Source organism: Pedobacter westerhofensis (assembly GCF_900182595.1).
In the GTDB taxonomy this organism is placed as follows: domain Bacteria; phylum Bacteroidota; class Bacteroidia; order Sphingobacteriales; family Sphingobacteriaceae; genus Pedobacter; species Pedobacter westerhofensis.
This window is the reverse complement of sequence record NZ_FXTN01000002.1, coordinates 288,358-519,043: the sequence shown is the minus strand read 5'-3', so window position 1 is coordinate 519,043 and position 230,686 is coordinate 288,358. Positions and strand designations below refer to the sequence as shown.

The window sequence follows — 230,686 nt, the reverse complement described above, 5'->3', positions numbered from 1 at the left end:
GCATAAATGATTTTTCCGGCCAGGTTGATCCTGTCATTTTCGTGTTGCATGAATGGATGTATCACATTCTTTGCAGTGATTAGATAATCCATTCCGCCCCCGTAGGTCCCAAGCCAGAGATTACCTTTTTCATCTGTTTCGATTGCCCGAACATCGTTAGAGGTAATTCCGCTGTTATAGGTATTGTAGCTCTCAAATGCCGTATGAGCGGGATTCAACCTGCCTAATCCCCCACCATTGGTTCCGATCCAGATGTTGTGGTTTCGGTCTTCGCGGATCACCCGCACATCATTCCCAGGGATGGATAATGGGTTTGCGGGGTCGTGTTTAAAACTGATAAATCCATCCGTTTCCGGATTATATAAGAGTAAGCCCCGGGCATACGTACCAAACCACAGGTTATCCTTACTATCTTTATAAGCTGAGAGAATCGCGTTGTCTGTGAGGCTGCCCGGTGTCCCGGTGGCGCGGTAATGTTTGATCACTGTACCATCGCGGCGTGTCTTGTAAATGCCATCGCCATCTGTTCCCAGCCAGAGGTTTCCCTCTGCATCCATACACATGCCATAATAACGCACATCGCTCTCGCCACTGTTATCGGTCATCTTTTTCCGGAACAGCTGGAACTTCGCAGCTTTTCTGCTCACCATAAAAAGTCCGTCACCATAAGTACCGAGCCAGAGGTTCTCATCCCGGTCCAGGAACAGTTCCTGTACAGACCTTGGGGTGATGTTATAACCTTTTTCATTCTCTACCTGGTCAAACACAAAACCGGCCGGATCAGCCCCTGCAAATTTGTCCATATCAATATGGTAAAGTCCCCCATCCTGCAAACCTATATAGAGCTGGTGGCGACTGTCTTCAATCAGCGAGAGGAACACATTACTGCGCAGATGATAGCGCATCGCATCAAACTCATGGAAACTCTGTGTTTGCTGTCTGTAAAACCACAGGCCGTTAGCGCTGGCTATCCATAAATTATTGCGGTGGTCCCGATAAATTCTGTTGACGCGGCTGTTACCAGGCCCCTTATTTTCTTTGAAAACTCTTTCAGCCAGCCTTCCGTTACGGATCCTGAACACACAAAGCCCGGCATCCTGGGTACCCACCCAAAGGTTTCCGCCGGAATCTTCCTCTACGCAGAGGATATCATTGCTGGGCAGCCCTTTCAGGTTTTTCATGGTATAATTCACAAAATCCCCTGTCCTTTGATCAAGAGCACTGAAGCCATTCGCACTGGTGGCTATCCAAAGTCGCCCTTTTGTATTTTCTGAGATCCATGTCACATCTGCCCGCTGCGCTGCCTTTGCCACAGCGTGTTTACTAAACTTTTCGGTTTTCAGGTCAAAACTATACAGGCCCTTGCGGGACGATAACCAGAAGGTGCCCTGATGGTCCTTGAAAATTTTCTGAATGTAATTACCGGGTAAACCTGAAGAATCCTGTGGATCTGATTTGAACGTACGGAAATTTATACCGTCAAAACGGTTTAGCCCATTGCCCGTGGCAAACCAGATAAAACCCTGGTTATCCTGTATAATGCTATTAATAATATTGAAGGAAAGGCCGTCTTTTTGGGTATAATGCATTGTCCGGCCAGACGGAACCTGCCCGTACACTGTAAAACCAATTAACATTAAAAAAATGCTCAGCCCCTTCATTGCACTATATCTGGTTATAAATCGCTTCTGCAATATATAGCAATATTTATTAAATAAAACGCTTCAGCATTGGGAAATTATTGTGATGGTGCAGGCAGGATTGATAACTTTTTATCAAATGGTAAATGAACTGCCCTAAATAATGGCGAAATTTACTACATGAAAGAGTTCATTGATTACATATTGCAGTTTGGGAATCTCAACAAACAGCAGACAGACTTTATCACGAGCAAGGCAAAAACGCTGGAGCTTCATAAGGACGAATATTTTTCTGAAGCCGGAAAGATTCCCAGGTACGTTGGGTTTATTATTGAAGGTGTCGTTCGTTTCTGCTATTACAATAATAAAGGCGAAGATATCACGCAGTACTTCGTAGACGAGAATAATTTTGTATCCGACCAGCAAAGATTTGAAGCACAAGTAGTGGCTTCTGAATATATACAAGCTGTTACCGATTGTAAAATGCTTGTTTTCTCCAAGAAAGACTGGGACGAGATCGGTAATACAATCCTTGGATGGGACAATATAACAGGTCTGATCCTGAAAAACTGTTTGTTAAAAACGATTGAAAGAAGGAGCCCCCTGGTTTCAGAAGATGCAACCACCCGGTATTTATCCTTTATTGAACAATTCCCGGGACTTGTCAATCGTATTCCGCTTTCCCATATCGCTTCTTACCTGGGGATTACACAACAATCATTCAGCAGGATAAGAAAAAATATCCGTTGATATTAGTTTTTACCAAATGATAAATGGTTTGCTGCTTCAGTTATCAAAATTTGCATTATAATTTTAATCAACAAGAAGATGAGCAAAAAAATTGTAGTAATCACAGGAACAAGCAGTGGGTTTGGATGGCTTACAGCCAAATCGATTGCGTCATTTGGCCATAAAGTATATGCGACCATGAGAGATACACAGGGAAAAAACGCTGACAAAGCAAAAGCGCTTGCGCAGGTAGAAAATGTCACTGTTCTGGATGTGTCATTAACTGACGAAAGCAGTGTTAAACAGGCAATCGATACCATTATTGCAGCAGAAGGAAGAATTGATGTCCTGGTAAATAATGCAGCCGGTTCAATATTTGGTGTTGCTGAAAGTTCCACTACTGAAGATTTGCAATGGATGCTGGACGTCAATTTTATCGCGCCATGGAGACTAATGAAATTGGTTTTACCATTTATGCGTAAACAATCAGAAGGTTTGATCATTAATATCTCGAGCGGCTGGGGCAGATTTGCTGCACCATTTTCAGCGGTCTACGGCGCTTCAAAGTTTGCTTTGGAAGGGCTGAGCGAAGGTTTACATTATGAAGTGAGGCCATTTGGTGTCGATGTTGCTATTATTCAACCAGGAGCATTTCCCACCGAAATGTCCCAAAAGACCCAGGCCGGTTCTGATGCCTCAGTTTTGGAAGCGTATACCCCAATCGCAGATATTCCAAATAAAATGTTTGCAGCCGTTGGTCAAATGATTGAAACCACAAAAGCGGATCCACAGGAAATTGCAGATGCAGTTGTTGAACTGATCAATCTGCCAAAAGGTCAAAGGCCGCTGAGGACAGTAGTCAACCAATCCACAGGAGACATTGTCCAAAGAGCCAATGATGCTGTACAAGTTGAATATGCAAAAGTATTGACAGCATTTGGCATGGAAGAACTTTTGGCCTAATCACAATTTCATACTGATAACGGTTTGAACTGCCCGGGCCGGGTAGTTCAAACCGTTTTTTCTGTATAATCCGAATTTACACGGGCAGTTTTAATCCGGATCACCCAACAAATAATATTCGTTAAGAATTATCGATTTACCCTATTAAACTATTTTATTTACTTTAGGTCATAATTCCAAAACCAAATCAACCTGTAATTATGAAATCACCGGGCCTTTTATTCGCAGTTTTGATCCTTAGCAGTGTGACAGCTTATGCACAGACCTATACGAGTTCGGTAAAAGTGGATATTTTCGGTGATACGAGTATAACGTACTACGATCAGAATCACAATACAATTAAAGTTGTTAAGCGTTCAACTGATATACTGGGAAATAAAATCACAAGTGTCACCGGTCAAAATGGTGAAACTATACGTACGATAAAGAAATCAACAGATATCCTGGGAAACCGTATCGTGGACATTGATGAGGGTAAGGGAACATCAAAAACGATTAAGACCTCAACAAATTTATTCGGCGATAAAATTAAAACGGTTACAGACCAGAACGGACGTCCACTATCTTCCGTTAAAAGTTCAAAAAACATTTTTGGAGACAAGATTGTAGAAATCACTCAAGGGAACGGGCGTTCTATAACGCTTAAGACCTCAAAAGATATCTTTGGTGATTTTTCAACAACTGCGACCGATCAGAATGGGCGCGAACTGGTATCCGTTAAAAAAACAAAAGACATTTTTGGGGATTGGACCACAACAGTTAAAAGTGATCAGGACCGTGAATCTTTAGACTACCTGATGTATCTGATGGAGGAACATGGAAATTGATCTTTCACAATAAGCTGATGATACAGCAGCAATAAAAATTTCTTATTTTTCGCGAACCTAATTGTTGATTGAAAAATTATTTTTAGATTGTAATTTTTAATTTTCAGTCGACATCTACTGCTGCAAAATAAAGGAATTGAAACATGAATCAGCGATATGCATTTTCCGGTTAACATTCCTTTGGGATCCCATTCTATACCAGTTCACTTTGTGTGCGAAACCCTGGCGTATGCGGTAGGCTACCGTTTTTATACTTACCTGAGAAGACATGTTGCCGATCAAATCAGCAGTCATCACCGCCTGATTATCTTTGTTGGTGCTGCACTTGGTGGTTTCCTTGGCTCGCACCTGATCGGCGTACTCGAAAACCCTGTACTCCTGACCTCATTAAACTTCAGGTATTTTATGGGAAACACAACAATCGTTGGCGGGCTGCTCGGTGGATTGATTGGTGTTGAACTGACCAAAAAGCGACTGGGCGTAACCGCATCTTCGGGCGACCTGATGGTTTTTCCTTTAATTATCGCTATGATCATCGGCCGTACGGGATGTTTCCTGGCGGGACTGGAAGATGGAACCTATGGCACCGCAAGCGCTCTGCCCTGGGCCATTGACTTTGGAGATGGCGTACGCCGGCACCCTACAAATCTGTATGAAATACTTTTCTGGCTGCTGTTTGGCCTGGGATTATATCTGGCAGCTGCAGGCATGGAGTTTAAAGATGGTGCAAAGTTTAAACTCTTTATGGCCGCATATCTCAGCTTCCGCTTTTTAATTGAATTTATCAAACCAGCATACTTTTTCGATTTCGGCCTTTCAGTTATCCAGCTCGCCAGTCTGGCTGGCCTGATCTATTATTATAAAATATTCCTCCATCCTGTCCAAACTCTCAAAGCTTATGCCTGAACGTCCTTATATCTATTACGATTTTACTATTAGCTTATGCTCGACCTGCCTGAGGCGTATTGATGCCAAGATAGTTTTTGAAGATACCAATGTGTATATGCTCAAGAACTGCCGTCACCACGGTTTTGAGAAGGTTTTGATTGCTACAGATATTGAATATTACAAAAACTGCCGCAACTATGCAAAGCGCAGTGAGATGCCGCTGAAGTTTAATTCGGAGACACACTTTGGCTGCCCTTACGACTGTGGCCTGTGTGCTGACCATGAGCAGCACTCCTGCCTGACGGTGGTGGAGGTAACCGACCGCTGCAACCTGGCTTGTCCCACCTGCTACGCAATGTCATCGCCACACTACGGACGGCACCGCAGTCTGCAGGAAATAGAACAGATGCTGGACGTGATCGTAGAAAATGAATGTGAACCGGATGTGGTACAGATCAGTGGCGGCGAGCCTACAGTGCACCCGCAGTTTTTTGACATCCTGGATATCGCCAAGCGCAAACCGATCAAACACCTGATGGTGAATACCAATGGTATCCGCATTGCAAAGGATGAAGCCTTCGTGCAACGGCTGGCATCATACATGCCGGATTTTGAAATTTAACTGCAGTTTGATTCCTTTAAAAAAGAGGCCCTGGAACAGCTCAGAGGTGAGGATCTTCGTCATGTAAGATTAAAAGCCATCGAACACCTGAACAAGTATAACCTCTCCACTACCCTGGTGGTAACTTTACAGAAAGGGTTGAACACGGATGAGATCGGGGCGATTATTGAGTATGCACTCAAACAGCCCTGCATTCGCGGAGTGACCTTTCAGCCCACACAACAGGCCGGCCGGCTGGAGAACTTTAACCCGGCCACCGACAGGTATACACTGACCGAGGTGCGGGCCGCGATTTTGGAGCAAACGGATATATTTACGGCGCAGGACTTATTACCTGTTCCCTGTAATCCCGATGCATTGGTAATGGGCTATGCGCTTAAACTTGGAGATAAGGTGTTTCCGCTGACCCGGATGATTAACCCGGACGATTTACTGGACAACTCAAAAAATACGATCATCTATGAGCAGGATGAACAACTGAAGTCGCACCTCCTGCATATGTTTAGTACCGGCAACTCTGTCGAAAAGGCCAAGGAGCACCTGAAATCTATCATGTGCTGTCTGCCGGATATTGACGCCCCTGGTCTGGGATACGACAACTTGTTCCGTATTATCATCATGAATTTTATTGATGCACAGAATTTTGATGTTCGCGCAATTAAAAAATCATGCGTACACATTGTAAATAAGGACATGAAGATCATTCCATTTGAAACGATGAACCTGTTTTACAGGGATGACAAGGCGGCTTATCTTGAAACTTTAAGAAATGAAATACAGGTATGATGAGTGAAGAACAGAAAACTCCCTACGAGGGACAGCAAAAGCGGGACATAGAACCGGCAAACGTGCCCTCTCCTGATAACAAATCAGGAGAGGGCGCAAAGATCCTGGGTTTTAATCTGGCGTTTTTTGCCTTGTATACCATTGGTGGCAATATCGCCGGCGATGAAGGCCTGCTGGCTGCCGTATTCTTTGCAGGCTTTCATTTTGTGGTCTGCGTGATCGCTGCTATTGCAAGCAGAAAATGGGTATGGCTACTGGCTGGCCTGATTATTCTTGTTATTGGTCTTGGTACCTGCTTTGCTGGTGTCTAAGTGATTTGTCTGAGAAAACTATCAAGCAGCTTTAGTTGGCATATTGGTTATTTTGTCTGTCGTGAATATATACAGTGATGACGGTCTTAACTTTACAAAAAGCATGCTATCGTAAAATTTTAACTGTACAAACAAATTCATCGTTAAAAACTTTAATTTTAACATACCGTCTGCATTAATCGATGAACACACTAATTGAACTGGTACAAGCCTATGGGCTTTGGATCATCTTTCTTATTACACTATTCCAAAGTGTTGGGCTGCCACTTCCTGCATTTGCAATACTTATGCTTACGGCAGCAGTCACCCCTGCAACAGTAGCTGATATCATTTCACTCCTAGGGACTGCAACGATAGGTTCTTTGATTGGAGATATTATTTTGTACTTTGCCGGTAAAAGACTGGGCAGCAGTGTTCTTGGAAAATTGTGCAGGATCTCATTATCGCCAGACTCCTGCGTAAAAAGCAGTGGCGATGTTTTTAGCCGTTTTGGGCCACCTGCCCTTACCGTTGTAAAGTTTATTCCGGGACTTTCCACTTTAGCCCCGGTAGTGGCCGGTGTTTACGCGATGCCTATAGTTTCATTCATCGTTTTCTCTCTGATCGGTGCGGCGGTTTATAGCACAACGGCCGTAAGCCTGGGGGTCTTATTCCGCCACGAGATTGGTAGCCTGATTGCGACATTAACAGAATTTGGAAAGTTTGGAGTGCTCATCCTTATCATTTCTTTTGGTATTTACCTGTTTGTAAAATGGCTGCAACGGTACCGCCTGATCAGGAAATTTAAATCTGACCGGGTCACAGTCGTTGATCTGCTCGAATTAATAGAGGGAAGCTCAGGCCCCATCATATTTGACGCACGCCCAGCGGACCAACGGACAAGAAATGGCTTTATCCCCGGCTCAATACCAATCAGTGATATTAACTTAACTGAGATCGCTGATCTCTATTCTGCCTATGATGAGATCATCGTTTATTGTTCCTGTCCCAATGAACTCACTGCCGCTAAATATGCCGAGCAATTGCGCAGGTCAGGCTTAAAACGTATCAGACCCCTATTGGGCGGGGTTGACGAATGGGCAAAATCAGGTGGAAGAATAGCATATACTTAAATACCATTTCTGACGATTATTTTTTGTGCTTCACCTTAATGTGCTTCACAAAGGAGTCATCCACAACAAACCTCTCTTTGAGATTTGTGCTGTTTGTAAATTTCCGCATCCAGGGCAAGCGCTTCAATTTTATTCTTGCATAATCCTTCCGACAATTTCAGGAATGCGGCAACCTTTACGTATAATGTTTCAGCATCAGATCGCTCTGCCTGGAAGTCATCTTTATAACGCGCAGCCGAGTAGCTTTTGACCATCAGATCAAACAGCCTAATGCCCTCCTGACCTTGTTCAAGAAATAATTGAGATGTTTCATCTGAAAAAATCTCACACAAATGCAACAGCCGGTAAAGATTGTGAATGTCTGATCTGTAGGCAAGATGCACTCCAATGAGGGCAATAAAGCATTGTTCTACAACCTGATGCAGCATATGTATGCATAGCGGATAGCTTTCCTTGATGAAGCACTGCTTAGCGCTTTCCAGAAAGCCAGTGGCGAGAAACATTTTTTGAATCCGGCGTTTTTCAGCCTTTTGTGCCGCTCTCGTAGGGATATAGGCAGGCACCTGAAAGGATGCGATGGCAGGATCATAACTGTACATGAGCTTCCCCTGCTTAGCTGCTGTTATAAAAAACCTGTCGTTAGCTCTTATAGCCGCCGTAACTGTCTCTTTGCCGTGCACCAAAATAGTGATCTTACCGTGATGAAAATGGGTATTTGCATAATCCTGTACAGGATGCTCAATTCTGATCTCATTTTCAACAATCATCAACAGATAATAACGGTGATTTTTAACAGCGTCATGTAAAATAGAACAGCCGGATCTGCTCATTGACTTAACCGATTCGCCAAAACAGTAGATGTATAATGGTTTGTACCGTTCTGCCAGCACTTTTACAAATGCTTTAAACTCTCCTTTCTTGTCTTGTATGATGGTCATTCTGATATGGTTTCAAGCTGATGATTACCTGTTTTTGGGCAATGCGCGGCCATAACGAGGGTCTTCATCGTCAGTTAAATATTTAAAATGTTGATTGTAAATAAGCAGGAAGATGGATAGCCTTACGTTACAGAGAACATCGGGCAATCTTTCATTGTATTTGATTAATCAGGCGGTTTTTGGAAATTGTTTGGCAGATAAGGAACTATAAGATAAAGTCCAGAGTCAGAAAGGCTATATGAAATCCCTGGGGAGCTTGCGGGACAATTTGTAGGCGATTGGATAATCACTTGAGTACAACACAAGCCGTTGTGACAGTAAATTGGATTGTTGGCAATTGTTACGGTTGTGGTTTTCTCCTTTTTCATTTGGACACTATTGATTAAAAATTCTCAATAGAACCATGTACAAGATTAAAAAAAGACCTTCACAAATACAGGTCCGGCAACAGTTCTTGTAGCCTGATCATACCCGGTGGAAATCGGGGAATAGAAAACTATTCGGACACTACAATAAGCTGCGCCGGACCTATAGTGCAAATATAGGCAACCCGGCGTTCTACTTATTACCTGTGTCCTGTAAACTTCCACATTTGATCAGACAAGGTTCTTAAATAGAACACCTCAAAATTTTAGAGATGTTATAAAATCTATATATTGTTTAACAAATACTCATATTAGTTTATTTTAATAAAACAAATGTAAGTATTATGATTTAATTAAACAATAGAGAAATTAAATTATTTACGAGTCTGCCGCTCACGCTTGGGGCATCAAAGTTGTACATCATTAAACTGACCAGGATTGTACCTTATTACACCGTTGAAATTTAATTTTTCTTATATTTGTAATGCGTCTGGAATGAGGCGCCAATAAAAAAATCTCGTAAACTGCGGAAGATTCTACCTTTACTCCCTCCCCCAAATCAATCAATCATCCTTCAGTTCTATCAGCAGTATTCTGGACGGTAGTCGTTCGTGTTTCGGTATAGTTTGAGATATACTTTAGCTATGGACGATCTATACACCAGCTATACCATGTCTACCCCTTGTGGACTACTACTTTACTACATGTCTACATCATGTTTACTGTTTAGGTAGAGTTCTGGTAGAGTAGCAGTAGACAAGGGGTAGACAAGGTATAGCTTGAACATAGTTTAAATATAGCTCAAGTAGAGTTTCTACAATACCAAGATACGAACGAAGTATAATTGAAGCTTTGCCAGAGTACAGGCCCATCAAAATTGACAGCAAAGCAAATAATCAGAAGTAGTTGCGTGTTTACACATTAAACAATATGTTTCAACACGAATAATTATTTTTAATAATTTATATACAAATTTACAATTTTATGTTTATATTGCAAAGTATTTTAAATCTTGTGAATTCATACCTGGATTAATTTATGCATTAACCCCTCCAATATAGCTGTTCCTCCTTAATCTAAGTGTGTTCATTAGCTGAAAATACTAATTGTTTAATTTTTCACTTAATTCATTTAAATTATGGCACGTGTCGTAAGCGGCCCTTATGTGGGCTTTTCAGGAACAATCGATGGCACTACGTACTACCAGATGAACGGTAAGACGTATGCAAAAAAGAAAAACAGTAAAAGTAACATTCCCCGTACCGAGGGTCAACTAGCTACAGAGTCTAAATTGGGTATGATAGCCAAATTCATGCCTCCATTTGAAGAGATCGCCAAGGTAGGCTACCAGTTGATTGCGAAGGCCTCAGGCAATAGTACGCACAATGAAATGGTAAGCCACATCTTTAAAAAAGCCTGCGAAAAGCAGTCTGGAAAATGGGTGGTCAACATGGAGAAGTTTCTGATCACGCAGGGCAAGTTGGCATCTGCTAAAAGGAACAGTGCAGAAATGACAATGGATGGGGTGTTATTCAACTGGAGTAATGAAACAGGACCGGGAAAAAGCCATCACAGCGATCAGGTGATCATGCTAGCCTATTTTCCCGAACTTAAGGAATCAGCAGTCAAAATTGGCGGCGCAAGCCGTAATGCACAACAAGACTTGCTGCTTCTGACTGGTGTAGAGAAAGGGTATACCGCAGAAATCTTCATTTCATTTATCGCGGATGACCATTCTGACGTGGCGAATAGTATTTATCTCGGACAATTAAACTGGTAATCATGGCAACAAGAAAAGACAAATCGACAATTGGTGAATTCCGCGGATCAATAGGTCCCATAGTTATCGTAGATTCCCTTGGTGGACCTGTAGCAAAGTCACAGCCCAAAAAACGGGGCAAGAATTCACTTAATGATGAGCAAAAAAAACATACCGGACCTTTCAGCAAGCTCAACAAGTTTCTGCAGCAGGCTACTGATGTGATCAATTTAGGATATCAGCTATCTAAAAAGGCAGGTATGAGTCGTTTCAATGCAGCGGTCCAATGGCATTTCAAAGAGGCTTTAGCAGAGGATCAGGAAAAAGCTTTGATTGATTTCGAAAAGCTCAAACTGAGTTCTCCGATTAAAATGACTCAGAAAGCATGGGAACCTAAGGTAACCTCTGACGAAATCCATAAAATGACGGTAACATGGAAGCTTAATCCTTTACCTAAAAAATGTACCCAACTGAACGACAGAGCCGTCATTGTTGTGCATTTTCTTGAAAGAGGAAGATCCAGGTTTATGTGTTACCAGGATGCGATGAGAAGAGACTTAAATTTCACGACGGAGGTACCTTTTATGATGAGAGGTCAGAAAGTTCATTGTTATATGTTTATGCTATCTGCAGATAAGAAACTGGTATCAGATACACAATATCTGGGAGCACTTCAGCTTAAATTTTAGCCATCGGTTTACAGGCTGTCGATACTTGCGACAGCCTTGTATTTTAGAAAGAGACCGGTTGCCGGCTTTATATTAAGGATTAAGAAAGTAATTACCTCATTCATGTGCTGTCCTTGAATTTGATAAAATAAACATATAACCCCCTGAATATCTATACAAAAACCAAACAAACATCTCAAAAAACCTTAGGAGCATCATTTTTTAATTAAAATGGTAAATTTATTATTACATAAATAGGTTGAAAATAATATTATTAAATATATTAAGTAATATATTTTAATTTTGACTATTGATTAGGTATCTTGGTAATAAAATCCAACTACCAATGGAAATCAATTTATTAAAAGAGATCAACATCGGCGATAAGAATATTTCGCATTTCACCCTCTTTCACGCTTCAGCAACAATTCAACGCGCATCATTACTTTGAACTCAGGTTCAATCATGATCAATTGGGTTCTCCCGGATTAATCACTTTAGATGATAGTCGTGATTTTGTAGGAAAGACGTTAACAGCATCTTTTGGTTACTTAAGTGGTCAGCCTCAAAACTTTGCTGGTATCGTAACCAAGGTCGAACTCACTCAAAGCAATGGTTATCATGGTATCCTGATTGTGAGTGGCTTTAGTCCCACAATCTTGATCGACAGAGGTCCGGATCTTGGCTCCTATCTTAATAAAACGTTAAACGACATCGTGCAACTTGCTACCAAAGATACGCCTGTTAACGAACTCAGAATAACAACCAATGCATCACGCAAAAAGCCAGTAGACTACGTGATCCAATACCGGGAAAGGGATTTTGAGTTTCTGAACAGACTAAGTGCAGAATACCATGAATGGTTATTTTACGATGGTGAAAATCTCAATTTCGGCAAGCCAAACGAACAACGGGAGGTCTCGTTATTTTATGGAAGGGATATCGAAAGCCTGCAATATGCGATGGAAGTTGCTCCTATTAAGAATAAACGTTTCGCCTATAATCCCCGGCATGACGAAATGCTGCAAAGCGAAAGCACTGGCAGCGCCGATGGCAGACCTGATCTGGTACATGATCAGGAACTTGATGACGAAATAGAAAACCTCAATAGCTAATCAAAAATCAGAGCAATGGCTGTTATTCGATGTTTTATGCTGTCGCCAATGAATGAGGCATTAACAAATCTATGGTAAATTTAAATGATATTTTACTGATCTTCCGGTTCCTTCCTGTAATAAAATGTTCATTTTCTGGAGCTCTTGCAGATCGCGGGTGGCGGTAGCTTTAGAGGTTTTTGTAATGCCGATGTATTTCTTTGCAGTCATCCCTCCCTCAAATTTATTGGCTCCTTGTTCCAGCATCTTATTGAGTGCTTTCAATTGTCTTTCATTAAGCTGATTTTTATATCTGTCGAAAAACTGTGCTTTTTTTAATGTAAACTGCACCATAGCCTTTGCGTCTCGCTGGGCCTCTAAAATTACAGTTGCAAAATAGCTGATCCAGGCAGTAATGTTCAGTGTACGTTGCGCCTCTTTTAATGCAGTATAATATGCTGGTTTGTTTTGCTCAATGGTTTTAGAAAGGCTGAGCATTACAGGCCTACCCATGGTTTGTGACAATGCCTTCTCTGCGATGGTTCTACCAATCCGTCCATTACCGTCCTCAAAGGGATGAATAGATTCAAAATAGAGATGAGATATAGCAGATTTCAGTACTGCTTTGGCGACTTCCCCTTTCAGCGGGAAGCTGACTGCCGCGTACCATTGTACAAATTGATCCATTTCTTTGGGAACGTCTGAAGACGGTAGCGCTTCATAATGAACTACCTCTCGACCGTACGCTCCTGAAACAATCTGCATTGGTTCGGCGCCTACTCGCCACAGGCCTGGATTGATTTTACTCGAATTGGCCATTAGCATTTTGTGCCAGGCTTGAATGCTTTCCAAATTTAATGGCTGATCAAAGGACTTACGGACTTCCAGCATTAATTGAGCAACTGCCCCGGCGCGCTGGTCTTTTACATTAATGAGCGTTTCATTAAGCCCCAAATTATTTCTGATGGATGACATAATATCTTCCCTGCTGATATATTCGCCTTCAATTTCCGAAGTTTTAGTTGCTTCCGACAAGATAAGTTGGAGAAGTGCTTCTTGTTTTAAATCATCAGAAAGGCCTTGCATTACGCCGCTAATCTCTCCCGTCTCCTGCGCAAATGCAAGAATTAACGATTGAATTTCTTCAGTCTCGTAATAGAAATCAGGCCATTCGGGAAATTGCCAATTATACATAGTGAGCCGATTAAAGTTGTTATTCGGCTCAAAGATACGAATTTAATGAGCCGAATAAATGCTTTAATTGGCTCATAACATTGTGTCCATAAGAGGTGAATTAAAATATGAAATTTCGCTATTTTTACCCTCGGTAAGTAGTGAATATCTCAGTTTGGACATCCGGAAATTGCGGCGGTTGACCGGCGAGTGCTTGCATGGCTATGTTGCCGGCTTTCCGCATGGCCTGCCAGTCGCCCGGCACAGTACAGAAAGCCGATGCACCGCCGGTTTGGGCAAATACATCTTGGTATTCAGGGTCCGGACTGTAAGCTAAGCTACCCGCGGGCTGATCGTTATTGTTCTGTGTTTGCATTCTAGTTGTGAAGCTGTCCCTCACAAATATACCGCCCAGGATCCGGCGGCGGATTATTCAAACTGCTGATTCTTGTAGCCAGATCAGCGGTAATTATGTGATTAATTCCTTATACAAAACCTGACAAGCAAACCATTAAACACTTCGAGGTACAAATAAGGTGGAAACTTTCCAAGTTGCTCTCCGTTGTCTGTGAAGTGTTCGTAGTGGCAACGGCTGGATTCAGATTCTAATGGTCGAATATAGAAATTTGCGGAAACCTAGTTCCAAAGCCTCAACGTTGGGATCTTTACTGTTTTTAAGCTCATTAAACCAAAATAATAAACTATCCATACAGAGCAAAGTCAAATCGTTATTGTAAAATTTGATCTCACACTTATAAGATTTAAGTCATTAAATTTACCTAAGAGGATTTAAGCGTATATAAGTGAATTTGTTTTATACAGTTTAAACATAAAAAGTGGCTTCATTAAAAATCATTTTCGGGTAACAAAAATACACAAAACAATAATAAAATCAAGGTGCTACTAGACAATTACAAACTTCAAAACCTTCATTTACAAGTAAATAATGGCTTTTCGTAACTGATGTCTATCGATATTTGTATGACTTATTTTCCAATACAAAACTTACTAAAGATATTCTCCAGCAAATCATCAGTAGTGACCTTTCCGGTAATCTCACCCAGATAATACAATGCCTGCTTGATATCCGTTGCCAGGAAATCTGAAGTCACAGGATTGATCAGTCCTTCAGAAACGCTATGCAGTGACTCCTGGGTTTTTCTTAGCGCTTCCACATGCCGGATGTTCGTCACCATTGTATGGCTTTCTGAAAGCTTATCCCCTACTACAGTATCATATAACAACTCCTTCAATTCTTCTATTCCCTTATTCTCTTTCGCAGAGATCGAAACGAAAGCAATATCCAGCGGAAGATCCAGTTCCTTGATCCTGTCGTTATAAGTTAGGTCCATCTTGTTGGCTACGGCAATAAATGTAAACCCAGGTCGGTACAGACTATTGATATCCTCGTGGATTTCGCGGGCAGTCATGTTCACTACATCAAAGAGATAAACCAGAACTGCAGCATGGCTGATCTTCTGCATCGTCTTCTCCACCCCTATGGCTTCAATCGTGTCTGTAGCCTCGCGTATGCCCGCTGTATCAATCATACGGAAGTTGATACCGTTGATATTTAAAACTTCCTCTATCGTGTCCCTTGTGGTTCCGGCGATCTCGCTGACAATTGCACGGTCTTCATTCAGCAAAGCATTCAGCAATGTAGATTTCCCTGCGTTAGGCCTGCCGGCGATCACGGTGTTGATACCTTCCTTGATTACATTCCCCAATTCAAAGGAACGGATCAGCTTATTGAGCACCATTGTAATTTTATTGATCAGATCCTGCAGCTGGTCGCGGTTGGCAAACTCCACATCCTCTTCTGAGAAGTCAAGTTCAAGCTCAATCATGGAAGCAAAATGGATCAGCTGTTCGCGCAGAACATTCAGTTCAGTACTGAACCCTCCCCGCAGCTGGTTCATCGCCACACTGTGCGCTGCCTGCGAATCTGAAGAAATCAGGTCAGCTACGGCTTCGGCCTGCGACAGGTCCATCGCACCGTTCAGGAAAGCCCTTAAAGTAAATTCTCCGGGTTTTGCAGCTGAAGCACCTTTTTTAATCAGCAAACTGATAATCTGCTGTATAATATAATTAGAGCCATGGCAGGAAATCTCTACCACGTTTTCTTTGGTGTACGATCTTGGGCCTACAAACAAACTTACCACAACCTCGTCGATCACGATGTCGCCATCTTTGATCAGTCCAAAATGCAAAGTATGTGAAGGTTGCGCGAGCAGGTCCTTACCACTGAATACCGAATTAGTGATGGAAATAGCATCTTTTCCTGACAGGCGGATCACCCCGATTGCACCCGATCCCGGCGGAGTTGACAAGGCTACTATTGTTTCATCTGTAATCATGGTAATGTGTATATGTGTAAGAATGTGCAAATCTACCCAAACATTTGCATGCTTTACATAGTTAAATATGGAAACTTATCACAATAACAATACAATTACAAAATGAAGGAACTGCCACTTACCGTTAAAAGGTCTTTAGAATTACTGGGTTTACTGCTGATCGGAACCGTGATGGTCATCGGAAGCGACATTATCATGCCCGTAATCATGGCATTCTTTATTAGCATTATGTTACTGCCGATATACCGTTGGCTCAGAAAGGTCAACCTTCCTGAAGCGGTGGCCATTATTCTGCCTATTCTGATCGTGTTCATCTTTGTAGGGCTGATCGTCTGGTTCTTTTCTGCGCAGGTTGGCAGTCTGGTAAAAGACTTCCCGCAGATCAAAGCCAATGTATCCAAGCATCTGCAGGCACTAAGTAACTGGGTGAGCAAAGTCAGCCATTATTCTACCAAAGAACAACTGGATTTTATCAATAAAAAAAGTAATGATCTGCTGGCTATGGCCGGAGGAATGGCAAGTGGCGCAGCAGTGACATTAAGCTCCGTATTTGTCTTTGTAGGTCTCTTGCCCATCTACATTTACCTGATCCTCTTTTATAAAGACATCTTACTGCGGTTTGCATTCATGTGGTTTAAAACAGACGACCATCCGAAGGTGAAAGATGCAATCTATGAAACAGAAACCATCATCAAGAGCTATCTGGTAGGTCTGTTAATCCAAGTGACCTATATGACTGTATTGCTGGGTGGAATATTACTGCTGCTGGGAATTAAGCATGCACTGCTCATAGGCGTTATATTCGCGATCCTGAACCTCATACCTTACGTTGGTGCGCTGCTCGGCAATATAATAGGTGTAATGCTTACATTAACTGCATCTACAACCTTAGGCCCTGTGATCACAGTACTTGCGGTAATTGCTGGCGTTCAGTTTTTGGACAATAACATCCTGATGCCAAGAATCGTTGGTTCCAAAGTAAAAATCAATGCCCTGATGTCTATCCTCGGTGTGATCGTAGGAGGAAGCATCGCCGGTGTTTCCGGTATGTTCCTTTCTATGCCCATCATTGCTGTACTTAAAGTCATCTTCGACAGAACGGAGATGTTCAAACAATGGGGTGTATTATTTGGTGATGAAAGACCAACAAAGAGCCCTATGAAATTCCCCTCGTTCAGAAAAAAAGGAACTGTTGAGACCACCGCTGGTGTCGATAAAGGTTAAAGTTTAGTATTGTATCGCGTAAGGATTCAATTCGCTGATATAATATGATTTAGTAACCGGATTGCTTTGGATGCATTTTAGGATTTCAACAAGAATTAGCAATCCGATTTGTACAAGAATCAGCAATCCGATTTACACAAGATTTAGCAATCCGATTTGTACAAGAATCAGCAATCCGATTTACACAAGATTTAGTAATCCGATTTGTACAGGATTTAGCAATCTGATTTGAACAGGATTTAGCGAGCTGTTTATCAAATATGTTCTGCGCAATGCAGGCTATGCGCCCAGCTGGATGACCCCTCCCATATCAAAAAAGCTCGTTTGATTTCCTTGCCTTCTGCTGCGTTTCAGCAGCAGGCAGCAAGGAAATCAAACGAGCTTTTTTGATCCCCCTCCAGATCTTTACATTCTTTCAGGAACCTCAATCCCCAGAATCCTCATCCCATCATTGATCACATTTGCAGTTACCCAGCTCAGGTTTAACCTGTGCTGTTTCATCTGCTCATCTTCTTCTTTCACAATTGGCGGGATCTCATGGTAGAACTTATTGAACATCTTCGCCACCTCGTAAATATAATTAGCTAAGCTCGCAGGACTGAATGTTTTAGCTGCCGCAGCAATTTCCGAAGGATATTTTGCCAGCAGGATAATCATCTCAAGCTCCGTAGCAGACAATTCAATCTCGTTATCAACTTTTACATCTGATACAAAACCAGCTTTATTCAGCAAAGATTTGATACGTGCATGTGTATACTGAATAAATGGCCCGGTATTTCCCTGGAAATCTATCGATTCAGCAGGATCAAACAGTAACCGCTTTTTGGGCTCAACCTTCAGCAGGAAGTATTTCAATGCACCCATACCAATTTTATAATACAGGCTTTCCTTTTCTTCCTCGCTGAAATTATCAACCTTGCCCAGTGCTTCAGTTTTCTGTTTTGCGGTAGCCACCATTTCGGCGATCAGGTCATCTGCATCAACTACCGTACCCTCGCGTGATTTCATTTTACCGCTTGGCAGATCTACCATTCCATAGGATAAATGATACAATCCTTTCGCCCAGCTTTTGCCCAGCTTATCAAGGATCAGGAACAGCACCTTAAAGTGATAATCCTGTTCGTTGCCCACTACATAGATCGACTCATCCATGGAGAAATCGTCATATTTCATTTGTGCGGTACCCAGGTCCTGGGTAATATATACCGAAGTTCCATCCGCACGCAGCACCAGCTTCTGATCTAAACCATCATCTGTAAGGTCTATCCATACAGAGCCATCTTCTTTTTTGAAGAAAACACCTTTTTCCAGTCCTTCGTCAACCGTATCTTTTCCTAATAAGTAGGTATTGCTTTCATAATAATACTTATCAAAATCTACGCCCAGGTTTTTGTAGGTAACGGCAAAGCCGTCATACACCCAGCCGTTCATTCTTTTCCAGAGCGAGATCACAGCATCGTCGCCATTTTCCCAGGCTAAAAGCATTGCCTGCACTTCACGGATAAGAGGAGCATTTTTCTTGGCCTCATCTTCGGTTTGTCCGGTAAGTTTCAGCGCTTCGATCTCCTTTTTATATTCCTTATCAAAGATCACATAGTATTTGCCTACCAGGTGATCGCCCTTCAAACCAGAACTTTCGGGCGTTTCTTCATTGCCCCATTTCTGCCAGGCCAGCATCGACTTACAGATATGTATGCCCCTGTCGTTTACCAGGTTTACTTTATATACTTCAGAACCATTCGCTTTCAGTAATTCTGATACCGAATAGCCCAGCAGGTTATTACGTACGTGCCCCAGGTGAAGCGGTTTGTTGGTATTGGGCGAAGAATATTCTACCATTACCTTTTTCCCGTTGGAAGGGATCTTGCCAAAATCAGCTCTCAGCAACTCTGTGTTAAACAGGTCCATCCAGTACGAATTGGTAATGCTCAGGTTTAAAAAGCCTTTTACCACATTAAAAGCCGTCACTACTTCCAGATTGGCTACCAGGTATTCGCCCAGATCATTTGCCGTTTGTTCGGGCGATTTTTTGGAGAACCTCACAAATGGAAAAACTACTATAGTTGCCTGCCCCTCAAACTCTTTACGCGTATCCTGTATACTGATCAGGCTTTCTTCAACATCCTGATGATAGAGTTGCTTTATACCTTTCACTACTTCCGTAATAATAAAATCCATGGCCAAAAATAACCAAATAAGCAATAATGAGCGAATATTATATATTAAAAAAATATTGGATAGCTTTGCTTAACCATAAACTGAGTATGACCGAAAATAACGAAAATTTCAAAGTAAAGGTAAGCACCGAAATCGGGCGGCTGCGTAAGCTTCTGATCCATAGTCCTGACAGTGGTTTGGGCAAGGTTGTGCCCTCAAAGGCGCAGGACTGGCTTTTTGAAGACATCGTGCACCTGGATACCATCCGTAAAGACGAATACGATTATTATATCAAACTCCTGATGTACTTCCTTGACCCTGATAAGATTAAGGGTAAACTCGCCGATATCGACAGCGAAACGGCAGACAGGAAGTTCTTTAAACCGGATAATGCCGGCTTCCATGGCTCACTGGCGGTAATAGAAATACAAAACCTGCTTTCAGATATCCTGAAAGATCCTTCCATCAAGAAAAAACTGACGGCTTCGGTATGCGCGATTGAAGGCTGTACCTATAAATTGCAACTGCAGCTGATTGAGACAGATCCGGCAGAACTGGCCAAGATCTTTATCTCGGGCAGCATGGCGGGCGACCTGATGATATTCGCCCCTATCCCCAACCTGATCTTCACCAGGGATGTTGGAATCACTATTAACAGCCATATCCTGCTGAACAAGCCTGCAAAAAAAGCGCGCAGCAGGGAAACCTTACTGATGCGCTATATCTTTTTTAACCATCCCCTGTTTACTGAATATGCGGATAACATCCTGGAAATACCCGATGCGGCGCAGCATTTCCTGCGCCCCGGTGAAGAAGAAGAACACCGCACAACCCTTGAAGGCGGCGATGTGATGATGGTAAGCGCAAACCATGTGCTGATCGGTTGCAGCGAAAGGACTTCTGCATATGGAGCAAACGAAGCGATCAAACTATTATTTGATAACAACGTAGTAGACAAGGTAACCGTGGTTAAAATTCCTAACAAAAGGGACTTTATGCATATTGACACGGTGTTTACGCAGGTTAAACGTAATGTATGGACACTGCTGAGGTCGATTTCAGGAAACCAGGTCAGTGCCCCGGCGGAGCCGATCAATTACCTGATTGAACCCGACACCAAGGATGTGACGGAAATTATCCAGTTCAGCAAAAACCAGCAAAAACCAGTTACGTTTGATAGCATCGAAGCGCTGTTAAATGATATCAGCAGAAACGAACTTGGCAGTATCACAGAAACACAGTTTATCTACAGCGGTAACGGTGCTTTTCCTTATGATGCACGTGAGCAGTGGACGGATTCCTGTAACCTGCTGGCGATTAAGGAAGGCGTTGTCCTCGGCTACGACCGCAATGATAAAACCATTGAAGCCTTTAAAAGCAATGGTTTTGATGTGGTACACGTGAAAGAACTGATCCATGACCTGGAAAGCGGAAAAGTGACTGCGGATGACATTACTGATACGCTGATATTGATGCCTTCGGCAGAACTTTCCAGGGCCAGAGGTGGCTTCCATTGTATGAGCCTGCCCCTGCTGAGAGATGAATTGTAATTAGAGACAAATGCAAACGACGAACGAGTTATTAATGATCCGCCCGGTGGACTTCAGGTTCAATGAACAAACCGCGGAAAACAATAAATTTCAGCAGCTTTCTGAAGAAGACAATGTGCAATCCCAGGCACTGAAAGAATTTGATGATTTCGCGCAGCTGCTGAAAGATAATGGTGTAAATGTTACTGTAGCAGACGATACACTTGATCCTGCAACGCCGGATTCTATCTTTCCGAACAACTGGGTGTCATTTCATGAGGATGCGCAGGTTTTCCTGTACCCCATGTATTCAGAAAACCGGCGCCTGGAACGCCGAGATGACATTATCAAAACCCTGGAAAAAGATTTTATCATCAGTGGGATCACCGACCTCTCTGCGTACGAAGAAAGCAAGATTTATCTGGAAGGTACCGGCAGTATGGTGCTCGACAGAACGAATAAACTGGCCTATGCCTGCCTTTCGCTAAGAACCGACGAAAAAGTATTGGCGGATTTTTGCCTGCGTGCAGGATATCAGCCCGTAACTTTCAACGCTGTTGATGCAGAGGGCTTCCCTATATACCATACCAATGTGATGATGTGTATTGGAAGAGGTTTTGCTGTAGTCTGTCTGGAGTCGATAGCAGATCCGGCAGAAACAAAAACAGTTGCCGCTCAGCTCAGCAGCAGTGGACATGAAATCATAGAAATCAGTTATGATCAGATGAACCACTTCGCAGGCAACATGCTGCAGGTAGCAAACAATAAGGAAGAATTACTCTTGATCATGTCGGAACAGGCATTTTTATCTCTGACTACCAGCCAGATAGAAAAGCTCGAAAAGTACAGCCGCATTATTTATTCTCCATTATATACGATCGAAAAAAACGGCGGTGGAAGCGCCAGGTGCATGCTGGCAGAGATACATCTTCAAAAAAAATAAATACTACCCCCGGGTGACAGTATTTTGATTTATTAAAGCTGTTTCTCAATTTAAAATTACATTTTTGCAAAAAATATTTTACCATAAATGCAGAGTTACTCCGAATTTCTTGATCTAAGTGTTGGCTTTCCGCAGGAAGGCTACAGCGTTATAGATGACGAATTGTATTTTCAAGACCTGAACCTTATGGAAATGATTGAAACCTATGGTACACCATTGCGTTTCACTTATCTTCCGATGATCAGCAAAAAGATCCAGCAGGCAAAGCTGTTGTTTCAAACGGCGATCATTAAGAATAACTACCGCGGTGATTATAAGTATTGTTATTGTACCAAGAGCTCACACTTTAAACATATCGTTGAAGAAGCTTTAAAGAATGGCATTCACCTTGAAACTTCTTCTGCTTTCGACATGCCAATGATCGAGGCACTGGAGAAAAAAGGGTCGCTTACCAAGGATATTACTGTCATCTGCAATGGTTTTAAAACCTATCAGTATAAACAGTATATCATTGATATGCTGCATGATGGTTACAAAAACATCATTCCTGTACTGGACAATAAAGAGGAATTCAACCTTTTTGATGATGAGGTAGAAATGGATACACCTTGTAACTTAGGTATCCGTATCGCTGCCGAGGAACAACCGGATTCACAATTCTATACTTCCCGTTTAGGTGTACGTATGGAGGATGTGATTGATTTCTACAACAATAAGATCTCTGCCAATCCAAATTTCAGGGTAAAGCTGCTTCACTTTTTTATCAACTCTGGTATTACAGATTCTCCGTATTACTGGAATGAGCTGGAAAAATATGTAACCTTATACTGCAAATTCAAAAAGATCAATCCTGAACTGGATACACTGGATATCGGTGGTGGTATGCCTTTCAAAGACTCACTGGTATTTGATTTCGACTATGAGTACATGGTGAACGAGATCGTGAAACGTATCAAGGAAATTTGTGCGGAGCACGATGTAGTTGAACCGGATATTATTACTGAATTTGGAAAATACACGGTAGCAGAAGCTTCTGGTATCCTGTATAAGGTGCTGGGCCGTAAACAACAAAACGACCGTGAAAAATGGCTGATGCTGGATGGTTCTTTTATTACTAACCTTCCGGATGTTTGGGCATTAAACCAGAAATACATCCTGCTGCCGATCAATAACTGGGATGCAGAATATGAAAGGGTAAACCTTGGCGGGATTACCTGCGATGGACAGGATTATTATAACCAGGAAGCGCATATGAACTCTGTGTTTATGCCAAAGACGCGTAAGGTTCAATATCTTGGTTTCTTTAATACGGGTGCCTATCAGGAGGTATTGAGCGGTTACGGTGGTATCCACCATTGCCTGTTGCCTAGTCCTAAACATGTAATCATCCGCAGGAACCGCGATGAGACATTTAACTTTGAAGTCTTCGGAGAAGAACAAAACAGTAAGCAGGTATTAAAGATCCTGGGTTATACCTAGGATTACCAAAGCATAGTATAAAGGGAGCCGCATTTAATATGTGGCTCCCTTTTTTTTTAAAGTTGCTCGAAGGTCAGCATTTTGCTTTTCTCGGCTTCGGGGATCGGTGCAGGGGATTTCAAAGCATAGTCGAAGGCTACACATACTGTTTTTCCCTTTGTACAAACCTCTTCCTTGCCGTTTACTTCTTTTACCAGCATATATTCCAGATCAAAACTACTGGTTCCAATTCTCGACGTTCTTACGTACATGGTGATCTTATCTTTTAAAAATACCGGAAGGATATAATCTAAAGATGCTTGTGCAATCACTACACCGGTTTTCTCCCAATCCCATGAAATAGCCTGTTTCCAATATTTAGTTCTCGCGATTTCCATATAGGTAAAGTAGACGGCGTTATTAACATGGCCCATCATATCAAAATCTGCAAATCGGGTTTCGATACTGGTTTTATACTTAAAACTGTCGAAATTAATAGGGTCAGCTGACTTTTTGTCGGTAGTTTTTGGTTTAGAACGCCATAATGTCTTGAAAATCATAGAATATTTGGGTTGGTATAGGAGTTGAACAGTGGTTATAGAATATTTAAAAATTAAAAAATAAAGGAGAATATAACCATGACATTAGTAAAATTTAACAACCGTACCAGAAACACAGCACCTTACTTTAACAACGTTTTTGATTCTTTGTTCAGTGACGCGCTAAATAAAAACTATTCGATTAACAAAGTTCCGGGAGTAAACATTGTTGAATCAGACACTGATTACTCCATTGAACTGGCTGCACCAGGTTTAGAAAAAGCTGATTTCCAAATCAATCTGAAAAAAGATACGCTTTCAGTATGGGCCGAGAAAAAAGCTGATGATGCCGCTCCAAAGAAAAATTACAGCAGAAAAGAATTTGACTATTTATCTTTTGCAAGATCGTTCGTTCTTCCTGAAAGTGTAGATGCAGAAAAAATTGCTGCTGAATACCTGAACGGAATCTTAACCATCACTCTTGGTAAAAAGGTAGATGTTCAACCAGAAAGCAAAGAGATTAAAGTTTCATAATTGAGTGTTTTTTTTAGGGTTCGAAGGGCAGACCGAAAGGTTTGCCCTTCTTTTTTAGAATATTTTACCCGGGTTCAAAATGCTGTTTGGATCAAACACCAGTTTGATGCTTCTCATTAAGTTCAGGTGGATCTCACTGTATTTGATCGGCATAAATTCTTTCTGTACGAGTCCTATTCCATGTTCTCCGGATATCGTTCCGCCCAGATCGGCAGTCAGCTGGAAAAGCTCAGCGATACCATCCTTCAGTTTATCCTTCCAGTCTTCATCGCTCATGCCCGCTTTGATAATATTGATATGCAGGTTCCCATCGCCAGCATGGCCATAACATACGCTTTCAAAGCCATATCGGGAACCGATTTCCTTGATGCCATTGATCAGCTTAGGCAAAGCCGCACGCGGTACAACTGTATCTTCTTCTTTATATACAGAGTTGGATTTAACTGATTCTGCCATCGTCCTGCGCATTTTCCACAGTTCTTCTTTCTGCTGCGCAGTATCGGCAAAAAGCACATCTGTACATCCAAATTCTTCGAGCACAGCATTTACCTTCTCACAATCCTTAAAGATTGTATCCATATCATTTCCATCAAATTCAATCATCAGGAAAGCATTGATACCATCTTTCAGATCAAACTTAATATCATTGTACTGAACCACCCACTCTACCCCTTTGCGTTCCATAAATTCCAGCGCAGAAGGAATAATACCAGCCCTGAAGATCGCAGATACGGCTGCACAGGCGGTTTCATTCTCAGGAAATGAACCCAGCATCAGCACACTGAACTCAGATTTAGGGATCAGCTTGGTCACAATTTTGGTAACTACGCCCAGCGTGCCCTCAGAACCGATCATCAGCTGTGTGAGGTTATAACCAGAGGCATATTTCAATGTATTTGCACCGGTCCAGATTACTTCTCCCGTTGGGAGCACAACTTCGAGATTCAGGATATATTCCCGGATTGTTCCGTATTTTACTACCCTCGGGCCTCCGGAACCATGAGCTACATTGCCACCGATAAAACAGGAGCCTTTGCTTGAAGGGTCAACAGGATATAACAAGCCTTTCTCCCCAACTGCATTGATAAATTCTTCAGTAATTACACCGGGCTCAACAGTGGCCTGCAAATTCTCTGTGTCAATTGATATAATGGATTTAAACCTTTCCATAGACAACAGTACACCACCAAATACCGGCAGTGCAGCACCGCTTAATCCCGTTCCTCCTCCCCTTGGCGTTACCGGAACATGCTTTTCATTACAGAGTTTCAGCAAGGCAGAAACCGCAGCAGTATCCGCGGGCTTTACTACCACTTCCGGGTAATAGCGAAGATCCTCGGTTTCATCGTGACTGTAATCCGCCAACGAACTTTGATCAGTAAATACATTTTCGGCACCAACAGCAGCAGAAAGCTGGTTCAGGATATCGGGGTTAATTTTAGTATAAAGGGTAGTTGACATATGTGCTTGGTTTGACCGGTGCAGGTTAGCTAATTTCTCTTTTCTGAGGTATATGATAATTGAACAAAGGAATGGTTGATCTCGCCCGGCATAGGCGGATGCATTTTCTTAATCCCCGCTACTGCTGTATGCACAAAGGGATAAGCAGCTATCGTCCTGTCCAGAATCAGCTTTACAACAGATTCCAGCATTTTTTTTGTACTGGCCATTTCTTCGAGAATAATCGTATTGAGCACTTCATAATTTACCGTACGCTCCAGATCTTCGGTATCGCCGCCGGCGGGAACAAAGGTCACGGAAACACTGACCAGGAATTCTGTACCTGTGAGCTGCTCCTCGGGATAGTACCCGTGAAAGGCAAAACACTTTACATCATTTAAAGCAACAGTTTGTATAAACATAGGATTTTGATCTGTGCAGCAAAATTAAATTTTTGATTGGTTTTCACCAGCCCTTACCTGAAATTATTACCTTTGAATAAGGCAGAGAAATGTCGTAAACACATCCTGCTCCGCCAAATATACTGATACCATGAGCAAATCCGGAAAGAAAGACCTTTATGAGGCACCCGATTATTATCTGATTGACGATTTATTATCTGAAGAGCATAAACTGATCAGATCTTCGGCACGTGAATGGGTAAAGCGTGAGCTGAGTCCGGTAATCGAGGATTATGCCCAGAAAGCAGAATTTCCAAAGCATCTGATCAGAGGCCTCGGCGAAATTGGTGCTTTTGGCCCTACAATCCCTGTTGAATACGGGGGCGCCGGACTGGATTACATTGCCTATGGCCTGTTGATGCAGGAACTGGAACGCGGCGACTCCGGAATCCGCTCTACCGCTTCGGTACAGGGATCTTTGGTGATGTACCCGATTTATACTTACGGATCTGAGGAACAACGCCGGAAGTATTTACCAAAACTTGCTACAGGTGAAATGATGGGCTGCTTTGGCCTGACTGAACCAGACCACGGTTCCAATCCGGGCGGGATGACTACCAACATCAAAGACAATGGCGATCATTACCTGCTCAACGGCGCAAAGATGTGGATCTCCAATGCACCTTTCGCAGATATTGCGGTAGTGTGGGCTAAAGATGAAGCCGGTAAAATCCGGGGACTGATCGCTGAACGGGGTATGGAGGGTTTTACCACTCCTGAAACGCATAACAAATGGAGCCTGCGCGCTTCGGCTACGGGCGAGCTGGTTTTTGATAATGTAAAAATACCAAAAGAGAATATTTTTCCTGATATCTCTGGTTTAAAAGGCCCACTTGGATGCCTGAACCAGGCACGGTATGGTATCGCCTGGGGCGCATTAGGCGCTGCGATGGATTGTTACGATACAGCTTTGAGGTATGCCAAAGAACGCGTTCAGTTTGGTAAACCTATCGGTGGTTTCCAGCTGCAGCAGAAGAAACTGGCGGAGATGATCACAGAGATCACCAAAGGCCAGCTGCTGGTATGGCGACTGGGTGTATTGAAATCTGAAAACAGGGCTACAGCAGAACAGATATCCATGGCGAAAAGGAACAGTGTGGAAGTGGCGCTGGATGTAGCCAGAAATGCCAGGCAGATGCTTGGCGGAATGGGGATCACTGGTGAGTATTCTGTTATGCGCCATATGATGAACCTGGAGTCTGTGGTAACTTATGAGGGCACGCATGATATCCATTTACTGATCACAGGAATGGACGTCACTGGTATTAATGCTTTCAAATAAACAACCACATTTACAATTAATTAGCTCTTACCTTATATTAACGCCTCAACATGCTCCAGGATTCTTTCAAGAAAATTCTCTTTATCGTTTTACTCATCTGCATACACACTTTATCAGCCGCTGCTCAGGGAAAGAACTTTTATATCTCAAAGACTAGTCCCCCATGGCTGGTGAAGATTGACACCAGTACAACTGCGCTGCCGCCAAAAAGTGTCACTGATGGGTACTACACAGCCCTCTTGGAGCGCCAGAACCATGCAGAATTAAAAGAGAGCTATACCCATGTGATCAGGAAAATCGTATCCGGCGCAGGCGTACAGAACGGTTCAGAAATTTCTGTAACGTATGATCCATCCTACCAAAAACTAACTTTCCACCAGATCACGGTATGGCGGAACGGACATCCCGCAGATAAGCTTGAAGGAAGCAAATTCAAAGTCCTGCAAAATGAAAAGGATCTTTCCAAGTTTATCTATAGCGGAACCTATGATGCCTATGTGATTCTGGACGACATCAGAAAGGGCGACCGTATTGAATATGCTTTTACGCTTACAGGTGAAAATCCTATTTCGGGAAATAAATATACCGGAATCTTTTATTTTGAGGGGTCAAATACAATTGTGTCGAGATATACCAATCTGATCATTGATAAAAACAGGAAGCTCACTTATAAAAATTCCAATTTTGAAACCCCTCCCAGAATAACAGAAAAAGACGGACTCAAAATGTACGAATGGGCAAGCAAGAAGACCAGGACATATGATAAACAGAAATTCAGCCCCTCCTGGTACAATCCTTTTAAACATACACAGCTATCAGAGTACCAAAGCTGGAGCGAAATCGTAGACTGGGGATTGAGGGTGAATGATTACCCAAACTTGCAAACGCCCGTACTGGATAAAAAAGTAAAAGAACTGCAGCTGAAATCGGGCAATAATCAAAAAAAATATATCGTATCGGCCATCAGGTTTGTACAGGATGAAGTGAGATATATGGGCATTGAAATGGGAGCATATTCTCAGCGCCCAAATTCTCCGGAAAAGGTTTTAAACCAACGTTATGGTGATTGTAAGGACAAATCGCTTTTATTGATTTATCTATTGAAAAGGGTAAACATCAATGCCTACATGGCCTACACAGACACATATGATGGTAACATCCTGAATGAATTTCTGCCTAGTCCGATGATTTTTAATCACGCCGTAGTGGTGATAGAATTTGATCATAAAAAGATATGGATAGACCCTACAATCTCCTATCAGAGAGGGGCTTTTGATCAGATTTATTTCCCTGATTACGGACAGGGACTGGTGTTAAAAAAGGGAGTAAATCAACCCGAGAAAGTGCAGAGCCGTCCCACCGGAAAGCTGGTTGCCAATCTTACTTTTTATCCCGGTGATACCCTTGGATTAAAAAAGACCAAACTGATCATCAAGAGTGTTTATACCGGCAACGAAGCGGATGATATGCGCAGTACCATAGCCGAGGACGGAGCGGACGGGGTTGAAAGCTCATTTCTTAAATACTACACTGACTACTATGATGACATTGAAGTGAACGCAGCTCTTCATTTTGAAGATGATGAGGAATCAAACACGATAAAGATCACCGAATCTTACCTGATCCCTGCGATGTGGCAAAAAAGCGAGAAGGAGAAATCACGCTACTATGCCTATTTTTACGGTGACCTGATCTCGCATAGTATCAGGGATATTGATGCTAAAAACAGAACAGTGCCAATGATCCAAAAATACCCGCAGAATGTTGAGCAGAATATTACAGTGCACTTTCCTGAAGCATGGACGATCACAACCGACCCCTTTGAGCTGAAAACGACGGCATATGAATTTAAATTTGACCAGACTGTCAAAGGAAAAGTAATGTCGCTCCATTATGCCTATAAAACCTTAAAAGCGGTTATAGATGCGAAAGATGTGAAGCAATATGTGAAGGATGCAGATGCAATTAAGGAGCAGCTGTCACTTGGAATTTATTGGGGCGGAAAAATGGAGCCATCAGAAATTAATCCGATCCTCCTTATCCTAAGTGCTGTTATACTGACTCTTACAGCCGTCATTTTTACCAGAGTTTACAAACAGCAATATGAGTTTGATCTGGACACCCTTGCCAAGGCACCGGCAGTTGGCGGATGGATGATCCTACTCAGCATTGGTATTCCATTACTTTTTATCTTCATTCTGACTGAAGCGATAGACTCCGGGATCTATAATCAAAGCCGATGGGAACATGCTTCAGATAATCACAACGGCTATGGCCTATTCTTACAGGCAGCCTATATTCTGGCTGCAATAATTTATCCGCTTAAGGCTACCTGGCTGCTGCTTTTATATTTCCTGCTTAAATCCAGACGTGAACTCTTCCCAAAACAGCTGACAGCTTTCATGATTTTCGCCACCTCAGCAATAATTTTGGAGTGGAGCTCAGAACTAATTTCAAATTATATCACCCATCAGCCGCTTAACAATACCTACACTTTTATCAAAATGATCTGCTGGATTATTGTTTCGCTGATCTGGATAGTATATTTGAGGAATACCAGCAGGGTTTGGCATACATTTGTATTTACGTATCCCGAGTTTTCATGGAAGCCCAATTTAATCAGGCACATGAATGCCCGAATTAGAGCTGACCAAGATAAAAATTAGACAAAATGAAGACCTTTAAAAAATACTACGCCCTCCCTGCCCCTCCTGAAGAAGTTTATCTGGCCATGACCAAAGCGCAAAGCATCCAGCTCTGGACCGGCGCCGATGTGGAATTTACCGAAGAACCGGGTACGGAATTCTCTTTCTGGGACGGCGATATCGTTGGAAAAAATATAGAATTTGACTTTGGCAAAAGAATTGTACAGCAATGGTACTTCGGAGAAGAGAATGAACCATCAATTGTAACGATCAAACTGCACCCTGATAAAAAAGGAACATCACTGGAATTTGTACAGACGAACATACCCGACGAGGATTATGACGACTTTACTGCAGGGATTACAGAGCATTACCTTGGTGGTTTAGGCGATTTCTTCGAAGAAGAATAAACTCGAAAGAGGAATTAACCTCCCAGAGCTAACCAAACACAAACCATGAACAAAAGCGTTGGATTAGTTTTAATCGTATTGGGTGCCATTCTGTTAATATGGACAGGCTTTACCTACACTAAAAAAGAAAAAATTATTGACGCAGGCCCTATACAGGTTTCAGCAGATAAAGAAAAATCCGTGAATTGGCCGCCATATGCCGGGGGAATCGTTCTCCTTGCCGGCGTAGTGATATTCGTGACCGGAAAGAAAAGCTAAAAACAGAAAAGGCTGATCATCACAACGATGAGCAGCCTTATTTGTTTAATATCAGCCCTGGTTATTCTCCAAAAGCAACTCTTACATTTTCCCGAAGGTTATAATGTGAGCTCATCACTTCGCCATACGCTCCGGTGCTTCTGATCGCTACCAGATCGCCGCGCTGCGTTTCCTGCAATAAAACCTCTTTGCCAAAGCAATCCGTGCTTTCGCATATCGGCCCTACCACATCGTACTTTACAGCAGCAGATACATCCTGTTTTGATATATTCTCAATCTGATGATAGGCCTGGTACAATGCCGGACGCATCAGCTCCGTCATTCCTGCATCCAGGATAATGAAGTTCTTTTTCTTGCCGTTTTTTACATAGAGCACCTTGCTGATCAGTGAAGAACACTGGCCCACCAAAGCCCTGCCCAGTTCAAAATGAACTTCCTGGTTATCTCTTTTTTCAAGGAAATCACCAAATATTTTAAAGTATGAAGCAAAATCAGGCACCTGCTGCTCAGGGTTATGGTAATCGATTCCCAAACCACCGCCAACATTAAGGATGCGCACCACAAAACCGCGGTCTTCAAACCATGTTGCAAACTCATTTACCTTTACGCAAAGGCTTTTGTAAACATCCAGGTTGGTGATCTGTGATCCGATATGGAAATGTATACCTACAAATTCAAGACTGGCAGACTGCCTTAAGGCATCCGCACAGGCGGGAAGGTCCCAGGCATTTACGCCAAACTTATTTTCGTCCAGTCCGGTAGTAATGTTATGGTGTGTATACGCATCTACATTCGGATTGATACGGATAGCCACTTTAGCTACTTTGTTTTTCTTTGCTGCCAGCTCATTGATCACTTCAAGCTCCTGCACAGATTCTACATTGAAGCAGAAGATATCCGCGTCCAGCGCCTCGTTGATTTCCCTGTCAGATTTCCCTACTCCTGCGAATACGATCTGATTGCGGTCGAACCCACGTTCAATTGCCTTTTTCACTTCATTGCCGCTTACACAATCTGCACCAAAGCCGGTAGCTTTGATCCTGTCCAGCAGCCTGTGATTAAAATTTGCTTTCATCGCATAATGCACATGGAAGCCATGATTTTTAGCCGCAACAGCACATGAATCCAGGGTTTGTTGTAACAAAGCCAGATCATAATAGTAGAAAGGCGTTTCTAATTCTGCAAATTGCGTTATATCTTTGTTAGAAAACATAATGTTTAAATATCTTATAGTATTTTGTTTAGTTGGTATGGTATTGATTTACATGGGCAACTATTTCGATTTGCAGCGTCAGAAGATCAGCCGCAAGGAGTACGACAGAAGAGTAAGGCTCTCCATCGCACTGATGTTTATCGTTATCGCAGTCCTTGTTTACCTCAAAAGGAGATAATTATTCAAAAATACGGTTATGCAGGCTTCTTAATGCTTCCATTTTGTCATCTGTATTCACCAGCAGTGAAATATTATAGCTGCTGCCGCCATAAGAGATCATTCTGATCGGAATATGTTTGATGGAATCCAGTACCCTTGCTGCAAAGCCATGCTTTTCTGAACCAAAATCACCCACCACACATACAATCGTTTGCTCTTTATCAATCTCCACAGAACCAAAGTCGCGGAGTTCTTCCATAATCTGGTCCAGGTTATCGGTAAAATCAATCGTTAATGAAACTGCAACTTCCGAAGTAGTAATCATATCGATCGGCGTTTTATAGCGCTCAAAGATCTCAAAAATGCGCCTCAGGAAACCGTAGGCCAGCAACATGCGGCTGGACTGGATCTTGATTGCCGTAATGCCATCCTTGGCAGCGATAGATTTGATCTTTCCTTTTTCACTTTCTGAAGATATCAGCGTACCTGCTGCCGATGGTTCCATCGTGTTTAACAGGCGTACCGGGATCTTATATTTTGCTGCCGGGAATACCGATTGCGGGTGAAGGATCTTGGCACCGAAATAGGCCAGTTCTGCCGCCTCATCAAATGATAAGTGAGAAATCGGTTTAGTGCCTTTCACGATCCGGGGATCATTATTGTGCATTCCGTCAATATCCGTCCAGATCTGCACCTCTTCAGCTAAAATTGCAGCACCGATCAGTGACGCGGTATAATCACTTCCGCCACGGCGAAGGTTATCTACCTCTCCAAAGCTGTTCCTGCAGATAAAACCCTGGGTGATGAACAATTTATTACCTGCATATTTCTCCAGCAGTGGCTTAAGGTTTGCCGTTGCAAAAGGAATATCAGGCTCGTTATCCTCATCGATCTTCATGAAATCAAGTGCCGGCAACAATACTGAAGGCACCCCGATAGATTTCAGATAGATATGATACAGGGTTGTCGACAGCAACTCGCCCTCTGCAAGTACCACTTTCTCCTCTACGGGAGTGAACATATCGTTGGCCAGTGTAGCCAGAAACTGAAAATGGTAATCCACGACTTCCTGTCCCTCTGCACGAAAATCTGCTTCAGGAAGCAGCTCGGCAACAAAGTCATTATATTTTAATCTCAATGCGTTAATCAAAGTTAACGCCTCCTGTTTATCTTCCTTTAAAAGTTTGCCTGAAATTTCCACTAAACTATTCGTTGTACCAGACACTGCTGATAAAACTACAATCTGCTCTTCCGCCGGATTAATGATATCCAGCAACTTCGTCATGCGCTCAGGGCTTCCGACAGAAGTTCCGCCAAACTTTAAAATCTTCATTTTCTTATTTTAATTTAATTATCTAACTGAAAATTACATACCTGCATTATTTAATTTGACGCAGGTATTTTTAATTCAGTTTTTTTGGTATATAATTGTACTGGGGCGTGAAATTAACAAAACGCGCCAAATAAACACGACATAAACAAAATAAAATCTGGATGCAGAAATGATTTTATGGATCTGCCAAACACATGGCCCGTATATTTTGTTACACATGCAGTATATATCTACTAATTAATTGAAAACATGCAACTAGAAGCAGCTACACAAAACACCATTAATGAATGGCTTAACGGCAATTATGATCAGGAAACAAAAGACGAAATCCAAAAATTAGTAGACACAGAAGCTACCACAGAGCTGACGGACTCTTTTTACAGAAGTCTTGAATTCGGAACCGGTGGCTTGCGTGGAATAATGGGCCCCGGCTCAAACCGTATCAACAAATATACAATAGGTACTGCAACACAGGGACTAAGCAATTACCTGCTGAAAAAATATCCCGGTGAACAGATTAAAGTAGCGATTGCGCACGACAGCAGGAACAATTCTGATTATTTCTCAAAAATTACCGCAGATGTGTTTTCGGCCAATGGCATCCATGTGTACTTTTTCTCGGCACTGCGCCCTACTCCCGAACTTTCCTTTGCGATCAGGGAACTGGGCTGCCGCAGCGGTGTAATGTTAACTGCTTCGCATAACCCTAAAGAATACAATGGCTACAAGGCCTATGGTGCCGATGGCGGCCAGTTTACCTCTCCTGACGATGTGCTTGTTATGGAAGAAGTAGCAAATATTAAAAGCATTGATGAAGTGAAATTTGACCGTATCGACAGCAATGTTGAACTGATCGGCGAAGAAATAGATCAACTGTACCTGGATAAGATTACTGAACTTTCAGTATCCCCGGAAGCGATTGCACGTCAGAAAGACCTGAAGATCGTTTATTCTCCGATTCATGGTACAGGAATCACACTGGTACCAAAAGCACTGGAGCAGTTTGGTTTTACTAACCTTACACTGGTAGAAGAACAAAGCACACCGGACGGTAACTTCCCTACAGTGGTTTATCCTAACCCTGAAGAGAAGGAAGCACTGACACTGGCGCTGAAAAAAGCACAGGATATTGATGCAGACCTGGTACTGGCAACAGACCCGGATGCAGACAGGGTTGGTATTGCTGTAAAAAATAACGATGGTGAGTTTGTATTGCTGAACGGAAACCAGACCGGAAGTTTGCTGATTAACTACCTACTTACGGCCTGGGAAGAAAAAGGCAAGCTTGATGGCGACCAGTATATTGTAAAAACAATTGTTACCTCTAACCTGATCGAGCAGATCGCCAAGGCTAAAAATGTAACTTACTACAATACCCTTACAGGTTTCAAATTTATCGGGCAGCTGATTACCAGCCTGCAGGGCAAGAAAACATTTATCGGTGGTGGCGAGGAAAGCTACGGTTACCTGATCGGGGAACTGGTAAGGGATAAAGATGCGATCATCTCCTGCGCATTCATCGCTGAGATGACTGCTTTCTATAAAGATAAAGGCAGCAGCTTATATGATGCACTGCTGGATATGTATGTAGAATATGGCTTGTATAAAGAGGAACTGGTATCCCTGACCAAAAAAGGAAAGACCGGTGCTGAAGAGATCAAGGCCATGATGGAAAAATTCAGGAACAACCCTCCTGTTACCTTAGGCGGTTCTAAAGTAAGCTTACTGAAAGATTATGAACTGGGTGTTGAAACAGACCTGGGAACCGGCGAGAAAACCAAACTGGATTTCCCTAAATCTGATGTACTGCAGTTTATCACTGAAGATGGAAGTATCATCTCTGCACGTCCTTCAGGTACTGAACCTAAAATCAAATTCTATTGCAGTGTGAACGGCCCATTGGCCGATAAAGCACAGTTTAAAGAAGCTGATGCTGCTTTAGGCCAGAAAATCAAAACACTGATGGAGGATTTACAGGCATAGTCCTGATCCCCATAAAAATAAAAAGGCCCTTTCTGCTATAGAAAGGGCCTTTTCTTTTAATATATCTTTCTGGAACTACCTCTCAATCAAAGTTGAGGAAAGCACAATCTGTTTCAGTTCGGGTTCTTCAAAGGTGTCTACTGTAGAAAGGCCTTTAAGGATCAGCGTAATTACCTGATCGGCAATATCTTCAATAGGCTGATATACCGCACTGATTGAAGGTGAATGCAGTTTAAAGATATCATGATCGTCATATGCAATCACTTTGAAATCATCACTGATCTGTTTGTTGAGTTCTTTGAACGCGAACAGTCCACGCACTGCCAGGTAGTTGGTGGCAAAAAGGACAGCGTCTATCTCCGGGTTTTCGGTAAAGAAAGTTACCAGTTCGGCAGTGGTTTCGTCGGCACTATTGGCGAACGGTATCAGTTTGCAGATCTTATCATTGGGCTTGATCTTGTTAGCTTTCAGAGCTTTGACGTATCCTGAATAACGGTCTTTGATTTCATCGGCCTCCACATCCACAGTTACAAAAGCGATATTCTTTTTACCTTGCCTGATTAATGATTCAGTGGCCATGGTGGTGCCCTCAATGTTGTTTACCAGCACGGTGCTTACTTCCAGACCGGGCAGATGCCTGTCAAACACCACTACTGGTGTGCGGTCTTTGATCAGTCCGCGGATGTCTTCTTCCATACCCAGCATAGGTGCAATAATATACCCGTCTACCTGTCTGGCTTTGAACATCCTGATCAGGCCCTTTGCCTTATCAATATTGTTTTCAGTACTGGAGTATATGATCTTATAGCCATGTCTGTATGCTTTATCTTCGATCAGCCTTGCAATAGAGGCAAAGAAAGGATTGGAAATATCTTCAACGATTAAACCAATGGTCTTTGTATTTCCTGTACGGAGACTTCTCGCCACCTGGTTTGGCCTGAAGCCCAACTCTTTAATGATGTTTTCCACTTTTGTGATCATATCCTGGCTGATCCGCATTTTTTCTGCTTTGCCATTTAATATGAAAGAAACTGTGGTAATGGATACATTCGCCTTCTTGGCAATATCCTTTATGGAAAGGGGTTTCATTTGGTTCTTTGATTAGATCGCCAAGCTAGAAAAATAAAATTTAATTCAAAAACAGTCTCAACTGTCTCCTGCATTTTATTTTCAGCGGGGCAGTGACAGCTTTACGCTAAATGGGATAATTACAGGTGTTGCGCTGAGGGAAAATCGGGGAATGACAAAAGCTGTTTATTGGTTTAATCATAAGTAGTATTTAATTTTGGTAATAATGTCTATTAGCAATTTAATAAAAAATACGTAATAAAAACTACAAAGATATTTTTGTAACCAGAATAATACGCAAGAAATGATGCAATAGACCGGCTGCGCAGAACTGCCGCTTTCATACTTTGGCGAAAATTTCATATCATCATCATATCACAACTGATTATCGGCCATAATGTATTATTAGCGGCAGAAAGCGTAAATTTGTGGTAATATCTATTACATTATGGCATACATTGATTACTATAAGATCCTGGGCGTTGATAAAAAAGCATCTCAGGACGATATTAAGAAAGCATACAGAAAACTTGCGCGGAAATACCATCCTGATCTAAATCCCGACGATAAAGAGGCCAACAAGATGTTTCAGCAGATTAACGAAGCAAATGAAGTGCTGAACGATCCCGAAAAGCGGAAGAAATTTGATGATTACGGAGAAAACTGGAAACATGCCGACCAGTTTGACCAGTCCGGACAGGGCGGCCGGGGAGGTAATCCCTTTGGCGGCGGCAATCCTTTTGGCGGCGGCGGCGGCCGTGGCAGTTCGGGTGGTTTTGGCGGGGGCGACTTTTCCGATTTCTTTGAATCTATGTTTGGTGGCGGTGGCAGCAGGTCTGGCAGGAACAACGCCAGGTTTAAAGGCCAGGATTTGCAGGCAGAGCTGAAAATTTCATTCAGGGAGGCAGCAACTACGCATAAACCAACAATTACCGTTAACGGTAAAAACCTGAGGATCACAATTCCTGCGGGCATCGCCAACGGACAGGTGATTAAACTGGCCGGCCAGGGTGGCGCAGGCGCAAACAATGGCCCCAGCGGGGATCTGTTCCTGACCATAACCGTAGCCGATGACGCCCAGTTCAAAAGGCTGAACGACGATCTTTACCTGGATAAGGAGATAGACCTCTACACAGCAGTACTGGGCGGTGATGTCACTGTGGAAACACTGGATGGAAAGGTGAAGCTTAAAGTTGCTCCGGGCACGCAAAACGGCACTAAAATCAGATTGAAAAGCAAAGGCTTTCCGGTATATAAAAAAGAAGGACAATCCGGGAACCTTTTCGTAACTTATATTGTTAAAATACCTACAGGCTTAACAGAAAAAGAAACAGCGCTGTTCAATGAACTGCGTGAATTGTCCAAATAGAATTTTTCTTTATTCATATTGCTATGGAAACAGAATTAATCACAATAAACGATTACTGCAATAAATATGCAGTTGAACCTTCTTTTATTGTTGCTCTCGAAGATTCGGGCTTAATTGTGCTAACTGTAATTGAAGACAATAAATACATACACTATAAGCAGTTAGTGGAAATGGAACGTTTTATCCATTTCCACTATGAGCTGCAAATCAATATAGAGGGTATTGAAGCGATCATGGGCCTGCTGCAAAAGATCAAACGCTTGCAGCACGAGATTGAAACGCTGAAAAGCCAGGTCCATCTTCATGAACCCGGGCATTAACTGTATATTTCAGGATTAACGGGAAAAGGAAGCCTCTCCCCTTTGAGTCCCGCAATGATATTCTCTGCGGCCAGTTTGGACATCGCATCCCTGGTGGTTTCTGTAGCAGAGCCGATATGCGGCAGCACAGCAACATGAGGCATCGTCAGCAAGGGATTGCCGGGTTTCATGGGCTCAGGATTAGTGACATCCAGCCCTGCGCCCCAGATCAGCTTTTCGTTTAACGCACTGATCAGGTCTTCTTCATTGTGGATCTTTCCGCGGGCGGTATTGACAAAGATCGCCGAAGATTTCATCTGCCTGAAGGCCTCCGCATTGAATTTACCTTCTGTTTCAGGCGTAAGCGCAGTATGAACTGAGATGACATCGCTCTGCTTCAGCAGTTCTTCAAAAGACACATAGGTTGCGCCCAGTTCTTTTTCGGCATCCTCATTTCTGTTCCTGTTGTGGTAGATCACTTTCATTCCGAATGCACCTTTACAGCGTTTCGCCATTTCCACACCAATCTTACCCAATCCGAATATCCCAAGTGTACCGCCGGTAAGTTCCTTTCCAAGGTTGGCCGTAGGCTCAAAGAAATCCCAATCTCCGCTGATGATTGTTTTATGCATAAAAAAGGCATTCCTTGCGGCCGACATCATCAGCAAAAATGCTGTATCTGCAGTGGCTCCGCTCAGCACACCCGGTGTATTCCCAACAGGTATTTTCAAGCGTGTAGCCGTTTCTATATCAACATTATCGTAACCTACAGAATTGAGCGCGATTACTTTCAGGTGTGCGCTTGCTTCCAGGAATTCCCTGTTCAGCTGTTGTCCGGCGCTGAGCAGTGCATCAGCCCATTTGCATTCTTCGATCAGCTCTTCAGTACTTAGTTTTCTTTTTTCTGTCCATTGTTTCACAGTGAAACCGGCATCCTTCAGCAGCTTCAGCCCTGCTTCGGGAATTACCCTTGTGATAAATACATTCATACTGCTATTTACCTAAAAAATTTGAGCTTAGTGTATCCCAAACCTCTTTTCCGTCACCTAAAAGCGTTTGGCGGAGCATGTAAATCCCAAATCCTTTGGCCTGTTCAAATTCAATTTTCGGCGGCATTGACAGTTCTGCCTGATTCACAACAACATCTACCAGCACCGGGCCGGGATGTGCAAGTGCAGCAGCAATTGCAGCCTCAACATCTTCCGCCGCCTCAACCCTGATTCCTTTTATCCCTATAGCCTCTGCCATCTTTGCGAAATCAGGATTTTTAAGGTCGGTACCAAAAGGAGGCATGCCCCCTACTTTCATTTCCATGGCTACAAAGCCCAGTGAGCTGTTGTTATACACAATCAGTTTTACGGGAAGGTCATACTGGAATATCGTGAGTATATCGCCCATCAGCATGGCAAATCCGCCATCACCGCAAAGTGCGATCACCTGCTGCTCAGGATAAGCAAACTGTGCGCCTATTGCCTGCGGCATAGCGCTGGCCATAGATCCGTGATTGAATGAGCCGATCAGTCTCCTGCCGGTTTTCATATCTACATAGCGGGCCGCCCATACTGTTGGCGTACCTACATCTGTGGTAAAAATCGCATTGGCATCTGCCTTTTCACTGAGTACCCTGGTCAGGTATTCTGGATGGATGGCGTGTCCTGATACAGGTTTGGCATGCTCCAGTAAATTTTTCCGGTTATCCTGATAGCGCTCCTGACATTTTTCCAGAAAGGATTTGTCTGTCACTTCTTCCAGAAAAGGAAGCACAGCTTTGATCGTTTCCCGAACATCACCGGTAAGCCCAAGATCAAGCCTGCAACGTCTGCCCAGGCGCTCTGTGCGGATATCCAGCTGTACAATCTTAGATTTTGAGGGGAACCATTCTTTATATGGGAAGTCTGTGCCCAGCATTACCAGCAGATCACTCTCTTCCACGGCGTGATAACCTGAGGAGATTCCGATCAGTCCTGTCATGCCCACATCGTAAGGATTATCATGTTGTACATGCTCCTTACCGCGAAGGGCATGTACCATGGGAGATTTAATCTTTTCGCCCAAGGCCAGCAGCATATCATGTGCGCCGGCACATCCGGCACCACATAGCAGCGTCACTTTCTTTGCCTGGTTGATCAGCTGTGCAAGCTTTTGCAGTTCTTCGTCGGAAGGGCGCACTGCCGGCCGGTTGAGGAATATCGCGTGCTCCAGTTTCTCATCCTCCATTTTCTCCATGGCTACATCACCCGACAAACTAATCACCGCTACACCATTCTGGCCGATGGCATGCTGCATGGCGATTTGCAATACGCGGGGCATTTGTCTCGCAGAAGCGATCGTCTCGCAATAATAGCTGCATTCACGAAAAAGCGATTCTGGCCGTGTTTCCTGAAAATACGAGGTCCCGATCTGCTCACTGGGAATATGTGCTGCAATAGCCAATACAGGTGCATTACTGCGGTGCGCATCATACAATCCGTTGATGAGGTGCATGTTTCCGGGGCCACAGCTCCCTGCACATACGGCAAGGCGGCCGGTCAACTGCGCTTCTGCACCGGCTGCAAAGGCAGCGGCCTCTTCATGCCGGTAATGGATCCATTTTATAGTTTTTGAATTGCGGATTTCATCTACGATCCCGTTAAGGGAATCGCCCACAACTCCGTGCACATGCTTTACTCCGGCATGCTCAAGTATCTCCACTAAGCTTGCTGCTACTGTCTTTGCCATAATTTATGCGTATAAAAATGAAAGCTGCCTTTTTGGGGCAGCTTTCATGTATTCTTAAAGTATATTGTTTCCCTGGTTATGTCCGCGCTGTGAGCCTCGTGCTTTGAGCATCCCGAACCGGTCGGCCTCTTTTACCCTAACGGGTACCAGGGTGTAATTTGAAGTAGTCTTTGTATTAAATAATTCTGTTACTGCTACCAGCATCTGCTGAAAGGGTAAGAAGATTTTGAATATTTTCATGTTCTATCCTGTTAATTTAAATAAAGAACAGTAATTTTTGTGATTTGTTTTAGGGCATAACCTTATTTCTGCTCATTACTGATCTTTATGACGATTCCAAGACTTTACACTTTAACACATCACTAATTCGTTTTAATAAACAGGATAAGCCCCAGCACGCTTACCACCAAAACGCCCATCGCCGCAAAGGCTGTGAGGAAATCCCTGAAGTTCTTGCCCGCAAAATCAACGAGCAAAAATTTATGGAAAACGGCAAAGCTTAAACCCTCGCGTCTGTCACTGTCCTGAACTTTTGCAGCCATCCGTCCTGTAGCAGGCTCAACATAATAGGTAAGGTGAGTTGGCGTACTCAAAGCGAGTTTCACCACGGGCAGCCGTTTATTGATAAAACCATAGTCGGTATCAAACTTTGTAAGGTAGTCTGAAGATGAGATGATCAGGGGTGCCGACTGGTCTGCCGCTGCATTGGCCATCATTTCACAGCAGGCCGGTTCACCATCAGCCGCCCCCTGGGCTACAAAGTGTTTCACCAGGCTGTAGCTGTGTTCCATAATCCCGTCCGGCAACGGCTCACCGGTAACAGCGTCATAGTAATCCAGATCAGGCTTAACCTTTTTAGGCTTACTGTCAAATGTTTCGGCTTTGGCTACCTGCTGTTTTTTCCAGCTATCGTCTTCCTGCTTCAGCCGCCTCACCTGGTACCATGTTTTGTTATTAAAACGCGCAACAGATATATTGCTTACCTCGTTCCAGTTTAAGGGCAAATCGTTTGAGGAGAAGGCCAGTTCAGTGCTGCTGATCTCGGGTTCAAAAACATAATTGATCCTGTCATCTGGTGTAAACTTATGCGTAGCATGATAAGCACCAGAGCCGATGAAGCTCAGCGTAACCAACGAAACAGCGATCCCGATGCCGCGGTGGTTCCTGCGGAGGAACCCAATCTTCTGGCCAGCGGCGGGTTTTTTAAATTTATTCCACAGAAAGCCATAAACCAGCAGGCCGCTTAGCGTCGAAAATATGACGATACCGGCAAAAACAAGGATCAGGGTATACCTGATTGTATTGCTGGTAATCTTTGCGATAAAAGCATAACTGTGAAAATTACTGAATAACCAGAGAAATATTTTACGGTTGCTGTCATTGTAATTGGCCAGCCTGCTTTGGGCAGTTTCTACATAAACATCCATTTTATCTTTTCTGTCGAAACTCAGTTTCCATACAGGGAGCAAACGGTTCACATACTGGTATTCGCCGTCAAAAGTTTTAAGCAGCTCAATGCTTTTGATTTTTGAGGTATGGTCTCCCAGGAAATAACGGCCAAGGTATGCTGCATAAAGCTGTTCTCCATTAGGCAGTCGCTTGCCATCTGCAGCAGAAAAATAACTGAGCTCGTTTTTTCTGTTCTTCACCTGGTAGAAGGTCTGTCCCTCAAAATGTACCATCCTGAATCCGGTAAGGCGATTGATCCCGTTGTTGCTCAGCACCTGCCGGATGGAAAGCTTTACCTGCTGGCGGTCTGCCGCTTCGGGTTTCATATACTCATGTGCCAGCGGCACTTTAAACCAGTGTGCAATGATTGGGTGGCTTAATCCTGAACAAGTCCAGAAGATCACAGGAATTACTGTCATGATCCCCAAGACCCGGTGCCATTTGTACATGTTGCGTTTAACCTGTCGCTTGATTGCTGACGTTGTTTCTCCCATGGCTATTTCTCCTCAAGTAAAACGTCCATATCATCCAGCAGCTGCTTCACCTGTTCATCAACTGTCCCGTCATAATACCCGCGTACGCGCTTATGTTTGTCTACCAGTACCAGATATCCCTGATGGATAAACCCTCCCGGGGCTTTCTGGTCCTGCCCTACGGTTACCAGGTAATTGCGTTCTGCGATTGCATAGATGCTGTCTCTGGTTCCCCAGAGAAACTCCCACTGATCTCCCTTTACGCCTAGTTTAGTAGCATAATCCTTCATTCTGGATGGGGTATCATATTTGGCATCTATGGTATGTGAGGCCAGCTTTACGTCCGGGTTATCCCTGTATTTTTCGTATACCTTTAACAGGTTACGGTGCATTACAGGGCAAATTGTTGGGCAGGAGGTGAAGAAAAAGTCTGCTACATAAATCTTTCCGTCAAAATCCTTATTGCTGACCACTGTACTGTCCTGATTGAGGAATGTAAAAGCAGGAATGGTTTTGTAGAGGGTGTCTTTTCCATTAACTTCCTGCTGCAGGAAAGGAAGATGTCTCTCCTTGTGCTTGCAACCTGAGCAAACGTTCAGGAGGCTCAGTAGCAGCAGGAATGCGAGGTATATAATTCTGTTCGCCATTACTTCCTGAATTTAGAGAGGTAATCACCTGACAGGCGGATCTCTGCCTTATAAATACTATCTATCCTGCCTATCTTAATACGTTCTGCTTTGAAATAGGCCACAGCATCGGCATCAGATTTACCTGTTACGTCTGGTTCAAATTTATGCATCCAGTCGTTCATCAGTTCTTCTGCCGTATTGAGCCGCTGTAAGACATCTTTCATTGCCTTTTTTTCTTTCAGGGTATCAATTGCCGGGTATTTAGTTTTGACCGAAGACAGGGATTTAATTAAAGTATCCAGTTTCATCTGGTTATCTACGAGTTTGCCGTGATCTTCCATCACTACATCATGAAACTTCATGACTTCATCTCTTTCGCTTTTATAATCAGCAGCGGGCGTGCATGAACCTGCTATTACAGCAAGTGCAAAAAGGGCTAAAATTGCTTTCATCAGTATTTTAATTACATGTATCATCACGCAGCATCATTATCAGATGCTCAGTTTTAGCGGATGAGATTTAGAAATAAGAATTGAATCAGCCGGATTGTATAAAAATGGCTGAATAACAGATGATCAGCTGAGCTGTGGGGGATGAAATACAGCATTTACCCTGGCAACCGGCATCCCTGTGTTTAGAGGAATGCAGAAATGAATGGCTGCGATGGAATATTGTTTGAATACGAAAGGCTGGGCAACCAGGGCTTCCTGCAGCTGCAATTGTATTTTCTGGAACTGGTGTTCCTGTTTCTGCTCTTTGTCCTGTGCCTGTTTGAGTTTATTCATCAGGTAACACTTACCATTACAATGCAGCTCTGGTCTGTTTTTATTGATACACAGCTCCTTTGCAATATAACTTTCATTCATTTCGAAACCTGCGAAGACGAAGAGCCCCGACAGGTTTACTGAAAGTGAACTAAATAAAAGTATGATGGCAATGGTACGTGTCAGCATCGATTTTTATCCTCTTAATTTTCCCCATTTTAAATAGGTGGCGCCCCATGAGAACCCGGCACCAAATGCTGTCAGCAGCATATTATCATTTTCTTTGAAATCGTTTTTAAATTCCCACATACATAACGGGATGGTTGCGGCAGTGGTATTTCCGTAACGCTGTATATTCACTTTCACCTGGCTTTCCTTAAGCCCAAGCTTCTCGCCTACCGCTTTGATGATCCTCAGATTGGCCTGGTGAGGAATCAGCCAGTCGACATCCTGTGCAACCATATCATTACGCTCCATGATCTCGTTACAGCTCTGGGTCATGCCCTCAATGGCTGCTTTAAAAACTACCCTTCCGTTTTGAGAGATATAATTTAATTTTTGACTGAGTGTTTCAGCTGACGAAGGATGCAATGACCCGCCTGCAGTTACAATCAGGTGTTCTTTACCTACGCCATCCGTCCTGAAGACATTGTCTATCAGTCCAACTTCTTCTTCAGTCTGTTCCAGCAATACTGCACCGGCACCATCCCCAAAAAGGATACAGGTATTTCTGTCTTCGTAGTTTACTATAGAACTGTTTGCATCAGCACCAACTACAATTACATTTTTGTAGCGGTTGCTTTCAACCAGGCTGGCCCCGAGCGTGAGGGCATATAAAAATCCGCTGCAGGCCGCATTGGAATCCACGCCCCAGGCATTTTTCAATCCTGCTTTCTCACAGACAATGCTTGCTGTAGATACCATAATATAATCAGGCGTGGCCGTAGCTACGATTACGCATTCGATTTCATCAGGGTTTATATTACTGTCTTCCAACAGTCTTTTCACCGCCATAGTAGCTAAATCGGAAGTTGCCAGCGAATCGTCGTTCAAGATCCGTCTTTCTTCTATCCCAGTTCTTGAAATAATCCAGTCATTATTCGTATCCACCATCTTTTCGAGGTCGTGGTTAGTTAAAATCGTGTCCGGTACATATCCCCCTAAAGCTGTTATGGCAGCGTTATATCTCTTTCTCATTAAGTGCTAAAAATTCTTTGGGCAAAACTAATAAATATTTACAGCTACCTTACACTTTATTTTCATAGTAATGTACCTTTGCCTTAACAATCTATTTATATGAAATACTATTTTCCGGTTCCCACAACATTTATCCTGGCGGCAATCCTGTTTTTATGTTCATGCAAAGGCGAAAGAAAGCTGCCGATATATGGCTTAAGAGATACAAAAACCGTGAAGAACAGTGACGGAACCACATCAGTAGATACAGTTTATCAAACCATACCTGCCTTTAAGCTGCTCAACCAGGACAGCACTTATATTACCAATGATAATTTTAAAGGCAAAGTATATATCGCAGATTTCTTTTTTACTTCCTGCACCAGCATCTGCCCGATCATGCACAGGAACATGAAAAAAATATTCGAAGATTTTAAAGATAATCCTGATCTGATGTTCCTGTCCCATACGATAGATTTTAAATACGACACCCCTGCTGTACTTAAGAAGTATGCTCAGAAACTGGGTGTCGACGGGCCTAAATGGCAGTTTGCGTATGGTGCAAAAGATACCGTATACACACTGGCCACCAAAAGCTATCTGGTTTCTGTGGAACAGGATAATAATGATAAGCAGGGTTATGTGCACCAGGGCTATCTGGTATTGATTGATAAGCACAAAAGGATCCGCGGGGCTTACGACGGTACCAATCCTGAACAGGTGGCACAGCTGGAGAAGGACATTCCCGTTTTACTTGCTGAAGAAAAGAATTAGGTGAGAAAACTGATCATATTATCTGTTTTTTCGCTTGCGCTTGTCAGCATGTTTTATTCCTGCCAGACTGCAGAATCTGTACAGCGTGATGCTTACTATGTAAATGGCAGAGACCTTTATATCAAACATTGCCAGAATTGCCACGGCGAAAAGGGCGAAGGACTGGGCGAACTTACCCCGCCCCTTACCGACAGCGTTTTCATGAAGAACAATAAAACCCGGCTGGCCTGTATCATCAAAAATGGTTTGTCTGGCCCGGTAACTATTCATGGAAAGGTGTATGAAGGCAAAATGCCTGATTTTAATATGGCCAGTATTGATATCGCACAGCTGACTGTATATATCACCAATGGATTTGGGCACAAACAGGGCATGTACAGCAGCGAGCAGGTTGCGAAAGACCTGAAGCAATGTAGATAACAAAAGCTGCCGCAAAAACAGCCTTTCATTCATTTTGAAATGTTAGCGTATTCTTAGTCAGGTTTTATATCTTTGCGCAAAATGCAAGCTGTTCTATCGCTGTAAGTAATGCTTTTGCATCTTAAAGAGGAAAGTCCGGGCAACACAGAGCATCCCGCTTCCTAACGGGAAGAGGTTTGGGAATGAAGACCTGAATTATGGAAAGTGCCGCAGAAAGTATACCGCCGATGGCTCAGGCACAGGTAAGGTTGAAAACGTGAGGTAAGAGCTCACGAATTTTCCGGGCGACCGGAAGAGCTGGTAAACCCCGGGAGTTGAAAGACCAAATAGGCTGACGCATGTAGGGCTGCTCGTCCGATGTCAGTGGGTAGGTCGTTAGAGATAAATGGCAACGTTTATAGTAGATTAATGATAGAAGCCCTGAGCAATCAGGGTACAGAACCCGGCTTACAGGCTTGCATTTTTTTATTTTATCAGCATTAATTGATAATTAGTAAATATATTAGTATCCTATAAAAGAGAAGAGAGAGTACAACCTATGGCAAAATTATTAATTATTGATGATGAACGTGCGATAAGAAGCACCTTACGTGAAATCTTAGAGTATGAGAACTATGAAGTTGAGGATATTGATAATGGCGTTGAAGGGTTAGATCTGATCAGGAAAAAGAAATTTGACCTGGTACTTTGCGATATCAAAATGAACAAGATGGACGGTATGGAAGTGCTTGAACAGGCACTGGCCTACAGCCCCGACCTTCCTTTTATTATGATCTCCGGTCACGGTACTGTAGAAACCGCGATTGAGGCAAGTAAAAAAGGAGCTTTCGACTTCATTTCCAAACCACCTGATCTGAACCGTTTACTGATCACGGTAAGAAATGCCCTGGACAGAGGCAACCTGGTTACAGAAACCAAAGTATTAAAGAGAAAAGTGAGCAAAACCAGGGATATCCTTGGCAGCTCTGAAAATATCAATAAGATTAAGGAAACGATTGAACGCGTTGCCCCTACTGAAGCCCGCGTACTGATCACCGGTGCAAATGGAAGTGGTAAAGAACTGGTAGCCCGCTGGCTGCACGAGAAATCCCAGCGTTCTGAAAGCCCGCTGATCGAGGTCAACTGTGCCGCAATCCCTTCTGAGCTGATTGAAAGTGAATTGTTTGGTCACGAAAAAGGTTCATTTACCTCTGCTGTGAAACAACGAATCGGCAAGTTTGAACTGGCCAACGGCGGAACCCTGTTCCTGGATGAGATTGGTGACATGAGCCTTTCTGCACAGGCTAAGGTATTGCGCGCCTTGCAGGAACACAAAATCACCCGTGTAGGTGGCGAGAAAGAACTGGAAGTAAACGTTCGTGTACTTGCAGCAACAAACAAAGACCTGATGAAAGAGATCGAAGACGGTAATTTCAGAATGGACTTATACCACCGTTTAAACGTCATCAACATCCACGTACCGCACCTTACAGAGCGTACCGAAGATATTCCCGAAATTGCACTGAGCTTCCTAGAAGATATCTGTAAAGATTATGGCATGCCGGTTAAGAAGATCAGCGACGCCGGAATGGAAGCCTTAAAAGGCCTTCCCTGGACGGGTAACGTACGTGAACTGCATAACATGATCGAACGTTTGATCATCCTCAGCGACAAGATCATCACAGAACATGATGTAGCTGCATTTGCCAATCCGGGCGGAGGAACAAATATTGGTGCCGCAGGTTCTTCAAACGGCTCTAACGGCACTGCCGTAAGTTCTACGAATTATGATAAGTTCAATAACTTTCAGGATTATAAAGATCATGCTGAAAGAGAGTTTATCAAATTCAAACTGGAAAAGAACAATTGGAACGTTTCCAAAACTGCTGACGACATTGATATTCAACGCAGTCACCTGTACAGCAAGATTGAGAAATTTGGATTAAAAAGAGTTACAGAGTAACGCTTTTTAATCCAGGCTATAAAGCCAGCATAATTAATCATATGCGGTATAAAAATATACGCCCAACAAGATTTAGGGGCTGGATATGATCACCCGGCATAAGTAATCATTGGCGTTGTAAAGGTATGCGCCCAGTAAGATTTAGGCGCTGGGAATATGATCACCCGGCATAATAATCATTGGTGTTATAAATATATGTGCCCAGTAAGATTTAGGCGCTGGGAATATGATCACCAGGCATAATAATCATTGGCGTTGTAAAGGTATGCGCCCAGTAAGATTTAGGCGCTGGGAATATGATCACCCGGCATAAATAATCATTGGCGTTGTAAAGGTATGCGCCCAGTAAGATTTAGGCGCTGGGAATATGATCACCCGACATAAGTAATCATTGGCGTTGTAAAGGTATGCGCCCAGCAACCGGATCCTCCCAGAGGATTGACTGGCTTCCAAAATAAAAATGACCTCAGGTTTCAATGCCTTCTGGCGCGTTTCAGCGGCAGGCAGCATTGAAACCTGAGGTCATTTTTATTTTCCCCAGAAAATCTCCCCCCTTAACTCATGTAATCCGCCTGCCTGCTCAGCAGTGCCCTGTACTTATTAAATATTGCTGTCTTGGACACAATTCCCAAAAACTCTTCCTGTTCATTCAGTACAGGAAGCAGCCAGGCATTTTCCTTTTCCATCTTTGCAAGCACATTTTTGAGGGAATCATTGATATAAAGTACGTCTGGTGCAGTCTGCATCAGGTCGTGTACAGACAATTCTGCAGCAGCCGGAGTATTCACAGCTTTCTTTAAAATATCTTCTACATAGATCAGCCCCTTGAAAGTCTTGTCCTCTCCTACTACCGGGAAAAGATTTCTTTTAGAATTCAAAATATCAGGAAGCCGCTCAGCAACCCTTTCACTTTCATTGAGTACCAGATAATCATTTTCGAGCAGGTACTTCAGTTTCATCATATGAAGGACTGTTGCATCCTTATCTTCATAAGACATCAGCTCGCCGCTTTCAGCCAGAGGCTTGGTATATATTGAATATTTATACTTGCCGCGGCTGATCAGATAAGCTATTGCAGAGGTGATCATGAGCGGAACCATCAGGACATAACCACCGGTAATCTCAGCGATCAGGAAAATCCCGGTCAGCGGTGCATGCATAATCGCACTGAGGGAGGCGGCCATTCCTGCCACGATGAAGTTTGCCACATTAACCTGGGCAATGCCCAGCGTGTTAATCGTAAAAGCCAGGACAAAACCGATCAGTCCGCCCATGATTAGACTTGGCGCAAATATCCCCCCGTTACCACCAGCACCAAGGGTAATCAGCGTAGCCGCAGATTTTGCAAACAGCGTAATCGTAGTAAACAGGATAATCGCCCATGGCAGGTTGCTGTATGAAGAAAAGATACTGTTTGTGATCACCGTGCTGTAATTACCGCCCAGCAGGTTTTTGATGGTGATATACCCTTCGCCATATAAGGTAGGGAACAGGAATACCATTGCGCCCAATACTACTCCACCAGCTATCACACGGTGATATGGGCCTTTGATGTCATGGAACACATGTTTGATAAAATAATATATCTTATTAAAGTAGATAGAGAACACCCCGATCAGTACAGCAAGAACTACATACCAGATCAGCGCATTAAACTGCCAGCCTTCTGTTACCAGGAAAAACAGCTGCTCATTATAAAAGAACCTTGCTACCACAGCTGCAGTTGCCGAAGCCAGTAACAGTGGAATAAAGGCAGGTATAGAAAATTCAGGTAACAGGATCTCAATAGCGAAAACGATGCCTGCAATAGGGCTGTTAAATGCACCGGCAATCCCCGCAGCTGCCCCGCAGGCCAGCAACATTGTTGTTTCCCTGTAGGATAAGCCTAAGAAACGGCCGATCACTGAGCCGATGCCGGCACCACTCTGAACGATTGGAGCTTCGAGGCCTGTGGAACCACCAAAACCTACCGTTAGGGCAGCAGTAATGATCTGTGAATAGATGTTATGCGGCTCTACGCGGCTCGACTTCTTAGAGATGGTATACAGCAGGGGCGTAAGGCCGGTTTCAAACTTTCCCTTTCTGATAAAACGCCTCACGTACATTACCGAGAGCAGTATCCCGATCAGTGGAAATACAAGGAAAAGGTAATATTTATATTGCCAGTGAAAGCCATCCTGCAAAAAATCTTCGATGTGGTGCGTAAGCGATTTTAATATTGCTGCAGCGAGCCCCGCCAGGATACCCACCAGCAAAGCTGCAATCACAAGGAAATTTCTGTTGGATATTTTAGTGCGGCGGTATTGGTTGAGTCTGTCAAGATAGGTTACCAGTCTTACATACATTATTTTCTGTTTAAACAGTACAACTTATTTAACAATCAATTCTATCAGTCAATCAAAAACTAAGCTCAAAGATCGCTGGCAGAAGGTTTACCGGAAGGACAGCATACTAACTGTCAAACTTATCCAGTAATTTTATTAGTGTAGCAAAATCCTTAGGATATGGTGCTTCAACTTCGATGTCTTTATCATCAAGGCCTTTAAAGATCACGTGTTTGGCGTGCAGGGCAAAACGCTTCATGATCGGCTGTTCATCGTCATCTTTTGCAATCCTGTATCCTTTTTTAATAGCTGATAAAAATACCGGTTTGCCTTTATATAAGGTATCGCCACAAATGGCAGCACGCTGTGTAGCCAGGTGGATCCTGATCTGGTGCATACGGCCCGTAATGGGCTTGCACTCTACCAGGGTATAATGTTTATAGAATTTGATGGAATTAAAGATCGTCTCGGCGCGTTTACCTTCCTTGCGGTCGATCGTTACACTGCGGTTACCATCATTTAAGATCGGCAGATCAATAAAAAGCTCATTAAAAGAATACTGTCCGTCTACAACAGCATGATAAGTCTTTTTGACCCTGCGTTTTTCGAACTGCATGGATACAGAACGGTAGGCTTCAGGATTTTTAGCAATAATAATAGCTCCGGAAGTTTCTTTGTCCAGGCGGTGACAAACCTGGGCGTCTTCTGAGTACTGTTTTGCGAGGCGAAGGATATTTACTTCGCCTGAGCCGCCACGCTCATCCAGTGAGGCAACAAATGGCGGCTTATTAACAACGATATGGTTATCGTCTTCGAATAGAATCAGATCTTTAAATACAGGATATTTCAATGGTGCGGGTTTTCTTAAAGTACAAAAGTACTAAGAAAGTTCGAACTTATACCCCACGCCCTTCACTGTTGCTACATAAGTTTCACCTAATTTCTCTCTGAGTTTGCGGATATGGACATCAATGGTCCTGTTGGTGACCACTACAGAATCTTCCCAGATATTTTTAAGGATAGACTCCCTGGTATATACTTTACCCGGTTTTGAAGCCAGCAGGTACAGCAGTTCAAATTCTTTTTTAGCCAGGACAACCTTCACTCCGTTCTGATATACAAGGTAAGCCTCCCTGTCGATCACCAGGTCGCCTATTTCCACTTTATTTTCAGAAACTTCGTCGTTACTTACATTACGTCGCAGTATGGCATTGATCCTGCTTACCAGTGCCCTTGGTTTGATGGGCTTGGCGATATAGTCATCAGCGCCAACATTAAATCCGGCGATCTCAGAATATTCTTCACTTCTGGCGGTAAGGAATACCATAAATGTATTTTTGAACTCAGGTATAGCTCGCATTAAACGGCAGGCTTCTATCCCATCCATCTTAGGCATCATAATATCAAGAATGATCAGATCAGGATGCACCTTCTTTGCTACCGCGATACCATCCTGGCCATTGCTGGCAAGGTAAACCTGGTAACCCTCCTTTTTAAGGTTATATTCTATTAACTCTAAAATATCAGGTTCATCATCAACTATCAGTATCTTTTGTTTTACGGTGCTCATGGCTTTAAATATTTGTTACGAAATTAAGTAATCAATTATACAAAGAGGTTAAATGCAGGTTAACAAATTGTTAATAGCATCCCTTAGTTTAACATGGAATTAGGGTTAACGTAAAGTCTTATTTAAAAAGGAGTCCAGTTCTTCTCCATGAAGGTTTTTGGCAATGATTTTACCTTCAGGATCAAGAATAAATGATGCCGGGATCTGATCTACCTGATAGGCCCTTACGGTAGCGCTCTCAAAATCATTGAGTTCACTGCCGTGTGTCCAGGTTAAGCCATCCTGGGCAACAGCCTGTTTCCAGGCGGCAGCATCCTTATCCAGGGAGATGCCTACAATCGTAAAGTTCCTGTTTTTATATTTATGATATGCTTTTACAACATTGGGATTTTCCTGTCTGCAGGGCTGGCACCATGAGGCCCAGAAATCAAGCATCACATATTTGCCTTTTAAACTGGATAATTTGATAGTTTTCCCGTCGATTGTCGGCATGTTAAAATCTGGTGCAGGCTGTCCAACCTGTACCGATCTGAGTTTGGCCATTCTTACGAGGAAATCGGTTACGGCTTCATTTTTATTAAAATTGCTTTTGATCTTGTCGGCATAAGCCAGCAGCTCCTGCTCGTAATCGCTCGGGCTTAATGAATTGATCGCATAAAAACTTGCCAGTGAGGTTGTATTATCCATCGCAAACTTCAGGATATAATCAACCATTTCCTGTTTCACTTTGATCAGCTCAGGGCTCATCTGCGCGATAATGGCCTGTCTGCTTTCCGGGTTTTTCACCACATTCTCCTGGAACTGGGTTTCCAGCGCAGTCAGCTTCGCCACATACTGGTTCCTGTTCTTGTTTAATTCTTCGAGTTTATCCGCTTCGTCTGCACCTGAAAGCTTATAGTCGAGCGTTGGACTGGAAAGATCTGCTTCCAGTTTGATCACATCGCCATTCTTTGCAATCAGCACATACTCGCTGTTGTCGATCTTTACTTTGAAAAAATCTACCTCGGGCGCATTGCCGGTAAACTTGAACTCCCCTTTGTCAGACAAAACGGTAGAGTCTATTGCAGTCTCGTTATTCTTCACGATCGAATACAAGTACACCTTACTTTTTGGTTGTGCATTCTGGAACTTGCCTCCGATTTCAAATTTACTTTTGTCTTTGCAGGCTACAAATGCGATGCACAGTGCCAGGAAGAAGAAGATCTTTTTCATTGATGAACTCATATTAGATGCTATCATTTATTGTTATTTCAGCTTTTCTTCCAGCAACGCATTGATCTTCTGAGGATCGGCCTTTCCCTGGGCAAGCTTCATTATTTCGCCTACGAATAATCCCATAACGCCTTTTTTTCCATTTTTATATGCCTGTACCTGCGGTTTAAATTTCTCCAGTACCTGGTCTGCAAAATCAGAAAGCTCATCACTGTTCTCCACGATCAGGATATTCATTTCTGCTGCAAGCGCAGTTACATCCGCTCCCGGTTTCTGCTGAATGGCGGGTAAAAGCTGGTGTAAGGCAATCTGCTGGGTGATCTTTTTCTCGTCGACCATGTTTATAACCGCAGCAAGCTGTGCAGGGCTGAGGCCAAAAGACGAAATACCGGTTTGCTGCTCATTCAGTAATGCCCTTACAGGTCCCGTTAACCAGTTGATCAGACTTTTAGGCTGCTTAACTGTTGTCAGGGCCTTATTCAGGTATTCCAGCAATAGGGTATCTTCAGCAAAAATTGCGGCTTCCGAATTGCTCAGCCCGAAATCCGCCACCAGTTTCGCAGTAATTTCTTTGGGCAAAGCCGGCATCGCTGCTTTTAATTGTGCCAGCCATTCATCCGATATATATACAGGCGGAAGATCAGGATCGGGGAAATAACGGTAATCGTTGGCCATTTCTTTGGTTCTCATCGGCGCGGTAGTCCCCTGGTCGGCATCAAACGTCAGGGTGCTTTGTATGATTGCCCCGCCTGCAGAAACCAGTTCCTGCTGGCGGTTAAATTCAAACTCCATCGCCCTGCGAACATTCCGGATAGAATTCAGGTTTTTTACTTCGCAGCGCGTACCATATTCTATAGTGCCACGCTCGCGGATAGAAATATTTGCATCGCAGCGCAAACTTCCTTCTTCCATATTCCCGTCGCTTACATCAAGGTGCCTTACCAGTTTTCTCATTTCGGTAAGCAAGGCCGAAGCCTCTTCAGCCGAGCGGATATCAGGTTCGGTAACAATTTCTATTAGCGGCACACCGGCACGGTTAAGGTCGACATACGAATACTGTTCATTCTGGTCGTGCAGGCTTTTTCCGGCATCTTCTTCCAAATGGATACGGTTAATACCGATCCTCTTTTCCGTTCCGTCACTAAGGGTAAGGTCTATATATCCGTTCTGACAGATCGGGCGGTTATCCTGCGTGATCTGGTACCCTTTGGGAAGATCTGCGTAGAAATAGTTTTTTCTGTCAAAAAAGTTGGTCTGGTTGATTGTACAATTAAGGGCAAGGCCCATTCTGATGGCTTTTGCCACCACTTCTTTATTTAATTTGGGCAGTGCTCCAGGCAGTGCAAGGGAGACTGCAGAGATATTTTCATTCGGTTTGGCACCAAATGCAGCACTGTCTGAAGAAAATATTTTGGAGGCCGTATTTAACTGAACGTGAATCTCTAAGCCTGATACCAATTCAAATTCTGTGGCAGAAACTGCAGTTTTCGTAATCATTTAGGGGCAATAAATTAAACTAATGTCGGGAATTACTGTCTCACAAATATAACCAAATAAGTTTATGCGGATGGGGTTAGAAAAATTATAATCATTGGCATAAACTTTGAACTAATGTTATCACACACAAATGTAACCATTATGAAAAAACTACTTTTAATCGCAGCAATCGGGATCGGATCTCTGGCAGCTGTACCTGCAAAAGCCCAGGTGAGTTTAAGTGTAAACATCGGCTTGCAGCCGGACTGGGGGCCCAGAGGCTATAATCATGTAGACTACTACTACCTGCCAGATGTAGATAGCTACTATGATGTTCCAACCAGACAGTACGTATATCTGGAAGGCGGAAGCTGGGTTCACAGACGTTACCTGCCTTCACGTTACAGAGGTTATGATCTGTATGGCGGCAGGAAAATCGTGATCAATTCGCGGGATCCATGGATGCGCCACAATGAATACCGCACAAGATATGTTACCAATTATCGCGGTGGCGGATACAGGGGCGGTTACGGCGGCAGAACTACTGTAATCCACAGAAATAACTATTATGGTGGCCCAAGAGGCGGTTATAATCATGGCGGCCCAAGGGGCGGATTTGATCATGGCGGCCCAAGAGGAGGATTTAATAACCATGGCGGAGGACACGACAACCACGGTGGCGGCGGAAACCACGGAGGCCCCGGAAATGGTGGTAACCATGGTGGCCCAGGAAATGGTGGCAATCACGGCGGTGGCGGCGGTAACCACGGCGGTGGCGGCAGAGGTGGCCACAGAGGTTAATCAACCTCATATATATTTATCATTGAGTTGTAAAGTATATGGTCAAAATGCCCATATACTCTACAACTTTTTTTATTTTTACATCAACCGCCCGGCAAGCTAAAGAAATTATGATCAAAGAAGCAGAAGACATACTGGTACATAAAGAGATCAGCCCTACGGCGATGCGGCTCCTGGTACTCCGGTTTCTGCTGAACCAGGCTTCGGCAATCAGCCTGACTGAGCTCGAAAAGGGCCTTGGGCCATCAGACAGGGTAACCATTTACCGCGTACTCAAAAAGTTTGAAGAAAAAGGGCTTGTGCATAGCATCGACGATGGGTCGGGCGCGCCAAAGTATGCCCTCTGCGCAGAAGATTGTGTTGCCGGGCACCATCACGACCTCCATGTACATTTCTTTTGTAACGCCTGCCGCGAAACTTCCTGTCTTCCAAAATCAAAGATCCCTCAGGTAACCCTGCCCGAAGGCTTTGCTTCAGAAGAAGTAAACCTGATGGTAAAGGGAACCTGCAGCAAGTGTATCGCTTAGTAAAAGCGGGAGCAGCTCTGTTGTGAGTTTGCAATACCATTGCAAGCCTCTTTTGATTACTTTTACAGTATGAGTAGACCACATGCCTGCGAATGCTGTTCAACAGAACCAGAACCGAAAAAAAAGATAATCAACCATAGCCACGAAGGACATGACCATGAAGGTCATGATCATGCCGAGGAGGGCGACCATGACCACGACCATGGCGGCGAACACGATGCCAGCTGGAAGGGACAGCTCCCCCTTTTATCTGCGTTATTCATCCTGGCAGTTATGCTTATCCTGGACTTTGGTTTTCATTTCCGTCCGGCAAACATCATTCAGCTGCTGATCTTTGGCACCGCCTACTTACTTGCTGGATGGGAAGTGCTGAGGATTTCCTTTAAAAAAGCCATGCACCTGGATTTTTTTAATGAGTTTTTCCTGATGAGCGTGGCCACCATTGGTGCTTTTGCCATCGGCTCCTACAGCGAAGGCGTTGCAGTGATGGTTTTCTACTCTATCGGCGAATGGTTTCAGGACAGCGCCGTATCCAATGCAAAACGCAGCATCAAAGCCTTGCTTGACATCCGTCCGGATATGGTTACCGTACTACGAAACGGAAATCCTGAAAGCGTGCATTCTTCTGAAGTGGCAATCAACGAGATTATCCAGATTAAAGCCGGTGAGAAGGTAGCACTGGATGGTGAACTGTTATCTGAAAAGGGCACGTTCAATACCGCCGCCATGACGGGCGAAAGCAAGCCCGACACCAAAGCAAAAGGTGATAGTGTTCTTGCTGGTATGATCAACCTGAACACGGTCACGGAAGTTAAAGTGCTGGCATTATTTAAAGACAGTAAGCTCAGCAAAATACTGGAAATGGTACAGGATGCCACCGCCAGGAAATCTCAAACCCAGCTTTTTATCTCCCGCTTCGCGAAAATCTATACTCCTGCGGTTTTTGCCCTTGCCGTCCTGGTTGTAGGCCTGCCCTATTTTATCGCAGATCATTACGTATTTACCGAATGGTTATACAGGGGGCTGGTATTCCTGGTAATCAGCTGCCCATGCGCGCTGGTTGTATCTATACCGCTGGGATATTTTGGCGGAATTGGACTGGCTTCGAAAAACGGTATCTTATTTAAGGGTTCCAATTTCCTTGACGTGGTCACCACCATCAATACGGTGGTGATGGATAAAACAGGAACCCTGACAAAGGGCGTTTTTAATGTACAAAAGATAGTAGCTCTTGATGGAAACGAACAGGAACTGGTAAATCTGGCCGCTGCACTGGAAAGCAAATCTACGCATCCTATTGCGCTGGCCATTACGGCATATGCTGGCGGAAGTAAGAGAGCTGCTTCGGACGTAAAGCCGGATGACGCGGAAAATGTAGAAGAAGTTGCCGGCAAAGGATTAAAGGGTACTGTAAATGGCAAAGAAGTTCTTGCCGGGAATATAAGGTTGCTGGATCAGTTTAAAATCAGCTATGACCAGTCTGCTGCTAATGAAGAAGATACAGTTGTGGTAATTGCTGTGGACGGCAAATATGCCGGATACATCACCATTGCGGATGAATTAAAAGAAGATGCGATTGAGGCTGTTAAAGCGATGCACAGCCTGAACCTGCAAACGGTGATGCTGAGCGGGGATAAACAGGGGGTAGTCGATAAAATTGCAGCGCTGTTAGGCATAGACCAGGCCTATGGCGATCTCTTACCGGAAAACAAGGTGGAGAAAGTAGAGTCCTTAAAAAATGAGGGCAGAAAGATTGCTTTTGTGGGCGACGGCATCAACGATGCTCCTGTAGTGGCTTTGGCAGATGCGGGAATAGCAATGGGTGGCCTCGGCAGCGATGCAACGATTGAAACTGCAGATATCGTGATCCAGAATGACCAGCCCTCAAAAATAGTTACCGCAATCAAAATCGGAAAGCTCACCAGGAACATCGTATGGCAGAATATTGCGCTGGCCATGGGCGTTAAGATCATCGTGCTCAGTTTGGGCGCCGGTGGGGTGGCAACGCTATGGGAAGCAGTAATCGCCGATGTGGGTGTTGCTTTACTGGCGATTTTGAATGCGGTAAGAATCCAAAAAATGAAACCCTTCTAATGTAAAAGGGTTTCAAATCAGAGTTGATGCAGAGCTGCTTTATTTTTTAGCTGCGGAGCCTTTCAGTTTTTGTGCCTCGGTATAAATAGCGCTCAGCAGGGAATTTGCGCCTGTGGCATCATGCGCCAGGTTCCAAATTGCAATTCCATTGCCACGTGCAAAAGCCATATCTGTTTTAGCTTTAATCGTAGTTATACCATTGTAACCATAATCGCCAAAAACATCACTGTAAGGATCTGCACCAAGGGCTAACAAACCACTGAATGCGAGCGCATCTTTTGTTGGAGACAAGCCATAAAATGGAACTGCCAGTACCGCCTTAGATGCAGGTAAACCTAAGCCCAACCAATGATCCAACGATCTTTTTGCAATATCCAGCGTTGAATGATAGGTTGTTCCTTCATCATAAGCAAGAATATTGACAAAATCCAGATGAGTATAAAGACTGGTACGAACAAAATCCCCGTAGCTGCCGGTAACGGTAGTGCTCAGCTGCTTTCCTTCGTTATGCAAGGCAATGCTCAGTTGCTGAATGAGGGTTGCATAGTCACCATCGTTAACACCTTTTACAGGGTATTCCCAATCTATATCTGCCCCATCAAGCGCATATGTGCTGATTAATTCTATTAATGCGAGCCTGAACTTTTCGCGGCTGGCATTACCGGCAGCCAGTGCATTGAATGCATTTGTTGCAGCGGCAGTTCCTCCGCCAACAGAAATAAATACTTTTACATTTTGCGCATGCGCTTTTTGTACGAGGGACCTCAACAGAGTAGGATTAGCAATTTCGGCGATGCTGCCGTCAGTATTTGGCAGCGCGAAGGCATAATCAATGTGCGTGAGCTTATCAAACTGCACCTGGTCCACATCTCCCCAGTCCGGGAAATAACCTATGACCCGGAATGAAGAATCAGCCTGCGCTCCAGTGTCGTTTTTCTTTAACACGGCTTCATTTTGTTCAGTGTTTGCATTCAGTTCATTTTCTGCTTTTTTAGAACAAGACAGGATAGCCATTAGGCTTAACGCCAATAATGATACAAAGGGTCTGTTTATTTTCATTGTTCGCATTAAAATTTGTTTATGAATCAATTCAAACAAAGAAAGTATTTATGGTTATTATAAAACATCCCCAAATCAGGTGATCCACAAGCACCCGCTTCTTCCCCATTTTTGGGTATTGAACTGCGATCTCGGTCTTTCCATCTTTGATTGAAACCACCAACTATCATGAACAGGACAGATTGGAATCAAAAGACAGAGGAAGAACTTGAAGAAGTATTAAAGAATAAAATAGCATTGCCGGGGACTGAAAAATATGCTGCGTCATATCAGGGATGGGCGGTAACAGATAACCGGCCAGCCATGGTCTGCCATTGCGAAACCAAGGAAGATGTACAGGCAGCAGTGATACTCGCTCAAAAAAAGAACATCAGATTATCAGTACGTGGCGGAGGGCACGACTGGCAGGGACGTTCATTTGCAGATGTCGGACCGGTGATTGATATCCATCCGGACAATTCCCAAAGGTGATGCTGTGCTATTGATCTCTCCTACCTGGTATGGCGACCCCGTAGAAGGCAGGGTTGTCATCGATAAGATCAGGCAACTGGGCACCCCGGTGATGGAACAGCTGTCGGAGACGAGCATTAAAGGCTTGATGGAAGCCTTTGCGCCATACATCCTTAACGGAAGCTATCGCTATGCCAAAACCAGATGGGTTACTAAACTGGAGACAGGACTCATTGCCAGAATAGCAGAATCAGCAATGCATATTGCTTCACCATTATCAATCATCACTTTGTTTCATTTACATGGAGCAATCGCCAGAGTACCTGTAGCAGATACGGCATTCGCCTTAAGAGAAACGCATTATACTTTAATTATCGCTACGGAGTGGATGCCGGAAGATGCTGCTGACAGCAATGTTCAGAAGAAATGGGCAAATGACCTGTTTGCATCAACAGCACCGTATTCTCTGCCGGGTGGCTATCCGGCAATGCTGGGCAATGAAGATATTGAGCAAATTGCACATGCGCATGGCAGCAACCTGCCCAAACTGCAGTCTGTCAAAAAAAGATATGATCCCGATAATGTATTCAAAGCAATACCAATTGCGCTGTCTAAGCTGAAATCTACGACCACAGCAGAATAGTTGAGTCACCAGTATTGGGGATTGATCAAAGAATATGATCAGTCCATCTTTGATTGAAACAATTAAAAATCTTTAGCATGACAGACTGGAATCAAAAAACAATCGACGAACTGGAAGAAGCACTAAAGAACAAAATAGCACTGCCCGGGACTGAAAAATATGCTTCATCCTATCAGGGATGGGCGGCAACGGACAACCGGCCGGCAATGGTCTGCCTGTGTGAAACTACTGAAGATGTACAGGCGGCCGTAGTATTGGCGCAGAAGAAAAATATAAAGTTATCTGTTCGCAGCGGCGGACACGACTGGCAGGGCCGTGCATTTGCTGACGGCGGACTGGTGATTGATCTCACCCGGTTTGATGCCATAGCAATCGATGCAGTATCAAAATTTGCAGTCATAGGAGGAGGTGTAAAAAGCATAGAACTTACTACAGCGGCCGGTAAGTTTAACCTGGTGCATGTGACTGCCCCATCCGGCGAAGTAGGTGTATCAGGCTTTACACTCGGCGGAGGTTATGGGCTGATCAGCCCTTCCTGCGGCATGGCAGCAGACAATTTACTTGCTGCCGAGGTAGTGCTTGCAGATGGCAGCCTGATTACAGTCAGCCCCAATGAAAACCAGGATTTACTTTGGGCAATCTGCGGTGGCGGCGGAAATTTTGGGGTGGTAACGTCACTGCACATCCGCCTGCACGATGCCAGGCCCCTGCTGGCAGGCCGGATCGTCTTTGATCTGAAAGATGCCAAAAGTATTTTGAAGGGACACAATGAACTGATGAAGTCGGCTCCGGACGAGCTCTACGTGCTGGTACAGGCGATGGGAAGCCCGGATGGAAGTTCTGTACTGATGGTTGCACCTAACTGGTTTGGCGACCCCACTGAAGGGCAGCCCTATATTGATGCCTTAAGACAGCTGGGCACACCACTAACTGAACAGATTTCGCAAGTGACGGTACAAAGTTTACTGGAATCCTTCGCTCCTTTTATTGTTAACGGGCGCCGGGTGTATGCAAAAACGAGATGGCTTTCTGAACTTCAGCCGGAACTGATAGCGGGTATCGCCGACGCGATAAACCGTAAAACATCGCCGCTATCTGTAGCCGCATTACTGGAAGTACATGGCGCAACAACAAGGGTAGCAGTAGCAGATACCGCATTTGGATTAAGGGAGCGGCATTTCGTATTGTTAATTGCTGCTGAGTGGATACCTGAGGATGATGCTGTCAGCGACAAGCATAAGGAATGGGTAGATGAGCTGTATGAACTGACAGCTCCGTATGCCTTGCCGGGAGGATATGCTGTCATGCTTGGAAATGACAATCATGAACAGATCAAAGATGCGTATGGCAGCAACCTGCCCCGCCTTAAGCAGGTCAAAAATAAATATGATCCCAATAAAGTATTCAATGGGATTGCGCTGGGAATTTAACTGATCCCGGCTTATCTTAAATGTAAAGTCCTGTTTTCTTCAGCGAAAACAGGACTTTAATCTATGATCAAACTACACCACTGGTATCAGCGCTGTAACTTTCTCCAGCACCTTAGGCAAGCCATCTTTATTCTTACCGCCGGCAGTTGCGTAAAACGGCTGTCCGCCGCCCCCGCCCTGGATATCCTTTGCCAGTTCACGAACAATGTTGGAGGCATTCAAACCCTTTTCGGTGACCAGATTCTCCGACAACATGACCGTAATACCGGGTTTATCATCAATTAACGTAGTGAAGACAAGGAACAGATTATCAACCAGATCCTTTACAGAAAAAGCAAGATTCTTTACGGCATCAGCATTTGGCAGATCTACCTGTACGGCGATGACGTTTATGCCACTGATTGTCTTCATATGATGCACAATTTCATGCTTCAGATTGCCTGAACGTTCAATAACAGCCTTTTCGGCCTCTTTTTTCAGCTTTGCATTCTCCTCGATCAATGCAGTAACCGCTCCGGTAATATCTTTATTTCCTTTAAGTAACGCCTTTAACTGACTGATTTCCTGATCCTGGTTAATAATATAAGCTTCCGCAGCATCAGCCGTAATGGCCTCAATGCGTCGTACCCCGGCAGCCACAGCGCTTTCAGATAAGATCTTAAAATAGCCGATCTGACCGGTTGCCTGCACGTGTGTACCACCGCAAAGCTCTTTTGAATAATTATCATCGAAAGTGATGATCCTTACCACTTCGCCATATTTCTCTCCGAATAAAGCCGTCACCCCACTGGACAGTGCTTCGGCATAGGGAACCTGCCGCTGTTCTTTCAGCGGAATGTTTTGCCTGATCTTTTTGTTCACAATATGCTCGATGGCCGCAAGCTCTGTATCCGTAATTTTCGCAAAGTGCGAAAAATCGAAACGCAGGTACTCAGGATTTACCAGGGAACCCTTTTGGTTCACATGCTCGCCGAGGACACTTTTTAAGGCCGCATGGAGTAAATGGGTCGCCGAGTGGTTATTATTCGTCTGAGCGCGCTTATCTTCATCCACAACAGCCCAGAACAGTCCGTCAATATCTTCCGGAAGTGTGTCGGTATAATGTACGATCACTCCGTTTTCTTTTTTCGTATCGGTAATCTCTACAAAGAACATCCTGCTATGGTCTTCAAGCCGGCCGGTATCGCCTACCTGGCCGCCGCTTTCGCCATAAAAAGGAGTTTTCTGCAATACGATCTGGAACTGCTCCCTACCTTTGGCAGTTACCTGCCTGTATTTCAGGATCTTTGTTTCGATCTCCAGATCATCATAGCCCACAAACTCAGTTTCAGGATCTGGATGAACCGTGATCCAGTCGCCAGTATCTACTGCTGTTGCTGCCCGGGATCTCGATTTTTGTTTCTGCAGGCTGATATGGTACTCGTCCATGTCCACATTCCATTTCTGCTCTCTGGCCATCAGTTCTGTCAGGTCGATTGGAAAACCGTAGGTATCCTGCAGTTCAAATGCGAACTCTCCGGAGATCACCATCTGATCTTTCAGGATGCTGTATACCCAGGCATCTTCAAATGGTTTCTCCAGATCGATTGCATTTTCCGACATCAGGAATTCCGCCTGTTTCTTCGTGTAGCTTTCAAACCGCTGGATTCCGGTAGCAAGTGTTCTCAGGAAGGACACTTCTTCTTCCAGTACCACTTTCTGAACAAAATCCTGCTGCAGGGAAAGTTCATCAAACACGCCCTTGAATTGTTCGGCAAGAACCGGCACCAGTTGGTTGAGGAAAGGATCTTTTAAATCAAGGAAGGTGTAGGCATAACGCACTGCCCTTCTCAGGATCCTGCGGATCACGTAGCCTGCTTTGTTATTGGCAGGCAGCTGTCCGTCTGCAATCACAAATGAAATTGCACGGATATGATCTGCCATCACACGCATGGCGATATCAGTTTTTTCATCAGCGCCATAAGCAATGCCGGCCTTCTGTGAAATGAACTGGATCAATGGTTGAAATACATCGGTATCATAGTTTGAAGCCTTATTCTGCAGTACGCGCACCAGACGCTCAAAGCCCATTCCCGTATCAACATGCTGTGCAGGTAATGTCTGCAAAGATCCGTCCTTCAATCTGTTAAACTGCATAAATACGTTGTTCCAGATCTCGATCACCTGAGGATGGTCTGCATTCACCAGCTCCTTACCGGAAACGGCAGCACGTTCATCATCAGGACGGCAGTCTACATGGATTTCTGAGCAGGGACCGCATGGGCCTGTATCGCCCATCTCCCAAAAGTTATCCTTTTTATTGCCTAAAATGATCCGGTCTTCAGGCACATACTGTTTCCATAAATCGTAAGCTTCGGTATCTCTTGGCAAACCTTCTTTTTCATCTCCTTCAAAGATTGAAACGTAGAGTTTGTCCTTCGGAATACCATACACTTCAGTGAGCAGTTCCCAGCTCCAGGCAATGGCTTCTTTTTTAAAGTAATCACCAAAACTCCAGTTGCCCAGCATTTCGAACATGGTATGATGGTAAGTATCGATACCCACTTCTTCAAGGTCGTTATGTTTTCCGGAAACCCGCAGACAACGCTGTGTATCGGTAACCCTTGGATATTTGGCAGCTGCCTCGCCCAAAAATATATCTTTAAACTGGTTCATACCCGCATTGGTAAACATCAGCGTGGGATCGTTTTTAACTACGATCGGCGCAGAGGAAACAATGTGATGCTGTTTCGATTCAAAAAATTTTAAATATGCTTGTCTGATTTCTTTTGCTGTCATTCTTGGCTTGAAAATTATTCAACAAAATTAAAATTTTATTGCGGTATTCTACTAAAATCCCTTTACATTTGAATGCTTTATATAAATGCTGTAAACCACTAACTATCAACATAAAAGTATGCCTTACAAGGAACGGGAAATTAATAAAATGTATTATACGATGGGTGAGGTAACGGAAATGTTTGGCGTAAATGCTTCACAGATCCGTTTTTATGAGAAAGAGTTTGATATCCTTCAGCCCAAGAAAAACAAGAAAGGCAACCGCCTGTTTACACCTGAGGATGTAGAGAACCTAAAGATGATCTTCCACCTGGTAGACGATAAAGGATTTACCCTTAAAGGGGCTAAAGACCATTTGAAAAACAACAGTGGGGATGTAAAAGAAAATCAAAAAATCATTGCCTCCCTGGAGCGGCTGAAAGACTTTCTGCTAAAGTTAAACGAAGAAATTTAAACAAATAGTTAACAGTTTTACTGCGATTGGTATTACTTTGGCAATATGTCAAGGTATACCAATCTCCGCTTCGCCCCTCTGCTGTGCAGGCCACTGTGCGGACTGCTTGTAGGAACATTTTGCTGCTTCTGCTGCCCTGCGGCCACTGCACAGGAAGACGCCGCCATCAAAGACATCAGCTCCCACCTCGCTGAGAGCCTTCCCGAAGAAGAAGATCTTTCAGAGCTGACTGAGCGCCTGTCCTTTTACAAAAAAAATCCTGTTGATCTTAACCATGCAAAGCCGGAGCAGCTAAAAGAGCTGGTTTTTCTGTCCGCACTCCAGATCAGCAATCTTCTAAGACATATCCGGGCAAATGGACAGATGAGGGACGTTCTGGAACTGCAGGGCATAGATGACTTTGATGCTGAAACGATCCGCCGGCTGATGCCTTTTGTTACGGTAAAGCAGGAAGCCGGATACAGGAGCCTGCTCAGTTTGCAGCAGGTACTGAACAATGGGAACAGTGAACTGATGCTTCGATACGGGCAGGTGCTGAAAAAGCAAAAGGGATACGAAGATCTTCCCGGAAGCCGTTACCTTGGAAGCCCACAGAAGCTGTTGCTGAAGTACAGATACAATCTTGGCGACCAGGCGTTTTTTTGTTTTACAGGAGAGAAAGACGCTGGTGAAGAATTTTTCAGAGGCCGTTCGCGGCTGGGCTTCGACTTCCTTTCGGCAAGCCTTGCCCTCTACAAAAACGGGCACTTTAAAAAGATTGTAATCGGAGATTACAGTCTTCAGTTTGGGCAGGGGTTAACGCTCTGGACAGGATCTTCCTTTGGCAAAGGCGCCGATGTGGCGGGAGTAGCGAAGAAGGATAACGGTCTCCGTTCTTACACTTCCACAAGTGAAAATGCGTTTTTCAGGGGAGCAGGATCAACATTTAGTTTATTAAAAAACATAGACTTAACTACATTTATATCTTTAAGAAATTTAGATGCAAACCTATCACCTCTTTCTACGATCGGAGCGAGCGGACTGCACCGCACAGCTTCAGAAATCAGGAATAAAGGGAGCCTGCAGCAATTCCTTTACGGCATAGCAGTGGAGTTGAGACAAAGCAGTCTTGAAGCAGGGATGGTTGCCTACCACACTGCTTACGACCATCCATTTGTAACAGGCAGCCAGCTTTATAAGCAATACGCATTTGAAGGAGAGTCGCTCAGTAACTTTGGATCGTGGTACAATTACAGCTTTAAAAGCATCTACCTGTTTGGCGAGGCAGCAAAAAGTTCCCCGGGTGGTTTAGCAGTCCTGCAGGGAGCAATGACCAGCATCTCCCGCTCCCTGTCTGCGGTGATCCTGTACAGGAATTACGGAAAAGACCACCATACGTTTTACAGTCAGGGCATAGCTGCGGGATCAGCTTCATCAAATGAAAAGGGATGGTATGCGGGCGTCCACTGGGGCCGCGGAACACGTTGGGACGCGTCTGTGTACGCAGACCTTTTTCATTTCCCCTGGGCAAAATACAGGATTGACAGCGCCTCGAACGGAACAGATCTGATGGGTCAGCTCAGCTATTCTCCCCGCAAAAAGTTAAAGCTGATGCTGAAGGCCAACCTCCGGCTAAGCCAGCAAAACGGGATTACCGGTCTTCCTCTGGCCGGAGTAAAAAAAGAGAATTACAGGCTGGGCTCAAGCTGGGAGTTAAACAGAAAAATAAAGCTTGAAAACAGGCTTGAGATCACGCGGTATCAAAAGGGAAAAGCTCCGGTAACATACGGATATCTGATTTATGAGGACGCCAGTTACAGTCCCATGTCTTCCAAAATCGGCGGCAATGCCAGACTGGCTTTTTTCAATACAGAAAGCTATGAAAACAGGATCTACGCCTATGAAGATGATGTCCTCTACGGGGCAGGATCGGGGCTGTATAATGGCAGAGGCATACGTACTTTCCTGAACCTGAATTATAAGCTTTCGAGGCGGCTGAAAGCATGGCTTCGGTACGCTGTTTACTGCTATCCCGGAAAAGAAAAGACAGGTACCGGACTGGATGAAATCGAGGGCAGCAGCAAGCCAGAAATCAAGCTGCAGTTACGCTACCAATTTTAGCAATGGCATGAGGGTTCATCAAAGTGTTTTTGTCCGGATCCTGTTCCCATTTTGCGCAGGAATAGCCGTTTCGAAATACGCGCCATTTGCCAAATTAAATTTGTTTACGACCTTTATTTTTTTATTAATTTTATTTTCATCATTCATATTCAATTATTTATACATTTCAACTAAAGTATACCATCATAAGATAAAATTAGCTCTACTGCTGTATTTGTCATTCTTCTTCCTGGGCGCGTTTTGTGTTTTCAATGATCCTGACTACCCGGACTCCGATCATTTTTCTGCACAGAAGGCAAATTATCTCAAGATTTATATCGCCGATGAGCCGCATGAGTCAGCTGGATTAATACGATTCAGGGCGAAGATAACTGCCATCGGAAATGTAGGGAAACTGATAAGATCTGCCGGGCTGCTGATGGTCACAGTGGACTCAAAAAGCAGCCCGTTATATGGACTGGATTATGGGCAGGTCTACCTCATTCCTGCCCGTTATATTCCGATTCCTTCTCCACTCAATCCGGGGGAATTTGACAGTCAGTCGTGGCTGGCAAATCAGCAGATTTACCACCAGATTTTTCTGTCAACAGAGGAGCTGATTCCCCTGCGGGAAAAGCGTGGCTCTGCTATATTGAGCTTCGCATTGAAACTAAGGAAAGCGCAGGTCCAGCGGTACCGGAAACTGATCAGGAACGACCAGGCATTTGCCGTCGCTGCCACACTGGTGCTGGGGTACCGGGCCGACCTGGATGCAGAGACGCTGGCGGCGTATGCTCAGACCGGAACTATCCACGCGCTTTCGGTTTCCGGTATGCATGTGTCATTGGTATATGTTGTTCTTGAGCTTGCACTGCAGTGGATGAACAGGAAGCAGGTCTTGAAATGGATGAAGATAATCCTGATCATTACACTGATCTGGTCCTATACCGTGATTAGCGGATGTTCGGCTTCGGTCTTGCGGTCAGCAATAATGCTTAGCCTGCTTATTTTGTCGAAAGCCTTTCACAAAAACAACGGAGGTTTCCATCTGCTCGCGCTCTCTGCTTTTGTACTGCTCTTTACTGACCCATTGCTGTTGTGGGATGTCGGTTTTCAGCTATCCTACCTGGCGGTGATGGGACTGATATATCTGCATCCGAAAATACACGCCCTGTGCTCTTTTAAGTGGTGGTTTATGAGGCAGGCCTGGAGCATTACCTCCGTTTCACTGTCTGCACAGCTATTTACCTGGCCTCTCAGCATCTATTATTTCCACCAGTTTCCGCTATATTTTGTACTCAGCAATCTTTTTATTGCCCTCCCGGTGACGCTGCTGATGTACGCCGGGCTGGCCATCGTGCTTTTGCCGATAGATTGTATCGCCAGCCCCTTTGAGTGGCTGCTTAACTTTATGAATCATGGATTGGAGCGGATTGCCGGCCTCCCCTACTCCACCCTTCATCCGATCTGGATCACAACATCAGAGTTGTGCCTGCTCTGTCCGGGAATATTCTTTGTAATGACAGGTATCTGCAATAAAAAGAAACAACATTTATTCTGCGGACTGTTCCTCTTTATTTTTTTACAGGGAATGCTGCTCGGAGACAAACTGGAGGCAAGGCAACAAAACGTGATTATCCTGTATTCGTTAAACAGGCATTATGCAGTTGCTTTTATACGGTCTGACAAGGCTATAATGCTGACCGATCTGGTGCCGCGTGACAAAGCCTTCAGGTTTCATATCCAGCCTTCACTCGATCAGCGTAGGATCAGCCAGATCGTCTGCATCCGATGGGAGAGCATCCAGCAGCATGGTGAAATGGATTTTAAGGGGGATGCAAAGGGCTTCCTTCTCAAAGATCACCAGATCTATTTCCATCAATTTAAAATATTACTAGTTGACAGCTTTTTCAACCGCCGCAAAATCATTGGTAATCCCCGCTTTGATGCCGTATGGATTCATGGCAGCCCCTCAGTCAAGCGCGCTGAGCTGCGCAAAACAATTCGTTTCCAAAAAATATGGCTCGATGTTACAAACAAAAATGGCCTGATTCATGAAATTGAAACAGATACAATTATTTTTAAAAACTCAGTTGAGGTATTCAAAAAAATTAAGGCATCTTTGATCAACCTAAAATAAATATAAACCTATCTGCAACAGCAATGACATCACCTCTGGTCTTATATTCAGTAGCAAACCGCATTGCTACAATTTCGCTGAACCGTCCTGAAAAGCGTAATGCCTTTAATCCGGAACTGGTCAGTTCGCTCACAGCAGCACTGCTCGAAGCCTCGGATGATGAAGAGGTAAAAGTAATCATCCTCAAAGCTGAAGGGACAACGTTTAGCGCAGGCGCAGATCTGGAGTACCTGCAGCAGTTACAGCAGAACAGCCATGAGGAAAATGTGAAAGACAGTGAGAACCTGAAAACGCTTTTCACTACAATATACTATCTTCCCAAAGTGGTTATCGCACAGGTTGAGGGACATGCAATTGCCGGAGGATGCGGACTGGCAACGGTTTGTGATATTATATTTGCCGTACCGGAAGCTAATTTTGGTTATACTGAAGTGAAACTGGGTTTTGTTCCGGCAATCGTATCCTGTTTCCTGATGCGCAAAACCGGGGAGACTATTGCTAAAAAGATATTGCTGACGGGAGATTTATTCTCCGCTGAGCAGGCCTTGGCGTATAATTTGATAACATATGTAACAAATAGCGATAAGATTGATCTAACGGTACAGAATTTTGCGCTAAAGTTATGCGAAGAAACTTCTTCAAATTCCCTGATGGTAACTAAACAGCTAATAGGTCAGACGACCAACCCCGCATTGGAAAATGCGCTTAACTTAGCCGTACAGATCAACGCCAGGGTTCGGGAGAGCGATGATTTCAAAAAAGGTATTGCTGCCTTTATCAGCAAAGAAAAAATTAAATGGTAAACTATAAATTGAAACAATATGTTAAAGTCGATTAAAACGAGTGTACTCGCTGCAATTCTGATCAGCACCGCTGTAATTGCACACGCACAGAAAAAAGTGAACGAAGGTACACTTACTTACGCCATTACCTATGACCTGACGCCAGATCAGCAAAGCATGGCTGCACAACTGCCACCAGAAACAAAATTCAAATTCAACGGCAGCCTCATCAAGCTTGAACTGGAACAGGGGCCCGCAAAGATCACCGTGATCAACGATGTGATCGCAAAAAATGGCCTTGTACTGGTTGACGTGCCTATTGCCCAAAAACAGTATGCAGTGAAAACCACGAAAGAGGACAATGAGCAGATGATGGGAAAAACACCTGTACTGAGCGACTTTAAATCTACCGGTGAGAAACAAAAGATCGGAAATTACAATACTGAAAAATATACTTACAAGGATGAAAGTGGTGCTTCATTCGAACTTTGGGCAACCAATGAGATCCAGTTACCAGAAGGTATCTCCGGCAATGAGCTCAAAGCACTTGGAGCTACTCCGGTAAAATTCAGCAGGGTACAAAATGGCGTTAAAGCCAATATTGCCATTAAATCACTTGTAGAAGAGAAAGTTGGCCCGATATCATTAGCGGTTCCGCCATCATATGAGCTTACCACCATGGATGCTTTAAAAGCAATGGGAGGCCAATAAAATTAAATAATTTTACAAAATCAGGATTTTTAGCAGGACGCAATTAGTTATTTTTGCGATAATGTTAAAAGCCCTGATTTTTTTTGCCCGGTTTTTTATTTTCTGGTTAGTGTTCTTTCTGCTGGACAGGGTCATCTTTGTATGTAACTTCTTGAAAGACATACATGGAGGCACATTTACGGAAATAATAGCCGTAGCCTGGCATGGTATCCGCCTGGATCTTGCCGCAGCAGCTTATATCATCAGTATCCCCCTGCTCTGGTTTGTGATCTCTTATCTGATCGCAGGCAGGGAAAAAGAAATGGCCTGGCTGAGGCCGCTCAACAAGGTTTTTATCGTCCTCTTCAGTGCAATCGCTGTAATCAACCTCAATATATACCGTGAATGGGGAAGCAAAGTCAACGCAAAAGCAATTGGATTTGCATTTTCCTCACCAAACGAAGCGCTGGCATCCAGTGCGTCTTCACCAATATTTTTTAGTCTCGGTGTTTTAGCCGCTCTGATCGCATCAGGCTTTGTACTGAACAGGTTGATCCTGGAGAAGGAAATATGGCTTACAAAGGCCCCGGTATGGGCTAAAATCCCATTTGCTGTGCTACTTATAGGATTAAATTTCTTACTGATCCGTGGGGGATGGGGCGTATCTCCAAATAATCAGAGCATGGCCTATTACAGCGATCAACAGGTGCTTAACCATGCCGCAGTGAATACAGAGTGGAATTTAATAGCTGACCTGCTGAAGTCAAGACATTCTGAACGGAATCCCTACAACTATGGTCCTGAAAAATCTGCAGAGCAGCTGATCAAAGACCTGTACAGTGTAAAAAAAGATACTACCGTGCATGTACTTAAAAACAGCAGGCCAAATGTGGTGGTCATCATTATGGAAAGCTTTACGGCCGACCTGACCAAGACCTTAGGCAATGAAGATGGCATTACACCCAAGTTTGACAGCCTGGTTCGCCAAGGGCTGCTGTTCAGCAGGATTTACGCCACCGGAAACCGGACAGACAAAGGCATTATCGGAACGCTGGCAGGATATCCGAGCCTTGCGGCAGAAAGTATTGTGAAATTTCCGGAAAAGATGGAGCGTATTTCTGCACTTTCCCGCGAATTGCGGAAAAATGGATATCAGACCTCTTTTTTTTATGGCGGACAGTCAGAATTCGATAATTATAAAGCATTTGTACTGAGCCACGGCTACGATCTGCTGATAGATAAATCGAAATTTAACAGCAGGGATATGAACTCCAAATGGGGCGCTTATGACGGAACTGTCTTCAACGCTCAGCTTGAGCACCTCAATCAGGCTAAACAACCCTTCTTTTCTACACAGATGACGCTGACCAACCATGAGCCTTTTGAAGTGCCGGGAACCTATAAATTTGGCAACAGCGATAATGTGCATAAATTTAAAAGCACTGCTTTTTATACAGACTCCTGTCTGTACGATTTCCTGACGAAAGCCCGGAAAGAGCCATGGTATGCCAATACACTCTTCGTTTTTGTGGCCGATCACGGGCACATTATGCCGAAAGGCCGTGACCAGGTGTATATCCCGCAGCGCTACCATATTCCGCTTTTATTCTTCGGCGATGTGATCAAAGAGGAATTCCGCGGAAAAACGATGGGCAATGTAGGCAGCCAGATCGACATACCCTCTACCCTCCTCCATCAGTTAGATATCGGCTCCAGCACTTTTGTCTGGAGCAAGAACCTGCTCAATCCTGTGACCAAATCTTTTGCTTATTTCAGCTGGGATAACGGAATGGGTTTTATCGATAACAAACAATGTGTTACATTTGACAATGTAGGTAAGACGGTTTTATACAACGACCGTCCCCAGGATGCCCGGAACACGAAGCTGATGTTAAAGAACGCCCAATCTTATATGCAATCGGCCTACCACCATTTTTTGGCACTCTGATCAAAAAACCTGCAGGAGCATAAAGCTCAAAACTAACTGAAATAAAAATATTGAATCAAATGAAACAAAAACTAGTTTATTTAAAACTTAACCTGGTGCTGTTGCTTGGTTTTTTCTGTGTAACCACCTATGCACAGCAGGACAAAGGTATCAACTGGACAAAAGATGGCAGTGGCTATTACGAAATCTCTGACGGCGAGATCGTAGACATTACCTTACCCAAACGGGACAGAAAAACAATTCTGAGCAGGGCACAGCTCACACCACAGGGCATGAACCAGCCTTTGAGGATCAAAAGTTTTGTGATCTCTGCTGACGGCTCAAAAGTGCTGATCTACACCAATGCAAAAAAAGTGTGGCGTTACGAAACCAGGGGCGATTACTGGCTGGCCGATACCAAAGCCAATACGCTAACCCAGATCGGAAAGGACAAACCAGCTTCTTCACTGATGTTTGCAAAACTATCGCCGGATGCAGGCAAAGTGGCTTATGTAAGCGGCCATAACCTGTATGTGGATGATCTTGCCTCTAAAACTTCTACCGCATTAACTACCGATGGCACCGACAGGCTGATCAACGGAACGTTCGACTGGGTGTACGAGGAGGAGTTTGACTGCAGGGACGGTTTCAGATGGAGCCCTGACGGCAGCTCAATCGCCTACTGGCAGATTGATGCAAGAAAGATCAAAAACTTTCTGATGATCAACAACACAGACTCTATTTATCCTTTTGTTATTCCTGTGGAATACCCTAAAGTTGGAGAAAACCCTTCCGCATGTAAAATCGGCATTGTAAATATAGCCTCTGCAAAAACTACCTGGGTAAATGTTCCGGGAGATAACGTGCAGAACTATATCCCAAGGATGGACTGGGTACCGGGCAGCAACGATATTATCCTGCAGCAAATTAACAGGGAACAGAACACCACCAATCTGTTTGTAGCCAATACACAATCCAGCGTCATTAAAAGTATTTACACTGAAACAGATAAAGCATGGGTAGATGCCGGCGAGGAATGGCAGTGGATCAACAACGGGAAAGAATTTATCTGGATGAGTGAGAAAGATGGATGGCGCCATTATTACCGGATCAGCAGGGATGGTAAAAAACAAACCCTGATCAATAAAGGAGCATATGATGTGATTGAAAGCAGTCTTGTGGACGAAAAGAACAATACTTTCTATTTCATTGCCTCTCCGGCAAATGCGACACAAAAATATTTGTACAAAACAAAGCTGGACGGCAGCGGGAAACTGGAGCGCGTAACGCCCTCGATCTTTCCGGGCACCCACAGTTATGATATTTCGCCCAATGGCAGTTTTGCCAGCCATACCTACCAGAGCGCCAACATCAGCCCGATTGTAGAATGGATGAGGATAGATACTGGAAACCCTTTTACAATGGAAGGCAGCCTCACCAATCAGCTGGGCAGGATGCAGCAGCCCAAAAATAAAGTTGAGTTCTTTAAGGTGAAAACCGATGACGGCACTGAACTGGACGGATGGATGAAAAAACCAGATAATTTTGACCAGACCAAAAAATATCCTGTGGTATTTTATGTGTATGGCGAACCGGCTTCGCAAACGGTTACGGATACCTACGGCGTTGGATATAACTTTTTGTATGCGGGCGATATGCCTAAAGACGGATACGTTTACATATCGATCGAAAATCGCGGCGCCCCGGCACCGAAAGGCCGCGAGTTCCGCAAGAGTGTTTATAAAAAGATCGGGCTGATGAATATCAATGATCAGGCTTCGGCGGCAAAGAAAATCCTGGAATGGCCGTTTATAGATAAAGAGCGGGTAGCAGTATGGGGATGGAGCGGTGGCGGTTCATCAACGCTCAACCTGATGTTCCAGCATCCTGAGATCTATAAAACAGGGATTGCAATCGCTGCTGTAGGAAACCAGCTGACCTATGATAACATTTACCAGGAGCGTTATATGGGCTCACCTTTGAAATCTAAGGAAGCTTATGTGCAGGGTTCGCCCATCACCTACGCAAAGAATCTGCAAGGCGATCTTTTGTATATTCATGGGACCGGCGATGATAACGTACATTATCAGAATGCAGAAATGCTGATCGATGAGCTCGTTAAAAATCAAAAGGTTTTTCAGCTGATGTCTTATCCAAACCGTACACACGGGATCAGTGAGGGGGCCGGCACAAGGCAGCATCTGGCAAAAACATATACCAGGTTTTTGCAGGAGCACTGCGCACCGGGAGGAAAATAAATAAAAAAGGGTACTTCGGTACCCTTTTTTATTACATATGATTTAAGCTCCCTGCCCTACGTTAATCGATAAGCCACCATCCATCAGGTAGGTGCTTCCGGTTACATAGTTTGCCTCATCTGAAGCCAGGAACAAGGCGAGATAAGCGATTTCCTCAGGCTTTCCGGCCCTTCCCAGCGGAATATTTTTCTCCGCTTTCTTTCGAACCTTAGGGTCATCCATCGCTTTTTGATTCATTGCCGTCAGGATCATTCCCGGGGCAATATCATTTACGGTAATCCCGAATGGTGCAACTTCAAGCGCCACTGTCCGCATAAAATTCCTTACACCTGCTTTTGAAGCATTATAATCGGCATTGCCGGGAGCAGTGATTTCTTCATGTACAGAGGAGATGTTAATGATCTTGCCCGGTTTTTTAAGGCTCTTGCGGTGCTGGATAAATTTCCTGCTGCAGAAAAAGGTTCCGTAAAGGTTGGTCCGCAGCGTGAGGTCAAATGTTTTGGTATCCATTTCGTCAATGGGAATACCGGAACCATTTACGCCGGAATTGTTGACCAGGATATCGATGCCCCCAAAATCTTTGATGACTTTTTCCATTTTCTTTTCTACATCTTTTTCATCACTCACATCAAATTTGATCAGCTGCGCATCTTTTTGCTGTTCCTTCACCAGCTTGAGTGCTTCTTTTGCCCGGTCTTCATGACTGTGATAACAAACGATCACCTTTGCCCCATTTTTTGCAAATTCTATTGCAATGGCCAGCCCGATACCGGAATCTGCTCCGGTAACTAATGCTACTTTATTTTCCAGTTTCTTCATTGCTATATTTTTTATAATCTGTCCAGTTGTTTATCCAGTTCAAGCGCTGCACTGATTAAGGCCAGATGGGTAAAAGCCTGCGGGAAGTTGCCCAGGTGCTCACCGCGTTTGCCAATCTGTTCTGCAAAAAGTCCGAGGTGATTGGCATAGCCGGTCATTTTCTCGAAGCTTTCCAGCGCTTTGTCTATTTCCTTATTTTTTGCCAGTACCTCTATAAACCAGAAAGAGCACATGTTGAAGGTTCCTTCTTCGCCTTCCAGTCCATCTGAACCCTCCTTGTTGTCATACCTGTAAATCAGGACATCGGTACTTAATTTCTCTTCAACCACCTTTAGGGTTGATAACCATCGTGGTTCATCAGGTGTAATAAAATGCACCAGCGGCATCAGCAGTACTGAAGCATCAACCACATCTGCTCCTTTATACTGTACCCAGGCGCCCAGTTTCTTGTTCCAGAAATCCTCATAAATGTCTATGTATATCGCATCCCTCACCTCCTTCCATTCTTTTTCAGGATAAGGAAAGGAACGGTCGACAGCAATTTTTATCGCCCTGTCCATCGCTACCCAGCACATCAGCCGGGTATGGAGAAAATGTTTCTTGCCGTTTCTGAATTCCCACATGCCGTGGTCCGGTTTCTTCCAGTCGGCCACCACACAGGCAATATGTTTCTGCACTGTAGTCCAGAATTCATAGTTTATTTTACTATGGTTTTTATTATAGAGATAGATGGTATCGATCAGTTCGCCATAAATATCGAGCTGGCTCTGATCTTTCGCGGCATTTCCTATTCTTACCGGAGCTGTACCCATATAGCCTTCCATATTTTCCAGAACTTCTTCTTCCATTACCGGAGAACCATCTATGGCATACATCAGGTTCAGCACCTCGTCGCCAGACCTTTCATGGATCCATTTTAAAAAGGCGGAGGCTTCTTCCCAGTAACCCAAGCGCAGAAAGGCGTACATGGTAAAGGCGGCATCGCGGATCCAGGTAAAGCGGTAATCCCAGTTCCTGTCGTTGCCCACTGATTCGGGCAGGCTAAAGGTGGGGGCGGCAACCATCGACCCATAGCTGGCAGAGGTGAGCAATTTTAGTGTAATGGCCGATCTCGAAACCAGGTCTGTCCACCTTCCCTTATAGGTAGATTTATTGATCCAGTGCCTCCAGAAGGCAATGGTTGGCTGGTAGGTATCGTTTTTATAGAAGTTGATATCCCTGAGATGCTTTGATTCTCCTTTTTTGGCCGATTCCAGTACTACCCAGGTTTCTTCGCCCTGCCCAAGCGTAAACTCAGCAAAGCCGTCTTCGCCTTTTAATCTCAGCGGAAAATCGGCAATCAGGCGCACCATAGTATCACCGTCGTTAATGGCATTGAACACCAGTTCCTGTTTACCATGCTTTTCAACCTTATGTTCGGCTTTGGCGTAATCAAACCTGGGTGCACAGTTGATCGTATAGTTGATCTTTCCGCGTACAGTTTTGATTTTCCGGACAATGGCACAGATAGTTTTGTCGTCGCCTTCCTCTAAAGGCATATAGTCTGTTACCTCGGCAATTCCGTCGTCAGAGAAAAACCTGGTCAGCAATACTGCCGTTCCGGGTATGTACAGTTGTTTGGTTTTAAAGGAATCAAACTGTGGGGTTACCGAAAAACTTCCCCCATTCGTTTGATCAAGCAAACTGGCGAAGATTGTTGGTGAATCAAAATTGGGAAAGCACATAAAATCGATATTGCCGTCAAGGGAGACCAACGCGATCGTTTTCATGTTGCCAATGATTCCGTAGTTTTCTATAGGTAAATATGGGGGAGCTTTTTTCACCCTTATTAAACCGCAAAAATGTTTTAATGTTTTGAGATGAACGAACAAGGTTGATATTTCATATCGTCCCAATTTGTACCCGGCAATTAAAGTTTCATTGACAGAACATCAATGTAAATTAAAACTATTCGGTCTTAAATTTCTTACAAAAAAAAATTGTAGTTATTCTTTTTGCTGTAATCATTAAAAATTAAGCCATAAAAAAAATGAATCAGCACATACAGAGAACCAGTATTTCTAATTATTTTAGACTTACCGGTTAGAATTATGGAACTAATCCCACTGGATATTCATACTTCAAACTTTTGCCGTAAACCCGTTGTTGTATCCTGCGATGGCATTAATCACATTTACCAATAAGGGAATATACTGTAAGCAGGGCGACTTTTACATCGACCCATGGAAACCTGTAGATCTCGCCGTAACCACGCACGGGCATGCAGACCATGTAAAATGGGGCAACAAAGGTTATCTGTGCCAGGAGCTTACCAAACCGGTTTTATTGCAGCGCCTGGGCTTTGATCTTCCCGTTCAAACACTGCCCTACAATAAGGAAATCAGTATTAACGGTGTAAAAGTAAGCTTTTTCCCCGCCGGACATGTAATCGGCTCTTCCCAGGTGAGACTGGAATATAAGGGGGAAATCTGCGTGGTATCCGGAGATTACAAAGTAGAATATGACGGCATCAGTACCGCCTTTGAACCTGTAAAATGCCATACCTTTGTTTCAGAAAGCACTTTCGGACTACCTATCTATAAATGGCTGCCACAAGAAACTGTTTTCGGGCAGATCAGAAACTGGATCTCGGATAACCACGACCAGATGAAAACCAGTGTGCTTGTGGCTTACAGCCTGGGCAAAGCGCAGCGGCTGATTAAAAACCTCGCAGGAGATATCCCTATATATGTACACAACTCTATTGCCAATCTCAACGAAGGATTTATTAAGGCTGGCGTAGATCTTCCTGAAACCATCAGGATCACTCCAGACATCAAAAAAGATGAACTGCAGAAAGGAATAGTAATTGTTCCCCCTGCCCTGGCAGATGGGAAATGGATGAAAAGCCTGCATCATGCCGCAACGGGCGTGTGTTCAGGCTGGATGCAGGTAAGGGCCGGCCGCAGGTGGCGGGCTGCCGATGCAGGCTTCGCGTTAAGTGATCATGCCGACTGGCCGGGCCTCTTATCCGCTATAAAAGCTACAGAAGCAGAAAAAGTGTTTGTCACACATGGTTTCGTCTCTACTTTCTCCAAATACCTTAATGAAATCGGTATCCCCTCGGCAGAGGTGGTTACACGCTATGGAAATGAGGACGACGAAGAAGAAGAAATCCTAAAAGAAGCTTAATTTGAGACGGTTCACACAATTGATACAGCAGCTGGAAACCAGCAACAAGACCAACGATAAGATCGCGGCGCTGGTAAGCTATTTCAGCACGGCCGATGAGCGCGATAAACCTTTCGTGATTGCCATGTTTACGGGCAAGAAACCAAAAAGGCCGGTCCCTACTGCCCTGATCAGGCAATGGGCTACAGAACTGAGCGATATTCCGGCCTGGCTGTTTGCGGAAAGTTACCACAGTGTGGGCGATCTCAGTGAAACGATTGCACTGGTGCTTCCGCCCGCAACGCATACTACAGACAGAAAACTGCATGAATGGATCAATGACCTTGCGGCACTAAACGGGAAGACTGATGAGGAGAAAAAAGAATTTATCCTCCAGGCCTGGGACAGCCTTGACACGCAGGAACGTTTCATCTTTAATAAACTGATATCCGGTAATTTCCGGATCGGGGTTTCCAATAAGATGCTGGTGAATGCCATTTCAAAACAAAGTGATACCGACAGCAACAAGATCATGCACAGTATCATGGGGAAATGGAATCCCGGAGAAATCACTTATGACGAACTGATTGCCGGAGCACACGTCAATACGGACAACTCCTGGCCTTACCCCTTTTGCCTGGCGTATGCGCTGGAAGCCGAACCAGCCAGTTTGGGCGGTACCGATGAATGGCAGGCAGAATGGAAATGGGACGGTATCCGCGGACAAATTGTAAAAAGGAACGGTGAATTATTTATCTGGTCGCGCGGCGAAGAGCTGGTCACCGATCAGTTTCCTGAACTGCATTTCCTCAAAGATGAACTGCCGGACGGAACCGTAATAGACGGGGAGATCCTGTCTGTAAAGGATGGACAGGTACAGGCTTTCAGTATCCTGCAGCAGCGCCTGAACAGGAAAACGATCAATAAATCTCAATTAAAGGATGCACCTATAGGCTTTTATATTTATGACCTGCTGGAATACCAGGGGGGCGATATCCGCACTCAACCTCTATCCGAAAGGCGGAGGTTGCTGGAAGAGATCGTTTCGCAGATCCGCAATACAGATGTAGCTATCCTGTCGCCTGTCATTGCTTTTACCGGTTGGGATGAGCTGGCAGAGATCAGGAAAGGCTCAAGGGACAATAACAGCGAGGGCATTATGCTCAAAAAGCTGAGTTCTTTATACCACAGCGGCCGCAAGCGTGGCGACTGGTGGAAATGGAAGATCAATCCCTATACGGTTGATACTGTGATGATCTACGCACAAAAAGGCAGTGGAAGACGCGCCAATCACTTTACAGATTACACCTTTGCCGTGCGCGATGGTGAAAACCTGATCACAGTGGCAAAAGCATATTCCGGGTTGACAGATAAGGAAATCAAAGAGGTAGACTCCTTTGTCAAGAAAAACGCAATTGAGAAATTTGGCCCTGTACGTACCGTCAAACCAGAACTGGTTTTTGAAATCGCCTTTGAAGGAATTGCGGAGAGCAAAAGGCACAAAGCCGGTCTGGCACTGCGCTTTCCACGCATCGCCCGCTGGCGTAAGGATAAAGTAGCAGCCGAGATCAATACACTGGATGATTTGAGACAACTTTTAGCTTCAACATTATGATGCTCGATAAGAGTGCGGGATATAAAAAGGTTATAAAATGGCTTAAAAGCAGTAAAAAGCAGCCCTTTAAATTTCAGACCGATGCCTGGGAATATTATGCCGAAGGTTACAGCGGACTGGTGAATGCACCCACGGGATTTGGTAAAACATTTTCTATGTTCCTGGCCGTGGTGATCGATGAGCTGAATAACCAGGAGCAGCGCAAGGCCGCAGCGCCAAAGGGAAAAGCCACAGTGCTCAAAAGGAAACGCCAGCCGGAAGGTTTAAAACTGATCTGGATTACGCCGCTGCGCTCGCTCGCAAAAGATCTGGCCAGGGCGATGACAGAGGTGTGCACCGCTTTGGAGCTGGACTGGCATATAGGTGTCCGCAATGGGGATACCGCACGGAGCGAAAAGCTGAAACAGAAAAAACAAATGCCCGAGGTGCTGATCATCACACCTGAAAGTATGCACCTGCTGCTGGCCCAGAAAGATACTTCGCGCTATTTTGATGAGTTGCAGTGCATTGTTGCAGATGAATGGCACGAGCTGCTGGGCAGTAAACGCGGTGTAATGGCCGAACTGGCAATTTCCCGCATCAGGGGCCTTCTGCTGGAGAAACATCCCGAAAGGTTGCTCAGGATCTGGGGCATCTCTGCAACAATAGGAAATCTTGAACAGGCGCTGGACGTGCTGGTACCCTATGAAGAGGTGCTCAAAACCATTGTGGTGGCAGAGCTGGAAAAGAAGATTGTGATCAAGAGCATTCTCCCCGATCATATCGACATGCTGCCCTGGGCGGGCCACCTGGGGCATAAGCTTGCCCACAAGCTGCTGCCGATCATTGAAAAGAGCAAAACTACCCTGATCTTCTGCAATACCCGTGGACAGGCTGAGCTATGGTATCAGAATTTGCTGAAGCTGGATGAAAACCTTGCCGGCCAGATCGCTATTCACCACGGTTCGATCGATTATGAACTGCGCAACTGGATCGAGGACGCCATCCATACGGGTGCACTCAAAGCGGTAATCAGTACCTCCTCACTGGATCTGGGCGTGGATTTTAAACCGGTGGACACGGTAGTTCAGATTGGCTCGCCAAAAGGTGTTGCCCGTTTTCTGCAGCGCGCCGGACGCAGCGGCCACTCGCCCTATGAAACATCGAAGATCTTCTTCCTTCCTACCCATGCACTGGAACTGGTAGAAGCTGCGGCGATAAAGGAAGCCGCAAAAACCAACAATATCGAAAGCCGCGAACCAATGGTGATGTCTTTTGATGTGCTGATCCAGTATATGGTGACACTTGCCGTGGGCGATGGATTTGACGACAAGAAATTATTTGAGGAGGTGAAGCAGACTTTTGCCTTCAGGGAACTGGAACAGGATGAATGGAGCTGGATGATGCAGTTTATCACTACCGGCGGGGAAAGCTTAACGGCCTATACCGAATTCAGCAAGGTAGAAAAGGAAGACGGCCTTTGGAAAGTGAAGAGCCGGCAGATGGCCATGCGGCACCGCCTGCATATCGGTACCATTGTAAGTGATGCGATGATCAAGGTGAAATACATGACCGGTGGGTATGTGGGTATGGTAGAAGAATCATTCCTTTCAAAAATTAAGCCCGGCAACAGCTTTACGCTGGCAGGGCGGGTGCTGGAGTTTATTATGGTGAAGGAGATGACAGCGCTGGTGAGGAAAAGCAGGCTTAAAACTGCCATTACCCCAAGCTGGATGGGCGGAAGGATGTCACTCACTGCCAATCTGGGCGCTATACTGCGCAAGAAATATAACCAGACGCTGGATAAAACGCATGAAGATGAAGAACTGGATATTATCCTGCCTTTGTTTGAGCGACAGGCGAAGGTATCACATGTACCTAAGGACGATGAATTTCTGATTGAACTGATCAAAACCAGGGACGGTTACCATTTCTTTGCCTATCCTTTTGAAGGCAGGCAGGTACATGAGATCCTGGCCGCGCTGATCGCCTATCGTTTATCCAAGTCTAAGCCCATCAGTTTTTCCATCGCTATGAATGATTACGGTTTTGAGCTGCTCAGTGAAAAACCTATCCCGCTGGATGAGGACAATATCAAACTGCTGTTCAGTCCGGCAAACCTGAGCGAAGATATTGTTGCCAGTATCAATTCTACAGAAATGGCCAGGCGCAAGTTCAGGGATATCGCCTGTATCTCGGGACTCGTATTCCAGGGATTTCCCGGAAAATATGTGGCGAACAAACACCTTCAGTCCTCGGCAGCATTATTTTTCAATGTTTTTAGCGATTATGATAAACATAACCTATTATTGCGGCAGGCATATGACGAAGCGTTTTACCAGCAGATTGAAGAGCCCCGGCTGGCCGCTGCCCTGCACAGGATCCAGGGCAGTAAGGTGATCATTGTTAAGGCAGAAAGTTACACCCCCCTGTGCTTCCCGATCAAGGTGGACAGCTTAAGGGAAAATATGAGTTCTGAAGAACTCGGAGAAAGAATTGCAAGAATGACTGCCGAAGCGGAGAAAAAGAACGCCAAGGTACAACGAAGGAAAAAGAATGACCATCAATTGTAGAGGCGAAAGTTTAGTATTAGATAAGGATAGGGCAATTTACTGGGAATCGAAAAAAATGCTGATCATCAGCGATCTCCATATGGGCAAGGCCGCACATTTCAGGAAAGCGGGTATCCAGGTTCCTGCAACGGTAACAGAATCCGACCTGGATAAGTTAGCCAGACTGATTGAGAAATATAACCCTGAAATTTTACTGGTGACGGGGGACATGTTCCACTCTGACATGAACACCGAAGTGCATACTTTCAGTTTGTGGAGGGCGGCATTTCCCGCACTGAGGATTATCCTGATCAAGGGCAATCACGATTTGCTGTCAAATGATGAGTACACTGACCTTAAAGTAGAGGTTTGTCCGAAAGAGCTGCTGAGCTTTCCGTTCAGGTTTGTGCACGACCAGCCCCGGGAATTTGACGAATACTATAATATTACGGGCCATATCCACCCTGGCGTCACGATTTATGGAAAGGCGCGCCAGCAGATCAGACTTGCCTGTTTCTACTTTGGAAAAACCTGTGCCATACTGCCCGCCTTCAGCTTATTTACAGGATTAAGCAAGATCAAAGCTGAAGATGGCGATCAGTTCTATGCGATTACCCCTGAAAAAGTAGTCGCAGTATAATACTTCGCTGACGGAAACTCCGTTGCCAAACTAATCCGCGTCTTCTGCAATCAGTGACAGCAACAGCGAGACAGCAGTTTTATCCGTTCTGAAGGTCACATCGTCTTCATGGAGATCGGTAAGGTTGATCCATCTGAAGGACTGAAGCGTATCAGGATCAAAATCAAATACCCTGGTTTTGTAGTTCAGCTTTAAAGGACCTGTTTCTCTGACCAGATAGTATATACTGATGATCTGGCTGTCATTAAAAGAAGATTTCTCAAAAAAATCTGTGGTATAGAAATGGCTGATGATCTCGATCTCCGCTTCGCACTCTTCCATAAACTCTCTTTTGAGGGCATCAATCAGGCCTTCGCCATATTCCACTCCCCCGCCGGGAAATTTACTGAAACTCATGCCTCCCGACTGTTCGTCACTTACCAGCAACTGGTTAGCATCGTTGATCAGCAATCCGTAAACTCTTACATTAAAATAGCTCATTGAAAATGTTTTTTATTTTTAGTGGCATTTTCCACCGTCCAGAGGATTTCCTCCCTAAAAGGCTCCTGCCTTACCGGGCAATTCTTCATCCTGCAATAATTGCAGCATTCCGGTAAACAGGGATCTGCATGTATAAATAATTCTGTATCATGCTCTCCGCTGCCGTTGATTAGCTTGTCTATGTCCGAAATCTCCGTATGCACCTGATTAAGATCGTAGTAATAAGGCAGGGTCATATGGCAATCGATATGCAGGTCTGAGCCATATTGCTGCGCCCTCAGGTTATGTACATCAATCCAGGCATCCTGACGGTTATCCTGCATGATATCAACGATCGTTTTTACCAGTTCAATATTGCTCTCGTCCATCAGTCCGCCTACAGATGTCCTGGTCAGTTTGTAACCGCTGTAGACGATGTAAATGCCGAGGCAGATAGACACAACACTGTCCAGCCAGTACACCTGGGTAATCTTGATGACCAGGATCCCGAGTACAAGCCCTGCACTGGTTACGGCGTCGGTGAGCAGGTGTTTGCCATCTGCCTCGAGGGTGAGCGACCGGTGTTTTTTCCCTGTACGGATCAGATAATAACCTACAACAAGGTTTACGACCCCGGTACCGCCAATAATGACAGCACCTTCAAGCAGCTGGAAGATCTCTTTCGGAAAGACCAGGTCGTAACTGGATTTAAAAATAATGATGAGCCCTGCAATGCTGATCAGCGCCCCCTCTACAAAGGCCGAGAAAAATTCTACTTTACCATGTCCGTAAGGATGGTTTTCGTCTTTGGGCAGGGTGGCGAGATAGATACTGTAAAAGGCAAAGGCACTGGCAAGTACGTTCACAATACTCTCCGCTGCATCCGTAAGGATGGCATTGGAATGAGTGAGAAAATAAGCACCAAATTTGGCCAGCATAAGCATTACACTAATGCAGAGGGAAACAAGTATCGCTTTCTTTTTAGGCAGCAAGGGGAATGATTTAGCCCCCAAAAATACGCTTTCAAGCTGATAATATGCTAAAAAGTATTTTTTATTAGTCACATGTTGGTTCTGGTTTTTATATTTGCTACCTTATAAGAGCATCATGACATTTTTATCTACAAGGATCAATAATCTATCAGAATCACAGACCATTAAAATGGCAAAGCTGGGGAGAGAACTCACCGCTAAAGGAATTGACGTAATTAACCTGAGCTTTGGAGAGCCAGACTTTTTTACGCCGGAGCATGTAAAGGAAGCTGCCAAGAAGGCTGTTGACGAAAATTACTCATACTATACTCCTGTTTCCGGATACCCTGAACTGCGTAAGGCTATTGTTGAGAAGTTAAAAAATGAAAATGACCTGACTTATACCTTTGATCAGATCGTTGTATCTACAGGTGCAAAACAATCGCTTGCCAATGCAGTGCTTTGCCTGGTAAACCCGGGAGAAGAGGTAATTGTGCCTACTCCATACTGGGTTTCATACTCAGAAATGATCAAACTGGCAGAAGGTGAAACTGTTTTTATTAATGCTACAGTTGAGCACGATTTCAAAATCACTGCTGAACAGCTTGAAGCGGCAATTACGCCTAAAACCAAGCTTTTCATGTTTTCTTCTCCATGTAACCCTACAGGTTCTGTTTATTCTCATGAGGAACTGGCCAGTCTTGCTGCAGTTTTTGAGAAATATCCAAATATCTATATCATCTCTGATGAGATTTATGAGCATATCAACTTTGTTGACAAACATGCTTCTATTGCTGCATTTGATGCGATTAAAGACAGGGTTATCATTATCAATGGTTTCTCTAAAGCATATGCAATGACAGGCTGGAGAGTTGGATATATGGCCTCTAACAAAGAGATTGCCAATGCCTGTGATAAATTACAGGGACAGATTACTTCTGGTACTTCTTCGATTTCTCAGCGTGCAGCCCTTGCAGCATACCAGAATGGACTGGAGACGGTTACTGCAATGAAAGATGAATTCAAAAAACGCAGGGATATTGTGTATGCATTGCTGAAAGAAGTTCCGGGCATCCAGGTAAACCTTCCTGACGGCGCATTTTACTTCTTCCCTACTGTCAAAGATTATTTCGGAAAAAGCGTAAACGGTAATGTGATCAGCAATGCTGAAGACCTTTGCCTGTACCTGTTAAACGAAGCACATGTATCAACTGTTACCGGCGAAGCTTTCGGTAACGAAGATTGTATCCGTATCTCTTACGCTGCTGCAGAAGACCAGTTGGTTAAAGCAGTATCAAGAATTAAAGAAGCGCTGTCTAAATTAAGCTAGGCTTTATAAAAAACAAAAGGCGTACTGACAATGTCGGTACGCCTTTTTGTTTTTTATAAAGCTTTGTTTTACGACCTTATGGCCTCTACCGGGTCGAGCCTCGATGCAGAATACGCCGGCCAGAAACCGGAGATCATTCCGATCACTACAGAAATCCCTACCCCCATCACGATATTTTTCATGTAGAGCACTACGTCTGTATCAAATCCGTACTTGGAGACCAGCGTAAGCCCGTAGACCAGCGCCAGCCCAAGAAATCCGCCAAGTAGACACAAGGCTACCGCCTCAAACATAAACTGCAGCAGGATAAAATAGTTTTTGGCACCAAGTGACTTCTGGATACCTATAATGTTGGTTCTTTCCTTAACTGATACAAACATGATATTGGCAATCCCAAATCCGCCTACGAGGATAGAAAATCCACCAATCACCCATCCTGCAATGTTTACCATTTTAAACATTGTATCTAGCTGATTGGTGATCATGGTGGTTTTATTCAATGCAAAATCATCATCAGTGCCCGGCCTGATCCGGTGAACCGAACGCATAGCGCCCTGCAGTTCACTTTCCACTTCTTCGAGCGCTATATTTTCTTTGCCCCTGATATTAATCTGCGGGTCATAATTACTATTCTGAACATCGAACAGGCCTTTTGCAAAATTAAGCGGGATCAGCAGGTTGTTGTCCTGAGACATGCCCAGCATATCCTCCCCTTCCTTTTTAAAAACACCCACAACGGTAAGCCTGCGGCCCATTACTTTGATCTGTTTTCCAATGGCCGGTTCGCCGGAAAACAAGCCTTTGGCAACTTCGGCACCAAGAATCACTACCGGAGAGCCTGTCTTGCCCTCATTATCTGTAAAGTAACGCCCTTCCTGGTAATCCAGGTTCCAGGTTTTATCATAATCCTGTGTAGCGGCATGTAATACCGCACCTTCTACTGAGCTGCTGCGGTATTTGACCGTTCTGCTGGCAGATGTGGCCTCAAAGGATATACCATCTACATATTCAAGACGGGATTTCAGCGCATCATAGTCGCGCAGCGAAGGTTCAGGCCTGTTCACATACTTCCACCAGGGATAATCGCCCCCAAAACCCCAGGGCCATTTTTGCACGAACAGCGTTTTTGAGCCCAGTTTATCTACACTTGCCTGCAACTTATTCCTGAGTGTGTCCACTCCGGAAAAGACAGCGATAATTGTGAATATACCGATCGTGATCCCTAAAAGCGAGAGCATGGTGCGAAGCTTATTCTGGCGGAGCGCATCGGCAGCAAACCTGAAACTTTCTCCTATAAGTCTGAATATGATCATAATTGATGGTTAGATCAAAAATAACGAAAAACGTTACAGCAAGAGTAATATTTTGCAAACGATTTGTAAAGTACCGGTTTTTTGAGCAGCAGGCACTATACAAATTCCTTACAAATAAAAATCCATTGTACACAATCTTTATATTATATTTTGTAAATTTGCGCCCTCAATTATTTTATAAAAAACATGAAGTTATCTCAATTTAAGTTTAATTTACCTGAATCATTAGTTGCCAGTAATCCTTCAGATCAAAGGGACGAAGCCCGTTTAATGGTACTGCACAAAGACACTGGTGAAATTGAACATAGAATATTCAAGGATGTTTTGGAATATTTTGATGATCAGGATGTCATGATATTAAACAACACGAAAGTGTTTCCTGCCCGTTTGTATGGCAATAAAGAGAAAACAGGTGCAACTATCGAAGTATTTTTACTGCGTGAACTGAACAGAGAACTGCGTTTATGGGATGTATTGGTAGACCCTGCACGTAAGATCCGTGTTGGTAACAAACTTTACTTTGGTGATGACGACCTGCTGGTAGCAGAAGTTGTAGACAATACAACTTCAAGAGGACGTACGATCCGTTTCCTTTTTGACGGTACTGATGAAGAATTCAGAAAGAACATCGAAATCCTCGGAGAAACACCTCTTCCAAAATATATCAAACGTAAGGCTACTGCAATGGATAAAGAGCGCTACCAGACCATCTTCGCTAAACATGAAGGTGCTGTTGCTGCTCCAACTGCAGGTATGCACTTTAGCCGTGAGCTGATGAAACGCCTTGAACTTAAAGGCATCAACTTTGCAGAAGTTACCCTGCATATCGGATTAGGTACTTTCAGAACCGTTGAAGTAGAAGACCTAACCAAACACAAAATGGATTCTGAGCAATTCATTATTGAAGAGTCACAGGCAAAGATCGTTAACAAGGCGCTGGAAAACAAAAAACGTATCTGTGCGGTAGGAACAACATCTATGCGTGCGATTGAGTCTGCAGTATCTTCAGGAAAAATGCTGAAACCTGCCAACGACTGGACCAGCAAATTCATTTTCCCTCCATATGATTTCAGTATTGCAAATTCTATGATTACTAATTTCCACACACCTGAATCTACATTACTGATGATGATCAGTGCGTTTGGTGGTTATGAATATGTAAGACATGCCTATGAAGTAGCATTGAAAGAAAAATACCGTTTTTACAGTTATGGTGATGCAATGCTGATCATCTAATTCAATGAACATTGCCCATTAAATGAATAGGAGGATCTTGAGGTCTCTCCTATTTTTTTTATCAATAGCTCAGCCAAAGATGAAATACTACGCTATTATTGTTGCCGGAGGAAAAGGAAACAGAATGAACCAGGATATTCCCAAACAGTTTATAGAACTGGATGGCAAACCTGTCCTGATGCACACCATTCAGTCTTTTTACAACTGTGTACTAAATCCGGAAATCATATTGGTACTCAATTCAGAACAGCACAGGTTTTGGAAGGAGCTCTGCCATACGCACAGTTTCAGTATCCCGCACCAGGTTATTGAAGGTGGAAAAGAAAGATTTGATTCTGTAAAAAACGGCCTGGCGGTCGTAAAAGGTGATGGCGTTGTTGCGGTGCATGATGCCGTGCGCCCTTTGGCCAGTACAGCGCTGATCATGGCTTCATATCAGATGGCACTTGCAGAGGGCAATGCAATAGCTGCGATACAGCCGGTAGATTCGGTAAGGATAAAAAAAGAAGGACAGCACTCTTTATCCCTCAACAGGGATGAACTTTTCCTGATTCAGACACCCCAGACTTTCGTAACAGAGCAGCTTAGAAGAGCCTATCTGCAGCCTTACAGCGATGCGTTTACGGATGATGCCTCAGTAGTAGAAAAAGCGGGCTTTAGTATCAATATACTGCCGGGAGAGAGAAGTAATATCAAGATTACCTATGTACAGGACCTGGAGCTGGCCTCATTCCTGCTAAAAAAACAAGGCTCCTGATTGCTCAGGAGCCTTTTTATGATTAAGCAGCTCTATTGATTATTTTTAAGAGAATTGCAATTACAGCAATAACAAGTAATACGTGGATCAGTCCGCCCACATCACCGAAGCCGTGAAAGAAAAAGCCAATCACCCAAAGTATAATTAATACGACTGCGATTAAATAAAGTAAATTTCCCATAATATTAGATTTTTAAAATAAAGTTTGTTAATTAAATGAATTTTGAAAGCTCAAGACACTCTCCTGACATTTCATAAACAATCTTCGTTCCAAAAAAAAAGAAGGCCCCGTTACCGGAGCCTTCAGTTATGAGTCTTTAGTATTCATCTTCATTGAAGAAGAAATCATCTTTAGTCGGGTAATCCGGCCAAATCTCTTCAATCGTTTCATACGGTTCTCCGTCGTCTTCCAAAGCCTGAAGGTTCTCAATTACCTCTACAGGAGCTCCTGATCTGATACCATAATCAATCAATTCGTCTTTCGTTGCAGGCCATGGAGCGTCCTCCAAATGCGATGCTAATTCTAATGTCCAATACATATTCTATACTATTTTATTGTTCTAATTTAATTTGCAAAAGTATATTAAAAAAGTTGATGAAAACAAACTTTTTTTTCCACTTTTTATAACCTTGGTAACCAGAGGTTTTCAGCAGCATTCTGATCAAAACCCAGTTTCCTGGCTAAAACAAACAAATAATCGCTTAAGCGGTTGAGATAAATGGTCACCTGGTTATCCACATCGCTCTCAGCAGCCAGATGTACAGTTAACCTTTCTGCCCTTCTGCAGATACACCTGGCGATATGGCAATGAGATACGATCGTATTCCCACCGGGCAGAATAAAGTGTGTAAGCTCCGGCAAAACGCTATTCATCTGATCCATTTCTCCTTCAAGAAGTGTGATATCAGATCCGTGGAGATCCGGTATTTTCATCCTGGATTTCTCGGGATCAGCAGCCAGAGAGGAGCCAATTGTAAATAAACGGTCCTGGATTTCCTTTAATATTTGCTTTGCATGTGTATCAATATCCTGACACTGGATGAGTCCGATATATGAATTTAGTTCATCTACCGTGCCATAACATTCTATCCGCAGATGGAATTTTGGGACCCTTGTCCCCCCTATAAGTGAGGTATCTCCCTTGTCGCCGGTCCTGGTGTATATCTTCATTAATGTTTACCAATTTGCTCAAAATCGTCTCCGCTCTCCTTTAATTTGGTCAGTCGCGGCGAAACGGTCTTTACATCTGTATTTAAATAATCATTTTCGATCAGTCCGTCACGCATCCTGACGATACGGTGGGCATGCTGCGCTATATCCTCCTCATGGGTAACAAGGATGATTGTATTCCCCTTACTGTGGATTTCTTCCAGCAGGCCCATGATCTCAATTGAAGTTTTGGTATCCAGGTTACCCGTGGGCTCATCGGCAAGGATGATAGAGGGATTATTGATCAGTGCCCTTGCAACAGCCACACGCTGCCGTTGTCCACCGGAAAGCTCATTTGGCTTGTGGGTAATCCTGTTTCCCAGTCCCACGTTTTCCAGGGCCTGTTTGGCACGCTCATCGCGGTCTTTTTTGCTTGCTCCGGCATAAATCAGCGGTAAAGCTACATTGTCGAGAGATGTAGAGCGCGGCAACAGGTTAAAGGTCTGGAAGACGAAGCCAATTTCTTTGTTTCTAACTTCTGCCAGCGCATCGTCAGACATCTGGCTTACATTGATCCCGTTCAGGATATAGTCGCCCTTATTTGGTGTATCCAGGCAGCCGAGAATATTCATCAGTGTAGACTTACCTGAACCTGAGGGGCCCATTAATGCTACAAATTCACCTTTAAAGATTTCCAGTGAAACCGATTTCAGTGCATGGATCACTTCTGATCCAATTACATATTTACGGCCTATTTCCTTAATATTAATTAACGGGTTCTCCATTTTCGCCTATATATTTTACAAATAATAAAGCTAATACAAGCTTTCGGTTTAGACACCAGCCTGCCTGCGATTGTTACAAAAGAAATTATTTATCCAATATTTTAGGAACAAAGAAAAAATCTTCATTGTGAACTGCTGCATTTTTAAGTCCTTCCGCAACTGTCAGCTCCTGTATCACCACATCTTCTCTCCAAATATTTACCTCAGGGTTCATATATACCAGAGGTTCCACAGCAGTGGTATCCAGTTCATTGAGTTTCTCCATGAAAGTCAGGATCTTATTCATATCTGCCTGCAGGTCTTCTACTTCGTGTTCCCCAATTTCAATCCTCGCGAGATCTGCAACTTTATAAATCGTCTCTTTATCTATGTTCATCGTGTAATCACTTTACTGTTTATTAAATCAAAAATAGCGTCTTTTAGCTCATCAGCACTATCCGGAGCCATATTTTCTGTATAAACCGGTTTGTGAATGTAAATATCGCAAATTCCTGGACGGCTTCCATACTTTGCACCATCGTCCCATAATTTTTTCCATGCGTCGGTTACGCTCACCGGCACGATGGGGGTATTGGTTTCTATGGCCAGCCTGAAGGGTCCATTTTTAAAAGGTGTCATCACCGGCGGGTACTGGTCCATATCAATCCGTCCTTCGGGGAAGATAATGAGGCTCATCCCCTGCCGTAAATGTTCCCCTGCGCGTTTAAAAGCCCTGAAAGAGGACATTTTACTGTCCCTGTTTACGGGAATATCGATCGTATTGAAAAAGATCTTTAAAACCGGGTTTTTGAGTAATTCATCTTTTCCCATAAAACTGAACCTTCCTCTGGCCAGCAGGCAGAAAATCATAATATCAAGATTAGAGGTATGGTTCCCGCAATAGATATAATGTTTGCGATGGTCAAGTTTCTCCTCATAGGTAAACCGGAAAAAGACACCGCTGAAAACACTGCAGAGCAGGCTGTTCAAGGCCCTCAAGCGGTTCAGGAAGCCATACCATGCCGGCCTTTTCGCTGCTATATAATAGAAGGGATAAAAAGCTATAAAAAAACCCAGAATGATAAGGAGAAAATAAAAGTAGTGTACTCGCTTTAACAGACGTATCATTGCAATCAAAACTACAAAAAATCCACAACACAAATGTTTGTAAGGGTTTTTTCTTAATTTCGGCCTCCTGATTCCTTTACGGGGTTCATAAATATTAGATACGATGAGAGAAACAGTAGTAAGCGGCATTCGTCCCACAGGCAAATTACATTTAGGCAATTACTTTGGTGCTGTAACTAATTTTGTAAAAATGCAGCATGACTATAATTGTTATTTTTTCATAGCTGATTTTCATTCCTTAACTACGCACCCTACGCCAGCAGATCTGCATGGCAATGTAAAAAACGTTTTAGTAGAATATCTGGCAAGCGGTATCGATCCAGAGGTAAGCACCATCTATATCCAGTCTGACGTACCGGAGGTGACGGAACTTTACCTTTACCTGAATATGAATGCCTATATGGGCGAGCTGGAAAGAAGTACTTCCTTTAAAGATAAAATCCGCTCACAGCCTGATAACGTTAACGCGGGCCTGCTTACCTATCCTTCCTTAATGGCGGCAGATATTCTGCTGCACAAGGCCACGAAAGTGCCGGTTGGAAAAGACCAGGAACAGCATCTTGAAATGACACGCACCTTTGGAAACCGTTTTAACAGGTTATATAACCATGACTATTTCCCGGAGGCATTTGCCTTTAGCTATTCTGCCAATCTGGTGAAAGTACCGGGCCTTGACGGTAAAGGCAAGATGGGCAAATCTGAGGGCGACGGCAACGCCATTTACCTGGCAGACTCGCCGGATGTGATTCGCAAGAAGGTGCTGAAAGCTGTATCTGACGGCGGCCCCACAGAAGAGAACCAGCCTAAGCCGGAGCCGATACAAAACCTGTTTGACCTGATGAAAATCGTTTCTGCGGAAGATACCCTGGCACATTTTAACGACTTGTACAACAAATGTGCTATTCGCTACGGGGACTTTAAGAAACAGCTGGCCGAAGATATGATCATCTTTAATTCTCCGATCAGGGAGCGCATTGAAGAAATCTCAAAAGATGACGAGTACCTACGCAAGATAGCCAACCGAGGCGCAGAAAAAGCGCGCGAAAGTGCGAGAAAAACAATTACTGAAGTACGGGAACTGATCGGTTTCAAGCCATTTTAAATTATCAATAAATAAAAATTACTACCTTAAGCTCATCACATTGATCATATGCATATAGCAATAGTTGGAAATATAGGCGCCGGTAAAACGACTTTAACAAGTTTACTGGCTAAACATTATGGATGGGAAGCCCTTTATGAGGCTGTAGATAACAACCCTTATCTCGAAGACTTTTACAGTGATATGAAACGCTGGAGTTTTAACCTGCAGATCTACTTCCTGAACAGCCGTTTTCAGCAGATCGTAGACATTGAGAAGAACCAGAGAAACGTCATCCAGGACAGGACTATATATGAAGACGCACATATTTTTGCCGAAAACCTACATGAGATGGGACTGATGACTACCAGGGACCATAAAAACTATCAGGATATATTTGATAATATCACTTCATTTATCAAACCGCCAGACCTGCTGGTTTACCTTCGGGCTTCGGTGCCTACACTGGTTGATAACATTCAGCGCAGGGGCCGCGATTATGAAGCAGGTATCCGTCTGGACTATCTTTCAAAACTGAATGAAAAATACGAAGCCTGGATCAAAGGTTACCAGCTGGGCAAACTCCTGATCCTGGATAAGGATAAACTGGATTTCACAAACAATCCTGAGGACCTGGGTACTGTCATACAGTCTATCGAAGCAGAAATCCACGGACTTTTCTAGGATGGCAACGCTTGGAATTATCCCCGCGCGTTATGCCTCTACCCGCTTTCCGGGCAAGCCACTGATAGATATTGCAGGAAAAAGCATGATCCAGCGTGTGTATGAACAGGCCTGCAGTTCGGCAAGTCTGGATAAAGTAGTGATTGCCACAGACGATGAGCGGATCATTACTGAAGTAAAAAGGTTTGGGGGCGAATATGCACTGACCAGGTCTGACCACCAGAGCGGTACCGACCGCTGTGCGGAAGTAGCAGAGAAATTCACAGGCTTTGAAGTGATCATCAATATCCAGGGGGATGAACCTTATATTGATCCTGTACAGATTGATCTGCTGAGCTCATGTTTTACCGATCCTGAAGTGAAACTGGCTACCCTGGTAAAATGTATCCGGGACCAGGAAGAACTGTTTAACCAGAATATTCCGAAGGTAGTACTGAACCACCGTCAGCAGGCCATTTACTTTAGCAGGCATACCATACCCTTTCTGCGGAATATTGATCAGGAAAACTGGCTGAAAACACATCAGTTTTACAAGCATATCGGTATTTATGGTTATACCGCAGATACCCTGCTGCAGATCACCAGGTTAAAGCCCTCCTCACTGGAGCTTGCAGAAAGCCTTGAGCAGTTACGCTGGATAGAAAACGGCTATGAAATACAAACCAGGGTAACTGATATGGAATCTATCGCGGTTGATACGCCCGAAGATCTTGAAAAAATCATGAAGATGAAGGGCAATTAATTAGCTATCTTAGGCCATCAATTTAAGCCCATGAGAAACGCTTTTTTAACCCTTACCCTGCTTTGTTTATTCTTTACAGCCTGCCGGCAGGAAAAAGCGGCGAAGATAGACCCTGCCTCCAGAACTAAGGTAGCGCTGCGCTCATTCAGTGATACCACCACACTTGACACCTTTAAGATTGTCCTCAATGGCGATAAGCCAAAAGAGATGGAACTGGTGTTTACAATCACTACGCCCTCCGGGAAAAACATCTACACCAAAATACTAAAAGCTACGGCACTTCTCGACAATTACAAGGACAACGTTGATTTAGGAAAAGAGAAAAAGCAAGTGCAGTTTCTTGAGGACGAACTGGGCCTTTTTCTGGATGAAGAAAATTTTCTTGAACCTGCAGTTACAGCTGATGAGCTGCCGGATAAAAATACGCCCGACAAAATCTTTTTTGGGGAGTTAAAAAAGTCGGGGCTCAACGGATTTAAATACCGGCTGGGCAAAGAGAGCAACGTCTATATCGCATGGTCTGATAAGGAGCAGAAAGTGAAACCATATTATGAATGCTGCAGATAAAAACATAGTTAGTGTACATAAAACACTAAGAGTGTTTTATAAGCGTCTTTTATACAATTATAATAAAGATTAAAATCGCGTATCTTTTGATAAAAAGATGACAAAACATGTGTCACGACAACAAATTTTGACACTGAAAATCAGCGTGTTATAAAATCGGCATGTTTTTTTTTATATTAGATATGTAATATTATAAAAATAACATTAGATTTACCTTAGTGTTAGGGTATACACCTTTAACATTCAATTAATCAAGCATATTCTAACCAAATATAAAATTAAAAAAGGCCAGGTATTTTACCAGGTCTTTTTTGTTTAACAGCCATTCTGGTCCCGCCAAAAATATTCAAATTCGAATATTTAAAGTAAATTCTGACATAATTTCTGTAGCTTTGTATCCCGTACAAAAACAATAAGAGTGCTGTTAAAATTGCTCTTATTTCACAAACTCACAAACATGACTAAGTATATTTTTGTTACGGGCGGTGTTACTTCCTCATTAGGGAAGGGCATCATCTCCGCTTCATTAGCCAAACTTTTACAAGCAAGAGGTTACCGGGTAACCATTCAGAAATTCGACCCTTATATCAACATTGATCCCGGAACGTTAAATCCCTATGAGCATGGCGAGTGCTACGTAACAGAAGACGGTGCAGAGACTGATTTGGATCTGGGCCACTATGAACGCTTTCTGAATGTGCCTACTTCACAGGCAAACAATATTACCACCGGAAGAATCTATCAGAACGTTATCAATAAAGAACGCCAGGGCGAATACCTTGGTAAAACGGTTCAGGTAGTACCACATATTACCGACGAAATTAAACGTAACATGCGTATCCTGGGCGATACAGGAGAGTTTGATATCGTGATTACCGAGCTTGGAGGAACTGTAGGCGATATTGAATCACTGCCTTTCGTGGAGGCCGTAAGACAATTCAAATGGGAGGCCGGAGCCAACAATGCAATTGTGATCCACCTTACACTAGTGCCTTACCTTGCTGCTGCAGGTGAACTTAAAACCAAACCAACACAGCACTCCGTAAAAATGCTGCTTGAATATGGTATCCAGCCAGACATCCTGGTTTGCCGTACAGAACATCATATCAATATGGATATCCGTAAAAAGATAGCTCTGTTCTGTAATGTAAACGTAAATGCGGTAATCGAATCGATGGATGCTTCTTCTATTTATTCAGTGCCCCTGCTGATGATGAAAGAGCAACTGGATAAAACGGTATTGAGCAAATTAAAACTGCCGCAGAAAAACGAGCCGGATATGGAAAGCTGGAAAGACTTTTTAGGCCGTCTTAAAAATCCTACAGCCGATGTAAGGATCGGGCTGATCGGTAAATATGTAGAACTGCCTGATGCCTATAAATCTATTATCGAATCATTTATTCATGCAGGTGCCAAAAACGAATGTAAGGTAAGAATTGAATATATACACTCTGAAGAGATCTATCCTGATAATGCTGCCGAAAAACTGGGCCACCTGGATGGTGTACTGGTAGCTCCCGGATTTGGAAGCCGTGGTATAGAAGGTAAAATTGATTCAATCAGGTATGTACGTGAGAATGAAGTGCCATTTTTCGGCATTTGTTTAGGTATGCAGTGCGCGGTAATTGAATATGGTCGTAATGTACTGGGACTGAAAACAGCAAACACTACAGAAATAGATACAGAAACTGTTGATCCTGTTATCAATATGATGGAAGATCAGAAGACGGTAACAAACAAAGGCGGAACCATGCGCCTTGGTTCTTATCCATGTGATCTTAAAAAAGGCACAAAAGCATTCCACGCTTACGGAAAAGCCCATATCAACGAGCGTCACAGACACCGTTATGAATTTAACAATGCCTACCTGAAACAATATGAAGAAGCTGGAATGATTGCTTCAGGTATTAATCCTGACAGCAAGCTGGTAGAAATTATTGAGCTAAAAAACCACCCGTTTTTTGTTGGTGGACAATTTCATCCCGAATTAAAGTCAACAGTTGCTAATCCTCACCCACTTTTTGTTAAATTTGTCGCCGCTGCAATGGAGTACGCGAAGAAAAAAACAAACTAATACGCGTTTAAATAACAATAATGGATAGAAATACATTCACAGGATTATTCCTGATTATGATCGTTTTAGCAGGTTCATTCTACTTTTTCAAGCCGAGCGAGGCTGAAATGAAGAAAGAACGCGAGCGGATCTCCCTTGATTCTGCAGCAAAAGCAGGTATAAAGCCAGCTCCTGCTGATCAGCCTGTTGCAGCCCCGGTGGTAGATTCTTCTGCTTTAAAAGGCCCTTTCGGTGGAAATATTGCCGGTACAGCTACCACAAGCGTACTTGAAAACGGTGCCCTGAAATTAACTTTCACCAACCAGGGAGGTAAAATCAAATCTGTAGAAGTTAAAGGAGAAAAAAATTACCTGGGCAAACCGGTAGTACTTTTTGATGGTGACGACAACGTATTCGGTTTAAGCCTGAATATTGGCGGTAAACTGATCAAAACCAATGATCTTTATTTTACTGCTACACAAACTGCCACTTCAATGGTGATGCGTGCTAATTACAGCGCAGATAAATATATTGAATTTGTATATGCTTTAGGAAGTACCGACTCTCATGATGTTGACTTTAACATCAACCTGAACGGGATGAACCAGATCATTCAGAGAGACAGCATTGCGCTCAACTGGCAGACTATTTTAAAGCAGCAGGAAAAATCTCTGCAGGCAGAACAGCAGTCATCAGCACCTTATTATAAGTATGTTGATCAAAACCCGGACCACCTGAGCTTTGCGAAAGACCAGAGTGAGGAGCTTAACAAAGCCAAGATCGAATGGATTGCTTTTAAACAGCATTTCTTCTCTGCTGTACTGATCCCCGCTGATCCATTTGTGAAAGCAAATTCAAGTGTCAGGATCTTAACTACTCCGGGCGAAGTAAAAGGTTATACTGCAAACGTAAATCTTCCTTTCAGCCAGCTTGCGGCCCAGAACTATAAAATGAAGTTTTACTTCGGTACCAACCAGTTTAAGGTTTTAAAAGCACAGGGACATGAATTGGAGAAACTGGTAGAAATGGGATACTGGCCATTGAAATACATCAACAGGTTTGTTGTATTGCCGGTATTTAACTTCCTTGAAGGTTTCGGATGGAATTATGGACTGATCATTTTGGTGCTTACTATTGCCCTGAAACTTGTGCTGTCACCACTGACGTACAAATCGTACATCTCAATGGCTAAGATGAGAATTCTGAAACCGGAAATGGACGAAATCAAAGCCAAGGTTGGTGAAGACAATGCTACATTGCTTCAGCAGGAATATCTTAAATTGTACAAACAGGTGGGCGTAAATCCCCTGGGCGGATGTTTACCGATGCTGCTGCAGTTGCCTATTGTAATGGCCTTCTTTTTCTTCTTCCCAAATTTATTTGAGCTGAGAGGCCAGAGCTTCCTGTGGATGCATGACCTTTCTACGTATGACGACTTCATTAAATTTGGATTTACCGTACCGTTTATTGGTGACCACCTGAGTTTAATGTGTGTGCTGATGACGATTTCAACACTGATTTATACGTATTTCAATAACCAGGTGTCTGGTGCTACCGGACAAATGAAATATATCGGTTATATCATGCCGATCGTATTCCTTGGAGTACTGAACAAATATCCGTCGGGACTGAACTACTATTATTTCCTTGCGAACATGATGACTTTCGGTCAGCAGTTCCTGATCAAATCAATGGTAAACGATGAGAAAATTCACAATATTTTAAAGGAGAACAAGAAAAAACCTGAAGAACAAAAGAAAAAATCGAAGTTCCAGGCACGCTTAGACGATTATATGCGTCAGCAAAACCAGGTTAAGACACAGGAAAAAAAGAATAAATAGTTCTTTTAATCTCTTTAAAAAAACGTCTCATATTTATTTATGAGACGTTTTTTTTTGCGCTGATATTTTATTTAGCCAGCCAAATTTTTATGATAGCAGCCTGGCCGGTAAATCTGGAAAATCATTCTAAAATTGTAAAAATTGATATACAAATAGTATTTATTAATAATAATTTGCAATTTTTAAGGCTGAACAATATTACTATCTAAATTTATTTTAAAATCATGCACAAAAAGCTCACAATTATCCTCTTCTTCTTTGCATCATCAGTATGTGCACAGAAAAAACCGCTCAACCACACGGTTTACGATTCATGGGAGAGTGTAGGTGTTAAACAATTGTCTGCCAACGGACAATGGGCAGGATATTCTATTGTAAAACAGGAAGGAGATGCGAATTTGTACCTGAGCAGTTTATCCACAAGCGCAAAAATAACTATTCCCAGAGCTGATCTTCTAAAATTCACAGCGGACTCCAAATTTGCAGCTTTTATGATCAAACCCCTTTTTGCCGTTACAAGGCAGGAAAAGATCAAAAAGAAAAAGCCCGAAGAAATGTCCAAAGATTCATTGGGCTTCGTGAACCTGTCTACCAATGCAATCACAAAAATCGCGCGTGTAAAATCATTCAAAATTCCTGAGGAGGGAGGTGATTTTTTAGCCTACCAGAAAGAAGGCGTTGTGGATACCAGTAAAAATGCAAAAACAGCAGCAGGGCAGAAAAAAGACGACGAAGATAATTTTGTGGTAAGACAGGAAACACCTGCCAAAGATAAGAAAGAGGGATCTGACCTGGTTTTAAGAAATCTCCTGACGGGCATTGAAAGGACTTTTAAATACGTAACCGATTATGAAATCAGTAAAAACGGCAAACAGCTGGTTTTCACTTCTCCCGGTTCTAAAAAAGACAATACCGCAAAGGCTGGTGTGTTTATGTTCAATACGGAAAAAGGCACAGTTAAAACGCTGGTGAACACTAAAGGTAATTTCAACGGGTTTGTATTTGACCAGGATGGTGAGCAGGTTGCTTTCCTCGGAGAAACAAGTCCGGAGAAAACAGAAATAAAAGACTATGGCATCTACTATAACTCATTAACGCTTGATACCGCACAGGTACTGGTAGATAATGAAATTGACGGCCTGCCAGCAAAATGGACTGTAAGCGGTGATGGAAAACTGGTTTTCAGCAAAGAGGGCACAAAATTGTTCTTCGGGATTGCTCCTTTGAAAAAAGCAAAAGATACTACCCTGGTAGATTTTGAAAATGCCAAAGTAGATATCTGGGGTTATAAAGACGATTATCTGCAGCCTATGCAATTGAAAAATGCAGACAGAGAATCCAAAAGAAGCTACCTGAGCGTAATAGATATTTTTAGCAGCGAACCAAAGGTAATTCCCTTAACAGACCTGAAAATGCCCGAATCCAGCCTCGTAAAAGAAGGCAATGCCAGCTTTGTGCTCACTTCAACTGATTATGGAAACAGGGTACAGTCGCAATGGACAGGTGCACGCATCCGCGACTATTACCTGGCAGATATCAAAACAGGTACAAGAAAAAAGATCATTTCCGCGCTTGACGGTGATGCCTTTCCTTCCCCGGCAGGAAATTATATCTTATACTTTGATAAGAAAACATCTATATGGTCTACGTACACTGTGGCCAATGGTAAAGTAACTGTTCTCAATTCAGACAGTAAAATCAAATTTGCTGATGAAGACAATGACGTGCCAGACGATCCTTCGGCCTATGGATTTGCTGGCTGGACCGAAGAAGATAAACAGGTGCTGATCTATGACAGGTATGATATCTGGAGCTTCTCTCCCGATGGAAAATCTGCGCCCAAAATGATTACAAACGGATTTGGCAGACAGAACAAAATCACGTTCCGCTACGAAAAACTGGATCCTGAAGAGCGTTTTATCACCCGCAAAGATGATATCTGGCTATCGGCATTTAACAATGACACCAAGGAAAACGGCTTCTACAGGACGCATGCAGGTGACAGTAAAAATCCTGAACTGGCTATAATGGCGAAATTTAAATACTCAAACCTGGTAAAAGCAAAGAATGCAGAACGTTATATCTATGACAAAGGCAATTATACGACGTCGCCAAATGTTTATGTATCTACCGACCTCAAAGCTGAAGCCAAACTGAGCAATACTAATCCTCAGCAACAGAAATTTAACTGGGGCACTTCAGAACTGGTCAAATGGACTACTCCCAAAGGATATCAGTCTGAAGGTATCTTATACAAACCAGAGAACTTTGATCCAACAAAAAAATATCCGATGATCGTATATTTCTATGAAAAACTTTCTGAAGGCCTATATAATTATGTACCACCAGCCCCTACCCCATCAAGGTTAAACATCTCTTATTTTGTGAGTAACGGTTATCTTGTATTTGCACCTGACATCAGCTATGAAAAAGGTTATCCGGGTAAATCTGCCGAAGAGTTTATCAACTCCGGTGTAGAGTCGCTTAAGAAGAACAGCTGGGTTGACGGAACTAAAATCGGTATCCAGGGACAAAGCTGGGGCGGTTACCAGGTTGCTTACCTGATCACAAGAAACAACATGTACGCGGCAGCCTGGGCTGGCGCACCAGTAGTGAACATGACCTCGGCCTATGGAGGTATTCGCTGGGAAACAGGCATGAACAGGCAGTTCCAGTACGAAAAAACACAAAGCCGTATTGGCGCAACCTTGTGGGAGAAACCAGAGCTGTATATCGAGAATTCACCATTGTTCGCATTGCCTAAAGTAGGCACGCCGGTCGTGATTATGTCTAACGACGCCGACGGAGCTGTGCCATGGTACCAGGGCATTGAAATGTTTACTGCATTAAAAAGGCTGGGAAAACCGTCATGGCTGTTAAATTATAACAATGAAGCGCATAATCTTGTGCTTCGTCAGAACAGGAAAGACATTCAGGTGCGCGAACAGCAGTTCTTTGATTATTATCTAAAAGGCGCTAAAGCACCGGTATGGATGACTGGCGGTATACCTGCAACTGAAAAAGGAAGAACATGGGGTTTTGAACTTACCGACGACAAACCTTAGTTAGCCCGGCTTGATAAAGCTTTTGAAGCAGGAGCATCTTATTGATACGATTTTCTCATGAAAAGGATCTGTATTCTCAGGAATGCAGATCCTTTTTTTTACATTCATGTTTTCAAACTAAAATTAATGGCTTTAAATTATCTGTGGGTTGCATTTTTTCTGATTGCTTTTGTAGTTGCCCTGATCCGGCTGATCTTCTTTGGTGATACAGAAATCTTTAAGCTGATTGTAGACGGTACATTCGAATCTGCCAAGACAGGCGTTATGGATATTGCGCTGCCCCTGGCGGGTATCATGACCCTCTGGCTGGGCATTATGAATATCGGCGAAAAGGCAGGCGCCATCAGCTTCCTGTCGCGCATTATCGGCCCTTTCTTTAGCCGCATCTTTCCCGAAGTTCCAAAAAACCATCCGGCAACGGGCCACATGGTGATGAATTTCTCGGCAAATTTGCTGGGCCTGGACAATGCTGCCACGCCGTTTGGTTTAAAAGCGATGCAGAGCCTGCAGGAGATCAATCCTGATAAGGAAACGGCAAGCAATGCACAGATTATGTTCCTGGTGCTGCATACCTCCGGGCTTACGCTTATTCCGCTTGCGATTATGGCACAAAGGGCAATCCTGGGTGCAGCAGACCCCTCCGATATATTTATCCCCTGTATGATTGCTACCTATGTAGCTACTGTAGTCGGCCTGATCGCAGTAGCGCTTAAACAGAAGATTAATCTGTTCAATACCGTAGTGATTTCATGGCTGGGCGGTATTTCATTAGGCATCGCTGCGCTGGTTTTTTATTTTACCAACTACCTGAGCAAAGAAGAAATCCAGTCGGTATCTAAGGTGGCTTCCAATGTGATTCTTTTCTCTATTATCATTATATTCATTCTCGGAGCCCTGCGTAAAAAAGTAAATGTTTACGAAGCATTTATTGAAGGTGCCAAAGAAGGTTTTAATACTTGCATTACGATCATCCCTTATCTGGTAGGTATGCTGGTTGCCATCGGGGTGCTCAGGAATTCGGGAGTACTGGGGTATATTGTAGATGGGTTTACCTGGTGTTTTGTGCATATGGGCATCAATACCGACTTCACTCCTGCGCTGCCAACAGCATTGATTAAACCGCTGAGCGGAAGCGGCGCCAAAGCAATGATGGTAGATACGATGAAAACATATGGTCCCGATTCTTTTGTAGGCAGGCTGTCATGTGTATTTAACGGATCAGCAGATACTACATTTTATATTGTAGCACTCTATTTTGGTTCTGTAGGTATCAAACGTACAAGGTATGCGATTCCATTTGGTTTAATAGCAGATCTTGCGGGCATCATAGCCGCAGTGCTGGTATCTTATCTTTTCTTCCACAAATAGCTCATTAAAATACAAAGCCTCTGCTGGTTTTCCCGCAGAGGCTTTGTTGTATAAGGTTTAGCTATGCTAACTGATGAACATTTAAATGATTGATGATCTTTTCCAGAATACCTGGCTCAACATTCACATACTTGGACGACCTCCACGTAGAGGAGGGTTTGTCCAGCCAAACACAAAATGAATGGTATCCATCCATTATTACCGCGTAGGTTTCATGAAAATCGTCCTGGATTCTCATACAAAAACCTGTTACAGGTTTACCCTGTACATCAAACTGAAAGTTGAGATAATTACTTAACATACTCATATCTGGTTAGTTCATTTACCATAACAAATATGGGCTTCAAATGTTCAGTAAATTTTAAGCTCACAACATCTAATTGTTAACTGATTTGGAAGCCGATAAGCTATATCAATTTAGCTTTATCCATTTTTGGATTTAAAGCGTTTAGGCTTTAATTACTGAGCGTTCCTATTCTTTATTTCTGAGTTGAACAATTTGTTCCAGTGCCTGTACATCAATCTGATCTTTGGGACGATTCCCAATTTTCTTATTTTCAGGCTTTCCAGAATTTTAGAATCTCTTCGTCAAAGATATCCACTGATCATTTAATACTTAAAGGTTTGTGGGTAATAGATGCCTTGCTCATAGTCTGCTGAAATTTGTATAAACGGGTAGCCATTTCAAAGCGCTCTTTGTTGCTGCGTTTTAAACCTTCTTTCAGAAGTTCTAATTCCGCCTGATCAAATGTATGTTTTGTTTTCTCCAACATGAATTGATCTTTTTGACTATATTCAAAAATACGAAAAATGGTTGTTGGTGACAAACCGAAGTTTGAGGCGAAAAGAATGGAATCAAAAACGGCCTCTAAACATATAGAAGCCGTTTTTGAAGATGTACACCCAATAGGATTCGAACCTATGACCTACGGTTTAGAAAACCGTTGCTCTATCCAGCTGAGCTATGGATGCGTGTTTCCCTGTTAGGAGCGCCAAAGATAGGATTTATGTGCAATATCAGCAAATCTATTTTTAAATATTCTGCTCATCAAGCCTCTTTGAAACTCATTATTTTCTTATCCGGGTTCATTTCTGCATAATCTAAAACCATATTCAAAATATAATCATTTGATGGATAAGGCACTATGCAGGATCTCATGCTTTCCATATCTGCAATGTCAGTATGAAAAGAAATGTAGCCCATACCATAAAACTTGCCCTCCTCAACCCATAAACAGCTTTGTTCGTCTTCGTTTCTGCCCGTGTCAATCAGCGCAAAGGAAGGAAGAGTAGACTTTAAATGCGCAACGGCAGCTTTTACACGCGTATTGTAGCTGTAGGGATGTTCAAGTCCCTGACAGGCCCCATGGCAGTTTCCTGAATCCACAGCGGTACAGGAGGACCTGTTCTTCTGGATAAAACATAATTTTTCACAAAGCTCGTGTTCCGTAATCATCCCCCTTAACATGCTCTGCCCGGCAAGGATACTGTTAAAGGTAAAAAGCGCGTTCGTGTTCTTTTTATATTTATCAATGCCCAGCCGCATATAGCCTTTCTGGTCCTCAAAGGAATACAGGGCGTATTTTTGCTCGAAGCGCTTCAGCGCACGGTTATTTTCGGGCCAGTGTTTCTGAATTTCTGCCGCTTCAAGGATCAGGGCCATCAGTTCCGTACCACAGATCGTAAAATCGATCGTATGGATATTCTTCAGGAACTCCTGTCTTTGTTTTTTGATGCTGTTGCCTGAAAAGTGTGAACAAACTCGTTTTTTGATGTTTACAGCCTTTCCAATGTATATGATTTTGCCTTTATTGTCTTTAAAATAATATACGCCCGGATTTGAGGGCAGAGCGTCTATCGACGATTTTGGTAAGTTAGGGGGCAGTACCTGCTCTTTGGATGCTTTGTGTAATGATTGTGAGATTAGGTTCTCTGTATCGTTTTGAAGCAGCAGGCTTAGCAAGAGCGCTGTGGCAGCTGCATCTCCCCCAGCCCGGTGGCGGTGGTTCAGGGGGATGCCCAGGGCCTGGCACAGTTTTCCCAGGCTATAGGAAGCATGCCCGGGAATAATCTTCCTGCTCATCCGTACGGTGCAAAGTTTCTTCGAAACCAGGCTAAAGCCACATTGTGCAAGTTGATATCTCACAAATGAAAAATCAAAATTCACATTATGCGCAACAAAGACCTTATCATGCAGCAGTTCATAAATTCTTGGGGCAACATCTGCAAACAAAGGCGCACTGCTAACCATATCATTACTGATACCGGTTAAACTTTCTATGTAAAACGGGATGTCCTGCTCCGGATTGATCAGTGTTTCAAAAGAATCTACGACCTTTGAACCATCATGAACAAGGATGGATATTTCGGTAATCCCATTCCCGGAGGCAAAGCCACCAGTTGTTTCAATATCTACTACTGCGTATAACATTCATCAATTGATATTCCAATACAAATGTGCTAATAATTTTAGTAATAAAAATGAATATTAATTTTATTCTCTAATGGCATGTAAATGGTATAGATGAAAATGAAATGGGGATACATAATGTCTAAGAAAATATTAGCGGTAGATGATGATAACGACATCCTTGACGTTATTCGGATTATACTGGAAGATGAGGGTTACGAGGTGTATACACTGGCCAATGGAAAACACGTATTTGAATTTGTCGGTGAAAACTATCCGGATTTGATTCTGCTCGACGTAATGCTGGGCGGAATGGACGGCAGGGATATTTGCAGAGCCTTAAAAGAGCATGAAGAGTACAAAAAAATACCTGTCGTGATGATCTCAGCCAGTCACAATTTGAACAACCTGCTGCTGATGCCCGGTGCGCCGGATAACTTTCTTGCCAAACCATTCGATATCGACCGTTTAATTGACATGGTAAAGGCACAGCTGGCCGCTTAGGATCAACTGTACTAATTAGTGTATAAAATCGTACTAAATTCTATATAATGCAACCGCTCCCAAACCCGGGAGCTCAAGGTGCATATACATCAGGAATATTCTGATCCGATCCCGCATTGTGCGAGGGTATTTACCACACAACATTTCAAATAGTTACGCTAATGTTTCTGTTAAGTATTGCAACATGATCCGCACAGGGTTGCTGCACCCTTGCTGCACCCTTTTGGTGGTCCAAGGGTGCAGCAAGGGTGCAGCAACCCTGGCCCAGCAATGGCTCAGTATTATTGTTAAACTTAACTGTTAGATGTATTTCACCAATTAAATACAGAACTAAGCAACTATTTGCTTATATTTGACCTTATTTATCAAATTAAGACAAAAAAGATGAAAAAGATCAAAAAGAAAAAGGTTCCAGGGATCACCTGGCGAAAGGGAAATAATGTACGGTATTTTCTCAATGGAGAACTCGTAGAAAGGACTATCGGTATCACCATCAAAGAACCTACGCAACTCCAAAAAACAGGAAGGCAGGCAATGAAAGTTGTGGTAGGTTTACTAAAACCAGTAAAAGAGTTTATTGAAATCGGATTTAATCTGGAAAAAAAAGAACCCCATGATAATGCGCATAATCTGGCAAGATCAACAAATAAGCTGAATGCCATCAGGGGAGAGTATCCAAATGTACAGATAGATTTTGAAAAAGCCCTTTTCAGCAAAGGAATCCTGCCTGTAAACCCTGAAGCAAAAGTGCAGTTGGTAGAAAAAGGACTTGAATTTACCTGGGATCCTGCTTTCATGGAGGAGGGCATGTGGCCTAATGACCAGGCGATGATGCTTGCTTACTGTGATGAAAAAGAAAGCGCTTTCTTTGAGATCGCCGGAATGAGGAGATCAGAGGGCAAAGACTTCCTTGAAATCACTCCTTATCACCAGCCGGTAACTCTTGAAGTTTACCTGTCTTTTGTGGCGGCCGACCGCAAAAGCATATCCAACAGTGTTTATCTCGGTCAGGTGAAATATTAAACAGTTTATTAACTTAATTAAATTATTATGTCAAGATTAGAACCAGGCCAGTTAGGTGTATTTAGAGGAAGAACAGGCCGGACAGTAGTTTCCAAATGGAGAGGCATATGGACAGGAAGGAAGGCACCTACAAAAAGCTCCAAACCAGGGTCTCCGGAACAACAGGACCAACGGCTGAAGTTTGGAGAAGTAAACAAATTTCTTCGGTTATTTGCTAAGGAGATTGCTATAGGATGGCAATCAGATAAGCGGAATGAAACGGCGATGAATGAAGCAGTGCGCTATCATCTGGATAAAGCAGTGAAAGGCGAATATCCTGATTATCAGATCGACTATGAAAAGGTATTCATCAGCAGGGGACGCGGGAAAATTGATGGGGGTTTTCAGCCAGTCGCCAAAGCAGGCGCCGGCTTCTCAATAGATATTTCGTAGATTGTGAGTACCAAGACTTCAAGGATTACAAAGCCCACAGATAAACTGAAAGTTGTCCTGCTTGATGTAAGGTACCGGCCAGGCGAACTCAAAGCTATACATTGTAATGTAACAGCGCAAAGGAGTGATTTGAAAGCAAATGTTGCAGTACCAGAAATATGCAAGAAACACCCGCTGCATGTCTATATGTTTTTCTCGTCGAAGGATCAAAAATTAGCATCGAAAAGCGAGTACCTGGGAATATTAACTCCGGGGGAATAACAGCAAAATTTCAATCCCGGGAGATTAATTGTCTTCCGGGGCTACTAAATATGCAGTATTGCCTTTACAGCTGTTCCTTCTTTTTCATTGCCTGATCAACAGAATAAGGCCCAGATCCTGTTACCCAGAAAAGGATCAGTAACAACAGCACGATCAGGGAAAGCCAAAGCTCCGAATTGAGCATACTGAAACCTCTGGAGATATTCACAAAGAATACCGCAACCAATAGAATAGGAATCTGCATTACCGCAGCAAAACGGGTAAGCAAACCGATCGCAATCAGTATCCCTCCCACCAGGTGTACAAAGCCTGCGATATGGATCGCGACACTCGCCATCATCCCTGAAAAACCAAAAACGCTTTTTTCAAGTAATAACTCCTGTAAGGCCTGTGTATTGCTTACGATTGCAATTCCTTTACTAAAAATAAGTAATCCCAATCCGATGCGGACGATGTCCAGCGCTTTAGTGGTATGCAGATCGCCCCAGCGCTCAATTTTTTGAATAACAGTCATGATAATTCCTCCTGTTGATATATTGCTCTATTAAAGCTACAAACAAATTATAAGAATAACAACAGTAACCTGCTAATAATCAGAACCTACCAGACTTGAAGAATATTCCTTAATTTTAGAACTGAAACAATGATAAAATATCAAAGAAAACTAAGCAATGATACAGAAGCAATTTGCAGAAAATGTAATGGGAATTTTAGAGACAGACCTGTCGGTTGTTGGACTGGCAGCAGCAGGCTCATGGATCACCAATGAAATTGATGAATATTCTGATCTTGATTTAGTGCTGGTGACACGAAAAAAGATCACACAGGAACCTGCAAAAATGCTGGGGTATGCCCAACGTTTCGGCAAACTTTTGTCAGGATTCACAGGCGAACATGTAGCTGAGCCACGTCTGCTGATTTGCCTTTATGCTGATCCGCTGCTGCATGTTGACATCAAGTTTGTAACGCCCGATGAGTTCAGGTCAAGAATTGAAAACCCAGTAATTCTTCTTGATCGTAATCATGAACTGGCCACAATCATATCCCAAACCACGGCAGCATTTCCTTATCCCGGCTATCAATGGATAGAAGACCGTTTCTGGACATGGATACATTATACCCTGGTAAAAATACAGCGCGGAGAATATTTTGAAGCTGTTGAGGCCTTTGGATTTTTAAGATTACACATTTTTGGCCCGCTGTTACATATCAAAAACAACAATTTGCCGCGTGGGGTAAGAAAAGTTGAAATGCAGTTACCACCGGATGACATCAATGATTTAAAACTCATCTTGCCTGATTATGAACATTCATCGCTCATCAATGGCCTAAAAAATTGCATTGCACTTTACAGGAAATTGAGGACAGCACTTTATGACAAAAACGTTATTTTGAGAAACGAGGCGGAGAAAGAAGTTATGGCATATTTTGAAAATACAGGCAGCAACTAAAAGTTTAAGATGTAACTAATCCCTCTGATAGCAGTCTTACTATAAAAAAGCAAACAATGAATTTTATAGGCAATTTACTCTGGATTATCTTTGGCGGAATCTTTATCTTTTTCGAATACCTTATCGGTGGCTTTATTTTATGCCTCACCATTGTAGGTATCCCATTTGGTCTTCAGTGTTTTAAATTCGCCTTTGTAGGTCTTGCCCCATTTGGGGTCAGGATTACGGACACCTCCTCCAATACAGGCTGTCTGTCAACTATCATGAACATCATCTGGCTATTTTGCGGCGGCATCTGGATTGCACTTACTCATTTGTTTTTCGGGCTGCTGCTCTGTCTTACAATTGTGGGAATTCCTTTTGGGAGGCAGCACTTTAAGCTGATGAATCTTGCTTTCTCACCTTTCGGCAAGTCGTTGAGTTAAATCAGTTAATTTTTTGATAAAGATTGTTTACGTTTACAGTACTCAACCTAATTTCAGGCAATAATGTTCAATAAATTACTACCTCTATATGGAATAGATCCTGCTGACTGTGAAGTAAAGGCATTTGGTGACGGACTGATTAATCATACCTGGAGCGTGATCTGCGGATCAAAACGTTATATCCTTCAGCAGGTAAACCAGTTTGTGTTTAGAAAACCTTTTGATATTGATCAGAATCTCTCCCTGCTGAAAGATTATCTTGACAGGGAGTACCCGGACTACGTTTTTGTAGCCCCGGTAAAGGATTTATCTGGAAATTCCATGATCCAAAATGATGATGGGTATTTCAGAATGTTTCTTTTTGTGGAGGATTCACATTCTTTTAATGTAGTAACGCAGCAGGAAGAAGCTTTTGAGGCTGCAAAGCAATTTGGAAGATTCAGCAGATTGCTGCAGGGTTTTGATGTGCAGCAGTTACGTGCTACCCTGCCTGATTTTCACAACCTGAGCCTCCGTTATCAGCAATTCCTGTATGCCTGTGAACATGCCCCGGTTGAAAGGAAGGAAAAATCTGCAGAGCTGATTACGTACATCATCCAAAACAGGGACATCGTTGAAACCTTTGAACGGATTATTGACGGAAACGAGATTCCGCTCAGAGTAATCCATCATGATACAAAAATCAGCAATGTGCTTTTCGATCAGCAAAACAAGGGTATTTGCGTGATTGACCTGGATACAGTAATGCCCGGCTTCTTTATCAGTGATGTGGGTGATATGATCCGTACCTATGTTTGTCCTGTAAGTGAAGAAGAAACAGATTTGACCAAAATCAATATCAGGAAAGATTTCTTTAAGGCAATTTATGATGGATATATGGCGGAAATGGGAACTACATTAACCGCAACAGAAAAGTTATATTTTATTTATGCCGGCAAATTCCTGATCTACATGCAGGCACTGCGTTTTATAGCTGATTACCTGCAAAATGATATCTACTATGGTTCCAAATATGAAGGACATAATTTTTACAGGGCAGAAAACCAGCTTCTCTTACTTAAAATGTATCTGGAAGCCGAAGAACAGCTGGAAGCGCTGATCGGGAAATAAATTGAGCATCGGCCCTGAACCACAAATGATCAGCAACCTCTGCCCTGCATTTCTATCTAGTTGCTCAGCAACTGGTGCTTCTGTGTATCAGCCTTTAAATATACTTTCCTTGCGCATACATTGCACTGGTAACGTTTAACGTCCATCCATACAAATACATTTTTCACAAAGAAACCTCTTTTCACTCTTGTGTTTAACAATCCTTTTTCACAGTGCGGGCAATTGGTATACGCCTTTGAAACATTTATCCAATTTTTAAACTCGTTTTCCATAATATAATTCTTGATTTACGACGTTAATTTTTAAGGGAATCACTGGTGAATTTCTGCCAATACCAGTATCTATATGTATGTTTTTACAAGAATGCTGCCGTTATTTTTTTTACTGTAGAATACGCCTGGCGATCAGCCTAAACCTAAATATCGTGTGATGAATGTGTTGGCATGACGGTACGTTACATTCTGCAGCTATTCGATCAGCGATCATCATTTCAGGCTTACCACAACAGTATTAGCTACTTATGGTTTGATTATTATTTATTTATCACATTAATGTTACAAAAATGGTGTAGTCATTGCCCCGGCTAAGTGGGCAAACTTATTGAGTAATTTAATACACACGCGTAGATAAAAATTCCCGCTCATAAGAAAATTACGTAACAAGTTTTATTCCTTATGAATAGCGCAAATTAAGACAGAGTTGCGATCTAAAAAACAAGTGCATTAAGGATCTCAACAAAACCATAAGCCAGGAAAAAGCCCTCAAACGCTCAGTTTACAGTACAGTAATTTGATTGGGTCAACAGCCCCAAAAATCATTTTGCATTGATATCAAGACTGTTGATGGGTAAATTAATTTAGAATTACACCCATTAATTCATTGGCGGCGAACTGAGGGGATTTCTGTCTGCCGAAGATCCCACCATTAATCTATATGTGGGCATAAGGGCCAATATCAGCAGTTTACTCGGAAGCCCTTAGTAAGTTAGTGTCAGCCCTCCGCCCCAGCCCATGTCGCTGTCATAATGGGTAGAGAGCGCAAAGTACTTGGTTAAGATGTATTTAAGCCCCGCAGCATATTCTTTATCCGTATTAGCCATAAAGTTTGCACGTATGCGTTTTGCAACCGGGATATCTTCCCTGCTGAGTTGAAACCTGTACTTTCCATCGCCGTCGATTCTCGCATCTGCAACCACCAGCATTGGCAAGGTATAGGCAAATCCGGCAACCACCGTTTTGCGGTTATTTTTGTTGCTGTGCTGCCCAAACAGATTGTTTTCTGTTTCATCCGTTTTGCGGTAGTGATAATCAAAACCTGCATAAGGCATCAACCACTGCATCTCCCCGATATACTTTCCAACCATCGTTTCACTTTCATAACCTTTACTGCTGCTGGTGCCCAAATGCCATAGGGTATTGATCTTCCAGCGTGTGTTTGCAAGTGCTGCCGTACCATCGGAACCATTGCTTTCCAAACCTGCAGTGGCTGTGGCATGGAACTTACGGTCGTCTTTATATATCTGGCGCAGGGCATATGCGGGATCAGGTACTTCGGGATTGGGCGGGGAGTTCTCATATTCGAAGATCCTTCCCATCCCGCTCATCATATGATATAGTATGTGACAATGAAAAAACCAGTCGCCACTCTCAGTAGCGGCAAATTCAATGGTATCTGTTTCCATAGGCATGATATCCATTGTGTTTTTTAAGGGCGAATAGTCGCCATTACCGTTTAATACCCTGAAGAAATGGCCGTGCAGGTGCATCGGATGACGCATCATTGTTTTATTGGTCAGTATAATGCGGATATTTTCTCCTTTTTTGATCAGGATCTTATCTGCTTCGGAAACTGTCTTGTTATTAATAGACCATACATAGCGGTTCATGTTGCCGGTCAGTTCAAAGTTCAGGACTTTTACAGGGCCATTGGGAAGGACAGTTGCAGAGGGAGACTTCAGCATGTCATAATTCAGCGTTGTGATATCACCTTCAGGAACTTTTCCACTGGCATCACCGGTAATTTCAGGGTACATCACATTGTTCATATCCATCTGCTGGTTAGCCATCTTCATCCCTTCCATCATCTTCATCTTTCCCCCGGCCGTCATCATGTTGTTCATCATTTTCATTCCCTCAAAATATTTGAGCCCGGGCAATACAGGAGCATTGGTTTTTATCCCCTTCCCCAGCCACAGCGAAGCAGATTTGCTGCGGTCTTCAGATGTAGCCCTGAATTCAAAATTTCCGTCGCGCGGAATGGTAACGATCAGGTCGTACGTTTCTGCCACGGCGATGATCAGTCTGTCTACCTCTACAGGCACCACGTCCATTCCATCGTTTGCCACTACCGTAATCCTTCCTCCGCCATAGGTGAGCCAGAAATAGGTAGAAGCACCGCCGTTCACAATTCTTAGCCGCACTTTATCGCCGGCTTTGTACTCCGGCTGCTCCACAACAGGCTTGCCGTTAATCAGGAACTTGTCATACGCCACATCGCTCACATCCATTGCGGCCATACGTTTCCATTCATTATTCAGCTTGGTACCAAAATGCCCCTGAGCAATAGCTTCGGCATAGCTCTGCACCGAGTTTTTCCGGATGGCAAACCAGTCAGATCCATTGTGTAAACTACGGTCAATTTCCATGGCATCCATATCCGCCCAGTCGCTCAGCACCATGGTAAACTCTTTTGCCACTGTGGGTTTCTTTTTGTGTATAATAAAAGCGCCGTAAAGCCCCATTTGCTCCTGCATCGTGGTATGCGAGTGGTACCAGTATGTACCATTCTGTACCAGTGGAAATTTAAAAACATGTGTTTCTCCTGCTTTGATTGGCTGGGTAGTGAGATAAGAAACGCCGTCATACCGGTTAGGCAGGATCAGTCCGTGCCAGTGCACCGAGGTTTCTTCTTTTAAGGTATTGCGGACATATATTTCGGCGGTATCTCCCTCTGTAAACTCTAGTACAGGCCCGGGTATAGTACCATTTATAGCCATTGCCATGCGCATCTTACCGGTGTAATTTACCATTTTATGCCCTATCGTCAGATCATACCTGACGGTTTTGGGTTTCGTAGACTGCAGCCCCTGGGCATTGCTGATCAGCACATTTAAGATTAACAGAATGGCAGGAATAAACTTCATATTAGTAAAACTCATGGTGTGGACGCCGGATCAAATAACAATAGCAAAGATAAAGCAGTTCAGACGGGCACAGTTATACAATAACGGTTGATTTTTACATAATATCTACTGCAGCAATACGCTGCCTATTCAAGATCTGAATCTTTAATCCTGGCACCATAATTTCCTTTGGCAATATGTTCGGCCAGGTTACTGATGGTCCTGATATTTCTCTCCGTGGTCTCTTCTTTACGTTCCAGCAATTCCTGAAGCCTTTCATTATCGGCCAGGTTAGTTTTCATCCTGCGATAAAATGCATAGGTAACTACAACTGCTACCAATGACGCCAGAAGGATCAGTATTGGCGTGAAAACAGCAAACATATCCATTTTGGATGTTCTGACCGCCAGCAGCTTATTTTCCCTTTGTTCCATTACCAGGATTTGTTTCCTGATCTGGTCCATGATGGACTTGCCAGACAAAAGCTCGCGCTCAGTTACAGTTATGCCTCTTCTCCTGTTGGCTATCGTAGTGTTGATAAAGACGTATTTCTTTTCCAGCAGATCATATAAATGCGGGAAATCCTTTTGCTGGGTTTCGTTATCCGCAGTGAGCAATTGTGCATGATCGGTAAACTGAAGTACATCTTCCTTTGACCCGGAATAGGGCTCCAGAAAAACGGGATCGCCGGTAAGCAGGTAACCGCGCTGACCAGTTTCGGCATCTTTCAGCCTGGAAATGATGTTATCGAGGTCCTGTATCACCTTAAAGGTATGATCTACCCAATGGTCACTTTCCAATAATTTACGGATACTAATGTACGATGCGGCCGAACTAATGATTAAAGCGGCTAATGAAATGCCTAGACCCAGGCGAATGTTTCTTTTAAAAGTATTGACCATATTGAATGAAACTCAAATATTATATTGAATATTTCACAAATATAGAATAGATTTCAATCTTTAAATCAAAAAACCCGGCTGATACGTATCAGCCGGGTTTTCTGTAATAGCTTGCTATTCGCGAAACTAAAGTATTTTATTTAGCAGTGTTTTTCTTTTCAGTTACTTCAGTACGAATGTCCTGAGCAAGTGTTTTCAAATCTTGCATTGCTTTACGTACTCTGGTTCCAGCTGCGCCGTTACCTGAATTGTAAAACTTGTCTGCATCAGCCTCAACTCCGGCAATTAGTTCTTTTAATTTTGCGAATTTTTCCATGATATTTTGTTAATTAAATTTGATTTATGGGCTTAAAGGTAATAATTATTGGTTTTCTTCCAAATCATTAACGCAGGATTATGAGGTTTTCTTATCTCCCCAAGTATATTTAAAACCATTTGAGGGCGGGTTTGTTAGATAACAGACGTATAAAACTAACAAACACCATGGAAAACCACAAGGAAGATCAAAAAGACAAAGCCCCTGATAATGAGGGATATGATGTAAATAATCCACAGAATCTTACGCAACCGCAGTTCAATAGTACAAGTACGCACAGAGAGGGTGCAAAAGTACCTGCTGTGGAAAACTTAAATCAAAATAACGATGAAAATAATCTCAAAAAGGAGAAGGAGAGCAACAATTCAGAGACTAAAGAGCCTGTAAATGATGATTCCCTAAACGGTACGGGTTCTCAAACCGACCTTGGCGATGGCCAGAGGGACGAGGATGAAGCCGATAACGAAAGAATCATCAGGAGGTAAGTCTCAACCCAATCACCAGGCACCTGCAGGAATATAGCGGTACAGTTGCTATATTCCTACAGGCGAAGGCTGACTGGACATCAGGTTGATCCTTGTCCTGTTAAGATAAGGAAACAGCGCAATCACCAGGATGATCATCACCAGGATAATACTGATAAAAAGATAATAGTCCATCATTGTCCGGAGGGCGGCCTGAGTATCAATTGCACGACTTAATAATCCCCTGGCAATTTTAGCAGAAGATTCCGGCGCTACTCCCTTTGCCGAGATTGCCTTTGCATAAGCACTGAGCCTTTCTCCGGCGATTCCGTCAACCCCACTCAACTGATCCTGAAACCTGTTGATATGGATTGTCTTGTGCTTTAGCTGAAAGTAATTCACCGTGGCAATACTGCCGCAGAAACCTGTAAACCTGAAAAACACCCCCATGGCAGAAGCTGATCCTGCCAGTGCAGGCGGAACTGATGAGATCATAAAGATGATAATTGGTGCCATCAGCATCCCCTGTCCCATGCCCTGAATGATCAGAGGAATGATAAAAGTAGATGAATCTACCTGGGTGCTGAACAAAAACCACATCCAAACATGAAAAACCAGCAGCAGAAAAAAGCCATACATCCAGATTAAACGCATTGGGCGCCTCAGAATGATCAGACGGGAAGAGATCAGCACGCTTAATGCAATCCCGCCAATATTTGCAACCATCAGGTAACCAATATGCCTCGGGTCCATTCCAAGTGCAGATGCGAAATACTGCGATGTCATTCCCAATGCGCCACGCACAATATACAGTGCAACGATCATGAATACGCCAACATTAAAGTTCCGCGATTTGAACACCGCCATATTGAGATAGGGACGTTTAAGATGAAGCTGACGAAAGATCAGCAGCACCATCAGCGCCACACAGGCAAGCGCATTCCAGATGATCCTCTGGTCCTGAAACCAGTAATACTGTTCGCCATAAAGGAGGATATAGCCCAGACTGCAAAGCAGGCAGGAATAAATGAAAAAACTATAGAAGTCCAGCTGATACAGCGGCACTTTTTTGCTCAGCCGTATATTGTTCATGATGATCAGCAACATTACCGTACCGGGCATGTATGCGTAAATGATAAACTTATACAATACATTGAAATCCCAAGCATCAAGAATTGGTGCTGTAATGATAGTAGATAAGGGTGTGATACATAAAAGCAGTCCGTAAAAAACAGAATACCCGATTTCCCTTGCCCTCTCATTATGCAGGCTTCCAAATATCAGTGTGATACAGATGCTGGTAGACATGCAGTTGGCCATCCCCTGTATAAACCTGAATGCAAATAATACCGGCAAACTCTGGGTATGAAAACACACGTATGAAGTAGCCACCTGCAGCACAGTACAGATCAAAAAATATTCCCTGGTAGCGGTAAATACAAAGAACCTTCTTTCCAGTGCAAAAAATCCGGCAACAGCAGCATAAAATGCAATCATAGAATATTGTACATCTGCCGGCTCTATACCATAATATCCCGCCGCACCAGGCGCGCTCGCGGTGGAAAGCCCAAACAGCAGCAAGCCGGGAACAATCACGATGAACATCGTAATTCTGATCAGCCATGCAGGCACCCAGGATTTAAACATTGGTAATACCGAACTCATCTAATCTTTTTTTATACTGATATTGGCATTCATTCCTGCGCGCAACTGCGCCAGTGTTTCCGGGCTTTCGGTCAGCTTTACCTTTACAGGGATACGCTGTACGATCTTCACAAAGTTACCTGTAGAATTATCCGGCGGCAGCAGTGAGAAGCGCGCACCGGTTGCCGGCGACAGGGATACTATTGTGCCTTTAAACTTGTGGTCGGGAAATGCATCTGCCGTAACCTCGGCGATACCGCCAATATGCATATGTGAAATTTGCGTCTCTTTAAAGTTGGCGATCACCCACTTGCCCGCATCCTGGTCTACAATGTAAGCCAGTGTTTGTCCTGCCTGGATCAACTGTCCCTGCTGGATCGTTCTTCTTCCCATTTTGCCATTATAAGGCGCACGGATCACAGTATATCCCACATCCAGTTTGCTTCTGTTCAACAGGGCCTGGCGGCGTTTGATCTCCGCCTGGTAAACCCCTTTCTGGGCTTTGATATCATTTACTTTAGACAGGGCAGCCTGATAGTTCTCCTGTGCAGAGCGGAATTCAGAAGTAGCTACATCCAGTGCAGCCCGGCTGTTCTCCAGCTGCTGCTGCGTGGCAGATTCTACTTTAAACAGTTTGGAGTAGCGGTCGTAATCCTGCTGCGCCCTGGTGAGCTTTGCCTGTACAGATGCAATTTGCGACTGGCTGGCCTGCGAAATTCTCGCCGTGGTTTCTACATTGCTTTCCAGTACACCTATCTGCGCCTGGGCATTAGACAAGGCAGCTTCTCCTTCTTCCTGCTGCAACTGGTACTCACTGTTATCAATGATCAGCAAAGTATCGCCTTTCTTCACTTCCTGATTTTCCTCGTATTTAATCTCTCTGATAAAACCGGTTACACGGGAGGTTACCGGATTGATATATTCTTCTACCTGGGCATCGTTGGTATCCTCATATTTATAGAGTTCAGAAAGCGTGATGCCTCCCCAGACAGCCAGCGCCAGTGCGATCAGACCGGCAATCCATGCGGTGATTTTTGTAATTAAATGATCTGTCTGCGTATATTTAGTGTTCGTTTCCATTTTAGAGGTTTCCTATGGCTTTCTGTAATTGATAATATTGTAATTGTGCTGCGATCTTCGCTGCAGCATAGTCGAAACGGGTTTGCAGTAACTGCGTATCCGCATCCAGCAGATCAGTAATCAGTGAGAGCTGATTAAAGTAAGTATTGTTTACGATCCTGAGGTTCTCAGTTGCCTGGCTGATATTTTCTTTGGCTACATCAATCCTGGTGAGTGCCTCTTTGTATCTCAGATAAGCTTCATTCACTTCCTGCCTGATTTTATCTTCAGTATCAGCGTGTTCTACCTCCTGCTGCATATACTGTATTTCTGCGGCTTTAACTTTATGCCTGTTATGATAAAGGGCCGAGATCGGAACACTGGCCTTGATACCATTAAAACCCAGTCCGTACAGCCCTATCGAATAGGGAAAGATCAGGATCTGCGGATAGCTGTAATTGTAATTACTGTAAAGCCCCAGTTTGATTGCTCCATTGGCCTTTACACTCTTAATATTTAGTTTGCTCAGTTGTGTTTCCTTTTCGGAGATTTTATATGCCGGTGAATTAGCGATGGCATCCTCCAGATAGGCAGGATAAGTTTTCAGTACGGGGAGATCAGTATTATCATCTTCTTCAGGTTCAATCACGGTTTTATCCGGTAAGCCTGTAAGGATGTTCAGTTTCTGATTGGCAATCAAAATATCGTTGTCCAGCTGCAGCAGCGACATTTTCTGTCTGGAAAGTTTCAGCGTTCCCCTCAGCACATCACTTTTGAGTACCACTCCATTTTTAAGGAGCTGCTGGATCTCCGCCAGCTGTTTCTCCTGCGTGCTGATATCTTTCAGCAGCAAAACTTTAAAAATGCGGCTTCTCTGCAAATCGAGATAGTAGGCTGTAGCCCTTAGTTTGATTTCTTCCGTCGTAAGATTTTTCTGTTCAACAGCAATTTCATTTTCCTTCTTCTCCTTCGCGATGCTGGTATTTACTTTTCCACCGTTATATAAATTTAAATAGGCCTCTGCCCCAAAGCTGTAAACAGTATGTGTTGGCAGCTCATACTGGTCGGGCGTATGAAACAAGCCGTTGGTGTAGATCGGCAGGTTGGTGATCTTTGAGTATTCGCCTTCTGCAGAAATTTCCGGAAGGCGCTCTGCTTTGGCATCTTTGATCCCCTCCACGCTGCGAAGTACCTTTAGGTCCTGCATCTTCAGGGATTTACTGTTTGCGGCTACTTTCGACCAGATTTCGGGGAGAGAAAGGTGTATATTGTCAGCCTCCTGGGCATTCGCGCTGTTTAGCAGGAAGATGGCAAGACAGGTGAGAACGAAATTTTTATTACTGTGGTACATGATATTAAAATGTTACACAAAATTACAGCTATGTTTAACCTGTAATTTTACATATATTACCAAATATTTGTCCATTCCAGCCAATGCAAAAAACAGAGATAGCAAGCTACCTTGATGCCATAGAACTGAAGCCTAAAAGTGTGTATGTAGTTCATGAAAAACTGGAACGCAGTCTGCCTTTGCACTCACATTCAAAAAGTCAGCTTACATATGTAGATGGCGGTATTGCCTATATTTTCATTGGCGAAAAAACCTATTTTATTCCGGCCAGGCATTACATCTGGATCCCCCGGGGCCTGCCTCACTATGTCAAAGTAAGGACTTCTGCTACGATTACGAGGAACTTATACTTTTATACTGAAGACGACCATACCAATACTTTTTATTCAAAATTCGGGATATACCCCGTAAACAACCTGTTGTTTGAGATGATCGGCTTTACCAATAAATGGAGCGGGTATATTGAAAAAAAGGACGAAGGTTATAATTTCATGGCAGCCATCAAAAATATTCTGCCTCAGATGAGTATTAAGTCGTTCCCCATTGCACTGCCTACTACAACCAATACCAAACTGAGACCAATTGTGTTGTACATGGCCCAAAACTTCGGGCAGCAGATTACGCTGGACAACATTGCTACGCGGTTTGGTATGGGCGAGCGGACATTATCCCGCCTGTTCCAGTCTACCATGAACATCTCCTTTTTGCAGTACCTGAAACTGCTGAGAATTGTAAGGGCAATCGAAATGATCCTGCAGGACGACTACACAACAACAGAAATTGCCTACCTGACCGGCTATAACAGCCTGGCTGCTTTCAGCAAGGCATTCTTTCAGGTTACCAACATCAGGCCTTCAGATTTTAATAAACAAAACCGGCAATAAAAAAGCAGCCCTTTTGAGGCTGCTGATGCTATATTTTGTTTGTAACCGCCGATATACACGGCTAATATGATCTGGTATGGTATCCCTGTTATAGTCTTTTCAGGTAAAAATCTGTAGGAAGATCTACAATTAAAGGAACTTTCTCTACCGCTACAAAGCTTAAGTCCAGTCCGAATCCTTTTTCTTCAGGTACACTGAAAGTTTTGAGCACTCCGTAATAAATCATCGTTACACGTTCAATAAAGCGCAGGCTGTTAGAAGTAGACAGTACTTTCTCTATCACAACAAACCTGAAATCGCCGGCTATCTTGTGTTCTTTCAGAGAAGTATACTTACTGGTAATATCGATCTCACCATTTTTCACCAACTCTTCAACAACCTTTCTGAAAAGCACATTTACGCGTTGCTCAACACGGAAACCAAGTTTAAAGTCGATCCTGATCAGTTTTTTATCGATCAGCTGCTGTACCCTGTATTCCATTGTAAATGGTTCGTCTGTTACATCCACATGGAGCAACCAGTATACATCAGCCCTTTTGGGATGTTTCTGGATCATCGAATACATAATCGAAGATTCGATTTCAGAGTTAAAATTGGCACTGGTAAGGTAAACCAACTGCGAAGCATATTTTGGTATCGATTCATCCTCAGAAATTTTGCTGATGATCGGGTAAAACTTCTCAATGTCTACAAAACGCATATAGCGGTTCCTGATTCTCCTGCCATTAGACCAGGCCCACATGATCGAGAACAATAAAATACCCAGGATCAGTGTAAACCATCCGCCATGCAGTATTTTCGCTGCATTACCTGCCAGGAACGTAAGTTCAATTACCCCGTAGATAGTCAGGAAAATCACAATTGCGTACATAGGCACCTTTTTGCGCATCAGGAAGATAGATACTAAAATGGTGGTCATCAGCATGGCTACCGTGATAGACAAACCATATGCCGCCTCCATATGCTCGGATTTCTGGAAGATCAGAACCACCAGGATACATCCTATAAATAATACCCAGTTCATTGAAGGCACGTATAACTGGCCTTTGGAATTACTTGGATAGTTGATTTTAACTTTGGGCCATAAGTTTAAACGTACAGCTTCAGAAATCAGCGTGAACGATCCTGAGATCAGCGCCTGGCTCGCTACTGCTGCTGCTACTGTTGCAATGAGGATCCCGTAGATCAGGAACCATTCCGGCATAATGTGAAAGAAAGGGTTGATATCACCAAGATGCTTGCCCTGCAGCTGAAGCAGCCATACGCCCTGTCCCATATAGTTTAAGATCAGGCATAGTTTAACATAAACCCAGCTGACACGGATATTGGAACGCCCGCAGTGGCCAAGATCCGAATACAGGGCCTCGGCCCCGGTAGTACAAAGGAAAACTGCTCCGATGATCAGGAATGCCTCGGGATTGGTCGTCAGGATGTGATAGGCATAATACGGATTAACCGCTTTTAGTATTTCAGGAAAATGCGCCACATACACGCCGCCCAGCACTGCGATCATGGTAAACCACAACCACATGATTGGGCCGAATGCTTTCCCAATAAATGAGGTACCAAATTGCTGGATACCAAAAAGAAAAGTAATGATCAGGATAACGATTGGCACGGTAGGAAGATCATGATAAATGATACCGAGGCCTTCAATAGCCGACGAAACAGTTACGGCGGGTGTCATGATACCATCTGCAAGCAGGGCTGCTCCGCCAATCATTGCCGGAATAATCAGCCATTTGGCTCTTCGTTTAACCAGGGAATAGAGCGAAAAAATCCCGCCCTCTCCTTTGTTGTCCGCCTGGAGCGTGATGATCACATACTTAATGGTTGTCTGAAGGGTTAACGTCCAGATGATGCAGGATAAGCCTCCCAGGATAAGATCTGAGGTAATTGGCCTGTCGCCAATGATCGCCTTAAATACGTAAAGTGGAGAAGTACCGATATCTCCGTAAATGATCCCTAAGCTTATTAATAAACCAGCTGCTGTTAGTTTATTGACATCTTTGTGATTTCCCATTATTTTATTTTAAAATTAAGTGGCGCAAATGTAGGTAATTGTTAAGTCATTGAGATGCACTATTTTCCTTATTTTTTTTATATAAATACAATCCATATAAACTAGTTGTGTTTTTTATTTTGAGCGCTGTAATATTTTGCAAAAAATCTGCTAAATCCTTTTATTCAAATATTAAATCTGTGTTAACAGCCTGCTTTCATTAACAAAATGATAATTAAACATTACTAACTTGTTAAGTTATCTTTGCCGGGTGCCGATACCTGTTTTTATTATACATGAATTGCTGATGCGTATTCATGAGCTTGATCCTTCCGTTGGTTCCTACCAATCCCATACTTTCAATACCTCAGGAACTGTGATTGTTACCTCTGCCAGAAAGATCCGGATCCGGAAAGCCATCCTCAACAGGCAATTTAAAGATCCAGAACTGGTTTTTGAATCAGACCTGCTTCAGATAATCTCATCCTGACTTTATGATGGGTTAATATGCTTCTTTTATTTTTACCTCTATCTAAAAGAACGATCATGAACTCAGTATTTAGCTTCTTCAGCCCCAGAGATAAAAAGTTTCAGCCACTATTTGAGCGCGACATCAGAAACCTTGTAGAAATATCAGAAAGCCTTGTTAAAACCGTCTCAGAAGAAAACCCGGAACTGCGGAACAAACATTTCAAGGAAACCGAACGCCTGGAGCAGGCAGGAGATGATATATCGCATACGATTTTCCTGGAGCTGAGCAAGAACTTTATTACGCCCTTCGACCGTGAAGACATCCACGCACTGGTGAGTGCAATAGACGACATTGCCGATTATATCTACGCCACATCTCTGAATATCGAACTGTACAGGATCAATAGCTTTAGCAAAGAGATCGTTGAACTTAGCGCACTGATCTGCAACATGTGCAGACATTTGGAAACCGCAATTTTAGAGCTCCGTAACCTTAAGAATATCAAAATAATTGCCGATATTTGTATTACAATAAACAAAGGAGAGAGCGAGGCAGATTCTCTATGCAACACTGCCATTGCGCACCTGTTTGAATCCGAAACAGACGCCATCGAGCTCATCAAACAAAAGGAGATCCTCCAGAGCCTTGAAATGGCCACAGATAAATGTGACGATGTTGCTAATGTGCTGGAATCGATCCTGATAAAAAACGCGTAAACCAAGATGCTGTCAGAAAAGAAGAGTATACCAACCAAGCCGCTATTTAAATTAAACCAGCCAGACGACAACTACAAATTTCAACCGCTGCCCAGTCCACTGGGAAAATACCCCTACCGCCTTAAAGCCGGCATTCAAACCCAGGACCCCAATAAGATGATCTTCCAGGTTGCCGGTGATACCGGAGGACTAAAATCGCCGGCCTTCCAGCGCCTCATTGCCGAACAGATGGGCAAACAATATCTGCATCCCGAAAATCCCGGCGAGAAGCCCTCATTTCTTTACCATGTAGGGGATATTGTTTATCATTTCGGCGAAGCTGATCAGTACGAAAAGCAATTCTTTACTCCCTATAAAGATTACCCGATGCCCATATTTGCCATTCCCGGAAATCACGACAGTGATGTAAACCCGCTCAACCCTGTCCCTTACAAAAGCCTTGAACCGTTCAGCAGTGTGTTTTGCGGTGCCTCCCCACGCCCCGTTCCATTTGGCACAGATACATCACGCAAAAGCGGAATGCAGCCCAATGTATACTGGACGCTTCAAACTCCGGTAGCCAACATCATTGGCCTGGCCACAAACGTACCTAAATATGGCGTTGTTACCGAAGAACAAAGGCTGTGGTTTATAGAGGAACTCAAACACGCTGCTGCAGAACACCAGGAAAAAGCAATCATCATCGCCCTGCACCATGCCCCTTATTCAGCAGATTTTAACCATAGTTCCAGTCTGCCGATGATCACCTTCCTTGAAAATGCCTTTGATGAAGCAGGTGTTTATCCAGACCTGGTCATGAGCGGACATGTACATAATTACCAGCGCTTCAGTAAAAGCTACGGAGGAGGTAAAACTACTCCTTACATCGTTTGCGGTGCCGGCGGATTTGATGAACTGCACTGGCTGGCCGAAGCTGATGATGTACTGTACACCAGTAAAAGCGACATTTTTGATACAGTGAAACTGGAAAACTTCTGCACCATGCAGCATGGATTTCTGAACATCGAAATTACAAAAACCGAAGAAGGGCATCAGATCGGCGGAAAGTATTATGCTATTCCGCATGAAGGCCTGCAACCGGGCGAGGATGCATATCTGTACGATGAGTTTGTGTATTTTTGCAACCATGAAAACGAGCAGGCTGTTCAGTAGAGATACCTTACAAAATACAAAAAAAGAAAATTTAACCTTCAGGGAGCGGATTGCCGCGCTGAGCAACCTGCCTTTATTTTTAAAAATGGTATGGCGTACCAGTCCGGCAATGACGCTGGGCAACATGCTGCTGCGTATTGCCAGATCTGCCACACCGCTGGCCATGCTCTATGTGGGTAAACTGATTATCGACAATGTGGTGCTGCTAAGCAAAACCCCGCAGCATCAAAACCTTACGCTGCTCTGGGAACTTGTAGCGCTGGAATTTGGCCTGGCGATCGTTTCTGATCTGCTTAACAGGCTGATTACACTGATCGACAGCCTGCTGGGTGATCTTTTCTCCAAACATACGTCTATAAGGATACTGGAACATGCAGCAACGCTTGATCTGGACCAGTTTGAAGATTCTGCTTTTTACGACAAGCTCGAAAGGGCCCGTCAGCAAACTGTTGGCCGTACGATCCTGCTCTCACAGGTGATGAGCCAGGTACAGGACATGATCACCATCATATTTCTTGCAGCGGGCCTTGTGGTTTTTAATCCCTGGCTGATCCTGCTGTTATTTATCGCTATCCTGCCTTCCTTCTTGGGGGAATCCCATTTTAACGACCGCAGTTACGCGCTCACCAGAATGCAGACACCAGAAAAAAGGGAGCTCGACTACCTGCGTTTCCTGGGCGCCAGTGATGAAACTGCCAAAGAGCTGAAGATATTTGACCTATCGGGATTTGTTATAGAGCGCTTTTCTATGTTGTCCGACCGGTTTTACGCGGCAAATAAAAAGTTATCCATCCAGCGTTCTGCCTGGGGCACCGCCTTTGCCCTGCTGGGCACGGCCGGATATTATGGTGCATATATTATGATCATCCTGGATACTGTTTCAGGAAAAGCAACCATTGGAGAACTTACTTTTCTTGCAGCATCTTTCAGACAGCTCCGTTCGCTGCTGGAGGTAATCCTGAACCGCTTTACGGCAGTATCACAGGGCGCAATTTACCTGCGGGATTTCTTCGAGTTTTTCGATATTCAGCCCAGGATTACCACAGCGCTGAAGCCGCTGCCCTTCCCCAGGCCAATCCAATCAGGTTTTACATTTGAAGATGTGGGCTTTCAGTACCTCAACTCAGAGCGATGGGCCAACAGGCATTTGAATTTTACCCTGATGCCGGGCGAAAAACTGGCATTGGTAGGTGAAAACGGCGCCGGTAAAACAACGCTGGTGAAATTGCTTGCGCGTTTATATGATCCTACCGAAGGGCGTATATTACTGGATGGAGTAGATCTCAAAGCGTATGACCTGGCCGACCTGCGGATGAACATGGGAATTATTTTTCAGGATTATATCCGCTACCAGATGAGCTTCTCACAAAATATCGCGGTGGGCAACATTAAAGAAAAAGAGAACAAAGCCCTGATCGCCTCATCCGCACACCAGAGCATGGCCGATCTGCTGGCGGCCAAACTTCCGGACCAGTATGAACAGATGCTGGGCAAACGTTTTGCACAGGGCGTAGAATTGTCTGGTGGTGAATGGCAAAAGATTGCACTGGCAAGGGCATATATGAAAGATGCGCAGCTTCTGATCCTAGATGAGCCTACAGCAGCATTGGATGCCCGGGCAGAATATGAAGTTTTTGAGCGCTTCTCAGAGTTGACCAAAGGCAAGTCGGCAGTACTCATCTCCCATCGTTTTTCTACCGTAAGGATGGCAGACAGGATCCTGGTGCTGGAAAAGGGAGAACTTGCAGAAATTGGCAGCCACGAAGAACTGTTGCTGAAGAAGGGAAAATATGCCGATCTGTTTAACCTGCAGGCCATGGGCTACCGCTAATGCCATCGCAGGCACAGTGCCTGCTGGAATTACTCGTATCTGAGCGGGGTCCAGTGGACCAGGTTACCCGTAAAATCTTCGTTGAAATACATCAGGAAATCGGCTACTGTGGGGAAGCCATCATTCCTCACCATCTTCGCCAGAGCGGGCTTGTCCAGCAGCTGATAATCGATAAATACAGCAGGCCCAAAGGGGTTCACCAGTCGTGAATAGTCGATATGAATACGTTGTACCGACTGGCATTTCAATGTTGGGGCAAACTGGAATTCCTCAATCGTATTTAAATTGACTACCAGCTGGATATCCATTCCCGGCACCCATTGATTATCCGGGTCCCTGCGGATAGTGTGTATCTTTGGTTCAAAGAATTCTGTAAACTTATCGCCGTCCCAGCTTTTACCAAATTTGGCAATATAGCGCCCCAGGTAATTAAAATAGGATTCTTCAAGATCCCCGGGGCCGTTCAGCAGTCCTTTCCATATCTTTTCCAGAAAGTAATTAGGCTGATCTTTAATCTGCGTACCAAATGATAATTTCATATCTATCTGTGTTCAGAATAATTTTGTGATGCGGCAGCAGCAGCTAACAAGCTCATTTCCTCAGTAGTCAGTAAGGGAAGATCCAGGCTCAGCGCTATATCTTCCAGCTGCGCCAGTGTCCTTACACCAATTACAGCACTCGCTACAGCTGGATGCTGTAACACAAACCGGATGGCCGTTTGGGCTGCGCTGCCTGTACCCTTTACTTGATTTATAGCGCCCGCAGCATGCGCAACCTCTTCTGCAGACCAGCCAAGATAAGGTTTTGCAGGTTTATTTACCAGCAAGCCCTGTGCTACGCCACCGCGGCTTAAGACACTGATACCGTGCTGCTCCAGTAAATCAAAACATTCTTCCTCTGCTCTTCTGTCCAGCAGGCTATACTGCATCATCACACTTACGATGCCGGATTTTTGCACATATTCCCTGATCACATTGGGGCGGATGGATGAAATTCCATAAAATCTGATTTTACCCTGTTGTTTCAGGATTTCAAAAGCTTCAATCGTTTCGTCAATCGGATCATCCTTGGTGCCGCCATGCAGCTGGTAAAGGTCGATATAATCGGTTTGCAAACGCTTCAGGCTTTCATCAGCGGCTGCAAGAATATGCTTCTTTGAAGGGTTCCAGTCCCATCCGCTGCCATCTGCCCTCCATTGATTGCCCGCCTTGCTGGCAATCACAACCTTGTTGCGCTGCGAACGGAGCAAACTGCCTATCTTTTTCTCGTTGTCGCCTTTTTCGTATAAATCGGCCGTATCAAAAAAATTGACGCCCAGTTCAAGTGCACGATGAACGATCTGCTCATTTTCTTTTGAACTTCCGGTCAGAGACATACAGCCGAAGCTGACCCTGCTGACCTTCAGATCAGATTTTCCTATAATTGAATACTGCATTTGATGTCACTCATTAAAAGGCTTAACTGCAATTTATATTATTAAGAGTAGCTAATGAAATAAATTTGAAAAATGTCCCCTTCGGGCATTTTGCTGAGCCCCCTGTACAAATTCTTTAATCCTGTGATTCCGGTAAAGAGCTGCCGGGCCGTAATGACATTTTACAGATGAAAGCCAGCAAAAAAAAGACTATTTTGCTGCTTTTGACAAACATCCATGGGATAAAATTTAAATATCCGCTGGACATATCCAACATCAGTATATTTATGCAGACGAATTTATTTGATCATATTACCAAACAATTCGACCTCCCTTTTACCAATCCGGTCCTTATCTTTTCACTGATTCTTTTCATCATTCTGATTGCCCCTATCCTATTGGGAAAGATCAAAATTCCGGGCATCGTAGGTTTTATCATTGCCGGGATACTCATAGGCCCCAATGGCTTCAATATCCTGAAGAAAAACTCGGCAATAGAATTGTTTTCTACCATTGGCCTGTTATATATTATGTTTATCGCAGGTATAGAGCTTGATCTTGCTGATTTTAAACGTAAGAAACACAAGAGTTTTGTATTTGGGCTGCTCACATTTGCCATCCCCATACTTATTGGCTTTCCTGTGTGTTATTTTCTGCTTCACTACTCCATGCTCACGTCCATTCTTACAGCGAGTATGTTTGCCACGCATACGCTGGTGGCTTATCCTATTGTCAATAAGTTCGGCATTTCCAAAAATGAAGCGGTTGCAGTTAGTGTGGGCGGTACCATTTTAACTGACACTGCTGTACTGATCATTCTGGCCGTTATCATGGGGTCGGTTCACGGTCAGCTCAATACAGCTTTCTGGATTCAGTTAGGAATTTCCTTAACGATATTTACAGCTACCGTATTTATTGTGATCCCCAGGATTGCCAAATGGTTCTTTACCAAACTGGAAAGTGAAAAAACCTCACACTATATCTTTGTACTGTCGGTTGTATTCTTTTCAGCCTTTCTGGCGCAACTGGCCGGCATAGAGCCAATTATTGGTGCCTTTGTTGCCGGTCTGGCACTCAACCGCCTGATTCCACACTCCTCAATTCTGATGAACAGGATCGAATTTGTAGGCAATGCCCTGTTCATCCCATTTTTCCTGATCAGCGTAGGTATGCTGGTAGACCTGCGTGTACTGTTCCGCGGACCTGATGCCCTGATCGTAGCCGGTTCTCTTACCCTGGTGGCTATCATCGGGAAATATATTTCGGCTACCTTTACCCAGTGGATCTTTAAGTACACAAAAAATCAGCGTTTACTGATCTTTGGACTCAGCAGTGCACATGCTGCAGCCACACTCGCCATCATCCTGGTAGGCTATCAGGCCAAAATTATTGACGACAATATCCTGAACGGAACCATTATCCTGATCCTCGTTACCTGTGTGGTGGCTTCCTTTGCGACAGAGCGGGCAAGCAGGGCAATCGTTTCTGCAGAAGAGATCACCGGGCCCGATCAGCATTATGCTGAAAATATTCTGATCCCGATTGCTGATTTCAACAATATGGACGCGATGCTGGATCTGGCTGTACTCTTTAAAGACAAGGACAGCCCTCAGCCAATCAGCCTGCTGTCTGTAGTTCCGGATAGTGACAACGCACAGTCTAACCTGCTTATTGCAAGAAAAAAACTCAATGATTCTGTAAAATATGCTTCCGGCAATGGAACCGATGTAGAAGTTATTGCCACACTGGACCATAATGTGCCCAGCGGGGTATTACGCATTGCAAAAGAGAAATCTGCAAATATTATTATTACAGGCTGGCGCAGGCGTACTACTGTGATTGACAAGTTTCTGGGCGACAAATCCTCAGCCCTGATAGAAAACTCTCCTGCAAATCTGTTTATTCTCCATCTGGAAAGACCAATCACGGTACATAAAAGTATCCAGCTGGTATGCCCTCCTGCCGATCTGATGGAAAAAACAATGGGTGTATGGTTGTCCAAGGTATGCAAGCTGAGTTCTGAACTGAGTCTGGATATTATCTGCTATTGCGATGAACCTACGCAGCTGCATATAGAACACTTCCTTTCTGCCACGCGTTCCAATGCCAACTTTATTTTTAACCCCACTGAAGTGTGGAAGGAATGGAAGCTTCTGAAATCAAGATTGATGACCGACGATCTGCTCATTTTTGTGCTCGACAGGAAGGTTGATGCTACCTATCTGCTGTCTCAAACGTATACACAAAGCAAGCTTGAGCAACTGTTTGAAAAGCAATCCAGATTACTGATCTATCCACAAACCTGATCCTGATTTCAATTCCTGTTCTACCAGCCCCTTCTTGTACGCAGTGACAGGATCTGCTCCGCATGGTGTTTTCCATGCCAGTTGTAACTATTGGCCATCTGCCAGAGCGGTACATTTAACTGGTCTCCTGGATGATAATATTCACGCTTCCAGTCTTCATCTGTCATCTGCATCATCAGCGAAACCCAGCGCCTGTGCAGCGCATGGATCAGCGTTATGGATACATTTAATGGAACATCGGTTACATCCGGAAGCTCAGCCCAGGCCTTTTCGTCATAAGGTTTAATCACCGGACGCTCTTCAGTAACTGCAAGTTTCATCCTGATGTAGGCATTCATGTGACTGTCAGCCACATGGTGCACCACCTGGATGACCGTCCAGCCGCCCTCCCGGTAAGGGGTGTTCAACTGCGCTTCATCCAGGTTTTCGATACAGTAATCAAATAACAAAGGAACTGATCTGATAGAACCTATCCAGCGGTCAAGGCTTTTTTGATCGTATGTTTCCGCTGGCACAAACCGTCCTACCGGGTAGCTGTGTAATTCTAAGTGCTGATCTTGTTCCGGGTTGCCCATCATTACATATTGTTTATGCCCAAAGATATTAAATTAATTTATCCGGTGTAATCGGTAAATCACGCACCCGTTTTCCGGTAGCATTGTAAACAGCATTGGCTACAGCCGGTGCAACTCCGATAATTACGATCTCGCCCAGTCCCTTGGAACCCATCGGATTGAGGTAAGGATCCCGTTCATTGACGAACATCATATCCATCTGAGGGATATCTGCCTGTACCGGAACATGGTAATCTCCGAAACTCGCAGTCACTGTCCGGCCAGTCCGGTCGTCCAGCACCACCTCTTCCATCAGTGCCATGCCTATACCGCCCACAATACCGCCCATCGACTGGCTGCGTGCAGTTTTAGGACTCACTACTGTACCGCAGTCGATTACAGACACTGCATTCTTTATTTTTACAACGCCGGTGAGCTCATGTACATGGGCTTCAATAAAATGGACAGAGAAAGAGTAAAACGAGTACTTTTTACTTTCCTCACCCGGTGCAGCATCCCCTTTAACCACCAGTTCTGCAAGATTATCCTGACTGAACAGCGAAGCAATTTCAACTTTAGATGAAGCATCATCAGAATTGATCAGCTGGGTGCCAACGATCTTAATATTTTTAGCGATGGCGTTTTTCCATTCCGGTTTTTGCACCGCCGCACGTTTAGCCAGTTCTACCTTCAGGTTATCGCAGGTCGCTACGATAGCGGAGCCTACAGTTGCCACAGTATTTGATCCGCCCTGCATCGGTGCTTTGGGAAATGTAGAATTTCCCAGCTGAAAGCTGATCTTTTCAGGCGCCAGCCCCAGGTTTTTAGCGGCTATCGCCGTCATGGAAGTGGCCGTGCCCGGGCCTATATCCGCAATAGCAGACTGCAGCAGCAGCGTACCATCCGGTTTAAAGGTAGCCTTGGCAGATGCCCCACCGCGAAAAGCACCAAAGGTACCTGTAGCCACTCCGTAACCTATTTTCCATTCTCCTTCCTGATTTGCATCAGGCTGCGCTTTACGTTTATTCCAGCCTATCTTTTCTGCGCCCAGTTCATAACATTCCTTCAGGTAGTTACTTGACCAGGGCATTTTCTTATCAGGATCCTGCGAGGCATAATTCGCCAGCCGCAGGGCGATAGGATCCATATTGAGTTTATAGGAAAGCTCATCCATAGCACACTCCAGAGCAAAGGAACCTGTAGCCTCCCCTGGACCGCGCATTGGGGCAGGAGTACTTACATTCAGCGGTACAATGCGGTATTTGGTATCTACATTAGGAATATCGTACATCATGCGCGACATGATCAGCACATTCTCTGTGAACTCTTCATACATTGATGTTTTTCCGTAAGAGGCATGAGACAGCCCCACTATCTTTCCATCTTTAGAAGCTCCGATAGCTACTTTCTGTAAAGTATAGGGACGGTAACCTACCATATAGGACATCTGGTTCCTGTGCAGCACCAGCTTAACCGGTTTCTGCACTTTCTTTGCCGCAAGGATAGCCACAATCTCATGGGGCCATACTCTTAGCGCAGAGCCGAAAGCGCCACCTACATAGGTAGAAAGTACCTTTACATTTTCCGGAGGAAGCTGAAAAGACTTGGCAATACTTGCTGCCGTTTGCTGCGAACCTTGTGTCTTATCAACCAATGTCAGTTTATCAGCTGCTTCCCAGGTTGCAATAATGGAATGCGGTTCCATCGGGTGATGTGCTTCTGAAGGCTGGATATATTCTTCGTTTACCTGGAACTCGGCATCCCTGAATGCTTCTGCTTTGCCCCTCAGAAAATCTGTAGTAAATCCTTTCGGATCTGATTTTGCTTTTTTGGGCACGACAGCCTTCGACAAATTGTCTTCGAGATTACTGTATGACTGCTGTTTTGCGTAGGTCACTTTTACAAGTGAAGCTGCGTAACGGGCCCTTTCAAAAGTATCCGCTACTACCACAGCTATTGGCTGACCGTTATAATATATATTGGGACTGTCAAAAACACGCAGTTGCTTCTGGATCACATCCTGATTCTGCAGTTTGTATTCAGGAACCCCTGGTGTGTTCAGATGTGAAATCACGGCAATTACGCCCGGTGCCCATTCTGCTTTTTTTGTATCCAGTGCAGTGATTACGCCCTGCCCGATTGTACTTTCTACCAATACCCCATAGGTGAGCTCAGGAAGTTGTACTTCTGCCGTGTATTTTGCCGCGCCCATCACCTTCACTCGGCCGTCAACACGTGACATTGCCGTTTCCATATCTGCGTTTTCTAAATGTTTCTTGCTCATAATCTACGCTTTTACGCCCGAGGCTGTTTTTAATGCCTGGATCATTGTGTTTGGCGCCAGCTTTAACTTAAAAGCATTGTGCTCATAAGCTTTCGCTCCCTTCATCGCCAGTTCTGCGGCCATTTTAAAATTTTCTACCGTTGCCTGTTTGCCTTTCAGCAGCTGCTCTGCTTCTGTTAAGCGCCATGGCTTATGTGCCACACCGCCCATGGCCAGTCTGATGTCTCTGATTGCAGTACCATCCAGATCGATAGCCACAGCAACAGAGATCAGTGCAAAAGCATAGGATATACGGTCGCGCACCTTCAGATATGTGGTATGTGCAGCAAAATTATTATCGGGGATGACGAGGCCGGTGATGATTTCCTTTCTGTCGAGGGTAGTATCCAGTTCAGGATGAGTTCCCGGTAAACGGTGAAATTCACTGACCGGGATCTTACGGTCGCCTTTTGGGCCGGACACCAGAATAGTTGCATCCAGTGCTGTAAGTGCCACATTCATATCACTGGGATTTACCGCAATACACGAACTGCTGGCGCCAAATATCGCGTGCATCCTGTTATATCCTTCCAGTGCAGCACAGCCAGATCCGGGCACACGTTTGTTGCATGGGGCACTGATATCATAAAAATAGCCACAGCGGGTACGCTGTAATAAATTACCGCCCATCGTGGCTTTATTTCTTAATTGTGCCGAAGCGCCGGCAAGCATGGCTTGCGACAGCAGGGGCTGATATTTCAGTACATCTGCATTTCCGGCAGCTACAGCGTTTCTCACCGTAGCACCAATATACAGGGATCTTTCTTCTTTTTTGATGGCATCAAAACTCAGATGATTTACATCTACGAGTTTATCGGGCGCCATCACGCCATATTTCATTAGATCAATCAGGTTTGTGCCGCCTGCAACAAGTTTTGCAGCAGGGTCTTTAGACAGTTCAGCGATAGCTGCTGCAGGGCTGCTTACCCTTTTGTATTGGAAATTGTTCATATGGCACCTCCCTCCTTCACTTCCTTAATTGCATTTACAATATTTGCATAGGCACCGCAGCGGCAGATATTCCCGCTCATAAACTCCCTGATCTCTGTTTCTGAATTGGCATGTCCTTCATGGATACAGGCAACGGCCGACATGATTTGTCCCGGCGTACAGTAGCCGCACTGGAAACCATCATGTTTGATAAAAGCTTCCTGCATCGGATGCAGTTTATCTCCGTCTGACAATCCCTCAATTGTAGTAATTTTGGCACCATCATTCATTACCGCAAGCTGTAAGCAGGATAATGCTCTTACGCCATCGATATGTACCGTACAGGCTCCGCATTGTCCCTGGTCGCATCCTTTTTTGGTACCAGTCAGTTTTAACCGTTCCCTGAGCAGGTCAAGCAAGGTGGTCCGGGGCTCTACTTTTAAATTATGTTGTTGCCCATTGATCTCGATGCTCAGCGGCATCTGTTCTATGGCATCGGAGAGTTTTTCGTCTAATTTGAGATCAGATGCTTTTACAGCAGCCACCGGGGTAAGAGCAATGGCAGTGATCACGGAAGATTTTTTCAGGAAGTCGCGCCGCGAATTGCCTGACAACTCCTTTTCTTCCTTTTCCCGGGTATTATTTTCTATCATTAGCGTACATTATATTTTGATCTATCAACTTCTAATTTCGGCCATTTGTTTGATGAAAAGCCCTGTGATCACAGAGAAAATACAGTATAGAATGAATCTAAGTTGTTTTAGCTGATATGGTACTCTTCAAGCTTGCGGTAAAGTGTCGTCAGCCCTATACCCAGCAGTCTCGAGGCTTCGGTTTTATTATTCTGGGTATACTTTAAAACCTTCATAATGTGCATTTTCTCTACGGTTTCCATTTTCATCGCATCTCCTTCAACATTTCCCTGATGAAATTCGTACGGAAGCAGCGCTGCGTTCAGCACATGGCTATCAGCCAGGATCACTACCCTCTCGATCACGTTTTTCAACTCCCTGATATTCCCTTTCCAGGTATGGTTTTGCAACAGGCCTGTAAACTGTTCATCCATCATAAAATCAGGTTTGTTTACCTTTGCCGCAAACTGTTTGAGGTAGTGTTTGGCAATCAGGGTGATATCTACTTTCCTTTCTTTGAGGGAAGGCAGCTCAATCGAAAATACCGATAGCCTGTAAAAAAGGTCCAGCCTGAAGTGTCCTTCATCAGCTTCAGCTTTTAGATCTCTGTTGGTGGCCGCAATGATCCGCACGTTTACCTTTGTGGTCTGAGTATCCCCAACCTTGATAAATGTCTGGCTTTCGAGCACGCGCAGCAGCTTGGCCTGCAGGTCAAGGTTCATCTCCCCTATCTCGTCCAGGAACAGTGTACCTTCATTTGCTTCCTGCAGCAATCCTTTTTTATCCTTCTGGGCACCGGTAAAAGCCCCCTGTTTATAACCGAAAAGTTCACTTTCCAGCAGGTCGGGGTTAAATCCACTGCAGTTGAGCGCAACAAAAGGTTTGAGTTTACGCGGACTTTCATAATGTATCGCCTGGGCAAAAACCTCTTTACCTGTTCCTGTCTCGCCAAGCAATAAAACTGTAGTACCTGTAGGGGCAACTCTTTTGGCAAGGTCTATAGCTTGCAGGATGGATTTTGACTGGCCAAGAATGAAGCTGAAATCATATTGTTTCTGGATTTTGGATTCCAGTTCAAACACGCGGAACTGCAGTTTTGCCTTGTCCATCGCTTTATATACCAGGGGGATGATCTTATCATTATCATCACCTTTTGTGATATAATCAAAGGCCCCGTTTTTCATTGCCTTAACGCCATCCTGGATGGTACCAAAAGCCGTCAAGCTGATTACTTCCGTATAGGGTTTCAGGTCTTTAATCTGTTTAACCAGCTCAATACCGTTGATATCGGGAAGTTTAACATCGCTAATCACCACATGGATTTCCTGTGCAGCCAGGACTTTTAATCCTTCTTTTGCTGTATTTGCCTGGAAAACCGTAAAGCCTTCCAGTTCAATAATTCTGGCAAGAAGGCTACAAATCTTTTTTTCGTCGTCAATAATCAGGACACTTTGCTGCATGGTTAAGAATTTGAGCAAAATTACTGTTTAATAGATAATAAAAAAAGCTTCCATTTTTGATGAAAGCTTTTTAAAATTGTAAATCTTTTAAAAGGTTTTAGCGTACATTCTTTTGTAAACGAGCCAGACCGATTATCCCTAGTACTGAAGTTAAAACTACTGTTATCATACCGTTAATTTTTTGGTTAGTGTTCGAAGGTAAATATTTTTTTAAATAATCCAAACATTATTTGAAGTTCTGTGTATACCTACGTAAAACAAATTTCTGCGGATTTTTTCATCCTGAAATTTTCTTCTCTCCTGCCCTGAGCATCAGCCGGTAAACATTTTATCAGAAAGGCTCATTTAGCAAGTATTCCTGGTGATATTTGTTACTTTTACTCAGGTAAGCAGACAGCGCTCAAACTAATTTGTTTGCTGCATATAACAAAGCGTCGCTGCCAGTGTTTTAAGTTTACAATTTAATTTAAAATCAGATCGTTTGTTTAATTTGCCTCTTCATTTAAAACCGTCATCCGGAGAGAAAGACCTTAAATAAAAAATCTTATTTTTGACAAATCAATTTTATCATTTTGGCTAAGATCAAAAAGAACTCTCACAGGATCCTCTACAGAAAGTACTCCTCTAATATTAAATATATTATGATGGCGCTTACTGTACTTATCATTACTTTTTTCCTGCCTAAACAGCCCCGCTTCAGATACGAATTTCAAAAAGGAAGAATCTGGCTAAATAAGGACCTGATATCACCATTCAGTTTTGCGATCCTGAAAACGAGCCCGCAGGTGAATACAGACAAGAAAGATGCCTTGGAAAACGTTCTCCCGATCTACCGCTACGACCGTGATCTGTTTAACAATGTGGAAGAAGCCTATTCAAATGAATTTGATGTCAAATGGCGTGGCAATACTTTTCCTGAAGAAGGCAAGGAGTTTACCAAGGCCACTTCCCTGAGATTGCTCAAAAGTATCTACGATAAAGGGATCGTGGCTACCAATCCCAAACACCAGAAGGGCAAAAATTTTTACGATATCTCATTGCTCGATAATAACATCTCTACAACTGTAAGTACCCAGGATGTTTTCACTGTCCAAAGCGCACTGGATTATTTTAACAATACTTTTACTTCAGTGAACCTGAAAGAAAAGGAAGTGGTGATGAACCTTGTTGAAGATCACCTGCAGCCAAATATTGTATTTGATGAGAAGCTGACTGCAATTGTGCAGGACAATACCATCAACAGCCTCTCTACCACACGGGGGATGGTACAAAAGGGAGAGGTGATCATCGCTAAAAACAATGTGATCGATGACGAAGCTTACCAGAAACTGCAATCCTTTAAAGAAACATACGAAGCCCAAACTAAAACTATTGGTGACAGTAAACTGGTTTACCTGGGACAAATACTACTGGTGGCATTTGTATTGAGCCTGCAAATGGTATTTCTATACATGTTCAGGAAAGATATCTTTGCTGATAACAGACAACTCAGCCTGCTCCTTCTGGTGATCACTACGATGCTGCTGGCCTTAACCTGGTCCATCAAGTTAAACCTGCCAAGTGTCTATTATATCCCCTTCTGTATCGTTCCTATTATTATCAGGATACTATTTGACACCAGGCTGGCGCTGTACCTGCATTTACTGGTGATCCTGATTGCCGGGTTCTTTGTGCCCAACAGCTTTGAGTTTGTATTTTACGAAACTACTGCCGGAATGGTGGCGATCTACAGTATCAGAAACCTGATCAAGAGGGAACAGCTGCTGCTTTCAGCAATGTTTATCCTCAGCGCTTACTTTATCTGTTTTCTTGGTATTGCACTGCTGCGCGAAGGATCGTTTCAGGAGATTGAATGGATCAACTTTGTGCCTTTTGTAATCAGCGTACTGCTGTCGCTGCTGGCCTACCCGCTGATTTATGCTTTTGAACGTGTGTTTGGTATTACCTCTGATGTGGCACTGATCGAGCTGACGAATACGAATAACAAACTACTGCGAGAGCTCGCTTTCAAAGCACCGGGAACGTTTCAGCATTCGCTGCAGGTAGCTAATCTGGCAGAAGCAGCGATATTTAAGATCGGCGGAAACTCGTTACTGGTTAGGGCCGGAGCGCTTTACCACGATATCGGTAAAATTGAAAACCCGCAGTATTTTATCGAAAACCAGAATACCTCCCTCAGCCCGCATGATAAGCTGCCTTATGAACAAAGTGCCCAGATCATCATTAAGCATGTGCACAAAGGCATTGAGATCACCAGGAAGCATCAGTTGCCGGAAAGTGTGATCGACTTCATCAGGACGCACCATGGTAATACCCGTGTAGACTTTTTCTACCAGTCTTTTCTTAAAAATTCACCGGAAAAGTTTGTTGATGAAAATATCTTCAGATACCCCGGCCCTATTCCATTTTCTAAGGAAACGGGGGTGTTAATGCTGGCAGATTCGGTAGAAGCGGCATCAAGAAGTATCAAAAATCCGGATGCCCAAAACATAAATGACCTCGTAGAACGCATCATAAACTACAAATTGGAACAAAATCAATTAGATAATTGCGATTTAACGCTAAAAGATCTCGAAACTATAAAGCTGATATTCAAGACAATGCTCATGAGCATCTATCATGTACGTATAGATTACCTGCAAAACGTGTAAAATAATTTTTGCAAATATGTTTGAATTGCTATATTTGCAATCCCGAAAAACGGGTAACAATTTTAAACGGAGGGATGCCTGAGTGGCCGAAAGGAACAGTTTGCTAAACTGTCGTACTGGCAACGGTACCGAGGGTTCGAATCCCTCTTCCTCCGCTGAAATAGCTTAAAAAGCCTGCAATCTAACGATTAGCAGGCTTTTTAAGTTTAATTCTTATTTTTGATGGATTCTCTTCAAAGACACTAAGCATGCACAATTATCAAGCGCTCTTCGATTACGTTCAAAATCTTTCCGGCAAAACGCTTTCAGCGGATGATAAGCAAATATTTACCACACATTTTAAACCAAAAAGAATCCGGAAGCGACAATACTTTTTACAGGAGGGGGATGTATGTAAATATACCGGCTTCATTGTGAAAGGGGCCGCCAAGACCTTTACGGTAGATGAAAAAGGACATGAGCATATCTTAAAATTAAGTGTTGAAAACTGGTGGCTGACCGATTTTGAAAGTTTTTACAAATTGACACCAAGCCGTTTTAACATAGAAGCGCTGGAGGATATGGAGATCCTACAAATAACCCATGGCCTGGTAGAGGAATTCATCAAGCCGATTCCTGCCTTTTCAGCGATGCAAAACGTGCTTAGCCAGAATAACACCATTGCTACCCACAAAAGAATGCAGTCTTCCATCAGCCAAACCGGCGAAGAACGCTTTCAGGAACTTGTTAACGATTACCCCCACTTCATAAAGCGCTTCCCTCAGAATTTAATTGCCTCCTACCTGGGTTTAACACCGGAAACCCTGAGCCGGATCAGGAAGAATTCCTTAAAATAGATTGACATTTATCATGTGTATTTAATGACTTTTCATAAGATGCAGGTCGCCGCACCGCCGCATCTTTGGATTAACATTAAATGATAAAGATCATGAGTAAATTAAAGAACAAAGTAGCCGTAATTACAGGCGGAAATAGCGGTATTGGATTTGGAATTGCCGAAGCATTTAAAAATGAAGGAGCTGCCGGAGCTATTGTTGGCAGAAATCACGAAACTTTGGAAAATGCAGCTGCTCAGCTGGGCAATGACTTTGTAGCTATCAATGCAGATGTAACTGACCTCGGCGATTTAGAAAGAGTATTTAAAGATACCGCCGAAAAATTTGGTAAAATAGATGTACTGGTAGCCAATGCCGGTGCAGGAACAATCGGCACTGTAGCAGATATGAGCGAAGCTGATTACGATAAAAGCATGGACCTTAACCTGAAAAGCGTTTACTTCACTGTACAAAAAGCGCTGCCTTATATGAATGATGGAGGGTCGATCATTTTGATCGGGTCAAATGCTGCACATCGGGCATACCCATCGTTTGGGCTCTACGGCGCTGCAAAAGCTGCAGTAATCTTTTTGGCGAAAAGCTTTTCAAACGATTTGCTGGAAAGAAAGATCAGGGTAAATGTAATCACTCCGGGTACTACAGACACTCCCGCATTTGACAAATTCGTTCCTGCAGAACATATCGACGCTATGAAATCACAGTTTGCAGCTGTAATGCCAATAGGCAGGATCGGGCAGCCATCAGATATTGGTAAAACTGCAGTTTTCCTGGCTTCTGAAGATTCGTCTTTCCTGCTTGGCTCCGAACTTCTTGTTGATGGCGGCATGACCTACTTAGCTAAATAATCTTTTATTCACCGGCACAGGTTCAAACTTGTGCCGGTGATTAGCGGTAAATCCAGGTTTAAAGCTTTTTATTTCAAATAGAATGTCTGGCTAAAGGCACCGTTTACTGCAGCGTCCCAAACTTCAATGCGCATCCACTTCCTGCCTTTTAGGCGTGACTGAAACTTAAACTGTTCAGTGCCGTAAGCTTTGGTATACCTCAGGTCAATTTTCTCGCGGTATACCTTTTTGCCGTCACCTGATATCAGCTCAATAAAGTTCAGCGGAAAGGTCCAGCTCAGTTTTAAGCGGACATCCGCTGTACCCGCTGTGTTTAACAGGACGCTTTCACCGCTCAACTTTCCGTTTACCTTCAGTTCATGGATCAGTACTTCTCCGGTGGTGCTAAAGAATTTTCCCTGCTGCATGGTCTTCAGCAACGCTTTCCAACCATTATCATACTTGGGCAGACGGTCAAGCATCATGTAATTCACATTCATATGGGCGTACATCTCGTTCTGCCGGGTGATAGAAAACAAGTCAGCTTCTGCAATCACCGTTTTCTTTTCTCCCCAGTTGTTCATATCATCCATCAGATCAAGCACACGCTTACCGAGCCGGGGCTGTGAAAGATCTGCCGGCATCGCTTTCCAGGCAGCCCCCATAAATCGGTCAGATTTGAAAAAATCTTCATGCGCATAAGCATCCGGGGTATTCACAGAACCTTTGGTACGGGCATGTGCCGTCCAGGCAAGCCCCTGCTCTTCCTGCAGTAATTTAAGCATCTCAGTTTTGTCGCCAACATGGTATACCTTACCAAAACCCGGCTTTTGCTCTACAAAAGGCTGGCTGCTGCTGCGCGACATCACCCAATACACAGGTTTGGGAAAGATCTGCAGCCAATGCCCCCCAAAAAACTCATTGGGTTCTTCGCCGGGCAGCAACAGGAAGTCGCTGCCAGATAAGCGCCGGCATTGTTCAAACAAGGCTTTCAGTTCGTTGAGGCGTAACGAATCAGGCCCCTGAGGATGCGCAGTATAATGAAATTCCCCAAGGTGGACAATGTCCACTCCCATCCTCTTAAACACCTCTACAAACTCCGGTTTATCCGGTACTGGCTGATTAGCCAGTACTACCTTCATGATAAATTCATTATGAAAATGGCTGGACATGGTTTTAAACCCCGGTATAGCGGCATACCGGTCAGCATTGGTAAATTTCTTTACTGCATTTAAGGCATCAGCATTATCCTTTCTGCTGAGCAGGCAGAAGAAGTTGAGACGTTGCTGTGTTCCCGGCGGGGCGTTAAACCAGGGCACATAACGCTGATCACCCTGCAGCTCCTGGCGGATGCCGATCCCATATTCCGGTACACTATTCCGGTAATTCTTCCCAGACCAGATAAACCTGAGGTTAAACGCTTCATCAAGCGGATAAAAATACTGATGGGGTGCCGGGAAAACGGCAATGCTCCCCGTCTTGCCCTGAACAGCGATACTTCGGTACTTGACAGCCAGATTATGGGCACTGTCGGTATATTTAACCGCAGAAGACATCAATGAATCTTCTGTATTGATCCATGACAGTTGTTCCCACTTTTGCACTTTGCTGACCAGTCCCGCATCATATACAATCGCGGTCGCATCAGCCTGGGTAGACATCACAGCAGCGATATTAATCAGCGGACTTCCATTATAAAAGGTAACCTCCAGGACACCGGTAAAGTGGTCCGCAGTAAGCTTTCCAATCCTGACTACTGTCCGGCTGCCTGTACTTTCAACAGAAATTGAATCTTTTTTAAGCACAACCGGGAACATCTTAAAAGGTTTCAAAGGCACCTTATCAAAAAATATGTTCCATCCGTTCTGAGATACCAGATCGCGCCTGCCTATGCTGAGCAAAAATACGGGATCCAGTCCTTCCGATACCGTAACAGATTCCGTTTTTGTGCCTAAGGAGATTCGCCTGAACAAGGGAGCAGCGGAAGACAGATCAAATTGCACTTTTCCAAACTGTGCGTTACCTGTAGGCCATGTAATTTCAACCAATTGATTTTCCCGGGTGACTTTTGCTTCGCCGTTATTTTTAAACAGCCTGGCATCCAGCTTGACCTGGGCCTGCGAACAGGTTATTGAAGCCACAAGGACTGCCATCAAAAATAGAGTTCTGAAGTTCATATCTGGTAGAATGAATTTCTAAACTACAGAATTCTGCTTTCATTAAGGAGCCCAAAAGGAAATCAATCAGCTTTGTTACTGCGCTGCTCTAAGGGAAGATCCCCTGATATGCAGATCGGTTTTCAAAACGATGGATTGTGAACTGATGTGCTGAGAGGAAGTATTTAACCGGTTTAATAATACAGTAATTACATTGTCTGCAATTGCTTCTATTGGCTGGGAGATCGCCGTTACAGGTGGGGAATGCATTTTAAATACATTATAGTCATCAAAAGATACTACTGCAAGATCCGAAGGAACCTGAATTCCCAGATCAGTGATCACCTGTAGTCCGCATGTGCCCACATGGTTGGTACCAAAAAAAACAGCATCAAGATTTTTGTTTTTCTTGAGAAAGGCGGTAATTGGGCCGATAATCAGGTCGTCGTTTTGGTTGAAAGCTATTTCTTTCACAAAAGGTTTGTAACCGCTTTCTTCAAGCGCTTTATTGTATCCGTCAAGACGGGCCAGCATTTGCGACTGGTTTGAGGAAAAGGTTACGTAGGCGATCTTTTTGAAGCCCTGCTCAGTAAGATGTTTTGTGGCATTATACGTGCTGAACATATTGTCGATCTCAACCAGATCAGTTTTAACATCATTCAAATGTCTGTCAAACAATACCACAGGCATCTTTGCCTTCATTAAAGCACTGATTTCATCCTCTATACCTTCCGGCGGAGCAATAATGTAACCATCAACATGCCTTTCACGAAACATACTGATCAGATCGCGGGTTTTTGCGGGATCATTATCCGTGCTGCAATAAATAATTTTATATCCATTTTTATAGGCACGGTCTTCAATTAAACGGGCAATAGAAGCAAAGAAAGGGTTTGAAATATCTTCTACCATCAATGCAATAATGTTCGACTTACCCGTGCGCAAGCTTTGTGCAAGGGGATTAGGCCTGTATCCTACCTCCTCTATAAATTTTTGCACCCGTTCAACAACTTCCCTGCCGATCCGTTTTTCTTCAGCGCGGCCGTTTAGGATAAACGATACTGTAGTTTTTGAGACATGTAGCTCACGGGCGATATCCGCTATTGATATTTTTTTCAATTGCTGTTTTATGATCAAAGGTAAAACATATTTATTATTAAATAACCCCTATACTACTTTTAAATCGGTTTACTATCTTCTGATTATCCCCGGTTCTTATAATGGTTTTATCTTTTCATAAGTATAGCCAAACAAAAATATAACTGTATAACATATGATAGGCAGGTAATAGGCACTGGCTATATTGTGGTTGGCAATGAGCCCCATTAGCGGCGGAAATATTCCGCCCCCTACTACCCCCATCACAATAAATGATGAGGCTTGCTGTGTTTGGCTGCCCATATTTTTCAGCCCCAGACTGAATATCGTGGGGAACATAATACTGAAAAAGAAATTGATAAAGAGTAATGCAATGAATGATATCCAGCCAAAGCCCTGTGCCACAATCAGGCACATCAGGATATTACATAATGCAAAGCCTGCCAGCAGCTTATGCGGCGCTACATAACGCATGATCAGGGTGCCCGCCGTACGGCCCCCCACCATCATCACCATGCTCAGCGAAAAGAAATATCCCGCCTTCTCATCGCTGAAATGCATGATTTCGTGTCCGTAATTGACAAAGTAAGCCCAGGTTCCGCCTTGTGCGGCCACATTAAACAATTGCGCAACAACGGCAAAAGCAAAGTGTTTGTGTGCAAACAGTTTCTTAACAGTTTTGCCTTCGGGCATTGATGCTCCGGTTGCAGCATGGGCGTTGTGCAGGAGCGGCGGTATTTTAAGAAATGTGAGGGCAATCCCTATCAAAAAAATTACTGTCCCTATACCAATGTACAGGTGCTTCACTGACACCAGGTCGCTGGAATGCTCCTGGCCAGCTTTCAGAATAAAGTAACTGCCTATCAGAGGGCCAATTACTCCTCCAAGGCCATTAAAAGCCTGGGCAAAGTTAATCCGCTGGTCGCTGGTCCGCTGGTCTCCCAAGGCGGCTACAAGGGGATGTGCTACAGTTTCCAGGGTTGCCAGACCGCAGGCAAGAATAAATAAGGCGAGCCTGAAGAAATTAAATGAAGCCGTATTGGCAGCGGGAATAAACAAAAATGCGCCTGCAGCATATAAAAAAAGGCCAAGCATCAGCCCATTTTTGTAACCGAACTTTCTCATAAATAGTCCTGCCGGAATGCCCATTACGGCGTAAGCCCCAAACATTGATAGCTGTACCAATGCTGAACGCGATTTTGACACATGGAGTACGTTTTGAAAATGTTTGTTTAATACATCGCCCAGCGTTAGTGCCAATCCCCACAACAGGAATAGTATGGCCATGGTTAATAAGATCAACAAATACTTACGTTCGGTAAACTTGGGTTTAACATCCATCAGGAGCGGCTTATAATTTGGTTACCCAAGATAACTCAAATGTTCATTTTATTGAAATCTAACGCTCTTTTTCAGCAGCAGCTTTAAAGTACTTGCTGAAAAACAGGAAATGGTAAAAAATGGAATTGGCCCAGTAGTCCCAGGTATGGCCTACCTGATACTGGTCGGCCAGATCTTTGATAGCAGGCACCTTATTGATCCAGTCGCCATAATTACCGCTGAAACCATGCAGTAAGTAAATCACCGGTATTTTTTTTGCTGCATTATAACCAGAGGGTTCAATTACCACTGCTTTAATATCTTTATGCATTGCTGCACTATGTGTCACTACAGTATCTACAGTAGCGGCCTTCGTTTGAAAATACAATCCGAAAGACAGGAACACAGCCAGAGTAATTTGTTTTGTAATCATATTCCTGATTTTCTATCTTATTTACTGATCGCTGAGATTTCGATGTGATGCGTTACCGGTTTATTGATCGCATAGATCTGTTCGGTCAGTACATCCATCTCTTTTTGCCAGGCATCACGCAGGCTTTTGTACCGGGCACGGCTGTAGTTGTCTTTATTGCCGTTGACAAACATGTCCTTCAGGGCGTATTTCTTCACGCTGTCCATAGCCGCTGTATTGTCTTTATACAACAGTCCCTTTCCTTTCAGAAAGTCATACTGCATCCAAATGTACATACGCAGGCGGCGTTCAATATCCCATCGCTCCTCATTGAGCTCCCGGATTTGAATAGCCTGCTGGTATTGCGGCGTTTCAGTGAGTTCAGCCAGGTTGATACCTTCAGAAAATTGCTTTGCAGACCAGCGCCCGATTTCCTCACCATCAATCATCAGGCGGTAGTTTCCACTTTTCAAATTTTTCACGGCAAGCAATTCCTGGTTAAATTCTTTAGTAAAGGGAATCACTTTCAATGCGGCCGACTGAGGTTTACGGTTACCCCAGCCGCGTGCCACTGTATCCAGCGGATAGGGCAATGAACGGCCCAGGTAGTCGAAGCTTAAGCTGTTTGCAGATCCTGCGACATGGGTTATTGCGCAGTTTACAGCCTTTTCAATCTTATTGCCTGAAGCATTCAGTTTCATATCAGCCACTACCTGATGATCCAGGCCCTGCGCCTTTAAGAAGATGGAGGCCATTACCAGGTGTCCATCATTATCCGGATGCACCCTGTCATTGGGGGTAAGGCTGAATGTTGAATCTTTCAGTTGTTCCCGTTTATTTATTTCTGTCATCGGATGAAAGAAATCTACAAAACCCCAGTGGTTATTCTTTGCAGATTGTTCCTGATGAGAGACAATAGAAGCCAGTGCCGCACTTTTGTGCGGGTAGATATTATTCTTTGTGAATTTGGTTGTCTCATCATATGGTGAGCCCCCTATCAGAATAGTCCTGATAGCCGGTTTTTGTTTCAAACGGTTCTCGAGCAGCGCGTAGGTCTGATAGGTGCTGATCATTTTTTTATCAAAAGTCTGTTGCCCCTCTGCACCAGTCCACTCAAAGTAACCGCTGTCGTTCATGCCCCAGGTGAGGGTAAGTACCGTCGGGTTGCGGGAGAGCACATCTGCATCAAAGCGGTCCGCAATCTGCCCGATCACATCGCCGCCTACACCTGCATTAAAACACGTAATCCGCATATTGGGGAAGTGTGTCATATAGTACAGCCAGATGTAGGAATGATAATGCCCGCCATCAGTAATACTGTTACCTACAAAAACCACACGGTCGCCCGCTTTAAAAGGCGCTACACTTTGTGCGTTTGCCATCGGAAGAAATCCGATGCTGCTTATCAGTATAAAAAAAAGTTTCTTCATGATTTTACATTTAGGTATGATTAAAGGGTTCATTTAATACCCCAGCTTTTGTTGGGGATGGGCGACATGGTTAACTCCAGGACGCCTCCGGCAGCGATATCTTTAAAATCGATATAACATTTGTTGTACACCTTTCCATTGAGCCTGGCGCTGCGGATGTATGTATTTTTGTCTGAATTGTTTTTAGCTACAATAGTGAAAGTCCGGCCCGGAGCATAAAGGGGATCTAACCGGAATGTCACCTTGTTAAATACGGGGCTTGTGATTTCCTGGCGCGTATCACCCGGGCAAACAGGATGCAGGCCGGCAGCCGCCAGCACATACCAGGCAGACATCTGTCCAACATCTTCGTTGCCCACCAGGCCCTCTACCCCATTCCTGTAAGCCCTGCGGCATATCTCCCGGGTCCATTTCTGGGTAAGCCAGGGGTTGCCCAAACGGTTGTAAAGGAAAGGCACATGGTGCACCGGCTCATTGGCCTGATTGTAATAATCGTTCCACATCATATTATCTGGTGTTTTTTCGAACAGCTGGTTCAGGTCGGCTATGGTTTTTTCCTTCCCGCCCATCAGTTTCGCCATTCCCTCAACATCATGTGGCACAAACCAGCCCTGCTGGTAAGGGTTGGTTTCGAAAGTGCCATACCACTGGGTAAGCCGGCCCGCAGCTGGCCATGCAGCCCATTGACCGTCCTCATTCCTGGGACGGAACCAGCCTTTTTCCGGATCAAAAATATTGCGGTAATCCTCACTCCGGGCGGCATATTTGGAAGCATCTGCCGGATGTTTTAACCAGGCAGCAAGCCTGGAAACGCACCACTCAGCGTACGCGTATTCAAGTGTAAGCGCGATGCTGTTGGAACCAGGCGTAAAACCGCGCTCTCCATTGCCAAACTTTTCAACAGAACCTACTGAAAGTGCATAGGCTTTTGCCACATCAAAATTACGGATACCTTTTGCATAGGCATCTGTGATGACAGATACCGCAGGATTGCCAAACATACAGCCGCTATAAGCATTGAGCAGTTCCCAGCGTTCCAGATAGTTTTTGTTCTTCTCGGCGGCCAGTGTGACCAGTGAATTAATCACATCATTTACCAGCGAAGGGTTGATGATTGTTTGCAGCGGCATCTGGCTGCGAAAAACATCCCAGCCGCTGAATATGGTACGTTTGCGGAAAGAAGCAGGATGGTGTGCTTTCTGATCTCCTCCAAAGTACTGGCCATCAACATCAGTAACAATCCTGGGATCAATCATGGTATGGTACATGGCAGTATAAAAGACCGTCCGCTGTTCCGGTGTACCTCCCGCGATATTCACTTTTGCCAGGGCCGTATTCCATGATTTCACAGCGCGCTGCCGCACAGCATCAAAATTCCAGTCTTTGATTTCAGCAAGGAGGTTCTTTTTAGCGCCGGCAATGCTGACATATGAAATACCGGATTTAAATAATACCTGCTCATTTGCATCAGTTTCAAAGTCGGCATAAAAACCCAGATGTTTCCCCTCCTTGTCTCTGAGACCTTTAAAGACTGCAGAACTGGCAACAATACTTTGATAAGCAGCGCTTTCTATGTCCTCACGCTTGCGGCTTTGTCCTTCTTTGATGTCAGCGCTCCAGATACCAAAGTTTTTAAGCGGCTTGCTGAATTGCGCATAGAAATAAACCGTGTAATCCGCCTGCCCATCTCCATTGCCCCAGCCGCCGCCTTCAGGAGTGCATTTCATCCATCCTTCAATGGTATTGGCATTTACAACTTTTACAGATTGTAATGTTGAGGTACCGCCCACCCGCCTTGCCAAGTCAATCTGGATTCTGGACCGGCTATTTTTAGGATAGGTAAAGCGCAGGATACCACTGTGTGCTGCAGCCGTCATCTCGGCTTTAATCTGATGATCTGACAGCAGCACGCTGTAATATCCCGCAGAAGCTTTTTCAGTTGTTTTAAGGTAGGCCGATCTGTATCCGCCATCAGGATGTTCCAAGGTGCCCGCGCTGGTTTTCAACGGCCCTGCGGCAGGCATTACCAGAAAATTTCCCATATCTCCAAACCAGCCAATACCGCTCATCTGAGTGAAGGCAAAGCCCTCTATACTTTTATGCTCATAGCTGTACCCGGAACCATTATCGCCTCCGGTGATGGTATTCGGGCTAAGTTGCACCATTCCATAAGGCGTGGTGGCCCCCGGAAAAGTTTTGCCAAGGCCATGGTAAATACCTGCGGCAGAGGCGCTGCTGCTGGCCCCGATAAAAGGATTGATATAGGATGCTGCATCCTGCGCATTTACAGCGTCAGCAAACAAAACTGAAATGACAAGCGCCAAAATGGTACAGTATCGTGGTCTTTTAATCAACATTATTTTTCTTATTTCGTATGGAGTTCAAACAGGAAGATAGCAATTTTATCTTCCTGTAAAGATGTCGGCAGTTATTTCCCCAGATTCGGATCTTTCTGTACCTCATTCAATGGAATCGGCCACAACAGATCTGATTCTGTAAATGCGCGGCTATGTAGCGGGGCCTTGTACCCAATCAGGTTTACAATGGTCTTCTGATCAACATCAAAAGCCTTACGGGTGCGCTGCATATCGTACCAGGTCTGAAATTCAAATGCCAGTTCCCAGTAGCGTTCTTTTAAAATATCATTGAGCTGCACACTGCTGGCAGCAACCGCGGCGGGAAAAGCCCGCTGATGTACTTTGTTATAAGCGGCCACAGCCACCGGATCTGAAGTACTGCTGCCGTTTGCGCTGGCACTTGCCTCAGCACAAATCAGTAAAATATCAGCATATCTGATCAGAGGAAAGTTGGAACCGTCCCTGCCGCTGATTTCTGCCTGGTCGTTCCAGTATTTATAAATGTATGGCATGGGCAATTTTATAATATTGGAGGCATTCCCGTACTGAGCATGCTGTGTATAATAATAATTCTGTTCTTTTATTCTCTGATCAGCCGGATCATATGAATTATAAAAAGATAACGCAGGTGCCATTGCGCCACTGTATGAAGGCTGGATGCTGATGGGCAGTTCAGGATATGGCATCAGCGAAAAATGCAGAATGTTGGAAATCGTTGTTTCATCATGCTGAATCATAAAAATATGTTCGCCAGCGTTGTAATTGGATGGATTACGCAAATCACTGTAATTTGTGAACAGGCTGAACTGGCCACTTTGAATGACCTCGCTGGCTTTATCGTAAGCTTTCTGGAAATAGGCCTGCCCTTTATTCAGCGGATAACCGGCCATGGTAATATAAACTTTAGACAGCAAAGATTTTATCGCTCCCTGCGAAACGTGCCCTGTTTTATCGGTCCATGGCAAGTTAGCCTTTTCGGCTGCACTAAGGTCAGCTACGATCTGATTGTAAATGTCTGCTATGGGAGCGCGTTCCAGCTGGGTGTTTTCCAAGCTTGTAGTGGGCTCTGTTTTCAGGGGTACCCTACCATATAATCTAACCAGCTGAAAGTAATAGTATGCCCGCAGAAAATACGCTTCGGCCAGGAAGTTATCCCTTTCAATAGCAGATACCACACTGGTTTTGCCCACATTGGCGATGATGCTGTTACAGTTTTCAATCGGGTAATAGCCGGCTGTCCACCAGGTCTGCAAAGCGGCATTCGCCTGGTCGATCCCCGTCAGCTGAATAAACTGGTTATCTTCATTTCCGCTTGGCCTTGGCCGCTGGCAATAACCTGTGATATACTCCAGGCTAAACACTGGGCTTACGGCTACACCAATGGTAGTCGTAAACGGACTGTTTAAGCCCAGGTAGGCACCATTTACTGCTGCCCTGATCTGTGCAGAATTGTTGTAATAATTATCAGGAGTTAAAACCCCGGTTGTTTTTTCTTCCAGAAACTTCTTACATGATGAACTCAGTGTAAGGATGATGATGAGGGAGAGATATATTTTTTTCATGGCTGACAGATTAAAAGTTGGCGTTAATACTCAGTGCGATGGTGCGGGGCTTAGGATATTGATATACATCTACCCCCTGGTTGAGCGAAGCATCAAAGGAAGTAGCTTCGGGATCATATCCTTTATACTTTGTAAAGAGAAAGGCATTCTCCACATTTACACCTACCGACAGATTGGACAGCTTGATCTTTTTCAGCAGATCTTTATTAAAGCGGTAGTTCAATGCGATGTTCCTTACGCGCAGGAATGAACCGTTTTCAATATAATGGCTGTCAGCCACCTCATTATCCGAAAATGAGTCCGTAGACAGGCGCAGCTGTGCAATGTTTGAATTTTGATTTTGCGGTGTATAAGCTCCGAGGATTTCGCTGTAGCTGTTTACATTAGGCGTAGACCCTGTCATGATAAACCTGGTAAGGTTGAGCAGTTTGTTGCCATACATCGCCTCAAGATCCACAAAGAGGGAGATATTTTTGTAGGTAAATGTATTGGTAAAGTTGCCTTCCCATTTTGGCATCGCATTACCCAGGTTGGTGCGGTCACCGGCATCTTTCATTCCGTTATTGTTCAGGTCTGCGTAGCGGACATCCCCCGGTTTCCTACCAAATTTAGCGGCTTCAGCAGCCTGGTCGGCAGTCCACACTCCTTCACGTACATAACCAAAAAATTCATTCAGGGGACCTCCTTCAATTATACGTCCGCCCCATGGATAAATGATATCGTGATTGATATCCAGGACTTTTGAGCGGTTGACAGAGAAATTTATACTGGAATTCCATTTAAAATCGCGGCCAACAATGTTTTGCGTATTCAGGGTAAGTTCCATCCCCCTGTTGCGTATAGAACCCAGGTTTTTATAAGCGCCACCATATCCAGTGGTTGCCGGCTGCTGTACAAAATAAATCAGGTCTTTTGTTACCTTGTTATAGTAATCGCCACTCAGTTCTATACGGCCGTTGAGAAAAGCGATATCAAGACCCAGATCCAGCTGTGCTGATTTCTCCCATTTTAAATCCGGATTACCAAAGCTGGAGAGCGTTACTGCTGCAGATTTTGTTTGATTAAAGATGGATTGGGTACTGTTGTAAAGCGATACTGTAGGATAATTTCCGATCTCCTGGTTACCTACCAGGCCGTAACTTCCCCTCAGTTTTAAATCGCTGATGACAGATTTCAAACCTTCAAAGAAACTCTCGTTGGATACACGCCAGCCCGCATTGAAAGCAGGGAAATAACCATAAAGATTGTCTCCGCGGAACTTAGAGCTTCCGTCAGCCCTGAACGAAGCACCAAACAGGTACTTGTTGTCAAAGTCGTAATTCACGCGGGAATAAAATGAATTGAGCTGGTTTTCGATCTGAGATGAGAAGGGTGTTTCAATCACTGTTCCTGCACCGAGGTTATTGTAGCTGAAGGTATTGTCGAAGAAATTTTCTGATCCTGCTTTTGTGGCAGAAGTAATATAATCATACCAGCTGGCACCCAGTATCGCATTCACATGGTGTTTCCCAAAGGTATTGTCATACGAGAAGTAGTCTTCATTGCTCCATACGGAGTTGAGCGTATTGGCACGCTGGGCAACTCCACCCTGCTGCTGGGATACGCCGAAAACATCGTTTCCGGCAAAATAATTCTCATAGTTTGAATTGAGCTGACCGCTGAAAGAACTCACAAAATTCAGATGTTTAGCCAGGTGAAAAGTGCCCACAATATTGCCAAGGGTAGAAATCCTGCCTGTTACATCTTTCACATTTTTGAGCAGTTTTACCGGATTTTCTGAATCTTCTTCACCAGGGTAGTCTCCTTTTCTGGAATATGTACCGTCAGCATACTGTACCGGCATAAAGGGCAAAAACTCATACATCTCTCTCACAGCATTCAGACCGAGGGTATTTCCTTCGATATTGTTCGATTGATAACCACCAACATTTAAGCTGGCTTTCAGGTTTAACCAGGGTTTTACATCCCAACCCACATTGATATAGCCATTGATCTGTTTCGCATAACTGTTGAGCATGATACCCTCATTATTTTTATAGGAGATATTGGCCAGTATGCTGAAGTCGTCCTTCCCTCCGGAAAACGTGAGTGAATGCTGATGTGAAATTGCGGTCTGGGTAGCTTCTTTTTGCCAGTCTGTATTGTACTTAGGCGTACCATCTGCATTGAACAGTTCATTTTTACGCGCAAAAGTGCTGGATGGGTCAAGATGAGGAGCTAATCTTCCCGGAACATAGTCATATTCTCTTCTGAGCATTTCCAGTGCACCGGGAGCATCAAGCAGATCTATCTCATGCTGCAGGGTACCAAAGCTCACTGTATTGTTAAAGGCGATATCTGAGGTATTTTTATTGCCTGTTTTGGTGGTAATCACAATTACGCCATTGGCTCCTCTGGATCCGTAGATGGCAGTTGAGCCCGCATCTTTGTATATATCTACCGAGGCAACAATGCTGGGATCAATTGAATTGGGATCTGCCCCCACTACACCATCTACCACATATAATGGCGAATTTGATGAATTGATGGAGCCCGTACCCCTGATTTTCACTGCGGGATTACCCCCCGGCTTTCCGGAATTGGTCATGATGTTCACGCCTGCAGCTTTACCCGCCAGCCCCTGCAAAACATTTAAGGTCGTGGGCCTTTCAGTAATAGCATCACCTTTAACAGAACTGATTGCGGTGGTAAGGTTTGCCTTTTTTGAAGTACCATAACCAACCACAACAACTTCGGATAATACTTTATTGTTAGGCTGCAACTGTACTTTTAAGGCAGTTGCCGATGCTGTGACTTCCCGGAGTTCGTAGCCCGTGTAACTGATCTGCAGAACGGCTCCCGCATCAGGAACATTCAGGCTGAAATTACCATTGGTATCAGTAACCGTACCCGCTGCAGCATTTTTGAGTTTAACGGAGGCTCCCGGCAAAGGCTGGCCCTTTTCATCCGTTACTGTTCCCTTTACGGTGATATCCGCTACTGCGATTATCCTGAAACTGAATTTAGTCTTGCTGTCATTTCTGGAGATACTGTAGGCCGGAGCAGCGGCAGTACATACCAGCAGAAGCCCAAACACACAATGATACGAAAAAAGCGAAACAGGACTCAACCCTGCTTTTTTTGTGTAAAGCTGTACTTTCATAGTTTATAATTTGGTTATATAAGATATCGATTTAGCAACCTCTCCAAAAAATAGTCTCATTTTAGACATTAGAGACTATAGGCTATTGAAGAATTATAAATCGGTTTAGCAAAAATATAAGAATATATTTCAATTACAAATTTTTAAGCTTTTTTTATCTAGGGAACATTACAGCATAAAATGGTTATTACCAGCTTTCAATGGATATTGCCTGGCTTTCCAAACCAGTATACCGTCAGTACCGCCTGGCAAGCTGACGGCGATATTCCATTTTCCTTTTTCCAATATATAATTTACCGTGATTTTGCCGTCAGGATGAGGCATCTCCCCGCTGATCTTTTTGATGCTGCCCAGATGAGGCTCTACTTTGATTTTCCTGAATCCCGGAGCATAGCTGTCAATGCCCAGCAACGTCCTGAAAAACTCAATATTTGGGCTTGCTCCCCATGCGTGGCAATCAGAACGGGAAGAATTGATATCAGAGTATTCTGCCCAGGTGGTAAGGCCCATCGCTATGTTCTGGCGGTATACGGCCAGCCAATTAAGATAATCATCCCCCAGGCCTGCTTTAACCAGGGCCTGGTTCAAATAATACTTAAAATATACTGAACATTGTGTGAGACTTGTATCGGAGAGCATCTTCCGGGCAATTTTCAGCTTTTCTGTACCCTGCGCAACGCCGGAAAGGATAGCCAGGGAATTTACATGCTGCGAGAATCCTGTTTTCTCTTTTGTATCTGCAAAAAGATTTTTGCCCTGGTCCCAATATTTACGTCTTATCGTATGCTTTAGCTGGGCAGCTTTCTTAGTGTATAGGCGGGCATAATCCTGTATACCTGTTTTGGCTTCCATTTCTGCCGCCCACTGGTAAGCCATCAGGAGCTGAAGATCATAGATCGCGGCGCTCCCGTCTTTGCCTTTTACCTCGCCCCACATATTGCCTGCCCAGTCTACAAAAGCCCAGTACGGCGTATCTTTTAACGAACCGTCTGCCTGCTGGTACTTACTAAAAAAATCCAGCACTCCCCGCTCCCCCTGTAGTTTGTTCTTTATAAAAGTGTTATCCCCCCTGTACATCCAGTAATCGTGGAGCATTCCAATGTACCACAAGGAGAATGTAGATATTACCTGTGTACCTTTTGAGGGGTAACAGCTGTGAGTTACACCTTCGGGCAATCGCGAATGGTCAATCTGATTAAGTGCATTGCGCGCCAGGCGGATATCATCGGTATTATAGTAGGATACCAGCGCCTGAATACGGGTATCACCAATGTACTGCAGCTGTTCATAGTATGGGCAATCTGTATACGTTTCCCATGCGTTCAATCTTGCTGTACGCCAGCCAATGTCAAGCAGCTGGTTGATTTCCGGATACCCGGAACTGATTGATGCCCTTCGTTTAAAGGGATATCCCGTAAAAGTACCATAAAGATCGTCGATCACCAGCGGATCATTTTCCGTATGGATAAAAATCCTGATATACCGGTATGTGCGAAAATTCAGCGTGGTAAAACGCTGATCTTTGCTTCCATCACTAATTAGGCTGTCTATTCTGCCAATAAATTCTTTTCCTGCTACCGAATCGCGGTTTCCCTTCCGGGTTCCTTTAGTGTTTTTTTCATACAGGGATTCTGCATATCCAATGGAAATTCCTGCATTTTTTCCAGTGCTAAAATTTAAGGTCAGATAGGCATTGGTGAGAAAGGTCTGATCAAGGAGTATGGAGGCCGTTGTATGCGCGGGAACGGTTATGGCAGCTTTTGCTGCAGGAAAGTTAGCAGGGATGACAAGCCCTTCAGCACGACGAAGCTTTATGAGGCGCTGATACGTCATCTCCCTTGCCGGAAGTGAAGAAGGCACCAATGCCCAGTCCACACCCCAGGCTGTACCCTTTATTTTTCCGTCGGCGATTTTTACAGCGTCCGGCCATTTCGTGTCATCAAATTCAAGGCTGGTCCAGTTGGAGTTGACTGCAACATTCATATCTACCATTTCGCCTTTACTGGCGGCGAAAAAATAGCCCGGAACAGGGAAACGCCCCGGATCCCGGAAGCACTTCCAGCTGCTGTTTGTATTTAATATTTCCTCCGCCGCAGCATTCCCCTGTATGATCAGGCCGGTCCGTACACTGATCTGTGCTTCAGGACGGTCCTCAGCTTCGTTCCAGACCAGGGCGGCTACAATATTTTTTCCTTTGGCAAGATACGGGGCAATATCTACGGTCTCGTAATTCCAATAGTAGCTATCGCCCCTGGCAGGCCCCAGAGAGACCAGTTTGTTGTTCACATAGAGCTTGTAGCGGTTATCGGCAGAGATATGAACCACAAACTGATGCGGTTGATCTTTTACCTCAAGGCTTTTGCGAAAGTTAAATACGCCATACGACTTGCCATTATCTCCCGGTACCGATATCCATTGAGCATTCCACTGTTTTGGTGCGATGACTGCAGCCATGATCTGCTGTGGAGGAACAATTGGCAAAAGGCCAGCAACAATTGCTAAAAGCGTATAGAAAGTTTTCATCACGAATACATTTGGTAAAACAATTATACGATATAATATCGATCAGGCAAAAAGAAATCGGTTTAGCAAAAAATAGATATGTCATAATGTATCGCAGAAATCCTGATGATGTATCGTAGAAATCCTGATCCTTCGGTTGCTTTTTATCAGGTACTATTTCATATCTTAGAACTAAAATGGGATTTGCGCTATGAGAAAAACAGGATACTTACTACTTCTTCTGACCATGATCGTCATATTCAGCTTCTCCTTCACAAACCACAGGGACTCAAATCCCGCATCTGATGGCTTTCAGATTGATACCGTAGCGGAAAACCTCAGGGTTCCATGGCAGATTGTTTTCCTGCCCGATAAAAGCATCCTTTTCACGGAAAGAGAAGGCCGTGTCAGGATCATCAGGAACAACAAGCTGATCTCCAGACCCGTTTTCAATCTTAATGATGTGGTACTCAGAAATAAAACCGGTGCGCTCGGGCTTTGCTTACATCCCCGGTTCAGCATCAACAGACAGGTCTACCTGGCCAGTAATTACCTGCTCGAAAACAGTATGAAGCTCCGTATTGTAAGATATGAGTTACGCAATGATACCCTGACCAATCCGCTGACAATATTGAAAGACATCCCCGCGAACCAGAACCATACGGGATGCAGACTGGTATTTGGCCCCGACAAAAAGCTGTACATCACCACAGGAGACGCCGATCAGGCGATACTTGCGCAGGACCTGAAAGCTTACAATGGAAAGATTTTGCGTGTGAATGCTGATGGCAGTGTTCCGGGAGACAATCCATTTTTCAACAATGATACTGCCCGCAAAGAGATTTGGTCTTACGGACACAGGAATCCGCAGGGAATAGCTTTCCAGCCAGGTACGGGGCTGCTATATGAATCGGAGCACGGACCAACGGGCGGCGATGAGGTCAACCTGATCAGAAAAGGTGCAAACTACGGATGGCCGGGAGTTCACCACGATGACAGGCAAGCCGGTATGGAATCCCCTTTGGTATAGTATACACCATCTATCGGCCCGGGAGAAGTCATGTTTTACAATGGATCGCAGTTTCCGCAGCTAAAGGGCAAACTGATGATCGCCTGTCTCCGCGGAGAATCGATACTGGATTTAACGGTCAGGAACCAGCAGATCAGTAATCAGGTGCTGCTGCTCAAAAATAAATATGGAAGAATCAGATCGCTGGTGACAGGTCCTGATGGATATATTTATTTCTCTACCTCTATGCATGATCCGGGAGAAGGCCATCCGCGTGATGCCCATGATGACATGATTTTGCGCATGCGGCCCTCCGGTAAAATGCTGCTGACAACGCAGAAGGTACCACTGGCGTCCAGGCAGACTAAAAGACCTACTTCTGTTGCGGCGATCTATCAGCAACTTTGTGCCTCCTGTCATGGTGATCAATTGCAGGGCACAGCTACGGCCAAAGGATTTGTGAAGAATGCCTTTTTACATGGAGGGGATAAAAGATCAATTGTAAAAAATATAACCGGGGGTATCATAGAAAAGGGAATGCCCGCCTGGAACGGTGCGATCAGCAAACAGGAAATTGATCAGCTTGCAGATTTCATTCTTGCCAGAGCGCAGAAATAGTTTCTGACATGCTGAAATCAGATTTAATCCCAAAAACCATCGAAATAAACTCAACATTACACAAATATGTTTGAACGTACTCTGGCAAAAAAAAGGTAATGCCTATATTTGCAGGGTCTGATGATGAAAATATTGAGGAAAAACTTATTTAAAACCGCTTTTGGTATCATACTGCTCAGTATTATGCTTTTAAAAGTGTGCGCCCTCTCAGTTTCTCATCTGAAATCATGTTCCGATCCCTTTGCTGTAGAAAAGAATGCAGAAGAAGGAAAAGATACCAAGGAAGAAGCATTTGATAAGAATGAGAAAAAAATGCTGTCCTGCGAATTTATCTATCTGGACCAGGGACATCTGTTATGGATCAGCCACCTGCCGCTTAGCAGGTATTCTTATATCATGCAAATTGGCAGCCATCCCGTTAAATCGGTTCCTACGCCCCCACCCGATCTGTTTGTATAAATTTTAGAGTCCTGCGCAAAATGTAGGATACCAATCAATCAAAATTTATCAAAATACTTTTTTTCAGGATGAAGAATCACCATGCTGCCGGCGCTCCAACGCCCTGGCAAAGGCTCGTACGCATATTATATTATGAGCGTTCCACTATAAACTATATTTACATCTACGCGATGCTCATTGGCTTAATCGGTTTAACACTCCCTTTAGGTACCAGTGCAGTTTTCAATTTACTATCTAACGGCGCAATGTACAGTTCAACGTACATTCTTATTGCCGTTATTTTGATTGGGATCATCAGCGGCGGACTGCTGCTGATCGGACAGCTCACCCTGGTAGAGGTCATCGAACAAAAAATATTTACCAAAGCTGCGCTTGAGTTTGCTTTTCGCTTGCCGCGCATCAAAAGACAAGCACTGGAAGGGGAAAATCCGGCAGAGCTGGTCAACCGCTTCTTTGATATCCTCACTATTCAAAAGGGACTGACCAAATTGCTCGTTGATATTGTCGCTGCAGCAGTACTGATATTTTTCAGCGTGATCCTCTTATCATTTTATCACCCTGTGTTTATGGCCTTTGGGATTTTTGTCATCCTGGTGATTGTACTGGTTGTGGTTTTATATTACAGGCAAGGTGTGAATACGAGCATCGAAGAGTCCGAATACAAGTATGAAGTAGTAGCTTATCTCGAAGAGGTAGCTTCTGATCTTGACAAGTACAGGCATGATGCTGTCAAATGCCAGGAAGTGCTTAACCGTACCGATGAGATTACAGCAAATTACATCCAGGCGCGAAATGATCACTTCAGCATCCTGAAGCGGTTTTTTGTGAGCGCTGTGGCGATGAGGACGATCCTTATGGGCGCACTGCTCCTGATGGGTTCCTACTTTGTGGTAGAGCGCCAGATGACCTTCGGTCAGTTTGTAGCGGCCGAAGTAATTATCGTACAGATCAGCTATGCGATAGAAAAACTGATGACTAATTTAAATACTGTTTTTGATATGGTCACCGGCAGCGAGAAGCTTGCCGTAGTCACCGATCTTGAACTTGAAGAGGGAGAAACGACACATGGCTAAGATGACAAACAATTTAGCTCAGATTAAAAACTGGGAAGAGATGTCCCTGCAGTCCAACGCCAAAATTCTGCAGGCGAAAGGACCAAAATTACTGGGCCGCATTATGCTGTTTCTGCTATTCCTGTTCCTTATCCTGTTGTTGCTCCCCTGGCGGCAAACGATCCCCGGCCGCGGTACAGTAACTGCACTGAGACCGGAAGACAGGCCACAAACCGTACAAAACCAGATCGGCGGACGTATAGAGCGCTGGGCCGTGCGCGAGGGCCAGGAGGTTAAAAAGGGCGATACTATTTTAGTGATTTCAGAAACCAGCCAGTCATACTTCGATCCGGAACTTCCTACGCGGCTGAACGAACAGCTGGATGCCAAACGCGGTAGTGAAAGTGCGGCAGCACAGAAGATGGACGCTACAAATTCGCAGATCAGGGCAATGAGCAACGGCCTGCGTTATCAGCTCAGTGCAGCGGAAAACAAGGTGAAGCAGGCACAGAACTATGTACGCATAGACAGTGCAGACCTGATTGCGGTGGAGAAATATTATGAAACAACCAAGGTGCGTTTGGAGCGTTATGAGGCGGGCTATAAAAATGGGCTCTTCTCGCTGACCGACATCGAAACACGCAGGCTTAAGCTACAGGAAGACAATGCCAAAGTTATCGGACAGCAAAACAAACTGAGCACATCCAGACAAAATTTGCTGAACTCCAGCATTGAGCTGGATAACATCAGGGCCAAATACCAGGAATCACTGGCCAAGGCACAGTCTGATATGAGCTCGGCCATTTCAAGCAGGTCAAGTGCTCAGGGCGAGATCGCGAAACTGAGGAACGACATTTCGAATATCACTATCAGGCGCGGACTCTATATCGTGAGGGCACCGCAGAGCGGATATGTAGTAAAAACCATGAAAGCCGGTATCGGGGAAAACATCAAGGAAGGCGAATCTGTGGCTACCTTGCAGCCAAAATCGCCTATGGTAGCAGCAGAATTATATGTCAGTGCCATGGATGTACCGCTGATCTTAGATACCAGTGACGTGAGGATACAGTTTGAAGGCTGGCCTTCAGTACAGTTTTCGGGATGGCCATCCGTTGCCGTAGGGACGTTTGCAGGAAAGATCTTTGCGATCGACCGGGTAAGCAGCAGCGGCGGAAAATACCGTGTACTGATTAGCCAGGCTAATCCTGTTCCTTCAAAAGATGAGCCCTGGCCACCCCAGTTGCGACAGGGATCCGGAGTATACGGGCGTATCATTTTAAGATCAGTACCCTTATGGTATGAAATCTGGCGCCAGCTCAACGGCTTCCCGCCAAGCCTTGACAAAGAGCCCGCAGCCGAGGGTAAAAGTAAAAAAGATTAAATATGAAGGTCATCAAGATTAATATGGAGGTCATCAGATGAAGATAAAGTTCAGGAGATTTCCTGCCACAGGCATACTCATATTGCTCCTGCTGATTACATTCAGGAGCATTGCGCAAAAAAGCCCGGGACTACGCAAAAGGACTACAGATCAATACAATAAAACGACTGGTAAAACTTTTGTAAGCAATACCAGTACCCAAAATAATCCTGGTCCAACCGCAGCTGTAATGGATACCAGTAAAGTATTTGCACTTGAAGACCTGCAGTTACTGGTGTTCAGGTACCATCCTGTCGTTAAACAGGCTGCACTGCTCAGCGAGTCTGCAAGGGCTAATGTCCTGCAGTCCCTGGGATATTTTGACCCGGCGTTAAAGGCTGGCTTTGGCCGTAAGCTTTTTGGCCATACAGAATATTACAACCACTGGAACAGTGAATTAAAGATCCCTTTATGGCTTGCCGGTGCAGATTTAAAAGTAGGGTACGACCGCAATGTGGGCACCTATAACAATCCGGAAACCCGCACACCACATTCAGGCTTGTCGGCCGTAGGATTAAGCATCCCGCTTGGACAGGGTTTGATCATTGATTCGCGGCGCAATACCTTACGACAATCGAAAATCATGGTACAATATGCAGAGGCCGAGCAGTTGAAACAAATCAACAGCACCTGGTACGCGGTAGTCAAAGACTACTGGGGCTGGTATTATGCCCACAGGCAGTATGCGTTGGTTACAGAAGGTGTGGAACTTGCCGAGCGCAGGTTCAGGGCACTGAGCAGGCAGACCACGATCGGTGATAAACCGGTTATCGACTCTGTGGAAGCTTATATTACCGTACAGGAGCGTATCATTCAGAAAGAAAAAGCGAAGATTGAGCTGCAGAACGCAAGGCTGGTATTATCCAACCACCTCTGGAGCGCAGAAGGGAACCCACTTGAGCTGCCTGCAGATGCCGCGCCCCAGGAAATAGCGGAGAACATCTCTAAGCCGCAGCAAACGGTATTGGATACGTTAATTGGACAGGCTTCGGGCCAGCATCCTGAACTCCTGAAATTACGCAGCAAAGGTGCACAGCTGGCTGTTGAACGGAGTTACCGTCAGGAAATGCTCAAACCTAAACTGAACGTGAGCGGATCACTGATTTCAGGGCGTACAAACTTCGGCGCTTATTCTCCGGACTATTATGATTTTAACTGGAGCAACTACAAGGTGGGCGTTGAATTTGCCTTTCCGCTGTTCCTGAGAGCAGAGCGGGGTAAACTGAAGGAAGTAAAAATCAAACAGAGAGAACTGGATTATGACCTGCAGCAAACGGGACGCGAAATCAGGAACAACATCCTGGCTTCCTATAACGATCTCTCTGCCTACTCCGCACAGCTGGATGTACAACTGAAGAGTATCAGCAATCAGCAGATCCTGCTCAAGGGAGAAACACAGAAATTTGATCTGGGAGAAAGCACCCTCTTTCTGATCAACAGCCGGGAGTCAAAACTGATCGACATGAAGATCAAGCGGGAAAGTATGATATCCAGTTATCAGAAAACACTTGCAGAACTATATTACAAAGCCGGAACTCGCCAGGACGCTACCCTATACTAACCAAATATATTGCTTATCACTGAAACCCTGCCCCTCTCCGGATGTGCAGGGTTCAGTGTTTTTACGAGAATCTGCCTGCACGCTGGATGCGCTTCTTCATCAGTTGCTTCAGTTATCATTTGCTTCAGTTATCAGTTAAAAGACTGCCTGAATTCAACCGGTGTCTGGTTCGTTTTGTTCTTAAACAGTTTGTTGAAAGACTGAGGGTAATCAAAGCCGAGCATATAAGCAATTTCAGCAACCGAAAGCGCACTGGTTGACAGCATATCTTTGGCATGTTCAATGAGTTTGTCGTGGATGATCTGCTGCGCCGTTTGCCCGGTAAGCTGCTTGAGACAATCACTCAGATATTTCACTGACAAGTTGAGTTGACTTGCTAAAAATGTGGCCGTAGGCAAACCTTCGTGATCAGGATGGGTAAACCAGATATTTAACACATTTTCAACCTTATTCATCAGTTCGCTGTTACTGGCTTTCCTGGTGATAAACTGCCGGTGATAATACCGGTTACAATACGTAAGCAGGAGTTCGATATTAGAGATCACTACATCCTGGCTAAAAGTATCAATCGGTAAATTGTATTCTTTCTCAATCTGCAGAAAGATAGTTTCGATAGCATTTTCCTCATCCGCCGAAAGAATCAGCGCTTCGCTGACAGCATATTCAAAAAACGCATAGTCTTTCATTTTTTTTCCGAGACTTGATGTCCTGATGAAATCAGGATGAACATTGAGCAGCCAGCCAGACCGTGCCAGAACTTCTCCGGGCTCAAGGATGCTCACTTGTCTTGGTGCAAAAAAGGACATTACACCCTCATCAAAATCGTAAATCGTCTGACCGTATTGCAGCTTGCCGGGACAATCTTTTTTTAATACAATCTGATAAAAATTTGTACTCAGGCGCAGGCGTTCGCTGAGAGAAACCTGCTTAATATGTTCAAAACGCTGAATGCTGAAAAGAGGATGTTTTGGTTTTTCGATCCCCAGCAACTGGTGACTTTTAGCTATGGTTTCTACCCTCACTGTTTGAATATGATCCTTTTGCATGACTAAAGATACTTATTGTTATACATTCATTTTTTTTCTTTTGCTGTTCGCAAACATGCGGGCTACCATTGCATTCGGCAGTATTCCCAGTATGTTCGCAAAAAAAGCGTTGAGCAGACCCGATACATGGAAGGTTTTCTTTTTTTGCCAGGCCTCAACCATTTCTTTGGCCACCTGTTGCGGAGTCTGAGTATAAGCGCCTGCGGTTAGCGTTTTGCCCCAGGCGTTATCATTGCCGGGAGAATTCATGAAATCTGTAGAGGTAAAACCGGGAGAAAATAACATAACATTTATTCCCTGTGGTTTACATTCTTCAGTCAATGCTTCTGTAAAAGAGCGTACAAAAACCTTTGATGCAGCATATACTGACATGTACGGGCTGGGAAAAAAAGCAGCCAGCGAGGCGACATTGATAATACTCCCCTCCTTACGCTGTACCATATCAGGCAGGAACAGGTGACAAAGTGCTACCATTGAGGCATTGTTCAGTTGCAGCATCGCGAGCTCTGCTTCAAGATTATTTTTAATAAACTCCCCGCTGGAACCAATCCCGGCGTTGTTGACCAGCACATTTACCAGAAGATTTCTCATTCTAGTTTCATCAAAAACAACTCTTGCTGCGTCTGCTTTGCTTAGATCTGCTGCAATATACTGAGCCGTAATGCCATAACGTTCGGATAAGACCTCGCATAAAGCTTTCAACTTTTGAGTGTTGCGTGCAACCAGCAACAGATTGTGTTTTTTAGCTGCGAGCTGACAGGCCAGTGCTTCTCCAATTCCGCCAGAAGCTCCTGTGATCAATGTTACTTTCATATCCTTTATTTTATGAAAGCAAAGGTTGGCAGGAAAAGAGCAGTAAAGGTGTTCAAATGTCCGTTTGTTGTGTTTAAATATCGTCTTTTGAAATATGCTTTTAGCGTTCATTTTCCATGAAAACACTATCTTGTGGGATGATGTCAAGCAGCCGGTCCACACATTTTTTCCTCTGCATTTGCAGTGCAGCGCTTATTTTGCAGTTGTCTGCTTCAGTATGCTATGGACAAAATCATGTGAAAGACCTTGTATATAAGAAAATTGACACGACCGAATTACATCTCAAAGTATTTTATCCAAACACTTACACTGCAGGCAAATCATATCCATCTATTGTCTTCTTCTTCGGCGGTGGCTGGATCACGGGCTCATTGAGCCAGTTTCAGGAACACGCAAAATATCTCGCTTCCAGGGGGATGATCGGCATAACAGCGGATTACCGGTATCAGAAACGCGATCATACTACACCCTTCGAAGCCATAGCAGACGGCAGGTCGGCCATACGCTATTTGAGACAGCACGCCCGCGAATTGGGTATCGATCCGCATAAACTGGCGGCCGGTGGTGGTTCTGCAGGCGGACAAATTGCTGCTGCTGCAGATCTTACTTCCGATCATAACCAGAATGAAGATCTGGCGATCAGCTCCAGGCCAGATGCCCTCGTGCTGTTCAATCCTGTATTTAATAACGGGCCAGGTAATTACGGGTATGACCGGATCGGAGGCCGCTACAAAGAAGTATCTCCTTTTCACAATATCAAACCGGGTGCTGCGCCTGCAATAGTTTTCTTTGGCACAAAAGATCAGCTGGTTGCTGTGGATACCGCCCGGGCATATCAGGAAGTGATGAAAAAGAATGGCAACAGGTGTGATTTATTTTTCTATGAAGGACAAGTGCATGGATTTTTCAACTACAGGCCGGCCGGTGATAGTTATTATTACCTGCTGACCCTTTCAAAAGCCACATCGTTCCTGAAATCGCTGGGATATATCAATTAAATGATCTTATTTACAAAAAAAGCGGGCATATGTCTTGTACATAGCCCGCCTCAGCTAAAATACATTATTACTTTTCCCTGTACAGGATCATCCCTGCATGGTAAAGCACATCATCTTTGAAATCACCATCTGCTTCAAAGCCAGTGTCATCCTGATAGTCGATATGGTCACCGGTTATCTGATAATTTCCCTGGTAGGCACTTTGCTTATTCCCTCTTGCCTCATCGTACCGTCCGTCGGGCAGAAGTTCCTGGCGGATGTGACCATCTGCAGTCACCCACATTCCTATATATTTATGATCTGTTTTCATATGATCTGAGATAGTTTAAAATTAAAGATTATTCAAAATCTATACCAATATAAACCGAAGATTAATAAGCTTTTTGAGCCGTCGGGCGTACCACAAGTTCATTGACATCCACATCCTCCGGCTGTTCGATTGCAAAGGCCACTGCTCTGGCTATTGCTTCAGCAGGGATGGTATCCGACCTGAATTGTTCATCAGCCATTTTTTTGAGCGCCGGATCTGAAATAGAATTGGACAGTTCAGATTCTGTTGCACCGGGAGCAACTATAGTTACCCTGATGTGATTGCTCACCTCCTGGCGCAGGCCCTCGCTGATTGCCCTGACTGCAAACTTAGTTGCACTATACACTGTTGATGTTGGACCGACCCAGCGATCTCCGACCGATGTAATGTTGATAAACTGTCCGCTGTTTTTTCTCTCGAATGATGGAAGTGCCGAAGCGATCCCATTAAGTACGCCTTTAATGTTTACATCGATCATCTGGTTCCATTCATCTGTCTTGTAGCTGTTGATCATAGACAGCGGCATAATTCCTGCATTGTTCACCAGGACATCGATCCCTCCGAAGCTCTGCTCCGCTACTGCAATGAATTCCCTGAAGTTATCCAGGCTCGTTACATCCAGCGCAACAACAGCTACCTGGCCTCCTTCTGCCGCTATTTCAGCTTCAATCGATTTTAACTTTTCAGTGCGCCTTGCTCCTAAAACTACCTTTGCTCCTTTTTTTGCCAGATGTCTTGCGATGGCTTCTCCTATTCCACTGCTGGCTCCTGATATTGCCACTACTTTATCCCTGATTGAAGGATACTGATTTAAATTTTCCATATTGCCTTTGTTTTTGTATGCTCAAAGTTAGTGCGCCAGGCAAAGCGGAAATTGCATGAATCAATGCAAAACTTACAAAAAACAAACTGCCTGTAATTCTTAAATATGGTTGGAAGCCATTGCAGATGAGCGACGATATAAAAGGATACCCGCGGATGGTCTTTCAGTCTGAGTTGATCTCACAGACTTTTTAAGAAAAAAAAACGTTTTACAGATGTATTCAGATTTGACTTAACAATGTACCCCCATTTATGAAGGATAATTTTTCAGTACAATCAGCAGGCTATGCAAAGTTCAGGCCGACCTATCCACAGGAACTATACGACTTTCTTTTTTCACTGGTGAGCGCACACCATACAGCATGGGATTGTGCGACAGGAAACGGGCAGGTAGCCACAGTGCTGGCCGAACATTTCACTGAGGTGTTTGGAACTGATATCAGTGAGAACCAATTGGCTCACGCTGTGCAGAAAGATAACATTACCTATTTGCTTCAAAGTTCTGACCGGAGCAGTTTCGCAGATCAGACATTCGATTTAATTACAGTTGCCCAGGCCATTCACTGGTTTGATTTCAGCGCCTTCTATGCAGAAGTTAAAAGAACACTGAAGCCTGGTGGAGTAATTGCAGTTTTTGGTTATGGCGTAATGCAGATTGATGAGCAGGTAGATATCATTATACACAAATTATATAAAACTATTCTAGGACATTACTGGGATGATGAACGTAAATTTATAGACCAGGGCTATCAGACACTGCCATTTCCTTTCCGGGAATCCTCGGTGCCCGAGCTGTATATCAAAACATCCTGGAATTTTGATCAGCTAATTGGATATCTTAATACGTGGTCTGCCGTACAGCATTATGAAAAAGCAAACAATAGCAGCCCCATAGACCTGGTTATTTCAGAGTTGTATGCAACCTGGGGTGCCGGGCAGAAGGAGGTGAAATTTCCTATACTTTTAAAGGTTGGGCAGTAATTAACCAGGACTTACCATGATCATACAAGCTTTGTTGAATCTGCGGAGCAAGCCTTTATTGAAGCCCGGGGGGGTATGCAGCAAAGTTGTAAGTTAGGTCTTTCTTTTCAATAACTGCGACATAACTGCGATGACCCTACGGTATAACTGCACTAGCTAAAAACCAAAATAGCGCTCTCATTCCGTAATTTCGTTGCAGTTACGTCGCAGTTATTGAAAAGGAGCCAACCAGCTATAGGCTTATACCATAGCCATTGTCTTGTACAAAAATAGCTATACCGGCAAAAAAATGGGTTGACTGTCTACCATCCCGCTGAACTATTGAATAGGGCGAGGTTTCAAGTTTTAAAGTATCTTGGACATCTGTGAAATTCATGTTTTTATATGTTCCGTAGCATCAGTTTTGATTCAATGTCATTTCAATACCTTTAAGATCGAAGCATGGTTTAAAGATCTCCAAATATTCCTGATTATAAATCATTGCCTTGTAGTCACTATCTTCTTTATAGAATCGAATCATTAATAAGGGAACAGATTGTTTTGAAAGATAGAATCTATAAAGGTTAGGGGTATCACGATTTACTTTCTGCGAATCTTTAACCAGATTGCCTCTGAGCTTAACCTCATTTTTAGTAATTGTGCATAGCAATCCAGATTTGGCAGCAGACACCTTTAATCTCAATATCACGTTCATACACTGATCAGACTGTGCTGTATAAAAGGAATTTAATTCTAAATCCCTTTTGATGGGTGGCATTTGCGCTGCAACAGCATAAAATCTTATTATTAAAATAAGTAGCACAAAATATTTTCTCATAAACATTATTCTAAATATTGTTCACCGATTCCAATGTTCTAAGCTAAAGTTAATATTCAGATGTTTCTGTGTTTTACTTTTTCAGCCGTAAACCGCTTCTGATTGTTTTTAAGATCAGAATTGTATTCCTGATTGATAAAATTATCATTGACTTGTCCCAGTACGTTTTTATATCTGGAATCTAATTCCTTTCTTCCTACCCTGGATAGTTTTTCTAAGCTGGTAACGCTAAACTTACCATCCTTAGAAATCCGCTGAATGACCAAATTGGGCATTGAAGCAAGATATATTTTCCAGCGACCATCTTCTTTTGCGGCATAAAGCACCTGTACGTAATCTAATTCCGCTCTAGGGTCCTTGTCCTGATTCAATAACAACAAACAGCCGCGGTTATGTGTACTATTCAAAACGACATACTCATCAATCTTCCATACACTGGAATTCAAAAACTCAATCCCTTCAATATCATTTTTCAGCCACTGGTTGATCGTACTATCTGCTGCCTGCAGCACCAGTGTGGCGGCAGGAATATTTGACACTATTGCCTCATCACCATCTTTATGATCACAGGACAGAAAAAAACATAGACCTATTAGAAGACAGAAATATTTAGCTGAAATCATCATCTGTTAATAACTGCTACCAGATCCACCACCACCGGAAGATCCTCCTCCCCAACTATCCGAAGAACCGGAACTGCTGCTGCCTGAACTGGAATCATTATCTGATGAGTTTCCAGGCGTGCTCATGATCAGTTGCGGAAGAATAAAGGCAATTGCAAATTCAGCTTTACAGAATTCACAAAGATATTGATCATGTCCCTCGCCGATGTGTGTATAATCTGCTTTTCTGTCGATCTTATGGTCGGTGTGCACTGCGGTAAAATTCTTACACTTCTGGCACCTGATCACTTTAGAATTTCCTGCAGTTAACTCTACTTTTAGTATGTTCTCATCGTTATCACATTGCCAAACATCGTAAGTTACGCCGCCAAGTTTTTCAGCACATTTTTCAGCATCAGTAAGTAAGGATTCCTGATCTGTAGTCACCAAATGCATTTTAGCGTTACATTTCGGACAGTCATAGGGCAAATAGCGCAGGTTCTTCAGTTTCCCCTGAATTTTTGTATAAAAAAATATCAAATAAGGGAGCGGAAAGAGAAGTGTATATGTACCCAGTCCTCTTGTGGCTTCTTTCCATTTATTATATTGTATGTCTCTGGAGATATTTTTCGCATCCCGTTTGCCAAAAACCTTGAGATGATGAAAATAATAGCCGTAAAAGATTGCCCATGTACAATATACAATGATAAGCACAATGATATAATTGATTTCGATGGAAGTTAAGGCCCCAAGAAGCATAATGACAATTGGAGGGGCAAAAATCACAGCAATCATCACAAGTACAGGCGATTGCCTCAACTTCGATTTTTTGGAAGCCAGTACCAGGATGAATGTAAAGACCACATGTAGTCCGCAGGCAAGACTTGAAAAAAGTATCCTGTACACAAACGACTGGTCTGCGTCATCTGTCCGTTCAGCGCTGGTATTTTTTTCAGTGGAAACTCTCTCTGCAAGGTTTTTCACTCCTTCCAGTACCGCAGCATTATAATCGCCCTTTTTCAAATACGGTATCATCGACTGCTGCTGTATCCGATTGGAGATGATATCAGGTATTACGCCCTCCAAACCATATCCCACTTCGAATTCTACCCTGCGCTGGTCCTTAACAATCAGTATCAGTAAGCCATTATTTAAACCCTTATATCCCAGTTGCCAGTGTCTGAACAAATCTGTAGCAAAGTCTTTTGGAACCTTTGTTCCAATTGTATTCACCAATACCACAGCAACCTGGGCAGTAGTGTCTGTGTCCAGCTGCTTCAGAATGGCATTGACTTCTGCCGTAGTTGCCTGGTTAAGAATATGACCGGCATCACTTACATAGCCAGTACCGGCAATTTTCGGATTGATGATGCTATCTACCGTTACATTATCAGAGGTAGCAGAAAAACAGTGAAGTACTGTAAAAAGCAAAAGTATAGTTAGACAAAGGTTTTTAAACATACTACAGGCTGGACATTTTAAAAGCGTTACACAAAACTTATATTAATTCAAATTCAGTACTTCCCTGAGGCACATAGAACGCCAGGTCGAGCAGTAGCTCTTCACCCGTTTTATGATTTAGCAATCCAAATGCAGGTTCCCCGTTCAGCTTTTTATATGCTGCCAGTTTACCACTCCCGAAAATTCGCATAACCGCAGTTGGATGTACAGGCATCGCCTCAAATCCGGCTTCGATATCTTCGATCAATGAGCTTAAACGGGCGTCCGAATCTTCTTTACTGAGGTACATGGCGGTGGCCATTGTCTGTTCACGATTTGCAAACTCCATCTTCAAACGCTCATATTCCTTATTTCTAATCAGCATAGCAATTTTTGAATAGGCACGCTTCAATTTGTCGTTCAGATCCTTAACGTCCGCCAATATTTGTCCTTTTTGCCAGGTGTCCGTTACGTAAGGTACTTCGGCATGAAAATTCTGAACATGTTCAAGACTTCTCAATTTTTTGGAAACACCAACAGCAGGAAATTTGTCCCCCCCCAGCGTATCTTTCAGTTCAAACCCAAACTTCACATCATAAATTTTTATCTCATAGCTGAATGCTGCCTGCGGGTGCAGAAATTCTTGTCCTTCCAAAGGATATATTTTAATTTCAAGTTTCTGCTGGCCCGTTTTGAATATTCCTGAATTTAAAGGAATCAAGGTTGATGCCTGGCTATTGATTGTCAGAGATAGCAGGCTGAGATCATTGATCAGAATTTCAAACTTGCATCCTACAGCAATAAAGTCTACCTGATAATACGGTTCTGTCATGATCTTTATTTTACGGTGTTACTGCCTTGCAAATAAGTCATACTGCCCCTGGCCTTCATTTCTTTGAGGAAGTCGGTATAGGTATAAGCTGGTGTTTTCCTGGCTTTTGTCAAAAGGTAATCTTTGTATCGACCAAATCCTGCACCTAAAAAATAATTCACCAGCACTGTTGCACTGGCATTAAGAACTTTTAATTCAGCCAATTCAGAGGACTTCGCGGCAGCGCCACTTCTGTATTCAAAAAGATACAGCACCTTCTTATCGGCACTTTCCCATATCCTCATCCTGATATCCTTTCCATAATCGTAGCCTGGCTTTCCAAATTTGGTATTTAGGGAAGCCAACAGCTTTTTACTCTCCGCAGCAGTGAATGTTTTGAGCTGATAACCATCGATTTTCTTCGTCGCCTCATCATTAAAGAAAGTCACTGAATTTGTATTCTCAAAATTATTGGAAGCTGCGTTTTTTCCTGCCAGCTTTTGTTTGTCATAATTTAAAACACCAGCATCTGTAGTGCTCAGTCTTTGGTATTTCCCCGCTGCATTCAACTCCTGATCTACAAGATGATATTTTTCTACGGCAGACTTTGCCAGTGGAAATTTCAGCGTAGCGAGATCTACGTTTTGCGAATGACAATATTGTGTAGTCATAAATACTAATGCACTAAAAATCAAAACCTTTTTCATATTTTATTTAATATAATAATTCAATTTAACTCTTTTTTGAAATCAACGTAATGCTTGGAGAAACACCACTCACCGCAGACAACTTCTCCATGATGTCAAATCCTTCCCAGAACTCGCGCGTACCCGATTCATTTACGGGGGTCCAGTCGGCAGATATTTTGCGGTAACTTATGCCCACATCTATCATTACAACAACATTGCCAACACAGGGATCAACTACCAGTCCGGGTTTATAAATAAGCCCCTCATTCGAATCATATTTAAACATATGTTTAGCCGTGATCCCCACGGTCAAATCTGCACTTACCGTTGCCGAGGCATGTACATCAGTTTCATTTGGCCCTGCTTCAATTAATACTGCTTTGGCTTTAAGGCTCACACCGGCTTTCAATGTTCCTGTTATTTTCAGACTCAGGTCGGCTGCAACTTCTAACTGATCAGAGGCAGTGTTAATAGTGATATCATTTAGCCCCCCTTCAATTGTGCCTTTCAAAACAAAGTCGATGTACATATCGAAGGAGAATTCTGCACGCTTACTCTTGTAACCTTTCGCTGCCCAGTTTTTGATCATAATAAAGATGTCGGCGGCCATTGGATTTCCGGCCGCTGCAGAGGCAGCTGTGATAGCCAGGTTCAACAAATCAATGGTGAGATCCATACCAATCAGAGGCTCAGCATGAAAAAAGATCTTGTATTCAGTACCAATTTCTGCCGTTTTAACTCTCTTTTTGCTGCCTCTGGCCAGTTGCCACTTTACCCCCAAAGCAAATTTCGGGGCAAGTATTTTAATAGTCATTGCGGTAGTGGTACCAAATTTCTTCTCCCGCGGAGCACCACCGGTACCAGCAGTAAGTCCCCTTGTAGCTTCCTTAACAGAACTAATTACGCTGTATAGCGCTTTGATTTCTTTGCTGAACTTCTTTGTATATTCTTCCTTTTTCGTATAATTATCACCATCCTTGTTCCAGCTTGAAGAAAGCTTTACCCCAAAATCTATTTCGGTAGTTTGATTGTAATGTGCCATCCCAAGCTTCGCTGCACTCTTCCTCAATTCCTCCAGGCGGCTGGGCGTCATATTCTCTCCGCCTTTCCATCCCACATTTAATGGACTGCTCATATCTAAAAAGAAAGCGAATTCCCATTTGATATCAGAGTAAACTTTGATGATCAGACTTGGCTTTTCCTTGTCAGAAAAATACCGGCAGGAATTGATATAAAAAAAAAAACTGTTGGGTGAACGGAGATGAGGAAAGATATAGTCAAAACCCGTGACCATATTATCCATAGGTCCATAGATCCATGGCTTTATGGTATCCCCCTCTAATGCCAGGCTATCTTTTTTATTACTCGGAGTAATCGCACTATAAGGAATGTCAGTGGTGTGCTTGTTGGAAATAAAATTACAAAGTCCCTTTGTATGATAATCATGAATCTTGATAGGCAATTGCTTCTTCAATGAAATGCCGGGCTTGACTGTTTCAAAGACCAGACTTTGCGCATCGTGAGAAAAGATTCTGAGCCTTAAAGTTGTACGCCTGTTGACCTCACTATCCTCCCTGCTGAGCTCAGGGTTTTTATCAGCGAGCATGGTTTTGCCATATCCTTTTGAAGTGATGCGTGAGGCAGCTACGTTCTTAGATATCAGGTAATCCATCGCTGCTTTGGCCCGCTTTTCAGACAGATCTTTATTGAAAGCATCCGTCCCAAACCTGTCTGTATGTGATCCCAGTTCAACCGGAATAAAGGGCATCTCCATTAGCAGGGCTGCCATTTTATCAAGAATAGCTTTTGCCTGAGGTTTTAAAGTGTACTTACCGAAGTCGTAATGCAGCTTTTCATCCATAAAAAACTCCTTGGAGGTAGCGCCTTTAAGCTTTATTTTCCCTTCATCAAATAGAATGACGCGGTCTGCTCCATCGGTTACCTCTATTTGGGTAAACCTGCACTGGTCTTCACGTTTCAGATTTGGCAGTTTATCGCCCGTTTTTACAATAGTTACATTGGAAGGTGGCGCAACAGCTCTATTGACAACTTTATTGTCCATCCGGAGAAATCGGGCATGTGCATCGTCCTTATGATCATCCAGAATATAATTACCACTAATGGTGTCCTTTACCTTAATATACAATTCCGCTTTTGCAGGGCCATTTTTCATGGTAGCATACCAGGCGTAAGTATTTGCGATCAGAATGTCTACTTTGCCGTTAACGCACTTTGTCCTGATCCGTCTCACGATTTTATCATCCTGCATCATACCCTTCCGCTGATAAACCTCTATCAGCAATTCATGCCCGTTTAGGCCTTCGGTTGTAATGGCCAGATAAACATTGTCCCCGTAAGACAGGGAAGTTTCTCCTAATCTGGGGCCTCCTTTCGTAGCACTCCAAACTGCCTGTTTCACAACAGAGGGACATTGACCACGAATGAGATAACCAGACTTCGCATTTTTATTGATCTTATTCGTGAGGCTTGCTTCGAGATAAAACATAGGTACACTGCCGCACTTAGCTCTGGGAATCGCCAGCTTATTCAGTACTTGTACCCTTCTTTCAAGAAGTATATCCGTGCGCTGTGCATCTTCCAGAAGCCATACCAGGCTATTTTTGTCTTTATCCGTAGTATCTTTCAGCCATTCCGAAACGATAAACGAACATTCTGAATCGGCCTCCAGGACAAGGAAGTTGCCTTTGCTCAAATTTGTAAAGTATTTTCCTCTAGCCTGTCTTATACTTTTAACACCCTTCTCCATAATTTTATTCAAAGATTACACCATCTGCATCATAAATATCCTCCGTTAGCTGTTTCACGTTTACAGCGGGATTTAGCGCAGTACTTACCTTAGAATCAGTATTCTTGAAATTCTGACTGTTAGGTTCTGCGGTCTGTCCATGATTCATGATCTTAATACAGTCAGGCCCACCGATCGGACAGGTAGCCTTGCTGTCTTCAAGCAGGATCTTACCGCCATTGGTTAGGGTGGTATGTTCATAGAATCCTTTCCACTCCTGTACAGTGACGTTGCAAGGCTTGTTGTTCTGTTTTGAACAAGAACCAAAAGTGTTTTTTTCAAAAGTTGTCCCTATATCTTTAGTGCTTGCAATAAATTTTTCGGAACCGTCTTTGTCGTTGGCAAATTCTCTTTGATGAGTCAGTACCTTTAAATGGTCAGGAGCAGTTCCATAGTTACATAAACATGTTGCTCCCTGCACTACTAAATGTTTTTCTGCCATAACTTTTACTTATTTTCCTAATAAAAAATTGAATATACCACCCAGCTTACTTTCTTTCTTTTCGTGTCTTCCATCAATGATGAACATCTCGGCAGGGCCATTATTTTCTTGCTTTACATCTTCCTTTTCTACTACTTTTTCTATCAGTTCAAAGACTTTAACCTGTGTTTTCTGAGTGGGCTCAGTATCCAGTACATAGTCGGCCACTATTGAGAATATTGCTTTGGTTTCAGCATCAAGCCTGTACAAAGCATAATAGTTGCCGGTGGCACCAATTTCACCTTCATAAGCATACTTTGACAGCGGATAACTGGATTCTTCCTTCAGATCGCGGTTACTGCGCTCATCAATTATCGTCCCCTGATGGATGATTTCTATTTTATCTGCTTCATTGAGGTCCTGATCTATAGTCTCTGCAACTTCAAATAATACAGCAGCGGCCTGTCCGAGGATCGGAAATGTGGTATTCCTTTTAATAGCATATTGGGAAGTGTAGGACTTATACACTGAAGAGAAATACACTGAGATAAACAAATCATTCGCAAATATTTCTGTAACCTGTTCGGGTGTCGCGATTGCACTATCCATCAACTGAATGTATTTCTCTGTTAGTTCACCTTTAAAATACTCGCTAACAGCAATCTTTTTTTCTTTCCACCTGGTTGTGATTTCCGAATGATTGAGAACGCTGAGAAACTTGCCGTCAAAATCCACTTCAATCATTAGCGGATAAAATATTTTACCGCATTCATAGGCCAGTTCATCTACCAGCAGATCAGGTTCGATGTCATTGACATATACAGGAGTAGTTCTTTCCAGTTTAAAGATCCTCGCCCTGTCAATGATTGTCTTTACATAGGTAACATCAAGATTGTATTTTATAGTATGAGTTTTATCACCTTCGGTAAAAGTGTACAGTACCCCATAGCTCCTGCTGAAGTGAGGGGGCTTAAGCTGCAACTTTAAGTAAAACTGATCGGTGAAATCTACTTTTTTCATATCCAGATTTATCTGTAAAAACTTTTAACCTTTAACTCTTTAAAAAGAAATTCCTCCCGTCCATCAGGAACATAAACACTTCCCTTATCTCCATAATAAAAGTGGCCGCTGTAGATCTGTGCAGGGTAATCTTTGGGTGCACATTCAGTTGGTATCCAATCGTATTTTTTATGATTAAAACCTTGACATGAGGCTATTTGAATGAAGAATATTGATTGCACAGTAACAACTTTCAAGAAGCTTGTTATTTTGGCAACAATATGTTGATTCATTCGATTCATCTTTATCTTATTAATTTGATCATTGTGCTGGTAACGAACACACTATGTATTTGCATTTTGAAGGACTCTTACCCACAGAAAAAACTTTCAATTAGGAACCCAAGTCTGTCATCATCTGTAATAACTTTTGAACTTGAATTTTTTGAATGGAAGTTCTTTATCTTTAAGCTTTAAGCGGATCAGCAGCTCGTCTTTTTTAGAATCTAAGGTTACTAATAAAGTAGCTTGCTCATTTCCTGCTTGCCCGAACGTGTTGAAAACCTCATCCTCATCGAACTTAATCTCAGTTCGTATTTCCCGCTGTAGATTATCGGTCCAGAAAATATCAAGTTTTTCAATTGGTGCACGCTGTTCAAACGGGATAGTCTGTATCTGATACAACCATTGCTCCTCTTTGTTGAAGTAAAGCAAAGCTACTTCATGTATGTTTCCAAAGCCCGCAAACTCAGACTTCCAATCAAACCTTTGCCTCCATTTATCCCATAATCCGAAAGGAATTTTATGGTTTGCGATTTGCTGCTTAATAGTGTCTGGCAGAGCTTTAGTCACGGTATCAGAAAATTCTTTCATTGTTCCTTCCATTGTTGGAAATTTTTGTTTCCAATCAAGATCTGCCACCTCCTTAGCCTGGAACCGGCCAACCTCAACCATGTTCCCCGCACCCGCTACCCATACAACTACAACTCCACCAGGTGCCATTCCAACTTTTACTCTATTATATTCAGCACGACCATTCGGCAAATGTATATCCTCATATCCACGCTGAAATATTTGATCAATCTTCTCTTTTTCAAGCAAAAAATGGCCGCTGTAATTTTTCTTTTCAGCATAGGATATCCATTTCAAATCAATAGCCTTTGGCGCCTCCTTTAATGCATCTCCAGCTACATGCGTTGATCCGTCTGATCCCCACCCACGCTGAACGATTTTACCATCTGGAATGTATATACTTCCCTCTTCGCCATAAAATATAGTTCCGCCATAAATCATAATGGGATAGTTTTCAGGAGCGCACTCAGTAGGTAACCAATCATATTTTCTCACATGCCCGTCACATGCGTTAAGAGATAAAAATATGAGTGCAAACGCTAAAAATATCCAGTTGCCCCATTTCTGCGAATAGATCTTCAGTCCGGCTAAAGATTTTGTCGAACCTCTGATCGATAGTTTAAGATAGTCACCCTCAGTAAAAGTGTACAGTACCCCATAGCTCCTGCTGAAGTGAGGGGGCTTAAGCTGCAACTTTAAGTAAAACTGATCGGTGAAATCTACTTTTTTCATATCCAGATTTATCTGTAAAAACTTTTAACCTTTAACTCTTCAAAAACAAATTGCTTGCCTTTGTATTTAATTTCGACTGTGGCATCTGGTTTATCTTTATTTAGATGAACTACCAATTGGCCTTCTCCATCATCCTTGATTTCAGAAAAAAGCTTAAAAGCCTCCTGCTCATTAAATTTAATCTCTGTGCGCAATTCCCTCTTTTTGTCATCAAGCCAGTAGACGCTTAATTCTTCAATCACTGCGGTAGGCTTAACCGTAATATTATTTAGAGCCTCTCCAAATATGAAATCCCTTTCCTTATTCGCATAGTCAAAATCAATTCTTTTGACTTCAGCAGTACTTTCAATTACAGGTTTCCATAGATAGCGTTTTCGCAAGCTTTCCCAGTAGCCCATTGGAATGGTATGATCTTTCATTTGCTGCTTTATGGTATCACTTAAATCACTAACGATAGCATTACTATATTCATCGAAAGTCCCACCCATATCAGGATATACTTTTTTCCAATCGAGTTCACCAGTGACCTTGGCTCTAAACTGACCGACTTCCACTTGCTTACTTCTTTCTGCCGTTAGCCAGAGTACCACATATCCACCTGGCGCCATTCCTACCTTCACTTCGTGATAAGTTCCCTTTCCGTCACCCACATCTGTTGGATAACCAGCAGCAAACAATGAATCTATTTTTTTTGTATCAAGATTAAACCTGGCAAAATAATTCTTTTTCTCCGTGAATGAAATCCAGGTAAGCTCAAGTGTATGAGGAGATTCTTTGAATTTATCCCCAGCAATATTAATCGAGCCCTCTTCACCCCATCCATAATTTACCGCCCGTCCATCAGGAACATAAATACTTCCCTTATCGCCATAATAAAAGTGGCCGCTGTAGATCTGTACGGGGTAATCTTTAGGTGCACATTCAGTTGGTATCCAATCGTATTTTTTCATTTTTTCCTGGCAAGCGCTTATTGTAAATGAGCCGATGGCTACCGTCAATATTAGTAATCGCTTCATATTATTTAGTGATCAAATTAAGGTTATCTCTTTCTCTCTCACCCTGCTTATTAAGATTCGGTTCTTGACCGATACCATCCCAATTTGACGAAAAATGAAGGTATTTATTCCGCAATTCAAATAACATTTCGTGATCATCATAAGATGCTTTATATTTTTCTAAGGGATACACACCCATATCCACCATTTTCTTTATCGATTTTAATTGACGCGGTGTATTATATATTAACGAAGAAGCCGTTTTTAAGATTACATAATCTTTTAAGCGCGCGTAGACATCGCTTAAAACAAGTTTGGAATTACCTATGGGCACGGTCGGGATCTGATATAGTTTCTTATCAATAAGTGTTGTTAAGAAATGGCAGGTAGTTTGCCCCATTTCAAACATCAGATGGAGTGGTAATAAACTATATTTATTACTTAAAGTTCGGTCTCCAGTAAGTTTATAAGGCTGTTCATTTTTAAATTGCCAAGATCTGTACCAGCCTTGCTCAATCAAACCATTCCTTACATTACTAATATTTTTTTCTCTGTTTAATACGGATGTCATTTCCTCAGCAAGAGAAACATGTTCATTAACATTATCCCTATAGCTTCCACCTACGTCAGAGTGAACCCCAGGAATTGAAAATTCTGATTCCGCTTTAGTCACAGAAACCAGCTCAAACTTTTCACGTGTTTCATCCGCGGCTGTTAAATGAACAATTTTTGAAGCCTTATTTATAGCATCCAGATATAATTCACTTACATCATCTTTGTGATTTTTATTGTAGGCAGAGACGGTATCAAACAATCCGGCAAACCTTATATTTACTTGACTCACTTTCTTTTGCGATGTCTGCAACAGCAATCCAAAATGCCCCCGGGCAGGGAGCTCATTATTTGAAACTACCAAGCCATCAGCATCATACAATACAGAAAGATCATAACTGGCACTTCCAGGATGTGCATTATATGCGGCTTTTGTAATTTCATGAACAAAATTACGGGCAGCGGCAGCACCTCTGCTAAAGCCAAATACATCAATGGTAAGTCTAGCAACGTTTTTTTTTGTAACTGATTGAATCCTCTTTACTAATTCCTCACATGCAAACCTCACTTTAGCTCTAATACCTGTAAGTCCATTTCCCAATCCCATATCAATTTTATTGTCATATTGATCATTCATAGTTCCAATACCTTCGATATAGATGGAGAAGTAAAGAGTTTCCTTACGATACATCTTTTCCAGGTGATCAACATTAGTACGATCATTTTCGTAACTTGTGTTATCCTGCCATTTCCATTTCCAACCAGTAGTCTTATCATGGTAGACAGATGAATGCTTGTCATCTCTACGGTCAATATTATTCCTATTATTTCCTGTTCCATCAAAGAAAACACCTACGGTAATATTTTCCAGATCTTCTGTTGTAACCATTTCTTCAGGTTCCCCAAACTCCACCCCATCCCCCGAATGCTCATTCACCTTATGCGCAGCATTAGACTGCATCGTTTTCGCATAAGAAGTATACTCCTTTTGCGCAGTTTCAGTCAAATGTCCGTTCGATACCTTTGTGATATTTCCGTTGCTCCCCATATCTAAAACAGGTTACTTTTCTCGCCACTGTTATTGTGAATGGTTTTAGCCGCATGTTTGGTAATACTGCCCTCAATGCTGTTGATATTGAGCTCGCCGGAAGCAGTCTTTGTGATGTTGACCGCCTCACTTTTAAAAGCATCGACCGCTATTTCCGAAATATTGGCAGCATTTAAAGAATAATCCGCACCGATATTGATCATGTTATTTTCACCGATCTGCGTATTCGCATTCGTACCTACCATCGTACTCAGATCCTTACCTACCTGGATATCCAGGTTCTCCGTCACATTGATCTGCATGTTCTTCGCATTCAATGTTATGTTCTCATTGGCGGTAATGGTGATATTGTTGCCGGTAGTATCAATATGTATAATATTCTTATTGATATCAGTGATCGTAATTCCATGTCCTGAAGGGCCATCATTAAATTCTAACAAATGGCCGCTTCTTGTGGTAATACTTTTCATGTGGTTGGCATCAGAACCGCCCGCACCGGTATTCCCATGGAAAATACTGCCCATAACAAAGGGCCTGTCCGGATCATTGTACCTGAAGCCCACAACCACCTGGTCACCAACCTCAGGAATAAAAACATAACCCCTGTTTTTTGCAAAAGGCTCACTGCTCCCGCCATCAGGTGTAAGCACCCTGATCCAGTCCGTGGTATAGTTATCCTTCTGCCACAGCATCTGAACCTTTACGCGGCCGGTTTGTGAAGGATCGTTGTTATCGGTTACCGTCGCAATCTGCGACTCTGCCTGTGGCACATGGACATTTGCAACGGAAAGAACCTCAGTTTCTGAAGGAACACCTTTAAAAGTATTGGTATAACGATTTAATCCATCTACGTGATGAGAGATTTCTGTGATCAGAAACTTACTGAAAGATTCCTGGTTAAAGATCCCTGTAGGGTCTTTACGCGATACATGTACATCAGCAATGCTGCCGATGTTCAGTGCTGTACTCGTACTTTCACCTGTAATGTCCGACAGGTTTGAGGCCATTGCCTGCTTATGTTTTAATGCCAGCTTATCCAGCTGGCTCTTGTTTTCTACTCTTGGTTTCACCGGCTGATTTGCCGCCCCGTCATATACCGAGCCCGACTCTTCCAAAGCATGACGGGAAAAATCATTTAATCCCTCCAGCTGACCGGGCGCAGTTGCATCGAGGTTTGAATTTTCTTCTGACCTGTAGGAATAGTAAGAAAAATTGACGGGAAGGATGCGTACACCAGAATTCATGAAATTCAGGTTCTGCCCATGTACCAGGACAACCGACTTCTGTTCAGTTGGTTTTCCAAAGTGCAGCGCTTTGCCATCGTAATAAAAGAACTCTCCATACTCGGCACTCAGTCTGTTGATAAAACTGAAATTGCTCTCCTTAAACTGCGTGATGTATTTTAAGCTCTCCTTGTATTCTGGTTTAATGACATATTCCATTGCATTGGAAGCCAGGCCAGAAGTGATCTTTTTTACAATATCTTCCAGCTGTGTATCGCTGTAAGAGACCAGTCGCCCGCCTGTTTCCAGCAAAATAGTGGGAGAATATCCCTTGATAATCAGGTTGCCCCTTAAACCATGGCTCTGGAACAGATTTACTTCACATACAATTCCTTTAAAGTCTGTATTTCCATGATCGATGCTCACGATAAACTCTTTACCAATCCATGATTTTGACTGGTCTATTTTAAAAGATCCGGTCTGTTCTATAACATCCTGGTTGATGATCAGCTCAAATTCGTGATGCCTGTTAAAGGCCTGCGTAATTTTAAGCGAGTTAAAATGAACAATCTCCCGGTCATCAATATGTATTTCCAGGTTTATCTTCTTTTCCATAGGGATCTTTTTGGTTTACATAGCCGCCCGTCAAATCAGACGGCATTAAAATGCGATCAGGCCTTCGGCCAGTCGTTCACGTGCTCCGCATTCCCAAGCTTTAACTTGCGTGCAGAAATCACAAAACTCAATGTCATTGGGGTATTGTCATTCACTGCTATACCTTCAGTATATTGAATGATATAGCCATCTTCAAAAGACAGTTCCTTCATCTTTGAGTCTTCCTCTCCTCTTTTGAAAACAATAGTTCCAGATAGCGCTTTGTACTGGTTATTCACCATAGATTCGATCACAGAAGTATCCTCTGTAGATTCAATTTCGATATGTATCGTACCACCATATACTCCTGATGACGGACGCCCCTTGGCATCTACATCTCTATTTAATGAAAAACTGCATTGCAGCACATCGAATTCTTTTGATCCGAGATTCAGTCTGGTTTTAAAAGCCATTGTGTGTATTCTTTTTGTGTTTGATAATGTTTGTTAATTGATCTAAAATTACGGTTTTGACCTGTTATTCAAGGGCCTTATACCACCTAATTTTCATGAAGAACCAGCCACTATCGGGATCAGTATTTCTTTTTATTTCAGGCATGGCTATAAAAGCCGCGAAATAAAAACAAAAAAATAATCATGTGTAGTATTCAAATTAACTGCTGACACATAAGTGTTGACTTATGCTACACATTGAGTTGAAACGGTACAACAATAAACTTCTGCCTGAATGAACAGGCAGAAGTTTATATGGTTAATGACTAAGCTTTTGGCCAGTCGTTGGTATGTTCCGCATTGCCGATTTTCAGCTTTCTGGCCGAAATCACAAAACTCAAAGTCATTGGAGTGTTATCGTTTACAGCAATCCCCTCGTTGTACTGGATGATATAGCCGTCTTCGAAAGAAAGCTCTTTCATTTTAGCATCTTCCTCTCCTTTTTTGAACACGATAGTTCCTGAAAGTGGTTTGTACTGGTTGTTTACCATTGATTCGATTACTGAAGTATCCTCTGTTGATTCTACTTCAATGTTAATCGTTCCACCGTAAACTCCTGAGGACGGACGCCCTTTGGCATCTACGTCTCTGTTTAATGAAAAGCTGGTTTGCAGCACGTCGAACTCTTTAGATCCAAGAGTCAATCTGGTTTTAAAAGCCATGATAATGATTTTTTAATGTTAAACTTCCTTAATTTTGATTACGCTTTTGGCCAGTCGTTAACGTGCTCAGCGTTACCCAGTTTCAATTTACGGGCAGAGATCTGGAATTTTAATGTCATCGGATTATCGCCGGTGATGTTGATTCCTTCAGAATACTTAACAATGTATCCGTCTTCAAAATGTACTTCCTTCATTTTGGCATCTTCTTCTGATTTTTTGATCAGCAAAGTTCCTGTTAAAGGTTTGTACTGGTTGTTTACCATTGCTTCGATGACAGAAGTGTCTTCAGTTGATTCGATCTCAATATCGATCGTACCACCATACACTCCGGAAGAAGGCCTTCCTTTTGCATCTACATCACGGTTTAGGGAATAGGCACAATGGAGCACATCGTACTCCTTGCCCGAAAAGTCTAATCTTGCTTTGAAAGCCATAACTTTTTGTTTTAGGGTTGAAATTATTTAATAACGATCAACATCAATCAAAAAGTTTGCCAATTCGGCTCATAATCAATATCATAGACGAAAAAGATATTAACATGCCGTACAAGGGCTTTAACGCTACATTATTTTGCTGCCAAAGCTCTGCATCTTACGTAACCACTTCTTGCTGTATTCATTATCCAGTGAGTACAGCTGCCCGATCGTGTTCGTATGCACAGGATGAAAACGGCAATTTTCAAATACGTTTCTTTTAATAGACAGGTATGTCACCTTTTTGTCTTGTTTCCAATACTCAAATGTTTCCTGGTCCAGGATAGAAACAATCCTTGCCGACTTTCCACTGAAATTGTTCCTGATACTCTGGCTCTTGGAAAGAAATACCTGGTCTGGCATAAACAGCCGGTCAAAGAAGCCTTTGATCCGCGCGGGGATAGATGAAAGATATACCGGACAGAACAAAACCACATGGCTTGCCCAGATGATCTGGTCCAGCGCACGTTTCAGGTCAGGCTCCAGCTCTGCCACACGGTTACCAAACTGCTTGTTGGAATTAAAGATCAGATCAACAATAGTGATTTCCCTGACATGCGCACCAGCCTCCTCTGCACCCTTACGGTATGCATTGATTAGGTGGCTCGTTGCATCGGTTTTCTCAGGATCACCATTAATGATCAGTATCTGTTTCATAGACCTCAGAATCCATGTAAAGATTCGGGTGCTAAATTATAAAGAAATTGTTAAGTCAGGAAATGCAGGAGGCCGATAAAAAAATATCCGGACAGATTTTTTCAATCTGCCCGGATTATTTCATGAAAATGATGTCAGATTATTGCTGGGCGTACTCTGAGCTCCAGGTGGTTTCCTCATCTTCGCCCTTCTGCCCGTCCAGTTTCACTACGAAACTTTTTGCAGGAAAATATGGGGTGATGTGGATATCCAAATGAATTTTGTCCTTTTGCACCTCGTCACGTTCAAAACGCATGATCTTGAAACGCTCTATCAGGCGCTCAGGCCCCTGGATCCCATCCAGGAATTTTACAATCTGCCCGCGCAGGTCCTGCTCTGTTTTAGAAGTCCAGTTTTCAAAAGCCCTTCTGTTTAAGAAATCGAACAGTACTTTGGTCACATAATCAAACACACGTACTACAGAATAAGTCTGCAGGCCAATGTTATCACCATTAAACAGCGTTTTGGCAGAGAACGCCATAACTTTTCCATATTCATTCACCATCGGGACCAAACCAATACGTTCCAGGTGCGAGATCTCACTTTTCTTCAGGTCAAACTTTACACCGTCCACATCATTGATGGCACCGTGTTTCTTACCAGCCGTTACCTGCGACATCAGCGTGTAATACATCTTGCCGGCCAGTGCTGCCGATCCCGGAACAGTAAGGTCGTCTTCCTCCCCAACTTCAGCAACCTTGCCCCTGCCTACCAGCCAATTGCAAGTCATGATCACGTTAGAACGGAAAGCCTCACCGCCAGTCAGGTTTGCCGAAGTAAACAGGTCGATCACATCATCAGGCTGATCCAGATCGGCAAAATCCGTTACCAGCATAGCCTTGTTCTCATGTGCAATCTTGCCCCATTTTTCAACAACCTTATTGGAGCCCATATACCCCGGAATAACCATCAGTGAATAGTTTTCACGAAGATCCAGACGGTCGTATTTCTGCTTCAGCTCATCGCCCACGTAATCAATAAACCTCGGGTTATCCAGATCTTTGATCTGGTCCATGGAAGCATTCAGCAATACAACATTTTTAAGTTTATCAGATTCTGTATTCTGATAAAAGAGATTTACAGAACGGTAAGCCTGCTCCAGCTCTCTGGTAGTTTCCAGTGCGGTAGCGATATTCTTGTTCAGGTTTTCTTCCGCAGCCTGTAGTTTTTCGGTGCTTTTCTCCACCATAGCGGCTACAGAATCAGATTCTTCAAGCACATCGATCCATAACTGGATTTTTTTCTTCAGTTCTTCCCGCTCCTTTTTCTTCTCATCACCGGTAAGGAATATCTGCTTCCTGGCTTTCCGGTCGGGATTAAGGTTTTGCAGCCCGTCTACTGTTGCTTCCAGCAAATCGAAACCACCTACTCTTGCTAGTTTATCCAGACTCTCCTGCAGGGAGAGTTTTTCCTGCACTTCTCTTTCAGCGGGTTTATAGCCGGCCGACTGTGAGGCATCCTGTGATATATTTTGTTCTTCGGGAGTTGACATATTTTATATTTTTAATTGTGAACAGGCCTGGGCCTGACTATTTATTTTCTTCCAATTCAGCTATAAAGTTTTTCAAAGCACTGATAAACGCATTTTTTGTTTCAGCATCATCAAGCGTAGACTTCAGTGTTTTATTCGATTTCAGTTGCTTGATCACACTCAGCGACATTTCCTTTTCGATATTTACATTCGTCAGGTGGTTACTCTGATTAATGATGCTTTTTACCGAAAAATCACCCAGGTTGCCAAACTGCAGCGTTTCCGACACGGGAGACCCATCATTTTTTTCAAATCCCACACGAACACTTGGTTTATAATGATTAAAAACCTCCTGAACAGTTTTTAAACCTTCCACTTTTTCTGGCTTAATCGGTTCGTTATCGGTCAGTTTTTGTATAAAAAGTGTTTTATTGAAGGCAATATCTGCGAATGCTTCTGAGGTATCGATTTTTCTTTCGTTACCGCCAATTTCATAATTAAACATAGTGTTGATATTTAAGGGTTTATATTCTGTTACTAATACATTAATTTGTTACTAATTGTTTTCCAGCTCATTAACTGGCAGTACTGATATAATCTCCCAGTCCAGTTTTTCCTCCGTAGGATGCTTTTTAATGAGAATCGTAAAACCTTTCTTCAATTCTCCTGAAATGATAAATTTGGAAATCGGCCTTCGCAGTTCATTTCTGATCACGCCAGACAGCTGCCGCGCACCATATTTTGGTGTAAAGCCACTCAGCGCCAGCATGGCTTTGGCTTCTTCATCAATTTCAAAACCAATCCCCTGTTTGTAAAGGGCATCAATCAGGCTCTTCAGCTGGATCTCAAATATCCGCACCACATTCTTCTCGCTGATTGGCGCAAAGGGTACAATTTCTGATAAGCGTGCCAGGAATTCAGGCCTGAAATGCGCTGCCATGATATCCATCAGCTGCTGCGATTTTGGAAATTCGCCTTCAGCAATCTGCCCGGCAATCCACTCACTTCCTATATTGGAAGTAAAAAGGATCAGTGAATTTGAAAAATCTCCTTCTTTTCCCAAACGGTCGTGCATATGCCCCTCGTCCAGGATCTGCAGAAAGGTATCAAAAACTGAAGGGTGTGCTTTTTCTATCTCGTCAAACAACAGCACAGAGTAAGGTTGCTGCCTGATTTTATTCACCAGTAATCCTCCTTCTTCATAACCTACATATCCCGGAGGCGCTCCATACAGCAAAGCAGCAGAGTGTTCCTCTTTAAACTCAGACATGTCAAAACGGATCATCGCTTTCTCATCATTAAAGAGAAACTCAGCAATAGACTTTGCCAGCTCCGTCTTTCCGGTTCCGGTTGGTCCCAGCAAAAAGAATGATCCAATGGGCTGTCCCTTTTTGTTCAGTCCGCTCCGGGATTCAAGAATGGCGTCAGAAACAGCTTTTAAAGCCTGATCCTGACCAACCACTCTCCTTTTCAGAAATTGCTCCATGTTCAGGAGCTTTTCTTTCTCCTGTGCCTGGATCTTTCCTAAAGGGATGCCGGTTTTATAGGAAACGATGGATGCAATATCCTGCCTGCCTACTTCGGCTGTTTTTTCAGCCGCCAATAACTGCAGTGCATCCAGGTTTCTCCTCAGATATTCTTGATATTCGTCAGGTTGCTCAAAGGTTTCCACCTGTGTTTCATCTGTCAGCTGTCCCAGTAAAACGGGGCTAACTTTATCCTGAAGCTGGTTGTACAGCCATTTATAATCGTTTAGAAGATCGGTTTCATCCGCAGCCGACAAGTCCTGAAGTGACACATTCAGTTCTGCAAGGACTTTTTCAGAGGTGTCATTCATCATCTTCATCGCAGCCATCGTCCTGTCAAGCAAGTCGAATGCAGAATCAGGGAGCCTGCGGTCTTTAATATACCGTTTCGCCAGCCTCACACATTCCGGAATAGCTTCCGGATGGATCTTCAACTGGTGGTGCTCCTCATATTTTTCTGTCAGTTTCTGCAGCATTTTAATGGCTGAAGCCTCGTTGGGCTCATTCACCTGCAGCACCTCAAAGCGCCTGCTGAAAGCCTGCTCAGGCTCAATGATCTTACGGTATTCATCGATGGTTGTTGCCCCGATCACCGTGATCTCGCCTCTGGCAAGTTCCGGTTTCAGTAAATTGCCTACGCCCCCGCCAATAGGGCCTTTGCTGTCCAGCAGGGTATGGATCTCGTCAATAAACAAAACCGCTTTATCAAATTGCTTGATCTCTTTTAGTATGTTTTTCAGACGGTCTTCTATCTCTCCTTTGTAAGAGGCACCAGCAATAAGAGAACCGAGGTCAAGCTCAAACAACTGGACATCTTTTAGCAGTTCCGGAACATTGCCGGCAATGATATCCTGCGCAAAACCATCTACCAATGCAGTCTTGCCTACACCAGCATCCCCGGTAATGATCACATTAGGTTTTGTGCGGCGGCCAAGAATTTCCATGATCTGCCTGGCTTCCTTATCCCTGCCGATGATCGGATCTGTCTTACCGTCCCTGGCCAGGGCAATCCTGTCAATGCAGTACTTATGGAGGGCGCCCGAAGCGCCTTTGCCTTTTTCCGGATTCCCGGCTGCCCCTCCGGCAGGTGATACCGCTTCCTGCAGCTCCTCGTCCTTAATATAAAGATCCAGCAGTTCACGTTCCTTGATCGGAAAAGACTTGAGCTGGTCTGGCTTAAAACCAACAGTGGGTTTACACAATGCTGTGAGCACACACACAGGGGTGATCAGGTCCAGCCCCAGTTTGATTCTGATATGGTCAGCTTCTTCAAACACCATCGCAATCTCCCGGCTGCCCTTTACTTCATCCGGCGCAGCGGCAATCTTCTCCAGTTCTTCGATGCGCACTTCCGCCCATTCACTGATGTACTCTTCGTCCTTCCCTATCGAAGACAAAAAGCCCCTCAACCCTACCTCCTTGTGCATCAAGCCCTTTAACAGGTGTGCAGCGGTAAATTCCGGATTATGATATTCTTTAGCCAGGGACTGTGCTACCCTCAATGCCAGTTTAACAGATTCACTGATGTTAGTAAGACTCATAATTTATGTGCTAAGGATTTTCCTTTTCGGTTTTCTGTACAAAATTGTTCTCAGTGATATAATAGTAGGTTTTTCCGTTTGAGATGAATTGCTGCCCAAACTGGACCCCTCTTCTGATCTCTTCCGTAGAGCTGATCAGAAATTTCAGGTACGCCTCAAAATCTGCCTGCGGCATCCGCCCTGATCTTTTAAGATCTACCACTGTATATTTGGTCAGCAACTCATTTTCAACCGGCAAACCGGTTACCATCTTCAGGTAGCTGCCAAGGGTCATCGACCTCACATCCCCTTTTGAAATATCTTTGCCCAGCAATACCCTTGGGATAGCGATGTAGTTGCCCACCAGTTTTTTCCTGAAGGATGACTGGTCCATCTGCAGGTTTTGACCGGTCATCATCGAGAACACATCGTTCAGCTGTTTAAACTCCATCGAGTTCAGCACCAGCGCATATTGCATGGTGCTTCTGTGTTTGGAAACAATATCAGAGGGAACCGTGGAGGTCATATAATATTTGAACCCATTGTGCGGCATATGATCAGCTACCTCATCTGATACAGGTGCAGCAAGCTGCCCTTCTACAGTTGCCGACAAGTTTCTGCGGTCAATTCCTGTAAGCCTGAAAGCGCTGTCCAGTGAACTGATCTGATTGCTGATGTCCATATCGGTTTCTTTGATAAAACGGCGCATCGCGATGTTCATTGATTCGTTAGAATTTACAGAGCCCTTTGTAGGGAACACTACCCCGCCCTGGATCAGGCTGTTCTTTGGATAATCCAGGTAATACGAAATAGAATCAAGCTGGCTGGTATTGTAAGCCTGCGTATCGTTAAGCCCTTCTCCTTTTACCAGGAACCTCCTTTTCCTTTTCGCCGCATATACTGCCGATTCTGAAACCAGTTTCTTGGATTGCAGAACAAAGTTGTTAAAAGACTGATCGTAGTCACTGTACATCTGTATGGCAAGTAACCTGGCATCGGCCGCAACAAACTCATCTACCAGCTGGTTCAGCTGATAAGAAGAATTGGCATTGCCGGTGGTGCCTACCAGTACAATCAGGTTAGTCTCATTGGTATGTTTTTTAAGGAGGTTTAATCCCGCTCTCACGCCATCGTACACAGGCTGGTTGGCCACTTTGCTTTCGCACCTTTCGGTGATTTTCGCTTCGTCAGTAAGGTAAGCCATCAGCTTTCTGTAATCGGTAGACAATGCCGGAGTAGCGGTTACGCCAGTGGCACTGCAGCAAGATTCGCCACGGTAAACCACTGCACCATAGCTTAACTTGTTACCTCTGCCATATTCATTAAAAATGTTTTCAAAAGACTGGATCGTATTCGTCAGGCCTGCAAAGTATTTCGTCATGGGCGTACCGCCGTCAACCACAAAGATCACATTGATCTTATGGATATTCTTCCTCAGCGCCAGATAGTTCGGGTAGGTGAGCGCAGCCCCGCTGATGGTAATAATTTTGTTATCTTTTTTCTTGTATACATCACTGGCAACACCAATCGTATAATTTCCGCCTTCATCATCCATTACCGGAGCTGATCTCAGGATCAGGTCATTCACATCCAGCAATGGGTCGGTATGCGCGCCGCTGAGCATTACAGACAGAGAATCGCTCAGGTCAAAAGAATCTGTAGCTGCAGGAGCAATGTAGAGACGGTCGCCCCAGCTGTGCACTGCATCTGCGGCAATCCATCCGTAAATGCTTTTCCTTGCACTGTCTGCCACCAGCTGATCTTCATTTCCGATCAGGTATTTTTTGCCGTCTTCAGATTTTTTAAAGATGTAGTTGATTTCGTGCAGCCTCACCTTTGTCGCCTTTTTCTTCAGCTCCGGGGTAGTATACACATAGGCAGAGTCTGTATTGTCGTAGTAGAATTTTGATTGCACCAGTGGCAGGTTACCGTTGATGATGGCAATTGATTTTTCCGGATAACCGGATTTCTGGTTGGAATATGAGCGCTGCCACAGCAGTAACTTGGAAACGGGGATCCAGCCATAGCTGATTGCACTTTTTTTATCATTAATTTTTCTGCCCCTGATCATTCCAGCCTTGTATTTGATCAGCTTCACATAGCCGTTTTCCTCTTTAGAAACATAAAAGGGTTCCATAAAATTGAGCTTTTTCATAATCAGGCTTCCACCGGGCGCTGTGGTAGTGTAATTTTCATCACGGTCTGAAAATACAACCCATGGCAGCTTTGTTTTACCACCCTCGTCAGTCACATTCGTTGCTGCAGATGGTTTTTCAAAAGCTTTGGGCATATAATTTACCTTCTTTCCAAATGCCGAAGGCGATTGTGCCATCACAAAAACTGCCTGGACCAAAAGGATAGCAAGAGATATAATTCGTTTCATAGGTTCTTATTTTTTTACGGTATTAGCAGAATGTTGTTTGATATTTACCAGGGTGGCACAGGTAGAATTTGGGCTGATCGTTAGCTGCGCTTCGTCAACCACGATCTCGCCGCCAAAGGTTAGCCCCATACAGTAAGAATAGAAGTCGGTCGATTTTTTTGCGCCATCCTGATCAACGGCTACAGTAACCTTTTCATTGTTGCACATATACCTTCTGGTGAGGTAGTAATAATTGGAATTAAAGTCAGCACCATCGGCAATTGCCTGTAACCTTGCCCTGATGTCGTCAATTACTTTACGTTCTCCTTCCCCAGGTTCCACGATATCCGTATCCAAGTCAGAATTAGGGTCAGTGATAAAAATAGTATGATACACTGGCCTCATACTGTTGTCCGTATTCAGTTTGACGAGAAACTTGCCCGGCGTATGAAAAGTATACAAGGCCGTCCTGCCTTTTACGTCAACCCGGTTTGTTTCTCCGAACGACCACTGAAAGGTATTGGCTTTGCCTTCGGCTTCCAGCCTCACCTCTTCGTTGATTACGCCGGAAGTGGGACCACTGATACTCACTACCGTATCCGGCGCGGAAGTTACCGTATCTCTCACTGTTACCGGGAACTGCTCACGTAACTGCCCGTCAACGGTTAGCCTCACAATGTAAGAACCGGCTTTCGAATAACGGTAATTACCGTTCTGGGTTGCTAGTTTGGCTCCATTACCAAATTCCCAAAGCCATTTTTTGGCATTCCTTGTATTGTCTGTAAAGACCAGGTCTTCATTTAAATACAATTCATCTTTCAGGATTCTTGCATCCACTGTACGTTTATCAAAAAGCGAACTTTTGAAAAGAAAGATGATCCCCGCAAGGATTAGGATGACAATAAAGATGTACAGGAAAATATATCCCTGCGAATTATTGCTCACTGATTTTCCATTAGTAGTCGTATCGGACATAGATGCTGGTATTTATTTATATGATTATCTTGGTTGATTACCTATTGTTTGTCTGAGTTGGCGTGTTGAAAGTTTACAGTCTTCGAGCGACTTGCTCAGCTTTTCGATATCACTGTTATTTCCTTTCAGTTCCCGCCTGTTATAAAAGAGATCATTGTATAACTGCGAGACTTCAAGGAAGGACTTATAACGCTGGTCATACGCCTTTCTTTCATAAATCGATTTAATAGATGCCAAAGAATTTTTGATATCATTTTCCAGAAAAACAGCCTGCACACCGGGATCGAAACTGATAATTTGTTTGTAAGTAGAATCAACTGTAGCCCGCTGCTCCTTTACTGTAGCTTCAAATTCTGCATCCTGAGAGAGTTTGTCTGCCAGGTCCTGTTTGGAAACCATTCTCTCATCCCCGAAGTCGTGGAAAAGTCCAAAGCTCAGCAGCGCTGTGGTAAAGAGAAATATTGCAATGAAAAAAAGGAACTGTTCCCTCCGTTCTTTTATACTTAGTTTGATCATAATTATCTTCTGAATCTGCCGGCCCTTAATCTGTCGGCCGCTGCCTGGTTCGTATGTAAACAGGATTCCATCTGGGTCCTTACATTTTCAATCTGAAATCTGGTTGTGAACAGGGAATCTTCAATACCCGCCATCTGGGTGACATCATCAGACATCTTTTTGTAGAGCAGAAAACTGCTCGCTCCCGACTGCTGCTTTTTGATCATCTCCTTTATCTTGAAATTATTATTCTGGATATCCTCAAGCAAGATTGCCTGGTTATTCAATTCTTCAGAATTGATAGAAGTATATTTTGACAGCTCTTTGAACCGCAGCGAGATCATATCAAACCGTGTATTGATTTCTTTACGCTTTGAAAGCAACTGATCAGTTTTCTTTACCTTATCTTCCAGAATCTCGTACTCATATTTAGAAGAGGCAAAGAACAGATAAACGCATATAAGGGCGAATGAAGTCAGCAGTATAAAGTTCAGAATAAAAATTCTGTACGATCGTGAAAGTTCCTGCGCATTGATAGGCTTCATGATGAGAGGTTATAAGGTGCATGTAAATAATATCCTGGTATCAGGTCACAATTTTCTTCAGATGTTTACTCTGCTGAATTCTGGACGTAATATTGATTAACCATTTACCAATTATTGTTCCATTGGATAGCATCATATGTCAGATTACTTATACAATAAGCCATTTCGATTAATTAATATTTTTGAAAACAAAGATCTCCGGGAGGCAGACGCCGGGAAGTCCATTTCACAGCACATTGAGCTGATTATCTTTACACGTTTTGACGAGCACAGACACAACAGTAATTTTGGTTGCGAAATATGGGACCTCGATTTTGAGCTGATCGTAAGCGAGACTACCTGGGAAGAAAAATTCAGGCAATCTCTGTTAAAATCAATCACTGACTATGAAAAGAGGCTGTACCAGGTAGAAGTTGAAATAAAAATGACTGAAGTAGAGAAGTCATTTACCATCAGGAATGTTACAGAAATAAAGAAGAAAGTAGACATATCTATCAGGGCTAAAATAAATATTACGGGCGAAAAATACTTTTTTAATACTGCGTTGTTCTTAAGCCCGCTATCAAGTTAGAAGAAACTGTTCTATTTTGATGATACCCTGAACTAAATTATATACAGTATTATAATCTTATAAAACATATTATTTCAATTGATAATGAAAAACATATTTTATTCTTCAAAAGATGAAATCAGGAACAGGATTTTAAAAAATGCGCGCGACTTCTGGGGAATAAAGAATACCAGTGATTTTGATCCGCTGGTAAAACTTCTTATTGAAGCATTGAGTACTGAGTTATTCAATGTATCCAATGATGTGCAAAATCTGGAAAACCGGGTTCTAGACAAGATTTCACGTATTTTAGCCTCAGACACCCTTACTTCGGCATTACCGGCACATGCGATTGCACATGCCCGCCCGCATGAGCCTACAGAGATCATCGAGACTAAAACACAGTTTTTTTATAAAAAGAAATTGAAAGATAAGAATGAAAACAGTACAGAAAACGCGGCTGATATATTCTTCAGCCCCTTGAAGCCAATTAAAGTATTTAATGCAGATGTCATGTATCTTGCCAGCGGAAGAAATCTTTTTCAGATTGACAGTCAGCATAATAAATCGCTATTAACCCATACAAACCAGGGCGCGTCCATTGAACAGCACACGTTATATCTGGGAATACACCCCCATTCCACTTTTAAGATACTAAATGGCCTTAGTTTCTATTTCGACTGGAGAAATTATGCAGTAAACAGCGATATTTACGACCTGGTGTCACTTTCCAAGTGGTCGGTTAATAATTTGCCGGTTAATACCACTCTCGGTAAGTTTTACCTTAATCCTAAGCTGAACGCCAGTTCCCCCTTTGATGATCACGATATCCTAAATGTACTCACGGAAGACGTACATGCTTTTTATGCAAATAGGTTCTTAACTATAGACGACGAAAACATTATTCCGCAACATCTTAATTTGCAGTTATATCCTAAAGAGTTTGAACAGGTATTTTCGCCCGCCAGCCTGGTCAACCTGCGAAAGGAAATATTGTGGATAAAGGTGGTTTTCCCCGCTGCGATTACTGAAGTGATGCTGGATGAATTGCATATATCCATAAATGCTTTCCCGGTGGTCAATAAACGAATCCATGATCTGAAACACCGTTTAAAAATGATGACCAATATTATCCCAGTGAAGGTGCAGGACCACGATCAGTTTCTCAGCATACACTCACTGGGCGATAAAATGGGCAACTCCTATACAGAAATCCCTCACAATCATGATGACGATAGCAATGCAGGCTCGTTCTCTATACGTTACGGTGGCTCAGAACGCTTTGACAACAGAAACGCGAAAGAGGTGGTTGATTATCTTTTCGAACTGCTGAGGGACGAAAAGGCATCTTTTTCTGCCTATGGTTCGGACTTCCTCAATAGTGCTCTGAAAGAACTGGAGCAAAACATTTCCATCATCGAACAGAAAACAAAGGCACAGCTGAGCACGATCAAGGAGCTGCTCAACTATATTATCGTAAAGCCATTGAACAACGCAGATATCATGTTCCTCGAATTCTGGACCACTAATGCAGAACTCGGCAACCAGATCAGATCGGGAAGCCGTTTGCAATCGTTTGAGAATAGCAAAATGATACCGGAGAGTATCTTCCTCCTGAGCAACAGCCAGGGTGGCAGATCGCGTCTGAATGCGGCTAACCGGGTTCAGGCCTTTAAATATGGATTAACGACAGGAAACAGGATCGTCACGCAGGCAGACGTGATCAATTTTTGCACATATGAACTTGGAAGCAAAATTAAAGGGATTAAACTTGCCAAAGGGCTAATGGTGGCCCCTGATCCAAAGGCAGGATTTATCAAGACAACGGACATCCTGATTACACCGGCAAATCAACAGGAACTGAGCAAAGAGGAATGGAAGTCTATTTTGGAACTTACACAGTCTAAACTTGTAAACCGCAGCATTATGAATATTCATTACAGAATGCTGCTGACTTAAGCAGCACGCTTGCTAAAGATAAACTGTAAATCCAAGGAAAGAGTTATTGCTCTCTGCACCGAGTGAGCCTAACTGGTTGGCTGTGTCTGCTACAAGTCTGATGCTCACCTCATTTCCTACAGGTATAAGATACGACACTGCCAGGTCGATGATGCAGGCAGCAGGGGTGCCAGGCATAAAGCGGACAAGCTTATCCGTATCAGCAGGCCCTATGCTGATGATTACTTCTTCTTCATCAGTCAGAAAGCTATTGCCGATGACAGCATCTATGCCGAGGCTGCCAGCCCCCAATACAAACTGCATGCTCTCCGCGATAGGAACACGTTTCAGGTTGGCATCATTCAACGCCGCCTTAACATTCAGCTTAAACAGAGAGGACAGCAGCTGACCCAGAAATTCCAGATTGTTCCGCTTCTCACTGATCAACGGCAACAAGTGCATCCAGATAATACTCTGCTCATTGTCAAGCAGTTCAAACTCCTTCCATTCGGCACCAAAGATCCTTGTAAGATCGTTGTAGGTAGTTCTCTTATCCAGTTTGTTTTCATAGAGTTCCAGGATCGTTCTGAGATGATTCAGTTCCGCTTCAAAAGGCATAAAAAATTTCCTTGCATCCTTTTCCTCTGCCCTGCGTATTTGCACATCCTCAATCATTTCCTGCTCAGAAAAACCTGAACTGCCGGTCGGAGGCTGATGAAAAAGCCCTTCAGGAAGCATATCATACAGCCCCTCTCTGTTTAGTTCAATCACCAGGCAGTCTTTACGTTTACTATCCGAATAGTAAAAGGAATGGTTTTCCAGGTCCTTTGCAAAAGCGCTTTTCCGCCCACCCACAGGCAATACTACAATCTGATCATCTTCAAAATCTCCGCTTTCGATCAGCTCTGCAGCTTTTGTGATCACCTTGTAGTCTGTGTCCAGATTGTTCCTGAGATTTAAACTTGGCTTCATGTATAATTTGGGTTATGATTACCTCTTATACCCCTAATAATTATACCATCTTTATTACAATAATTTTAAGGTATCATATTTGTAAAGACATTAAAATAAACATCAAGTATAATTTAATGGACGTTCAATCATTTTTTCTCCGATACTTATTATTTCCACTGATTTTTCTCGTTTCCGCAGCTTTAATCTCTATTGTCAATAAAAAGAATCAGTTTCTTAATAACAAAAGACTGATCATCAGTATCCTGATATTAAGTATTGTGCTGGCGCTACCCGGCTTAATGGGTTTTCTCAGTTTTGATTTCATGCCCTGGGGATATATTATCTGCCAGATCTATTACCTTATTGCAGGATGCCTTTTTGTTTATCTGGCCACGCGATATTACCCCGCTGAATTGCTGGAAAGAAAGCTCTTTTTTATCTTTGCCGTGCTGGTGAGCGCCCTGCTCGGATTTTTCCTTTTCCAGCTTACCTTTAACTGGCTCAGTGACATTTATTTTGGCCTCTGGGCAGCAACCAGTATTACTACCTTTATCATTCCTCTGCTTTTCTGGTGGGCATATGTTGCACTGATCAGCATCCCTACAGAAATTTATAAGATCTGGCAGTATCCTGCTACACCGTTACAGATTGAGATGGATCACCTTGACTTTGACCGCCTCCTGGTGCTCGAACTGGAACTGTATAAAAATACAAATGACCCAGAGCCGATCAAGGTGAAAGCAAAAGCACCGGAGAACATGATCTTTGGCGAATGGTTTTATAAATTCATTGAAGATTATAACCTCAAGTTCCCCAAAAGCCCCGTTAAGTATTACAGCGAGGAACATGAATCTTATAAATGGATATTCTTTATCAAAACATCATTCTTTAAGAAAAATGTGTTTATCGACCCGGACCTGGATATCCTCAACAACACCATTACCGAGAAGGTTACAATCTATGCCAAGAGGGTATCTGAGAATGCCAATAAGCCACAAATAACAGGAGACGAATCAATCTTTATATAAACCGAAAAACATGATTTCACCATTAAAATATAAACCCGTGAACTGGGTGGATGGAATGAAGCTTTCCAGCGACCACTTTGTTGCTACAGATCAGTTCAACCAGGATTTTGTTAGAGATGCCAGTTCTGTATTCCTTAATAATTTCAATTACGGCCTGCTCCCGCCCTTCGCCGGGCAGCGCAGCTCTCACGACATTGAGATCCTGGAAAAAGCGACAAACCATATCGAAGTGAGGGTAAGGCACTGCAATGCAATTACTGCAGACGGATGCAGGATCGATATTGTTGAATCATCAAACTTCGATAACCAGCTAACTTACAGCCATTATTTTAATAGTGACAATGCCGACTATTCAAAGGTTACAGTTTATAATATCCTTCTAAATGTAAATCCATTCGAACGTATCCCCTCGGGCAGCCCCGATCCTCAGGACCATCCTCCTAGGTATCCTGATATCGCCAAAAGTTATAGCATTTCCATATTACCGGCATCTGAAATAGCGCCAAAGGCAACAGATAGCTACCACCTTACCATAGGGCAGCTTACTCTTGAAAACGGCAGGATCAACATCAACGCAAATTATATCCCTCCAAGCAGCAATATGATCAGCCACCCTTCACTGGTGAGATACTATGAGCTGTTCAGTACCCAGATCAATCAGCTTCAGCTTGCAGCATTTAAGATCATCGATAAAACAAGCAGCCGGGATTCGATCACTCCGCTGGGAAGAAATATAAGATTGCTTTCAGAAAAACTGCTGGACTATATTTCCCAGGTTTTCTTCAGCTACCGTAATTTTGGCTATCAGCAGTCACCGGTACATATTGCCGGATATGGTTCCAATATCGCACATGTTTTCTTCACGGGAATCAAACTGATCGAATCCAAGGAAAGAGAAGAAATGCTCAAATATTTTTACGAATGGCGGGACGTGACTCCCGGCAATTTCGAAGAATTGCTGGCGCGCAATATCGAGCTGGTGTATGATCACCAGAATATTTATGCCTCGATGTCAATGACAGAAGAATTCCTTAAAATTATGATTGCCTTATGGAATAAACTGGGCACGCTGGAGTATATCGGACAGCGGAAAGAAAACATCGTGGTTGCCGAACAGCAGATCGTTCAGCAGGTGCAGGCAAAAAGAACCTGGACACTGCTGGATTAAAGCCCGCAATATTTACCGGATTTGCCTGTAAAAGGAACCGCAAGTCCGGTAAATATTCCTGTTTAATCAGCCTCCGGCATACAGGTCTGCTCCCGGTTTAATAAGCAGAAATTTTACACTCACCTGCACACCATTCTCCGAGCGGATAGAAATCTCCCCGTCAATCTGCTGGCTTAACCCTTGCATCAGCACCATCCCTAGTGTATTGCTCTGCTCAAAATCAAATTCATCAGGCAAGCCGATCCCATTATCTGAAATTATAAAATTATAATAGTCGCTCCCCAGTGGCCTAAGCTCCACCGTCACCTTGCCATTCTCATTATTTGGAAAGGCATACTTGATGATATTGGTCATCGCCTCATTAATAATCAATCCCAATGGCATCGCCTGAACGATATCAAATTGTACCAACGGGATGATAAACTCAAAATTGATCCGCTGGTTAAAATGGAAAGAATCACAGAGGAACTTCATTAAATCAATAATGTACGACCGGATATCAATGGAAGCCACAGTTTCAGACTGAAAAATCTTTTCATGGATCAGGGAAATAGAGTGCATCCTGTTCTGGCTGTCGCGGATCGCCGATACGGCCACAGCATTATCAGTATAATTCACCTGGGCATTCAGCAGGCTCATGACCACCTGCAGATTGTTTTTAACACGGTGATGGATCTCCTTTAGCAGCCATTCCTTTTCTGAAAGCAGTTTTACCTGCCGGTCAATCAGCTCCTGCATGGAAATATTTTTAGATGTAATTTCCTGCTGATGCCTTACCAGCATCAGATTGGCTTGCTTCCTGTTTTTAAACTGGATATACAGGAGCACCATGATCAGCAGCAGCGCCAGTGTACCACTGATTGTAATCTTTGCAATCAGGTCAGCTTTCCGCAATTCATCCCGCTGTATCAGCGATTCTTTACGGAGCAGTTGATTATCCGCCTCCTTTTTATCCGCACCGTATTTGATTAGCAACTCCTGTATCTGGTTTTCCTTGTCCTTATTAAATATGGTGTCATTTATGCTTTTATACATTTTATAATGCAGCAGTGCGGATGAGAGATCATTTCTCGCAGAATCTGCACGGTACAACTGAAGGTATACATCTTTAACGCGCGACAGCGGATAAGTGCCCGCAGGCATGCTCAGGATCCGCTGCAGGTAGTATTCAGCCCTGGAATAATTGCCCACTGTAATGTAAAAGCTGGCCAGGATATGATAAGAGTCTGAAGAACTAAAAGTATGCAGGCGCGCCTGCTGCTCCCATTTTAACATCTCCAGATAGTATTTTTCTGCGAGTGGGTAATTCTTCTGATAATTGTAGCAGTTCCCTTTGATTGCAGCAACAATTTCGTTTTCCAGCGGCGTTGAGTTTTTTGGGTTGTGGATACTATCCAGAAGTTTAATTACATCGGCCGATTTCCCTTCCTTTATCAGGTAATCCGAGAGATCTTTCAGGTTTACATACAAGAATTCAGACTTCTTATGTTTCAGCGATTCCAGCGTTTTTTTGTACCACAACACACTGTTGCGGTCGTCTCCCATTTCATTGTAGATCTGGGCCAGCCCGCTAAAGTAAACTCCCTCAGCCTCGTCGCCCTCTGTCAGCTGCGCACTTTTAACCGCTTCCAGTGCATAGAAGAGCGCATTGACCAAATCCCCTTTAAAGCGGTAAGAATTGGAAAGCTGTGAGTGGATATCCTGTGCGTTTTTATAATGGTTGTTCCTGTACCAGCGCAGTACAGTAAGCAACTGTTTTTCTGCAACAGCAAGCTTGCCCTCATGGAATGTTATTTCTGCGATTGCCCGCAGCATATTCATCTGCTCAACCCCCTGCCCATTCATCCTGAAAAGTTCCATCGCTTTGTAGTAAGCCGACAGCTTTTCCTTTGTTTCAGAGAACATAAAATGGTCGCCCATTGTCGAATATGCTTCTGCTGCACCATCAAGATTGTTTTTCGTCAAACATTCTTTTGCAAGTGCAGTATACATTTGCCGCGTTCCGATGCGGTCTCCCCTTTCCAGTTTTACCGTAATCAGGTACAGTTCATTCAATTGTTCTGTAAAAATATCATGAACCAGCCGGCTTAACTTTATGGAACCCTTAAGCAGGAATTCTGCGCTATCCAGATCTTTTTTTTCTTCGCCCGCTTTAAAGAGGTAGTACCGGCCAATACTCATCAGAAGGTTTTTCCTGAAATTGACATCTCCGTCAGCCAGCATCGCTTTGGCAGCTCCCATCTGTTTTTTTCTGATGAGAAATTTCGCGATATTCACTTTAGACCAGCCCTGGGGATCAAGGCCAGGATTGGCCCGTTTGATCGCATAGGCTTCTCTGGCATAGTACAATGCACTATCCAGGTTTTTTTCATTATTCACTTTGCTGTAAAAATAGAAGTCGCTGATCCTCAGGTTAAGGATCAGACGGTACCGGAGGGTATGCTTCTGATGAAGCATCGCTTTCAAATCAGATAAAGAATACTGCTGTTCTTTCGAAGCCAGAACATGATGGCTAATCAGAAAAATGAATGTAAAAGAGAACAGGAACACAAATCTTCGCATCACCGCGAAAATAACCAATTTATTTATCAACCGCACAAAGTATGTGTTACAACGCAATATTGTATTTACTTATGCTTTTTAGATAAACCGAGCTTCTTGATCTTGGAGTTAAGTGTGGTAGCTGGGATCCCCAGTAATCTGGCAGCACCGTGTGGACCTGATACTTTACCGTTGCAGCGTTCAAGAACAGCTAAAATATGGTCGCGCTCATTTTCCATAACGGTTTTTATAATCTCTCCGGTAACATGCTGTGCCAGTAGTCCTTTCCCGCCCTCAGGGATGGCGAGCTCAGTGATGACAGGTTGTTCTGTAAGTATCACCTGCCTTTCAATTAAATGCTCCAGCTCTCTCACATTTCCGGGCCAGTTATAGGCCATCATGCAGGCCATTACTTTTTTTGAAAACCCATTGATCTTTCTGCCGGATTTACTGCTAAACCGCTCCAGAAAATAAGCTGCGAGTGCCGGTATGTCTAATCTTCTGTTCCGCAAAGGTGGGAGTTCGATGGGAAACACATTCAGCCTGTAAAAGAGGTCTGTTCTGAAGCGGCCGGCTTCAACTTCATTAAAAAGATTCCGGTTTGTGGCGGAGATGATTCTCACATCGGTAGCAATGGTGCTCTTCCCGCCGATACGTTCAATTTCCTTCTCCTGTAAAACCCTCAAAAGTTTCACCTGCAGATCAGGAGAAAGTTCAGCAACTTCATCCAGAAAAATCGTACCCCGGTCAGCCAGCTCAAATTTACCGATCCTTCTTTCCATTGCGCCGGTAAAGCTGCCTTTTTCATGCCCGAATAATTCTGATTCAATGAGGTTGCGAGGAACTGCCGCGCAGTTGATCTTAATCATCGGTTGATCCTTTCTGGGAGACTGTTGATGAATAGCCCTTGCAATCAGCTCCTTTCCGGTACCTGTTTCACCGAGAATGAGGACCGTAGTATCCGAAGATGACATCCTGTCCAGCAGTTTAAAGACCTGCTGCATTTCCCTGCTGTTTCCTGCCATATCCGGATAATGGTAGGGCTCCGCTGATTCCTCAGCAAAATATTGCAGGTGCTTATCCAGTTCTTTCTTATATTTCTCAAGTTCGGCCTGCTGTTTCCTGATTGTTGATAATAATTCCTCTCCTGTTGGCAAGGCCGGTAAGGGCTGCAAAGCAGTCAGCAGTCCCGATACCAGGTCAGAAATACTGCAGCAGTAATTCAGTGCCTCAGAACTAAATTGCTGATCAAGATTGTGGATTTCGAATGTACCCATAATACGGTTGTTCGCCTCCAAAGGAATATAACAATGGTAAAGATATTCTTCCGGGTGATTAATAATATGATGATTGTTTCCAAATTCAGCCATCCAGTCTTCTGCTGATCTGAGCACCGGAAATTGGAAGCCAGAGATTTCTCTGGTTATGCTGGAGAAGGCAACAGGATCTCTGATGAGCTGTTCAGCGATAAACTCACCTTTACAGTTTCGCAGCGCGATATAGGACCGGGCAATATGCTCATCGTCGTTTTGATATAGGGTGATTGCGGCACAGTCGGTAGAGAACAGCGGCTGCAACTTTGAAAATATCCCCTGAAGAAGCTGTTTCAAGCTAAAGTATTCTCCCTCCAAATCATTTTTCCGCTCAGGCATAGTATTGACGATATTTCGTGAAATTAACACATTCATCCAGGAAATACAAAATCTATTTTCCTGGATGATATCGCCCAGAATATCCACAACAACATACAAATAATTATAGCTGCATCCGGCTGGCAAAGTGAAAGCATGAAGGCTGAGTTTCTGGTTATGAAAAGATCACCTTATTCACTTATTTTAGTTCCGGAAGGCTCTTCTCAAGATGTGTCCTTAATCCTTCATGCTGATGTGGTAACTTCAGGTTCGTTCCCAGCTCATTCAATGGCTCATCAACCGTAAATCCCGGATTTTCTGTGGCAATCTCAAAAAGCACGCCTCCCGGCTCACGGAAGTAAAGCGAGAAAAAGTAGTCCCGGTCTATCTTGCCGGTGATCTGTAAATTTTTGCTGAGGATCTTTTCCCTCATCTCCATCTGTACATGCTCATCTTTTACACGGAAAGCTACGTGGTGATTGGTGCCTGCAGCATTTCTGCCTCTTGATCCATTTGGAAGCTCCAGTAAATCAACAATCTCTGCCGTATCTACAGTGTCCGTTATAAAACGGTACCGGTTGCCTTCCTGCGACAGTAAATGGTAGCCAAAAAGATCAGTCAGCACTTTTGCCGTTTCGTCAATGCTTTGCAGGGTAAGTGTGGTGCTGTGGAACCCTTTTGTAGCGGTATCGCTTTTGATATCAGCTGTTTCCCATGGGGTTCTGCTGTCCGGTTTCGCAGGAACGATCAGACTCAGTGATAAGCCATCCGGATCACGAAAAGTAAGCAGTGATTCACCAAAACGTTCTGAAATTTCAGCATGGTTCAGTTTGTTGTCTTTCAGTCTTTGCATCCAGAAATCAAGGCTTCCTGAAGGTACTGAATAACCAATTTCGGTAGCCATGCCCAGGCCTTCCGTTCCCTGTCCTATACCCGTCCAGGGAAAAAATGTCAGTATTGTACCTGCAGAACCGCTTTCATCTCCGTAATACAGGTGATAAGTGTCAGGATCATCAAAGTTGACGGTCTTTTTAACGAGTCTTAAGCCCAGGGTTTTTGTGTAAAAGTCAAAATTCTGCCGGGCATCACTTGCGATGGCAGTAATATGGTGCAGACCTAAAATACTGTTGTTCATATGTATTAATTTATGTATTGTATCAAATTCCTTTATAATTCTTTCGGTTGTCCGAATTCAGCGGCAGGCCTGGTATAAAAGTAACAGGCCACCATTGCCAGGCCGGGAATAACTACGCCGGCAAGGCCGAACAGTTTACCAATATACGCGCCCAGAAAACATCCCGTTAGGAAGCCGCCCAGTGTAACAAGCCCACTGCCGATGGCCGGAATATAGTCACCGCTTTTTATGCCAGACACCAGGTACAGGCGGATATCCAGTGCAAACTGCGTTGCATTGCCGGTCATCATTGTGGTTGGGCCATACGTTTCCTTCGCAAAAAGTTTCCCGAAGGCATTCTGTAATCCCATAGCAAAAACAATGACCATCGTTACCAGGTACATCGGCCAGGTGATTACGGCATTCTCGATATATCCAAGAGAATAAGCCATTAGTCCAGCCAAAATCAAAATCACTCCTTCGCAGCACAGTACAAAATGCCTGCTCGAGAACCTTGCTGCTATCCAGCCGTCGGTCATTACTGCCAGCATGAATACCGGAAAGCTGAGCAACTTTATCCAGGCATCACCCTCTGCCCCTTTCACCAGCTGGTAGGCAAACACAATAAAGTTCCCGGTTACGTGTGCTGAAAAGATCTTATCCGCAGCCACAAATGTGATGGTATCGCAATAGCCGGCAATGATGGTCAGCACCAGTGTTACAAACCAGATCTTATTCTGTTTTTCTTCCATTTAGTTTTATGATAAATGTGCCCTTAACATCCAGGCCATCGTCTCATGTTTTTCCATTAGCCCCGTTACATAGTCGCTCGTACCCAGATCTTTCAGCGGGGCTACATAGTTGTTGATGTTTTCCCTGATGTGGATAATGATACTTTCATGATCTGCAAGCAGCATCTTGATATAACCCTGACTGTCATTCTGTTCCCTGTCATCTTCTGATAAATGAGTGAGTTCAAGAAACTGCTTCAGCGATGCCGGCGCATAATGCCCCAGTTTGCGGATACGTTCTGCCACCTCATCAATGATTTCCTCTAGCTGGTTGTACTGCTCCTCAAAGAATTTATGCTTGTTGTAAAAATCCGGGCCTTCAATATTCCAGTGCGCTTTACGGGTTTTTGTGTACAGGACAAATTCGTCTGCAAGAACTCTGCTGAGTGAATGTGCCACCTCTGCGAGGCGGTCTTTGCTGATACCAATTTTTGCTTCCATTTTTATTTTTTTTGAATGTTAAAGAATGAATATGATTAGTTATAATTTCATACCATAATCAATTGTTACCTTTTGATAATGAATGATCTGCATAATATAAAATTACCTTTTAATGGTTAAAATAAATGTGATAAAGATTACTATCCACGGAATATGACCCAGGCCCCAGAACCAGCAAAAAGAGCCTTGCAAGCATATACATATAAGGCACATCCCGTACTTCAATATCATCGTTCCGGTGTACTACAAAATACCCGGTTGCAGTGACACCGATAGAGGGCAGCAGGAAGATCCTGGTTCCAAAACCAATAGCTACCAGGAAGGGCACTATGTTATCAGAAAAAGTGGCAACCAGCGCATCTAGCTTTTCCGGCAAATGCAGTGGATTAGGCACATGTTCTTTCTGCCCATTCTGGATGCGAAACTTTTTCACCCCTCATCTTCCCAGGTATTCATGGATGTTCTGTCAATATGAGGGGAGCTCGCTGCAGGATAAAACTCTTCAATCTCAGGAAATACCGGCCCTGAAAAGAATTCTTCTGCAACAGTGCTTACAATGGTTAATATATTAAAAATTTTCCAGACCCCGGCTACGATCGCCACATTCGTACAAAGCTCATTAATAGCAATACTTTTAGTGGAAAAAGCCATTTGTCCTTCAAAATCGATTAAAACTAAAGTGTGATTTTCGGGCGAATGAAGATTCGGTGATGGTTTCATAATCAATATTATATTGTTTCCCTCAGTATCCAAGAAACAGACCACAGAGCAAGCCACTTTAAATCAGCATATTAAAAAATAACAGTAAAAAAATCACTAACTGCATATCGTCGATTTACGAAACGGGATATTCAGCATTTTGCGGTTTGAGAAGCTATTATTTCGTAAATTCACGACCTGTCGTCAGAGACAAAATGATGCAGTCAGGTACAAAGAGCTGTGAATAAATCAATTACCAACTGGTGCTGTTATTGATCAGTAACCAGAAGAATATGCCTGATTTCCTGCTCAGTTATAGGGTATGAGATAAAGACAAAACAATTCAGATGAAAGAAAAAATCCTAATTGTAGAAGATGAATTTATTGTAGCAAATGATCTGCGGATCATGCTGGAAAAAGCAGGCTATTTTGTGTGCGGCATCGCACCCTCTGTAATTAAGGCCCTCGAATTAATCAACGCCAAGAAGCCCGACTGGGTACTGCTTGACATCTTTTTACAGGGCGATAAAACGGGGATTGAACTGGCCGTGCAGCTCAGACAGATGAATCTCCCCTTTATTTATATTTCTGCCAATACCAACCAGGCAACCCTCGAAGCAGCCAAGGCTACCCTGCCCTATGGCTTTATGGTTAAGCCTTTCAGGGAAAAAGATCTGATGGTGATGCTCGACATTGCACGTTACCGTCATGAGCAGCACCAAAAATATCAGCATTACGAACAACCTGCTCCCACAATACAAATCGCAGATATACTCCATAAAAAGGAACCGCTAAGCAACCGGCTTAAAGCAACCGCCGCCGCACTGGATACCGTGATACCTTTTGATTTCCTCTGGATTTCCAGAGCCAGGCAAAAAGCAGGCAGCCGGGATATCGGACTGCTCAAAACTGCCCGCAGCGATTACAGGATATTTAATATCGGGGAACTCCTCGAAACCATGTGCATCTCTAAGCGCGATTTCAAAGCCTGGAGCACAACTGCAATTTTGAACCATACTGCTCCTGTCATTGCCGGCTATGCGTTCAAAAAGCTCAAAATGGACAATATATTGATTAACTGCCTGTCAGATCACTTTCACTTTGGATCTTTACTGGTTAAGGAGGCAGAACGTGAAGGAGAAATATTTCAGTTTGTTTTTTTCAATGTCTCGCCAGATCTATACAACAGTGTGCATGTTGACATTACGGATCAGTACACGAAAGATTTTGTCCTGATGCTGGACATGATTGCAGCAGAAAAAGAGTTGCGGACCGAAAAGACAACTCCCGTTCCTGTGATAACGGAAACGGCAGCCAGGGGGTTTGAAAGGTCGCGGGAAAGCCTGCCTGAATTCTCCGGAGTGATCGGAAACAGCAAACTGCTGCATGGCGTATTTAAAAAGGTTGCACTCGTTGCACCTGATGATACTTCCGTGCTGATCCTGGGCGAAAGCGGAACCGGAAAAGAAAGGATAGCCCATGCCATCCATAAACTTTCGCCAAGGAAATCCCGTGCAATGGTAACGGTAAACTGCGCTGCGCTGCCGCTCAGCCTGATAGAATCTGAACTGTTTGGCCACGAGAAGGGCGCCTTCACCGGTGCCCATGAAAAGAGGATCGGTAAGTTTGAACAGGCAGACGGGGGCTCTATCTTCCTTGACGAGATCGGAGAACTACCGCTGGAGGCACAGGCAAAACTATTACGGGTTCTGCAGGAAAAAGAAATTGAACGCGTAGGCGGAAACTACACAAAGAAAATCAATGTCCGCATCATTACCGCCACCAACAGGAACCTGGAAAAAGAGGTCGCCGATGGAAAGTTCCGGCTGGACCTGTATTACAGGCTCAACGTTTTTCCGGTTGAACTGCCGCCATTGCGCCAGCGTAAGGAAGATATTCCTGTTCTCGTTCAGCATTTCATTCATAAGTTCAGCAAAGGATCACCAGCCCCGGTTACAGGTATATCCGCAGCAGCAATGAACGAGCTCATGGAGTACAACTGGCCCGGAAATATCAGGGAACTTGAGCATCTGATCGAAAGGGCGACTGTCATGACTGAAGGTGATACCATCACCACAATTGAGCTTCCTGCCCCGCATCGTTTACAGGAAAGCGGTGAAAAAGAACATTCCGGCATCAAGACTCTTGAAGAGATCGAAAGGGAACATATTTTGAATATCCTGAAAATCTGCAAAGGAAAAATATTTGGAGCCGGTGGTGCTGCTGAGCTTCTGAATATCCCTTCAACAACGCTCAACTCCAAGATAAAAAAACTAGGTATCAGGTACGAATTTGAGAAATAGTGCTTAGCTGCTGGTTTTGCAACTTACATGAAACTATAACAGTTATATTTGTAAGGTAAAAACCATGTTCAATATGAAAAGATATACTTTATTATTCCTTGTACTGCTCTCCATTTCAGGCTATGCCCAGAACACGATTAATAATTACAAATATGTTATCGTACCTGAAAAGTTCAGCTTCCTGAAGCAAAACGACCAGTATAAATTAAATACACTCACCAAAGCACTGCTTCAGGACAAGGGCTTTACCGTGTATTTTGACAACGCCGAGCTCCCAACAGAAATTGCCAACAATAAATGCTCAGCGCTCACAGCTGATCTGCTGGAAAAGAACACCATGTTCAGCACCAACCTTACCCTGCTGCTGAAGGATTGCTACGGCAAAACAGTTTTTGAAACCAAACAGGGAAAAAGCAGGGAAAAAGAATATACTGTATCATATAACCTTGCACTAAGAGATGCTTTCAGTTCATTAAGCGATACACCCTATGCGTATGTGCCGGCAACTGCTGCCCAAAGTCAGCAGGCTGCAGCGGCTTCCGCGCCCGTTGCCAGTGTAACGGCAGCCAATAGCGTTCCCGCAGCTGTGCCTGTCAGCACAAATGTGCCCGCAGCAGTAAGCGCTGCGGCTCCGGCCAAAGCAGCTCCGGCAGAAAGCAAACTCGCTGCAGGAACCCTGTACGCACAGCCCAACGCTTCCGGATATCAACTGATTGATACTACCCCGAAAATCATCTTAACGCTGTATAAAACTTCAGCAGAAAACTATTTCATCGCTGCCAACAGTTCATCCAGCGGCATCGTCTTTAAAAAGAACGACAGCTGGGTTTTGGAATATTACAGTAACGGCCAGCTGATAACAGAAAAACTGCTGATTAAATTTTAACATTTCTGTTGTCGCGATTAACCCCCATAAATGTCGTGGATACACCCGGCAATTCAGTTCACAGGATTGTATGTTTGTTTAAGAGATCAAAATCCGGAACAAACATACACCTCAGATGGAAACAACATACAACAATACAATCTATCCATGTCTGATTCTTAAGGACAAAGTTTCAGCCGCAGCTGATTTTTACATCCATGCCTTTGGCAATGGAAAAGTGCTGCAAACCAATCCTATTGTTACCTTCATAGAGTTGAGCGGACAAAACTTTATGTTGCTCAACGATGGTACCTCAGCAAGGCCAAATGCGTCCATTTCCTTTATGGTCACCAGCGAAACGCCGGAAGAAACAGCACAATACTGGAATAACCTGGCTGAGGGCGGAAAGGTCCTGATGCCGCTCGACAGTTACGACTGGAGTATAAAATACGGATGGGTCGAAGACAAATTCGGAGTATCCTGGCAGTTGTTTACGGGCAGTAAAAATCCGCTGTCTCAAAAGTTCTGCCCTTCCCTGATGTTTACCGGCGCTGATGCCGGAAAGGCAAGGGAAGCCGTTCATTTTTATACGCAGCTGTTCCCAAAATCCGGCATTGAAGGGATGATGGAGTACAGCGGAGATGATGGTGATACCGCTGGTTTTATCAAACATGCCCAGTTTCAGATCAATGGATTGATCACTACCGCCATGGATAGCTCTGCAGACCATGGTTTCAAGTTCAATGAGGTGGTTTCACTTGTGGTTAACTGCGATACCCAGGACGAGATCGATCACTACTGGGATAACCTTACCTCAGATGGCGGACAGGAAGTGATGTGCGGATGGTTGAAAGACAAGTATGGCATCAGCTGGCAGATTGTACCCAAAGTAATTGGAGAACTCGTTACAGATCCTGAGCGTGGCCCGCGTGTGATGCAGGCTGTCATGAAGATGAAGAAACTGATCATTGAAGATCTAATCAACGCATAACCCGCTACTTTTTAAGGTCCTTCTCTTCCTTCACGTCCGTCCCTACCGGTGGTGGAGTTTTACTTTGCTCCTTCGTAGCTTCGGTAATCTTCAAACCTGCATATGCACCGGAACTGATTCCCATTAACAGCAGCACTGTATTGTCAAAGTCGGGCATTAAATGGGTGCTCAGCGTCCGCTGTATAAAGATAATCCCAAACAAAAGGTTAAAGATCACATTCTGCAGGCGCTGTATATTGATGCTCGAGCCATCAGAGAGGATATCTACAAACCAGCCCTCACTTCTGGCGTTATGATCTATGGTTACACCTTCCCTGTTACGGTTTTCAATGAGTTTAGCCGCTGCCGTAGTACCAATGCTGATCCCAAGAATGGCCAGCACAGAATCCGGAATGGCAGGCAGCACGCCTGTTGTCAGACAAATATGCACATAGGCAACAACGATCAGGATCGTCCAGTAAAACATCTGCGACCTGCTCAGGCTGTAATAAAGATTGTTGTCATCTTTCAGCACGTTTTTAAACAGCGCTGTTACCGCAACCCCGGCAATCACCACAATGATCAGTACCACCCAGCCCCAGTGTATGTTCTGCCGTACTTCTACATACAAGGGCAGCTTTGCACTCACTAATGGCCTGGTTTTATTTCCCAGGGAAAGATATACCGGTACGATCTCGGTACTCACAGAATTTCTCTGCAGGTACTGTTCCAGCACATCCTGAATTTTGGTATTAAGTTTAAAGTATACAGTTTTTTCATATTCGCTGATGCGGATGGGCGCAAATCCATCTACCCGCATACCGTCAATATACATGACAGTTAACTCCCGGAGGGGCCGCGATGTGCGAATTTCGATCGCAACCACTTCGTCCATCCTGGCCGAGTCCTGTTTGGAACGCATGTTTTTGATGCTGATAATGGAATCGGCAGGTGCCACGGCGGACTGACTGAAAACATCAGCACTGCAAAGCATTAAAAACACCAGTAGTATGTTTTTATTAGCGTTCATAAAATAGTATCTGTGAAGACATTATATACAATTTTCTTATCGAAAGGTCGCTTCTTCAGAAACGTTAGACAATAGCAAAAAATTGCTATTGCAAGTTGAAATAAAATGAATTTTATAGAGGGGCGCCCGGCCGATGTTTGAGGACTAAGCTTCCTAGGATCCCTGCAGCGACGGAACCGAGCAGGATTCCATATTTTGCCTGGTCAACATACTGTGCATCTTTAAAAGCGAGGCCGCCGATAAATAAAGACATCGTAAAGCCAATTCCCCCCAGCAGGGCGATCCCAAACAGATGTTTCCATGTGGCACCGGAGGGAAGTCTCGCCACACCCGTCTTCACCATGACCCAGGTAAACAGAAAGATCCCCACACATTTGCCTATTACAAGTCCGGAAGCTACGCCTATGGAAACAGGATTGATGATGCTCTGAAGAAAATCGGCGCCGATGCTGATACCCGAATTTGAAAGTGCAAACAGCGGCATGATCAGGTAAGCTACCCAGGGATGTAAACCGTCCTCCATCTTTTGCAGCAGTGTTCCCGAGGGGATTGTAAAAGCGACCACTATGCCCGCAAGTGTGGCATGCACTCCGGAAAACAGAAAGCAAAGCCATACAGCAATACCTATCAAAAGATAAAAGAGAATTGATTTGATTCCAAAGCTGTTCCCGGCAATCAGTACCCCTACAAATAGCCCGGCAATGCCCAATGGGACAAGGTCTAGGCCCTGGGTATAAAAAAACGCGATCACGAGTACCGCACCAAGGTCGTCTGACACCGCTAAGGCCGACAAAAACACCTTGACAGAGCCGGGAATGTGCTTGCCCGCCATAGATAGAAGCGCAAGTGCAAAGGCAATATCCGTAGCCATAGGTATCCCCCAGCCGTGTTCCGCTACGGTATTCCTGTTCATCAGAAAATAGATCAATGCCGGGACAATCATTCCTCCTGCAGCGGCCATCATCGGCAGCACTGCCTTGCTTAGAGAGGAAAGTTCCCCCTCCAGGAATTCCCTTTTCAGCTCCAGTCCGATTACAAAAAAGAAGATCGCCATCAGCCCGTCGTTGATCCAGATATGCAGCGGCTCATTCAGTTTAAACTGGCTATAGCCGATAGCAAACCTGAGCTCCCACAGTTCGTGATAGGAATGCTGAAAGGCAGAATTTGCCCATAGAATTGCTGTCAGCACGCTCAGCAGCAGAATTACTCCACTGCTGTATTCCAGCTGGATGAACCGGTCTATCGGAGAAACAATTCGTTCGAGCGCAGTCTTATTGGCCATAAGGGCCAATATAGTTGTTTTTAAAGAATACGCCCAGCTTTAATCCGGCTTTTCGTTGTTATAGATTTTTAACACCTCATCTGCAGAGAGCGCCTTATTGTAAAACCTGATATCATCCAGAGCGCCTTTAAAAAATGCTGCATTGGAGAAATAAAACGGGCTTGTGGTATCCGTAAAATTCAAGATGCCTTTTGGCAAAATCTGACCGATCGCCAGGTTAACCGGTGCCACAATCTTAAACGCCGTTCCCGCAGCATTTTCTTTTTTCACCTGCACACCATCCACGTAAAACGTGATCGCACCGTCACCTGCCGTCACTACTGCATGGTGCCATGCGCCATTTACCATCTTGCCTGGATTACTGTCCCTGTCGTATGTTCCTGAACCAGTCTTAAGAGTAAGGAACAAAAAGTTGTCCGTTTGCAGCTGGAACTTAAAGCCATTCCATTTGTTGAGCGACATGATATAGTTATCCCCATAGGATTCTTTGGGATTGATCCAGAGGCTCAAACTGAGAATCTCAGGATTCAGCGCCGTGGAATACGGAACTTCCACGTATGCACCATTGGCAAATTCATAGGCACTGCCCGCAGTACCGAACCTGTCTGTAGTCAGTACAGGCAACACCCCTCCGTCAGAATGACTGGCGGCATTCCCGATAATGCCCGACATCAGTGTCCCGTCATGATGGTTCGCCGTAGCATCCAGCGCATTGCCATTGAACAGCCATTTTGCAACCAGATTCTCTGGCGCAACCTCAGCAATCTTCCTGCCGCTGAAATCTGTTACAGCCCTGCGCAGATTGGCAAAAGCATTATTCACCTCGGCCTGCGTATGTTCACCCGTGGTTACCTGGGTGGCCAGATCAACCGCCTGTTTAAGCACAGTGCGCGCCTGTTTGGGGTACTGCCCCAGGTCGTGCCCTTCAGCACTGGAAGTATATACCTGAGCAACAGAATCAGTCAGTTGCTGCAGACTTGCTTTATTGGAACTGAAATCCGGTTTCGCCTCATCATCTTTACAGGATGAAATCACCGCTGCAAGCATCAGCGAAGCAAAAATCAATGTTGTATATTTTTTAAAAATCATGATCAAAATTGCTGATTATAAATTCCCGCTGGCATTCAGTTCTGTCTGCGGAACCGGGAAGAATTTGTTTTGTGTAAAATTGAAGTTTGGCGCAGAAGGCTTAATCACAGCCTCGGCATAAGCCTGTCCGTAACGGATCACATCCAGGAAACGCTGGAATTCCAGTGCCAGTTCAGAGCGGCGCTCACGGCGGATGATGTCCCTCAGCTGCGACTGGTCAGTCACAGTAATAGCCGGAAGCAGATCTGCAGGAGCGGTTCCGCTAAAATTCTTGCGCGCACGCTCGCGGATCCTGTTCAGTGGTACCAGTGCGGCAGCAGACTGCCCTGATTCATTCAGCGCTTCGGCTTTCACCAGAAGAATATCCGCAAAGCGGATTGCTTCATAATTCAGGTTACCATCGTTTTTTGTGGTTGAGGGCACCTCGCTCAGTGGCTGTACATGTTTTTTAGAAAGATATCCAGTGGTAGACCATGAGGTCTGGAATGCACTGTCAAAATAGGGCTGCCCTGCTCTTGCAACCGTTAGGTCCAGACGCGGGTCATTGCTCTCGAAATTGTCAACCAGGCTTTGCGTAGGATAAAACACTCCTGCCCCGTTCAGTGCGCGCGGTGCAAACCAGTAGTTCAGTGAATTTCCCTGAAGCGGTTGTGCCCCGCGGGTATGCCATACAGAGAAAACCACTTCGTTGTTCGTTTTCGCAGATGCGCTGAAGTTGTCACCGAACTTATCAGTCAGTGCATAACCCAGTCCTTCCACCTGCGTGGCAAAAGCCGCAGCTTCTGTGTATTTCTTCTGGAACAGCGAAGCCTTGGCCAGTAAAGCCAGGGCTGCACCTTTGCTGGCCCTACCCAGGTCTGTAGTTGCGGTCCATTTATCCGGCAGCCCTGCCGCGGCTTCGGTAAGGTCTTTTTCAATCTGCACATACACCTGTGCCTGCGGCGATGCAGCAACGGCACCATCTGCCAGTGTACTCACCTTTAAGCGCAGGGGGATATTCCCGTAGAAGTTCGTCAGCATAAAATAATAGTAGGCACGCAGGAATTTAACCTGTGCCAGTGCCTGTGTCCGCACCGTCTCAGAAACTTTGGTATTGTCGGCAGTAAGCCCATCTGTAACTACATTACAGCGGTTGATGCCATTGTAGTAACGCGACCATAAGGCCTGTATCGCAGCATTTGTGGGCAGGATATTAAAGAGGTCTACACCTGTATAATCTGCCTGTTCACCGGCGTTGCCGCCAATTACCACATCATCTGAGGCTACGTCGCCCAGCACCCATAGCGGATTGGCTGCACCATCAGTAAATGTTAAAGGTATATAGGCAGCATTTACTGCCGTAATTGCCGTAGCATCGTTGCTGAAAAGGTCTTCGTTGGAATAATAGCCCAGTGCAGGCTGATCGAGGAATTTCTTGCAGCCCGAGCCCAGCAGCAGCAAAACAAAAAGCGGTATGATATATAAATTCTTCATGTATCTAAAAGTTAACATTAAGGCCTACAGTGTAAATTCTGGCCGATGGGTAAGTACCCCAGTCAATCCCAACAGCTCTTACACCATCGCCCTGGCCATTACTGCTGGTATAAATTTCCGGGTCTAGTCCCGTATATTTGGTAAACGTGAGCAGGTTCTGGCCGCTCACATACACCCTCATCGAAGCGATCTTCAGGTTTGCCAGCATCTTTGGTGTAAAGCTGTACCCAACCTGTGCGTTCTTCAGGCGCAGGTATGAACCACTTTCCAGGAAACGGGTGGATGGTCTGGTATTGTTGGTAGAGGACGCAGAGCTCCAGGTTAACCGCGGAAACTGGTTGGTACTTCCTTCTCCCGTCCAGCTGCCTGTGGCAACCCTTTCGGTGATGTTAAAGGCCCTGTAAAAACCTTCTGTATCCGTTGCAATCTGGTTGTACAGCTTGTTGCCATATGCGCCCTGGAAGAATAAACTGATATCAAAGCTTTTGAACTTCACATTGCCTGTAAAGCCGTATGTCAATTTTGGGATCGGGCTTCCGGCAATCTCACGGTCGTTCTCATTGATTACTCCATCGCCATTGGTATCTTTATATTTTACATCTCCGGGCTGGATTCCCGCACCCTGGTAGGCATGTGTAAAAATGTCCAGCTGATTTTGGAAAATACCTTCCATCGGGATCAGGTAAAAAGCCCCGATCGGCTGCCCCACGGTAGTCAGTGTTGCATTGTACTCATTGCCGATGCGCCCTCCAAAGATCGGAGAACCTGCAAGTGACAGTACCTTATTCTTCAGCGTAGCCAGGTTTCCCGAAACATCGAAGCTCCATTCGTCAGATAGCGTTCTGCGATACGAAATCTGCAGTTCAAAACCCTGGTTCCTTACTTTTCCGGCATTGATATACGGACTGGTTCCGCCTCCGGCACTTGGCGCCAGAGGATTTGCAAACAGGATATCAGAGTTATCACGGATAAAGTAATCTGCGCTCAGCTGCAGGTTGTTGTCAAAGAAACCCGCATCCAGTCCGTAGTTGGTCTGTGTACTGGTTTCCCAGGTGATATCACTGTTTCCCCTAGATGTAAGGGAGTTCCCGATTGCAGGCGTGCCGCCAAAAGGATAAAACCCTACAAAAGAGTTCAGTGTGGTATAGGCGTAGTTGCTGATCTCCTGGTTACCTGTCTGGCCGATACTTGCGCGCAGTTTCAGCATCGACAGTTGGTCAAAGCCCTTCAGGAAGTCTTCCTGGTCTAAGCGCCATCCAACCGATCCGGCGTAGAAATTACCGTACCTGTTGTCAGGGCTCAACCGCGAAGAGCCGTCACGGCGAACGGTAAAGCTGGCCAGATACTTATCTGCGTACTGGTAATCTGCACGGCCAAACAAAGAGAAGAGCGCCCAGCGCGATTCGTTTTCTCCATTCTGCTGCACGCCAATCCCGTTATCCAGGTACTGGAAATTGTCAGACTGGTTGGGAAATATTGATCTTGAAGCAGAGAGGCCATTTGTGCGGCTCTTGATGGCTTCAGTACCCGCAAGCAGGTTGATCGTTTGATTTTTATCGATTTTTAAATTGTAGGTCAGCGTATTGGTCCAGTTGTAATCAAACTGGTTGGCGTTGGAACGCGCCAAACTTCCCGGAGAATTCAGGGAGCGGTCGCTTCCCCAGATTTTAAAGAACTGTTTAAAGTCCGTGATCACCAGGTTACCGCCAAAGGTGGTACGGAGTTTTAACCCCTTTGCAATATTCGCTTCGGCAAAGATACTTCCAAGTACACTGTAAGCATTATAACTCCTGTCAAAGTTATCGGCATATCCTACCGGGTTTAAACCATCCCCAAAGAAAGCGGAGTTTTCCGGAAGGTCTACATAATCGCCGTTGGCTTTAAATACGGGAGTTGCAGGAGATCTTAACAAAGCGTACCTCAGTACGCTGGCACCCTGGTTGCCGTCACCAAAACCATCACCCGAAGCACCCGTTTGTCTGGTTTTCGCATAGGAAAGGTTCAGGTTTACACCTGTAGAAAATATTTTCGAAAGCGTACTGTTCACAGCTGTACGCAGGTTAAACCTGTCGTACGCACTGTTTTTTACCAGTCCGTCCTGCTTATAGTAATTGGCCGAGACCATATAATTGCCGGTTTCATTTCCGCCGTTCACCGCAAAGTTGGTATTGTTTACCAGTGCCGGTTTGAGCACTTCTTTCTGCCAGTTAACATCAGGAAGCCCTGCTGCCAGGCTCGCCGGGATCTGCGTCCTTCCATCGGCCGCTGCCGCAGTATTAAAAGCATTTACATATTGCTGTGTATTTGCCATTTTGATCAGGTCGCCATGTACCTGCACACCTGTATACTGGCTCAGGTTAAACTTTGCCTTGCCCGAAGTTCCTTTTTTGGTCGTAACCACCACAACACCGTTGGAGGCTCTTGCCCCATAGATCGAAGCAGATGACGCATCTTTGAGGATATTGATACTTTCGATATCAGAAGGAGAGATCTGGTTGATCCCGGATGGCGTAGGCACACCGTCAATCACATATAAAGGATTGTTGTTGTTAATGGTTCCGATACCGCGGATCCGTACCGCAATACCTTCCCCTGGCGCACCTGTGCCCTGGGTTACAGACACACCGGCGGCCTTGCCCTGCAGTACCTGATCTACCCCGCCGACAGGCATGTTGTCAATATCCGAAGGCTTAATGGTAGACACCGCACCTGTCAGGTCTTTCTTTTGCTGGGTTGAGTATCCTGTGATCACCACCTCGTTCAGCGCCTTGCTCGAAGGAGTGATGGTAATCGTAATATTAGCCTGCGTTCCCGGATGAACGATTTTCGTGGTATACCCTACAAAAAGCACCTGTATCGCACTGGTCACATTCGGGAGCCGGATACTGAACTGGCCTTTCGCATCAGTGAGCACGCGGGCGGTTTGTCCGCGGATCTGGACCACAGCACCCGGAACGGGCAGTCCTTTTTCGTCTTTAACAATTCCTTTCACCATTCCCTGAGCGCTGGTGTCAGCAGTATTCTTTGGAGGATCAGGAGGCAAAGGGTTCTGGGGGGCCACTGGTTTCTTCAGTGTGTCCGTTTGTACCGGCCTGCGCTTTAGCGTATCGGGAATTTCCTGTGCCTGCGCTGCAAAAACCAGGAAGGGCATGGCCAGAAAAATGTACTTTTTTGGTAACAGTAACTTCATATATTTGATTAGAAGAGGTATTTATATCGCAATTGCGACATAAATAATACAATATAAAAAGGAAAATGTTTGGTGAATGTTATCTATTTTTTCTAATTTCTTAAATGCTGATGTGCTCCAGTTCATCCAGATAGGCCTGGTCTACATCCGCGCCGATACCGGGAAGATCAGTAATTTCCAGCTTCATCCCATTGTACCTTGCCCCATTCGTAACAGGATCTGCAAGATGCGCCAGTAAAGCAGTATCGAGATCAAAGATACTGATGTGTGGATGCGCCATTGCAAAATGCACATTGGCCGTTACCGCAAGCCTGCTTTCAAGCATCCCTCCCAGCATACAGGGAATGTTGTTTTGTTCTGCTACCCTGCTGATCAGTGCTGCTTCATGGATACCGCCGCTCTTTGCAAACTTGATATTAATATAATCTGTAGCCTTGTTCCTGATGATCCTTTCTGCATCCCGGTGGGTATATACGCTTTCATCGGCCATCACAGGTATGGGCGATAACCTGCACAATTCCGGCAGCAGCTCATCGTTGTATGTGCGCATCGGCTGTTCACAGAATGAGATATTGTAGGGCGCCAGTTCTGTCAACGTATAAATAGCATCCTCAAAGGACCATCCCTGATTGGCATCTATCCTGATCTCAATTTCAGGGCTTGCGGCTTCACGGATGGCCTTGATCCGCGCAATATCCTCCGTAGGAGTTTTGCCCAGCTTGATCTTCAGGATGGTAAAACCATTTGCTATAATTTTAACCGCAGCGGCCGCCATGTTTTCCGGGGTACCGATGCCGATCGTCAGGTCTGTTTCTATTAATCTCTTTTCGCCGCCAAGGTATTTGTATAGCGGCAATCCTGCTGCTTTGGCCGCAAGATCATACAGCAGCATATCAAATGCACTTTTGGCCGTGTAGTTTCCTGCCGTATACAGCTGCAGTTCGGCCAGCCTTTCGGTAATCTGCAGCGGGTCTTTACCTTTCCAGATAGCGGCAAAGTCTTTCGCCATTTCATAACAGGTAGCCTGGGTTTCGCCCACGATCATCGGAAATGCAGAACATTCACCTACGCCGGTCAGCCCGGTATCGGTCTGTGCACGTACAAACAGGTTCTGTGCAAAATGCATCGTTCCTGTGGCAATGGTAAAGGGCTCAGTGGGTATGGAATACTTGTAGATTTCGAATGCTGTAAATTTCAATGTATCGGGTTTTAAAAAAATGTATCTGTCTTATGATCAGCCTGAGAAATATAAGAGAAATTCTGCTTTTTTACACCATATATTCTTCAATCTTGCCCAGCAGGTTATTCAGGTCGAAAGGCTTGGAGATAAACGCATCACAGCCGTAATCGCCAATAGAAAGCAATACTTTCTGATACGCCGAAAGCATAATGACCGGCAAGCCGCAGGTAAGCTGGTTGCGCTTGATCTGGCTGCACAGTTCTCCCCCGTTTACTACGGGAAGCAGGTAATCCAGGATCACCAGGTCGGGATGATATTTATTAATCAGCGGATGGATATCAAGTACTTCGTTAAAAACATGTACCTCATAACCAGAATCTGTCAGGAAATCTTCCAGAATTTCAGATAATGAGGGATCGTCCTCAATCACCAGGATTTTTCTGGCTGTTGGCGTAAGGTGGTAACTGTTCCCTGTGCGCCTGTTGGAATATATGGTTGCCATCAGAATATATTTGGTTTGACTATAACGCTTCAGAATCTGTAATCTTATCCCGATTTCATTATAGGCTTGTCAGGTAAATTTAAAAATATAAATTTCATTCCTGCCTGTACATTATACCTGATATCATTGCCACAGGTACTCATGCTAATGTGTATAAATACTAATTATATCAGCAAAAAGGCAATAAATGAATTTTATTTGTACATTAAGCGGTAAGAAATCATGGCCATGTTAGACGACGAACAAATTACAGTACCTCAGTTTTATCCCCAAATCATTGCAGCAAGCGAAAAACTGCAATTCAATATGCCTTCGGATCTCAAAACAGGGTCGTTGCTCAGAACTTTGGTGGCTTCCAAACCCTCAGGGCATTTTCTGGATATTGGTACCGGGACAGGATTATCGCTGGCCTGGATCGCAGCAGGTGCAAATGAAACATCAAGGATCATCTCCATTGATATCAATGCCACCTTTCAGCAGGTTGCGCTGGAAACATTCGCAGATGATGAACGAATTTCTATTGTCTGCGCGGATGGTAACGAATGGCTTACGTTTTACGATGGTGAGCAGTTTGACCTGATCTTTGCCGATGCGATGCCGGGAAAATTCGAGGTACTCGATCAGACCCTTGAACTGTTGAAAGTTGGCGGTTTTTACCTGATCGATGATCTTCTGCCACAGCCTAACTGGCCAGAGGAACATCCGCAGCGCGTAGAGAAACTGCTTGAAACACTGAAACAGCGGGGCGACATTGTGCAGACCACGCTGAACTGGTCTACGGGGCTGATGCTGTTTACGAAAGTCAGCTAGATCATCTTAACTGATCAGCGGGTCATCCTTTTTGATCCTGTTCAAGCGGTAAGTCAGCACCATCTCAAAAGCTACATAACCTACAAATATGATATATCCGGGCTGAAGTGAGGTATAGTTCACCGTAGTGGTCTTTAAAAATTCGTTACTGATGTTCAGATTGGAAAGCTGGCTTTTCAAGATCCCGTTTAAACCGATGTAGGTCATTGCCACGCCCACTACCATTACATCCGCCATATCCCATTTCCCCAGTTCAAAAGTCAAATATTTGATCACCTTGTTTTGGGCAAGCTTTTCGCTGCCAAGGATCACAATTCCCTTGGCAATCATTCTCAACAGCGGAAGGATGATCACAAACAGCATGATCAGCACACCTACAAGAACTGCATCCGGTTTTGGCTGCTCTATCAGCGTCTGCACAATCCCCATGATGCTTTTGCTTTGGAAGAATAACACCTGGTTCTCAAATGATACTTTTTGGTCCATCAACATAAAATTCAGCGTCTGGATCCGCGCGTCCACCTCTATGATCGATGAGGTCATCCCCACGGCCAAAAGCGTAAATAAAAGAAACAACGACATGATAAACAGCGTCTTCTGCAGCTCGCGCTTATTTCTTAGGATCCACCACAGGATCATGGCAAGCACCACGCATCCCAACATGGCATAGGCGTAATTATAACTAACTTTACGGATGGCAGCGAGATGTGTGGTTACCTCCTTATTAAAGTCTTCCCCGTTAGCTACATGATATTTTTTGTATAAACTTTTGGTTACCTGATTATAAGCTACACTCGTGCTGTCATAGGTAGCCTTCTCCAACTGATCAATCTTACTGCTCGCCACATTCTTCAGCCTCCTCACGCTTTTGGGGCTGTTTACCTTGTCTACAATCGTCTTTGCAAACGATGGTACCTGCTCCTGAAGGTCTTTCGGATCAACAAACTGATTAAATGCAAACTTTTTTAATTTGCCGGCAACAGACTTCTGCGGCTTATTTACTTCCTTCACAATAGTAGTGATCATCCCGCTCAGCTGCTGCTCCACCTTTTTCTGCAAGGCCTTCTTTTGGGCCGGACTCACATGGTAATCAGTCACCTGGCGGTCTACAACAGCCGCAATCCTTTCACGCCACTGGTCCAGGGAAAAAAGCCCGAATGTAATGTTGTTGGACATACTGTAATCTTCTTTGATCTGTTCCTGCTCAGTCGACAGTAAATCAAGATGGTAACCAAAGTACACTTCCCCGCATAGCAGAATGCCTAAGCCAAGAATCAGTAGAATTTTGGCCAGTCCAAATTTTGTAGTGGTGGTATTTGTTTGCTGAGTTGTCAATTTTTAAGGTATTAGGTGGTAATGTGCAGGATGAATTTGTTATGCTAGTGTGAATCGTATGGTGTGATATACTTCAGGATTGTCGACAGAATAAGTCCGTATAGTACAAAACTGATGAATATGATAAAACCTGGCTGCAGCGCAGTATTATTTGTTGTGATGATGGTCAGGAAATCACTTTTCACATTAAGGCCGGCCAGCTGGCTTTCCAGTAATCCGTTTAAACCGATATAGGTCATCATGATCGCAATCACAATCACGTCGGCCATACTCCACTTCCCAGACTGAAAGGCAAAGTATTTAATAAACCTATTTTCAGCAATACTTTTTTTGCTCAGCAAATGGATGCCTGTAGAGGTAAGTTTCATGATCGGAAAAAGAATACTGAAAATCAGGATCAAAACACCCACCAGTATGGAATCTATGCCCGACTGTCCGATCAGGATATGTACAACGTCAAGTATGCTTTTACTTTGAAAAAACAACACCTGATTTTTAAAAACCACCCTTTCTCCCAGCAGCACAAAATCGAGCGAGCGGATACGGGCATCTACCTCGATCATCGATGCAGTTAAGCCAACTCCCAGAAGAATAAATGCAAATAGCAGCGACATCACAAAAAGTGTTGCATGCAGGTCTTCCCGCTTACGAAATATCCACCACAGGGATAACACGATAGCGATACAGGCCAGCATCCCAAAACAATAATTGTAAGTCACCGTTTTTATCGTTGCCAGCGTTGAAACAAGTTTCTGGTTAAACTGATCCTGCGTACTCACGTGGTATTTGCTAAACATCGTTTTGTGAAGTGCAATGTTCACCGCCGAGGTACTGTCGATATAACCGGTTTTTTTGATCTCCGCAAACTTGCCCATTGCCATAGAGCTCGCTTTCTTTTTATTTGCAGGGTCATCCGCCTTGGCAATCACAGATCTTGCGAAGGCCGGAACCTGGGCCTTGATCTTGTCGGTATTTACAAAGGTTTTGATGGCAAATTTTTTAATCTTGCCGCTTACCGTGGTTGCAGGTTTGTTTACTAGGGCTTCTGCTTTATTGATCAGTGCCATGATAATTTCCTGCACCTCCAGCTGAAGTTCCTTTTTCTGCTTTTTGGTCAGTGTAAAATTACGGACCTGATGTTTGATGATTCCCGTCACCTCATCCTGCCATTGATCGGCAGAAAACAGGCCGTGCATGATGTTGTTTACTTCAGAATAATCTTCCTTAATTTCTTTTTGCTGATGCGAAAGCATATACAGCTTAACGCCAAAATAACCCTCGCCTGCAAGCAGAATGGTTAAGCCAAGGATGAGCAGTAATTTTGGGAGATTAAATCCCTTAGCAGATGTCTTTGATTGTTGAGCGGCCAATTGGTTCAAAATAAGGTTGTAATTATAACACAACTAAGATTTTTCACAAATGTTTGAACACTGTCAAATTAAACATACAATCTCTGATCTTTTCCCGGCAGGCGCTATTAAAAACGCTGCGCAAACCAATGATTTACGCAGTGTTTTTGCAATCCTAGATCTTCTGCTCAAAAATCTTTAGAGCCTCCGTATCTTCATACTCTGCAATCAACTTCTTTAAGCGCAGCTTCAGATCGGCGGTTACTGCTTCAGACCCTTTAGTTCCATACAGGTTATGCAGTTCCTGCGGATCTTTCTGCAGATCAAAAAGTTCCCAGCTGTTGATCTCGCCGTAGAACCTCACCAGGGTATACCGCTCAGCGCGGATGCCGAAATGCGGATGCACATGGTGCGGTTTCGGGAACTCATAGTAGTGATAATAGGCATCCTTTCGCCAGTCTTTCACAGCGGCCTCGTTCTTCAGCAAAGGAAGAAACGACCTTCCCTGCATGGCAACAGGAGTTTTGATCCCTGCAATATCCAGTACAGTAGGCCCCCAGTCGTTATTCAGCACGGTACCTTTGATCACGCTTCCGGGTTTAACCACCTTTGGATAACGCACAACAAGCGGCACATGCAACGACTCTTCATAGATGAAACGTTTGTCAAACCAGCCGTGTTCTCCGAGGTAGAAACCATTGTCAGAGGCGTAAATCACCACAGTATTTTCTGCAAGGCCGCTTTTATCCAGGTAGTCCAGCAGCTTGCCTATATTCCTGTCCAGTGAGTTGGCTGTCGACAGATAATCTTTCATATAACGCTGGAACTTCCATTCCACCAGTGCCTTTCCTGTCAGTTTCTTCTGATCAAATTCAGCCGTGACCTTGTTATAATATGCAGAGAATACCCTTTTCTGCTCCGGGTTAAACCTGCGGTACAGCCCTTTGCGCAGGTAGTAGTCAAGCGCTTTTTCCTGTGCTGCAGTTGGTGCTGTATTGGCAAAGCGCTTTTTGATCAGGGCCTCTTTTTCCTGCTGTATCTGACCCTCGTTCAGATCATAATCCGCATGGATTTTCAGGTCGTCTTTTAAGATCATGGTCTGGTCGATCGTCATGTCCTGATCTTTTGCAGCCAGCCTGCTTTCATAATCATCATAAAATGTTGAAGGCAGCGGGAAAGTCACGTCGTCATAGGCACCAAGGTCCTGCAGATCTGGGAACCACTCCCTGTGCGTGGCCTTCTCTCCCACCACCAGGAAAAACGGTTTGGATTCATCCCTTTTGTCCAGCCACTGCGTAGCCAGCTGCGTGATGATATTGCTCACGTACCCTTCAATCTGAACGGTATCCTTTGCAGAGCTGATGAAATCAGGATTATAGTATTGTCCCTGTCCATTCAGGATATTGTAATAGTCAAATCCCTTCGGCAGATTGCCAAGGTGCCATTTGCCCAGCCATGCGGTTTGGTATCCACCCTCCTGTAACAGGCTCGGGAACAACTGCTGATCGGTATCAAACTTCTGCTCGTTCATCGGATAACCATTCTTGTGGCTGTATTTTCCGGTAAGGAAGGTTGCCCTGCTGGGCCCGCAGATCGAATTGGTGACGATGGCATTTTTGAACAGCGCACCTTCTTTGGAAATCCTGTCGATATTCGGCGTTTTCGCGATCTTATTGCCATATGCGCCGATGGCCTGGTAAGCATGGTCGTCCGACAGGATAAATATGATATTTGGGCGTTTTCCTTTTCCTGCAGCTGCCTGCGCAGAGGCGGTATTGCTGCCGGCTGTTACTGCGCCAAACAGTAAAAGCAGGGCATAAGCAGATTTAAAATGTGTCATCTTCATTTTTTTTTAAAGTTGATAAGTTAGATTCTTTTATTTAGGATAACCATCGTTTTGTGTTAAGCTTTTGTTTACATCCCGCTCCCGCTGAGGAATCGGGAACAGCACATGATAGTCCTGGATCAGCGTATTGCCGGTCGCCCGCATGACCGGAACCAGCTTGCCCGTTCTCACCAGGTCAAACCACCTCTGGTTCTCAAAGCCAAATTCCCAGCGGCGTTCGTTCAGCAGGGCATCCTGAAATCCGGCTTTGCTCAGTCCGGACAGATCTGCTGCTGCCGAAGGGCTTGCAATGGCCAGTCCGTAGGCACGTCTCCTTACTTTATTTACTGCCTCGTACGCTTCGGCTGTAGGCCCGCTCGTTTCATTGATCGCTTCAGCGTAAGTCAGCAGCATATCAGCATACCTCAGGACCGGGAAATTCAGCGTTGCCTCTCCAAGATTGGTAATCGCCGAAGGATCAAAATACTTGTACCAGTGCGGCCTGAAGGTAACCAGTCCGCCACCCGCATTGTACTGCGTAAAAAAGGTGCGGTCCTTACGGAGATCACCAGCCTTAAAGCTGTTGTAAAATTCTACCGTAGGCACGTCTGCACTGTTTCCGGCCACCGTACCGCCACCCGCCAGAGGGATAGTTGCCCGTGGCAGGTACAAAGCCATGGAAAATCCGTTCCCGGTACCCGTCAAACCTTTGTTTTGTATCGCAAAGATCAGCTCTTTGTTAAACCTGTTATCAGGTGTAAAGATATTGAAATAGCTGTCCAGCAATCCAAACTGTGGGTTATCCAGTACCTGCTTTGCCTTCAGCGCGGCATTGGGGTAATCCTTCAAAGTCAGGTATACCTTGGCCAGCAGCCCCGTTGCAGCAGCCTGTGTAGCCCTGCCCAGGTTTGCCGTCGTGTTCAGCGCATCCAGGTCAGTTTCCCCCGCTTTCAGGTCGGCCACAATCTGTTCATACACTTTCGCTGCTGCAGCACGCGGCTCGTTCACACCATCGAGCGACGTCACCGGATGCAAAACCAGCGGTACATCGCCAAACAACCTCACCAGGTTAAAGTAGAGTAAAGCCCTGATGTACTTTGCTTCGGCAATCAGCCTTTTCTTCTTTGCCGCATCCATTTCTATCGCGGGGATCTTGTCAATCGCCACATTTGCATTCGCGATAGTCTTGTACAAAGCGGTATACAGCACATAAATCCTGTCGTTTACCGGCCCGTACGTATAACCGTCAATGGCAAAAATAAACGCATTTGCTACACCCTGACCTGTTTCTGCATTATCGGTAGGCAGTTCAGCAAGCAGGTAAATACCACGAAAATAGATGTCCGTCTGGTTGTTCAATCCATCATAGGCCGCAGTAACACCTGCTTCGGCATCGGCATCCGTTTTATAAAAATTTTCAGCTACGAGCACTGAACTGGGCACTTCTTCCAGAAACTTTTTGCAGGAGGAAAAAAGCACGCTCGTAAGTACAAATAATAATATCAGTAAGTTCTTCATAATCAATAATTAAAAGCCAACATTAAGTCCCAGCAGGAAAGTCCTGGCATTTGGGTAAGAATCCGAATCTATGCCCCTCAGGATATTGTTTTGTCCCGATTGGTTCGATTCCGGATCATAGCCCGTGTAATGCGTGATCGTCAGCAGGTTAAGTGCAGAAGCATATACTTTCAGGTTGCTGATGCGCAGTGCTTTAACCACTTTTGCAGGAAGATGATAACCCAGGGTCACCGTATTCAGCCGCAGGTAGGAACCATCTTCGAGCAGTGCATCCGAAAACAGGAAGGCACGGTTCAGGCTGGCCCTCTGGATCGTATTGCTTGGATTCGTCGCTGTCCAGCGGTTCAGCACCCGCTGAGAACTGTTTTTTTGTCCCGTCGGCAGGTCAAGTTCCGCACGTGTACTGTTCAGGATCTCATTGCCATACACCCAGTTCACAGAGAAGCCCAGATCGAACGATTTGTAAGCAAAATCGTGCGACATGCCGCCAAAGAATTTAGGCTGCGCATTGCCTATAAACTTGCGGTCGGAGGCATCAATCTTTCCGTCGCCATTCAGGTCTGCATACCGCCTGTCGCCCGGAACTGCGGTTTTCTGTGCACTTGCCGCAACTTCGGCAGTGTTCTGGAAGATGCCTTCGCTTACATAGCCATAAAATGAACCCAGGGGTTGCCCCGGCTGGATTACAATCGGGTCAGAGATCTTCAGATAACCATTGATCTCGCCGGTAAGGATCTGGCTCACAGAGCCCAGGTCCAGCACCTTATTTTTGTTCCAGGAGATGTTAAAGTTGGCATTCCATTTTAAGCCTTTATCCAGGATATTTGCATTTAAGGACAGCTCCAGGCCTTTGTTCTCCAGGCTTCCGATGTTCTGCAGCGCAGAACTGAAGCCGGTAGACCAGGGCACATTGATAAACAAGAGCATGTTGGTGGTCTTTTTATAATAAGCATCCACAGTAACGTTCAGCCTGTTGTTAAAGAACCCTGCATCCAGGCCGATATCCGTCTGTGCGGTAGATTCCCATTTCAGATCCGGATTGGGGATATTTCCCGGGGCAAATCCTTTCACCACCTTGTCGCCGATGATATAACTGAAGCTGGTAAGGCCGGCGAGCGACTGATAGCTGGCGATTTCCTGGTTTCCGGTTTTACCATAACTGCCACGAAGTTTCAGCGCAGAAAAAACGTCCAGCTGTTTGATAAAATCTTCTTCCGAGAGCTTCCAGGCCAGTGATCCCGACGGGAAAAACCCGTATTTGTTATTTGCCCCGAACTTAGATGATCCGTCAACCCGGGCAGTCAGGGTCAGCAGGTACTTGTTTGCATAGGCATAATTGACCCTGCCCAGATAAGACATCAGGCTGAAGGAATTTACTGCCGTTACCGGCGAATTGATCACCGCGCCTGAACCCAGGTTATCGGCCTTCAGGTTATCATTCACAAAGCCCGAAGCTGAAGAAATGATACTTTCTGATTTATTCTTCTGGATAGTGAAACCGGCCAGGGCATTCAGAGAGTGTTTTCCCAAAGTATTGGTATAGGACAAAGTGTTTTCATTCAGCCATGAATTGCTGTTCAGCGAGCCCACCCTTCCCAGCCCCTGCACGGTATACCCTGCAAGCACTGTTCTCGGTGCGTAGTATTTCTCCTTGTTATTCAGCAGGTCGGCCCCAACGCTGCTGCGCAGGGCAAGTCCTTTTACCAGCTTCAGCTCGGCAAAAACATTGGCCAGAGTCCTGTTGGTAAAAGATTCATTGGTGATCTCGTTAGCTGTAGCTACGGGATTGCCCATCGGTATTCCACGGTCATTTTCCAGTGTATAGGCCCCGCTGGCATTGCGCACGGGCAGAATCGGCGAGAAAGCCAGGGCGGCCGCTACCACACCTATTGTTCCTTCGCCGCCGCTGGTAGCACTCAGCACCTG

At 44.0% G+C, this 230,686-nt stretch carries 201 protein-coding genes, 2 tRNA genes, 1 other RNA gene and 1 pseudogene (2 of these 205 running past the window's edge); 90 read left to right on the top strand and 115 right to left on the bottom strand.

Going from position 1 to position 230,686, the window contains the following annotated elements:
- Nucleotides 1-1,637, bottom strand: the 5' portion of a protein-coding gene (locus FN831_RS05005; RefSeq protein WP_185960385.1) for a hybrid sensor histidine kinase/response regulator transcription factor. 2,506 nt of this gene lie to the left of the window's left edge; only the first 1,637 of its 4,143 coding nucleotides appear in the window; its start codon is at nt 1,635-1,637; its stop codon lies off the left edge, out of view.
- Between the two features lie 183 nt (nt 1,638-1,820).
- Here FN831_RS05005 and FN831_RS05000 point away from each other — a divergent pair, with 183 nt between their 5' ends.
- The 8 genes from FN831_RS05000 (at nt 1,821) to FN831_RS04970 (ending at nt 7,878) form a co-directional block, all read left to right on the top strand.
- Complete coding sequence (locus FN831_RS05000; RefSeq protein WP_142527105.1) at nt 1,821-2,390, top strand: Crp/Fnr family transcriptional regulator; 570 nt, start codon at nt 1,821-1,823, stop codon at nt 2,388-2,390.
- Nucleotides 2,391-2,468: 78 nt separating this feature from the next.
- The gene (locus FN831_RS04995; RefSeq protein ID WP_142527104.1) at nt 2,469-3,332 is read left to right on the top strand and encodes an SDR family oxidoreductase; all 864 of its coding nucleotides are present in this window, start codon (nt 2,469-2,471) and stop codon (nt 3,330-3,332) included.
- A gap of 200 nt (nt 3,333-3,532) precedes the next feature.
- Nucleotides 3,533-4,159, top strand: a complete 627-nt coding sequence (locus FN831_RS04990) for a hypothetical protein (RefSeq protein ID WP_142527103.1) — start codon at nt 3,533-3,535, stop codon at nt 4,157-4,159.
- A 156-nt stretch (nt 4,160-4,315) separates the two neighbouring features.
- On the top strand, nt 4,316-5,065 hold the full coding sequence (locus FN831_RS04985) for a prolipoprotein diacylglyceryl transferase family protein (protein WP_142527102.1): 750 nt from the start codon (nt 4,316-4,318) through the stop codon (nt 5,063-5,065).
- Nucleotides 5,058-5,669, top strand: coding sequence for a radical SAM protein (locus tag FN831_RS28070; RefSeq protein WP_246101347.1), 612 nt, complete (start codon nt 5,058-5,060; stop codon nt 5,667-5,669). Before FN831_RS04985 ends, FN831_RS28070 begins: the two co-directional genes overlap by 8 nt.
- 117 nt (nt 5,670-5,786) lie before the next feature.
- Nucleotides 5,787-6,455 carry a hypothetical protein gene (locus tag FN831_RS28065; protein WP_246101346.1) on the top strand — a complete coding sequence of 223 codons (669 nt, stop codon included), beginning with the start codon at nt 5,787-5,789 and terminating at the stop codon, nt 6,453-6,455.
- Nucleotides 6,452-6,766 (top strand): hypothetical protein, encoded by a 315-nt coding sequence (locus FN831_RS04975; protein WP_142527101.1) that lies wholly within the window; start codon nt 6,452-6,454, stop codon nt 6,764-6,766. Before FN831_RS28065 ends, FN831_RS04975 begins: the two co-directional genes overlap by 4 nt.
- Nucleotides 6,767-6,948: 182 nt before the next feature.
- Nucleotides 6,949-7,878: a VTT domain-containing protein gene (locus FN831_RS04970; protein ID WP_142527100.1), complete on the top strand. Its 930-nt coding sequence runs from the start codon at nt 6,949-6,951 to the stop codon at nt 7,876-7,878.
- Nucleotides 7,879-7,934: 56 nt separating this feature from the next.
- Here FN831_RS04970 and FN831_RS04965 read toward each other — a convergent pair whose 3' ends face one another.
- On the bottom strand, nt 7,935-8,645 hold the full coding sequence (locus tag FN831_RS04965; RefSeq protein ID WP_185960384.1) for a HEPN domain-containing protein: 711 nt from the start codon (nt 8,643-8,645) through the stop codon (nt 7,935-7,937).
- Between the two features lie 1,674 nt (nt 8,646-10,319).
- Between FN831_RS04965 and FN831_RS04960 the strand changes: the two genes are divergently transcribed.
- The 3 genes from FN831_RS04960 (at nt 10,320) to FN831_RS04950 (ending at nt 12,723) form a co-directional block, all read left to right on the top strand.
- Nucleotides 10,320-10,961, top strand: a complete 642-nt coding sequence (locus FN831_RS04960) for a DUF6266 family protein (RefSeq protein WP_142527098.1) — start codon at nt 10,320-10,322, stop codon at nt 10,959-10,961.
- Nucleotides 10,962-10,963: 2 nt separating this feature from the next.
- Nucleotides 10,964-11,629: a DUF6266 family protein gene (locus FN831_RS04955; protein ID WP_142527097.1), complete on the top strand. Its 666-nt coding sequence runs from the start codon at nt 10,964-10,966 to the stop codon at nt 11,627-11,629.
- Nucleotides 11,630-12,081: 452 nt separating this feature from the next.
- Entirely contained in the window at nt 12,082-12,723 is a 642-nt protein-coding gene (locus FN831_RS04950; protein WP_221931266.1) for a contractile injection system protein, VgrG/Pvc8 family, read from the top strand.
- A 69-nt stretch (nt 12,724-12,792) separates the two neighbouring features.
- On the opposite strand, the gene FN831_RS04945 is transcribed toward FN831_RS04950, so the two are convergent.
- From FN831_RS04945 to mnmE, 3 genes are all read right to left on the bottom strand, one after another.
- Nucleotides 12,793-13,896 carry a Fic family protein gene (locus FN831_RS04945; RefSeq protein WP_142527096.1) on the bottom strand — a complete coding sequence of 368 codons (1,104 nt, stop codon included), beginning with the start codon at nt 13,894-13,896 and terminating at the stop codon, nt 12,793-12,795.
- 124 nt (nt 13,897-14,020) lie between these two features.
- Nucleotides 14,021-14,251, bottom strand: a complete 231-nt coding sequence (locus FN831_RS04940; protein ID WP_142527095.1) for a hypothetical protein — start codon at nt 14,249-14,251, stop codon at nt 14,021-14,023.
- Between the two features lie 610 nt (nt 14,252-14,861).
- Complete coding sequence (mnmE, locus tag FN831_RS04935) at nt 14,862-16,232, bottom strand: tRNA uridine-5-carboxymethylaminomethyl(34) synthesis GTPase MnmE (RefSeq protein WP_142527094.1); 1,371 nt, start codon at nt 16,230-16,232, stop codon at nt 14,862-14,864.
- 102 nt (nt 16,233-16,334) lie between these two features.
- Between mnmE and FN831_RS04930 the strand changes: the two genes are divergently transcribed.
- Nucleotides 16,335-17,456: an AI-2E family transporter gene (locus FN831_RS04930; protein ID WP_142527093.1), complete on the top strand. Its 1,122-nt coding sequence runs from the start codon at nt 16,335-16,337 to the stop codon at nt 17,454-17,456.
- Between the two features lie 405 nt (nt 17,457-17,861).
- Here the strand turns inward: FN831_RS04930 and argS are convergent, their stop codons facing one another.
- Nucleotides 17,862-19,634, bottom strand: coding sequence for an arginine--tRNA ligase (gene argS / locus FN831_RS04925; RefSeq protein WP_142527092.1), 1,773 nt, complete (start codon nt 19,632-19,634; stop codon nt 17,862-17,864).
- 86 nt (nt 19,635-19,720) lie between these two features.
- Between argS and FN831_RS04920 the strand changes: the two genes are divergently transcribed.
- From FN831_RS04920 to FN831_RS04910, 3 genes are all read left to right on the top strand, one after another.
- Entirely contained in the window at nt 19,721-21,163 is a 1,443-nt protein-coding gene (locus tag FN831_RS04920; protein WP_142527091.1) for an arginine deiminase family protein, read from the top strand.
- A 10-nt stretch (nt 21,164-21,173) separates the two neighbouring features.
- Nucleotides 21,174-22,085, top strand: coding sequence for a citrulline utilization hydrolase CtlX (ctlX, locus tag FN831_RS04915; protein WP_142527090.1), 912 nt, complete (start codon nt 21,174-21,176; stop codon nt 22,083-22,085).
- A gap of 87 nt (nt 22,086-22,172) precedes the next feature.
- The gene (locus FN831_RS04910; protein WP_142527089.1) at nt 22,173-23,564 is read left to right on the top strand and encodes an arginine decarboxylase; all 1,392 of its coding nucleotides are present in this window, start codon (nt 22,173-22,175) and stop codon (nt 23,562-23,564) included.
- Between the two features lie 56 nt (nt 23,565-23,620).
- Here FN831_RS04910 and FN831_RS04905 read toward each other — a convergent pair whose 3' ends face one another.
- Nucleotides 23,621-24,103 (bottom strand): acyl-CoA thioesterase, encoded by a 483-nt coding sequence (locus FN831_RS04905; protein ID WP_142527088.1) that lies wholly within the window; start codon nt 24,101-24,103, stop codon nt 23,621-23,623.
- A 78-nt stretch (nt 24,104-24,181) separates the two neighbouring features.
- Between FN831_RS04905 and FN831_RS04900 the strand changes: the two genes are divergently transcribed.
- Nucleotides 24,182-24,616, top strand: coding sequence for an Hsp20/alpha crystallin family protein (locus tag FN831_RS04900; RefSeq protein WP_142527087.1), 435 nt, complete (start codon nt 24,182-24,184; stop codon nt 24,614-24,616).
- A gap of 54 nt (nt 24,617-24,670) precedes the next feature.
- Here FN831_RS04900 and FN831_RS04895 read toward each other — a convergent pair whose 3' ends face one another.
- Together FN831_RS04895 and FN831_RS04890 are read right to left on the bottom strand one after the other, a co-directional pair.
- Nucleotides 24,671-26,077, bottom strand: coding sequence for an FAD-binding oxidoreductase (locus FN831_RS04895; RefSeq protein WP_142527086.1), 1,407 nt, complete (start codon nt 26,075-26,077; stop codon nt 24,671-24,673).
- A gap of 29 nt (nt 26,078-26,106) precedes the next feature.
- On the bottom strand, nt 26,107-26,478 hold the full coding sequence (locus FN831_RS04890) for a dihydroneopterin aldolase (RefSeq protein WP_142527085.1): 372 nt from the start codon (nt 26,476-26,478) through the stop codon (nt 26,107-26,109).
- A 130-nt stretch (nt 26,479-26,608) separates the two neighbouring features.
- Here FN831_RS04890 and FN831_RS04885 point away from each other — a divergent pair, with 130 nt between their 5' ends.
- From FN831_RS04885 to FN831_RS04870, 4 genes are read left to right on the top strand one after another with little or no spacing between them, the layout of a single operon-like run.
- Complete coding sequence (locus FN831_RS04885) at nt 26,609-27,799, top strand: acyl-CoA dehydrogenase family protein (RefSeq protein WP_142527084.1); 1,191 nt, start codon at nt 26,609-26,611, stop codon at nt 27,797-27,799.
- A 50-nt stretch (nt 27,800-27,849) separates the two neighbouring features.
- Nucleotides 27,850-30,465, top strand: a complete 2,616-nt coding sequence (locus FN831_RS04880) for a DUF3857 domain-containing protein (RefSeq protein ID WP_142527083.1) — start codon at nt 27,850-27,852, stop codon at nt 30,463-30,465.
- Nucleotides 30,466-30,470: 5 nt separating this feature from the next.
- Nucleotides 30,471-30,854, top strand: a complete 384-nt coding sequence (locus FN831_RS04875) for an SRPBCC domain-containing protein (protein ID WP_142527082.1) — start codon at nt 30,471-30,473, stop codon at nt 30,852-30,854.
- A gap of 45 nt (nt 30,855-30,899) precedes the next feature.
- The gene (locus tag FN831_RS04870) at nt 30,900-31,112 is read left to right on the top strand and encodes a hypothetical protein (RefSeq protein WP_142527081.1); all 213 of its coding nucleotides are present in this window, start codon (nt 30,900-30,902) and stop codon (nt 31,110-31,112) included.
- A gap of 61 nt (nt 31,113-31,173) precedes the next feature.
- Here FN831_RS04870 and lysA read toward each other — a convergent pair whose 3' ends face one another.
- The gene (lysA, locus tag FN831_RS04865; protein WP_142527080.1) at nt 31,174-32,325 is read right to left on the bottom strand and encodes a diaminopimelate decarboxylase; all 1,152 of its coding nucleotides are present in this window, start codon (nt 32,323-32,325) and stop codon (nt 31,174-31,176) included.
- Nucleotides 32,326-32,362: 37 nt separating this feature from the next.
- Between lysA and FN831_RS27615 the strand changes: the two genes are divergently transcribed.
- A complete protein-coding gene (locus FN831_RS27615) occupies nt 32,363-32,503 on the top strand; it encodes a hypothetical protein (RefSeq protein ID WP_185960383.1) in 141 nt (46 codons plus the stop codon).
- On the opposite strand, the gene FN831_RS04860 is transcribed toward FN831_RS27615, so the two are convergent.
- Nucleotides 32,504-33,817, bottom strand: coding sequence for an aspartate kinase (locus tag FN831_RS04860; RefSeq protein WP_142527079.1), 1,314 nt, complete (start codon nt 33,815-33,817; stop codon nt 32,504-32,506).
- Between the two features lie 249 nt (nt 33,818-34,066).
- On the opposite strand from FN831_RS04860, the gene FN831_RS04855 reads away from it, so the two are divergent.
- Complete coding sequence (locus FN831_RS04855) at nt 34,067-35,800, top strand: phospho-sugar mutase (RefSeq protein WP_142527078.1); 1,734 nt, start codon at nt 34,067-34,069, stop codon at nt 35,798-35,800.
- A gap of 75 nt (nt 35,801-35,875) precedes the next feature.
- On the opposite strand, the gene FN831_RS04850 is transcribed toward FN831_RS04855, so the two are convergent.
- Nucleotides 35,876-36,889 carry a LacI family DNA-binding transcriptional regulator gene (locus FN831_RS04850; protein WP_142527077.1) on the bottom strand — a complete coding sequence of 338 codons (1,014 nt, stop codon included), beginning with the start codon at nt 36,887-36,889 and terminating at the stop codon, nt 35,876-35,878.
- 427 nt (nt 36,890-37,316) lie between these two features.
- Here FN831_RS04850 and FN831_RS04845 point away from each other — a divergent pair, with 427 nt between their 5' ends.
- Both FN831_RS04845 and FN831_RS04840 read left to right on the top strand, forming a co-directional pair.
- On the top strand, nt 37,317-38,237 hold the full coding sequence (locus FN831_RS04845) for a DnaJ C-terminal domain-containing protein (protein ID WP_142527076.1): 921 nt from the start codon (nt 37,317-37,319) through the stop codon (nt 38,235-38,237).
- A 23-nt stretch (nt 38,238-38,260) separates the two neighbouring features.
- The gene (locus tag FN831_RS04840) at nt 38,261-38,557 is read left to right on the top strand and encodes a chaperone modulator CbpM (protein WP_142527075.1); all 297 of its coding nucleotides are present in this window, start codon (nt 38,261-38,263) and stop codon (nt 38,555-38,557) included.
- Here the strand turns inward: FN831_RS04840 and FN831_RS04835 are convergent.
- The 8 genes from FN831_RS04835 to FN831_RS04800 form a co-directional block, all read right to left on the bottom strand.
- Nucleotides 38,554-39,525, bottom strand: a complete 972-nt coding sequence (locus tag FN831_RS04835; protein ID WP_142527074.1) for a 2-hydroxyacid dehydrogenase — start codon at nt 39,523-39,525, stop codon at nt 38,554-38,556. The genes FN831_RS04840 and FN831_RS04835 overlap by 4 nt on opposite strands.
- A gap of 4 nt (nt 39,526-39,529) precedes the next feature.
- A complete protein-coding gene (poxB, locus tag FN831_RS04830) occupies nt 39,530-41,254 on the bottom strand; it encodes a ubiquinone-dependent pyruvate dehydrogenase (RefSeq protein ID WP_142527073.1) in 1,725 nt (574 codons plus the stop codon).
- A gap of 54 nt (nt 41,255-41,308) precedes the next feature.
- Nucleotides 41,309-41,494, bottom strand: a complete 186-nt coding sequence (locus tag FN831_RS04825; protein ID WP_142527072.1) for a hypothetical protein — start codon at nt 41,492-41,494, stop codon at nt 41,309-41,311.
- Between the two features lie 122 nt (nt 41,495-41,616).
- A complete protein-coding gene (locus FN831_RS04820; protein WP_142527071.1) occupies nt 41,617-43,197 on the bottom strand; it encodes a PepSY domain-containing protein in 1,581 nt (526 codons plus the stop codon).
- A 2-nt stretch (nt 43,198-43,199) separates the two neighbouring features.
- Entirely contained in the window at nt 43,200-43,823 is a 624-nt protein-coding gene (locus FN831_RS04815; protein WP_142527070.1) for an SCO family protein, read from the bottom strand.
- Nucleotides 43,823-44,257, bottom strand: a complete 435-nt coding sequence (locus tag FN831_RS04810; RefSeq protein WP_142527069.1) for a hypothetical protein — start codon at nt 44,255-44,257, stop codon at nt 43,823-43,825. The genes FN831_RS04815 and FN831_RS04810 overlap by 1 nt, the downstream gene beginning before the upstream one ends.
- Before the next feature lie 123 nt (nt 44,258-44,380).
- On the bottom strand, nt 44,381-44,758 hold the full coding sequence (locus FN831_RS04805) for a hypothetical protein (RefSeq protein ID WP_142527068.1): 378 nt from the start codon (nt 44,756-44,758) through the stop codon (nt 44,381-44,383).
- Nucleotides 44,759-44,764: 6 nt separating this feature from the next.
- A complete protein-coding gene (locus FN831_RS04800; protein ID WP_142527067.1) occupies nt 44,765-45,766 on the bottom strand; it encodes a beta-ketoacyl-ACP synthase III in 1,002 nt (333 codons plus the stop codon).
- A gap of 99 nt (nt 45,767-45,865) precedes the next feature.
- On the opposite strand from FN831_RS04800, the gene FN831_RS04795 reads away from it, so the two are divergent.
- The 4 genes from FN831_RS04795 (at nt 45,866) to FN831_RS04780 (ending at nt 48,881) form a co-directional block, all read left to right on the top strand.
- The gene (locus tag FN831_RS04795; protein WP_142527066.1) at nt 45,866-46,519 is read left to right on the top strand and encodes an SCO family protein; all 654 of its coding nucleotides are present in this window, start codon (nt 45,866-45,868) and stop codon (nt 46,517-46,519) included.
- Nucleotides 46,520-46,939, top strand: a complete 420-nt coding sequence (locus tag FN831_RS04790; protein WP_142527065.1) for a c-type cytochrome — start codon at nt 46,520-46,522, stop codon at nt 46,937-46,939. It abuts the gene before it with no gap.
- A gap of 80 nt (nt 46,940-47,019) precedes the next feature.
- An RNA gene (rnpB, locus tag FN831_RS04785) (RNase P RNA component class A) lies at nt 47,020-47,405 on the top strand.
- A 72-nt stretch (nt 47,406-47,477) separates the two neighbouring features.
- Nucleotides 47,478-48,881 (top strand): sigma-54-dependent transcriptional regulator, encoded by a 1,404-nt coding sequence (locus FN831_RS04780; RefSeq protein ID WP_142527064.1) that lies wholly within the window; start codon nt 47,478-47,480, stop codon nt 48,879-48,881.
- A 554-nt stretch (nt 48,882-49,435) separates the two neighbouring features.
- Here the strand turns inward: FN831_RS04780 and FN831_RS04775 are convergent.
- The 5 genes from FN831_RS04775 to gatB form a co-directional block, all read right to left on the bottom strand.
- Nucleotides 49,436-51,226, bottom strand: a complete 1,791-nt coding sequence (locus tag FN831_RS04775; RefSeq protein ID WP_142527063.1) for a chloride channel protein — start codon at nt 51,224-51,226, stop codon at nt 49,436-49,438.
- 106 nt (nt 51,227-51,332) lie between these two features.
- The gene (locus FN831_RS04770; RefSeq protein WP_142527062.1) at nt 51,333-52,055 is read right to left on the bottom strand and encodes an RluA family pseudouridine synthase; all 723 of its coding nucleotides are present in this window, start codon (nt 52,053-52,055) and stop codon (nt 51,333-51,335) included.
- A 30-nt stretch (nt 52,056-52,085) separates the two neighbouring features.
- The gene (locus FN831_RS04765; protein WP_142527061.1) at nt 52,086-52,775 is read right to left on the bottom strand and encodes a response regulator transcription factor; all 690 of its coding nucleotides are present in this window, start codon (nt 52,773-52,775) and stop codon (nt 52,086-52,088) included.
- Nucleotides 52,776-52,880: 105 nt separating this feature from the next.
- Nucleotides 52,881-53,987 carry a TlpA disulfide reductase family protein gene (locus tag FN831_RS04760; RefSeq protein WP_142527060.1) on the bottom strand — a complete coding sequence of 369 codons (1,107 nt, stop codon included), beginning with the start codon at nt 53,985-53,987 and terminating at the stop codon, nt 52,881-52,883.
- A 33-nt stretch (nt 53,988-54,020) separates the two neighbouring features.
- Complete coding sequence (gatB, locus tag FN831_RS04755; protein ID WP_142527059.1) at nt 54,021-55,484, bottom strand: Asp-tRNA(Asn)/Glu-tRNA(Gln) amidotransferase subunit GatB; 1,464 nt, start codon at nt 55,482-55,484, stop codon at nt 54,021-54,023.
- 141 nt (nt 55,485-55,625) lie between these two features.
- On the opposite strand from gatB, the gene FN831_RS27610 reads away from it, so the two are divergent.
- The 3 genes from FN831_RS27610 to FN831_RS04740 all read left to right on the top strand — a co-directional run bounded on the left by FN831_RS27610 (nt 55,626) and on the right by FN831_RS04740 (nt 58,885).
- On the top strand, nt 55,626-56,264 hold the full coding sequence (locus FN831_RS27610) for a hypothetical protein (RefSeq protein ID WP_185960382.1): 639 nt from the start codon (nt 55,626-55,628) through the stop codon (nt 56,262-56,264).
- Between the two features lie 110 nt (nt 56,265-56,374).
- Nucleotides 56,375-56,791, top strand: coding sequence for a Fur family transcriptional regulator (locus FN831_RS04745; protein WP_142527058.1), 417 nt, complete (start codon nt 56,375-56,377; stop codon nt 56,789-56,791).
- Between the two features lie 69 nt (nt 56,792-56,860).
- Entirely contained in the window at nt 56,861-58,885 is a 2,025-nt protein-coding gene (locus FN831_RS04740; protein ID WP_142527057.1) for a heavy metal translocating P-type ATPase, read from the top strand.
- Nucleotides 58,886-58,924: 39 nt separating this feature from the next.
- Here FN831_RS04740 and FN831_RS04735 read toward each other — a convergent pair whose 3' ends face one another.
- Nucleotides 58,925-59,944, bottom strand: coding sequence for a glycosyl hydrolase family 18 protein (locus FN831_RS04735; RefSeq protein ID WP_185960381.1), 1,020 nt, complete (start codon nt 59,942-59,944; stop codon nt 58,925-58,927).
- A gap of 168 nt (nt 59,945-60,112) precedes the next feature.
- Here FN831_RS04735 and FN831_RS04730 point away from each other — a divergent pair, with 168 nt between their 5' ends.
- The 3 genes from FN831_RS04730 to FN831_RS04720 all read left to right on the top strand — a co-directional run bounded on the left by FN831_RS04730 (nt 60,113) and on the right by FN831_RS04720 (nt 62,467).
- Nucleotides 60,113-60,415, top strand: a complete 303-nt coding sequence (locus tag FN831_RS04730; RefSeq protein WP_142527055.1) for an FAD-binding protein — start codon at nt 60,113-60,115, stop codon at nt 60,413-60,415.
- Between the two features lie 4 nt (nt 60,416-60,419).
- On the top strand, nt 60,420-61,037 hold the full coding sequence (locus FN831_RS04725; protein WP_142527054.1) for a BBE domain-containing protein: 618 nt from the start codon (nt 60,420-60,422) through the stop codon (nt 61,035-61,037).
- 77 nt (nt 61,038-61,114) lie between these two features.
- Nucleotides 61,115-62,467 carry an FAD-binding oxidoreductase gene (locus FN831_RS04720; RefSeq protein ID WP_142527221.1) on the top strand — a complete coding sequence of 451 codons (1,353 nt, stop codon included), beginning with the start codon at nt 61,115-61,117 and terminating at the stop codon, nt 62,465-62,467.
- A 72-nt stretch (nt 62,468-62,539) separates the two neighbouring features.
- Here the strand turns inward: FN831_RS04720 and alaS are convergent, their stop codons facing one another.
- The gene (gene alaS / locus FN831_RS04715) at nt 62,540-65,245 is read right to left on the bottom strand and encodes an alanine--tRNA ligase (RefSeq protein WP_142527053.1); all 2,706 of its coding nucleotides are present in this window, start codon (nt 65,243-65,245) and stop codon (nt 62,540-62,542) included.
- Between the two features lie 118 nt (nt 65,246-65,363).
- On the opposite strand from alaS, the gene FN831_RS04710 reads away from it, so the two are divergent.
- The 7 genes from FN831_RS04710 (at nt 65,364) to FN831_RS04680 (ending at nt 75,575) form a co-directional block, all read left to right on the top strand.
- On the top strand, nt 65,364-65,699 hold the full coding sequence (locus tag FN831_RS04710) for a MerR family transcriptional regulator (protein ID WP_142527052.1): 336 nt from the start codon (nt 65,364-65,366) through the stop codon (nt 65,697-65,699).
- A 45-nt stretch (nt 65,700-65,744) separates the two neighbouring features.
- Nucleotides 65,745-67,799, top strand: a complete 2,055-nt coding sequence (locus FN831_RS04705; protein ID WP_142527051.1) for a helix-hairpin-helix domain-containing protein — start codon at nt 65,745-65,747, stop codon at nt 67,797-67,799.
- Nucleotides 67,741-69,918, top strand: a complete 2,178-nt coding sequence (locus FN831_RS04700; protein ID WP_142527050.1) for a ComEC/Rec2 family competence protein — start codon at nt 67,741-67,743, stop codon at nt 69,916-69,918. Before FN831_RS04705 ends, FN831_RS04700 begins: the two co-directional genes overlap by 59 nt.
- A gap of 23 nt (nt 69,919-69,941) precedes the next feature.
- Entirely contained in the window at nt 69,942-70,721 is a 780-nt protein-coding gene (locus FN831_RS04695) for an enoyl-CoA hydratase/isomerase family protein (RefSeq protein WP_142527049.1), read from the top strand.
- Nucleotides 70,722-70,739: 18 nt separating this feature from the next.
- Nucleotides 70,740-71,411, top strand: coding sequence for a hypothetical protein (locus FN831_RS04690; protein ID WP_142527048.1), 672 nt, complete (start codon nt 70,740-70,742; stop codon nt 71,409-71,411).
- Between the two features lie 61 nt (nt 71,412-71,472).
- Entirely contained in the window at nt 71,473-73,338 is a 1,866-nt protein-coding gene (locus FN831_RS04685) for an LTA synthase family protein (RefSeq protein ID WP_142527047.1), read from the top strand.
- Nucleotides 73,339-73,397: 59 nt separating this feature from the next.
- Nucleotides 73,398-75,575: a S9 family peptidase gene (locus FN831_RS04680; RefSeq protein ID WP_142527046.1), complete on the top strand. Its 2,178-nt coding sequence runs from the start codon at nt 73,398-73,400 to the stop codon at nt 75,573-75,575.
- A gap of 42 nt (nt 75,576-75,617) precedes the next feature.
- On the opposite strand, the gene FN831_RS04675 is transcribed toward FN831_RS04680, so the two are convergent.
- Nucleotides 75,618-76,394, bottom strand: a complete 777-nt coding sequence (locus FN831_RS04675) for an SDR family NAD(P)-dependent oxidoreductase (protein ID WP_142527045.1) — start codon at nt 76,392-76,394, stop codon at nt 75,618-75,620.
- 11 nt (nt 76,395-76,405) lie between these two features.
- Entirely contained in the window at nt 76,406-78,217 is a 1,812-nt protein-coding gene (locus FN831_RS04670) for a glycoside hydrolase family 15 protein (protein WP_246101343.1), read from the bottom strand.
- A gap of 334 nt (nt 78,218-78,551) precedes the next feature.
- Here FN831_RS04670 and FN831_RS04665 point away from each other — a divergent pair, with 334 nt between their 5' ends.
- The 4 genes from FN831_RS04665 to pdeM are packed head-to-tail and all read left to right on the top strand — an operon-like array spanning nt 78,552 to nt 84,330.
- Nucleotides 78,552-79,565 carry a ligase-associated DNA damage response exonuclease gene (locus tag FN831_RS04665; RefSeq protein WP_142527044.1) on the top strand — a complete coding sequence of 338 codons (1,014 nt, stop codon included), beginning with the start codon at nt 78,552-78,554 and terminating at the stop codon, nt 79,563-79,565.
- 1 nt (nt 79,566) lies between these two features.
- Nucleotides 79,567-81,159: an ATP-dependent DNA ligase gene (locus tag FN831_RS04660; protein WP_142527043.1), complete on the top strand. Its 1,593-nt coding sequence runs from the start codon at nt 79,567-79,569 to the stop codon at nt 81,157-81,159.
- Entirely contained in the window at nt 81,156-83,711 is a 2,556-nt protein-coding gene (locus tag FN831_RS04655; protein ID WP_142527042.1) for a ligase-associated DNA damage response DEXH box helicase, read from the top strand. Before FN831_RS04660 ends, FN831_RS04655 begins: the two co-directional genes overlap by 4 nt.
- Complete coding sequence (gene pdeM, locus FN831_RS04650; protein ID WP_142527041.1) at nt 83,695-84,330, top strand: ligase-associated DNA damage response endonuclease PdeM; 636 nt, start codon at nt 83,695-83,697, stop codon at nt 84,328-84,330. The genes FN831_RS04655 and pdeM overlap by 17 nt, the downstream gene beginning before the upstream one ends.
- Before the next feature lie 30 nt (nt 84,331-84,360).
- On the opposite strand, the gene FN831_RS04645 is transcribed toward pdeM, so the two are convergent.
- The gene (locus tag FN831_RS04645; RefSeq protein WP_142527040.1) at nt 84,361-84,810 is read right to left on the bottom strand and encodes an NUDIX domain-containing protein; all 450 of its coding nucleotides are present in this window, start codon (nt 84,808-84,810) and stop codon (nt 84,361-84,363) included.
- Nucleotides 84,807-85,727, bottom strand: coding sequence for a cation diffusion facilitator family transporter (locus FN831_RS04640; RefSeq protein ID WP_246101357.1), 921 nt, complete (start codon nt 85,725-85,727; stop codon nt 84,807-84,809). Before FN831_RS04640 ends, FN831_RS04645 begins: the two co-directional genes overlap by 4 nt.
- Before the next feature lie 169 nt (nt 85,728-85,896).
- Between FN831_RS04640 and FN831_RS04635 the strand changes: the two genes are divergently transcribed.
- Nucleotides 85,897-87,090 carry a pyridoxal phosphate-dependent aminotransferase gene (locus FN831_RS04635; RefSeq protein ID WP_185960380.1) on the top strand — a complete coding sequence of 398 codons (1,194 nt, stop codon included), beginning with the start codon at nt 85,897-85,899 and terminating at the stop codon, nt 87,088-87,090.
- Between the two features lie 68 nt (nt 87,091-87,158).
- Here FN831_RS04635 and FN831_RS04630 read toward each other — a convergent pair whose 3' ends face one another.
- The gene (locus FN831_RS04630) at nt 87,159-88,403 is read right to left on the bottom strand and encodes an ABC transporter permease (protein WP_142527039.1); all 1,245 of its coding nucleotides are present in this window, start codon (nt 88,401-88,403) and stop codon (nt 87,159-87,161) included.
- Between the two features lie 186 nt (nt 88,404-88,589).
- On the opposite strand from FN831_RS04630, the gene queA reads away from it, so the two are divergent.
- Together queA and FN831_RS04620 are read left to right on the top strand one after the other, a co-directional pair.
- Nucleotides 88,590-89,639, top strand: coding sequence for a tRNA preQ1(34) S-adenosylmethionine ribosyltransferase-isomerase QueA (gene queA, locus FN831_RS04625; RefSeq protein WP_142527038.1), 1,050 nt, complete (start codon nt 88,590-88,592; stop codon nt 89,637-89,639).
- Between the two features lie 79 nt (nt 89,640-89,718).
- Nucleotides 89,719-90,396: a 2-C-methyl-D-erythritol 4-phosphate cytidylyltransferase gene (locus FN831_RS04620; RefSeq protein ID WP_142527037.1), complete on the top strand. Its 678-nt coding sequence runs from the start codon at nt 89,719-89,721 to the stop codon at nt 90,394-90,396.
- Between the two features lie 22 nt (nt 90,397-90,418).
- On the opposite strand, the gene FN831_RS04615 is transcribed toward FN831_RS04620, so the two are convergent.
- The 6 genes from FN831_RS04615 to FN831_RS04590 all read right to left on the bottom strand — a co-directional run bounded on the left by FN831_RS04615 (nt 90,419) and on the right by FN831_RS04590 (nt 93,300).
- Nucleotides 90,419-90,577: a lmo0937 family membrane protein gene (locus FN831_RS04615; protein WP_142527036.1), complete on the bottom strand. Its 159-nt coding sequence runs from the start codon at nt 90,575-90,577 to the stop codon at nt 90,419-90,421.
- A gap of 136 nt (nt 90,578-90,713) precedes the next feature.
- Nucleotides 90,714-90,935: a DUF2795 domain-containing protein gene (locus FN831_RS04610; protein ID WP_008240955.1), complete on the bottom strand. Its 222-nt coding sequence runs from the start codon at nt 90,933-90,935 to the stop codon at nt 90,714-90,716.
- An 83-nt stretch (nt 90,936-91,018) separates the two neighbouring features.
- Nucleotides 91,019-91,567 carry a cob(I)yrinic acid a,c-diamide adenosyltransferase gene (locus FN831_RS04605; RefSeq protein ID WP_142527035.1) on the bottom strand — a complete coding sequence of 183 codons (549 nt, stop codon included), beginning with the start codon at nt 91,565-91,567 and terminating at the stop codon, nt 91,019-91,021.
- Nucleotides 91,567-92,331: an ABC transporter ATP-binding protein gene (locus tag FN831_RS04600; RefSeq protein WP_142527034.1), complete on the bottom strand. Its 765-nt coding sequence runs from the start codon at nt 92,329-92,331 to the stop codon at nt 91,567-91,569. The genes FN831_RS04605 and FN831_RS04600 overlap by 1 nt, the downstream gene beginning before the upstream one ends.
- Before the next feature lie 85 nt (nt 92,332-92,416).
- A complete protein-coding gene (gene gatC, locus FN831_RS04595; RefSeq protein ID WP_142527033.1) occupies nt 92,417-92,707 on the bottom strand; it encodes an Asp-tRNA(Asn)/Glu-tRNA(Gln) amidotransferase subunit GatC in 291 nt (96 codons plus the stop codon).
- Nucleotides 92,704-93,300 (bottom strand): lysophospholipid acyltransferase family protein, encoded by a 597-nt coding sequence (locus FN831_RS04590; RefSeq protein WP_246101341.1) that lies wholly within the window; start codon nt 93,298-93,300, stop codon nt 92,704-92,706. The genes gatC and FN831_RS04590 overlap by 4 nt, the downstream gene beginning before the upstream one ends.
- Here FN831_RS04590 and FN831_RS28060 point away from each other — a divergent pair.
- The 9 genes from FN831_RS28060 to FN831_RS04550 all read left to right on the top strand — a co-directional run bounded on the left by FN831_RS28060 (nt 93,199) and on the right by FN831_RS04550 (nt 104,839).
- Nucleotides 93,199-93,426 carry a hypothetical protein gene (locus FN831_RS28060; RefSeq protein WP_246101363.1) on the top strand — a complete coding sequence of 76 codons (228 nt, stop codon included), beginning with the start codon at nt 93,199-93,201 and terminating at the stop codon, nt 93,424-93,426. The genes FN831_RS04590 and FN831_RS28060 overlap by 102 nt on opposite strands.
- Nucleotides 93,427-93,541: 115 nt before the next feature.
- Nucleotides 93,542-94,540: a tryptophan--tRNA ligase gene (gene trpS / locus FN831_RS04585; RefSeq protein WP_142527031.1), complete on the top strand. Its 999-nt coding sequence runs from the start codon at nt 93,542-93,544 to the stop codon at nt 94,538-94,540.
- A 48-nt stretch (nt 94,541-94,588) separates the two neighbouring features.
- A complete protein-coding gene (locus FN831_RS04580) occupies nt 94,589-95,203 on the top strand; it encodes a deoxynucleoside kinase (protein WP_142527030.1) in 615 nt (204 codons plus the stop codon).
- Between the two features lies 1 nt (nt 95,204).
- Nucleotides 95,205-95,945 carry a 3-deoxy-manno-octulosonate cytidylyltransferase gene (kdsB, locus tag FN831_RS04575; protein ID WP_142527029.1) on the top strand — a complete coding sequence of 247 codons (741 nt, stop codon included), beginning with the start codon at nt 95,205-95,207 and terminating at the stop codon, nt 95,943-95,945.
- Nucleotides 95,946-95,975: 30 nt separating this feature from the next.
- On the top strand, nt 95,976-96,512 hold the full coding sequence (locus FN831_RS04570) for a hypothetical protein (RefSeq protein WP_142527028.1): 537 nt from the start codon (nt 95,976-95,978) through the stop codon (nt 96,510-96,512).
- 457 nt (nt 96,513-96,969) lie between these two features.
- Nucleotides 96,970-98,586, top strand: a complete 1,617-nt coding sequence (locus FN831_RS04565) for a CTP synthase (protein WP_142527027.1) — start codon at nt 96,970-96,972, stop codon at nt 98,584-98,586.
- Between the two features lie 20 nt (nt 98,587-98,606).
- Complete coding sequence (gene yidC / locus FN831_RS04560; RefSeq protein WP_142527026.1) at nt 98,607-100,406, top strand: membrane protein insertase YidC; 1,800 nt, start codon at nt 98,607-98,609, stop codon at nt 100,404-100,406.
- A 224-nt stretch (nt 100,407-100,630) separates the two neighbouring features.
- Entirely contained in the window at nt 100,631-103,471 is a 2,841-nt protein-coding gene (locus tag FN831_RS04555) for a S9 family peptidase (protein ID WP_142527025.1), read from the top strand.
- A gap of 126 nt (nt 103,472-103,597) precedes the next feature.
- Nucleotides 103,598-104,839 carry a nucleoside recognition domain-containing protein gene (locus tag FN831_RS04550; protein WP_142527024.1) on the top strand — a complete coding sequence of 414 codons (1,242 nt, stop codon included), beginning with the start codon at nt 103,598-103,600 and terminating at the stop codon, nt 104,837-104,839.
- Nucleotides 104,840-104,900: 61 nt separating this feature from the next.
- On the opposite strand, the gene FN831_RS04545 is transcribed toward FN831_RS04550, so the two are convergent.
- The 4 genes from FN831_RS04545 to FN831_RS04530 form a co-directional block, all read right to left on the bottom strand.
- The gene (locus FN831_RS04545) at nt 104,901-105,140 is read right to left on the bottom strand and encodes a hypothetical protein (RefSeq protein WP_142527023.1); all 240 of its coding nucleotides are present in this window, start codon (nt 105,138-105,140) and stop codon (nt 104,901-104,903) included.
- A 304-nt stretch (nt 105,141-105,444) separates the two neighbouring features.
- On the bottom strand, nt 105,445-105,666 hold the full coding sequence (locus tag FN831_RS04540) for a hypothetical protein (protein ID WP_142527022.1): 222 nt from the start codon (nt 105,664-105,666) through the stop codon (nt 105,445-105,447).
- A 71-nt stretch (nt 105,667-105,737) separates the two neighbouring features.
- Nucleotides 105,738-105,811, bottom strand: a tRNA-Arg gene (locus tag FN831_RS04535).
- A 76-nt stretch (nt 105,812-105,887) separates the two neighbouring features.
- Nucleotides 105,888-107,270 carry an exonuclease domain-containing protein gene (locus FN831_RS04530; RefSeq protein WP_142527021.1) on the bottom strand — a complete coding sequence of 461 codons (1,383 nt, stop codon included), beginning with the start codon at nt 107,268-107,270 and terminating at the stop codon, nt 105,888-105,890.
- Between the two features lie 117 nt (nt 107,271-107,387).
- Here FN831_RS04530 and FN831_RS04525 point away from each other — a divergent pair, with 117 nt between their 5' ends.
- From FN831_RS04525 to FN831_RS04515, 3 genes are all read left to right on the top strand, one after another.
- Nucleotides 107,388-107,753 (top strand): response regulator transcription factor, encoded by a 366-nt coding sequence (locus FN831_RS04525; protein WP_142527020.1) that lies wholly within the window; start codon nt 107,388-107,390, stop codon nt 107,751-107,753.
- A gap of 384 nt (nt 107,754-108,137) precedes the next feature.
- Nucleotides 108,138-108,776: a DUF6266 family protein gene (locus tag FN831_RS04520; protein WP_142527019.1), complete on the top strand. Its 639-nt coding sequence runs from the start codon at nt 108,138-108,140 to the stop codon at nt 108,774-108,776.
- A gap of 27 nt (nt 108,777-108,803) precedes the next feature.
- Nucleotides 108,804-109,208, top strand: coding sequence for a DUF6266 family protein (locus FN831_RS04515; protein WP_142527018.1), 405 nt, complete (start codon nt 108,804-108,806; stop codon nt 109,206-109,208).
- Between the two features lie 325 nt (nt 109,209-109,533).
- Here the strand turns inward: FN831_RS04515 and FN831_RS04510 are convergent, their stop codons facing one another.
- Complete coding sequence (locus tag FN831_RS04510; RefSeq protein ID WP_142527017.1) at nt 109,534-109,983, bottom strand: DoxX family protein; 450 nt, start codon at nt 109,981-109,983, stop codon at nt 109,534-109,536.
- A gap of 157 nt (nt 109,984-110,140) precedes the next feature.
- Between FN831_RS04510 and FN831_RS04505 the strand changes: the two genes are divergently transcribed.
- The 3 genes from FN831_RS04505 to FN831_RS04495 all read left to right on the top strand — a co-directional run bounded on the left by FN831_RS04505 (nt 110,141) and on the right by FN831_RS04495 (nt 112,455).
- Nucleotides 110,141-110,920, top strand: a complete 780-nt coding sequence (locus FN831_RS04505) for a nucleotidyltransferase domain-containing protein (RefSeq protein WP_142527016.1) — start codon at nt 110,141-110,143, stop codon at nt 110,918-110,920.
- Nucleotides 110,921-110,976: 56 nt separating this feature from the next.
- On the top strand, nt 110,977-111,345 hold the full coding sequence (locus FN831_RS04500) for a YccF domain-containing protein (protein ID WP_142527015.1): 369 nt from the start codon (nt 110,977-110,979) through the stop codon (nt 111,343-111,345).
- A gap of 63 nt (nt 111,346-111,408) precedes the next feature.
- Entirely contained in the window at nt 111,409-112,455 is a 1,047-nt protein-coding gene (locus tag FN831_RS04495; RefSeq protein ID WP_142527014.1) for a phosphotransferase enzyme family protein, read from the top strand.
- A gap of 56 nt (nt 112,456-112,511) precedes the next feature.
- On the opposite strand, the gene FN831_RS04490 is transcribed toward FN831_RS04495, so the two are convergent.
- The 4 genes from FN831_RS04490 to FN831_RS04475 form a co-directional block, all read right to left on the bottom strand.
- On the bottom strand, nt 112,512-112,727 hold the full coding sequence (locus tag FN831_RS04490) for a hypothetical protein (protein WP_142527013.1): 216 nt from the start codon (nt 112,725-112,727) through the stop codon (nt 112,512-112,514).
- 704 nt (nt 112,728-113,431) lie between these two features.
- Nucleotides 113,432-115,612 carry a multicopper oxidase domain-containing protein gene (locus FN831_RS04485; RefSeq protein ID WP_221931265.1) on the bottom strand — a complete coding sequence of 727 codons (2,181 nt, stop codon included), beginning with the start codon at nt 115,610-115,612 and terminating at the stop codon, nt 113,432-113,434.
- Nucleotides 115,613-115,722: 110 nt separating this feature from the next.
- The gene (locus FN831_RS04480; RefSeq protein ID WP_142527012.1) at nt 115,723-116,478 is read right to left on the bottom strand and encodes a CHASE3 domain-containing protein; all 756 of its coding nucleotides are present in this window, start codon (nt 116,476-116,478) and stop codon (nt 115,723-115,725) included.
- Between the two features lie 136 nt (nt 116,479-116,614).
- On the bottom strand, nt 116,615-116,794 hold the full coding sequence (locus FN831_RS04475; RefSeq protein ID WP_142527011.1) for a histone H1: 180 nt from the start codon (nt 116,792-116,794) through the stop codon (nt 116,615-116,617).
- A 167-nt stretch (nt 116,795-116,961) separates the two neighbouring features.
- On the opposite strand from FN831_RS04475, the gene FN831_RS04470 reads away from it, so the two are divergent.
- Complete coding sequence (locus FN831_RS04470) at nt 116,962-117,279, top strand: hypothetical protein (RefSeq protein ID WP_142527010.1); 318 nt, start codon at nt 116,962-116,964, stop codon at nt 117,277-117,279.
- A gap of 48 nt (nt 117,280-117,327) precedes the next feature.
- Here the strand turns inward: FN831_RS04470 and FN831_RS04465 are convergent, their stop codons facing one another.
- The 3 genes from FN831_RS04465 to FN831_RS04455 are packed head-to-tail and all read right to left on the bottom strand — an operon-like array spanning nt 117,328 to nt 121,312.
- Complete coding sequence (locus FN831_RS04465; RefSeq protein ID WP_142527009.1) at nt 117,328-118,923, bottom strand: MFS transporter; 1,596 nt, start codon at nt 118,921-118,923, stop codon at nt 117,328-117,330.
- Nucleotides 118,924-119,982 carry an HlyD family secretion protein gene (locus FN831_RS04460; protein WP_142527008.1) on the bottom strand — a complete coding sequence of 353 codons (1,059 nt, stop codon included), beginning with the start codon at nt 119,980-119,982 and terminating at the stop codon, nt 118,924-118,926. It abuts the gene before it with no gap.
- A gap of 1 nt (nt 119,983) precedes the next feature.
- The gene (locus FN831_RS04455; RefSeq protein WP_142527007.1) at nt 119,984-121,312 is read right to left on the bottom strand and encodes a TolC family protein; all 1,329 of its coding nucleotides are present in this window, start codon (nt 121,310-121,312) and stop codon (nt 119,984-119,986) included.
- Nucleotides 121,313-121,395: 83 nt separating this feature from the next.
- Between FN831_RS04455 and FN831_RS04450 the strand changes: the two genes are divergently transcribed.
- Entirely contained in the window at nt 121,396-122,196 is an 801-nt protein-coding gene (locus FN831_RS04450) for a helix-turn-helix domain-containing protein (protein ID WP_142527006.1), read from the top strand.
- 88 nt (nt 122,197-122,284) lie between these two features.
- On the opposite strand, the gene FN831_RS04445 is transcribed toward FN831_RS04450, so the two are convergent.
- A complete protein-coding gene (locus FN831_RS04445; RefSeq protein WP_142527005.1) occupies nt 122,285-124,219 on the bottom strand; it encodes a KUP/HAK/KT family potassium transporter in 1,935 nt (644 codons plus the stop codon).
- 229 nt (nt 124,220-124,448) lie between these two features.
- Here FN831_RS04445 and FN831_RS04440 point away from each other — a divergent pair, with 229 nt between their 5' ends.
- The 4 genes from FN831_RS04440 to FN831_RS04425 are packed head-to-tail and all read left to right on the top strand — an operon-like array spanning nt 124,449 to nt 128,369.
- On the top strand, nt 124,449-124,688 hold the full coding sequence (locus FN831_RS04440) for a hypothetical protein (protein WP_142527004.1): 240 nt from the start codon (nt 124,449-124,451) through the stop codon (nt 124,686-124,688).
- A 56-nt stretch (nt 124,689-124,744) separates the two neighbouring features.
- Complete coding sequence (locus tag FN831_RS04435; RefSeq protein WP_142527003.1) at nt 124,745-125,386, top strand: DUF47 domain-containing protein; 642 nt, start codon at nt 124,745-124,747, stop codon at nt 125,384-125,386.
- Nucleotides 125,387-125,392: 6 nt separating this feature from the next.
- A complete protein-coding gene (locus FN831_RS04430; RefSeq protein WP_142527002.1) occupies nt 125,393-126,538 on the top strand; it encodes a metallophosphoesterase family protein in 1,146 nt (381 codons plus the stop codon).
- Nucleotides 126,513-128,369 (top strand): ABC transporter ATP-binding protein, encoded by a 1,857-nt coding sequence (locus FN831_RS04425; RefSeq protein WP_221931264.1) that lies wholly within the window; start codon nt 126,513-126,515, stop codon nt 128,367-128,369. The genes FN831_RS04430 and FN831_RS04425 overlap by 26 nt, the downstream gene beginning before the upstream one ends.
- Nucleotides 128,370-128,398: 29 nt before the next feature.
- Here FN831_RS04425 and FN831_RS04420 read toward each other — a convergent pair whose 3' ends face one another.
- Both FN831_RS04420 and FN831_RS04415 read right to left on the bottom strand, forming a co-directional pair.
- Nucleotides 128,399-128,908 carry a hypothetical protein gene (locus FN831_RS04420; protein WP_142527001.1) on the bottom strand — a complete coding sequence of 170 codons (510 nt, stop codon included), beginning with the start codon at nt 128,906-128,908 and terminating at the stop codon, nt 128,399-128,401.
- A 2-nt stretch (nt 128,909-128,910) separates the two neighbouring features.
- The gene (locus tag FN831_RS04415; RefSeq protein WP_142527000.1) at nt 128,911-129,804 is read right to left on the bottom strand and encodes an aldo/keto reductase; all 894 of its coding nucleotides are present in this window, start codon (nt 129,802-129,804) and stop codon (nt 128,911-128,913) included.
- Between the two features lie 266 nt (nt 129,805-130,070).
- Here FN831_RS04415 and FN831_RS04410 point away from each other — a divergent pair, with 266 nt between their 5' ends.
- The gene (locus FN831_RS04410) at nt 130,071-132,089 is read left to right on the top strand and encodes a cation:proton antiporter (RefSeq protein WP_142526999.1); all 2,019 of its coding nucleotides are present in this window, start codon (nt 130,071-130,073) and stop codon (nt 132,087-132,089) included.
- Between the two features lie 20 nt (nt 132,090-132,109).
- Here the strand turns inward: FN831_RS04410 and FN831_RS04405 are convergent, their stop codons facing one another.
- The 5 genes from FN831_RS04405 to FN831_RS04385 form a co-directional block, all read right to left on the bottom strand.
- Nucleotides 132,110-132,667 (bottom strand): YfiT family bacillithiol transferase, encoded by a 558-nt coding sequence (locus FN831_RS04405; protein ID WP_246101338.1) that lies wholly within the window; start codon nt 132,665-132,667, stop codon nt 132,110-132,112.
- Nucleotides 132,668-132,692: 25 nt separating this feature from the next.
- Nucleotides 132,693-134,927, bottom strand: coding sequence for a xanthine dehydrogenase family protein molybdopterin-binding subunit (locus FN831_RS04400; protein WP_142526998.1), 2,235 nt, complete (start codon nt 134,925-134,927; stop codon nt 132,693-132,695).
- Nucleotides 134,928-134,930: 3 nt separating this feature from the next.
- A complete protein-coding gene (locus tag FN831_RS04395; protein ID WP_142526997.1) occupies nt 134,931-135,917 on the bottom strand; it encodes an FAD binding domain-containing protein in 987 nt (328 codons plus the stop codon).
- Nucleotides 135,914-136,549, bottom strand: a complete 636-nt coding sequence (locus FN831_RS04390) for a (2Fe-2S)-binding protein (RefSeq protein WP_142526996.1) — start codon at nt 136,547-136,549, stop codon at nt 135,914-135,916. The genes FN831_RS04395 and FN831_RS04390 overlap by 4 nt, the downstream gene beginning before the upstream one ends.
- Before the next feature lie 107 nt (nt 136,550-136,656).
- Entirely contained in the window at nt 136,657-137,988 is a 1,332-nt protein-coding gene (locus tag FN831_RS04385) for a sigma-54-dependent transcriptional regulator (protein WP_142527214.1), read from the bottom strand.
- Between the two features lie 572 nt (nt 137,989-138,560).
- Here FN831_RS04385 and FN831_RS04380 point away from each other — a divergent pair.
- From FN831_RS04380 to FN831_RS04365, 4 genes are all read left to right on the top strand, one after another.
- On the top strand, nt 138,561-140,639 hold the full coding sequence (locus tag FN831_RS04380; RefSeq protein ID WP_394348275.1) for an HD family phosphohydrolase: 2,079 nt from the start codon (nt 138,561-138,563) through the stop codon (nt 140,637-140,639).
- 68 nt (nt 140,640-140,707) lie between these two features.
- Nucleotides 140,708-140,794 (top strand) — tRNA-Ser (locus FN831_RS04375).
- Between the two features lie 93 nt (nt 140,795-140,887).
- A complete protein-coding gene (locus tag FN831_RS04370; RefSeq protein ID WP_142526995.1) occupies nt 140,888-141,475 on the top strand; it encodes a Crp/Fnr family transcriptional regulator in 588 nt (195 codons plus the stop codon).
- A 92-nt stretch (nt 141,476-141,567) separates the two neighbouring features.
- Nucleotides 141,568-142,320, top strand: a complete 753-nt coding sequence (locus FN831_RS04365; RefSeq protein WP_142526994.1) for an SDR family NAD(P)-dependent oxidoreductase — start codon at nt 141,568-141,570, stop codon at nt 142,318-142,320.
- Nucleotides 142,321-142,388: 68 nt separating this feature from the next.
- Here FN831_RS04365 and FN831_RS04360 read toward each other — a convergent pair whose 3' ends face one another.
- The 9 genes from FN831_RS04360 to FN831_RS04320 form a co-directional block, all read right to left on the bottom strand.
- Entirely contained in the window at nt 142,389-144,476 is a 2,088-nt protein-coding gene (locus FN831_RS04360) for a CehA/McbA family metallohydrolase domain-containing protein (RefSeq protein WP_142526993.1), read from the bottom strand.
- 75 nt (nt 144,477-144,551) lie between these two features.
- A complete protein-coding gene (locus FN831_RS04355) occupies nt 144,552-145,574 on the bottom strand; it encodes a LacI family DNA-binding transcriptional regulator (protein WP_246101336.1) in 1,023 nt (340 codons plus the stop codon).
- Between the two features lie 96 nt (nt 145,575-145,670).
- A complete protein-coding gene (gene fucP / locus FN831_RS04350) occupies nt 145,671-146,894 on the bottom strand; it encodes an L-fucose:H+ symporter permease (RefSeq protein ID WP_142526991.1) in 1,224 nt (407 codons plus the stop codon).
- A gap of 58 nt (nt 146,895-146,952) precedes the next feature.
- Nucleotides 146,953-147,306 carry an alpha/beta hydrolase-fold protein gene (locus tag FN831_RS04345; protein WP_142526990.1) on the bottom strand — a complete coding sequence of 118 codons (354 nt, stop codon included), beginning with the start codon at nt 147,304-147,306 and terminating at the stop codon, nt 146,953-146,955.
- A 17-nt stretch (nt 147,307-147,323) separates the two neighbouring features.
- Nucleotides 147,324-148,715, bottom strand: coding sequence for an SGNH/GDSL hydrolase family protein (locus FN831_RS04340; protein ID WP_142526989.1), 1,392 nt, complete (start codon nt 148,713-148,715; stop codon nt 147,324-147,326).
- Between the two features lie 29 nt (nt 148,716-148,744).
- Nucleotides 148,745-151,072, bottom strand: a complete 2,328-nt coding sequence (locus FN831_RS04335) for a GH92 family glycosyl hydrolase (RefSeq protein WP_142526988.1) — start codon at nt 151,070-151,072, stop codon at nt 148,745-148,747.
- Between the two features lie 71 nt (nt 151,073-151,143).
- The gene (locus FN831_RS04330; protein ID WP_142526987.1) at nt 151,144-152,634 is read right to left on the bottom strand and encodes a RagB/SusD family nutrient uptake outer membrane protein; all 1,491 of its coding nucleotides are present in this window, start codon (nt 152,632-152,634) and stop codon (nt 151,144-151,146) included.
- A 10-nt stretch (nt 152,635-152,644) separates the two neighbouring features.
- Nucleotides 152,645-155,776 carry a SusC/RagA family TonB-linked outer membrane protein gene (locus tag FN831_RS04325; protein WP_142526986.1) on the bottom strand — a complete coding sequence of 1,044 codons (3,132 nt, stop codon included), beginning with the start codon at nt 155,774-155,776 and terminating at the stop codon, nt 152,645-152,647.
- Nucleotides 155,777-155,944: 168 nt separating this feature from the next.
- On the bottom strand, nt 155,945-158,299 hold the full coding sequence (locus tag FN831_RS04320; protein ID WP_142526985.1) for an alpha-L-rhamnosidase-related protein: 2,355 nt from the start codon (nt 158,297-158,299) through the stop codon (nt 155,945-155,947).
- A gap of 190 nt (nt 158,300-158,489) precedes the next feature.
- Here FN831_RS04320 and FN831_RS04315 point away from each other — a divergent pair.
- From FN831_RS04315 to FN831_RS04290, 6 genes and pseudogenes are all read left to right on the top strand, one after another.
- A pseudogene (locus tag FN831_RS04315) lies at nt 158,490-159,524 on the top strand (PQQ-dependent sugar dehydrogenase); the annotation flags it as partial.
- Between the two features lie 9 nt (nt 159,525-159,533).
- Nucleotides 159,534-159,905 carry a c-type cytochrome gene (locus tag FN831_RS28055; RefSeq protein ID WP_317132076.1) on the top strand — a complete coding sequence of 124 codons (372 nt, stop codon included), beginning with the start codon at nt 159,534-159,536 and terminating at the stop codon, nt 159,903-159,905.
- A gap of 120 nt (nt 159,906-160,025) precedes the next feature.
- Nucleotides 160,026-160,364: a hypothetical protein gene (locus tag FN831_RS04305; RefSeq protein WP_142526982.1), complete on the top strand. Its 339-nt coding sequence runs from the start codon at nt 160,026-160,028 to the stop codon at nt 160,362-160,364.
- A 68-nt stretch (nt 160,365-160,432) separates the two neighbouring features.
- A complete protein-coding gene (locus FN831_RS04300; RefSeq protein ID WP_142526981.1) occupies nt 160,433-161,437 on the top strand; it encodes an ABC transporter transmembrane domain-containing protein in 1,005 nt (334 codons plus the stop codon).
- A gap of 1 nt (nt 161,438) precedes the next feature.
- The gene (locus FN831_RS04295; RefSeq protein ID WP_246101335.1) at nt 161,439-162,797 is read left to right on the top strand and encodes an HlyD family secretion protein; all 1,359 of its coding nucleotides are present in this window, start codon (nt 161,439-161,441) and stop codon (nt 162,795-162,797) included.
- A gap of 37 nt (nt 162,798-162,834) precedes the next feature.
- Nucleotides 162,835-164,397 (top strand): TolC family protein, encoded by a 1,563-nt coding sequence (locus tag FN831_RS04290; protein ID WP_246101333.1) that lies wholly within the window; start codon nt 162,835-162,837, stop codon nt 164,395-164,397.
- Between the two features lie 131 nt (nt 164,398-164,528).
- Here FN831_RS04290 and FN831_RS04285 read toward each other — a convergent pair whose 3' ends face one another.
- Nucleotides 164,529-165,443, bottom strand: coding sequence for a helix-turn-helix domain-containing protein (locus tag FN831_RS04285; protein WP_142526979.1), 915 nt, complete (start codon nt 165,441-165,443; stop codon nt 164,529-164,531).
- A gap of 18 nt (nt 165,444-165,461) precedes the next feature.
- Nucleotides 165,462-166,256 (bottom strand): SDR family NAD(P)-dependent oxidoreductase, encoded by a 795-nt coding sequence (locus tag FN831_RS04280; protein ID WP_185960379.1) that lies wholly within the window; start codon nt 166,254-166,256, stop codon nt 165,462-165,464.
- 236 nt (nt 166,257-166,492) lie between these two features.
- Here FN831_RS04280 and FN831_RS04275 point away from each other — a divergent pair, with 236 nt between their 5' ends.
- On the top strand, nt 166,493-167,254 hold the full coding sequence (locus FN831_RS04275) for an alpha/beta hydrolase (protein WP_221931263.1): 762 nt from the start codon (nt 166,493-166,495) through the stop codon (nt 167,252-167,254).
- A gap of 67 nt (nt 167,255-167,321) precedes the next feature.
- On the opposite strand, the gene FN831_RS04270 is transcribed toward FN831_RS04275, so the two are convergent.
- Together FN831_RS04270 and FN831_RS04265 are read right to left on the bottom strand one after the other, a co-directional pair.
- The gene (locus FN831_RS04270) at nt 167,322-167,564 is read right to left on the bottom strand and encodes an Atu4866 domain-containing protein (RefSeq protein ID WP_142526977.1); all 243 of its coding nucleotides are present in this window, start codon (nt 167,562-167,564) and stop codon (nt 167,322-167,324) included.
- A gap of 61 nt (nt 167,565-167,625) precedes the next feature.
- Nucleotides 167,626-168,387 carry an SDR family oxidoreductase gene (locus tag FN831_RS04265; RefSeq protein ID WP_142526976.1) on the bottom strand — a complete coding sequence of 254 codons (762 nt, stop codon included), beginning with the start codon at nt 168,385-168,387 and terminating at the stop codon, nt 167,626-167,628.
- Between the two features lie 251 nt (nt 168,388-168,638).
- On the opposite strand from FN831_RS04265, the gene FN831_RS04260 reads away from it, so the two are divergent.
- The gene (locus FN831_RS04260; RefSeq protein WP_142526975.1) at nt 168,639-169,367 is read left to right on the top strand and encodes a class I SAM-dependent methyltransferase; all 729 of its coding nucleotides are present in this window, start codon (nt 168,639-168,641) and stop codon (nt 169,365-169,367) included.
- A gap of 397 nt (nt 169,368-169,764) precedes the next feature.
- On the opposite strand, the gene FN831_RS04255 is transcribed toward FN831_RS04260, so the two are convergent.
- The 24 genes from FN831_RS04255 to FN831_RS04140 all read right to left on the bottom strand — a co-directional run bounded on the left by FN831_RS04255 (nt 169,765) and on the right by FN831_RS04140 (nt 195,184).
- Nucleotides 169,765-170,184, bottom strand: a complete 420-nt coding sequence (locus FN831_RS04255; protein ID WP_142526974.1) for a hypothetical protein — start codon at nt 170,182-170,184, stop codon at nt 169,765-169,767.
- Nucleotides 170,185-170,240: 56 nt separating this feature from the next.
- Nucleotides 170,241-170,723 carry a hypothetical protein gene (locus FN831_RS04250; protein WP_142526973.1) on the bottom strand — a complete coding sequence of 161 codons (483 nt, stop codon included), beginning with the start codon at nt 170,721-170,723 and terminating at the stop codon, nt 170,241-170,243.
- Between the two features lie 90 nt (nt 170,724-170,813).
- Entirely contained in the window at nt 170,814-172,247 is a 1,434-nt protein-coding gene (locus FN831_RS04245) for a TPM domain-containing protein (RefSeq protein ID WP_142526972.1), read from the bottom strand.
- Between the two features lie 37 nt (nt 172,248-172,284).
- Nucleotides 172,285-173,058, bottom strand: coding sequence for a hypothetical protein (locus FN831_RS04240; RefSeq protein ID WP_142526971.1), 774 nt, complete (start codon nt 173,056-173,058; stop codon nt 172,285-172,287).
- A 5-nt stretch (nt 173,059-173,063) separates the two neighbouring features.
- Nucleotides 173,064-173,744 (bottom strand): hypothetical protein, encoded by a 681-nt coding sequence (locus tag FN831_RS04235; RefSeq protein ID WP_142526970.1) that lies wholly within the window; start codon nt 173,742-173,744, stop codon nt 173,064-173,066.
- A gap of 25 nt (nt 173,745-173,769) precedes the next feature.
- Entirely contained in the window at nt 173,770-176,493 is a 2,724-nt protein-coding gene (locus tag FN831_RS04230) for an OmpA family protein (RefSeq protein WP_142526969.1), read from the bottom strand.
- A 4-nt stretch (nt 176,494-176,497) separates the two neighbouring features.
- On the bottom strand, nt 176,498-176,974 hold the full coding sequence (locus FN831_RS04225) for a DUF4280 domain-containing protein (RefSeq protein WP_142526968.1): 477 nt from the start codon (nt 176,972-176,974) through the stop codon (nt 176,498-176,500).
- A 9-nt stretch (nt 176,975-176,983) separates the two neighbouring features.
- Nucleotides 176,984-177,973: a hypothetical protein gene (locus tag FN831_RS04220; protein ID WP_142526967.1), complete on the bottom strand. Its 990-nt coding sequence runs from the start codon at nt 177,971-177,973 to the stop codon at nt 176,984-176,986.
- A gap of 8 nt (nt 177,974-177,981) precedes the next feature.
- The gene (locus tag FN831_RS04215; protein WP_221931262.1) at nt 177,982-178,254 is read right to left on the bottom strand and encodes a hypothetical protein; all 273 of its coding nucleotides are present in this window, start codon (nt 178,252-178,254) and stop codon (nt 177,982-177,984) included.
- Between the two features lie 111 nt (nt 178,255-178,365).
- Nucleotides 178,366-179,535 carry a DUF2931 family protein gene (locus tag FN831_RS04210; RefSeq protein WP_142526965.1) on the bottom strand — a complete coding sequence of 390 codons (1,170 nt, stop codon included), beginning with the start codon at nt 179,533-179,535 and terminating at the stop codon, nt 178,366-178,368.
- 8 nt (nt 179,536-179,543) lie between these two features.
- Entirely contained in the window at nt 179,544-180,551 is a 1,008-nt protein-coding gene (locus FN831_RS04205; protein WP_142526964.1) for a DUF2931 family protein, read from the bottom strand.
- 1 nt (nt 180,552) lies between these two features.
- Nucleotides 180,553-182,130 (bottom strand): T6SS phospholipase effector Tle1-like catalytic domain-containing protein, encoded by a 1,578-nt coding sequence (locus FN831_RS04200; RefSeq protein WP_142526963.1) that lies wholly within the window; start codon nt 182,128-182,130, stop codon nt 180,553-180,555.
- A gap of 2 nt (nt 182,131-182,132) precedes the next feature.
- Nucleotides 182,133-183,968, bottom strand: coding sequence for a type VI secretion system Vgr family protein (locus tag FN831_RS04195; protein WP_142526962.1), 1,836 nt, complete (start codon nt 183,966-183,968; stop codon nt 182,133-182,135).
- Nucleotides 183,969-184,024: 56 nt separating this feature from the next.
- On the bottom strand, nt 184,025-184,420 hold the full coding sequence (tssD, locus tag FN831_RS04190; protein WP_142526961.1) for a type VI secretion system tube protein TssD: 396 nt from the start codon (nt 184,418-184,420) through the stop codon (nt 184,025-184,027).
- Nucleotides 184,421-184,725: 305 nt separating this feature from the next.
- Nucleotides 184,726-185,121, bottom strand: a complete 396-nt coding sequence (gene tssD / locus FN831_RS04185) for a type VI secretion system tube protein TssD (protein ID WP_142526960.1) — start codon at nt 185,119-185,121, stop codon at nt 184,726-184,728.
- 38 nt (nt 185,122-185,159) lie between these two features.
- Complete coding sequence (tssD, locus tag FN831_RS04180) at nt 185,160-185,555, bottom strand: type VI secretion system tube protein TssD (RefSeq protein ID WP_142526959.1); 396 nt, start codon at nt 185,553-185,555, stop codon at nt 185,160-185,162.
- Nucleotides 185,556-185,681: 126 nt separating this feature from the next.
- Nucleotides 185,682-186,251, bottom strand: coding sequence for an NAD(P)H-dependent oxidoreductase (locus tag FN831_RS04175; RefSeq protein ID WP_142526958.1), 570 nt, complete (start codon nt 186,249-186,251; stop codon nt 185,682-185,684).
- 139 nt (nt 186,252-186,390) lie between these two features.
- Nucleotides 186,391-187,782: a DUF5458 family protein gene (locus FN831_RS04170; protein ID WP_142526957.1), complete on the bottom strand. Its 1,392-nt coding sequence runs from the start codon at nt 187,780-187,782 to the stop codon at nt 186,391-186,393.
- 37 nt (nt 187,783-187,819) lie between these two features.
- Nucleotides 187,820-188,266, bottom strand: a complete 447-nt coding sequence (locus FN831_RS04165) for a hypothetical protein (protein WP_142526956.1) — start codon at nt 188,264-188,266, stop codon at nt 187,820-187,822.
- A gap of 51 nt (nt 188,267-188,317) precedes the next feature.
- Nucleotides 188,318-190,828, bottom strand: a complete 2,511-nt coding sequence (locus FN831_RS04160; RefSeq protein WP_142526955.1) for an ATP-dependent Clp protease ATP-binding subunit — start codon at nt 190,826-190,828, stop codon at nt 188,318-188,320.
- A gap of 10 nt (nt 190,829-190,838) precedes the next feature.
- The gene (gene tssR / locus FN831_RS04155) at nt 190,839-193,190 is read right to left on the bottom strand and encodes a type VI secretion system protein TssR domain-containing protein (protein WP_142526954.1); all 2,352 of its coding nucleotides are present in this window, start codon (nt 193,188-193,190) and stop codon (nt 190,839-190,841) included.
- 6 nt (nt 193,191-193,196) lie between these two features.
- Nucleotides 193,197-194,144, bottom strand: a complete 948-nt coding sequence (locus tag FN831_RS04150) for a PKD domain-containing protein (protein WP_142526953.1) — start codon at nt 194,142-194,144, stop codon at nt 193,197-193,199.
- Nucleotides 194,145-194,168: 24 nt separating this feature from the next.
- Nucleotides 194,169-194,660: a type VI secretion system transmembrane protein TssO gene (locus tag FN831_RS04145; RefSeq protein ID WP_185960378.1), complete on the bottom strand. Its 492-nt coding sequence runs from the start codon at nt 194,658-194,660 to the stop codon at nt 194,169-194,171.
- A gap of 2 nt (nt 194,661-194,662) precedes the next feature.
- Nucleotides 194,663-195,184: a hypothetical protein gene (locus tag FN831_RS04140; protein WP_142526952.1), complete on the bottom strand. Its 522-nt coding sequence runs from the start codon at nt 195,182-195,184 to the stop codon at nt 194,663-194,665.
- A gap of 136 nt (nt 195,185-195,320) precedes the next feature.
- Here FN831_RS04140 and FN831_RS04135 point away from each other — a divergent pair, with 136 nt between their 5' ends.
- Complete coding sequence (locus FN831_RS04135; RefSeq protein ID WP_142526951.1) at nt 195,321-195,755, top strand: GPW/gp25 family protein; 435 nt, start codon at nt 195,321-195,323, stop codon at nt 195,753-195,755.
- Between the two features lie 84 nt (nt 195,756-195,839).
- Nucleotides 195,840-197,693, top strand: a complete 1,854-nt coding sequence (locus FN831_RS04130) for a type VI secretion system baseplate subunit TssF (RefSeq protein ID WP_142526950.1) — start codon at nt 195,840-195,842, stop codon at nt 197,691-197,693.
- A gap of 12 nt (nt 197,694-197,705) precedes the next feature.
- Here the strand turns inward: FN831_RS04130 and FN831_RS04125 are convergent, their stop codons facing one another.
- Nucleotides 197,706-198,644 (bottom strand): type VI secretion system baseplate subunit TssG, encoded by a 939-nt coding sequence (locus FN831_RS04125; RefSeq protein WP_142526949.1) that lies wholly within the window; start codon nt 198,642-198,644, stop codon nt 197,706-197,708.
- A 116-nt stretch (nt 198,645-198,760) separates the two neighbouring features.
- Between FN831_RS04125 and FN831_RS04120 the strand changes: the two genes are divergently transcribed.
- Both FN831_RS04120 and FN831_RS04115 read left to right on the top strand, forming a co-directional pair.
- Nucleotides 198,761-199,654, top strand: a complete 894-nt coding sequence (locus FN831_RS04120) for a TssN family type VI secretion system protein (RefSeq protein WP_142526948.1) — start codon at nt 198,761-198,763, stop codon at nt 199,652-199,654.
- Nucleotides 199,655-199,664: 10 nt separating this feature from the next.
- Nucleotides 199,665-200,822, top strand: coding sequence for a hypothetical protein (locus tag FN831_RS04115; protein ID WP_142526947.1), 1,158 nt, complete (start codon nt 199,665-199,667; stop codon nt 200,820-200,822).
- Nucleotides 200,823-200,888: 66 nt separating this feature from the next.
- Here the strand turns inward: FN831_RS04115 and FN831_RS04110 are convergent, their stop codons facing one another.
- The 7 genes from FN831_RS04110 to FN831_RS04080 all read right to left on the bottom strand — a co-directional run bounded on the left by FN831_RS04110 (nt 200,889) and on the right by FN831_RS04080 (nt 208,060).
- Nucleotides 200,889-203,384: a tetratricopeptide repeat-containing sensor histidine kinase gene (locus FN831_RS04110; protein ID WP_142526946.1), complete on the bottom strand. Its 2,496-nt coding sequence runs from the start codon at nt 203,382-203,384 to the stop codon at nt 200,889-200,891.
- A gap of 65 nt (nt 203,385-203,449) precedes the next feature.
- Nucleotides 203,450-205,015 carry a sigma-54-dependent Fis family transcriptional regulator gene (locus FN831_RS04105; protein ID WP_246101331.1) on the bottom strand — a complete coding sequence of 522 codons (1,566 nt, stop codon included), beginning with the start codon at nt 205,013-205,015 and terminating at the stop codon, nt 203,450-203,452.
- A gap of 178 nt (nt 205,016-205,193) precedes the next feature.
- Nucleotides 205,194-206,129, bottom strand: a complete 936-nt coding sequence (locus FN831_RS04100) for a ring-cleaving dioxygenase (RefSeq protein WP_142526944.1) — start codon at nt 206,127-206,129, stop codon at nt 205,194-205,196.
- 32 nt (nt 206,130-206,161) lie between these two features.
- Complete coding sequence (locus FN831_RS04095) at nt 206,162-206,860, bottom strand: YoaK family protein (RefSeq protein ID WP_142526943.1); 699 nt, start codon at nt 206,858-206,860, stop codon at nt 206,162-206,164.
- A 6-nt stretch (nt 206,861-206,866) separates the two neighbouring features.
- Nucleotides 206,867-207,340, bottom strand: coding sequence for a Dps family protein (locus tag FN831_RS04090; protein WP_142526942.1), 474 nt, complete (start codon nt 207,338-207,340; stop codon nt 206,867-206,869).
- A 109-nt stretch (nt 207,341-207,449) separates the two neighbouring features.
- Nucleotides 207,450-207,773 carry a DoxX family protein gene (locus tag FN831_RS04085; RefSeq protein ID WP_185960377.1) on the bottom strand — a complete coding sequence of 108 codons (324 nt, stop codon included), beginning with the start codon at nt 207,771-207,773 and terminating at the stop codon, nt 207,450-207,452.
- Nucleotides 207,770-208,060, bottom strand: a complete 291-nt coding sequence (locus tag FN831_RS04080; RefSeq protein WP_221931261.1) for a cysteine hydrolase family protein — start codon at nt 208,058-208,060, stop codon at nt 207,770-207,772. Before FN831_RS04080 ends, FN831_RS04085 begins: the two co-directional genes overlap by 4 nt.
- A gap of 326 nt (nt 208,061-208,386) precedes the next feature.
- Between FN831_RS04080 and FN831_RS04075 the strand changes: the two genes are divergently transcribed.
- The 3 genes from FN831_RS04075 (at nt 208,387) to FN831_RS04065 (ending at nt 212,198) form a co-directional block, all read left to right on the top strand.
- Entirely contained in the window at nt 208,387-210,342 is a 1,956-nt protein-coding gene (locus FN831_RS04075) for a sigma 54-interacting transcriptional regulator (protein ID WP_142526941.1), read from the top strand.
- Nucleotides 210,343-210,415: 73 nt separating this feature from the next.
- Entirely contained in the window at nt 210,416-211,228 is an 813-nt protein-coding gene (locus FN831_RS04070; RefSeq protein WP_142526940.1) for a hypothetical protein, read from the top strand.
- Between the two features lie 115 nt (nt 211,229-211,343).
- Nucleotides 211,344-212,198 carry a VOC family protein gene (locus FN831_RS04065; RefSeq protein ID WP_142526939.1) on the top strand — a complete coding sequence of 285 codons (855 nt, stop codon included), beginning with the start codon at nt 211,344-211,346 and terminating at the stop codon, nt 212,196-212,198.
- Between the two features lie 4 nt (nt 212,199-212,202).
- On the opposite strand, the gene FN831_RS04060 is transcribed toward FN831_RS04065, so the two are convergent.
- The 7 genes from FN831_RS04060 to FN831_RS04030 form a co-directional block, all read right to left on the bottom strand.
- Nucleotides 212,203-213,207 carry a hypothetical protein gene (locus tag FN831_RS04060; protein ID WP_142526938.1) on the bottom strand — a complete coding sequence of 335 codons (1,005 nt, stop codon included), beginning with the start codon at nt 213,205-213,207 and terminating at the stop codon, nt 212,203-212,205.
- 112 nt (nt 213,208-213,319) lie between these two features.
- Complete coding sequence (gene nhaA, locus FN831_RS04055) at nt 213,320-214,489, bottom strand: Na+/H+ antiporter NhaA (RefSeq protein ID WP_142526937.1); 1,170 nt, start codon at nt 214,487-214,489, stop codon at nt 213,320-213,322.
- Between the two features lie 39 nt (nt 214,490-214,528).
- Nucleotides 214,529-215,578, bottom strand: a complete 1,050-nt coding sequence (locus FN831_RS04050) for a LamG domain-containing protein (protein WP_142526936.1) — start codon at nt 215,576-215,578, stop codon at nt 214,529-214,531.
- 15 nt (nt 215,579-215,593) lie between these two features.
- Nucleotides 215,594-217,051, bottom strand: coding sequence for a RagB/SusD family nutrient uptake outer membrane protein (locus tag FN831_RS04045; protein ID WP_185960376.1), 1,458 nt, complete (start codon nt 217,049-217,051; stop codon nt 215,594-215,596).
- A 4-nt stretch (nt 217,052-217,055) separates the two neighbouring features.
- Nucleotides 217,056-220,241 carry a SusC/RagA family TonB-linked outer membrane protein gene (locus tag FN831_RS04040; RefSeq protein ID WP_142526934.1) on the bottom strand — a complete coding sequence of 1,062 codons (3,186 nt, stop codon included), beginning with the start codon at nt 220,239-220,241 and terminating at the stop codon, nt 217,056-217,058.
- Between the two features lie 100 nt (nt 220,242-220,341).
- The gene (locus FN831_RS04035) at nt 220,342-221,439 is read right to left on the bottom strand and encodes a mandelate racemase/muconate lactonizing enzyme family protein (RefSeq protein ID WP_142526933.1); all 1,098 of its coding nucleotides are present in this window, start codon (nt 221,437-221,439) and stop codon (nt 220,342-220,344) included.
- A gap of 70 nt (nt 221,440-221,509) precedes the next feature.
- Complete coding sequence (locus FN831_RS04030; RefSeq protein ID WP_142526932.1) at nt 221,510-221,923, bottom strand: response regulator; 414 nt, start codon at nt 221,921-221,923, stop codon at nt 221,510-221,512.
- A 228-nt stretch (nt 221,924-222,151) separates the two neighbouring features.
- Here FN831_RS04030 and FN831_RS04025 point away from each other — a divergent pair, with 228 nt between their 5' ends.
- The gene (locus FN831_RS04025) at nt 222,152-222,733 is read left to right on the top strand and encodes an O-methyltransferase (protein WP_142526931.1); all 582 of its coding nucleotides are present in this window, start codon (nt 222,152-222,154) and stop codon (nt 222,731-222,733) included.
- Nucleotides 222,734-222,739: 6 nt separating this feature from the next.
- On the opposite strand, the gene FN831_RS04020 is transcribed toward FN831_RS04025, so the two are convergent.
- The 5 genes from FN831_RS04020 to FN831_RS04000 all read right to left on the bottom strand — a co-directional run.
- Nucleotides 222,740-224,068, bottom strand: coding sequence for a paraquat-inducible protein A (locus FN831_RS04020; protein WP_142526930.1), 1,329 nt, complete (start codon nt 224,066-224,068; stop codon nt 222,740-222,742).
- A 44-nt stretch (nt 224,069-224,112) separates the two neighbouring features.
- Complete coding sequence (locus FN831_RS04015; RefSeq protein WP_246101330.1) at nt 224,113-225,438, bottom strand: paraquat-inducible protein A; 1,326 nt, start codon at nt 225,436-225,438, stop codon at nt 224,113-224,115.
- 154 nt (nt 225,439-225,592) lie between these two features.
- Nucleotides 225,593-227,257: a sulfatase family protein gene (locus tag FN831_RS04010; RefSeq protein ID WP_142526929.1), complete on the bottom strand. Its 1,665-nt coding sequence runs from the start codon at nt 227,255-227,257 to the stop codon at nt 225,593-225,595.
- Nucleotides 227,258-227,293: 36 nt separating this feature from the next.
- Nucleotides 227,294-228,760, bottom strand: coding sequence for a RagB/SusD family nutrient uptake outer membrane protein (locus FN831_RS04005; RefSeq protein ID WP_142526928.1), 1,467 nt, complete (start codon nt 228,758-228,760; stop codon nt 227,294-227,296).
- A 9-nt stretch (nt 228,761-228,769) separates the two neighbouring features.
- A protein-coding gene (locus FN831_RS04000; protein ID WP_142526927.1) for a SusC/RagA family TonB-linked outer membrane protein crosses the window boundary here: on the bottom strand, nt 228,770-230,686 show its 3' portion. The gene runs 1,224 nt beyond the window's last position; 1,917 of the gene's 3,141 nt are visible here — the last part of the coding sequence; its start codon lies off the right edge, out of view; the stop codon is at nt 228,770-228,772.

What these genes read in the sequence shown, in the direction of transcription:
- FN831_RS05000 (WP_142527105.1), top strand. Translation starts at nt 1,821, where the DNA reads ATGAAAGAGTTCATTGATTACATATTGCAGTTTGGGAATCTCAACAAA.
- FN831_RS04995 (WP_142527104.1), top strand. Translation starts at nt 2,469, where the DNA reads ATGAGCAAAAAAATTGTAGTAATCACAGGAACAAGCAGTGGGTTTGGA.
- FN831_RS04990 (WP_142527103.1), top strand. Translation starts at nt 3,533, where the DNA reads ATGAAATCACCGGGCCTTTTATTCGCAGTTTTGATCCTTAGCAGTGTG.
- FN831_RS04985 (WP_142527102.1), top strand. Translation starts at nt 4,316, where the DNA reads ATGCATTTTCCGGTTAACATTCCTTTGGGATCCCATTCTATACCAGTT.
- FN831_RS28070 (WP_246101347.1), top strand. Translation starts at nt 5,058, where the DNA reads ATGCCTGAACGTCCTTATATCTATTACGATTTTACTATTAGCTTATGC.
- FN831_RS04975 (WP_142527101.1), top strand. Translation starts at nt 6,452, where the DNA reads ATGATGAGTGAAGAACAGAAAACTCCCTACGAGGGACAGCAAAAGCGG.
- FN831_RS04970 (WP_142527100.1), top strand. Translation starts at nt 6,949, where the DNA reads ATGAACACACTAATTGAACTGGTACAAGCCTATGGGCTTTGGATCATC.
- FN831_RS04965 (WP_185960384.1), bottom strand. Translation starts at nt 8,645, where the DNA reads ATGATTGTTGAAAATGAGATCAGAATTGAGCATCCTGTACAGGATTAT.
- FN831_RS04960 (WP_142527098.1), top strand. Translation starts at nt 10,320, where the DNA reads ATGGCACGTGTCGTAAGCGGCCCTTATGTGGGCTTTTCAGGAACAATC.
- FN831_RS04955 (WP_142527097.1), top strand. Translation starts at nt 10,964, where the DNA reads ATGGCAACAAGAAAAGACAAATCGACAATTGGTGAATTCCGCGGATCA.
- FN831_RS04945 (WP_142527096.1), bottom strand. Translation starts at nt 13,896, where the DNA reads ATGTATAATTGGCAATTTCCCGAATGGCCTGATTTCTATTACGAGACT.
- FN831_RS04940 (WP_142527095.1), bottom strand. Translation starts at nt 14,251, where the DNA reads ATGCAAACACAGAACAATAACGATCAGCCCGCGGGTAGCTTAGCTTAC.
- mnmE (WP_142527094.1), bottom strand. Translation starts at nt 16,232, where the DNA reads ATGATTACAGATGAAACAATAGTAGCCTTGTCAACTCCGCCGGGATCG.
- FN831_RS04930 (WP_142527093.1), top strand. Translation starts at nt 16,335, where the DNA reads ATGAAGGAACTGCCACTTACCGTTAAAAGGTCTTTAGAATTACTGGGT.
- argS (WP_142527092.1), bottom strand. Translation starts at nt 19,634, where the DNA reads ATGGATTTTATTATTACGGAAGTAGTGAAAGGTATAAAGCAACTCTAT.
- FN831_RS04920 (WP_142527091.1), top strand. Translation starts at nt 19,721, where the DNA reads ATGACCGAAAATAACGAAAATTTCAAAGTAAAGGTAAGCACCGAAATC.
- ctlX (WP_142527090.1), top strand. Translation starts at nt 21,174, where the DNA reads ATGCAAACGACGAACGAGTTATTAATGATCCGCCCGGTGGACTTCAGG.
- FN831_RS04910 (WP_142527089.1), top strand. Translation starts at nt 22,173, where the DNA reads ATGCAGAGTTACTCCGAATTTCTTGATCTAAGTGTTGGCTTTCCGCAG.
- FN831_RS04905 (WP_142527088.1), bottom strand. Translation starts at nt 24,103, where the DNA reads ATGATTTTCAAGACATTATGGCGTTCTAAACCAAAAACTACCGACAAA.
- FN831_RS04900 (WP_142527087.1), top strand. Translation starts at nt 24,182, where the DNA reads ATGACATTAGTAAAATTTAACAACCGTACCAGAAACACAGCACCTTAC.
- FN831_RS04895 (WP_142527086.1), bottom strand. Translation starts at nt 26,077, where the DNA reads ATGTCAACTACCCTTTATACTAAAATTAACCCCGATATCCTGAACCAG.
- FN831_RS04890 (WP_142527085.1), bottom strand. Translation starts at nt 26,478, where the DNA reads ATGTTTATACAAACTGTTGCTTTAAATGATGTAAAGTGTTTTGCCTTT.
- FN831_RS04885 (WP_142527084.1), top strand. Translation starts at nt 26,609, where the DNA reads ATGAGCAAATCCGGAAAGAAAGACCTTTATGAGGCACCCGATTATTAT.
- FN831_RS04880 (WP_142527083.1), top strand. Translation starts at nt 27,850, where the DNA reads ATGCTCCAGGATTCTTTCAAGAAAATTCTCTTTATCGTTTTACTCATC.
- FN831_RS04875 (WP_142527082.1), top strand. Translation starts at nt 30,471, where the DNA reads ATGAAGACCTTTAAAAAATACTACGCCCTCCCTGCCCCTCCTGAAGAA.
- FN831_RS04870 (WP_142527081.1), top strand. Translation starts at nt 30,900, where the DNA reads ATGAACAAAAGCGTTGGATTAGTTTTAATCGTATTGGGTGCCATTCTG.
- lysA (WP_142527080.1), bottom strand. Translation starts at nt 32,325, where the DNA reads ATGTTTTCTAACAAAGATATAACGCAATTTGCAGAATTAGAAACGCCT.
- FN831_RS27615 (WP_185960383.1), top strand. Translation starts at nt 32,363, where the DNA reads ATGGTATTGATTTACATGGGCAACTATTTCGATTTGCAGCGTCAGAAG.
- FN831_RS04860 (WP_142527079.1), bottom strand. Translation starts at nt 33,817, where the DNA reads ATGAAGATTTTAAAGTTTGGCGGAACTTCTGTCGGAAGCCCTGAGCGC.
- FN831_RS04855 (WP_142527078.1), top strand. Translation starts at nt 34,067, where the DNA reads ATGCAACTAGAAGCAGCTACACAAAACACCATTAATGAATGGCTTAAC.
- FN831_RS04850 (WP_142527077.1), bottom strand. Translation starts at nt 36,889, where the DNA reads ATGAAACCCCTTTCCATAAAGGATATTGCCAAGAAGGCGAATGTATCC.
- FN831_RS04845 (WP_142527076.1), top strand. Translation starts at nt 37,317, where the DNA reads ATGGCATACATTGATTACTATAAGATCCTGGGCGTTGATAAAAAAGCA.
- FN831_RS04840 (WP_142527075.1), top strand. Translation starts at nt 38,261, where the DNA reads ATGGAAACAGAATTAATCACAATAAACGATTACTGCAATAAATATGCA.
- FN831_RS04835 (WP_142527074.1), bottom strand. Translation starts at nt 39,525, where the DNA reads ATGAATGTATTTATCACAAGGGTAATTCCCGAAGCAGGGCTGAAGCTG.
- poxB (WP_142527073.1), bottom strand. Translation starts at nt 41,254, where the DNA reads ATGGCAAAGACAGTAGCAGCAAGCTTAGTGGAGATACTTGAGCATGCC.
- FN831_RS04825 (WP_142527072.1), bottom strand. Translation starts at nt 41,494, where the DNA reads ATGAAAATATTCAAAATCTTCTTACCCTTTCAGCAGATGCTGGTAGCA.
- FN831_RS04820 (WP_142527071.1), bottom strand. Translation starts at nt 43,197, where the DNA reads ATGGGAGAAACAACGTCAGCAATCAAGCGACAGGTTAAACGCAACATG.
- FN831_RS04815 (WP_142527070.1), bottom strand. Translation starts at nt 43,823, where the DNA reads ATGGCGAACAGAATTATATACCTCGCATTCCTGCTGCTACTGAGCCTC.
- FN831_RS04810 (WP_142527069.1), bottom strand. Translation starts at nt 44,257, where the DNA reads ATGAAAGCAATTTTAGCCCTTTTTGCACTTGCTGTAATAGCAGGTTCA.
- FN831_RS04805 (WP_142527068.1), bottom strand. Translation starts at nt 44,758, where the DNA reads ATGCTGACACGTACCATTGCCATCATACTTTTATTTAGTTCACTTTCA.
- FN831_RS04800 (WP_142527067.1), bottom strand. Translation starts at nt 45,766, where the DNA reads ATGAGAAAGAGATATAACGCTGCCATAACAGCTTTAGGGGGATATGTA.
- FN831_RS04795 (WP_142527066.1), top strand. Translation starts at nt 45,866, where the DNA reads ATGAAATACTATTTTCCGGTTCCCACAACATTTATCCTGGCGGCAATC.
- FN831_RS04780 (WP_142527064.1), top strand. Translation starts at nt 47,478, where the DNA reads ATGGCAAAATTATTAATTATTGATGATGAACGTGCGATAAGAAGCACC.
- FN831_RS04775 (WP_142527063.1), bottom strand. Translation starts at nt 51,226, where the DNA reads ATGTATGTAAGACTGGTAACCTATCTTGACAGACTCAACCAATACCGC.
- FN831_RS04765 (WP_142527061.1), bottom strand. Translation starts at nt 52,775, where the DNA reads ATGAGCACCGTAAAACAAAAGATACTGATAGTTGATGATGAACCTGAT.
- FN831_RS04760 (WP_142527060.1), bottom strand. Translation starts at nt 53,987, where the DNA reads ATGAAAAAGATCTTCTTCTTCCTGGCACTGTGCATCGCATTTGTAGCC.
- gatB (WP_142527059.1), bottom strand. Translation starts at nt 55,484, where the DNA reads ATGATTACGAAAACTGCAGTTTCTGCCACAGAATTTGAATTGGTATCA.
- FN831_RS27610 (WP_185960382.1), top strand. Translation starts at nt 55,626, where the DNA reads ATGAAAAAACTACTTTTAATCGCAGCAATCGGGATCGGATCTCTGGCA.
- FN831_RS04745 (WP_142527058.1), top strand. Translation starts at nt 56,375, where the DNA reads ATGATCAAAGAAGCAGAAGACATACTGGTACATAAAGAGATCAGCCCT.
- FN831_RS04740 (WP_142527057.1), top strand. Translation starts at nt 56,861, where the DNA reads ATGAGTAGACCACATGCCTGCGAATGCTGTTCAACAGAACCAGAACCG.
- FN831_RS04735 (WP_185960381.1), bottom strand. Translation starts at nt 59,944, where the DNA reads ATGAAAATAAACAGACCCTTTGTATCATTATTGGCGTTAAGCCTAATG.
- FN831_RS04730 (WP_142527055.1), top strand. Translation starts at nt 60,113, where the DNA reads ATGAACAGGACAGATTGGAATCAAAAGACAGAGGAAGAACTTGAAGAA.
- FN831_RS04720 (WP_142527221.1), top strand. Translation starts at nt 61,115, where the DNA reads ATGACAGACTGGAATCAAAAAACAATCGACGAACTGGAAGAAGCACTA.
- alaS (WP_142527053.1), bottom strand. Translation starts at nt 65,245, where the DNA reads ATGACAGCAAAAGAAATCAGACAAGCATATTTAAAATTTTTTGAATCG.
- FN831_RS04710 (WP_142527052.1), top strand. Translation starts at nt 65,364, where the DNA reads ATGCCTTACAAGGAACGGGAAATTAATAAAATGTATTATACGATGGGT.
- FN831_RS04705 (WP_142527051.1), top strand. Translation starts at nt 65,745, where the DNA reads ATGTCAAGGTATACCAATCTCCGCTTCGCCCCTCTGCTGTGCAGGCCA.
- FN831_RS04700 (WP_142527050.1), top strand. Translation starts at nt 67,741, where the DNA reads ATGAAATCGAGGGCAGCAGCAAGCCAGAAATCAAGCTGCAGTTACGCT.
- FN831_RS04695 (WP_142527049.1), top strand. Translation starts at nt 69,942, where the DNA reads ATGACATCACCTCTGGTCTTATATTCAGTAGCAAACCGCATTGCTACA.
- FN831_RS04690 (WP_142527048.1), top strand. Translation starts at nt 70,740, where the DNA reads ATGTTAAAGTCGATTAAAACGAGTGTACTCGCTGCAATTCTGATCAGC.
- FN831_RS04685 (WP_142527047.1), top strand. Translation starts at nt 71,473, where the DNA reads ATGTTAAAAGCCCTGATTTTTTTTGCCCGGTTTTTTATTTTCTGGTTA.
- FN831_RS04680 (WP_142527046.1), top strand. Translation starts at nt 73,398, where the DNA reads ATGAAACAAAAACTAGTTTATTTAAAACTTAACCTGGTGCTGTTGCTT.
- FN831_RS04675 (WP_142527045.1), bottom strand. Translation starts at nt 76,394, where the DNA reads ATGAAGAAACTGGAAAATAAAGTAGCATTAGTTACCGGAGCAGATTCC.
- FN831_RS04665 (WP_142527044.1), top strand. Translation starts at nt 78,552, where the DNA reads ATGGCATTAATCACATTTACCAATAAGGGAATATACTGTAAGCAGGGC.
- FN831_RS04655 (WP_142527042.1), top strand. Translation starts at nt 81,156, where the DNA reads ATGATGCTCGATAAGAGTGCGGGATATAAAAAGGTTATAAAATGGCTT.
- pdeM (WP_142527041.1), top strand. Translation starts at nt 83,695, where the DNA reads ATGACCATCAATTGTAGAGGCGAAAGTTTAGTATTAGATAAGGATAGG.
- FN831_RS04645 (WP_142527040.1), bottom strand. Translation starts at nt 84,810, where the DNA reads ATGAGCTATTTTAATGTAAGAGTTTACGGATTGCTGATCAACGATGCT.
- FN831_RS04640 (WP_246101357.1), bottom strand. Translation starts at nt 85,727, where the DNA reads ATGCTGGCCAAATTTGGTGCTTATTTTCTCACTCATTCCAATGCCATC.
- FN831_RS04635 (WP_185960380.1), top strand. Translation starts at nt 85,897, where the DNA reads ATGACATTTTTATCTACAAGGATCAATAATCTATCAGAATCACAGACC.
- FN831_RS04630 (WP_142527039.1), bottom strand. Translation starts at nt 88,403, where the DNA reads ATGATCATATTCAGACTTATAGGAGAAAGTTTCAGGTTTGCTGCCGAT.
- queA (WP_142527038.1), top strand. Translation starts at nt 88,590, where the DNA reads ATGAAGTTATCTCAATTTAAGTTTAATTTACCTGAATCATTAGTTGCC.
- FN831_RS04620 (WP_142527037.1), top strand. Translation starts at nt 89,719, where the DNA reads ATGAAATACTACGCTATTATTGTTGCCGGAGGAAAAGGAAACAGAATG.
- FN831_RS04615 (WP_142527036.1), bottom strand. Translation starts at nt 90,577, where the DNA reads ATGGGAAATTTACTTTATTTAATCGCAGTCGTATTAATTATACTTTGG.
- FN831_RS04610 (WP_008240955.1), bottom strand. Translation starts at nt 90,935, where the DNA reads ATGTATTGGACATTAGAATTAGCATCGCATTTGGAGGACGCTCCATGG.
- FN831_RS04605 (WP_142527035.1), bottom strand. Translation starts at nt 91,567, where the DNA reads ATGAAGATATACACCAGGACCGGCGACAAGGGAGATACCTCACTTATA.
- FN831_RS04600 (WP_142527034.1), bottom strand. Translation starts at nt 92,331, where the DNA reads ATGGAGAACCCGTTAATTAATATTAAGGAAATAGGCCGTAAATATGTA.
- gatC (WP_142527033.1), bottom strand. Translation starts at nt 92,707, where the DNA reads ATGAACATAGATAAAGAGACGATTTATAAAGTTGCAGATCTCGCGAGG.
- FN831_RS28060 (WP_246101363.1), top strand. Translation starts at nt 93,199, where the DNA reads ATGGTTCCCGCAATAGATATAATGTTTGCGATGGTCAAGTTTCTCCTC.
- trpS (WP_142527031.1), top strand. Translation starts at nt 93,542, where the DNA reads ATGAGAGAAACAGTAGTAAGCGGCATTCGTCCCACAGGCAAATTACAT.
- FN831_RS04580 (WP_142527030.1), top strand. Translation starts at nt 94,589, where the DNA reads ATGCATATAGCAATAGTTGGAAATATAGGCGCCGGTAAAACGACTTTA.
- kdsB (WP_142527029.1), top strand. Translation starts at nt 95,205, where the DNA reads ATGGCAACGCTTGGAATTATCCCCGCGCGTTATGCCTCTACCCGCTTT.
- FN831_RS04570 (WP_142527028.1), top strand. Translation starts at nt 95,976, where the DNA reads ATGAGAAACGCTTTTTTAACCCTTACCCTGCTTTGTTTATTCTTTACA.
- FN831_RS04565 (WP_142527027.1), top strand. Translation starts at nt 96,970, where the DNA reads ATGACTAAGTATATTTTTGTTACGGGCGGTGTTACTTCCTCATTAGGG.
- yidC (WP_142527026.1), top strand. Translation starts at nt 98,607, where the DNA reads ATGGATAGAAATACATTCACAGGATTATTCCTGATTATGATCGTTTTA.
- FN831_RS04555 (WP_142527025.1), top strand. Translation starts at nt 100,631, where the DNA reads ATGCACAAAAAGCTCACAATTATCCTCTTCTTCTTTGCATCATCAGTA.
- FN831_RS04550 (WP_142527024.1), top strand. Translation starts at nt 103,598, where the DNA reads ATGGCTTTAAATTATCTGTGGGTTGCATTTTTTCTGATTGCTTTTGTA.
- FN831_RS04545 (WP_142527023.1), bottom strand. Translation starts at nt 105,140, where the DNA reads ATGTTAAGTAATTATCTCAACTTTCAGTTTGATGTACAGGGTAAACCT.
- FN831_RS04530 (WP_142527021.1), bottom strand. Translation starts at nt 107,270, where the DNA reads ATGTTATACGCAGTAGTAGATATTGAAACAACTGGTGGCTTTGCCTCC.
- FN831_RS04525 (WP_142527020.1), top strand. Translation starts at nt 107,388, where the DNA reads ATGTCTAAGAAAATATTAGCGGTAGATGATGATAACGACATCCTTGAC.
- FN831_RS04520 (WP_142527019.1), top strand. Translation starts at nt 108,138, where the DNA reads ATGAAAAAGATCAAAAAGAAAAAGGTTCCAGGGATCACCTGGCGAAAG.
- FN831_RS04515 (WP_142527018.1), top strand. Translation starts at nt 108,804, where the DNA reads ATGTCAAGATTAGAACCAGGCCAGTTAGGTGTATTTAGAGGAAGAACA.
- FN831_RS04510 (WP_142527017.1), bottom strand. Translation starts at nt 109,983, where the DNA reads ATGACTGTTATTCAAAAAATTGAGCGCTGGGGCGATCTGCATACCACT.
- FN831_RS04505 (WP_142527016.1), top strand. Translation starts at nt 110,141, where the DNA reads ATGATACAGAAGCAATTTGCAGAAAATGTAATGGGAATTTTAGAGACA.
- FN831_RS04500 (WP_142527015.1), top strand. Translation starts at nt 110,977, where the DNA reads ATGAATTTTATAGGCAATTTACTCTGGATTATCTTTGGCGGAATCTTT.
- FN831_RS04495 (WP_142527014.1), top strand. Translation starts at nt 111,409, where the DNA reads ATGTTCAATAAATTACTACCTCTATATGGAATAGATCCTGCTGACTGT.
- FN831_RS04490 (WP_142527013.1), bottom strand. Translation starts at nt 112,727, where the DNA reads ATGGAAAACGAGTTTAAAAATTGGATAAATGTTTCAAAGGCGTATACC.
- FN831_RS04485 (WP_221931265.1), bottom strand. Translation starts at nt 115,612, where the DNA reads ATGAGTTTTACTAATATGAAGTTTATTCCTGCCATTCTGTTAATCTTA.
- FN831_RS04480 (WP_142527012.1), bottom strand. Translation starts at nt 116,478, where the DNA reads ATGGTCAATACTTTTAAAAGAAACATTCGCCTGGGTCTAGGCATTTCA.
- FN831_RS04475 (WP_142527011.1), bottom strand. Translation starts at nt 116,794, where the DNA reads ATGGAAAAATTCGCAAAATTAAAAGAACTAATTGCCGGAGTTGAGGCT.
- FN831_RS04470 (WP_142527010.1), top strand. Translation starts at nt 116,962, where the DNA reads ATGGAAAACCACAAGGAAGATCAAAAAGACAAAGCCCCTGATAATGAG.
- FN831_RS04465 (WP_142527009.1), bottom strand. Translation starts at nt 118,923, where the DNA reads ATGAGTTCGGTATTACCAATGTTTAAATCCTGGGTGCCTGCATGGCTG.
- FN831_RS04460 (WP_142527008.1), bottom strand. Translation starts at nt 119,982, where the DNA reads ATGGAAACGAACACTAAATATACGCAGACAGATCATTTAATTACAAAA.
- FN831_RS04455 (WP_142527007.1), bottom strand. Translation starts at nt 121,312, where the DNA reads ATGTACCACAGTAATAAAAATTTCGTTCTCACCTGTCTTGCCATCTTC.
- FN831_RS04450 (WP_142527006.1), top strand. Translation starts at nt 121,396, where the DNA reads ATGCAAAAAACAGAGATAGCAAGCTACCTTGATGCCATAGAACTGAAG.
- FN831_RS04445 (WP_142527005.1), bottom strand. Translation starts at nt 124,219, where the DNA reads ATGGGAAATCACAAAGATGTCAATAAACTAACAGCAGCTGGTTTATTA.
- FN831_RS04435 (WP_142527003.1), top strand. Translation starts at nt 124,745, where the DNA reads ATGAACTCAGTATTTAGCTTCTTCAGCCCCAGAGATAAAAAGTTTCAG.
- FN831_RS04430 (WP_142527002.1), top strand. Translation starts at nt 125,393, where the DNA reads ATGCTGTCAGAAAAGAAGAGTATACCAACCAAGCCGCTATTTAAATTA.
- FN831_RS04425 (WP_221931264.1), top strand. Translation starts at nt 126,513, where the DNA reads ATGAAAACGAGCAGGCTGTTCAGTAGAGATACCTTACAAAATACAAAA.
- FN831_RS04420 (WP_142527001.1), bottom strand. Translation starts at nt 128,908, where the DNA reads ATGAAATTATCATTTGGTACGCAGATTAAAGATCAGCCTAATTACTTT.
- FN831_RS04415 (WP_142527000.1), bottom strand. Translation starts at nt 129,804, where the DNA reads ATGCAGTATTCAATTATAGGAAAATCTGATCTGAAGGTCAGCAGGGTC.
- FN831_RS04410 (WP_142526999.1), top strand. Translation starts at nt 130,071, where the DNA reads ATGCAGACGAATTTATTTGATCATATTACCAAACAATTCGACCTCCCT.
- FN831_RS04405 (WP_246101338.1), bottom strand. Translation starts at nt 132,667, where the DNA reads ATGATGGGCAACCCGGAACAAGATCAGCACTTAGAATTACACAGCTAC.
- FN831_RS04400 (WP_142526998.1), bottom strand. Translation starts at nt 134,927, where the DNA reads ATGAGCAAGAAACATTTAGAAAACGCAGATATGGAAACGGCAATGTCA.
- FN831_RS04395 (WP_142526997.1), bottom strand. Translation starts at nt 135,917, where the DNA reads ATGAACAATTTCCAATACAAAAGGGTAAGCAGCCCTGCAGCAGCTATC.
- FN831_RS04390 (WP_142526996.1), bottom strand. Translation starts at nt 136,549, where the DNA reads ATGATAGAAAATAATACCCGGGAAAAGGAAGAAAAGGAGTTGTCAGGC.
- FN831_RS04385 (WP_142527214.1), bottom strand. Translation starts at nt 137,988, where the DNA reads ATGCAGCAAAGTGTCCTGATTATTGACGACGAAAAAAAGATTTGTAGC.
- FN831_RS04370 (WP_142526995.1), top strand. Translation starts at nt 140,888, where the DNA reads ATGCACAATTATCAAGCGCTCTTCGATTACGTTCAAAATCTTTCCGGC.
- FN831_RS04365 (WP_142526994.1), top strand. Translation starts at nt 141,568, where the DNA reads ATGAGTAAATTAAAGAACAAAGTAGCCGTAATTACAGGCGGAAATAGC.
- FN831_RS04360 (WP_142526993.1), bottom strand. Translation starts at nt 144,476, where the DNA reads ATGAACTTCAGAACTCTATTTTTGATGGCAGTCCTTGTGGCTTCAATA.
- fucP (WP_142526991.1), bottom strand. Translation starts at nt 146,894, where the DNA reads ATGGATGTTAAACCCAAGTTTACCGAACGTAAGTATTTGTTGATCTTA.
- FN831_RS04345 (WP_142526990.1), bottom strand. Translation starts at nt 147,306, where the DNA reads ATGATTACAAAACAAATTACTCTGGCTGTGTTCCTGTCTTTCGGATTG.
- FN831_RS04340 (WP_142526989.1), bottom strand. Translation starts at nt 148,715, where the DNA reads ATGAAGAAACTTTTTTTTATACTGATAAGCAGCATCGGATTTCTTCCG.
- FN831_RS04335 (WP_142526988.1), bottom strand. Translation starts at nt 151,072, where the DNA reads ATGTTGATTAAAAGACCACGATACTGTACCATTTTGGCGCTTGTCATT.
- FN831_RS04330 (WP_142526987.1), bottom strand. Translation starts at nt 152,634, where the DNA reads ATGAAAAAAATATATCTCTCCCTCATCATCATCCTTACACTGAGTTCA.
- FN831_RS04325 (WP_142526986.1), bottom strand. Translation starts at nt 155,776, where the DNA reads ATGAAAGTACAGCTTTACACAAAAAAAGCAGGGTTGAGTCCTGTTTCG.
- FN831_RS04320 (WP_142526985.1), bottom strand. Translation starts at nt 158,299, where the DNA reads ATGAAAACTTTCTATACGCTTTTAGCAATTGTTGCTGGCCTTTTGCCA.
- FN831_RS28055 (WP_317132076.1), top strand. Translation starts at nt 159,534, where the DNA reads ATGCATGATCCGGGAGAAGGCCATCCGCGTGATGCCCATGATGACATG.
- FN831_RS04305 (WP_142526982.1), top strand. Translation starts at nt 160,026, where the DNA reads ATGATGAAAATATTGAGGAAAAACTTATTTAAAACCGCTTTTGGTATC.
- FN831_RS04300 (WP_142526981.1), top strand. Translation starts at nt 160,433, where the DNA reads ATGAAGAATCACCATGCTGCCGGCGCTCCAACGCCCTGGCAAAGGCTC.
- FN831_RS04295 (WP_246101335.1), top strand. Translation starts at nt 161,439, where the DNA reads ATGACAAACAATTTAGCTCAGATTAAAAACTGGGAAGAGATGTCCCTG.
- FN831_RS04290 (WP_246101333.1), top strand. Translation starts at nt 162,835, where the DNA reads ATGAAGATAAAGTTCAGGAGATTTCCTGCCACAGGCATACTCATATTG.
- FN831_RS04285 (WP_142526979.1), bottom strand. Translation starts at nt 165,443, where the DNA reads ATGCAAAAGGATCATATTCAAACAGTGAGGGTAGAAACCATAGCTAAA.
- FN831_RS04280 (WP_185960379.1), bottom strand. Translation starts at nt 166,256, where the DNA reads ATGAAAGTAACATTGATCACAGGAGCTTCTGGCGGAATTGGAGAAGCA.
- FN831_RS04270 (WP_142526977.1), bottom strand. Translation starts at nt 167,564, where the DNA reads ATGAAAACAGATCATAAATATATAGGAATGTGGGTGACTGCAGATGGT.
- FN831_RS04265 (WP_142526976.1), bottom strand. Translation starts at nt 168,387, where the DNA reads ATGGAAAATTTAAATCAGTATCCTTCAATCAGGGATAAAGTAGTGGCA.
- FN831_RS04260 (WP_142526975.1), top strand. Translation starts at nt 168,639, where the DNA reads ATGAAGGATAATTTTTCAGTACAATCAGCAGGCTATGCAAAGTTCAGG.
- FN831_RS04255 (WP_142526974.1), bottom strand. Translation starts at nt 170,184, where the DNA reads ATGAGAAAATATTTTGTGCTACTTATTTTAATAATAAGATTTTATGCT.
- FN831_RS04245 (WP_142526972.1), bottom strand. Translation starts at nt 172,247, where the DNA reads ATGTTTAAAAACCTTTGTCTAACTATACTTTTGCTTTTTACAGTACTT.
- FN831_RS04240 (WP_142526971.1), bottom strand. Translation starts at nt 173,058, where the DNA reads ATGACAGAACCGTATTATCAGGTAGACTTTATTGCTGTAGGATGCAAG.
- FN831_RS04235 (WP_142526970.1), bottom strand. Translation starts at nt 173,744, where the DNA reads ATGAAAAAGGTTTTGATTTTTAGTGCATTAGTATTTATGACTACACAA.
- FN831_RS04230 (WP_142526969.1), bottom strand. Translation starts at nt 176,493, where the DNA reads ATGGAGAAGGGTGTTAAAAGTATAAGACAGGCTAGAGGAAAATACTTT.
- FN831_RS04225 (WP_142526968.1), bottom strand. Translation starts at nt 176,974, where the DNA reads ATGGCAGAAAAACATTTAGTAGTGCAGGGAGCAACATGTTTATGTAAC.
- FN831_RS04220 (WP_142526967.1), bottom strand. Translation starts at nt 177,973, where the DNA reads ATGAAAAAAGTAGATTTCACCGATCAGTTTTACTTAAAGTTGCAGCTT.
- FN831_RS04215 (WP_221931262.1), bottom strand. Translation starts at nt 178,254, where the DNA reads ATGAATCGAATGAATCAACATATTGTTGCCAAAATAACAAGCTTCTTG.
- FN831_RS04210 (WP_142526965.1), bottom strand. Translation starts at nt 179,535, where the DNA reads ATGAAAAAAGTAGATTTCACCGATCAGTTTTACTTAAAGTTGCAGCTT.
- FN831_RS04205 (WP_142526964.1), bottom strand. Translation starts at nt 180,551, where the DNA reads ATGAAGCGATTACTAATATTGACGGTAGCCATCGGCTCATTTACAATA.
- FN831_RS04200 (WP_142526963.1), bottom strand. Translation starts at nt 182,130, where the DNA reads ATGGGGAGCAACGGAAATATCACAAAGGTATCGAACGGACATTTGACT.
- FN831_RS04195 (WP_142526962.1), bottom strand. Translation starts at nt 183,968, where the DNA reads ATGGAAAAGAAGATAAACCTGGAAATACATATTGATGACCGGGAGATT.
- tssD (WP_142526961.1), bottom strand. Translation starts at nt 184,420, where the DNA reads ATGGCTTTTAAAACCAGACTGAATCTCGGATCAAAAGAATTCGATGTG.
- tssD (WP_142526960.1), bottom strand. Translation starts at nt 185,121, where the DNA reads ATGGCTTTTAAAACCAGATTGACTCTTGGATCTAAAGAGTTCGACGTG.
- tssD (WP_142526959.1), bottom strand. Translation starts at nt 185,555, where the DNA reads ATGGCTTTCAAAGCAAGATTAGACTTTTCGGGCAAGGAGTACGATGTG.
- FN831_RS04175 (WP_142526958.1), bottom strand. Translation starts at nt 186,251, where the DNA reads ATGAAACAGATACTGATCATTAATGGTGATCCTGAGAAAACCGATGCA.
- FN831_RS04170 (WP_142526957.1), bottom strand. Translation starts at nt 187,782, where the DNA reads ATGTCAACTCCCGAAGAACAAAATATATCACAGGATGCCTCACAGTCG.
- FN831_RS04165 (WP_142526956.1), bottom strand. Translation starts at nt 188,266, where the DNA reads ATGTTTAATTATGAAATTGGCGGTAACGAAAGAAAAATCGATACCTCA.
- FN831_RS04160 (WP_142526955.1), bottom strand. Translation starts at nt 190,828, where the DNA reads ATGAGTCTTACTAACATCAGTGAATCTGTTAAACTGGCATTGAGGGTA.
- tssR (WP_142526954.1), bottom strand. Translation starts at nt 193,190, where the DNA reads ATGAAACGAATTATATCTCTTGCTATCCTTTTGGTCCAGGCAGTTTTT.
- FN831_RS04150 (WP_142526953.1), bottom strand. Translation starts at nt 194,144, where the DNA reads ATGTCCGATACGACTACTAATGGAAAATCAGTGAGCAATAATTCGCAG.
- FN831_RS04145 (WP_185960378.1), bottom strand. Translation starts at nt 194,660, where the DNA reads ATGATCAAACTAAGTATAAAAGAACGGAGGGAACAGTTCCTTTTTTTC.
- FN831_RS04140 (WP_142526952.1), bottom strand. Translation starts at nt 195,184, where the DNA reads ATGAAGCCTATCAATGCGCAGGAACTTTCACGATCGTACAGAATTTTT.
- FN831_RS04135 (WP_142526951.1), top strand. Translation starts at nt 195,321, where the DNA reads ATGTCAGATTACTTATACAATAAGCCATTTCGATTAATTAATATTTTT.
- FN831_RS04130 (WP_142526950.1), top strand. Translation starts at nt 195,840, where the DNA reads ATGAAAAACATATTTTATTCTTCAAAAGATGAAATCAGGAACAGGATT.
- FN831_RS04125 (WP_142526949.1), bottom strand. Translation starts at nt 198,644, where the DNA reads ATGAAGCCAAGTTTAAATCTCAGGAACAATCTGGACACAGACTACAAG.
- FN831_RS04120 (WP_142526948.1), top strand. Translation starts at nt 198,761, where the DNA reads ATGGACGTTCAATCATTTTTTCTCCGATACTTATTATTTCCACTGATT.
- FN831_RS04115 (WP_142526947.1), top strand. Translation starts at nt 199,665, where the DNA reads ATGATTTCACCATTAAAATATAAACCCGTGAACTGGGTGGATGGAATG.
- FN831_RS04110 (WP_142526946.1), bottom strand. Translation starts at nt 203,384, where the DNA reads ATGCGAAGATTTGTGTTCCTGTTCTCTTTTACATTCATTTTTCTGATT.
- FN831_RS04105 (WP_246101331.1), bottom strand. Translation starts at nt 205,015, where the DNA reads ATGCCTGAGCGGAAAAATGATTTGGAGGGAGAATACTTTAGCTTGAAA.
- FN831_RS04100 (WP_142526944.1), bottom strand. Translation starts at nt 206,129, where the DNA reads ATGAACAACAGTATTTTAGGTCTGCACCATATTACTGCCATCGCAAGT.
- FN831_RS04095 (WP_142526943.1), bottom strand. Translation starts at nt 206,860, where the DNA reads ATGGAAGAAAAACAGAATAAGATCTGGTTTGTAACACTGGTGCTGACC.
- FN831_RS04090 (WP_142526942.1), bottom strand. Translation starts at nt 207,340, where the DNA reads ATGGAAGCAAAAATTGGTATCAGCAAAGACCGCCTCGCAGAGGTGGCA.
- FN831_RS04080 (WP_221931261.1), bottom strand. Translation starts at nt 208,060, where the DNA reads ATGAAACCATCACCGAATCTTCATTCGCCCGAAAATCACACTTTAGTT.
- FN831_RS04075 (WP_142526941.1), top strand. Translation starts at nt 208,387, where the DNA reads ATGAAAGAAAAAATCCTAATTGTAGAAGATGAATTTATTGTAGCAAAT.
- FN831_RS04070 (WP_142526940.1), top strand. Translation starts at nt 210,416, where the DNA reads ATGAAAAGATATACTTTATTATTCCTTGTACTGCTCTCCATTTCAGGC.
- FN831_RS04065 (WP_142526939.1), top strand. Translation starts at nt 211,344, where the DNA reads ATGGAAACAACATACAACAATACAATCTATCCATGTCTGATTCTTAAG.
- FN831_RS04060 (WP_142526938.1), bottom strand. Translation starts at nt 213,207, where the DNA reads ATGAACGCTAATAAAAACATACTACTGGTGTTTTTAATGCTTTGCAGT.
- nhaA (WP_142526937.1), bottom strand. Translation starts at nt 214,489, where the DNA reads ATGGCCAATAAGACTGCGCTCGAACGAATTGTTTCTCCGATAGACCGG.
- FN831_RS04050 (WP_142526936.1), bottom strand. Translation starts at nt 215,578, where the DNA reads ATGATTTTTAAAAAATATACAACATTGATTTTTGCTTCGCTGATGCTT.
- FN831_RS04045 (WP_185960376.1), bottom strand. Translation starts at nt 217,051, where the DNA reads ATGAAGAATTTATATATCATACCGCTTTTTGTTTTGCTGCTGCTGGGC.
- FN831_RS04040 (WP_142526934.1), bottom strand. Translation starts at nt 220,241, where the DNA reads ATGAAGTTACTGTTACCAAAAAAGTACATTTTTCTGGCCATGCCCTTC.
- FN831_RS04030 (WP_142526932.1), bottom strand. Translation starts at nt 221,923, where the DNA reads ATGGCAACCATATATTCCAACAGGCGCACAGGGAACAGTTACCACCTT.
- FN831_RS04025 (WP_142526931.1), top strand. Translation starts at nt 222,152, where the DNA reads ATGTTAGACGACGAACAAATTACAGTACCTCAGTTTTATCCCCAAATC.
- FN831_RS04010 (WP_142526929.1), bottom strand. Translation starts at nt 227,257, where the DNA reads ATGACACATTTTAAATCTGCTTATGCCCTGCTTTTACTGTTTGGCGCA.
- FN831_RS04005 (WP_142526928.1), bottom strand. Translation starts at nt 228,760, where the DNA reads ATGAAGAACTTACTGATATTATTATTTGTACTTACGAGCGTGCTTTTT.